Raw genomic sequence first — 224,237 nt, forward strand, 5'->3', positions numbered from 1 at the left:
GGCCGCCGAATAAAGTATTTTCAGCCACAGAGTGGTATACGACATAGCAGATCAAAAACAGCAGAGTCGTCGTAAACGCCGCCAAAATAAAGCGTTTATGCGCTTGAATATTTTTTTGCTTAATCATAAAGAGCGCTGCCAGCAAAAAGATAAAAGTAAAGCTGTTAAAAATGGCATTTAACATCGGCAGAATATGAATATTGGCAATGCTGACCTGTCCCGATTTCGGCATAAAAAACAGCACCGCAATTAACCCGTTGATCAGAACGGTCAATGTCAGCACGATACCGGTATAACTTTTAGGTTTGTTTTCTGTCTGATTCATCTTATGACCTCTCTCAATTTTACTGACTATCCAAATGGTATGAGAATTCAGCTTTGATGTCAACGGTTTCGCCCGCTTCGTCAGAAATTAGACAAACTTAAGCCCTAAAAAGACCGGGTGTTTGAGACCCGGCCTTTCGTCATATTATGCTTCCTTCAACAGTTCTTCTATCACCTTATGTTCGTTTTCATTCAACAGATTTTTTGGAATGATCCGATCAATCGGTTTATTCATGTGCTGATCGAGAATATCGGCTGTTTCTTTGTCCCCTGCGATTACGAGACGCTCCCATTGGTGTGAAGCGGCCTTCTGATCAAGGTTCGAAGCCAATCGTTTATACAGCCTGTTTTGGTTTTCTTCGACGTGGGCTTTGGCGGCGTCTTCGTCCATCGATGCGGAGTTTCCGCTTACATCCTGCGGTTTCCACGATTCATTGATGACGTCGTAATGATAATGCTCCACTCCTTCAATTTTTCCGAGTACGGTTTCTATGATCTTCACTTCATTCTGCTGGGTGAGAATAAAAGCCGTGCTCGGAAATTGTTCACGAAGAATTTCTAATTGATCAAGGACAGCCGTCTCTTCCCAATAAAATCGTGTTTCAACAGGCACCTGCAATTCAATCGTCTCCCAAATACCGCCTTCTCCCGACGCAAAAAATACGAGACTTCGCGGCATCTCTTTACCAAGCCCATCGATATATTGATAGACACGTTCCATGATGCGGACGAGAGATTTTTCTTCTTCCGGATCACTGGCAGACAGATACTCTTTTAATCTCCGAAAACCGGTTTTCAAGGCTATTTTCCACTCTCCCCCCTGCTGATCCGGATTTCTCATATCCGTATTTACATATAAGGAAAGCATTTTATCAGGAGATTCCGTCATTACGTACTTCAATTTGCCGATGAGTGAGTCAATTGCCATTATAGATTCCTCCTTTTTCCGCTGCTCACTGTTCCTTTCCCTATCCGCACCGCCTTAAAAACGTCAATCCACATATAAACGGCAGACTTTTCTAAAAAAGTTTTTGCAAAACCCATTTACAAACCAAGACATCATTTACTACAATGGATACTTGTGTTTAACTAAGACTTTTACGCTGTGAAAGGAGTATGATTTTGTTTACTGCAGAAGAAAGAGATCAGAAAGAGCTGGAAAAAGAGCTTCATAAACTTGAATTTCAGATTTTCAGAATGCGGGAAAATCTGATAGATGTATCAAAAGACGCGCGAGTGCTTGGTATTGATCAATCGAACAATGACGATTGGATCATTGTTTCCTCGATTGATGATGGCCAAACATGTAAGATTATGCTGACTGATTGTGAATCAGCCTACCGGGGAAGAGGCTGTTTTTCACTGATCGCCTCTTATTATGACAATGCCATTCATATCGGGGACATTAAAGGCCCGCCGAACCATGGCTACGGCTCGATCTGCATGAAATTTTTAAAACATATCGCCAGAGAGCAGAATATCCCGAAAGTGACGGGCGACATCGCTAAGCGTGATTGGGATCATGTCGACAGACTCGTTCATTTTTATGAAAAGCATCACTTTGATGTCTGGATTGACAATGATACGCAATCAGGCGGCATTAAATGGGTCGACCTGTAAAAAATAATAGAGAAACCCTCTTTTATATGGTGTAATAGATTAAACCATATAAGGAGGGTTTTTTTTGTATCCGGAAAAATTGAAAAAAGGTGACGGCATTCGTATTGTGTCTCCGGCCACAAGCATGTCCGTTATGTCAGATGAAAATATAAATGCCGCGAAGACAAAATTGGAGGAGCTGGGCTTTTGTGTCTCTTTTTCAGAGCATGCGAAAGAAATAAATGAATTTGATTCATCATCCATTGAATCGCGTGTACGGGATCTGCACGAGGCTTTCGCTGACCCTGACATCAAAGCGATTTTGACGACACTCGGCGGGTTCCAATCAAATCAGCTGCTCCGCTATCTTGATTATGAAAACATCAAGCGGCATCCGAAAATTCTTTGCGGCTATTCAGATATTACCGCTCTCGGCCATGCCATATATCAAAAAACCGGCCTTATTACATATTCCGGTCCCCATTTTTCTTCATTTGCCATGAAAAAAGGGCTGGACTATACGATTGACTCTTTCTTGGCCTGCTGTGCTTCTGACAACCCGTATGAGGTAAAGCCTTCATCCGAGTGGAGTGATGATAAATGGTATTTGAACCAGGAGGACAGACGTTTTTATCGGAATCCGGGACCGCTCGTTATTCAACCCGGATATGCGGAAGGAACACTGATCGGAGGAAATCTATGCACGCTGAATCTTCTGCAGGGCACCGAATACTTTCCGGAGATGGAGCAAGTGATTCTGTTTATAGAAGATGATCATATGTCGGACATTCATATGTTTGACCGGGATTTGCAGTCACTCATCCACCTTCCCGCTTTTTCAGCCGTGAAGGGAATTGTCATCGGACGTTTCCAGCATGCTTCAAATGTGTCTGAGGAGGCTCTGCGTGCCGTCATCCGTACAAAAGAAGAACTGTCATCCATGCCTGTTATCGCAAATGCTGATTTCGGCCATACCTCCCCTTTGATGACATTCCCGATCGGAGGAACATGCAGGATAGAAGCCGGCTCAGAAGGCGGACGGATATGGATCGATCGGCATTAATACATAAAGCCGGGAAAACCGCCCCGTCTTTTTATTTTGACGCCTTATGCCGCGGCGTGCGCGGAGCGATCATAATTCGTCCGCCAGCCGCTGCCGTCACCCATACGGAAGCTCCTTCATAAAAACGGCTGATCTCTTCATTATATACGGCATGTGTCAGTTCACGTTTATCATGCGTTCCGTCTTGGTTTTTTACGTTTAAAATAAGCACAAGCTCGTGCCTGCCATTCTTCATCACGCCAGTACGTCTCACCTTTTCAATAACGGCTGGCCTTCCTCTCCCTCTGTCAAGCGCCTGAAACAGCCTGACAGCAGGCATAGACAGTCCGATAACGAGCACAATGGCGAAAGCGGTGCATATACCTGCATGAAACACCGGTGATTCTGTGAAGGCATTCCATAAACATATAAATTCCGGCTCCATTAGATTCATACATCCCTTCAGATTCCGTTTTCACATCCATTCCTTATTATATTAGAGAAACGCTTTTTCTTTTTCCGCATATAACGATTATATACAGTCAAAAAAGGGAAGAAAAAAAGAACACAAAGCATTTCGCCTTGTGTTCTTCATCTCTATATGAAACTAGTCTAATACTTTAACATTTACTGTTCTGACGCCCCAGTTGTTAGCGTCAATTTTATTTGCAACAAATACGTCAATTTTATTTCCTTTAATTGCGCCGCCTGTATCTGCTGCTGTTGCCACTCCGTAACCTTCAACATAAACCTTAGAGCCAAGCGGAATGACACTAGGGTCTACCGCGATGACTTTTGCATCAGGGTTTTTGTTTAAGTCAACACCGGTTGCCGTTACACCGGAAATGCCGCCGTCGTTAGCAGAGTAAGCAGTTGCAGTCATTGTCAGCTGCTTTTTAGGCTCTTGTTGGTTTGTATTTGATTGAACAGGCTGCTGTTTTGCTTCGACAGCCTTCGCTTCTTGTTTAGGTTGTTGTTCTTGAACAGGTTCTTGTTTCGGCTGCTCGTTTTTGACAGCTTCTTGTTTCGGCTGTTCTGTCTCGGCAGCTGGTTTTTGTTCAGTTTGCGGCTGGCTGGCTTCTTGAGCCGGCTGTGCAGCCTGAGCCTGACCTTTCACATTTAACGTTGTGCCTGCGTAAATTATATCTGATTGCAAGTTATTCAAGCTTTTCAGATTGCCGACTGATGTTCCGAATTTCTGAGCAATTTTCCAGAGGCTGTCGCCCTGCTTCACTGTGTACTGCCCAGATGTGGTTGTTTCTACTGAAGAAATAGTCAGTTTCTCTCCTTCAATGATTAAATCAGAAGATAACTGATTCCATTCTTTTAAGTCCTTTAGGTTCACTCCGTTTTTTTGCGAGATCCCCCAGAGCGTGTCACCCTTTTGCACCGTGATTTCTTTAGCAGAAGCGTGAGCTCCAAATGCAGTTGTTGAAATTGCTGCAACTGCGACAAAGGACATAATCGTCTTCTTCATAAGTAAATCCTCCCTTGTTAGCTTTTTATTGGCGGCTAACAGGTGATATCGTAACATATGAAAATGTCAGTTCAATAACAAAACGATTTGAATTAGATTACAGTTCCTTTACATGAAACATTTCTCTCGCTTGGTAAGTCTTGCTGAAACCCTGATACAGCAAGGGTTTTCAAGCTTCTGATTTTTCCGGCGCGAATGAAAAACACAATGTGCAAATTTCTAAAAAAACTTTTTTTCACTCTGTTTCTCTTACATAATTTCGGATTTCTTCTAAAAAAACTGCTCCGTATTTCAATCTTTTTTGTTCCCCGACCCCTTTTACGGAAAGAAGATCCTGATCTGTTTTCGGAAGTTTCGCCGACATTTCTTTTAACGTCTGATCTGAGAACACGACAAATGGAGGCACACCCTGTTCAGCTGCAATCTCTTTGCGGAGACGCCGGAGAAGCTCAAATAATTCATCATTTTCGGTAACGGCGGCGGCCTGTAAAGCTTCTTTTCTCGCGACTGCGCTTTTTCCAAGCAGAACGTCCCTGCCTTTTTGGGTGACCATAAGCGTCGGAAATGTGCCGTCCGCCATTCTGATATATTCATCTGAAATAAGGAATTCGATAAAATCACTGATTTCCGATGCGGATTGATGCTTCATAATGCCGTAAGTGGACAGGCTGCTGAAGCCGTTTTCCAGCACTTTTTTATTTTTAGACCCGCTAAGCACCTGCGCCACCATCGTTTTTCCGAAGCGCTCATTCATTCTGATGATGCATGACAATACCATCTGCGCTTCTTTTGTGACGTCATGGGCGGTCCTTGTATCAGTGCAATTGCCGCATGCTCCGCAAGCTTCCGCCTCATTCTCGCCGAAATACTTCAGAATAAACCGCTGCAGGCAATCTTCCGTATGGCAGTAATCCACCATCTGTCTCAGTTTTTTGAGATCCTGCTTTTGTTTTTCTTCTCCGGCGGCCGATTGGTCTATTAAAAAACGCTGCACCATAATATCCTGCGGCGAAAATAAGAGCACACACTCGCTGTTAAGACCGTCGCGCCCGGCCCGTCCGGCTTCCTGGTAATAGCTCTCCATATCTTTCGGAATCTGCGCGTGTAAAACGAACCTGATGTTGCTCTTATCGATTCCCATTCCGAAAGCGGACGTAGCTACCATCACTTGTATCTGATCGTTAAGAAACCGCTCCTGCTGGTCTTTTCTGTCATCATCCGCCAATCCGCCGTGATAACGGCCGGCATTGATGCCGCTGCGTTTTAATTTCTCATATAAACGGTCGGTTTCTTTTCTTGTCGCTGTATATATAATGCCGGCTTCGTGTTTATTTTTTTCCAGATACCGCTCGATAAACCGGTCTTTGTTTTCGCCCTTTACTACTTTAAACGTTAAATTCTCTCTGGCAAAACCGGTATATACAGTTTGTTCTTTCTTAATATGAAGCTGCTTACAGATGTCATCATGAACCTCAGGCGTAGCCGTCGCCGTTAATGCGATGATGACGGGCGGTTCTTTTAATTCATTAAAAAGGATTTCGATATTCCGGTAACTCGGCCTGAAATCATGTCCCCATTGCGATATACAGTGAGCTTCGTCAATGGCGACAAGAGGAACCGTAATATTCTGCAGGATGTGAATGAATTCAGAAGAAGTCAAACGCTCCGGTGTGATGTAAAAGAGCCGGTAAGCCCCTTGTTTCAAACCGGTCAGGCGCTCATGAATGTCACGGCTTGTCTGAGTGCTGTTAATATAAGCTGCCGCGATACCCGCTTCTTCAAGCGCGTCGACTTGATCTTTCATTAAGGAAATAAGAGGGGAAATAACGATTGTGGTTCCTTCAAACAGCAGTGCGGGAATCTGATAGCAGATTGATTTTCCGCCCCCCGTCGGCATAATGCAGACCGTGTTTTTTCTCTCCTCTGCAACTGATTGTATCGCCTGCTTTTGGCCCGCGCGAAGACTGTCGTAGCCAAAATAATGCGCCAGAAGGGATTGGGCTTTCTCCAGCATATGTTGTAAAACCTCACTTTGTCTTTGATTCTTTTATTTTATCATACTGATAAAGTACGCTGCTCAAGGGCAATTCAAAATAAAAAGCCATCTCCGCAAGGGAAATGGCTTTCGCTACGTATGCCGTACGCAAGTAAGAAAGTTTTAAACCACCACTCCTCAAAGTGGGTGTTTGCAGAAGCGTTCCTGTCGTCCTCTGCAATGGAGGCATGACATTCCGGCTTCGATATAAAACTCCCTATTACAGCTTAAAGGTTAAAACTTAATTAACAATACGAACAATGTAGCTTCTCTTATATCCTACACCATCAGTCGTATTTTGGCAAGAGGGTTAATTCTTTTACAGAAAACCTTTTTTCTATGTGAAAAATGCTTTATTCTACATAAAAATTGTTTTTTCGACAAAATATCAATATATCAATATAAGATCAGATCGAAAGCTGCCGCCAGTTTCTTCTATAATAGAAAAAACTCTCACACCCTGTAGGGCGCAAGAGTTAATGAAAATTAGAATTTTGCAGCCAGATCTTTCGCTTCTTGCAGTCCTTTTTCAATGATCGCTTGAGCGTTATCCGGTGCAGCATTATGGCCTTCAACGACAACAGTGTGAAGATCTTGGACACCCCAGAAACCGAGAACGGTTTTCATGAAGTTTAATGACATTTCAAGAGATGCCATCGGTCCTTCAGAATATACGCCGCCGCGTGCGTTTAAGAGCGCTACTTTTTTATCTCCCATCAGACCTTTTGGTCCTTCAGGCGTGTATGTGAAAGTAACTCCTGCGCGAGACAGGTAATCAACATAAGTATGAAGCACGGCAGGCACTGTGAAGTTCCAAAGCGGGAATGCAAACACGACTTTGTCAGCTTTGACAAATTGATTTAAGTAAATGTCAGCAGTTGACGCTTGTTTTTTCTCTTCGTCTGTCATTTCAATTCCTTTTGAAGCTTTAAATGTTCCGTTAATCATATCTCTTCCGAGGTAAGGAAGGTTTTCTTTATGAAGATCAAGTTCGATCACTTCATCATTCGGATTGTTTTCTTTATAAGCAGCCAGAAACGCTTCGTATAATTTTACGGATACGCCTTCTTCAGCCGTACGGTCACTTGATTTTACAAATAATACTTGAGACATTCTAAATTCCTCCCGCTAATCTTTTAATATTTACTTACAAATAGTATGTTACTTTCTTTTTTATATAAAGTCAATGATTTTATTTCGATTTTGAGATTTTTTATGGAATAAAAAAACAGGTACATATGAATGTACCTGCTGCTATTATTGTGAATCCTGCTCACGATCCAGGATTTCGTATGTTTGTGAGCTTTTTTGATCAACGGTTTCTTTATTTGAGAGGTCTTTCACCTGCTCGTGAAATTCCCTTTCATATGACGGTGCGTCTGTTTTCACATCCCCTTCTGTTTCTCGCTGCGCTTCGACGGTCATTCTGGCGTACGGCACGGCTTCAAGTCTTTCATAAGGAATTTCTTTTCCCGTTTTCTCGCAAATCCCGTATGTTCCTTTATCCATTCGTTCAAGCGCGGCGTTCACCTCATCTAAAAGATTCTGATCGACACCGTCCAGCGTTTGATTCGTGACCCTGTCCAAATAAATGCTTCCGTGATCAGCTAAGTGATTATCTACTCCGTTCGACAGTTCTCCTGTGTCTTCGCTCATTGAATGATTTTCTTTTGATTCTCCCTGAAGACTTTCCTTTAAATCGATTAATTTATGATAAAGGCTGTCCTGCTGTACTTTTGATAATGACATATTCATCATCTCCTTTTTCGTCTGTGTTCTTCGCTGCATCTGTTAATACATACCCTTGAAAAAGGAGGCTGAAACAACGGGGTCAATGCTTTCTCCCCCTGATGGTGACATTGGGTGTCTGCTGCTTTGTCTGTCTTTTTTCTTTCGCAGCATCATTTTGCGGGTTGTCCCGAAATTCTTCAGCGCAGGCTTGTTTGAGCCTGTGCGCCGGTGTATGGTAAGTGGCGCCGATATTCAGCATACCGCTTAGCTCTTCTATACTCAGCTTTTCAAAATCAATATTGTATTCAACCTTGTCCACTTTGACGTGCTCAATATGGACATATGTTTTTTCCCCTTCAACCGTCTGCGGCTCAAAATGACACTTATCCTGAAGCTCATCAAGCTGTTGTTCCACTTTCTTAAGCCGGTCTAAATCTTCTTCACACACTTTTTTGAAAATCTCTTTCATTATTTTTTTCAAAGAAAATCACTTCTTTCCCCGTCACTCTTGGAAAGTTCTATGCGTCCCGCATTGCGAATATATAAACATGATATACAAAAAGGAGGCGAATCATGATGTTTTTTCCATCCGTTATCAATTTTGAGTATATAAAAATGAACGGAATCAGCGGCGGAGCAACTTTTAACACCGGCTCTTCCGTTATGGTGAGAAACACAGCAGCCAATAAAAGAAATGAAGGGTACGGTGAACAAAACGGTGATTGCACCGTTGTCGTCATCCCTATCATGAGTATCGATGATTCAGATCTGATAGATGGCACAGCAAACAAGATCAGCCTTCGATAATGATCTGGCTTGCATCCCCCAGATGTTTAGCAATCGATATATATAAAATCCCGTCTTTGAATACCGCCTGCATTCCCTTTGTTCCCTGAGCGGAATGCGGAAGGTCGAGTTTTTTTTCAAAATCGCCGTATTTTCCGGTCTTCTGTTTAAAATCCTGTTCATTAAAAAAGGATTTTCTCGTGCCTTTTACGACGATATATTCTCCGTAGGACAGCAGCTGAACATCTTGTTTCCGGTAGCCGGGCAGATACAGTAAAAATTGGAGCTCATCATGGGTTTCCACAATATCTATAAGAGGAAAAGCATCCTCATTTCTTCTCATTTGCCCATCTCCCTGTTGAAAGGGAAAATGAGAATGGCCGTTTTGAAATGATTTCAGTTGTTCATCATCAAAAACGTTTTTCCAAAAGTCGCCGCCGGACATGTTTTGCGCCATTTCCATCCATTGCTTCATCTTATCGAAATCCATTTTTATCGCCCCCTGTCTAAGCATACGGTCATAACAGCCGGCATACACCTGTATTAAAGGAGGTTTGCCTGTGGTTCAACCAACTCCATATATCAATATTAATATTTTCATGTTGAAAATTAATTCCTTTGAAAATGCTTCAGCGGTGAATGTCGGACAAAATTTACTGGCGGAATGGCAGAATTCTGATAAAAAGAATCAGGGATACGGACAGAACTTCGGAGATGCAAGCGGCTTCATCGGCACGAACGGCAAAGTGGATGACCGGGATCAAATTGATTCTCCATCTACCTTTGAGTCTGCATGCGATAAAATCCCTGCCGGAAAAGGAGGCCCATTATGATGTTTTCGCCGGTTTTGGTAAATGTAGGAGGCTTTAAAGTAAATGCAGTCGACCGCGGTTCTTCCATTACGATCGGCCCGTATCAGCAAATCGATTATTTTTTATCCAATAAGATCAACTACGGATTCGGTGAAGAAAATGGTGATTTGGCGCCGATTTATATCCCCATCAGTTCTATTGCTGATCCGGATCTCATTGATTCGAACTCCGGAAAAACAAGCATTATATAATAAAAAGGCCATCCGCATGCATTCGGATGGCTTTTATGTGATATTTAACTGCATAAGTATTTTGTTAAGATGGCTTGAACCTCAGTCAAGTCCGTTTCTTTTGCAAATTCCAATTCGAAAGTTTTTCCCCTTGTCATTAATACAAGCCCGGTATCGGGATCAAACATCCCCGCTTCTTGAATGGCGAAGCTTTCAATTGTTTTATATGGAAGAAATACGCGCACTTTCTTTTTGGAGAACATTTTATTATCAAAGAAAATCACTCGTTTATTCGTAAAGCATATTTGGTCAACCCGCAGTTTATAAATCGTTTCGATCCGTTCTCCCTCAACGAGCAAAGCCTCCAGCTTTTTTGTGTCGGTTGATCTGCTGACAGAAAAAATTCCCAATGAAGAACCCCACTTTCTGCTTCTATACTATTGTTTTATTACAATCATAAAAAAATAAGTTCTTTATCCCTATATAAGAATACGACATAGACGGCATTTAAACCATTACGAACAGATTACATTTTTAGAACGTTCATCAAAAAAGCCCTTCGCGAAAGGTGCCGCTGTTATGAAGTAGTACGGTTCAGCGAAAGAAAAGGTTTCAAGAAAACGGTATTTTTTTCGAAAAGTCAGTTTTTTATCTTCGCCATAAAAAACCGCGGCTTCTCCAATGCCGCGGTTTCAACAAAACATCAACGATCCGTATCTTCAATTGTTCCTTCTTTATAGGTATCTGAAATTTGTTCCATCGTCGTGTCGGTGCCTTCTTCTGGTTGCACTTGCTGAAGCTGATCTGATGTTTTATTTTGTTTGTCTTGCTCTGTTTTTTTCATTTTGCAGCCACCCTTTATATGTAGTCTTTTTTAGTATGGCTCAGGCAAAATGAATTCATTCAGCTTTAAACTTCTTCAAAATACTCTTTGTAGAAGCCTCCGACTTTGTTTGTATTGTCTACAACAAAAATGAATTCTTCTGTTTCATTTTTGACTTCATACTCTTTACCCGGCGTCAGCACATTTTTGACAATGTATTTTTTCGCATCTGTATGTACGCATTTGACCTTTTTGACGCTTTCTTTTGTCTGCCAATTATTATGAATCATTTATAAAACTCCTTTTCTTAATCGATAAGCTTATTGTAGCCGTTTTTTCTTGTGAATTGCAATAACGGTTATCAATTGATTTTACCGGGGCTGTTATTATAGAATGACTGTATGCGCTTACTTTGCGCGGACATCAAGATGCTCAAAACAGACCATAAAAAAATTTCGGGAGGTTTGTTACGAATGAGTTCTTTAACGATGCAGATCACAAAAAGGCTGGAAACATTTTTACAGGGCACGAAGAAACTTTATATTGACGGAAAATTTGTTCCGAGCGCTTCAGGATCAACATTTGTCACACCGAATCCGGCAACCGGAGAAACGCTGATGACGCTTTACGAGGCACAGTCAGAAGACATTGACAGTGCAGTGAAAGCGGCACGCAAAGCCTTTGATCACGGCGAATGGCGCACTATGCCGGCCGCTTCCAGAAGCAGGCTGATGTATAAGCTTGCCGATTTAATGGAAGAGCACAAAACGGAACTCGCGCAGCTTGAAACACTTGACAACGGAAAACCGATTAATGAAACGACGAATGGGGATATCCCGCTTGCAATTGAGCATATGCGTTATTATGCCGGGTGGTCTACAAAGATAACCGGACAAACAATTCCGGTCGCCGGCTCATATTTTAATTACACCCGCCATGAGCCTGTCGGCGTCGTGGGGCAGATCATCCCTTGGAACTTCCCGCTCCTTATGGCGATGTGGAAAATGGGCGCCGCCCTTGCCACAGGCTGCACAATCGTTTTGAAACCGGCCGAGCAGACACCGCTGACCGCCCTCTATTTAGCGGAATTAATAGATCAGGCGGGCTTCCCTGACGGCGTCATCAATATTGTTCCAGGGTTCGGCGAGACGGCCGGGGAAGCGCTGACCAACCATGACGATGTCGATAAACTCGCTTTTACCGGTTCTACAGAAATCGGCAAAAAAATCATGGAAAAAGCCGCAAAAAAAATTAAACGCGTGACACTGGAGCTTGGCGGAAAGTCACCTAACATCATTTTGCCTGACGCCAATTTGAAGAAAGCCATTCCCGGCGCTTTAAACGGGGTCATGTTTAATCAGGGGCAGGTATGCTGCGCAGGCTCCCGGGTCTTCATTCACAAAGACAAATATGATGAGGTCGTCAGCGAAATGGTTTCATATGCGAAAACGCTACAGCAAGGCGCCGGCCTTCACCAAGATACACAAATCGGCCCGCTCGTCAGTCAGGAACAGCATGAGCGCGTGCTTTCATATATTGAAAAAGGAAAAGCGGAAGGAGCCAAAGCTGTCGCGGGCGGCAGCTGTCCGTTTGAAGAAGGGTATTTTGTCTCCCCGACTGTATTTGCGGATGTGGATGACAGCATGACCATCGCAAAAGAAGAAATTTTCGGCCCTGTTTTAGCCGCCATTCCGTATGATACGGTAGATGAAGTCATTGAGCGGGCGAACCGCTCGGAATACGGCCTTGCAGCCGGACTTTGGACTGAGAATGTGAAAAACGCCCATTACATTGCTGACCGTCTCCAAGCCGGCACCATTTGGGTCAACTGCTACAATGTTTTCGATGCGGCATCTCCTTTCGGCGGCTATAAGCAATCCGGCCTCGGGCGGGAAATGGGCTCTTACGCGCTGAATAATTATACAGAAGTGAAAAGCGTCTGGATCAATCTGGAAGATTAATCAAACAAGAAACTGCTGCCTGTCAGCAGTTTCTTTCTTTTGTCATGCCGCCTTTTACATATGAATATATATGCTTCTGAAGGAGTTGAGCGAGTGTGAGCACAATTCATGAAAACGTCAGAAGCCGCCAAAAGAAAACCATCTCCCTATTAAGAGAAACGCAAAATGCGGACGGCTCATGGTCATTTTGTTTTGAAGGACCGATTTTGACAAACGCCTTTCTGATCCTCCTCCTCACTTCTCTTGGAGACAATGATAAAGAACTGATCGCTGAGCTTGCAGAAGGCATTCGCGCTAAACAGCGCCCGGACGGAACTTTTGCCAACTATCCTGATGACCGGAAAGGAAATGTGACCGCCACTGTACAGGGCTATGCCGGCTTGCTGGCTTCCGGTTTATATAGCCGTTCTGAGGCGCATATGATTCAGGCCGAACGCTTTATCATCTCAAATGGCGGCTTGCGCAACGTACACTTCATGACAAAGTGGATGCTTGCGGCAAACGGCCTTTATCCATGGCCCGCGCTGCATCTGCCATTATCTTTCTTAGTCATTCCCCCATCCTTCCCGCTGCATTTTTACCAGTTCAGTACATACGCCCGTATTCATTTTGTACCGATGGCCGTGACGCTTAACAAAAGATTTTCGCTGAAAAATCCCAACGTTCCGTCTCTCGCGCATTTAGATCGGCATATGACTAAAAATCCGTTTACATGGCTTCGTTCCGATCAGGATGAGAACAGAGACCTCTCTTCTCTTTTCGCGCACTGGAAGCGGCTTTTGCAGATTCCTGCCGCTTTTCACCAGCTCGGTCTGCGTACGGCCAAAACGTATATGCTTGACCGGATTGAAGAAGACGGCACATTATACAGCTATGCGAGCGCCACTATTTTTATGGTGTACGGCCTGCTCGCTCTCGGTGTATCGCGCCACTCCCCCGTTATCAGAAAAGCACTTGCCGGCACGAAAGCTTTGCTCACGTCTTGCGGCGATATACCGTACCTGGAAAATTCAACGTCGACCGTTTGGGATACGGCGCTTCTCAACTATGCGCTTATGAAAAGCGGCATCTCAGATAACGATCAGATGATAACCAGCGCCGCCCGGTTTCTGCGTGAACGGCAGCAGACGAAAGTCGCTGATTGGGCCGTTCACAACCCGCATGCTGAACCGGGAGGATGGGGTTTTTCAAACATCAATACAAATAATCCTGATTGTGATGACACAGCCGCAGTGCTCAAAGCCATTCCGCGAAAACTTTATCCCGCCTCATGGGAACGCGGACTGAGCTGGCTTTTGTCCATGCAAAACAGTGACGGCGGCTTCTCTGCTTTTGAGAAAAATGTCAATCATCCGCTGGTCCGCCTGCTGCCGCTGGAATCGGCTGAGGAAGCTGCCATCGATCCCTCAACAAGCGACTTAACCGGACGGGTGCTGCACTGTTTAGGAGAAGCGGGGCTTTCTTCTGATCACCCTCAGATTGAAAAGGCCGTCCAATGGCTGATCCGCCATCAAGAAGAGGACGGATCGTGGTACGGCAGATGGGGTGTCTGCTATATTTACGGCACATGGGCAGCGCTGACAGGGATGAAGGCTTGCGGCGTGAGCCAAAACCACCCGGCCGTGAAAAAAGCGATCCGCTGGCTGAAGTCCATTCAAAACGAGGACGGAAGCTGGGGGGAATCCTGTAAAAGCGCAGAAGAGAAAACCTATGTTCCGCTTTCTTACGGGACGCTTGTACAGACGGCTTGGGCGGCCGAAGCTTTGCTGCAATACGAAAAAACTCATCATCAAGCCGTCACAAAAGGCATATCTTTTCTTATTGAAAACCGGCATTACGAAGGAGCCGCTTTCAGCTATCCGACCGGAATCGGCCTGCCGAAGCAGTTTTACATCAGGTATCACAGCTACCCGTATGTGTTTTCTTTGCTTGCGCTCAGCACTTTTATGAAAATGAGTGAAAAGGAGGAAGAAAAATGAAACGGCACGCTTATCAAACCGAAATGCTGAATTGGTGTGAAACCTTGAAGGAACAAGTTATTCAGCAAGGTCGGTTCGATCGCTTCGCGGCACAAATCGACCGGATTTTTCACACCCTTCAGGATGATGGATTAACGGAGGCGGAATGGTACGAACAGGCATCAGCACTTTACCGGGACATTACTGAACCCGAAGAGCCGGATGAGCGCAGAGCTTATGTGCCGATCGGCAAGCATGTCCTCCCTAAACTGCCTTACAGTTATTCCGCACTGGAACCGTATATTTCAAGAGAGATTATGAAACTTCACCATACAAAACACCATCAGAGCTATGTTGACGGTCTGAATAAAGCAGAACTGGAGCTCAAAAAAGCGAGACAGACGAAACAGTACGACTTAGTGGCGCATTGGGGGCGGCAATTGGCGTTTCACGGCGCGGGTCATTATTTGCACAGTATTTTCTGGTTTTCGATGAATCCAAACGGAAAAAGACGGCCGACGGGGGCGCTCTTTCAAATGATTGATGTGTCATTCGGAAGCTACTCCGCTTTTAAAGAGCAATTTTCTCAAGCGGCGAAAAAAGTCGAAGGAGTCGGCTGGGCTATCCTAGTCTGGGCGCCGCGCGCCGGGCGGCTGGAGATTTTGGCCGCTGAGAAGCATCAGCTCTACAGCCAGTGGGACGTCATTCCTTTGCTTCCGCTGGATGTGTGGGAACACGCTTATTACTTACAATATAAAAACGACCGAGCGGCTTACGTGGATCAATGGTGGAATGTCGTTGATTGGCGGGAGGCGGAGAAACGGTTCGAGCAAGCGCACCGCGTGATATGGCCGCTTTATTAAAAAGGCCCCCGTCTTGAACGGGGGCCTGCTTCTTTTGGTTTAAAAAATACCAAGCACGTGCAGAAAAACGATAATAATGGCTACAGGAGCTACATAACGGATTAATAGGAGCCAGACTGCAAACCATTTTCGTTTTATACCGGAACCGCTTTTCAGTTCGTCAAACAGCATCTGTTTCGGGATTTTCAGCGGTACGAAAACGGCAATTAAAAGCGCGCCCAGCGGCATTAAGACATTGCTGACCAGAAAATCCGCAGCGTCAAAAATACTGCGGTGAAAAATAGAAACATCACTCAAAATTCCGTACGACAGCGCCGAAGGGACCCCGACAATAAATATAGCAAGTCCCCCGATCCATGCATACCGCTTCCGTTTTGCCGAATCGCCTTTTGACAAAACAGCAACTAAAATTTCAAGCATTGAAAAAGCCGATGTCAGCGTCGCAAATAAAAACAGCAGCAAAAAGGCGAGTAAAAACACGATGCCCAACGGCATTTGGTTAAAGACGGTCGGCAGCACGTTAAATAAAAGCTGCGGGCCTTGATCCGGCTTGAGGCCGAATGCAAACACCGCCGGAAAAATCGCCACTCCCGCCATCACAGCAACAAGGACATTTAATACCGTCACCGATACGGCGGATTGAACAATATTTTCTTCTTTTTCTAAATATGCGCTGTATGTAACCATTACGGACACTCCGACGCTTAACGAGAAAAATGATTGTCCCATCGCATATAAAATGGTATTGGCATCCATCGCGCCAAAATCAGGCATAAAAAAGAATTTTAATCCTTTTGCTGCATCATGCAGCGTAACGGAGCGGATCATTAAGAGAATAAACAGAATAAACAGAGCCGGCATCAGCACCTGGCTCACTTTTTCAATGCCGCTGCTCACCCCTTTTGACACAACTAAAATCGTCAGCACGATAAACAGCAGCTGGCCGAAAACGGCTGCATAAGGATTTGAAATGGTATCGATAAATAACGTATCAAATCCCGAAGAAAGCGATAAGCCGCCTGTAAAGCCTTTTATAATGTAGATTAATATCCATCCCCCCACTACGCTGTAGAAGGATAATAGAATAAAACACGTAATGATTCCGAGATATCCGATCCAGTGCCACTTTTTCCCCGGCGCGAGCGCCTTATAGGATTCAACGGCGTTTTTTTGTGTTTTTCTGCCGATAATAAATTCAGCAAGCAAAAGCGGCAGTCCGATTAAAACAGTAAATAAAATAAAAACAAGCAGAAAAGCGCCGCCTCCGCTGGTTCCCGCTACGTAAGGGAACTTCCATATTGCGCCGAGCCCGATTGCAGAGCCGGCCGTAGCTAAAATAAATCCCAGCTTAGATGACCATTGATTAGCTTCTTTCACTTCAGCACTCCCAATTCATTTCAGTATAAAAATCAATTGTAAGAATATATGTCTGAATAGTCAAGAAGATGTTAGTTTACATAATAATTTTATTGAAAACTTATATTTAATATTGAATTATTCAGAAAATTATTTATAATGGAATACAGAAAAGTCAGTCATATTTTCTGACTGATTGATTGAATGTAAAAGGAGCTGTGTTTATGGAATGGCTGAAAAAAATAAGCGGGTTTGCGGGCCAAACCTTTGGCTTGTGGGTTATCGTCTTTGCCGGTTTAGGATTCGCCTGCCCTGATTTGTTTTCTTGGATCAGTTCTTATATGACGATTTTCCTTGGTATTATTATGTTTGGGATGGGGCTTACTCTTCAAGCAGACGATTTTAAAGAATTAATCAGAAAGCCTTGGCATGTCGTGATCGGAGTCGCTGCCCAGTTTACGATTATGCCGCTTACGGCTTTCTGTTTATCAATCGGGCTCCGCCTCCCCGCAGAAATCGCCGCGGGCGTCATTCTGGTCGGATGCTGTCCGGGCGGTACGGCATCAAACGTCATGACGTTTTTGGCGAAAGGCAATACGGCGCTTTCTGTTGCGGTCACCACGATCTCAACATTGCTTGCTCCTATTGTAACGCCGGCACTTATTATGCTGTTTGCGAAAGAGTGGCTCCCCGTTTCTTTCGGCTCACTGTTTGTTTCCATTATGCAAGCCGTGCTTTTGCCGATCGTCCTCGGGGTGATTGTGAAGCTGTTCTTCAAAAAACAGGTCGGACAAGCCGTGCACGCGCTTCCTCTTGTGTCGGTAATCGGCATCGTAGCGATTGTATCCTCTGTCGTCAGCGTAAATCGTGAGCATCTGCTTCAATCAGGACTGCTGATTGTGTCTGTCGTCATCTTACATAACGGAATCGGATATTTGTTAGGATTCCTGACTGCAAAGCTGTTCAAAATGGATTATGCTTCACAAAAAGCGATTGCGATCGAAGTCGGAATGCAAAACTCCGGACTGGGCGCAGCGCTTGCGACAGCGCATTTCTCCCCTTTGTCAGCCGTGCCGAGCGCAATTTTCAGCATATGGCACAATCTGTCGGGGTCTGTTCTTGCCACCTACTGGTCTAAGAAAAAAGAGAAAAACAGCGCCGAAGAAGAAGAAACGGCAAAGATTCCGTTTTCATAACTGAACAAGGATAGGCTGCTGCCGCTCCTATCCTTGTTTATTCTGCAGATCACGAAACAGACGCAAAAGCGCTTTTTTTACATCCCCCTGAAATAAACCTCCATGATAACAAATCAATTGGCGGATATCATAATCGAGCAGCCGCTGCACAGAACGGACCGCATCATCCATATGTAACGTATAGCCGGGATTAGCAAGGTTCAGCTTTCCGTCTTCAATGACGACCGCATCACCTGTGACCATAGTTTTTTCGGCAGGCAGATAAAGACTGATATGGCCGGGTGTATGACCCGGCGTGGCTACAACGCGAATGCCTCCGCACCAAGGCAGCAGCTCGCCGTCAGTAACTGTCCGGTGAACTGGAGCCGATTCGACTGATTGAAGCGAGCGGATGAACTGTTTTGCATAAGGCTTTGCATCCTCTGGCAATGAACAAAACGTTGATTCAGCCTGCTCAAGCCGTAAAGATTTTTTAGAGCCGTCAATATACGGCGCTTCACGCTCATGTACTGTCACGCTGACATCCGGATGTAAACGGTATAATGCAGCGAGTGAGCCGATATGGTCTATGTCGTGATGCGTTACAATGATTTTTGTCAATGAATGAAGCGACATTCCATGCCGGGCAGCAGCATGTTGAAGATGGTTTGTAAAACCGGGATATCCGCAGTCTATTAATATCGTGTCATGTTCGTCTTGCAGAAGAACCGGAGTGATAGAATGCAATTCTTCATTATATTCAAATTCGATCTCAAGCGGATAACAGCTTTTCATATAAATTCTCCCCTTCTCTCAATAAAAAAAGTACACTGCTTGTAAGGGCAGTGTACTTTTTGTCTGTCTCAAATTATCCTTCCAGCAACAGCTGTTCCGGATCTTCAAGCAGGTTTTTAATGGTGACAAGGAATCCGACCGCTTCTTTACCATCTACAATTCTGTGATCGTATGATAAAGCGATGTACATCATCGGACGGTTTTCAGAGCGCTCCGCATCAATCGCTACTGGGCGCAGCTGAATTTTGTGCATACCTAAGATCCCAACCTGAGGGCTGTTTAGGATCGGTGTTGACATAAGCGATCCGAATGTACCTCCGTTTGTGATCGTGAAGGAGCCTCCTTGCAGCTCACCTAATGTTAATTTATTGTTTCGCGCTTTCTTCGCAAGTTCGCCGATCTCTCTTTCAATGCCGGCAAACGTCAGGCGGTCAGCGTCACGCACGACTGGGACGACAAGCCCTTCTTCAGCCGCGACAGCGATACCGATGTCATAGAATTTTTTCACGATCAGCTCATCGCCTTGAATTTCAGCGTTAAGGAGCGGGAATTTTTTCAATGCAGCCACGACGGCTTTTGTAAAGAACGACATGAAACCGAGTTTTACATCGTTTTGCTCAAGGAATTGGTCTTTACGGCGTTTTCTTAGATTCATAACGGCCGTCATGTCAACTTCGTTAAATGTAGTCAGCATCGCAGAAGTCTGCTGCACTTCAACCAATCGTTTCGCTATCGTCTGTCTGCGGCGGGACATTTTTTGCACTTCGACAGGTTTGTCAAAGCTTTGCTGTGTTTTTTGAGCCTGCTGTTTCGGCTGTGCCGCAGGTTTTGAAGCCGGTTTTTCATAAGCTTCCACATCTTGTTTGCGCACGCGGCCGAGCGGGTCTCCCGTCGGAATTTGTGATAGATCTATTCCTTTTTCCCTTGCCAGCTTGCGTGCAGCCGGAGACGCTACCGTTCTGGATTTCGCTTCTGATTGTGCTTCCTGGCTGACTTCTTGTGCAGCAGGTTCAGCTTTTGCTTCCTCTTTCGTTTGTTCATTGGCTGGAGCACTTTCTGAAGGGGCGGGTGCAGAACTTTCGCCAGCGCCTTCTGTAATAGTACCGATAATTTCTCCTACTTGGACGGTATCACCCGAATCTTTCAATACCTCTTTTAGAACACCCGATTCTTCTGCTGTCAATTCAACATTTACTTTGTCCGTCTCCAGTTCAAGCAAGTACTCACCCTGTTCTACATAATCACCGGGCTGCTTTAACCATTGGGCTATCGTTCCTTCTGAGATTGATTCTGCTAATTCAGGTACCTTAATTTCCGCCATTTTTTCATTTCCCCCTTAGTTTTTGCGAGTCAAGCTATCAGATACAATGCGTTCCTGTTCTTTTTTGTGGACTGTCGGATCTCCTTCTGCGGGACTGGATCGTCTTCTTCGGCCGATGTATTGGACATTTACTCCTTTTGGCGCGATTTCCGTCAGATACGGGCTGATATAACTCCATGCCCCCATGTTCTGCGGCTCTTCCTGAACCCAAACGATCTCTTGCAGGTTCGGCAGTTTGGCGAAAAGCTCCTTCGTATCTTTTGCCGGGAACGGATACAGCTGTTCGATTCTGGCAATATGAAGCCAATCCTTATCGCCTTCCATTTTGTTGAAGTGATCGCTGATATCAATTGACACTTTTCCGCTTGATAATACGACGCGAGTCACTTTTTCGTAAGCATGGGAAAGACCGGACTGCTCATAGACAGGCTTGAATCGGCTTTCGCTCAGTTCCTGCACTTCAGATACCGTATTCGGGTTGCGCAGCAGGCTCTTCGGCGTCATGATCACAAGCGGGCGGATTTCCTCACGAAGCAGCATTTTCGCTTGTCTTCTTAAAATATGGAAATACTGAGCCGCACTTGTCAGGTTGGCCACCGTCCAGTTGTTTTCCGCCGCCAGCTGCAGGAACCGCTCGACGCGGCCGCTGGAGTGTTCAGGGCCCTGCCCTTCGTAACCGTGAGGCAGCAGCATGACCAGTCCTGATTTTTGTCCCCATTTTGCCCGTCCTGCAGATATGAATTGATCAAAATAGACTTGAGCCGCATTGGCAAAGTCCCCGTACTGCGCCTCCCACATCACAAGCGTTTCAGGCGAATACACGTTGTATCCATATTCAAAGCCGAGAACCGATCCTTCAGAGAGCGGGCTGTTATGCACCGTAAATGAAGCAGCGCAGTCGTCTAAGTGATGGAGGGCAACAAATTCTTCTCCTGTTTCGCTGTCATGCAGCACAAGGTTTCTTTGAGCGAACGTTCCGCGCTCTGAATCCTGTCCGGTCAGCCGGATCGGCGTGCCGTCTTTCAAAATGGAAGCAAACGCAAGCGATTCAGCCAATGACCATTCAACTTTACGGTCATCATCAAACGCTTTTGCACGTCTTTCCAGGATTCTTTTCAGCTTGCCGAACACGTTAAAAGATTCCGGCCAGTTGATAAGTTCGCCGTTCAGCTTGCGGAGAACATCAAAATCAATGGCTGTGTCAACGTCTGGAAAACCGTTGGACACCGGTTCCGGCAATTCAATTTCCCGTACGGCGTCTTCTTTTTTGGCGGGCACCTTTTTATAGGCGTCTTCAATTCGTTTTGTCACTGTCGTTTCGATGTTTTGCGCTTTTTCCTCGCTGATCTGTCCTTCACTTACGAGTTTTTCCGCAAAGATCCGCTTGACAGTCGGGTGTTTTCTGACGGCGTCATACAGCATCGGCTGTGTCGTTGACGGCTCATCCATTTCATTGTGGCCGTACCGTCTGTACCCGATTAAATCGATTAAGAAATCTTTATTGAACCGCTTCCGGTATTCAACCGCAAATTTAACGGCTGACAGGCATGCTTCCGGATCATCCGCGTTGACGTGAACGATCGGAATTTCATAGCCCTTCGCCAAATCACTGGCATATTTCGTGGATCGTGATTCATCGCTTTCAGTTGTAAAGCCGATCATATTATTGGCGATGATATGAATGGCCCCGCCGACCTGATAGCCTTTCAGAGAGCTTAAGTTCAGCGTCTCGGCGACAATGCCTTCTCCCGGAAACGCTGCGTCACCGTGAATTAAAATGGCGAGCGATTTTGTTTCGTCTTGAACCGGGTACCCCTTTTGCGTTCTTGTTTCCTGTGCCGCCCGCGTGCTTCCTTCAACAATCGGATTGATGAATTCCAAATGGCTCGGGTTATTTGCAAGCGTAATCCGCGCGCTTTTGGTTTCAGCATCCTGAAGCTGTCTGTCTGCACCGAGGTGGTATTTTACATCGCCCGTCCAGCCGTAGCTGATGCCGGTCGATCCTTCAGACGGCACAAGGTCTTTATTCGGCGCGTGCTGGAATTCTGAGAAAATAATCTCATACGGTTTGCCGAGCACATGCGCAAGCACATTTAAACGGCCTCTGTGCGCCATCCCGATATTGACATTGGTTGTGCCCGCTTTCACAGACTGGGCGATAATGTCGTCAAGGACCGGCACAAGCGCGTCTAATCCCTCAATTGAGAAACGCTTCTGACCGACGAATGTCCGGTGTAAAAATTGTTCAAATCCTTCTACTTCCGTCAGTCTTTCTAAAACGGCTGACAGTTTTTCCGGTGAATTTTTCCGGAACAGTTCTCCGGATTCGACCATTTTTGTAATCCATGCACGCTCTTCGAAATCATGCACATGGTCAAACTCGAAGGAGATGGTTCTTTTATAGGTATTGCGTAAATGCTGGATGGCTTCTAAGCCGTTTGTTATATTGGCAGGTGCGTCCTTACAGATGACAGACGCGGGTATTGCTTTCATTTCTTCTTCTGTAAGCCCGTACTCGGATAACGGAAAGAGCTCGCTCTTTTTCGGATCCTTTCTGAGCGGATTGACGGAAGCGTTCAGATGGCCATAGGTTCGAATATCTTCTGCAAGTTTAACTGCTGCTGCGATCTTTTGAATCAGATCTGCGGTGACGCGTCCCTGTTCCTTTGTTCCCGATGCCTCTTTTATTTGGCTTGGCGGAGCGCCGAGTTCGTCAAACATGTCTTTCAGATCCGGATCAATGCTGTCTGGATCTTCAGCATATTGGTCGTACAGCTCCAGTGCGTAGCCGAGGTTCGGTCCGTAAAAATCTTCCCAATTCATTCTTTGTTTCATATTATTTTGAAACATTTGAATATTACCCCCAACCTAGATAATCAAGTGATCAATTCACTATCTTGAAATAACTTTTGAACGCTGTGCCCAAAATTATGTAATAAAAACGCTTCCAAGGATATTTTACCACTGATTGCGTTTGGATTCTACCTTGATTGTTCACAAAATAGTAAAAAAAACAGATCAATACCGAAAAAATTAAATCATTTTAAAATAAAAAGCGAAAAAGCATAGGAAAAAGCCTATCCTATGCTTTTATGAAGCAGTTTTTTCAAGAGCGGATACAGCACATCGGGCAGCTGATCGACATCCGGAACAAAAATACTGTACTTTCCGTACATATCCTGAATGGTTTTCATCTGTGATTCCTCTATCGCAGTATTGGACAGAAAAACATTTATGACTTCTATCCCTTTTTTTCTCGCTTCGATGACAGCCTCGCTCGTATCGACGATGCCGTTTTGTTCGTATCCGAATGCTGCCGGCTCTCCGTCTGAAAACACGATTAAAAATTTTTGCAACTCACTCCGCCGCATCAGCTGTTTCGTCATTTGTCTGATGGCGTATCCGTCTCTGTTATCTTCTTCAGGCGCAAGCTGCATGATCAGCGGACCCGCCGCCTGCAGCAGCGACTCTTCAAACGGAATGACGGTATTGAAGAAATTCGGCTGGCTCGTTTCGGTCGCTTCGTTTGTATCCTCCCAAAATCCGACGATCTGGTGCGGTACGGACACTGATTTCAAGGCTTCATGAAAAAGAACGATCCCTCTTTTTGTTTCATCCATTTTGTCGAACATGCTGGCCGAACAATCGACAAGCAATGTAAAAACGGCGTCAATGTCTGAAGACGGGTCCTGCTTTTTAAAGAAAAGGCGCGGGTTCCGCTCCGTAAAATAGCGGATCAGTTTGCGATTCAGCCGGCCTGCGTGAAGGTCGGTCCGCGGGAGCGTTTTTTTGTGCTCAAGTGTTTTTTGTATCATCTGCTTCAGGCGTTTTTGATATGATTCTATCGTTTTTGCCTGTTCTTTATAAGACTGCTCCTCTTCAGGAGACGCTTTATGAGGCGTTTGATAAACCGGGAAGGCAAATTTGTTTTCTTTTCCGTCAGCCAGCCCCGCGCCCTCATGTTCATCCTGAATGGATTCAAGCGCTTCCAGTTTGGAGTAATCCTCTCTTTTCGTCTGACGTGCGGAACCTTGAACGGAGCCGAGCGCCTGGTCACCGTCATCGCCTTCTCTGGCCGCGTCTTTCCCAAGATCCGATTTCGCGCCGTGCTCAATATCAAATTGAAGGAAACTTTTTGCCGGCGCTTCGGTTTCCCGGTGCCACGTATTCATTTTCTCTTCAAAGATTTCTTCATCTCCGTCGGAAGACTCAGGGAGCGTGAGATCGTCACTTAACGAAGGCGCTTTTTTTACACTTTCGAATAAAGGCTCTTCAGCCGCTTTTTCGTAATCAAGTTCCGGCAGAAAAAAGTACGTGTTCAGCATATCTTTCTCAAGCACTTCATCAAGGCCTTCCATGAGGTCTTCCGTTATTCTTGCGATTTGTTCCGTAGAATCCGCCTCATACACCCGGATGAGCTGACGTTCAATATACGGTATCATCATATCAATATGTTCATGCATGGAAGGAATGCCTTCAAGCGGAGACTCAGCCGTCAGCTTGACAAACATCGCGCAATACAAAGCGTCGGTGAAAATGCTCCGTTCTAAATTCAATGTCAGCTGCGTCGTGAAATATTTCCTGTACATCTCCCTCCGCTTCTGAAAAACACGTTTCGTTCCCGGCCGTTCTTTTTTGGTCAGCTCTTCAATTCTGATATCCTCAAGCAGCATAAACAGCTGCTTGGCAAAGCTTTGGCGGGTGAAATGCCGGTGAACGTCATTTAAAAACCCCGCAAATTCCCGAAATGAGCTGCTGCGTGTTCCGACAGCGCGCAAATAGACATCGCTTTTCAGGCCGGCTTCCATATCCCCGGCTGATCGGTCTTTCCAAAAGTGGCTCATGTAAATTTTCTTTTCAAAGGGATTGTAGTAAGACTGCACGCCGTATTCCACTTCAACTTCACTGCTTCTGGTCAGTGTTTTGGCCAGGTCAGTCAGCATCATGAACAAAAACGAATCAATCGTGCTGTCGTTAAATTTGATAAACTTCATTGTATATCCCTCATTCGAACAGCGTTTCTGCAATATTTCTGACAGCGGCTTTTTCCCTGTCATCGTCAAGTTTTTCTACGATGCCTCTTTCAATCGCCCGTTTCGGCGGGATGTACGCAGCCAAGTCGCACGTATCAATGAGAGCCCTGATGGACGCCGCTTCTTCTGACACTTGTCCGTTATGCGCTTGTGCGATTAAATCAGAAGACAGCGTCATAAAACGCTCAATTAATTTCTCATCTTTTAAGACAGACTGAGAGGTCAGCACCTGTTTCAGGAGGCTTCCTTTAATATACGGAACATCAATGATGACAAAACGGTTTTTAAGGGCTTCGTTCAGCGGAACGGTGCCGACGTAGCCTTCATTAATCGCGGCGATAACACCGAATCCTTCGCTTGCCTTAATCACTTCTCCTGTAAAGGGATTTGTCATCATTTTTCTGTAATCTAGCACGCCGTTTAGAATCGGAAGGGTTTCAGGCTTTGCCATATTGATTTCGTCAATGTATAAAAAATGTCCCTTGTTCATTGCGGTTGTTACAGGTCCGGGAACGAATTCAATTGTCGCCTGTCCCTGTTCATTTTCAATCGTTTTATAGCCGACAAGCGCTTCTGCATCGAGGTCTACGGAGCAGTTGACGCTGTGCATCGGTTTATGAAAATAGTTCGAAAGCGTTTCCGCCAATTTTGTTTTCCCTGAACCCGTCGGTCCTTTTAATAAGATATTTTTTCCCATTGTCAAAGCAATGACGGCATCGAATACAATCGCTTTATCTTCGGCCTCATAGCCTGATGATCCGATTAAATCCCGGAATTCTTGGGAAACGGGATGATTTTGATAAGCCTGCAGTTTGTTTTGTATATCTTCCGGAAGTGATAGGTGCTGTAATTCTGAAGTCATAGGTGATGTTTCCTTTCCATTTGTATTCCATAACCGAGTATACTAAAAAAGCCCTTGTATACTCAATACAAAAGGGCTCATTCCCTGCGGGCGCTTTTTGTCAGGGGAGCGCAGGCGATTCTGGCTCCGGAATTTCCGCTCGGGTTTGTCAAATAATCGTCCGTATGTTCATGAATGACGAACGCGCTTCCGTCCCGGTCGAGCAGGCTGAGTCTGCTCCCTTCTTTTAATGAAGTTTGCGGCGCGTTCATAATGACATCCACTTTACCGTCAGCCCCCACTTCAAGATTGGGGAGATCCCCGGCGTGATGACCCATCGGATTGTTGAAGCCGTGTTCTTTGTTCAAAGGGTTGAACGGACCGCCGGCTGATTCGAAATCAGGTGCCTGACATGTCCCTTTTTCATAAATATGAAACCCGAGAGAAGTGCCGGGCGGCAGATGCCCCGCTGATATATGAATGTCTGACCCTTCATCATCAGATTCCCTCACTTCGATATATCCGATCGTTTTTCCGTTTTGATTGATGAGTCCGGCATGCTCACGGTATGCAGATGCTTCCAATGCGCGGCTTTCCCCATGTTTTTTGGGCGGAACAGGAGCGGGTCTCCCCCCGCAGCCGCAAAGCGTAATTGATGCGAGCATGAGAAAAAGCAAGAGACGATTCATGCTTCCTCCCCCTTATTTTTTTACCCATCAGTCTTGTCAAAACGTGAAAATGGTAAACAAAAAAAGCCCCGAAAGGCTTTTTTTAAAAATAACTGCGCGCTCCTAAATAAGCTTTTTTCCAATACGGATTGCTTAAGTTTGAAACTTCAACCCCGGAGGAGCTTGCGTGAATAAAATCTCCTCCGCCTAAATACATTCCCATATGAGAAGGGCCCGCTTTATATGTCGTAAAGAAGACAAAGTCGCCTGCTGACGGCTGGCTGATATGTTTCATCGTATTCCAATATCCGGCCGTGCTCAGACGGGAAACAGAGCTTACCTTATTTAAAAGGTAATAGATGTAACCGCTGCAATCGAAGCCCGCAGGCGTATTGCCTCCCCAGCGGTAAGGCACGCCGACATGTTTTTTCGCCTCGCCTATCATTCTGTCAATCTTTGACCCTGTCACCGGAGGTTCGGGAGTATTCGGCTTGTTTGGTTTTGCCGGTTTGTTATCCGGCTGCCGCACAGGATCTTCTGTTTTTCCCGTTCCGTTAATCACCAGAACTTGTCCGATTTGAAGCACATCAGTTGTCAATTTATTTTTTTCTCTGATGAGCTGAGCGGTGATGCCGAACCGATTAGCAATTTTCCAGAGGGAATCGCCTGCTTTTACTTTGTAAGTGGATGGCTTCTCAGAAGGATTTGAATGAGATGGCGGTGTTGTGCCGCTGTTTCCGTTATGTGAAGAACCTTTGATCTTTAACACTTGATTCGGATACAGCATGTCTGATGTTAATTGATTCAGCTTTTTCAGTTCGGCGATGGTGATGCCGGTTTGATTGGCGATTTTCCACAGCGAGTCACCCGGCTTCACAGTGTAAGTCCCTGATGCGCCTTTATCAGGCTTTGTCTGTCTGCCGCCTCCGTCCGTGCCGCCGGCAGACCCTTTAATTTTCAGTTTCTGGCCGGGATAGATGACATCTGAACTCAAACGGTTCAGGCTTCTCAGCTCAGAAACGCTCATTTTGTATTTTTTTGCGATCACCCATAACGAGTCTCCGTATGTAACTGTGTAGGCACCCGTGCTTCGTTTTCCCTTTTGCCCCGTTTTATGTGTGCCGCTGCCGTCGGGAATGTGCAGCCGCTGTCCTGGGTGGAGTATCGTTGATTTCAGTTTATTTTCCGCCTGCAGGGCTGAAATACTTGTATGATATTGCCGGGAAAGCTTCCAAAGAGAGTCGCCGCTTTTTACTTGAATGGTTTTTGCTTCAGCGGGATGCACGGCGAAGGTTGAAGTCATTACTGCAGATACAGCCAGTCCGGCTGCGATTTTTTTCTTCATATAACGAAAAACCTCCTATTTATCATTGCTGAAAGGGACGTTCCTTTTCTTTGGACGCCGCCTGTTATGCAGGATTCATTCAGAAGTCGACATTAATTCCGATTCATTTGGCCTTAGATCATCACCAATGCCACACATTTTACATAAATTGAGAACATTTCACAAAAGACTTTGGAATCATTTTCATAACATGGCTTTTTTCCGCGACATTCCACCTTTCTTGTCTGTTTTTCATACAATTCTCTTTACGGCGTGAAAAATCCTCCCGAAAAACAATCAAAAAAAGCCCGCTTCCTTTAAAGGAAGCGGGTGACGGCTGATTACAGAACCCGGGTCTCGGCAGTTTTCACGTCTTCTGCTATCAATTCCGCTGCACGCTGTGCTCCGCCGGCCGCTTTCAGGGATTCTCCGATTTCAGAAGCTTTTGTCTGATATTCAGGATTTTCGCTCAATTCTTTTATTGCTTCAGTGAGCAGTTCCGCTGTTACATCTTCTTTTTTAAACATTTTGCCCGCGCCCGTGTTTTCCACTTGGCTTCCGACGGCGAACTGATCTGCGCCCATCGGAATGACGATCATCGGGGTTTTGTAGTAAAGCCCTTCGCTCGTACTGTTCATCCCGCCGTGAGTGATAAATAAGTCTGCTCTCTTCAGGATCTCAAGCTGCGGAACATAAGGCTTGACAATGACATTCTCAGGAATTTCATCAAGCTCCGCCGGATCAAGATGTTTGCCGATTGACATGACGGCTTTTCCGTTAAAGTTTCTGACCGCTTTTAAGCATTTATTAAACAATTCCTTCTGATTGTTAAAAATCGTACCCATGGAAATAAACAGGACTTTTTCTCCTTCAAGCTGTTCAAACGGGAAATCTTGAGCCGCCGCCCTTTCGGTTATGGACGGACCGACAAAGAGATAAGAATCGCCAAACTCTTCTTCTTTCGGCTGAAACGCTCTTGAAGTAAATACGATGGTTTTTCTGCCGTCATTTGAGAAAATATCATACGGCGTTTTAATGTCTGCGCTGAATTCTTCATTGAGCCGGCTGACCGCTTCGGTATAAGCCGGATAATGAGATGATTCCTCTGATACAAGGTTTGTATTTGAAAACACTTCTTTAATAAATGCTTCATTCATTGCAAATGTCGTACAAAGTGAATATGCCGGCAGTTTCAGCTGGTTTCTCACGAGCCTTCCTGCCAGAAAATGATGATCATACAGGATGTAGTCGTAGGATTCATCTTTTACTTCCTCAAGAATACGGAGTGCGGCTTTTTTGGAAGTCTCAATCATTAATAGCAAAAACTCGGTAGCGTCCCGCTGTTCATCACCCGTTGCATTTTTTCCGAATTCATCTTTTCGGAAATCTTCATATTCACGGAATTCCGCTCCGCTTGACGCGATTTTGTTCTCATATTCCTTCACGCCGTAATATACGACATGTTCCCCTTTTGCCTTCAGTTCTTTTACGACGCCTAAAGACGGATTGATATGGCCTTCTCCCGGAAAGCCGATCATCAATACATTTGCCATCTTTCCACTCCCTATTCTTTTAAATTTTATGTATATTTAAACGATAACATCAATACAGAAAAAGGTAAAGATGTTCACCTTATTAATATTAAATGGGTACAATATTCCCATTTTCTTATTATTTCGTATGAAGCGCCCGCGGCGAAACAAGCGGATACAGTCCGCCGTCTTTAGCAAAGGACATTTTTCCCGTTTCTTCTGAAACAACGAGCACGAGTGCATCAGTCACGGCCGAAAGTCCCATCGCGGCCCTGTGGCGCGTCCCGTATTTGAGATCGACATGTTTTGTTGTGAGCGGGAGCACATTGGCTGCTGATACAACCCGGTTTTCTCTGACCAATACGGCTCCGTCATGAAGCGGATTGCCGGGATAAAAAATACTCTCAATTAAAGCTGCACTGATCTCGGCATGCAGGCTGGTCCCTTTTTGTATCATTCCGTCCAGCGGATCTGCACGTTCAATCACAATCAGCGCTCCGTGTTTTTCTTCCGCCAGATGCTGCACGGCCCTCGCCAGCTCTGTATAGGAAGGCGTAAAGTGTTCGATATATGACTGCAGGTAAAACGACGAAGCGACAGCCTGCATTTCCTGAAACGTATGTCCCAGTTCATCTAATTCGCAAAGAAGGCATTGGTCTTTTTCATCCAATGTCCGCAGTATCATTCCGGCATCCTCCGTAATTTGTTTCAAATACGTTTGAACGGCAGCGGTAAACGCGCTTTCCGTCATTTGAGTGTGGCGCATGTCACATCAGCTCCTTTCCCTTATTTTCTGCATCGCGCGCATGGATATGCGCCGCTGTGTGCACCATAATCATGAAAGGAGGCGCACATCATATGGAATTCGCACGGCTGATGCAATATATCTGCACCTTTTTAGGGGTCATTTCACTTTCATTCATTTATGCCAAGATGTTTAAAAAGCCGAAACCGGACAAAAAAGAGTAGGCCGGCTTTCATTGCTTTTTATACATAAAATGTTATAATTTCTCTCGTTAAAATAAAGAAACGGGGAACCTAACTTGAGAGAAACGAACTCGATCGGCCAAAAGGTCAGACAGCTGTTACATATCTTCATTCCGATTTTAATCACACAGGCGGGCCTTTCCCTGATCACCTTTTTGGATACGGTGATGTCAGGGAAAGTGAGCGCTGCCGATTTAGCCGGGGTTGCAATCGGTTCAAGCCTGTGGACGCCGGTTTATACGGGCCTTGCAGGAATATTAATGGCCGTTACGCCCGTTGTTTCGCAGCTGTTTGGAGCCGGCAGACAAAAGGAAGTGCCGTTTTCCGTCATCCAGGCCGTTTATGTAGCGGCCGTTCTCAGTGCGGCGGTTATCCTGATCGGCTTTTTCACCGTTGATATGATCTTGGGACATTTGGGCCTGGAACCTCGTGTCCGGACGATCGCAAAACACTTTTTAGGCTTTTTATCCCTCGGTATTTTTCCTTTGTTTGTGTACACCGTTTTGCGCTCGTTTATTGATGCACTCGGCAAAACGCGAGTCACTATGCTTATTACGCTTTGCTCATTGCCTATTAATTTTGTTTTAAATTATGTATTTATTTTCGGGAAATTCAACATGCCGGCATTGGGAGGAGTCGGGGCGGGGCTCGCTTCCGCCCTGACTTACTGGTGTATTTGCGCCATCAGCTTTTTTATCGTCTGCAGATTTGAGCCGTTTGCCGGGTACTCTGTATTTCGGAAACTGTACCGTTTTTCTCCGTCTGAATGCAGGAAGCTTTTGAAAATCGGATTGCCTATCGGTTTTGCGGTATTTTTTGAAACGAGCATTTTTGCGGCTGTCACACTGCTTATGAGCCATTTTCAGACGGTGACGATTGCAGCCCACCAAGCGGCAATGAATTTTGCTTCCCTCTTGTATATGCTGCCGCTCAGCGTATCCATGGCCATGACCATTTTAGTCGGATTTGAAGCAGGCGCAAAGCGCTACAGGGATGCCCGGTCATACAGCTATATCGGCATTGTGATGGCCCTTTGTTTTTCTTTATGCACGGCGGCTTTCATTTTGCTGTTCAGACCGCAAATCGCCGGAATGTATACATCAGATCCGGCGGTGCTCATGTTGACGCAGCACTTTTTAATCTATGCGCTGTTTTTCCAGCTTTCTGATGCCGTAGCAGCTCCGATACAAGGCGCTCTGAGAGGATATAAGGATGTCAATTATACACTCGGCGCGGCTTTTGTGTCGTATTGGATTATCGGGCTTCCGGTCGGTTACGCAGTCGGCACTTATACGGGCCTCGGGGCATACGGCTACTGGATCGGGTTAATTGCGGGACTTGCCGCAGGAGCTGTCGGTTTATTCTTCAGACTGATGAAGCTGCAAAAGCGTTATGTGAAAAAAATGACGATTTTATAAAGGAGGAGCAGCAATGCCAAAACATAAACTGCTGTACGATTATTTAACTGAACGGGCGGAGGACATCAGTCAGACATGGTTTGATACGCTTCATGAAACGGATCCTGATTCTGTTTATGCTTCTACTGACCCGGCTGTACTCACAAATCTGAAAAAACAAAATCTGGCGTTTAATTATCAACTCAATCGGATTTTTTCTGAAGAGAAGGAAGTATATACAGCGGCATTGGAAAAGTGGGCGTTTGAAGCCGCACGGGATAAAGAACATTTAAAAACTCCCATCCATTATATTATTCGCGAGTTTATCAGAGTTCGTGATTTGTATGTCGGCCATGTCAAGCAGTTTACCAGACTTCATGCCGACACCGTGACAGAAGAAGATGCCGAAGATATATTCCATACGCTGATTAAATCTTTTGATGTGGTCATTCATATTTTCATAGAAGAAATGTATAAAAACACAAACATTCAGCTTGAAGCGCAAAAAGAATTGATCACCGAGCTGAGCTCGCCGGTAATTGTGCTTTTTGACAATGTCGGACTGCTGCCGCTGATCGGGGATATTGACACGGCAAGAGCCAAAATGATTTTGGAGAATACGCTGCACCAGTGTTCAGAGAAGCGCATCACGCAGCTGTACATTGATTTATCGGGCGTAGCCATGATTGATACGATGGTTGCCCAACAGCTTTTCACCTTAATTGAATCACTCGGAATGCTCGGCGTGAAAGCGACATTATCCGGAATCCGTCCTGAAATCGCCCAAACCGCAGTGCAGCTGGGACTGAGTTTTTCAAATTTATCAATAAGGTCTTCGCTTGCAGAAGCGATCGCTTCCGATCTGACACAAAAAAAGGGATAAGGCATTTCAGCCTTATCCCTTTTTTTATCAGTCTTTCCACGGATATGTCCAATACACTTCTTCTTCAAACCATGTCTGAAGAACCGGCTCGTTATTTTTTATTTTTTCTTCCAGCTCTCTCAGCATGCCTTCCGTTTGGGTGCGGTGCGCTTTTAAGGCATTCATTTTAATATCGGCAACCTCTTTAATATCAAGAATAACATCAGGCTTGCCGACGGCTTCCTCCCTGTTGCGGGTGATTGCCATGCAAAGCGTGCGCGGGCGGTCCTCTTTTTTCTTTCTGTAAAGCGCTCTGATAACCGCTTCGCCGCATGCATCATGATCCGGATGGACGCCGTGCTCCGGATAGAATGTGACAATCAGACTCGGTTTTACATCGTCGATAATCTCTTCCATCATATCAGCGAGCCACTCGTCATCTTCAAATTCAAGTGTTTTATCACGAAGCCCGAGCATTCTCAGGTCAGTAACGTCCATTGCTTTGCATGCGTCGATCAGCTCTTGTTTTCTTAACAGCGGCAGTGTTTCACGGTTCGCGAAAAAAGGATCTCCCATGTTCCGGCCCATTTCGCCAAGCGTTGCGCATGCATACGTAACGGGAATATCTTTTTGTCTGTGTAAAGCAATCAGCCCTGCCACTCCGTATGATTCATCATCAGGGTGAGGCAGGATGACGAGTACATGTTCTTTCATGATTTTCACCCTTTTCTTTAAACTGTAAACGGCTTTTCGCTGATTTGAAGCGAAATCGCCAATTTTCCGCCCGGCAGATGCCCTGCCATTAACAAGCGGTTTTCGTCATCTACTGTATATTCAGTCAGACCTTCTGCGTAAATCCAGCCTTCTTCCGTTTTCAAACCGACGCGGTACGGGCCGTTTCCTTTGATTTTCGCCTGATGGTACGTCACTTTTGCATTGCGTATATAGGCTACAACCGTCATGTTTTTCTCATTCAGATGCGCTGAATAAGAACCGGTCGTTGTTTCCAAATGGATATATACAGGACGATCGGCATATCGCTCTAAAGAAGTTTGCACATCTTCTTTTATGATCGCTTTCATAGCTGCTCCCCTCTTTCTTCTTTTAAAAATTGCAAACGCTTCGTATGTAGTTCAACCAATTCATATTTCTCAATCGGCCGCAGCCGGGAATCTACAATTCGCTGCACCGCCAGAGCAAACTTTTCCTCGGGTGACTTCCGGAGCCTCGGATGTGTTCTTTGATCAAGCAGTTCAAGATCAATTGCCTTCTCCGCTTCTTCAAGAGTTGAAGCCGGGAGAGTGCGGTTATTCCACAGTGCCTGATAGGCTTTTGCTATGTCTTTATCAGTGCCCATTGTACAGCTCCTTTACATACTCGTAATGATTATACATAATTTAAGCTATCGCTGGAAAGCGAAAGGCTTAGCGGCTTTTTATCGGCCGCTTCCATTTTATCTGTGAAAAGGTAAACAAAAGCAATGCTGCCCATATACAAATGAAGGTAAACGCTTTTTGCCCGGAAAACGGTTCATGATACACAAATACGCCGAGCATAAGGGTAATGGTCGGCGCTATATATTGCAAAATGCCGACTTGATACAGCGGCAGACGCTTTGCCCCCTCTGCAAACAGCAACAGCGGCAGGGCCGTAAATACGCCTGCGAAAAATAGGAGCGCCCATGTTCCTGCCCCCAAGGACCCGGAAGTGCTCCCGTCAGCTGTATATCCTAAATAAATAAGTGCAGCCGGGGTAATCAAAAGCGTCTCCAGCGTCAGTCCGATCGTGCTGGACATGCGGGTTCTTTTTTTACATAAGCCGTACAGGCCGAAGCTGAATGCAAGCAGCAATGCGATATAAGGAACCGCGCCATATTGAAACGCAGATATGATCACGGCCGCCCCGGCAATAGAAACGGCTGCTGTTTGCATCTTGTTAAGCTTTTCTTTTAAGAATAGGATGCCCAAAAGAACGGAAACGAGCGGATTAATGTAGTACCCGAGACTTGCTTCAAGCAAAAAGCCGTGATTGACGGCCCATATGTACACAAACCAATTAACGGAAATTAAAACGGAAGCGAAAAAAAGCGCCAGCAGGCCCCCTTCCGATTTCAAAAGACGCAGTTCACGCCATCCGGTTTTCCACTTCTTAAGCACAGTTAAAAGCACACACATGAAAACAAATGACCATAAAATCCGGTGAGCTAAAATATCCAATGCGGGTATTTGTTCAAGAAGTTTCCAATAGACCGGAAACAGCCCCCACATGACGAAAGAACAAGCGGTATAAATGATTCCTTTTCTTGCGTTATTCCCTTGCACGGCCTTCCCCTTCCTTTCTGTAAACAGATTATATTATATCACGGGAAGCTTCCGGCGGGCATATACTATGTTGTCCGTTAAGAAAGGGTGAGATGCCGTGTTTGATTGGAACAGATATTTTCCCTTCCAAAATCAGTTCTCTAAAGAAACGTTTAAAAATGCTGATCCGAAAGATGTCGAGACATATGTCAACAGAGTGATGGAAAGCGTATTCGGCGCCGGTTATGCCGGACAGTTCCCTTTTCGCGACCCAATGTCCAAAAAGGCCGATCCGGTCGAAGCGGAACCGCCCAAGCCGGAAATTGACCTTTTTGAAACATCCGATCATGTTTTTGCGAAAATTCCCGCCGAACAAGAGGAACTCGACCGTATCAGGATTAAGCATACGTCACACAGCCTCGTTGTAGAGAACAGCAGTCTGGGAGAAGGAAAAAAAGAAATCGTCCTTCCGAGCCTCGTCAAACGGAAAGGAACAAAAGCAGTCTATAAAGACGGGATGATTGAAGTTATGTTTTCAAAACAGGAAGACTACAATCTATCGGAAGTGGAGATTTTAAGATAAAAAAACGGCCCGCGCGATGCAGGCCGTTTTTTCTTTAATAAAATGGCGGATAACCGCCGGCTCCCGGCCCGAAACCGCCGTATGGGACGCCTCCGTATCCGTAACCGGCGAACCCGTACGGATAGCGGGGTCTTGTGAAACCTGTGGCAATCACGCCTCCGAGAAGACCGCCTAAAAATCCGCCGAATAAAGGAGCGCCGAACAAAAAAGGACTTCTCGCCGGAAATCCGGCAGGACCGAAATTCCCGCGATACAATGCATGACGAGGGTACATGTTTTTCCTCCTTTATGTCTGCCTATTCTTAAGCGTATTCATAAAATGAGGAAATTGATTGGGCGATTGTAACAACATGTGCCTCTCTCTGATATTGCATTAATGCATAAACATTTTGGTTATAATTTGATTACATTTTGATTAACTGTTATACTTTTTTACAAGTTGCGACATGATATAAAACCATCAGGGGGAATAAAATATGCCATTACTTCGTTTTGACGTTATTGAAGGCCGGGATGACGCAGCATTAAAAAAATTACTGGATACCGCCCATTACGCCATGGTTAAAGCTTTTGACGTCCCTGTAACGGACCGTTATCAGATCGTTCACCAGCATCGGCCTCATGAGCTTATCATTGAAGATACCGGGCTCGGTTTCAAAAGAAGCAAAGATCTTGTCATCATCAGCATTGTCAGCAAAGCGCGCACCGAACATCAAAAAGAAACGTTATATCAACTGATGGCTGATCAGCTTAAAACAGAATGCGGCATATCACCCGAGGACATCATGATTTCCATTACAGAAAACGGGAACGCCGATTGGAGCTTCGGGCTTGGTGAGGCTCAGTTTTTAACCGGGAAACTGTAAAAGGCCTCCCCGCTTATTCTGAATGATTGCAAACTGAATAAAAGAGGGATGTATGTTGGTTAGTGAGTTGTACCCTTGTTTGATATGCGGATTTAAAGGATTAGAGACAAGTCCCGTTTATAACGGCGAATATCAAAAAACATTTGATATTTGCCCCTGCTGCGGGTTTGAATTCGGCTACAGCGAGGACCATGACATAAGCTTAGGGTTTATTGTAACGCCTGATCATTTAATTGAAGCGGCATTTCAGTTATACCGGAAACAGTGGATTGAGGGAGGAATGAAACTATTTTCTCCAAATGATGTCCCGGCGGAATGTAAAAATGATCATTTCCTTACATTCGATGCTTTATTAAAGCAATTAAAAGGCTTGAACCTCAATCTGAACAATTTTGATATTAATGGTTTTTATGAAGAGTAAACATGATCATTAAGAAAAGGCTGCCTTGGGCAGCCTTTGTTATTCATCACATGTGTCGTTGGCAGATCCCCCGGGCTCGCAAAAACTGTCTGCCCATTTTTGCATTTCCTGAAAAACGGCTTGCAGGGCCAAGCCTTTATCAGTCAGTTTATAAATGACTTTGACAGGTGTTTCAGGCAGCACCTGACGCTCGACGATTTCATTTTGTTCCAGCTCTTTGAGCCGCTCCGCGAGCATTTTTTGGCTGATTGTCGGTATCGTTTCGGTCATATCTTTAAATCGTTTCGGCCCGTCCATCAGTACATGGATAATGAGGCCGTTCCAGCGCTTTCCCAAAAGAGAAAAAGCGGATTCCATTTTAGGACACATTGTATATCCCACGTGAGTTCATCCCTTCATCTATGAATTGACAAGTTTTTTGTGATCCATTAAAATTAGTTTTCGAGTTACATTTAGTAAGCTTCTAACTTTTCTATTATGATAACACGTTTATCCGAAGGAGGAAACATGATGACATCCGTATTAGACGTTTTAAAGGAACGCGCATCTGTTAAAGAATACGATAAAGACGCGGTCATTACAAAAGAGGAATTAACAGAACTCCTTGAAATCACAACGCAAGCGCCTTCCGCCTGGAACCTTCAGCATTGGCATTTTCAAGTCTTTCACAGTGATGAAGCAAAAGCTGCCCTGCTTCCGGTTGCTTTTAATCAAAAACAGATTATTGATTCATCAGCAGTTATTGCCGTATTAGGCGATTTAAAAGCAAATGAAAATGGTGAAGACGTTTATGCTGAACTGGCTGAGCAAGGCAATATCACAGAAGAGATTAAACAAACGCTTTTAGGCCAGATTAACGGTGCATACCAAAATGATCAGTTTGCCCGTGATTCAGCATTTTTAAACGCTTCTTTAGCAGCGATGCAACTGATGCTTGCCGCTAAAGCAAAAGGCTACGACACTTGCGCGATCGGCGGATTCAATAAAGAACAATTCGTTAAGGAATTCGACGTGAGCGAGCGTTTCGTGCCCGTCATGCTGATTTCAATCGGTAAAGCCGTTAAGCCGGCGCATAAAAGCAACCGGCTGCCTGTATCTAAAGTGTCAACTTGGCTGTAAGATGAAAGAAACCCTTAGTCCGCTTAAGCAGACTAAGGGTTTTTTATAGGAATCGCTCACTGTACCAGGTTCGTGCCTGCTCTGCTTCCTGCTGTGTGAGCTGATGACCGCCCTCCTGCCAAACAAGCGAAACGGATGCATGGGCATCTGTCAGATACTGATAAAGCTCCTCCGATTCTTCTTTTGTACATAGAGGATCGCGTTTTCCCGCACCGATAAACACAGGCATCCCTTCCATATCAGGCAGCTTCACTCCGCGTATCGGCACCATCGGATGATGCAGAACCGCTCCTTTCAGTACATCTTTATAATGAAACAAAAGACTTGCTGCAATATTGGCGCCGTTTGAATAGCCGGCAGCAATCACGTTTTCTCTGCTGAATCCGTACATTTGCGCCGCTTCATCAATAAAATTCTTTAATTCTTCCGTCCGTTCAATTAAATCTTTCTCGTCAAATACGCCTTCTTTCAGCCGCTTAAAAAAACGGGGCATGCCGTTTTCCGACACTGATCCTCTGACCCCGAGCAGACTTGCGTTCGGATCGATAAAACGTCCGAGCGACAGAAGATCATGTTCATTTCCTCCCGTTCCGTGCAAAAGCAGCAGAACATTTTCTGACGTTCCCTGTTCAAACACATGTTTCATCATCATTCTCCTTTCTCCATTTTGGGCAGAACAGCTGTAATCTGGCTGCGATGCTCTTCCAGCCATTCCGGAAGCTTCAGCTCTGTTCCGAGATTTTCAAAGGATTCATCCGTCATAAACCCCGGTTCATCGGTTGCCATTTCAAATAAAATGCCGCCGCTTTCCCTGAAATAGATTGATGTAAAGTAAGACCTGTCAAGAATGTCAGATGAAGCAAGATGAGAATCAGCAAGAATATCCTTCCATTCCGCCTGCTCTTTTTCGCTAGTGCGGAAAGCGACATGATGAACCGTCCCGTAACCGCCGATACCTGCTTCTTTCGGCGCGAGATCAACATCTATAATATGTCCGATCCGCGCCTCCGATTGCAGCCTGACAATCTGATGTTCTTCTCCTGTCTTTGAATAACCGAAGCGTTCTATGAGAAATTGAATGGTTGCTTCAGGACGGTACGAGTACAGAAGAACACCTCTCATGCCTGTGATCGCTTCTTTTTCAGTAATGCCCGCAGGAGTCCATTCACTCTGTCCGCTTCTTTCATCTTCCATTATGGCAAGCGGCAGGTCTTCTGTATCATTAAAGAGAAGCACTTGTTCAGACAGCATGATCTGTTCTTTTACAGACAAGCCGTTTTCTTCAAGCCGGCGCTTCCAAAACGCGAGTGCTCCTTTCGGCACGGAGAAATAAATTCTTCCGGCCTGCCCTTTTCCCACGGTTCCCGGGCGGCTTCCCTGAAAAGGAAAAAATGTAATGATCGTACCCGGCTCTCCGTTTTGGTTGCCGAAATAAAAGTGATAAGTGGCCGGGTCGTCAAAATTAACGGTTTTTTTAACGAGCCGCAAACCCAGCACTTCAGTATAAAACCGAAGATTTTCAGCAGGATCTTTTGCAAATGCGGTAACATGGTGCAATCCCTGTGTATTCAATGTATTCACTCCTAAATATCTTGATTTCGAGATATTAACTATTCTAATTTAATATGAATGAAGATGCAACTAAAGTGTTTCAGTTAAAAAAGTAATAGAATTCTTTTTTTTCTGAAAAATATCTTGTGATCTTATCTGACACCTGCTATGATAAGGAGCATTATCAAGTTTCAGGAGGAAAGTAAATGGTCAGAAAAGCACTAATTTTCGTTCTCATCTTAATCCCTTTCAGCCAGCTGGCCCTGCTGTCAGTCGCTAATCGGGTTCATCCGATCATTATCGGGCTGCCTTTTTTTCATTTCTGGCTGCTTTTATGGATCGCAGTCACTCCATTATGTTCGTTTCTTATTTATAGGCTGCAGAAGAAACAAGGAGGACTGGACTGATGCCCGCAAATATAACAGCATTGATCATTACAGCCGTCATCGTTTTAACCGTTGTCTGTATCGGCTTTATAGCCGGGAGAGACAAATCATCACGCACTTCTGTTGAGGAATGGTCTGTCGGCGGCAGACGGTTCGGGGGGCTCCTCGTCTGGTTTTTAGTCGGCGCGGATCTCTATACGGCTTATACGTTTTTAGGCTTAACAAGCACAGCCTACACAGGGGGAAGCGTTGCTTTTTTTGCAATCCCGTATTCTGTTTTGGCGTATTTTATCGCTTATTTCTTTCTGCCAAAGTTGTGGAAAGTGGCAAAAATACACAAATTAACGACGCTTGCCGATTATGCCCGTGAGCGTTTTGACAGTAAACTTTTGGCCAGTCTTGTCGCCATTGTCGGCGTTCTTATGCTCATTCCTTATATTTGTCTCCAGCTGAGCGGAATTCAAGATACGCTTCAGGTGGCCGGAACGGGTGTCATTAATGTCAATATGGTCGTCATCATCTCTTTTATTCTTGTAGCGCTTTATACTTTTTTCAGCGGAATTAAAGGGCCGACGTTTACGGCGATTATTAAAGACATTCTCGTGTGGGTGATTATGCTGTTTATGGTCGTGTCACTCCCGCTGATCCATTTTCACGGCTGGACGCCGATGATTCACACTTTGGCTGAAAAAGCGCCGCAAATGCTGACGATTCCGGACTCGGGGCCGAAAGGAATTCCTTGGTTTATCACAGCTTCCATCGTATCTGCGCTGGCGCTCTTTATGTGGGCGCATGCGGCAACCGGCGTATTTACGGCAAAAAGCGCAGATGCCGTCCGCAAAAACAGCATGTTTCTGCCGCTTTATAATATTGTTTTGATTCTTGTTATTTTTCTCGGCTTTATCGCGTTTCTTGTCCTGCCGGAAGATACCAATCCGCGGCTTGCTTTATTGAAGCTGATTCAAACGTCTTACGGCGGAGTCGCACAGGGCTTTGCTTACTCCACGATTGCCCTTGCGTCATTGATTCCCTGCTCTATCATGGCCATCGGAGCATCAAACTTATTTGCGAATAACTTATATCGGGATTTGATTCACCCGAATGTGTCACCAAGCAAACTGACGATGATCACCCGTTCAATGGTATTTGTCGTCATCGGGCTCGCGCTTTTATTCGGTATGCTGTTCCCGACTGCGCTCGTTACCCTTCAGCTTCTCGGTGTTTCCGGCATGGTTCAGATCTTTCCGGCTATCGCCGTCAGTCTGTTTTGGAAGAATCAAACGAAAGAAGCGACAATTATCGGTCTTCTCGTCGGTCTTATCGTGACATTCACGGTAAATATCACCCAATCCGCCCACGGTATATATGAAGGGTTTTGGGGTTTGACCGCTAACATGGCAGCCGTTATTATCCTTAACCCGTTTTTTGTAAAAAAAGCGGCTTCAAACGCCGTCAAAGACGGTTTATTCAATAAAGCGCCTTCTGATAAACTGAACCAAAAAGGCGCTTAACAGAAAGAAGCCGGCACGTAAATGTGCCGGTTTTTTACTTTTTTCGCTTCCATTTGTAGGTAGCCACGGTTTTAGCCGGGATGACGGCTTCAAACTGCCGATTTTCTGAAACGACATGGAATTTTTGTTCTGAAGATGTCTGGTTGATTACGACTGTCACAATGGATTGATCAGGATTAAGGAACGATACATTCGAGACTGTGTTTTTGGAGCCGTAATTACTTTCTATCCGCTTTGCTCCCCGGTCGATAAATTTTGAAAAGTTGCCTGTCATATGAAAGATCGGGATATTCCAATAGCGGTCAGGGTTTTTAGCATCCTGAATAAACAGCGTCGGGTCTGGGGTGCCTATCCAATGATGCGTCTTGATTTGACTGTCGAGCATCGTCACCCACGCATTGTAGCTCGACGCGCCATTGCGGAAATACTGCGCGATCCGGTCCGCCCCTGCCGTCCCCCAGACAGACCGCTCCGTTAAGTGAATAGATTTATCAGGATATCTCTTTCCGATTTCCGACATGACGGAAAGGTCACCGTCATAATCGTGAAAAGCGATGCCGTCTGCCGCCCGGTTTCCTTTTTTATCATCTAAAATCGGCGGAATATAGTTCCACGCCCCGCTCGCATTGTGATCATAAATCCAAATTTTCGTGTCAATTACGTGTTGTTTCATTTCTTTTTTTAAGGCCAGTGCCAGTTTACGCTGCTGAGACGGCGGCATATACATGCTCGGATAGTCGATTTCCAGCAAAGGTTCATTTTGAAGGGTCAGCGCATAAATCGGAATTCCTTGCTTTTCGTACGCCTCAATAAATTTGCGGAAGTAAACGGCCAGTGTGCCGATATATTTATCTTTCAGCTTTCCCCGCTTGAGGTTTTCATTCGTTTTCATCCAAGCCGGCGGGCTCCACGGTGAGGCAATGATTTTTAGTTCCGGATTTATCGCCAGCGCTTCCTTGATGGTTGCTGTAATGTGTAAATCAATATCCTTTTGGATCGAGAAATGACGGAGCTTAGGATCTGTTTGGCCTTCAGGCATATCGTCATACGTATAAAATTCCTGTGCTGTAAAATCAGATGTCCCGATCGTTATGCGCATAACGTCCATTCCGATACCATCTTTGGGATCAACGAGTTTTTTCAGCACTTCTTTTCTTTTTGCGGGTGTCATTTTTGATAAATTATGGATTGTGGATTCTTCCAGGGACGATCCTACGCCTAACACACTTTGATAGCGGCGCGACGGATCAATATACACAGCGGCGGAGTCAGAAGCCTTCTTTTTTGTCAATGTAAGCGGTGTTTGTTCGTCTAAGGCGTATTTCACTTCTAGCGGCCCGTCATACCACGTACGGGAAGCCGGATCTTTTTCAGAACTGAACCACACCCTTACTTTGTTTTTGTCTGAAGCCTTCCGATCAGCTGCATACACTTCGGTTTCCATGCTGCTTGATATGAAAAAGAAAAACATAAGAAAAACCAGCGTTATGTGCAGACCTTTTTTAAAAAACATGAACCACCATCCCTTTCCTTATTTTTATAAGCGATTCTAATTGAATAGCCGGACAGTCACCTCCTTCCCGCTTGAATGAATGCGCTTTCAAAATTACTGATAAAAAGCCGGCTTCACACAACGGTGAAGCCTTCCCTTTTTACACCTTTAAGATACATATGAGCCGTTTGTTTCAATCACTTTTTTATACCATTCAAATGAGTCTTTCTTAAGCCGCCTCATTGAACCGTTGCCTTCATTATCCCGATCAACATAAATCATGCCGTAGCGTTTTTTCATTTCTCCGGTTGTAAATGACACGATATCAATAATTCCCCATGGTGTATAGCCCATTACATCCACACCATCATATGTGATTGCTCTTTTCAAAGCTTTTATATGTGACGATAAATATTCAATTCTTGGAGTGTCATGAATTGAACCGTCCTCTTCTAATGTGTCGATGGCGCCGAATCCGTTTTCCACGATAAATAATGGAATCTGGTAGCGGTCGTATAAGCGGTTTAATGTGTACCGTAAACCGGTCGGGTCAATCGCCCAGCCCCAATCACTCGCTGTAATATAAGGATTTTCCACGCCGTTTGGCAATCCTCCGTTTACGACATCTCCGGTATTATCGTTTGATACATCACTTTTTACGGTTGTAGACATGTAATAGCTGAATCCGAGGTAGTCCACTCGGCCGTTTTTCAAAATCTCTTCATCACCGTCTTCAAAGTGTATCTGATAGCCTTCTCTTTCAAACTCTTTTAACGCATAGCTTGGATAATATCCGCGAACCTGCACGTCCGGGAAGAAAAAACGCTGTCTCATCGTTTCTTCAGCCAGCATCACATCGTCGGGGTGAGATGAGTACGGGTAAATCGGAACATGTGATACCATCGCGCCGATCCTGAACTCAGGATTGATTTCTCTTCCCTTCGAAACAGCCAATGCGCTTGCCAGCAGTTCGTGATGGCCGGCCTGATACATGACTTCTTTTGCGTTTTCGTTTTCTTTGACGGCGACGCCTGAGTTCGTCCATAAAAAGATCGGATTATTCACATCCATCTTATTATTGATTTCGTTAAACGTCATCCAATACTTCACCTTATGTTTATAGCGTTCAAAACACACTTCAGCGAATTTTACAAAAAATCCGACTGTTTTTCTGTTTCTGAAACCGCCGTATTCTCTCGCCAAATGCAGCGGCATCTCAAAATGTGACAACGTGATTACCGGTTCAATCCCATGTTTCAGCAATTCATCAAACACCCGGTCGTAAAAAGCCAATCCTTCCTCATTGGGCTCGGCTTCATCACCTTTAGGAAAAATTCTGCTCCAGCCGATGGACGTTCTTAAACATTTCAGACCCAGCTCGCTGAATAATGCGATGTCCTCTTTATAACGATGATAAAAATCGATCGCTTCATGATTCGGATAAAATTCCCGCTCTTCAATTGTATCTGTTATTTTCCGGGGCACACCATGCGCGCCTGCCGTCATGACGTCCACTACACTCGGCCCCTTGCCGCCTTTATTCCATCCCCCTTCAAATTGGTGGGCGGCCAGAGCGCCTCCCCATAAAAAATCTTTTGGCAATGTCCCCATCGTTTATATCCTCCTTTATTTGACTGCCGCTTGCATGCCGAATAAATGCACTGCAGCCGCTTCAAGCATCCGCTTCGCAAGTGCAGAAGAATGCCTGCCTTTATTTTCATATTATACGTTTACATTATAATTGTACCGGTATAATTTATCAATACATAAACAATTATAGTTAATTTACGAAATGGCTTTTAAAAACGATTATGCTATAATTCTGAAAGAAGCGGGACAATAAATGAATGAGGAATGTATATGTTAAAATACCAGCAAATCGCGATAGATATTGAAAAATACATAGAAGAACATCAGCTGCAGCAAGGGGATAAACTGCCTGTGCTGCAAACCTTAATGAGCCGGTTTAACGTGAGCAAAAGCACGATCACCAAGTCCTTAGATTTATTAGAAAAAAAGGGGATTGTGTTTCAAGTGAGGGGAAGCGGCATTTTTGTCAGACGGAATAAAAGAAAAGGGTATATCAGTCTGCTTTCTAATCAGGGATTTAAAGAATCACTTGAAGATTTTAATGTCACTTCCAAATTATTAGCGCTGGAAGTGAGAAAACCCACGCCTGAGGCTGCCCAAAATCTGAATATGCCGCCTGACGGCGACGTGTATTATGTCAAGCGAATCCGATATATTGACGGGCTGACATTGTGTATCGAAGAGTCATTTTACAACAAATCGATTATTACGTATTTGAATAAAGAGATCGTGGCAGAATCAATATTTGATTATATTCGAGAAGGTCTCGGGTTAAAGCGCGGTTTTTCAGATTTATATCTGTACGCGGGGATGTTAAATGAGGAAGAAGCGGAGTACTTAGGTCTATTTACAGGAGCGCCTAAGCTATGCGTTGAAACGATTTTTCATTTAACCAACGGCCAGCCGTTTGACTTCTCAAAAGTCACCTATCACTATGAGCAATCACAGTTTTTCATTCAGGCGAACAGCCACCTTTTTGAACAGGAAACGACATAAGACGGGCTTTTCGCAAACAGAAAACACCCAATGCGCGAGCGGCGCATCGGGTGTTTTTTACTATTTCATATTCTTATTTAATGTTTCAACGGCTTTTTTCATTTGTGTATCGTTGTCCGCAAGCTGTTTTTGCAGATCCGTCATCAATTTTGCCGTTGTGTCTCCCGTTATAATGCCTGTTTGTTTCAGTTTCTCTTTTGCTTGGAATTGTTTAACGGCTTGTTCAAATGCTTTATCATACGTGCCGTTTACTTTCACGCTGTACCCCAGCGCTTTCAGCATTTTTTGCGCATTGGTGACGGTGGTTCCGGAATCCCCGTATTTGTATGTTTTTTTCGCATCTAAATACGGCAGGTTCGCATATTCAGGAAGCTTAACCTGATATTGCGGTTTGATGCCTTTTTTATGAATCCACTCTCCGTCCGCTGTCAGCCATTTAGCGATTGTCAGTTTAACGGTAGAACCGTCGCTGTAATCTTTTGCCGTCTGCACGGTTCCTTTTCCGAACGTTTTCTCGCCGATCAGCGGAATGCCCGATGATTCATGCAGCGCAGCCGACATGATTTCCGCGGCGCTCGCGGTGCCGTCATTGACGAGGACGACTGTCGGTTTTGTCACTTTGCGCTCTTTCGTCGCTTTCATGACCTCTTTCGTGCCGTCTTTGTATTCGACCTGCATGATATTTTTCCCTTTATCGATAAACATGTTGCTCATTTTGATGGCTTCATCCATCAGTCCGCCCGGGTTGCCCCTTAAATCGAGAATGTATCCTTTCGCTCCTTGTTTTTCGAGGCTGTCAATGGCTGAATTCAGCTCTTTTGCCGTCGATTCGGAGAAGGATGTGATTTGGATTTCGCCGATGTCTCCTTTTTTCATTTCAGAGTACACCGTTTCAACCGGGATGGTGTCACGTTTGATCGACAGGTTCAGATCGCCGACACCCGCTCTGTGCAGCACAAGCTTGACGTTTGTTCCCTTTTTGCCGCGGATTAATGCGACGGCTTCGTTTACATTAAGGCCTTTAACGCTTTTGCCGTTGACCTTCAAGATCTGGTCATTCGGTTTAACCCCCGCTTTTTCCGCGGGTGACCCTTTAATCGGCGATACGATCAGGATGCTGCCGTCCTTTTCTTCCACTTGTGCGCCGATGCCTTCAAACGAAGCGGAAATGGTTTCTTCAAAAGACTTTCCTTCCTGCGGGTCCATATAAGAAGAATATGGATCATCCAGGGAACTGATCATGCCTTTTATCGCTCCGTCTACTAATTTGCTGTCATCTGTTTTTTGATAGTAATCACTTTTAATCTGCTCGTAGGCTTTATTGAATTTCTCAAATTTGCTGTTCGTCAAAGCAGCCGAGCCTTGTCCGAAAATGGTCGTATTGCCCGTGATAAACAGCGTAAGCGCCGAGGCTGCGACCGCAGTGATCAATATAATAAAAAACAGTTTAAATTGCCGCTTCAAGAAAACACCACCTTTTTATTCTTACATTATTATCATAGACGAACGCTCATTCGTCAACTTCAAACGTGAGGCGCCCTTCTTTCCCGTTTACCCAAACCTATGCTTTTCTCTCAACATATGCTGAGGAAAAAAGGAGGATTTGGCCTTTGAGCAAATATTTAGAAATGCTGTCCTTATTCGGAGTCGGAGGGGCTCACCCCGGCGGGCTCGCTTTTTCCAAAGCCGTTCTCACAAAAGCGGCTCCTCCTCCTGGCGAACCGATTCTTGACGCGGGCTGCGGAACGGGACAGACGGCCGCTTATCTCGGCCACCTGCTGTACCCCGTCACCTGTGTTGATAAGGATCCCCTTATGCTTGAAAAAGCAGCAAAACGATTTGCCGCTGAAGGCTTAACCATTCCGGGCTATTTGGCGGAGCTTGAGCGGCTTCCGTTTGCTGAAAATCAATTTTCCGCCGTTCTTTCCGAATCAGTTCTCACCTTTTCAAATCTTGATTCATCGCTGTCTGAAATCCTGCGGGTCCTTAAACCCGGGGGTATGCTGATCGGCATTGAAGCTGCTTTACAAAAGCCCATGCCGGAAAACGCCATCACGCAGATAAAAGACTTCTACGGTTTTACCGTATTGCAGGATGAAACGGCATGGAAACAGAGATTGCTTCAGCAAGGCTTTCAGAACGCGGATTTCATTCCCGCTGTCTATGAAAACAATGCGCAGGAGCCGACTACAGAAATGGATTTATCGCCCGTTATTCAGCCGGTTCACTACGATACGCTGACGGCTCATTACGAGCTTATGCAGACGTACCGTGAATATATGGGACACTGCGCTTTTGTCGCTTACAAGTAAAACGGCGATTGTCCTCCTGTTTTCGTCCAACCTTTTTACCGCACTCTATCATAAGCTGACATAGAAAGATAGGTTGGATAGGAGGAGAAAAGATGCAAAACTATTATCATCTTTGCCGGCAGCACCAGGGAAAAGTAGCAAGAATTACAGAACGAAACGGCAGAGTCCACGTCGGAAGAATCGTACGGGTGACTAACAGCAAAGTGTATATCGCCCCTGTCGGCGGCCGTCACAGAGGATACGGGTTCGGCTATTGGGGAGGCTGGGGAGGCTGGGGAGCAGCCTACGGTATCGGCCTTGGTTTCATTACCGGATTTGCGCTTGGAGGTTTACTCTTCTGGTAATAAAGAAAGCCCGCTTTCTATTTTTCAAGCGGGCTTCTTCTTATTACACTTTCTTTACTTCATTAAAATATTCTTCAAGTGTTAATTGATGGTCATGGATGGCTTTTGCCGCTTTTTTGCCTACATAGCGTAAATGCCATGGTTCATACTCATACTTTGTGACATTTTCTTTGCCTTTAGGATAGCGGATGATAAAGCCGTATTCATACGCATGGTCTTTCACCCATTTGCCGTCCGCCGTGTTTCCGAACGCTTCATTCAGCTCATATCCGTTGCTTTTGCTGGAAATGTCCATGGCAAGCCCCGTCTGGTGTTCGCTTTGCCCCGGATATGCGACGGCTTCTTTCGCCTTTTTTTCACCTTTCAGACTGACTTCATTATCGAAAATAACTTTCTGTCTGTCATAAGAGCGGTATCCTGAAACGGCAACCAGGTCATAACCTTCTTTTTTCCCGGCGCTGAATAGTTCTGCCAAAGCATCGGCGGCAGGTTTGCGGATATATCGTTTCTCGATTTTCTCAGTAAAAGAAAATTCGACTTTCGGGATCACGAGATCATTCGGTTTATAATCTCCCGGCAGCGTGTATGTCTTATTCACGAGCGCAAGTGTATTTGTCGGGTTTTGAATGGTCTCAAGCCCGTTCACTTCTTTAATATCATTAAAATATTTGCTCTCCAATACAAAATCGCTGTTTTCTGCCTTCGTTGTTTTTTTGCTTGATGTGTCATCTGATTGTTTTGTTTCAGCTGCTGTTTTTGTGTCCTTGTGGCTGTCGCCGCCTGAAATGCTGCAGCCGGTTCCCACGATTGCGGTTACGCTGAGAGCGGCAGCGAGCGAGAACCATTTAGTGGATTTCTTCATTTTACACTTACCTTTCTTTTTTTGAATCAGGGCGATGCATAAAGAAGAGGGCTGCTTTAATCAGCATAACCCTCATCTCAAGTTTACGATACAGTATGCAGCGCCAGTTTAATCATATCATGAAAAGTCGTTTGACGCTCTTCTGCCGTTGTTTCTTCTCCCGTTAATACGTGATCGCTTACAGTCAGGATAGACAGCGCTTTTTTGCCGTATTTAGCGGCAAGCGTATATAAAGCAGTCGTTTCCATCTCTACGCCGAGAACGCCGTATCTGGCAAGCTTTTCGATTTGGGAGTCTTCATTGTAAAACTGATCGGCGGTGAATACGCTTCCGACCGCTACGGGAAGATTGTTTTTTTGCGCTTCCTGGTACGCTTTATGAAGCAGTTCGAAGTCTGCGCAAGGAGCATAATCTACACTGCCGAAGGCGACACGGTTCATCTGTGAATCCGTTGAAGACGTCATAGCCAAAATCACGTCACGCACCTTCACGTCATTACGGATGGCTCCGCATGAGCCGACTCTGATTAAGTTTTGAACATCATAGCTCTGAATCAGTTCATTCACATAAATAGAGATAGACGGAACACCCATGCCGGTGCCTTGGACTGATACTTTTTTGCCGTTATATGTACCCGTAAATCCGTACATTCCTCTGACTTCATTATAACATTCCACATTTTCAAGATAAGTTTCCGCAATAAATTTCGCTCGGAGCGGATCTCCCGGCAAAAGCACTGTATCCGCAATTTGGCCTTTTTCAGCGTTTATATGTACACTCATTTCCTTTTCCTCCTGCCTATTCAAACTCCCACCCATTGTACACTGAATAACGGTAAGAGACAATCATCAGCATGATCAGGGCGATCTTGGGCAGAATATGCGGGATGACAAGCCTAAAGAAAAAGGAGTGAACATAATGGGCAAAAAACAGCGCAACCGGGTGACCGGCCAGAAAAAGAACAATCACGTGCCCGTTTCAGACGTCATTGCAGCTGATGAAGCGCATGAAAAAGAGCATTCCGCCGCTAAACGGAAGCCTTAACACTGTCTTTCCCAGACAATACGGAAGCCGGCTGAAGATTCAGCCGGCCCCGTCTTACCTCGGCTGGACGAGCAGCCGGTTAATTTTGCTCCATCCCGCAGGGTTAAGCCTGTAATACGTCTTTCCTTTTCTTCCTTCGTCTATGAGTATGACATCTCCGGTCGCTATGAATCTGGCTTGATAGTCGTTTGGGACCGTATCAGGCACATTAAAAACAGAAAATGCCCTTTCCAGTGCGTCTTGATGATTGTCAGCGGCCAGCTCTGTCCGATAGACGACCCTGTATCCCTTTTTCTCGCCGTAGCGGGGTGTTTGAAAAATCGTCACATCATAGGCGCAAGTCTTTTTTTTAAACACGGGCAGCGATAACAGCATCAAGATCCCTCCCTCTTATTTCTTAATAGTATTAGCGTTTTTTCTCATTTTTCCTGTCTCTATTTTTGTCGAAACGGATGATACTTTTCGTCAAGAAGCGCAAAAAGCGAAACGAGGCAAAGTCCGAGACTGAATCCGGCAAGCACATCCGTCGGAAAATGCGCGCCCAAATAAATTCTGCTGAATCCGATCAGAATGACGAGAACCCCGGTAAAGACGGTGACGGCCCGTTTTCTTTTCGTGAAAAACAGAACATGCTTGATCAAAAAGTAAGCGATGACGGGATACATCACTGCCGAATTCATGGAGTGGCCGCTCGGAAAACTGTATGAGGTTTCATGGACGAGCGGTTCAAAAGCGGGTCTGGCTCTTTCAATCAATTCTTTTATTTTTATGTTTACAATCCGTTCAATGAGAAAGAGAAGCGGCAAAAAAACAACATCCGGCGTTTTTTTGTACATATACAGAGCCGCGCCTGTCAAAAGAAGAAGCGGCAAAAGCACCGCGGTCGTGCCGAGCTCCGTTATCCATAACATCAATTCATTCAGCCAGGCAGCCCTGATCCTGACAGCCGCTTCTATGACACGCTCATCAAAAACCCGGACGGCTTCTATCCGGATCGCTGCTGCGAGCAGAATAAACAATGCGAAAAGACTTGCTGGCTTGTACAACGTTTTCCCCCCATGTTTCATTCTCCCGAGCTGATTGAAAAAACCGAAGCTTTTTCACTTCGGTTCCGCAGTTTCAGTCTTCATCAAGCTCTTCGTCTATCATACATTTTTCTAATAAATAATCAAAGGTGATGTCGGCTATTTCGAAGATTTCCTCTTCACTCGGTATGTACCCGCGCATAGCAAGCTGACTGTAAAAATAATCAGCTATTTCTTCTGTGTCAATCACAAGATCTATTTCTTTCATGCAAACACCGCCTCCTTTTTTATGTTTTATGAAAAAACCGTTCAAATTATACCCGAAAGTTCTAAACGTTTTGTCCGCTCATATACTTTTAAAAAAACAAGCCCCGGAGGGAGAAAAGATGATGACGAAAATGATGGCTTTATTGGACGGAGATGGATTTGATATCGTATTGAAAAAAGTGCTGAAAGGAATGTCGTTTGTAATCTTTGCCGGCTGTCTGCCCTGGTTTTTATATGTCACCGTCCGTTTTTTTGCCGGCTAGCTGAAATGCTCCCGCAGGCTTTCCAGCACAAAATTCATCATATCTTTATATTCTTCGTCACCGAACAAATGATAAAGAATCTTATAATCGTTATAAATATCAAGCAGCTCATCTACAATCGATACCGCCAGCACATGCAGGGCATCGGGATCATCAGCATCGCCTTCAAACTGAAGAAGAGCAGACGCGACGGTATCCTCGCCGATCTCATGAGATGCTTCCCCAACATAGTGGACAAACAGCAGCTGATGCACAAACTGATCCATTTCATATTTTCTCAGAACCAGCGTGAGATCCTCTTCCTCCGTTTCAAGCCACTCTCCGTCTTTCAGCCGAGTCAGCTCATAAATAATATCCTCCCAGCCATCCTCTAAATATCTCCATATTTCAGTTCTGTGGCCGATGACACGGAATAATTCCTTTCCGTAGTCCTTTACATATACGACGTCGCCGATCAGAAATTCATATTCAATATCCAATTTTTCCATATCGACGATCACGCCCTCATAATCTTTATAAAGCTGGATGGACGATTCAAAATAAAGCACTTCATTATGATTGACTTCGTAAAGATAATGTTTATCAATTTGATGAACCTTCGTAATGGTGCCGACGGTTCCGTACATCACGACGACCACGATGTCTCCCACTTGAAATTTCGGTTTATCTGGCTTCATGCTGTCTCCCCCTTGCCGCGGACTGTCATACGCTATCGTATGCCGGCCGCCATCATTTCGCATGGGCATGAAAACCACAGGAAATATCTATTTCTGTACCTGTTCAAAATGGCAAAAACCGCAACATGCTTGTGCGTTTTTTCACTTACCGTAACAGAAGCGTCCGATGACATTCCGCTCTCGATCGAATGAGCAGTAACAATGCTGAGACAAAAAGCTTCTATTTTTTATGAGTCTTTGTTTTTTTCTCTATGACGCAAAGGTAAATACCCGGCCCGAAGGCATGTTGACAATATCACCGCCGTGATGTTCAAGATTTGCCGTGAAACAAATCATCGAAGGTGTAGGGAGATCCAATTCCGGCTGCATATTTGCAATGGCTTGTTTATCATGAACAACCAAACTCGTTTCGGCTTTCAATGAAGGCACAACTTCAATCCGCTTCAACCTTGTCACATAAAATCCCCTTTTCCGTCCAAACGTCAGTGCCTCATCAGGCTTACCTGATGGATCATTTGATTCCCCTCACTTCATTTAAATGTTTGATTATTTCTCCGTGAAAAGCGGTTCCTTACACGGGACCCCGCCGGCAGCGGCCTGATCCGGTGAACTCTGCAGCTATACCTTCTCCTGCCTGATTATGATACGTGCGGTCAGGAAGATTTGTTTACGTGCTGATCAAAACGGACGGCGTTGCGGGATTTGATCATACGGCACCTCATAAGCGAGTCATTTCAACAGAAAAAAACCGCACAATGTGCGGTTTTTCGTCAGGCGTGCTGCACCTCGGTCTCATATTTTTCCCAAGCTTCATCAAATGTCGCCATCGTTTCTAAATAGTCGGCGCTCAGTTCTAAATAAGAACTGAGCTCGTGATAATCGCTTGACGTTTTCGGAAAGCCGTGATCTTCATATGCCTGATTCGCAAACTGGCTGATTGCGTCCTGCGGCTTGGGATGCCTGTATTTCATCAAATAGTGATAAAAGGATTTCATGGGTTTCCCCTCCTGATGACTGTCTTTTGTTGTACTATTATACAATTCAAGTGTGAAATTACAACAAAAGAAGACTAGGAGAAGTCAAAATAATTCCGTTTCAAGATCCGTTCTGTCTCCATCAGCTCTTGATATGTGAGTGTTTCCGGTAATTTTTTTGCATTGACTAAAAAAAGCTGATTTTCGATTTCCGCTATGACCGCTTCCTCCTGATAAGTCATGCCGCAGGAGGAACAGGCGAATGAGGGTGTTTCTGTAATTTCTATGGCCCTCGTACCGTCAGGAAGCTCCCAGTACACAGCCGCCTGACAAGCTGACGCCTTCTGATTGCCGCACCACTCGCATGGCTTCACGGCGACTCACCTCCGACTTCCGATCCTGCTTTTTGCTCTTTCTTTTGCTGTGCAATAAATTTCTTTTCTTTCAATTCATCTCTCTTTTCCCTGCGGTCTTTCAGCGTTTCATGATCAGGGTTTGATGTAAACGTTTTCCTCCTGTCGATCCTCGATACATTTTCCGGTGTGAACGAAACCTCTTTGTCCGCGAAAATGGCGCTCAGTCCGACCGGCTCGTGTTTGGCCATCGTTCCCGGAAAAACAGATTCAAAATAGTCGTCGGCTTGATTCGGGATATAGTTTTCCGGCTCGGGATAAGATGTAATCACCCCTTCGAAGTTTCTGATCACAACTTTCTCCGGACTTTGGGAGAGCAAGTAGTTCGGCTGCAGGGCGATTTTACCGCCTCCGCCCGGGGCGTCGACGACAAAGGTCGGCACGGCAAAGCCCGTTGTGTGGCCCCTCAGTCCTTCAATGATTTCCAGCCCTTTTGACACAGGCGCTCTGAAATGGCCGATTCCCTCTGACAAATCACATTGATAAATATAATACGGACGCACACGGATTTTCACTAAATCATGCATGAGTTTTTTCATAATCGGCACGCAATCGTTAATGCCTGCTAAAATAACGGCCTGGTTACCGACCGGAACACCTGCGTTAACGAGCTTTTCACACGCCGCAACCGATTCTTCCGTCAGTTCGATGCTCGTATTAAAATGAGTGTTCAGCCAGACCGGATGATATTTTTTCAAAATCTCACAAAGGTTATCCGTTATCCGCTGCGGAAATACAACGGGCGCTCTCGTTCCGATCCGGATAATTTCAAGATGGGGAATGTCACGCAGGTTTTTCAAAATATATTCCAGAATCTGATCGTTGATTAAAAGCCCGTCTCCGCCGGAAATCAGGCAGTCACGGATTTCCGGCGTTTCCCGGATGTAAGCGATTGCCGCATCGAGCTGTTTTTTCGGCACCCCCATTCCGATCTGTCCGGAAAAACGCCTTCTGGTGCAATATCGGCAATACATCGAGCATTGATTTGTCACCAGAAAAAGAACGCGGTCGGGATAGCGGTGCGTAAGACCGGGAACCGGTGAATCTTCATCTTCAAACAGCGGATCTTCAAGGTCATATTTCGTTTTGTGCATTTCTTCTGACAGCGGCACGGACTGCATGCGGATCGGACATCTCGGGTTATCGGGATCCATTAAAGAAGCATAATAAGGCGTAATGTTCAGGGGAATGGTTTTTACAGACATCCTGACGCCTTCTTCTTCCTCTTCGGTCAAATGAATGACTTTTTTCAGGTCATCGACGGTTCTTACAGTATGGGTGAGCTGCCACAGCCAATCATTCCACTTGTCTTCCGGCACATCTTTCCACAATTCAATCTCCTTCCAATGACGCTTCGGCTGAAACCATTTGTTTGTCAAACGAATTCCTCCTTATGAATGGCCAAACGTAAAGTCTTGCACCATATATTCATATTTTCGAGCCCTTCTGAAATGCGGCAGTTGTTCACAAGCCTGCCTCTGTAGCCGTATCCCGCATGGTACAAAACGGCATTCATCCCGTAAGACGCTGCACGGGCCAAGGAAAAAAGATGGATGATTCCCCGGCCCGCGAGTTCCTGCTCCAACGCTTTAAACAAGTGTGCCGTTACGGAGTTCCCCCTGTAATCTGACAGAACCGCGCAATCGGTCATTTCAGCGTGCCCCAATACCGGATTGATATCTGCGCTTGCCGCCCCAATGAGACGATCCTGATCGAATGCGGCATAATAGATGGTGTTTTCTCGCATTGTTTTTTTAATATAAAGGGGATTAAAGACAGGAGTCGGATAGGTAAGAAAAACATGTTTATATAAGTGCGATAAGCGGTCTGCATCATCTTCATCCGCTTTTCTGAACATCAGCGCGCTTTCTGCCTGAGTCAGTCCCCGCCGCGGTGTCTCATATAAACGGTCAACAGTCGAATCTTCTGATACATATGAATCTGACCGTCTCCGTTCCTCTGATAAATAGCGCACCATCACAACAGCCTCATGCCCGTTGTAATACCCGTCTATGACACCCTCAACAATAAAAAGATGCTTGACAAATTCCGGCTCATCGCCGCGCTTGGCAAAGAAAATTACCTTTTGGGCTCCTTCTTGCTTTGCTTCTGCCAAAACGGCCGGAATAAGCGCCGTGATCTGTCCGTCATAACGAATGACTCTGAGCCGCTCATTGAAACGGTCTGCATCAATCTCGGCCGCTCCCTTTTCAGCCCTCAGTTCCTTTATCAGCTCCGTCACCCCCATCTGCCACCCCGCACCATTCCATGATAAAAAGAGAAATGATTTTGACGGCATCGATTAACGCCCGGATTTCAATGTATTCATTCGCCTGATGCGCCGCCTTGACTTCTCCCGGCCCGAAGACGATGACCGGCGTCTGTCCCGCGTGCTGCAAAAGCCCTCCGTCCGTTCCCCACGGGGACGCTTCACGAACCGGTTTTGCCCCTTTCATTTTCTCAAAAGAAGATTCCAGAGCGGAAATCAGCGGATGCTCATCCGGGAGATCATTCGGGAGCCACTGAGCCCCAAACCATTCTATTTCCGCGGGGTGGTGTTTAAACCATTCATCCCGGTACTCCAAATCTTTCAGCCAGCTTGCCAGCTCTTCTTTTACTGCTTCGGGCGTTTCATCCGGCGCTATTCCGCACCTGCCTTCTATCACCACACGGTCAGCTACCGATGATGGCCACGTTCCCCCTTGGACGGTGCCGATATTAATGGGAACCGGAATCGGAACGTCCCGATAAAGCGGGTCTGTGATACGGGCGTTGCGGACGTGTTCAAGCTCTTTAAGGGCTGTGATGACATGCAGGCTTTTTTCAATGGCGCTCACCCCTTCATAGCGGGTGCCGCCGTGTGCGGACAATCCCCTTACCGTAATGCGGAACCACATAGACCCTTGCTGCTTAACAAACAGCTTTAAATTAGTCGGTTCGGGAATAAGTGCCCCGTCAGCCTTGTAGCCCCTCATAACAGCCGCCAGTGTTCCCGCGCCGCCGCACTCTTCATCTACGACACTTTGAAACAGAACATCTCCTTTTAACGTAATCCCGCAGGCTTCAAGCGCTTCTAACGCAAACAAGAGAGCTGTATTGCCGCCTTTCATATCCGTTGACCCGCGGCCGTAAACTTTGCCGTCCTTTTCAACAGCGGTAAACGGTTCATACGTCCATGCGGCGGGATTTCCTTCTGGGACAACATCAATATGTCCGTTCAGTATCAGTGATCTTCCGCCCCCGGCCCCTTTCTTTACAGCTGTGATATTCGGGCTTTCATGGAAGTCTTCGCGTTCCGATACGAAATAAGGATGCTCTTTCAAATGTTTGACACTCGGCTCCCATACATCAATATCCATGTCAAACTGTCTCAGTTTTTCTAAAGCGACTGCCTGCGCGTTAAATTCATGGCCGAACGTGCTTTTTTCCCCGATCAGCCGTTTCAGCAAGCTTACCGCTTTTGCTGTGTTTTCTTCCGCCCACTCAGTGACTTTCTTTTCTAATTGATCCATGGACAGGCCCCCTTTTAAGAAAACATTCTCCCAATCTGATCTCGGCATCCGTTGTTTGAATGACATCGTCTATGGTCGTGCCATTCAGCAGTTCCTCAAGAACAAAAGCCCCATCATCTATGCTGATGACGGCTTTCTCTGTAATGATGAGATCTGCACAGCCCGCTGCTGTAAGCGGCAATGAACAGCTTTCGACCAGCTTCGGCCGTCCTTTCTGATCGGTGTGGCTCATGACGACAACTACTTTTTTCGCGCCTTGGGCAAGCTCCATCGCCCCGCCCATTCCGGGCACTTTTTTTCCCGGCACGAGCCAATTGGCGAGATCACCTGTCCTGCTGACTTGGAGCGCGCCTAAAATGGTAATATCTATCAGCCCTTTTCTGATCATGGCAAAAGACAGAGCTGAATCAAAATAGGAAGCACCCTTAACTGTACTGACAGGAAACCCGGCCGCATTGCATAAAAGCTCATCCTCCTCTCCGCGCTCCGGACTGCCGCCGATCCCGAGGACGCCGTTTTCCGCCTGCAGCATTACCTCCATGCCGGCGGGCAGAAAGTTCGGCACTAAAGAAGGAATGCCGATCCCCAGGTTGACAATCATACCTGAGGTAACTTCACTGGCGGCCCGCCTCGCGATACTCTCTCTTTCCGCTATTCCCAAGCCCATTTCCACTTCACTCCTTCACTTTGCACGACACCCTCCACGAAAACGCCCGGCGTTACAATATGCTCGCTGTCAAGTTCGCCGGCAGGCACAATCTCTGCCGCCTCAGCAAATGTTCTTTCGGCCGCCGCAGCCATCAGAGGGTTCATGTTGCGCGCCGTTTTGTCAAACGTCAGATTCCCGAATTCATCAGCAGTATGTGCGGACACAAAAGCGAAATCAGCCGTCAGCGCTTTTTCAACTAAATAGGACTTTCCGTCAATCGTTACGGTTTCTTTGTTTTCACAAACGGTTGCGTTATCAATGCCGATATCAGTTAATATACCGCCTAGCCCCGCTCCGCCTGCGCGAATCCGTTCAGCAAGCGTCCCTTGCGGCGAAAATTCCACCTCAAGCGCTCCGTCAGTCATTTGTCTGCCCGCGACAGGATTTGAGCCGATATGGGAAGCGATCAGCCTTTTTACCCGCTTATGAACGATAAGCGGGCCGATGCCGATTTCCGGAAATCCGGCATCATTGCAGATGACGGTCAGCTCTTTAACACCGCTTTCCAAAATCGCTTCGATTAATGACGGAGGTGAACCCACTCCCCCAAAACCGCCGAACATGATGACAGATTCGTCCTTGACATCGGCAATTGCTTCATGAATATCGATTTTTTTATGAAAAATAGACATATCAGCTCAATCCTTCTTCATCATTTTTTCAACTTCTTCTGCGGCCTGTGAAAATAGATCTGACAGCTCATCCAGCTCGGCATATGAAATCGTGAACGGCGGGGCGATGATGACGGCGTCTCCTTCTCCGCTGTCAATACCGGGCTTTGCAGGGTAAATAAGCAGGCCCCGTTTTTTTGCCGCTTTAATGATTTTTTCGGTGAAGGCCTGTTTTTTCGAAAAAACGTCCTTCGTCGTTTTATCCTTAACGAATTCAACCCCGATCAGGAGGCCTTTACCGCGGACATCCCCAATCACCCCGCTGCGCTCTTTGATTTCTTCTAATTTCCGCTTCAGCATTACGCCTTTCTCCTCTGACTGCCGAAGCAGCTCGTGTTTCTTAACATAGCGAAGCACTTCAAGCGCCGCTCTTGCACAGTATGGGTTGGCACTGTACGTATGTCCGCTCATAATGACCCCGGAGCCCCGCTTGATCGTTTCAATGATGTCATCAGACGCAACGGCTGCCGCTATCGGAGCGTAACCGGCGCCTAACCCTTTTCCGAGCACCGCGATATCAGGTGCGATCCCCCAATGCTCAGAAGCAAGCATCCGCCCTGTTCTCCCGAGCCCCGTCATGACTTCATCCGCGATAAACAAAATACCGTGCCGGCGGCAGACATCCTCAAGCGCTTCATAATAACCTGCCGGCGGAGTGATGGCCGCCCCGGCTGCTCCGACAATCGGTTCTGCGACAAATCCCGCGATAAATGAGGAACCGATCCGCTGAACAGCCGTTTCCAGTTCAGCCGCCGCAGCTTTCACAAATTCCTCTCCCTGCAGCTCTGAACGATACATATTAGGCGCTGAAACGGCAGGAAACCGTTCGAGCAACTGGGTGAAGCGGTATCTCCGTTCGTAGAACCCCGATAATGAAAGCGCTCCCAAAGTAATGCCGTGGTAACTGCCCCATCTTGATAGAAAGACGGATTTTTGGTATTGCCCTTTTTCCTGCCAATATTGAACGGCCATTTTCATCGCTGTTTCGACTGCCTCTGAGCCGCTGTTTACAAAAAATGACCAATTCAGCCCGCCCGGCAGATGATCCGCCAGAAATAAAGCCAGTTCTTCTGCCGGAGTACTGGTGAATTGCGAGCGATACACAAACGAAACAGAGTCAAGCTGCTCTTTTAAAGCTTGTATAATATCCTCCGTGCCGTGGCCGATATTGCAAGTGACCGCCCCCGATGCTCCGTCAAGATACTTGTTCCCCTCCTGATCATACACATATGATCCCTTTCCATGACTGACTGACGGATAATTCCCGTCAAGCTCCGGTTTGATTAAATAGCTCCCCATATCTTTCCACCTCGAAAACCCATTTGCTTCATTGTATGAACAGATGAATAACCGCATTCTTATCCTTCAGAAAGTTTTTTGCAGAAAATACCTTTCTGTAAAACAGGCTGCCGGAGATGTCCCGACAGCCTGAAAAGCGTTCTGGAAATTCTATTCCTATTGTTGATTTTATTCTTTGCTCAGCTCATTATCACATCATTTTTGATCTGAATCAGTATAAGCAGAGGGCGGAAAATTCCCGTCTTCTTTACTGTATGGGAATCAATATTTCACACAAATGATGATTCACCTTTTGTAAAGTATACCTTTCGATAATGGGCTGCTCTCTCTGATTGATAAATTATTTTTTTCGATCTCAGAAAAAATAGTGTTCCAAAATCCACTGACTGCCTCTTTTGTATGATCAAGCAAGAAAACAGCGTACTTCCCTCCGGAAAATGTACCGATCTGGGCTGGTTCAGGCACATGGTCTTGATTGATAACAAGACAAACATCATAGCGGCATTTCTCTTTAGGAGTACGATTCGGATGATCTTGCGGAATTCCTAAAATGACAGAATGATCAAGCAGACCATTCAATTGCGCCCAGTTTTTAAATGACTCCATCAGTTCTTTGTTTTGCTTTCCGCCATACTCTCCGACGTTTCGGAAATAAGCAATTCTTGATTCAGGTAATTCTTCAATCGTTATGTTCACATTTTCGCCCCCTTCTCCAGAAAGGTAGTATGTATTAAAATGTTTTTCAAGCTGATTTTTCAGCATGGAAATAACAAAAAGCCTGCAGAAAGTGATGTTCTCTGCAGGCTGATTTTCATTATAGGATTTTTTTCAGTCTAACAAATAAAAGCCGCACCGACGATGATTAATAAAATAAACAATACCACGATCAGCACAAAAGTGCTGGTTCCGCCTCCGCAGCCGCCGTGCCCGTAACCATAGCCAAAACTGCCGCAACCGTAGCCATATCCGTATCCGTACATACGCAAATCATCCTTTCTTCTTACGATATACGGCATTGTATGCGGGCCAACTCCCAATTGGTTTATGCGAATGCCCAACTATGTAAGAAAATAATGAAAAATTGTATGCACGCGCCGAAATCTTTTGAAGCCGAGTTTTTCATAAAAGCGGTTTACACCGTCCATCCCGGACGTCACAAGGTATACGGTTTCCATGCCGTTCAGCTTTGCCGCCGCCATCAGCTCATTCATCAATATCGATCCGTAGCCTTTTCGTTGGAATTGATCCAGAATTGCGACTTCTTCTATTTTTGCGGTTTTATCTGCTTTGTTGATGAAAAGCTCTCCGCAGCCGATCGGAATCGTTTGCGAGGCGTCGCTGTAGCACACGACAAGCATAACCGTTCCGTCCTTATACAAAGGATATTTCCGCTCAAGCTTTTGTTCGGCCGCCGCCTCGCCAATGTAAAGGGCATCATAGATGTTCATAATAGACGACCCGTCGGCGAGGCTTTTTTCCGTCCCCCAAGCAGTGAGCGGGTGTCCGGCCTGCAGGTCCCTATTTTCCAGTTTCCTTGCAAAAAACAGCTCATCTTCCACTACGCAGCCCTGCTTTACGAGATTTTGTTTCAGAAGAAGCGGAAACGCGTGCTCCGGAGCCGCTTTCACATGAATATAATTGGCTTGAAGCAAGCCCGGAACGGACGAAAAAAACGGCAGCAGTTTGTCTAACGGAAATGTACGGTGCAGCTGAACAAAGTTATGCGAAAAAATCTGCGGCAAAAAAGGGTCCGTATATACACTGAAATGCTCGAACCTCTGAATGCCGGAAGTAAGCTCTATATACTGCTTCTCGGTTTTATCAAATTGATCGGTCATAAAAGCTCTCCTTTTCCTTACACATCCAACTGCATCTCTCAACCTTTTGTTATATTGAGATTTCTCATAATTTCATCGTACACCGGATAGAACGGCATTCCAATTGGTAATTGTTTAATTTGCTGAAAGAAAATGGGTATCGCCTTCTGATTCGCAAAAAAGCGTTTCGCTACGTCATGACTGATCGGATGGAGAACCCCTCTCAAATAAACATAAAATTCCCGTTCAATGCGAAACAGCATTCTCCCGGGCAGATGTTGAATACAGCCCGATGTCCCCCGGCTGATCGGCGGACCGTCCGGAAGCGATTGTATTTCGCCCCGCTCTAAAGCCGGGATGTCATGCCGTTTAAATCGGTAAAAGCGAAATGCGCTATGATCAACCATTCTTTTCTCCCCGTCTTCTATAAAATAAACATGAAACTGATCCCTGACGAGCTGAAAATTCGGAATACTGACGGAGTTCTCTTCCTCATATTGAAATAAAAACGGATCCGGAATGACGACGGTTCGGCCTTCATATAACGTATGCCAGCGCTCGTTTACAGGCTTCCTTTTATTTCGGTCAAGCTGATATACTTTCTGATCCGTCCCCTTTACAAAGGATCCGTCGATCAGGACAGACGGAAGCGATTGATACGTGTTCTGAAATGAGTGGGGTGTTTTATAGGTCGTATCCAACACTTCTTTTATCGGCAGAAATGATGTAAATGTGTTGAGCCTGCTCCAAAAAACAGAGTCTCCGTGATTCCAATGCATAACATCTTCGTCCCAAAAGCTGCCGAACTTCTCTTTCACACGCTCAAGCAATGATCTCCGGTGCATCACTGAACAGTGATCAACGAGAAAAGCGGCCTGATCTAGCACCTCTTCAGCAAAACGATAGAAGTGGAATTGTTCTGTTCCGCGCCCGTTTACATGTATCACCTTCTGGCTGGAATAGACGGCATCAAACTCGCTGTATTGATTAAGCGCTTCCGCCATGCGGCTGAGCCTATCCGGATGAAATACGGTGTCGTCTGTCAAATAAGTGATGTATTCGCCTTTAGCCCGTGAAAGCGCATCATTAATCAAAACGGCATACCGGGTGGACTTCAGCCGTTCGGCAGGATTGATAAAACTGTTGTCATAATATATGCGAGGATCTTTTATATACGTACTGATGGCAGCCGAGGTTTCTTCATTTGAATGATCATCCATTACAAACAGCTCCCAATTGCTGTAGGTCTGATGCAAAACACTTTCAATCGCCTGTTTCACAAAATCCGGTTTGTTGTAACTCGTTAAGATAATTGAGATCTTCTTTTCCATCCCATCACCCCTTCTGTAAAAACATAAAAAACGGCTCCGAAAGAGACAGAGCCTGATATCCGTTATTAAAAAGCACCCCAGCTGACGATGCTTGAAATCGCGACGTTTGATCTCGTATTATTGAGCGGATTTTGAAAAACGGCCAAATCTGACAGCACTTCTTTGACAATTACGTTTTGCAGTGTGCTGCCGTTAATCAGATTGACGCGTGATACAGGAACCCCAAGCTCTTTTGCCATTACAAGCTGACGCCGCAAATCTGAATGATCTCCGGACGGCTGACGGGATAACAAAAGAAGAAGAAGCAGTACGAGCTGAAATTCCTCCTCAAAACCCCCGTGTTTTACAGTTTCTTCCGAATCCAAAATATTCCTCTCCTTCATTTTTTAATCTATACAACGTATGTCATACTCTTACAAACCGCATAGGCAAACAAAGCCTGATTCGAAAATTCAGCTGTTTGATTAAATATTGAAAAAAACACAAGCAAAACGGCATTCGACTTATACCAATCTCTTCAATCAGGAATATGAATAAACGTGAGGTTGAAATTGTTAAAGGAGGTGTATGTCCGCATGAGCGAGGATCGTTTGGAGCTTAAAAAGGAGTTATTGAAAACTCTTTTAGCCCCTGTATTTGACAACAGCGCTTTATCTGGCGGTACAGATGGAGGAGATAATGTGGAAAACAAAGTAAAAGAATTATTGGAATCGGCAATTGATGCAAAAGTAGATGAAGCAGCGGCGAAAGACAGTCTCAGCGCACAATCTGTATTGGGAAGCGGTATTTCATTAGCTGCGAGATGGATTTTTGCAAGAATTCAGCCCGGCACTGTCATCAGCATTGTGATGGATTCAGGAGACATGATCGGCCCGGTTCAATTTGTTGCCTTTGACGAAATTCACGGAATCGTTTTTGTTACGCAGGAAAATTCCGTTACACCGGCAGGCTCTGCTACAACATTGCTTGACGTCGACAAAGTTGAAAGTGTCACGTTCACTTCGTAACAGCATATGAACGTTTTATATATCCGTTCAGGATATAAAGGCATATACACGTATTTTGACCGCTGGATTGAGGAAGGCTTTTTACAGTCTTCCGTCCGCTTTTTTTCTGTTTTTGAGTTTGAGGAAGATACCATCCGCAGTATACGGGCATTCAAACCAGACATCAGTCTGATGATGACGGGAGACCGTATTCCGTCTGAATGGCTTCAATGGCTGAAGACAGAACAGATTCCCGTTTATCTATGGATGACGGAGGATCCTTTTTATTTCGATGTGAGCATGACAATCGCCCCGCTTGCCGATGCCGTTTTAACGATAGAACAAAACGCGCTTGATGCTTACCGGCAAATGGGCTTACAGCACGTATATTATGTCCCGATCCCCGTTAATCAGCGGCTTTTTAAGAAACAACCTGCTGAAGCTTCTCTTCACACAAATCTGCTTCTGATCGGATACCCGTACCCGAACCGCGTTGAACTGGTGAAAGCAGCGGCGAAGCTTCCGTATACGCTTCGTATCATCGGGAAGGGATGGCGCAGACATCTGCCTAAAAAAATCGCCAGGCAGCAAAATGTGCTCGTAATGGATGAATGGATTGCACCCGAACGTGCCGCATTATATTACAACAGCGCAGACGTGGTCTTAAACCCTCACCGTTCTTATCGGTTTGCGCTCAATCAGAACGGACGCGGCATCGAAAATATCAGTTTAAATACGAGAAGCTTAGACATTGCGGCTTGTCAGGCCTTTCAGCTGACAGACCTTTCTCCCGCGCCCCCGTTTTCATCCTTTGTTTCTTACAGCGGGCTTGCGGATTTTGCGGATAAGATCCATTTTTATATGACAAACCCGGGTGAACGTAAACAAACCGCGGCGCTTAATTATCAAGAGACAGTCCCGGCGTACACGTATGACCAGATTCCGGCTGTGCTTGCGGCTATCCGTTCCAAGACTTTCTCATGAAACGCTCTTCACATCAAAAAGCAGCTTGGATAAGCTGCTTTTTTCATGTTTATTTTCCGCTTCTGTCAGTCAGTTTTCTCGGGTCAACCTGTTTATTGACCTGCGGGTGAAAGCCGATTTTATCAGCGATTCTTTCCCATGGCACCATTTTAAAATTTTGATTGGCCTTTTGGCCGTGATCTATATTTTCTCCGTCCTGTGCGACAAAAAGGCCGAACGGATATTCAGGTCCCAGCCCGAAACCCAGAACGTCAATTCCGTCTGTATCGCTTGTGCCGTCTGTTTCAGGCCCGTCTGTTATCTGAAATTCCGCAACATATTTGTTCTGTCCCTGTCTTTCATAAATCGCGTAGCTGCTGTTACCCTGGCTTGATGCAAGCAAATAACCTTTCCCGTCAGCAGCGTAGTAAATCGTCAGTCCTTCAATATCAGGGGTTAAATGCCTGCCGTCGGCACGATCGATAACCGTTCCGTTACTGCCGCCGTCCGGCTCAGCGCTGAACTTCCAGATGGCCTCATCTTCTTCTGCGATATAAAGACTGCCGTATTCATCGTCTGCTGCCATCCCTTCTGTCTGAGAATTCATTTTAAACGCCCTTACCTTTTTGCCGGATATGTATCCATTTTTATCAGCATTTAATTCGTATTGTTCAAATTCGCCTTCTTTCCCTGTCACCATCGCGTAATATTTTCCTGTTTTTTGACTGTGGTACAAGCTGAAACCGTATACTTCATCAATTGCTGACGCAATCGGGCGGTCTGGGTTCGTAATGCTTTGTAATGTGCCGTTTTTCCCGTCAATGGCGTAAATCTCAATGGTATTCTTTCCTTCAGACCGATTGGATGCCGCCGCAATATCGACTTTTTTTCCGTTCAACGGAAAATCATAGCGGATATCAACATTGTTCAGCTTCCCGGTAGGATAGGAATGAAGCATCTTTCCCTCTAGGCTGTACACGACTAAGCCTGATTTTTTATTGGTTGTGATCAATTTGCTGTTCTGAGGATTCTTGGGGTCCAGCCAAATCGCAGGATCATCAGCTGCATCACCTGCTGTATCAACCGGTTCCGTTTCCGCCGCCGCATTCACGGTAAAATGATAAGGATCAGACAGCTTATGCTTGGCCTGGGAAGAAACCGCACCGCATGTGAGCATCAATCCGGCTGCCGCGGTTAACAAAAGTGTTTTTGAATGATTCATTTTCCTTCCTCCTTTTATGAAAGTGTACTTTAATTGTAAAATACATACAGGAATGTCAGTGTTAAGTTTTTGTGAAGATTGTCCGCATGTGAGAATTTATGAAGAGAAAAAATTGACGTGAGCAAATATTTAAAATGAACATTAAGTACAATGTTTTATTTGTGATTTCTATTCTATTAATCGGGTAAAGCGATATAAAAGCGCATCAGATTAATGTTTTTCTCTAATTTTTGATTTATTGGTTTCTTTCATTAACTCGCTGAAATTGTTCAACATATGATGCATGGTAGAGAAACGAGAGTTGGAGGATAAGCCATGCCTAAACAGCAAGCAGTAGAGCTACAACCGTTTTTTCACGATAAAACTGTTCTCGTCACAGGCGGGACAGGATCAATCGGAAGCCAAATAGTAAAACGCCTTTTGCTCTTAACCCCTAAAGAAGTCATTGTGTTCAGCAAAGATGACAGCAAACAATATGTGATGAAACAAAAATACGCGGATGAACAAAGACTGTCGTTTGTGCTCGGCGATGTTCGTGACTACAGAAGAGTCAACCAAGTGATGAAAGGTGTTGATATTGTCTTTCACACAGCTGCGCTGAAGCAGGTTCCGACATGTGAGGATAATCCCTTTGAAGCCATTCAAACCAACCTTATCGGCGGACAAAATGTCGCAGAAGCCGCTTTGCTGCAAGAGGTGACGCATGTGATTAATATCAGTACCGATAAAGCCGTTTATTAAGATACTTACTACTAACCAATTAAAAAAAGAAGCTTACTCTGCAGTTCTTTCCAGAGCAGCTTCCAATAAATGCTGAGCAAATTGTTTATAAAATTCATCTAAGTCATCACTGGCTTCATCCTGTTCTATATAGCGGATACTGTAATTATCTTTATGGACAACCTTTATTGTTTTCTTCTTCAATTCCTCATAACGTTGGTAAGGTTCCAAAACTACACCCCCGCTTTCACAGGAGTATTATATGTATGTAATGGTTCGTCTCTTGACTGTTCTTTCTTTATCAAAACCTCGCAAGCTTGTTCAAATGTACGGTTAACTTTTTTCTTTATCCAGCGTTCAGTACCAATCTCTTCGCATATGAATACGGGAATGCTGGTTTTATTCAAGGTGCCCAGTAATTCAAAAATGTGTTCTTGGCATGTGCCTTCTCTGCACCTGAGTCAACAATCGTCAAATAAATCTAGGGGCAGGATTAAGCCACCGCGAATGAGGTAAGGTTAGAAGACATTATTTCTGTTCAATATGCCGCTTCAGTTTTTTCAGCGGTATTCCTAGGAATTACAGAATATGTACTAAATACTTTCAAACTTTGAGATGTTTGTTTTTGGCGGTGAAGATTCATTTAATTTTTTATACCAAATACGAATTTTTTGTCCTTTGCTCAAGTCATCTTTATTGTTAAGTTGACTAAGTCCCAGTAAAACTATATCCGATCTATACTTTTCAATAATCTCTTTTTCACTAAGATTTTCATAGTCTTTAACATCAGCTTTTTCATTAGGTATGCGAATTGCTTGATTCTCTTTTTTTAAAATGACATAGCCGACCATAGTTTGCTCATTTTCCATAAAATTTTTGCTATGTTGGTTTTGACACCCTAATGGTATACATAACAAAATTAACAGCATTATAAACACTCTATACAAGTTCAAACCGCCCTTCTTGCATATTTGTAACAAGAATAAAACACTGGCTTAGGAAATGACAGACTAAAACGCCTCATGTTTATGAATTTAAACAAATTCCCCCCTAGACAAATGGAACACGGCGAGGTCTTCACCATTATAGAACTGCACAATTGCATCATGAAATATTCAATTGACTGATCAACCACATCACCTTCTTTAAGCGATCTAATGTTTATATTATAAGGTCCTATAAGTCTATACAGCCTTTCCGCTTAATCATTTTGCTTATCTATAAGCAGTTTACATTAACTAAGGGTATGTACAGTTTTTCAGACATGTTCAGCTTGTCCTTGAAATGCCGGATTGCTTTATCTTGTTCTTGACGTAAAATGTTTATCATTTAATCATGCTGACTTAATATAATGTTTAAGTGTTTTTATATGGGGGGGATATGTGTAAGGAGGCGGTTTATTTGAAAAACAATCAGAAAATAACACTTGACTCTTCTTTTGCGTTATCCACTCTTATTGTCTTACTTATTGCATTGTACCCATCCTATTCTTCTTGGTTTGTCACAATATTCTTTTTAGGATTTGCACTGATATACACATTTGAAAAAAAGAGCAAATCTTCAAAACTAATTGCTGTTATCTCTTATCCATTATTTATTGTTGCGTTTGTTTACAGCATAATAAACAGCATGTCATGATCCACTCTAAATTTGTTCTTAAAATTACGATTTTAAGTTAAGTTTAAACTGCATTATGTTGAGAATATCACCTTTAATTGGTAAGCTGACATCTAAGGTCATACTTATACAAAGCAGGTGATATATTGAACAAAATAATCGGAATGACCGGATTAATTATCTCCTTACTTGTGCAAGGGTTCTCAGCAAGTGATTCATTGACTCATAAGATCGCCATGGCTTGTCTATTTTTGTTCTTATTGGTTTATAATTTTAACCATACTAAGGAGTTCTCTAAAAAGTCTCTGGCGATTATAGGCGCTTCCTTTATTGTGCTAATGCTTGGAATTTATCAATTGCTCTTTTTTACTGAGGATTACTTTGAAAGTCGCGGTTTGAATTTTGGGTTTATCCTCTTACTTGAAATTGTTTTAGTTATTGGATTAGTGACTGCTGCGCTGAGTTTAATTAAGTATATTGCAGACCGCTTAAGGAAAACACCTGATGGTAAAGAGCGTTGACTCTTTGCCTTTTTTTAGCTAACCATTTCTTTTTATGCCGTCTTTCTATGTACAAAATCAAACGCAATATCGACTTTTGCCGGCTCTCTTCTATCAAATGATGAATTGACTCCAGACATTGCATCTTAATGGACTCTTCTTCATTTTTCACCAGAATTTCTCGATCAATTACCTTTTTGACAATTTACAAAAGATCCAGTCGCATTGCTCTCTTTGATAAGAGCTCTACATTTCTAATAGCAAGATTGAACATTGTTTGTTAATACACCCGGTCCCAACTTTTGTGTCTTAGAATTTGAAAGGCGCACTTGCACTTTAACATTTATCATTTCAGCTGATATGGAATCAATCCTTCCAGCCCAATTAAGACTCTCTCCCTCGGGAGTCGGATATAGTTTAAATCGCCAACTGATTTCCCCTGTTTTGGAGGCAAATCCTTCATAACCGTCATAGCTTCCATAAGAAGATGGTGGAGGAAGGTGGACAGCAAGAATACTCATATTCGTTCTTGCAGCACTTGGCGGGTATAACTGCACTTTATAGATTAGTGCCGCACCCTTCGCATTTTTCAGTTTTTGATTCACCGGTTCGAGTACTGCACTACAAGGCATTGGACTTGCTTTCATTTGAGTTGGAGAGGCAATAACAGCAGCCAATAACGGTATAACCAAGATAAATCGTTGTTAATTTCCCTTACTCCCGCCTTGAATATTCATCACTTTTGAATGGTTAGCTTCATTAAAAGGTGAAAAAGGCAGTACTGGAGCTAAAGGAGCTACTGGTGCTGCTGGTAAAGATGGAAAATCAGCATATGAATTAGCCGTTCAACAAGGTTTCTCAGGAACATTAGATGAATGGCTTGCCTTACTAAAAGCAACAGCAAACTGATCACGTACCCTTCTCTAACAAGGAGGATTCTATCGCATTCCATACCGAATTGAGAAATTAAGAAAAAACACCCTTCCCAACATATTACATTATGATAAAATATTACATAATCAGACGAAATGCTAGGAGGGTGATTTTTTTGGAGCAATTGATCTCTTCTTCAAAAGTTGGCTTAAAAATCAATGAATGGTACAAATACATAAGATTGTTCAGTGTTGCAGATGCAGAAATTCTAAAGGATGAAGTTGAACAAGAAATAGAGCATATGGAAGAAGATCAAGACTTATTGTTGTACTATTCGCTCATGTGTTTTAGACATCAATTAATGCTTGATTATCTTGAACCAAAAACCATGAATGAAGAACGCCCAAAAGTTTCAGACTTATTAGAAAAGATCGAAAGTAAACAAAGTGATCTAAAAGGAATTCTTGAATATTATTTTAACTTTTTTCATGGGATGTATGAATTTGAACAATACGAATATCTTAAGGCAATAAGTTTTTACAACCGAGCTGAAAAGAAGTTAGCCGTTGTCCCCGATGAAATAGAGCGAGCTGAATTTCACTATAAGGTAGCTGAAGTGTACTATCACATGAAGCAAACCCACATGTCTATGCATCATATCGTTCAAGCAATAGAAACCTACAAAGCGCACGAAACGTACTCAATAAGAGTAATCCAATGTTCATTCGTCATCGGTCTGAATTATTTAGACATGGAGTATCCAGAAAAAGCAATACCGCATTTCATGAATGCATTAAAACAAGCACAAGAAATTGATATGCCACGGTTAATAGGTTCTTCTTTGTACAATCTCGGTTTATGCTCATTTACAACAGGAAATATGGAGAAAGCATTGGAGTATTTTAAAGAAGGCGTCTCAATTTATCAAAGTAATTCTCTTCACAATTCTAGCCGACTACTAGACATACTTCTAATGTTGGCAAAAACGCACTTTAAATTGTTCAACACGGTTGAGGGAAAACAGGTTTGTAAACAAGGTCTCACGCTATCAAAGGCGTTGAACGATGACGTATTAGGAAAAATGTTTGATTTTCTTATGGGTTTATTCGTTGAGAATGACAAAGACCGACTTTTTAAAATCTTAGATTACTTAGAATCAAAAGCTATGCTTTCAGATGTGGAAGACCTAGCGACTGATGCAGCAATGTATTATAATGTAAATGAAGACCATAAAGTAGCTATCGCCTTTTATGAGAAAGTGCTTTATGCCCGAAAACAAATTCAGAGAGGGGATTGTCTTTATGAAATTTAACCTTACATCTGCTTTTATTTTTTTAGTTATTTTACTTGGGTTTGCCGGACATTATCTTCTTGACGGCCACAAAGTTTTTAAAGAAGCCCGAAGAGGCCACACAGCCAGTATCCACATCGCGCTTGATCACCATAATGACTTCTCAGCGGAACGCCGAGGGCAAACCGCATAATGTTTTGGCACTCCCATATAAGGGGGTGTTTTTTTATGCTCTGTGTTCACCTGTAAAACTTTATGCAATGCTGTCCTTGGTAGTAAAGCTGCAACCAAAAAAGCACAAATAAATAGTATTGCTCTAAACTTGTGTGGCAATCATACAAAAACACAAAAGGAACCGACCTAGACAATAATGGAGGCGCACTTGTCACATCTGGATATTGACCGCTCATCAAAAACTGTCTGCTCCTAATCATTTACTTTGCAGATTTATTCTGCAAGTGTCTTTTTATTTTTATATAAAAGATAAGGAGCGTTATATGAAAAAGTCTTATGTTTTATATGGGATTTCAGGAGTTCTAATTGGTGCAATAGTTATATTGTTGATCAATGCATTCTTTATAAATAAAGGAGAACACTCTGTAAGTACTTCTAAAATTAATCCAACCGAGGATAAAATCTTTTTTATCTATTCAAATCCACTCATCAAGAAAAGCGTACTCATATCCACATCCCAAGGAGAAAAATTCAATAAACGATACTTTAAGGTACCGGATATACCATATATCCAAAAAAAACCTTATTCAGACGATATCGTCTTGTTAGCTGAACATGAACCATATTATTACACATTAAATAACAACACCATTAAGGAACATCAATTGTCCAATCCATTTGCTTTTTGGTATCAAGGAGAGGATGTTATCGTAAAAGCCTATAATGTCGACACCAATGGAAATGAACTGAAAGTAAATGATAAAAAGTTCAATAAGAAATAGACCTCCCTTGAGCTGGAAACCTGAAGGGTTAGGTCAATCATGAAACTACATCGAGCAAGCCCTTTGATAGGCAGCTTTTTGTACAGAGCCAGGGTGCTACCAACACCCTGGTCTTTTTATTTTATGCATTTCTTATTAAAGAAATACACTATAACCAGTTTGTATTTCACAGTTTGATTATAACAGATTAAATGAAATAATCTGAATATTCACAAAAATTTTTTATTGGATATCACCGTTATTTTATTTAGAGCCGATAAGAAGCTTTAATGTATCAATGTGCTTCAACACTTTCTAAATACTTTTCATGTTGTTCTTCTAAAAGATTGATATCCTTTTTAATGATTTTAACTTTATATTTTTCTTTAGCTTCCTCAGATAAATTGTCATTTAGATAGCGCCGTAATTCTTCTTCATTTTTTGTTTTATCCATACCAATTGATATGACTGGGTCTGTTTCTCCAATTCCAAAGCTAAATAAGCCAAATTCATCCCATGCACTTTCTAATACTTCCTCAGTGGATTTTTGATTTTTAAAAGAATGTGTAACTGCGCCATACACTAACACAGAAAAACAAACAATGATCAAGACCCCAATTAATTTCTTTTTCATTGTCTCCTCCTTTCATTCCAAGAATACCATAAAATACAATACATGGAAAAATAATTCCTCAGCCAACAGTATCCTCGTTCATTACGGGTTGGTTTTGAGAGGATAAATGCTAATCCGCACCTTAATAACGATCTAATTAGATTAAGTTACCGTCTATCATCGTTTGTGAAAGTAACCTCCCACACATTCACCATAATCTCGGGAATTTTATTTTAATACTTTTAGGAGTATTACATATTCACCATATTCATCTTCACAAAAAAATAATACGGTTGTAAAACCCTTCTTTTCATATAGATGCCTTGCGTTTAAGTTATCTGTATCTGCACCGAGTGTTATTTCCTTATATCCAAGTTGTTTAGCATAATCAATCAAATAATCAACAATAATACCACCTATCCCACAATTTCGATATCCTTCTTTAACAATCATACGAGATAGATAAATGCGATTATCCGGAATGGTATAATATGGGTCATTGTTTTAAAGAACTAACGATCCTTCTCCTAAAACTCGTCATTCACTGAAGTAAATAAAAGTAATTCTGTTTCCACTTACTAATTCGTCATAAAACACCTTAGCCATTTTCTTTTCCATGTCCCAAATATTATTACACTTATTGTATTCTTCGGGTTTTAATTTCTTTATTTGGTACGAATCCATAACCTCTCTCCCTTTTTATAATTAGTTTCTATCGAAAATAAAAAAGCTCTCTTTCTGAGAGCTTAACTTTGCAATACTTTTCCTAAAAATAAAAGCTAATTGTCCTTACCAAAGAGCAATTTTCCAAAGTCATTGTCTAAAATCTCAATTTCCACATCACTGTCACTATCATCCGTTTCAATTGGTTCGTCTACTAAACTTAGGATAAACTCCTCAAACGAATTGGCAATTAGGAAAAAGTCTTTATCAGGCTGACTTAATTCGTGATCCCAAAACAAAACTTTTTCATTGTCGATGTCCATACATATTACATTACCACCTGCCGAACTTGCTATAGGAATAATATTCCTAGGAAAGCGATCAGAATAAGTATTGATTGCTTCTTGGAGACTGTTATGATCGTTAGCTAAACCATAGAAGCTCTCTAGTAATTGTGTATCATCTTCCTTACCCATCCAAGGATCTTTCTCTATAGGTTTGTAGCAAACGTCGTACTCAACTTCATCTGTTGTTTTTTTACTTTCTAAATAACAGCCTCCATATCCCTTCAAAAAATCCTTATAGTCGGAAGGCAATTGATTACCTATATTTCTTTCAATTTCTTTGAGTTGTTCATTTGTATTAATGCTAGGATCTGTTTTTGCATAAATTGAAAAATCTTTCAACTTTTGTTTGATATTATAGAAGCTCAATAATCCCCTCCGCATTGCACATTTTTAGCACTGAACAATTGCAATACTTTTGTTTAATAGATTATTCAATTTCTACGCCATCATACGCATCGCCTAGTGATATATAATCATCTCTTAACCAATACCAATGTTTACCCTTATTCTCAAGCAGTCGCTGTACTAAATCTGTAAATGAAGTGGCTATTACCTGTGTTTCACCAACAATTCCATGTCGATCAAAAAAGCTATCGTAACACTTACCTTTACGATCTTCATTTAAATCAATTGTCAGATATTCTCCTTTTCCATCCGTACAAACAATATACCACTCAGATGAAATATCTTCTTCACAAAGTTCCCCAACAATAATGGGGTTAGCCAATTTAAACTCATGTGGACTTACTATATATATTGGATAATCCGCATTTTCGAATAAAACTGCTCCGCCGCATTGCTCATAAAATTCACTAACATCTCTTGGTAGTTGATGCTTCTCGTCTATTGTCGGGAGACCGTCAACTTCAAACAGCCGGCAGTCTGATGTAGAAGCAATCTTCTTGATTAACATATGAATACTCAAGTCCACACCTACTTTCTAAAATTGTATTGATTAAATGCATTATAATATTGCTGTCTCGCTTCTTTAGGAACATTAGCAGCATCAAACATCTTCTCAGTAAGTTCTTGTATTTCTCTAGGGGATACTTCTTTCCAGTTTACTTTGCCGCCAACTTTCTTCCCTGTTTTTTCGAACAACCATTCTCTATATACTTTCTTGGTAGCGTTGTGTTGTTCCTTAGTTAAAGCTACTGTTGGTGTGTTACTCCCTCTACTCACATAATTCGGAACATTGTGTTTAGCCCATACGTCCATTACACCATGATGATTCTCTAAGGGACTGTTACTTGGCCTATAATCTACGACATCGAAAGGTTTTACTTCTTTATCTGACTTTTTAGCAAAACTCATTAGTTGATTTTTTAAGTTTGCTCCATCCACTACATTGTATGGCACGTCACCTGTCAGAGCAAGATCATACTTTGGATTATATGGCAGCAAATCCGGAATTTTAACATCCTTCATTTTCTTCCCTGCCTGTCCTGCCTTGTTTATGACTTTCCCCGCCGCATCAGCTTTGTTAACGGCTCCTGCGCCTTTCGTTCCGACGACAGCCACAGCTGCTGAACCAATTGCATATGTCACCCATCTTGATCTGGAGTAAGCATCTCCATTTACCATATCCTTTTGATACGATTCCTCGATTGCTGCTGAAACAGCATCATATGTTTTAACAGGATGAAGTACTGCATTCCCCAGTGCTGACAAGGTTTCTCCCGGATCGGTTATGAAGTCCCATAAACCGGTTACCGTGTCTTTCCCGACATCATAAAGGCCGATGCCGGCTCCCTTTTAAAATATCCCAAGTCACTTCTCCGACTTCTTCAAGCTGTTTTGCTTGTTCAAGCTGAATGACATATTGCTGCTGGGAAGGTTCAAGGTTTTCATAGCCGATCTTATTTGCAATTTCCAAATATTCATCCGGATCGGTCACACCATCAGCGAGCTTTTTCTTCAGATCCTTGATTTCCCGTTCTTTTGCTTCTTCCTTCTTAAACGTTAAATATGTGTCTGAATGTCTTGCAATCTCGCCTTTTTTCTTATGTATGTCACTTTCCCTGTATGCCTTGGCGTTATAGTGAAGCGGAGTGGCGTTTTTCCCTTTACCCGTTGCATTTTGAAGCTGCTGAAAATCTGCCTGAATGAAATGTTTGTTTGCCTCGGTTTCTGCGTATTCCTTCGTTAGATCATGATCGAGCTTTCCAAGCTTGTGTATGGTATTGTCCCGTTTCTTGTCTGCCGAATCCAGCTTTTGATCGACATCTTCTGTCGAGAAAACTTCTAGATGAATGATATCACTGATTTCATCAAGGATACCTTTCATTTCATTGCGCTGCTCCTGCATGATGGCTTGTGATTTATTCTTCGCATGAAACAGCTCGTGTTCTAAAAATGACTCTTCCACAAACGAATCAGCCAATCCGGCATCAACTACTTTTCCTGAAATACTGTTAAAAAATGCGATTTTCATATCGATCAGATCAAGCCAGCTGTCCGTGACACCGGCGTGATCTTGAAAGAATGCTTTAATGTTGTCTGCGCCTTTGCCTGAAAACTCACTGTCGTCTAAGTCAGCCATTCCCTGATAGGCTTTCCTGAGAGTGATAAATTGTTCTCTAATCTGATCGTATTGTTTTGCCCGCTTTTCTGCGGCTGAAATGAACGAGGCTGCTTCAAATACTTTCATTTAAGTCTCCTTCCCACTTAATCTTATCTAAATTTTCTATTCTGAAATATATTTATAATACTCTTGGATTTTCGGCTTCACTTCCCAGTATTTAGCTCCATTTGATGACACCAACATGTCAAACCATATCTCAAAGTTAGAGTCTAAATATACCGCATCTTCAATATTATCAATTGAATCCAGATGCAACATATACCCCAATCCTTTATTTGATTTGTTTACATCAATAACATACCTGCCATCATAATGATACCCAATTAGGACATATCCCTTAGGGAAGTCTTGAACTTCATTAAATTCAATTATCCCTTCTGTACTAAGAAGCTCAATACCATTAAACATTTCCATTCCATTGTGATTGAATAGGAACTCTTTATAATCATTAGGCAAAGTTACCCCTAACATCTTTTCTAAACTATTAATTTCTTGAGGACTGGCTGGGTCTCTGAATTGAAAAGCAGCATCTTCCATGACATGCCCTCCATGTTGGAGCATAGGAAAAGTTCCGTATTTAGAAACAGCTTCCTTTATCCCATCAAGAGTCATGCGAATTAACTTTCCTTCTTCCAATTAAATTTCCCTCCTCTAAGGTGTTTGAGTCACTAAATTTTACCACACAACTGTATTTGAGTGTCTTAAAATGCCAAAATGAAATTTACAATCTTTGGTTTTATACTTATAATTAGGAAGGTTTGTCCGATATAGAGACAGAACAAACAAATTGGGGGAATTACATTGAAGAAATGGCTGTTAGGTATTGGCGCATTATCTCTAAGCTTTTCTTTGGCTGCGTGTGGATCTGATTCTGCTTCTACAGATAAAACAGATTCAGATCAAGCTAAAACAACAGAGCAAGAAGAAAAGGATGCAAAAGAGACAAAGGCAGACACTCAATCAAATGACAAAAGTGAAAAAGCCGAAAATGCTTCAAAGAAGGATTCGTCGGATAAAAAGGCGTCTGACAAAAAGAAAAAGCTGGTCGATGTAACACTTAACAGAACAGTTGATGGGGATACGATTAAAGTTAACTATAAAGGCGAAGTCAAAACTGTTCGTTATTTACTTGTTGACACGCCTAAAACTAAGAACCCAAACTCTTGCGTACAACCATATGGTGAGGATGCTTCAGCAAGAAACAAACAGCTGGTTAACAAGGGAAAACTTCAACTGGAGTTTGATAAAGGAGATCGTACAGACAAGTATGGCAGAATGCTGGCTTACGTTTATGCAGATGGCAAATCAGTACAAGAAACACTGCTTAAAGAAGGATTAGCACGAGTAGCTTATGTATATGAGCCAAACACGAAGTATTTAGACACGTATAAGAAAGATGAGCAAGCTGCGAAAGATAAAGACTTGAAGATTTGGAGTAAGAATGGATATGCGACTGATAAAGGATTTAATGGCTGCGTAACGAAACCGAAGAAATCAGTAAGTGTATCTAAGCCGGCTCAAAAGTCAGTTACAACACACCAATCCGAGACACATAAATCGAACTCAAGCGGTTCAGCATCAAGCAGCTCTTCTAACTCTGCACAAGCCTCCCCTTCTGCTGGAGGAACAGAACACTTTGCAAACTGCACAGAGCTGAGAAAGAAATATCCGCATGGAGTACCAAGCACTCACCCTGCTTATACATCTAAGATGGATCGGGATAATGACAACTTTGCATGTGAGAAGAATTAATTATTTTGAAGTCCTCTGAGGCTTCTTTTTTTATTTGGGTATTTTCTCAGGCTAACAAAAAACATAGAGCGTATGAGCGAGCTCTTTAGCCCAACACTTAAAGAATACAGCCCCTACAATATTTATTACGTTATTTTCGTATTCAATGTCAGACAGAATATTGTACGAATACTTCTCTTTTTACAGCAAATACAATAAAGAGGAGGTGCTGATTTTTTGGAGTTAAAAAACATCGTTCACTCTTACAACATTACAAATATTTTGGGTTATCTTAGACGCTCTCGTCAGGATATGGAGCGAGAAAAAAGAACAGGCGAAGATACGCTAACAGAACAAAAAGAACTCATGAATAAAATACTGAAGTCGATTGAAATCCCCTATGAATTAAAAATGGAAATCGGGTCAGGAGAAAGCATTGAGGGCCGCCCTGTTTTTAAAGAATGTCTTAAAGACCTCGAGGAAGGCAAGTACCAGGCAATTGCTGTTAAAGAAATAACAAGACTCAGCCGCGGGAGCTACAGTGATGCGGGACAAATTGTTAACCTTCTTCAAAGCAAGCGATTGATTATCATTACACCATATAAAGTTTATGACCCTCGAAACCCTGCAGACATGCGTCAGATTCGTTTTGAATTGTTTATGGCCAGAGAAGAATTTGAAATGACCAGAGAGCGTATGACAGGCGCTAAATACACATATGCGGCACAAGGGAAATGGATTTCCGGACTAGCGCCTTATGGATACCGGTTAAACAAAAAAACATCCAAACTAGTCCCAGTCGAAGAAAAAGCAAAAGTCGTTCAATTCATCTTTAACATCTTTTTAAATGGGTTGAATGGAAAAGATTATAGTTATACAGCGATTGCTTCTCACTTAACAAAATTACAAATACCGACTCCATCAGGAAAAAAGCGCTGGAATCAATACACAATTAAAGCAATTCTGCAAAACGAAGCGTATATCGGAACTGTTAAATATAAGGTTAGAGAAAAAACAAAAGACGGTAAACGAACAATTAGACCTGAAAAGGAACAAATTGTAGTATCGGATGCACATGCTCCTATAATAGATCAAGAACAATTTCAACAATCACAAGAGAAAATTGCAAACAAAGTCCCCCTGCTGCCTAATAAAAATGCATTGGAATTAAGTGAATTGGCAGGCGTATGCACTTGTTCTAAGTGCGGTGAACCATTATCTAAATACGAAACTAGGAGAACGCGAGAAAACAAAAACGGCACGGAAAGTGTGTATCACGTTAAATCACTCACTTGCAAAAAGAATAAATGCACTTATGTAAGATATAACGATGTTGAAAATGCCATTCTGGATTACCTCTCTTCTTTAAGCAACTTAGATAATAAGACTTTAACAAAACATATCACTTCAATGATTTCTAAATACGAAGACGTAAATAGTAATGTGAAAACAAAAAAGCAAATGTCTGAACATCTTTCACAAAAAGAACAAGAGTTAAAAAACAAAGAGAATTTTATCTTCGAGAAATATGAGAGCGGCATTTACACTGATGAACTTTTTTTGAAAAGAAAAGCTGTTTTAGATGAAGAATTTAAAGAACTCCAGATTGCCAAGCATGAGCTCAATGGAACTCAAGAAGCGCAATCAGAAATAGACAGTAATACAGTCAGAAACAACATAAATAGGATAATTGATCAATATCACATTGAATCAAGCACAGAGAAAAAGAACGCGCTATTAAGAATGGTCTTCAAAGAAGTTATCGTTACGATGACACAAAAAAGAAAAGGGCCAATTCCGGCTCAGTTTGAAATTACCCCTATCCTAAGGTTTAATTTTTCGTTATCGACCTCACCGTCACTGATAGTCCCTCAAAATACAGTAAATATCTTAAAAAACCGATAAAGCCGTTTCCCCGGTAAACACAATGGGAGCTACGAAGCTGTTGTCCGAAAAGCTGTTTCATCAGGCAAATCATCATGTTCAAAACCGCGGTACGGTGTTTTGTTCGGTCCGCTTCGGCAATGTGCTCGGTTCACGCGGTTCTGTTATTCCTATTTTATTTGAGCAGTTGATGGCAGGCGGCCCGCTCACCATTACGGATAAAAACATGACGAGGTTTTTTATGTCGATTGATGACGCCGCAACGCTCACCCTGCAATCTGCGGCGATCACAAAGGGCGGAGAAACGTTTATTTTTAAAATGGAGTCCCTGAGGCTTGAAGAACTGCTTCACGGGTTTGAAGAATATGCGTTCCGGCACGGACTGCCGCGCCCCGCCGCTGTTGAAGTGGGAAAACGCCCCGGTGAGAAGCTTCATGAAGAACTGACCTCTCCTCATGAGACGGAATCTTTATATGAATGGGGCAATCTTTACGCGATATTGCCGGATCCCGCCAAACATCCGGAATTTCAGAAGGTCAATCTCCCCAGATATCAATCCGATCAGGCGCCGCTCATCACAAAAGACACAATCGTAAAGATTATTGAACAATTACATGAAGAAAAAAAAACATAGAAAAAAGGCCTGTCTGATAGGCAGGCCTCATTGCTGAGCTTTATTTTTCAAATAAATGCAGACAGGCTTCATAGCCCTCTTCCTTCAGCTTGTCTTTCGGAATAAACCGGAGTGCCGCAGAGTTAATGCAATAACGGAGACCGCTTGGCCCCGGACCGTCATTAAATACGTGGCCTAAGTGGGAATCAGCTGTTTTGCTTCTCACTTCCGTCCGGATCATCCCGTGGCTTGTGTCCAGTTTTTCGTCAACCTCTTCTTCCTCAATCGGTTTTGTAAAACTGGGCCAGCCGCAATGAGAATCGAATTTATCCAGAGAAGTAAACAAGGGCTTTCCCGATACGATATCAACATACAGCCCCTCTTCTTTGTGATCCCAGAATTCATTTTGAAACGGCGGCTCCGTTCCGTTATTTTGTGTGACTTCATATTGCATGCGGTTTAATGATTTGATTTTTTCTTCTTTATTAAAAGCCATCTTATCTGTCCCTCCAATGCTCATCCAGAAAGCCTTGACGTCCGGAACCTACACGGTAGCGCCCGTAGTGATCAGGATTTTTCTTATAAAAGTGCTGATGATAGCCTTCCGCTTCATAAAAAGGCTCAGCCTTCAAGATGTCTGTCACGATCGGCTTTTTAAATATGCCGCTTTCTTCAAGCTGTTTTTTTGAGGCTTCAGCGATTTGTTTTTGTTCATCATTATGGTAATATATCGCCGCCCGATATGAACTTCCGCGGTCTGCAAACTGGCCGCCTGCATCAGTCGGGTCGATCTGCTGCCAAAACAGCTCGACAAGCTTTTCATACGGATAAATGTCAGGTTGAAATGTGATTTGAACGGCTTCTCTGTGTCCGGTCGTTTCACTGCACACTTCTTCGTAAGTCGGATTCTCAGTATGACCTCCTGTATAGCCGGACACCACCTTTTCAATCCCGGGCTGTTCGTCAAACGGCTTCACCATGCACCAAAAACAACCGCCTGCAAATGTGGCGATTTCTTTTTTTTCTGACATACGGGTGCCCTCCTTTGTTCATACGTGGTATTATTATATTATAGCATGTATAAACAGAATAAAAATAATTCTGCTTTCAGGGGAAGCTAAACGAATGCCACGCTGACTACATATTGGAGGTTCATGATTTGAAAGTAAGGACACAAATGATGTATGATATGGAAGCTTTGCTTCGAAAAGTGTTTAAACAAATCAGAAATGAAGTTAATGAAATTCTAGATAAAGAGCTGTCCAGGAACGAATTCACCATTTTGCGGATTCTCAGTGAACAAGGGCCTAAAAAAGTAACGGAATTCGCCCCCATTCTTGAGGTCTCCGCAAGCCATATTACCGCAGTGACCGACGCTTTAGTAGAAAAGGAATGGATCACCCGCATCCGTTCTAAAGAGGACAGGCGAATTATCAGAATCCATATTACGGAAGCCGGGGAGAAAATTGTCGATCATTTCAACCAGAAAAAAACAGAATACTTTTTTAAACGGTTTGACTGCTACTCTGATGAAGAGCTCGCAACGTTAATCAAACTGTTCAGCAAGCTGGACAAAAAACGCTGACACGAAAAAACACAAATCCCTGAAAGGATCTGTGTTTTTTTTATGAAAACTTATTGTTTCGGATGATAATAGGAAAATTCAATTTCATCCGTGTCGAGATTGATTTTATCCGCTTTTACATACATGCCGTTGTCTAAAGGCATTTCCGACAGACGGATCTCGATGCTTTTATCCCCGGAATGAACGTGCACAAATGACGGAAGTTCATAAAAGCTGTCCATATAATTCAGCACAAAGCTGATCGGCAGGCTTAATTCGCCTAAGGAAAACTTCGTCACTTTCAACATCACATCTCCGTTCTCCTGTACGGACGGTTCAAATGTGACGACCGCGTTAATGGAGGTTGAGAATGCTTTGATTTTACCTGCCACGTGCACATCGTTATTGATGTCCACTTTGTAGTCAAGCTGATTCGATGCCTTCTCTTTTAAGTACGCATTCACAAACCTGGCAAGAGATTCTTTCGAGCTCGTGATATGAAAGCCGTACTCACTTTTTGTCTGATCTTGTATTTTCGCCTGCTCTCCCGGCATAACCAATAATGTCACAATTACCGCGGCGGCAATCACATTGAGTGCGAGAAGAACAAAAAACAGCGATTTCCACTTTTTCATCATTTCACCCTATTCTGCTGGTAACCCTTGTTTTTCAATGATGCCGTACAATCGATCGGCGATAAGTGCATACCCTTTTGCGTTCGGATGAAAATCATCATCCTTTGAAATCCGTCTGCTGCCGCTTTTTTGACTGAACAAGTCTTCAACATTCACCGCGGCGGCGTGAGGATCTTTTTCCAGCTCTTTTGCGGCGATCTTGTTCCAATCCGTTACAACCCCATTAATTTCTTTTAATTCAGGCAGCGTAAACGTGAATGGATTATACATGCTGACATACACCAGCTCTGCGTTTTCATTATATTTGCGGATTTTTGAAACGATCGCCTTGAATCGTTTTTCAAAAGGTTTCTCTTCCTTTTGGAACGGCTGAACCGTCAGCTGCATCATATTCTGGCGGAGCACCTTCATTAAGTCATTACCGCCGATGGTAAAAAAGATATAGTCGGCGCTCTTTAATGATTTCTGAACTTTTTTATTATCAAGCTTTTCCAGCAGGTCAGACGTTTTGTCACCCTGCACCGCATAATTTTTAATATCAACCGTTTTCACATGTCCCTTTTTCTTAAGAGACTCCGCTGCCCTGCCGACGTATCCTGAACCGTCAGGATCTCCTACTCCTTCAGTCAATGAATCACCGACCGCAGCTATGACAATATGATCTTTCGTTTTCGGTTCTTCAGTGTCAGAACCGGTGCGCTGGACAGAACATGCTGATAAAAGCAAAGCCAGTCCGGCGATCAATGAGAACATTCGCAGCTTCAATCTGGTTGCTCCTTCCCCGTCTACTAGTGGAAAGTGTAACATGTTTTTTCAGATTTGAAAATGTCTAATCTGCCAGTTTACTTGAGCTCCTCAGCCGCTCTGACATCTGAGAGGATGTCATCATACGGAACCTTCTGCACGCCGTCATAATCTTTAAGCACCTTGCCATCAGGTCCGACTAAATAAAAAGAGGTTTGATGTATGACCTGGTCCTCTCCCTCAGGCTTTTTGACGATTGCTTTAAAGCTGTTCAGCGCAAAATCTTCAATGTCCTTTTGGCTGTAACCGGTTAGAAAATCCCAGTTGCGAAGTGAGAGCGGGTATTTGGCAGCAAATGCTTTCAGCTGTTTCGGCGTATCCTTTTCAGGATCTACACTGAACGACACAATCCGCACGTCCAGATTCTCAGCCTTCAGTTTTTTTTGCAGTTCGGTCATGTGGGCCGTCATCGGCGGACAGACCGTATTACAATTTGTAAACATAAAGTCGGCAATCCAGACATGCCCCTTCAGGCTTTTCAGTGACACTGTTTTTCCATCTTGGTTTTGATATGAAAACGGTTCAATCTGATAGTTCAGCGGGTCTTTTATCGTTTTCCCCCCGCAGGCGCACAAGAGCAGCAAACAAAAGACGGCAGCGAAGATTTTCATTTTTTTCATTTCCATTCCCCCCCATGGATAAAACGCTTACAGCATTCATCATAAAAAAATTCCCGCACCCTCCCTTATCAAAAGGAAGGCGCTAAGGAATATGCACCGTTATGCGTTATGTTTTAAAATCTCTTGGTTGAAAACGGCCTCGTAATCTTTCCACTTCATACGGCGCTTGACATATTGTCGGAATGAATACACTGTTCTCACACTTTGTGAAGCAAAAACCTCTCTCAAATAAAGCTCAAGGTGCTGATGAATTTGAAAAAAATAATGTTCACCTTCCGTGACAACCGGTATTTCTGTCACTTTTACCTGAATCCCGTCCTGTCGTTTGAACTCTAGGCTTTTGAGTAACAAGATATCAATCCTTCTTTTTCGATTGTTTTCTTTTTATTATATACAATCTGAGAAAGCGTGTCTGTCATTTTGCGCGGCCGTTCTAAAAAAAGTCAGATTAACAGGTGGAACAGATCCTGATCTTTATTCACCTCTACGTAATGAAATCCTTTTTGATTCATCCGGGCAATGAGCGCGCCGTAATCTTCCCGATGCTTGAGCTCAATGCCGACCAATGCGGGGCCGCTGCTTTTGTTATTTTTTTTCGTGTATTCAAACCGGGTGATGTCATCATCAGGCCCAAGCACTTCATCTAGGTATTCGCGAAGCGCTCCCGCCCTTTGCGGGAAATTAACGATAAAATAATGCTGCAGCCCCTCATAAATCATGGAGCGTTCCTTCATCTCCTGCATTCTGCCGATGTCGTTATTCCCTCCGCTGACCACGCAGATGACGTTTTTCCCTTTAATCTCTTCCTTGTACAGATCAAGGGCTGACACGGACAATGCCCCCGCCGGCTCCGCTACGATGGCGCATTGATTATATAATTCGAGAATCGTGCTGCACACTTTTCCTTCCGGGACAAGCACAACGTCATCGACGACGGTTTCGAGCGTTTGAAAGGTTTCGGCGCCGATTTTTTTTACGGCCGCCCCATCGACAAATTTATCAATTTTCTCAAGTTCAACCACTTGTCCGGCTTTTTTCGATTCAAAATAGGAGGCTGCGCCCTTCGGCTCTACCGCTATGATTTTTGTATCCGGCGATATGTTTTTCATGTACGTGCCGAGCCCGGACAGGAGTCCTCCTCCCCCTACGCTTGCAAAAAGAAAATGCGGTTCAACGTCAATGTCATTTAAAATTTCGATGGCAGCCGTTCCCTGTCCGGCCATGACATCGGGATCGTCAAACGGATGAATAAACGTGCGGTTTTCTTTTTCACAGCATTCCGCAGAACTCTTATACGCATCATCGAAAGTGTCACCCGTCAATATGATTTCTACAAATTCTTTTCCGAACAGTTCCACTTGGGATACTTTCTGTCTCGGTGTGGTTGACGGCATAAAAATCTTGCCGTGAATGCCGAGGTGTTTGCATGAAAACGCAACCCCCTGCGCATGGTTTCCCGCACTTGCGCATACAATTCCGTTTTCAGTCTGCTCTTTTGAGAGCTGCCTCATTTTATTATAAGCCCCTCTGAGCTTAAATGATCTGACCACCTGCAGGTCTTCCCTTTTCAAATAGATGTTGCAGCCATACCTCTCAGAAAGTCTGTCATTCCTCTGCAAAGGCGTATGTATCACAACGTCCTTTACATTTTGGTGCGCTTTTAAAATGTCTTTTACCTGGATGAGAGAGTCTTCTTTAAGCAACGGTTTCATTTACAGAGTCCTTTCTTATTTAAATCCCTATTTAATATGCCATTATAACATGAATATTCAAATAATAAGACAATTATTTTAATTTTGTAAATAAAATTAAATGAACCGATACAAGAGAAAAAGATATTTTCGATCGCACAAACGTGTTATACTTAAACCAATTAGAACCAAAAGGAGCCAATTCATGAGTGTAATTGAACAAACTGATCCTTTTTATCAGCTAGCCGGCGAACATCACACCTTTTCAGAAGCGAAACGATTGGCCTCGCAATTTGCTTTATCTGATTTGCCAGTCTTCATAACGGGTGAAGTCGGAACCGGAAAAAAACAAATGGCCAGAGCGATCCACCATAAATCCCGCAGAAACAGCGAACTATTTATTACCGTTCACTGCAGCCAAAGCGAAGAGCGGCTCGAATATGAACTGTTCGGCGCTGAAGGCGCATTAAACAGGGCCCGCCGCGGAACATTATTCTTATATGAAATCGGAGACATGCCGCTCTCGGTACAGGCCCGCCTTCTTTCCGAGCTGGATGCCGGGCTTTCCGCCCGCATCATTGCAAGCAGCACGGCGGATCTTGGTGATACCGGCGCAGAAAATACGTTCAGCCAAGATTTATTTTACAGGCTTCACGTGTTATGCCTTCCGCTCCCTGCTTTATCTGAACGAAAAAGCGATATACCGCTTCTTCTGCAGCATATGCTGACAGCCTCGGGGCAGCATGTTCATATCGATCCGTCCGTTTATCCGCTGTTTGAGCGGCACACCTTTAACGGCAACATCAGAGAACTTCAAAATGCGGCGTACTATATGGCCGCGGCAGCATCCGGCAACACGATTTATCCCGATGATGTCCCGCTGTATATCAAAAACAGCCAGAAAGCGAAAACAGCTAAGAAAAAAGAAAAACGGCTGACATTGATGGAGAAAGAAGAGTTTTTGTTTATTTTGGAATCAATTAAAGACTTAAATACAAAAGGCGAACCCGCCAGCAGACGGAGCATATCCGAATTAAGCGAAAACAGCACAATGACATTATCGCCCCAGCAGGTCAGAAACAGGCTTGATTACTTAGAAAAGATGAACTATGTGACAAAAGGCCGTGGACGCGCTGGAACAAAAATTACATTAGAAGGGTTGAGCTTTTTGCAGTCACTGCAAAAGCAAATCCTTTAAAAAGGAGGACATTTGATTGTTCACAATAAAAGAAGAAATCGCAAATGCCGTCACACACGGAATCGGTGTATTGCTGTCGATTCCGGCGCTTATTTTTCTCATTATCTTCGCGGTGAAATACGGCTCGCCGACAGACATCGTCAGCTTTTCAATCTTCGGCGCTTCAATGCTGCTGCTGTATCTCAGCTCGACTCTTTTGCACAGCATTCAGCATAAAAAAACGAAAGACATTCTTGAGATTGTGGATCATTCCGCGATATACGTATTAATAGCCGGAACATATACGCCATTTTTATTAGGACCCCTTAAAGGGGCGCTCGGTCTGACCCTTTTAATTATTGTTTGGTCGCTTGCCATCGGAGGCATCGTGTTTAAAATCTTTTTCGTGAAGCGGTTTATCATTTTTTCAACGCTTGTCTATTTAATGATGGGCTGGCTGATCATCGTCGCCATTAAACCGCTGTACGCTTCGCTGTCAGGTCCCGGTTTCGGCCTTCTTCTTTTCGGCGGCTTATTGTATTCCGCCGGCACAATATTTTATATTTGGAGAAAGGTTCCGTATCATCACGCCATTTGGCACAGTTTTGTTTTAGGCGGCAGCGCCTCGATGTTTTTCTGTATTTTATTTTATTGCGTCAAAGTCCCCTTTATCTGAAATAAAAAAGCACAGCCTCTCTATAGAGACTGTGCTTTTTTTATGCACGGAGCCGTTTCTGTCCGGCCGGATAATAAGCGGGCTTTATATGTAATTCAATGTCAGCCGGTTTCAGCCGTTTCAGTAATCTGCCCCGCAGCAGCCGGTCTGTTCCCGAAGTGCTGACAGGCACAATCGGGAGATCGAAACGAAGGGCCAGTTCCTCCGGATTGATTTTGCCGTCTTCGGACAGAATCAGACTTTGCCCTTTTTGCAGACGGACTTCCGCCTCCTGAAACACGGCATCCCGGCTGTCTCCGTCACAAATGACACCCATCAGCCGCAGCCAACTTCCGAGAAACGGCATCCGGAAAGCTTTCTCGCCAGCGATAAAACCAGCCGGCTCTTCAAGATGTCCCGCAAGCAGCAGAAGATCAGCCGGGCGCAATCTGGGATGCACATACAATACGGGGCCGTCCGGTATCGGCTGATCATGATGAATGCCGATTGTTGATCCCGACACGTCAATGCAGCCTCTCATAAAGGCTTTCGGCCGCTCATACACCAGCCTCATCTGTTTTTGAAAAGAAAGCCGCGGGTCAAGCTCTTTTTGATTGATATATTCCTGAATATTTTTCATGAACATAAATACAACGTACATCACAAGGCAGCCGTAACGAATCAATTCTTGTCCCCCTGCTTAAACTCAATTCTTTTTCTCGTATACAAAGTACTCATAATCGTAAGGGTTTTTTTCATCTTTTACTCCCTGTTTGCGGGATGTCAATTCCCATTCAGCTTCATTAAATTCCGGAAAAAAACGGTCTCCTTCAAAGACATGGTGAATTTTTGTCATGTAGAGTCTGTCCGCATAAGGAAAGAGCGCACTGTACAGCTGGGCGCCGCCGATCACAAAGCATTCTTCATCGGCCGGGATCAGCTTGAGCACTTCCTCAGCCGAGTCGGCGGTAATACAGCCCGGGAATAAAGATTCGTCCCGTGAGGTTACAACGATGTTACGCCGATTCGGAAGCGGGCGTCCGATTGATTCAAACGTTTTCCGCCCCATTACAATGGTGTGGCCCGTCGTCACTTTTTTGAAATATGCGAGATCATCGGGAAGGTGCCAAGGCAGATCGTTATCTTTTCCGATCAGCCGGTTTTCATCCATCGCAAAAATAAACGAAATCATACGCTGACAGCTCCTTTTATGTGCGGATGCGGGTCATAATCCTCAATGATAAAGTCTTCAAACGTAAAATCAAAAATAGAATCAACATTTCGCGCAAACTGCAGTTTCGGCAGCGGACGGACATCCCTTGTCAGCTGCAAATTCACCTGCTCCACATGGTTTTGGTAAATGTGGACGTCTCCGAATGTATGAACAAACTCACCCGGTTCAAGCCCCGTCACATGCGCGATCATCATTGTTAAAAGCGCATAAGACGCAATATTAAACGGCACGCCGAGAAAGACATCCGCTGAGCGCTGATAAAGCTGACACGACAGTTTTCCGTCCGCGACATAAAACTGAAACAGGCAGTGGCAAGGCGGAAGCGCCATATGATCAATTTCGCCGACATTCCAGGCGCTGACGATTAAACGTCTGGAATTCGGGTTTGTCTTGATGTCATGAATCAGCCGGGAGATTTGATCAATGGTCTCGCCGTCCGCTCCGCGCCATGAACGCCATTGAGAACCGTAAACCGGTCCGAGTTCTCCGTTTTCATCCGCCCATTCGTTCCAGATGCGGACTCCGTTTTCCTGAAGGTAGCGGACATTCGTATCTCCTTTTAAAAACCAAAGCAGCTCATGCGCGATGGATTTAAAATGGAGCTTTTTCGTCGTAAGCATCGGGAAACCTTCCTGAAGGTTAAACCGCATTTGGTAGCCGAACGTGCTGATCGTACCCGTTCCCGTACGGTCTCCTTTTTTTTCTCCGTTTTCTAACACATGACGGCACAAATCTTTATATTGTTTCATTTTTTTCATCCTTTTAAAGTAGTCTTTTAGTAGTGTAACACAATAAAAAATCATTTCTGCAAAATTTCTCAGAAATGATTTTTTTATTTCTTCTCGCTATTACACGCTCATCCAGTCAGGCGGCGTATTGCGGTCCCAGTAAATGCTGCCGAGCTCATGATGTGACTGAAATCCGTCTTCAGCGGTATGGTAATGAAAATTAAACCAGTAGCCGTCTTGCGGAGGATGATCCCGGCGGACGTGGAACCTTAAAAGATCTTCACCCGTCAGCCTGTTATACACATGAAAAATTTTTTCAGTTTTTCCGGCCGACGGTTTGCTGGAAATAACCACATCCTGATACGCTTCATCATCTTGAAACTTGGCTAAATGTCCTGTGATCACATCTTCGATTTTCGGCAGAATTTCACTTCTGTAATCATCTTCAATGACCGGAGAGATTTTGCTGCCGAATTTTAAAAATGATTGATTTTCAGCATCACCGAGAAGCTGCTGCTGATACGATTGAAACAGTAATTCAGGCTCCCGCCCTGCCTTCTCTTCTCCCGGCAGGGCGTGTTCATCATAAAAAGCGGTGTAATCATTCTGCTCAAGACTGCTCGACTGTCCTGAAGGCTTGTCTGTCATCAAAGCAGCCGGAGGAGACACGAGTCCGAACGTTACAATGGTAAACAGAACCACAAGGGTCTTTTTCATCCACAATTTCATGACAGATTGTTCCCCTCTGTTTTATTGTCCTCTTTTCCTTTATTTTAGCATAGATGAAAGCGCGGCGTCATGTCCGGCAGCGTATTATCATGCAATATGGGAAATTGGTAACTGTGACTGAGCGGATAAACCGCTTACAATAAGAAGGAGAAAAAGGAGGGGATGAGATGATTAACGCTTTATTTGCGACTGTATCACTTCTCACGCTGCTTTATTTTGTCGTTATGGAAATCACTGATTAACGAAAAAGAAGCCCATGATATCATGAGCTCACATGGATGACACCGAAGTGGAAAAGCGCCGTCTTTCTTTTCAGCACCTTGAAGCCGTATCGTTCAAACCGCGGGCTTTTCCAATGGTCTTTAAGCACTACGCATTTTTTCGCCGCCCGGACGGCTTGCGTGATGCACTCTTCGTTAAAACCCTCTTCTGCCAGCGCGCGGAGCGGTGCAATGCCGTCTGACGTTTCAACAGGTTCGTGAAACATCGGGTCAAAATAAATGACATCTACCGATGAATCAGGAAGCTCCCGCAAATAATCGGCGCAGTCGGCATGTTTGACCTGAATGCGTTTCATGGCGGTTTGGAGCTGCTCCATTCCGGTTTCCCACGTTTGAAGTCCTGTTTCAACAAGCAATGAGACAAGCTTGTTTTTCTCCAGGCCGATGACTTGTCCGCTTTTTCCGACTGCCAGGCTTGCCAAAATCGCATCGGATGCCAGGCCGAGCGTACAATCTAAAAAGGAATCCCCTTCGCGTAATCCGGCTGCTTTTAACAACGGCTCGGCTTCCCCTCTCAAAAACCGCTTTGCGCGGAACATCGCTGTATTCGGGTGAAAAAAGAACTTCTCCCCTTGCTTCGTGTAAAGTTCGAACCGTTCCTTTCCGATGACTAAAAGATCGCTAGCCGCTCGTTCCAGCATTTTTTCAATGGGCTGTTTATTGCGGCTGCAGTAAGTGTCACCCAGCTTGACACTGAGCGACTGCGCTGTGTGTATCGTATATTCGCTTGGTCGGTAACTCGTTGTGATCATTTTTTTCTCCAAAAAGAAAATGCCCGGAATTCGGGCATTTCAGCAGTGCGCATCGAAGGCATCCGTCAGATTTTTCATAATTTCCTCCATGTCATGCCCTTCGATTTCGTGGCGGGGAATAAAATGAACGACCTCTTTCCCTTTTAACAGCGCCATTGAAGGCGAGGAAGGTTCCTGCCCTGTAAAGTATTCACGCATTTTTGCAGTTGCGTCTTTATCTTGACCGGCAAATACGGTAACCGTATGATCAGGCGCTTTTTCATGCTGTAAAACAGCCTGAGTCGCAGCCGGACGGGCAAGACCGGCTGCACAGCCGCACACGGAGTTGACAACGACCAATGTCGTGCCCTCTGCCTGTTCCATAAAGCTTTCTACTTCTTCAGCAGTCGTTAATTCCTGAAAACCCGCACCTGTCAGCTCACGGCGCATCGGCACGACCAGCTGGCGCATATATTCTTCATAAGCCATTGACATAAAAAAGCCCCCTCTAAAATCCTTATATGAAGTCAAGGATACTATAGAGGGGGCCGGAATTCAATTGTTCAGGCCTCTGTTTTATATTTTCATGATTCCGCCCGTATTGGCGCTTGTTACGAGTTTGGAATACCGGGCTAGATATCCTGTTTTTACTTTCGGCTCGAAGCCTTTCCATTCGGCCTTGCGTTTTTCCCATTCTTCTTCAGGCACTTGTACGTCCAAAATCCGTTTTTCTATGTCAACGATGACATGGTCGCCGTTTTCTACGAATGCGAGCGGGCCGCCTTCAGCCGCTTCAGGCGATACGTGCCCGATTGAAAGGCCCCGGGACGCTCCTGAAAAACGGCCGTCTGTAATAAGCGCCACTTTCGGGCCAAGCCCCATTCCGACAATCTGAGACGTCGGAGCGAGCATCTCCGGCATGCCCGGGCCGCCCTTTGGCCCTTCATAACGGATAATGACAACATCTCCTTCTTTTACTTTGCGGTTTATAATGCCTTCAAGCGCGGCATCCTGGGAATCAAAGACGACAGCGGGGCCTTCATGTCTTGTAATCCCGTCCTGCACCCCGCCTGTTTTGATAATGGCGCCGTCCGGAGCCAGATTCCCAAACAGGACGGCCAAACCGCCTTTTTCGGTAAACGGATTGTCAAGCGGATGAATCACGTCATAATCCTTTACTTCATGACCCGCAATTGTTTCTCCGAGTGTGCGGCCTGTTACAGTCAGCGCGTCAAGATGAAGCGCCCCTTCTTTTTTCGCCAATTCATTAAGGGCAGCCGACACACCGCCCGCTTCGTGCAGATCTTCAATGAAGACGTCCGAGGCCGGCGCCAATTTCGATAAGTGAGGCACTCGTTCAGCCACTTCGTTAATGCGTTCTAAAGAGTACTCAACCCCAGCTTCATTGGCAAGCGCAAGCGTATGAAGCACTGTGTTGGTTGAGCCGCCGAGAGCCATGTCTAACGCAAACGCGTTGTCAATCGCTTTTTCGGTGACGATATCGCGCGGCTTAATGTCTTTTTTGATGGTCTCCATCAATTGGGCCGCTGATTTTCTCACAAACTCTCTTCTCTCCGGTGAAGTTGCTAGAATTGTTCCGTTGCCCGGAAGCGCCAGACCGAGCGCTTCAGACAGACAGTTCATGGAGTTTGCCGTAAACATGCCCGAACAAGATCCGCACGTCGGGCAGCCGAACTGTTCCAGCTCCTGCAGGTCGCTTTCACCGATTTTCCCGGCTTGATATGCGCCGACGCCTTCAAATACTGAAGAAAGCGAAATTTTGCGGCCGTCGCTTGTGCGGCCGGCTGCCATCGGCCCCCCGCTGACAAAAATGGTCGGAATATTAATCCGCATAGCCGCCATCAGCATTCCCGGCGTAATTTTGTCGCAGTTCGGAATGCAGACCATTCCGTCAAACCAGTGCGCCGAGACGACCGTTTCAACTGAATCGGCAATGATTTCGCGGCTCGGCAGCGAATATCTCATGCCGATATGCCCCATTGCGATTCCGTCATCTACTCCGATCGTGTTAAATTCAAAAGGCACACCGCCCGCTTCCCTGATTGCTTCTTTTACGATTTTTCCAAATTCCTGCAGGTGAACATGCCCGGGAACGATATCGATGTATGAATTACAGACCGCGATAAACGGCTTACCGAAGTCCTCTTCTTTTACGCCGGCAGCGCGAAGAAGGCTGCGGTGCGGCGCTCTGTCAATTCCCTGTGTGATCATGTTGCTGCGTAATTCTGCCATGGTGATCCCCCTACTGTTTTTAGACTGTGCACTATTTTTAAAATTTTCAGTTTATTCTAGGGCGCGTTCTGCAAATTTTACAGTGTCTTTGCCCTGTCTCGCTTTTCTATTCTTTCTGTATTTCGATAAAAACCCTCCAACAATTAATATTGTACTTACTATATAGAGTTTTGAATCATTTTTCAACAATATTCTAAATAATTTTTATAAAAAGTGAATTCAAATAAAAAAGGTGCATGGGCGCACCTTTTTGTTATAACTGTTCTTTTTTTCTGCTTTCAGTCATCTGTTTCCAGACTGAACCTTTCGCCTCTTCTCCGTGCTCAATCCGTTCAATCGCCATTTTGACTTGCAGGCTGACTTCGAATTCCGGATCGTCTTCCGCCGCTTTTAATGCTTCCAGCGCGCTTTCATCGCCGACTTCATATAAAAACATGGCCGCGCGCCAGCGCACGAGCTTACTTGAGTCACTGAGCGATTTTATCATGGCCGGGATGGCGCTCGCATCGCCGAGATCCGACAGACAGTCACCCGCCGTCCTTCTGACCGTCACCGTTTTGTCTTCAAGCGCTTTGTATAACAGCGGAAGCACAGACGGCTTTTCGATCATTCCCAAATAAACGACGGCTTGTCTTCTGATCGAAGTCTTCGGATCATGCAGCGCCTTTTCCAATACTGGTAAATCGTCTTCATCCGGATCCATTTGCTCAAGATGGGCATAGCGCTGTTTCCAGTCTTCATCATCAAGCATGTCCAGTGTCACTTTATAAGCTTTCCGCTGCACTGCAGGTCTGGCCTCACCCTTTTGCTGTGCGGCTGCTTCTGTCAGGCGTTTGAGCCGCTCATCACTGTAGGCGGCCTGAAGCTCTTCTGTGACATCGTGTCCGATTTCGGTAAAATCTCCGAAGCGCACGCCTTGTTCTTTCCAAGTCCGCTCAAATACAACATTTGAAGCTTCGGAACGCAGCTTTAAAATGGCTTCTTGGAAACGTTCCGGAAGGCCGAAGCGCTCTTCACGTTCGCCGTCCGTCAATTTGACCTGCATCGGGATTCCGCTGAACATTTGTACGAAAACTTTCACTTCACCGAACGATTCCTGTTCAGAACGGCTCTCAGACTGCTCCGTATGTTCCATTCCGAAGGCGGAACGGACCTGAGGCAGAATTTCCTTCCAGTCAAAACGTGCGTTTCTCTCCACAGCCAGGAAATCGGCAACGTGATAAACGCCCTTTACTCCTTCAATGTTTAAAATATCACGTACGACAACCGGAGCATCATCTGCCTGATCGGGCTTGTAATTGTTGCTTTTCCCTGCCGGAAGCTCTTCAGTCAAAATCACTTTCATCGTGTTCGGACTCGGCGTCGGTTCTATTGATTTAATCTTCATATTGGTCCTCCTATGCGCAATCTGACACTTATTCTAACATAGTCGGCACAAGCGTTCTATTGCGCCGCTTAGCTTTTGCAAATGCCGGCCTCTTTTTGGATACGGGCGGCGAACTGCAAAAGAAATTGATGCCGCTCCTCTGCTAAACCGGCCCCCGCTTTTGTATTCATTAAGCCTTTAAGCTTGATTAATTTATCCTCTATATGGGCCAGCACACTTGTTTGAGTTCCGTACATCGGGTGACCCTTCGCCCCGGCAAACATAAAAGCCCTGCCGATGCCCGCTGCGCCGATCGCATCAAGCATGTCTGCATCCTGAACAACTTTCCCCTCCAATGAAAGCGGCCGCTTTATCAGCAGTTCCCTGTGTCTGAATGACATTCTCGTGATAATATCCGCGATCTCCTGAATGGAGCCATCCGCAATGTTGAAAGCAGCCAGCCGTTCTGTCACTTCGCCTGCCGTCAGCCTTTCGCTTTTTTCGAGCTTGGCGTCAATCAGATCATGAACCAGCGCGGCCGTCTCAGTGATAAATAAGTCGGCGCCTTCTTCTTTTGCAATGTACACAGAAAGTTTTGCGACCCGGGAAATATGAAGCCAGTCATGGCCCGTTCGTTCATTGATAAGCTTTTCTCTGACCCAATTCCTGACGCTTTCCAGCTGCTCTTTTTCGTTCATCGTATCACCTCTTATCGGGCCAAAAGCCTCTGCACCGTATCTTCAAGCTCTTTTGGGCTGACGTTCGGTGAAAAACGCCCGGTGACTTCACCGTTTCGGTCCACGATAAACTTAGTGAAATTCCATTTGACCGCTTTTGTGCCGAGCATCCCCTTCGCCTGTTCCGTCAGATATGTGAAAAGAGGATGAGCGTCTGCTCCATTGACATCAACTTTCGCAAACATCGGGAATGTGACTCCGTAGTTTTTCACACAGAACTCTTGAATTTCCGCTTCGTTTCCAGGTTCTTGGTTCATGAATTGATTGCAGGGAAATCCCAATATTTCAAGACCTTCCTCCCGATATGTATCATAGAGCTCCTGAAGCTGCTTGAGCTGGGATGTGAACCCGCATTTGCTTGCTGTATTCACAATGATCATCACCTTGCCTCTGTAAGCCGATAGCGTCATGTCTTCGCCTGTTATGGTCCGTACGTTTATATCGTAAATTGTCATCTGCGGCCCTCCTTTTTACATTCTTCATTTATTTTACCTGTTTTACACTGCAAAACAAACGGCAACCGCTTTTTCCTTCCACTTAACGGAAAACGTTTTTTTTGAGGAACCAAACGGCTCTTTACCCGTCATAATAAAGAGCCGCTCCGAATTTATGCCTATTTGCCGCTTTTATCCCCGTCATTATGCGTTAAATGCGGTTTATTACGCCGGGATGGATTGAAAAATGGCTTAAAAATTTCTATAATGAAGAAAATTAACGGGGAATAACGGAGGTGGCATGTTGCCTATTAATATACCAAATCACCTGCCCGCTAAGCAGGTGCTTGAAAGTGAACACATCTTTGTAATGGATGAAAGCCGGGCTTTTCATCAGGATATCCGGCCGCAGAAGATCGTGATTTTAAATCTGATGCCGAAAAAAATCCAAACGGAAACCCAGCTCCTCAGGATGCTTGGGAATTCACCTTTACAAGTTCACTTTACGTTCTTAATTCCGAGCACACATACTCCAAAAAATACGGCAAGGCAGCATCTGGATGAGTTTTATACGGATTTTTCCAGCATTCGCCACAAACGGTTTGACGGAATGATTATTACCGGGGCTCCGATTGAGCACCTGCCGTTTGAAGATGTTTCTTACTGGGAAGAATTGAAGGAAATCATGGAATGGAGCAAAACGAATGTCACTTCAACCCTCCATATCTGCTGGGGCGCTCAAGCCGGTTTATACTATCATTACGGCATTGAGAAAGTGGAGCTGCCGAAAAAAATCTTCGGTGTGTTTGAGCATACCGTTCTTAAAAAACATGAGAGATTGGTAAGAGGATTTGACGAGCTATACTATGTGCCCCACTCACGGCATACAGATATTAATACGGAGCAGCTGCAATCGGCTTCGGATCTGGATGTGCTCAGCGTTTCAGAGGAAGCGGGGGTCTGTTTAATCGTTTCAAAAGACGAAAAACAGATTTTCTTAACGGGTCATCCGGAATATGATACCGATACGCTACTTCAGGAGTATGAGAGAGACATAGAGAGAAATCTTTCAAACGTAGAAGCTCCTAAGCACTATTTTGCGCCCGGCGGGAAAGAACCTGTTAACCGTTGGAAAGCTCATGCAACGTTATTGTTTATGAATTGGCTGAATTATTACGTATATCAGGAAACCCCGTATGAATGGGATTAATTTTTGTTTTGAGTGATACGGTGACAAAAATATGATAAAATACTCTTGATTCAGTATACGTATAACAAAACTTTAAAATAATGGAACATATCAATTAAATTTAGTTTAAATATGTTGCCGCGCTTATTATAAAATGATGCACATGTGTTATGTTTATCTATAGACAATAACTCCTTACGATGCATGAAGCTTGCTTGTTGTTGATTACATTGAGGTGAATTTACTTGAATACCAATAAAAAAGTATTAATTTTGACTGCAAATTACGGAAACGGGCATGTTCAAGTGGCCAAAACGCTCTACGAACAGTGTCTGCGTCTCGGCTTAGATGTGACGGTTTCCAATTTGTATCAAGAGTCAAATCCGATTGTTTCAGAGGTTACTCAATACCTTTATTTAAAAAGCTTCTCAATCGGGAAACAGTTTTATCGTTTGTTTTATTACGGAGTTGACAAAATCTATAATAAACGCAAATTCAATATTTATTTTAAAATGGGAAATAAACGTTTAGGCCAGCTCGTCGAAGAGCATAAGCCGGACATTATTATCAATACATTTCCGATGATTGTCGTACCGGAATACAGACGGAGAACCGGAAAAGTGATCCCGACGTTCAACGTTATGACCGATTTCTGCCTTCACAAAATCTGGGTTCATGAAAATGTTGATAAATATTATGTCGCCACAGATTACGTGAAGGAAAAACTGATTGAAATCGGCACTCACCCGAACAACGTAAAGATCACGGGCATTCCCATCAGACCTCAATTCGAGGAATCGATGCCAAAAGAGCCGATTTATAAAAAATACAATCTCTCTCCCGACAAAAAAGTTCTTCTTATTATGGCGGGAGCGCATGGTGTGCTGAAAAACGTAAAAGAACTGTGCGAAAATCTCGTTCATGACGATCAGGTGCAGGTTGTGGTGGTATGCGGCAAAAACAGCTCGCTGAAAGAATCCCTCAGCAGCTTGGAAGGTGACAATGCCGACCGGCTGAAAGTTCTGGGCTATGTAGAAAGAATTGACGAGTTGTTCCGTATTACGGACTGCATGATCACGAAACCGGGCGGCATCACACTGACGGAAGCGACGGCGATCGGAGTACCCGTTATTTTGTACAAACCGGTTCCCGGACAGGAAAAAGAAAATGCCATTTTCTTTGAAGATCGCGGTGCGGCTGTCGTGGTCAACCGCCACGAAGAAATTTTAGAGTCTGTCACCTCCCTTCTTGCGGATGAGGAGAAGCTGAACCGGATGAAGGACAATATTAAAAGCCTTCACCTCCCCAACTCTTCTGAAGTCATTTTGCAGGACATTATAAAAGAATCTGAAATGATGGCCGGGAAGGCGGAAATGGCTTTATCGTAAAAGAAAAGCACACGAACGATTCGTGTGCTTTTTGTTTTTTTCCGGTTAAGCTTTGTGACTGGAAAAATAAAGATAAAAAATAGGGGGCGGCCGCTTGACGTCTGCTCCCATATGGTGTATAGTTGAACCATCATTTAACAACGTTTACATACGTACGGTTGGATGATGACAAAATTTTTTTTAGCACGAAGGTGCTACAGTACTAGGAGGAATTAAGCAATATGCAAAACGGTAAAGTAAAATGGTTCAATAACGAAAAAGGATTCGGCTTCATCGAAGTTGAAGGCGGAGACGACGTATTTGTTCACTTCACTGCTATCGAAGGAGAAGGATACAAATCATTAGAAGAAGGACAAGAAGTTTCTTTTGAAATTGTCGAAGGTAATCGTGGACCTCAAGCTTCTAATGTTGTAAAACTCTAAACTCAATACATGTTGATCAGATGACAAATAGAGGAGAGGCGTATGCCTCTCCTATTTGATTGCCGTCTGAATCTCAATTGCGACAAGATTCTGCTTGCAGCGCTGCTCGATTTCTTCAATTTGTTTCTCCATTGACGGCATTCCTTTTTTCGCCATTTCTGCTAAACTTCCCAAATCACCGTATATTTCTTTAAATGTCTGCTGAAGGATTGTTTTTAAATCATTATCATTCACGGCTGGTTTTTCCCTTCTCTCCCAAGATACCCTGAATAATAGTAAATAAGCCCTAATTAATCAGGTTCAATAGTTATATCGGCTTATTTTCTATATTTTTTTCTATTTTCCGTACATATTTCTAAAAAAAAATCTCCAAACTATTTGCGGAGGTGTTTTTTAATGGACTCTGAATTTTTTCCAAACGGACTGACGGATAAACGCCAGCTTGAATTAGCGGTGGAAACGGCCCAGAAAACAACGGGAGCGGCTACCCGGGGCCAAAATTCAACTTTGGTGGAATCTGCATACCAGGCGATTCAGGATGCCAGAACGATGTCACAATCCAGTGAACTGCAGGCTCTCGATCAGGATTTTCTGCAAAAGCAGCGAATGCTTCTCGACGATTGCCAGCATCAGCTTGATGAATTCGAAAAATAAAACCGCAGAAGCTGCGGTTTTATTTTTTATTGATTTGTCAGCACCTTGCCGTAGGCTTTCAGCTTCTCCCCCACCGTGCATTGGTTGATGCAGAAAGAATGAGCGTGCGTTTTTCCAAACTCTTTGCGGAAATGCTTTTTTACGAAACAGTCTTTGCAATATTCATCCTGAAGCTCTGTCAATTCTTTATAAATGCTTTTTTTATCCAATATCAGTCATCTCCGTTACCTTCTAATGTTATGCGGCTTTCAATCTGCCGGTCCGAGAGAATTTTTCTGGCAAGGTCATCCGCTTCTTGATTTTCCTTTCGGTTTACGGCTTCATATGTCGGTGTCAGCTTTAGGGATTCGAGCAGCGCTTCAATTTTATCCAGCCATTCGTTTTGCGTTTCATCATAACACGGCCAGCTGCCGTCAAGCTGATGCAAAACGACGAGGGAATCCCCTCTTATCGTGATTGAATTTCTGCTTGCGCCAAGTTCCTGCACTTCCTTAAGCGCTTCGTATAAAGCGGCATATTCCGCCTCATTGTTCGTCTGAAGCGTTAAGCTTTTGTTTTTCCGTATGCGGTGCCGCTTGCCGCCGAGAGAATAATACACGACAATTCCGAGTCCGGCGCGTCCGCTTGTTTTGTCAAAGCCGCCGTCGAAATACACTGTAATGTCGTCAGGTTCGTGCGCAAGCTCTTCAGTAAGCTTTTCTAATTCTTTAAGCGTCCAGCTCGCGCCTTTTTCATCCTCAAAATAAATGTCTTTTATATAAGGAAAGCGGCTGACTTCTCTTGCAAGCATGCGCGCTTTCGGAACGGTCAGCCAATCTTCGGAAAAAAACGCGACAGGGCCTGTTCCTTTTGCTTCTATTTCGATATACGGCTTAAGATTCATTGAAATCACCTTACCATTCATTAGTTGACGGGCGTGTGCTATAATCAAACCATTCTCAAATTGAAAGGAAGTCAGCAGGTTTTGTTTAACGATGTGTTATGGATCTTATTTGCGGTCATTCATTTTATCATTGTTCTTCTGTTTTATAAAGGATTTGGCAAAACGGGCCTATTCGTATGGATCGGTTTCGCCACGGTGTGCGCCAACTTGCAGGTTGTCAAAACAGTCGAGCTGTTCGGGCTTACGGCGACACTGGGAAATATCATGTACGGCACCGTTTTCTTCGCAACGGATGTGCTGAATGAAATATACGGTCCCAGGGAAGCGCGCAAAGCCGTCTGGCTCGGGTTTTCCACTCTGCTCGCTTTGACATGCGCCATGCAGGGGGCTCTTTTATATAAACCGGCTGCGTCAGATATCGCACAGCCTGCCCTTGAGACGATTTTCGGTTTTCTGCCGCGTGTTGCGCTCGGAAGCCTCTTGGCTTTTATTTTCAGCCAAACGATAGATGTTTATGTATATTCAGCCATTCGGAGAATCTTTCCTTCAGACAGGCTTCTCTGGCTCAGAAACAGCGGAAGCACGGCGCTCAGCCAGCTGCTGGATACATTTATCTTCACTGCCGTGGCCTTTATCGGCGTTTATTCCGCGGGCGTATGGTTCAGCATCTTCATTTCAACTTACCTGATTAAATTTGCGGTGTCACTCATTTCTGTCCCTTATGCGTATGCGGCAAAACGAATGACACCGAATGGAGAGTGACGGATGATGCCCGCTGAAATTTATGTAGACGGTGCAAGCGCCGGAAACCCGGGCCCGTCCGGTATCGGTATTTTTATTAAACATGACGGGAAAACAGAATCTTTCTCAATTCCGATCGGCGACCATTCAAATCAGGAAGCTGAATTTCTCGCTTTAATTGAAGGAATGAAGCTGTGTGCCGCCCGCGGATTTGAGTCCGTGTCATTCCGGACGGATTCGGATATCGTGGAGCGGGCCGCAGATCTTGAAGCGGTTAAAAACAAGGCTTTCCAGCCGTTTGTTGACGAAATCATCCGCTTAAAGGCCGAATTTCCATTGTTTTTCATTAAGTGGATTCCCGGCAGACAAAACCAAACAGCCGATCAGCTCGCAAAAAAAGCGATTCGGCTGAATAAATAACCGGAATGAAATTGCGTCTCACTGTTCATCCTACAAATGAGGTGAACAGCTATGAGAAAAGAAAATAAAGGCCGGCTGACCGGGGGCGTGAATCCTCAGGGAAATATGGAAGGAAATGCGCATAAAGACCCGAAATCAGCCCTTGAAAACAACGCAAAAAAAAGCAATACAAAACGCTAGAGGGATCAGCTGATCTCTCTGGCGTTCAGCTTTTCGAGCATCCTTTCAATTCCTTTTATCTGATGACGTCTGAGCATTAATGCCGCCTCTTCCATCTTTAATGAAAAAAGCGCTTCTTCAAGCGTACAGACTAACGGCACCTCGCAATGTATTTCAGCAAGCTGCCTTGACAGCTCCAATTCTTTCAAGCTTTGCTGAATTTTCGTTTGCTGGCCCTTCGGCAAGAGAGCGAGGCTTTCTAATAAGCTGTCTATGTTTTGATATTCACGGATCAGCTTGTACGCCGTTTTTTCCCCGATCCCTTTAACGCCGGGATAGTTATCGCTCGTGTCTCCCATCAGCGCCTTAATGTCAATCAGCGCTTTTGGCGGAACTCCCGTTTCTTCTCTGAATATCTCATCTGTATATACCTTATAATTGCCGATACCCTTTTGCAGCAGCGCTACTTGAACTTGATGATTCAGCAATTGAAGCAGATCTTTATCACCCGTTACAATCGTAATTTCCGCTTCCCCGGAAAATAGGGCAGAAAGCGTACCGATACAGTCATCCGCCTCATAGCCTTTTATGCCGATGTTTAAAAAACCGAGCTCTCGCGCTGCTTCTTTCGCTAGATCAAATTGCGGAATCAGCTCTAGCGGCGGTTCGCTTCTGTTGGCCTTATAATCTTGAAACAAATCATTGCGGTACGTTTTGCTTCCCATATCCCAGCAGCAGACGACATGTGTGGGCTGAAACGTATCAACAGCCGTAATAAGATGCTTTAAAAAACCGTTGACGCCGTTTGTGGGAATTCCGTTTTCATTTATCATAAAATTGCGATGAACGGCCGTCGCGAAAAACGAGCGGAACAAAAGCGCCATGCCGTCAACGAGCAGTAATTTATTATTCATATATCGAAACTCCTTTTTATTCAATGTTCCTATTTTACCAAAGAAGGCGGTAAAAAAACAGCATCCCCCCATTTGGAAGATGCTGCCGTCACGTTTACTCACCGTGTCTTTTATTGCTTGCCATCAGCTTTTCAGCTTCACGGCCGGCATAAGAATCAAATTTCTGTCCGAAGCCGTTTTTCTTTTTGGCATTGTTATTCTGCTGAGCATTTCTGTTTCCCAGTTTTGTTCTGCCCATGGTCATATCCCCCTTTAGAGAAGATACGGATAGTATGTACAGCAAGCGCTGATGACACACGCGGCAGGTTCATCCATTACTGTCTGCTGACGAATTCTTTCACCATCTCTTCACTTACGAATTGTCTTTGCGGCACGATGCCCTTTTTCGCCAGCTGGTTCATTTTTGCGGTGATGCCATTGATGGCATCTGTCGTGAACGGTTTATTCTGTCTGCATTTTACAATGGCTTCTTCAATGGCCTGTTCACGCTCATAATCAAGCTGTACAAATGTTTTGACGTGCTGATGCTGTTTTGCGGAATGTGCTGAAATTGCTTTATGGACTTCTGACATAAAAGGTTTCATCTCGCTTTTTTTCATTTTAGTCTACCACGACTGTTATCTGCCCGCCAACCGGATTTTTAAATTTTCAGCATTTCATCTTTCTTTTTCCATGCTTTTTCGGCTTCGTAAAGGTGTTCAATTTCCCTTGCACTCGTATTTTCCGCAAGACCTTGTAAATAAGTGTCCCGCTGCTCGCGGATCTGGGACAGGCTTTTATCCGCCATGTCTCCTTGCAGACGGCGCACCTGCTCAGTATATCGCTCTGAAAGGCTTTCTTTCTCCTGCTCAAGCCACTTTTCTGTCACTTTTTGCAGGCTGAGCCTGAGCCCTTCTACAAACGCTGCTTTTCCGTTCTGTTCAAAAAACTGCTTCGGTGATTTAACTTCCTTTACGTGATGTGAGAATGCCGAGACGTCAATGACCGGAGCGACCTCTTTCAGCTGAACGGCAAATTCGTTTTCACCGCTGACATAAATGGAGAAATCTCCGTCTTCCATAAGCTTCTTCTGACAGTTTTCCATCCATTCCTCAGTCATATGGCGCTCAATAAAACCGGTCATCCGGATATCGAGCGTTTTCAGCTCTTGAATATATTCAAAACGGAATTCCTTGAGCGCTTCATTCAGCGCCGCTGATATATTTTGTTTCCAATCACCGTTTTGAAGACCCGGATGGAAGGCGGTTTTCAGCATATCATTCGCATAAAACGTCAGGCGATGTTTAATGTGATAGAGCTGTTCTTCCGTATCTTTCATCACTTTTCGAATGATGACCTCAGACGTACGGCGCTTTGAAATGTCAGCGAGAGCTTTTTCATAGGAAGACTCCAGACGCTGTTTCTTTTTCTCTTTTTCTTCTGCCGACTGGTGAAGAGATTCGTGAAGTTGTTCCACCATATCGCACAATTTGTCCGCCTCTGTTTTCAGCTGGGCGCAGCTGGCCCTCATTACATCTTCCTCAATAAAGTGCTCAAGCCCGGTTCTTACATCAGAGAACCTGTTATAAAAAGTTGCTTTTTTACCCGCAAGCTCTTCTTTACTTGAGACATGATATAATTTCGGCCGGTTAATTCCCTCTTTTGAGAGTTCTGAGCGGACATAGTCTTTAACGGTTTCCAGCTCGCTTTCCGTTTTGGCCAGATCGGCGGCGTTAATGACAAAAAACATTTTATCCATGCCGAATGATTCTTTGACGAGGCCGAGTTTCTTCAGAAAAGACCTGTCTCCTTTTGAAAAAGAATGCTGATAGTACGTCATATAAAAGAACGCGTCAGCATCTTTTATATATTGAAAGGCAAGTTCCGTATGGCGCTTGTTTATACTGCTTGCTCCCGGCGTATCAACAATGGTGATGCCTTTTTGCGTGAGAGGCGAATCATAATACACGGTGACTTCTTTTACGCAGCAGGCCGTTTTTTCTTCGGCTGCGTACGGTTTTAAATCTTCAACCGGCACCGTCAGTGTCAGCCTTTGACGGATCTGTTCTTCGTACGTATCAAACGCCTGCAGCATCGTCTGAATCACCGGGATAAGTTCATCCGGAGCTTTTCCCTTTTTAATGGCATAATTCCATCTCTCTTTCAGTGAACGCCCCTTTACATCAGCATCTTTCAGCTCAGTCAGCTGAAGCATTTCAGCGTCCAGCTCCTCCTCCGTTTTAAAAACGATCTCCGCAGATTTATGCGGTTTGCCGTCTTGCGGTTTCGTTATTTTGTTGATCGTAGCCGTTGTGGGCGTCGGTGATGATGGCAGCACGTATTCACCGACAAGCGCATTTGCAAATGATGATTTACCGGAACTGAATCCGCCGAATAACGCCAAGGTAAACTGGCGGTTTTCAAGCCGCTCAATCCTGCTTCGAAAGGCTTCTGCCTGTTTTCCTAATATGCTCGAGGATTCAAGAATCCCGGCAAGCTCATAGAACCGATCAGTCTGCTCTTTTATAGGAAGTTCCTTCATCGCATTTTTTTCGGGCTTGCTTACTTCATGCTGTACAGCCTCTTTTGGTTTCTTTTGGACGGGCGCTTTTGCAAGGCGTTTTTTTCGCGTATACCAGTCGCCGCTTCCCGTATCACAGGTCAATTCTTCTTCCCACAAAGCGCGGACGCGGGCTGCTTTTTCCAAGGCATTGCGTTCTTCTTTTGCCGATTGCGCGAGCTCATCCCTTATTTTCTTTTCTTTTTCGAGCCAGTTTTTCAAGTTCTCAATGAGCGGTCCGTTTTTTGTCTGAACATAAGCGGTCAGCTCCTCAATGAGTTCCGCTGTCTGTCTTTTGGCTTCCCTTCTGATCATTTCAGCGAGGTCTTTCGTATAAGTTAATACGTATTCAGATGAAAAGGCCGCTCCCTGCTTAAGGGCCTGAGCGGTGATATCATCAGAAAGCGGTGTGCGGTACGCCTGGATTTTCTTGATCAGTTCGTCCGAATCCGCTTCATACCGCTTGGCAGCTTTCGTAAATGTGTCGATAATATGCCAATCCGCTTCCCCTTCCGTTCTTTTTTTAATATCGGCAAAAAATTCAGCATGCCTTCTCTCTTTCTCCTGAGCCGTTTTCGCTTTTGAAAAGAATAATCCGGTTTTAAATGAGAGCTGCTGTGATTCAATATAAGCAGATGCAAGCTCCCTCATCTCAAAGGGTGTCAGATTAGCGTTTTGCAATATGTTCTGCACGTCTTTTCTGATGTCTTTCTCTGCTGTTTCAGCCTGTTGAACGGCTTTTTTAAGCTCATCTTCAACAGAACGGACAAGTGCTTCTTGTTTGTCAAACTGCTCTCCGCTGCTGTTTTTATCTTCTTTTACGAGCATCTCTGTATGCTCTGTGACTAAGTGTGCGACTTTTCTCTCCGTTAAGGACCATAAATTTGTTTTTGCCTGCTGTTTCAGCTTCTGCAGATGTTTTTTCAGCTGTTCCATGCCGTTTAAAGGATGGTCAGGCTCAGTGACAGACGTAAAGAAAAGCGATTCTTTCGGTATTCCCGCGCCTTCAAGCATATCTTCCACCTGCCTGCGGTACTCTTCAAACTTCGTTTCAGTTTCATCATGTCTGTCAATTTGGTTGACGATCAGAAACAAATTCGGAATACGGTCTTTGATGGAGCTGAGAAACAGCATATTTTCTTCTGAATGGACGTGATTATAATGAACGACGTAAAATAAAGCGTCAGCCTGATGGAGAACCGAAGCGGCAGATAAAAAGTGCGCTTCGTCCGTCGAATCAATTCCCGGTGTGTCAATGTAGGCCGCATAAGGCTCTGACTCCTTAAAGCCGGCATAGACTTCCACCGTCTCAATTTGCTCACCGTCTTTACAGAATTGCTGCACTTGTTCTTTATCGTAACTTCCTTTGATCTCTGCATAAGCCCCGTCCGTCGTATGAAGCACGACTTTATCTTCACCGTGCCGAATGACAACGAGGTTGGCGCTTGTGGGAATCGGGCTTGTCGGCAGTATGTCTTCACCGAGCAATGTGTTTAATAAAGAGGACTTTCCGGCCGAATAATGCCCGGTAAACGCGATATAAACCTCTTCATCAGCCGCTTTTTTCATAATGGCCGCGAGCTGATCGGCCCGTTTTTCATCCTGATGATCCAAAAATTGTGCGTATAAGGCACCCGTTCTGCTGAAAATCTCCCTGTTATGGCGTTCTTCTTCTGTCATGTGTCTTTACCCCTTTGTGTCTGTCGCATCAAATGACGTTTTCATTTTTAGAAAGCTCTGAAAAAAACCTCTCCCCCATTTTACACAAGAATGGCTCACTTTTCTTCAGGAAACGCAAAAAAGCCGCCGAGATCGGCAGCTGATAAAAAAAAACACCCGCGGCAGGAAAAACCGCAGATGTTTAAGAAGACATCGATTTATTCGAAACTTTTTTCAATACGAAACCAATTAAAACACTGTATGTACAAACGGCTGCAAATAAAAATAACATTGTCATTTTCGGCACCACCTTGAATGAGAATCATTTTCATATTTACATCTTATCATGAGTGAGAATGATTTTCAATCTCTATTTTGCGGTGTTTTCTTCTAGCGCTTTCTCTTCGGCGCGAATCCTCACAGTGAGCATGCAGGCATTGAGAATCGAAAAGAGAAACAGTGTCCAATACGCTCCGTATAACAGCGGCAGAAAAATAAATTCTAAGATGACGACCGCGTAGTTCGGGTGCTTCATCCACCTGTACGGCCCCTTTCTGACAAGCTCCGCATCCGGCACGACAAGGATTTTCGTATTCCAATACCGCCCTAATGATAATAGAGCCCAATACCTGATCCCCTGTACAAATAAAATAATACATATAATGGCGGCCCACCTTGGAGAAAGCGTTTTTTGAAACGCCGCCACCTCAGCTGTAAGAGAGACGAAAAAGAGCACGTGCATCAGGACGAGAAAGGGATAATGTCCTTCTCCGTATTCGACTGCGCCTTGCTTTTTCACCTTTTGCTCATTGCGCCGGGCCACGATCATCTCCGCAATCCGCTGGGCCGCAACCAGCATGATAAACAGCCAAAACATTAAGAAGCCCCCTTTTCCCAGCTGAACAGCAAAAGCTCAGACGAAAATCCCGGCCCGAGAGCGCCGATCAGCCCTTTTTCGTTTTCTTTCTGCCGTCCGTTGAGCAACTGTTCTTTTATCACATGAAAAATAGTTGCGGAAGACATGTTCCCGTGTTTTTGCAGCACCTTCCGAGATGCCGCAAGCTGCCCGGTGCCCATTGAAAGACTCGTTAAATAGGCGTCAATGACCTTTTTCCCGCCTGGATGGGCAAGAAAGGTTTTAATGTCGTGAGTACTGACACCATATTCAAATAAAAATTCATCAACATTGTCCTTCAGCCACTGTGAAACCAGGGTGGGAATGTCTCTTGAAAAAATGACTTGAAAACCGCTGTCGGTGAATTCCCAGCCCATCACATCTTCCGCATCCGGCATCATCACCGATTGAGTGGCGAATATCCGCGGAAGAAGCGGCTGTTTGACGTCGTTTCGGTTCGCCTTTTCTCCTCCCATTAGTACTGCGGCAATCCCGTCCGCAAACAGGGAAGTTCCGATTAAGTTGCTTTTTGACTTGTCGTTCGGCTGAAACGTTAAGCTGCAGAGTTCAGCCGCGATGACAAGCACGTATGCTTCAGGATACGCGCGGCAGTATTCGTACGCCCTGGACAGGCCGGCCGCTCCGCCCGCGCATCCTAAGCCCCAGATCGGTATCCGTTTTGTTTTCGCAGAAAACGGAAGCTGATTCATCACTTTCGCTTCAATGCTGGGTGTCGAAAGCCCGGTGCTGGAAATAAAAAAGATCGCATCCACTTTTTCATATGGAAAGGGATTTGTTAAACAATCCGGGTTTGTTAAACAATCAAGTGCCGCATCCGCACTGTGCTTGACGGTTTCTTCCGTATACAGCCGGTTTTTTTCTGAAAAACCCCGTGCCGTTTTATACCATTCAATCGGCCGGACAAACTGCCTTGATTCAATTTCGCCGTTTTGAAAGGCTTTTAACAGCCGATCAATATCCTTAAATGAATCGGCAAACATCCCTCTCGCAAAATCCGCCGCCGTTTCTTGCGAGACATGATACTTCGGAATGCTCGTTCCGACAGATAACACATATGCCATGCCCATCACCTCTTTACATAAAGGTTTCCGCTTTTTTCCTGAATGTATGCATAAGTTTGAATCGAGGATTTCACTGACATGCCATTTTAATAGGAAATTGGCCCTTTTGAATAAGAAACCGTTCGGCTATACTTGATCCATTCATAAAAAAGGTTGTGATTGGGATGCTGACACCTGTCATTCTTAAAGGGTCACTCGTTCAGTTAGAGCTGCTGACGATTGATCACTCTCAGGCACTTTGCGAAGCAGCTTCAGAAAATAGGACGACTTATGCTTACACCCATGTCCCTGACGGAATCGAAGAAACAAAGCGTTATATTGAGCGTGCGCTTTCCGATTATGAAAAAGGACTTGCATTGCCTTTTGCAGTACGGAGTCTTGAAACAGACCGAATCGTCGGAAGCACGCGGTTTATGGTTGCGGAAGTGTTTACGCGGCCGGCGGACGCAGCTCCGGAAGTGTGTGAGATTGGCAGCACATGGTATGCCTCTGCCGTGCAGCGGACTGGTGTCAATACGGAATGTAAACTTCTGATGCTGACTCATGCGTTTGACGTGTGGCAAGCTGTCAGGGTGACGCTGAAAACCGACGTTCGCAACCAGCGCTCACGGACTGCGATTTTGCGGATCGGAGCCCAATTTGAAGGGATCCGCCGCGCACACATTCCGGCTGTCGACGGCGGTCTCAGAGATACCGCCTACTACTCCATCCTTCGGGAGGAATGGCCTTATATCCGGCAAAACCTTTCTGGCCGGCTCAAAGCATATAACTGAAAAACCTGCCGATATACGGCAGGTTTTTTTACATATTCGGATCATATAGGTATAAATTGAGATCGATCCGTCCGTCTGACGTGACCGCTACCCCCTCAGCTTCAAGAGACAGCTTCTGTACAGAAAACATCTCTTCGTCTCTCAATCCGATTTCGCCCTTTGCATTGATGACCCTGTGCCAAGGAAGACGATGCTTTTTACTCATGGAGTGAAGAATCCTCACAACCTGCCTCGCTCCCCGCGGACTTCCCGCAAGACCGGCAATTTGACCATACGTCATCACTTTTCCTTCAGGTATCTGTTTGATAATGGCTACCGCCCGTTCCGTAAATGTCATGCAACTCCCCATTTCGCAAGAGCAGATGATTTTTGAGAAAATCAGCCACTTCCTGATCTTATATTTATAGATGATAATTGCTTCATCATCATACTTATTTCATCTCTGCGTTTAAATAGATTATCTGTTTGTTCACAAAAAATTAACAAAGATAAGCATGTACTTATTTAACATAATATGTAATAATACAATTGTATTAAAAAAGAAAAGGAGTGTTTACAATGAAAATGAAGAAAGCTTTAGCCGGCTCAGCCCTATCACTCGCTTTACTCTGTTCTGCCGCCCCTGCTTTTGCCGCAGGTCCTGCTGATACACCTTCTGCAGAAAGTAAAACGAAGGAAGTATCTGCTTTGGCGACGTTCATACTTAATGGTTCCGGACCTGATTATCCTACTTCAATTTACCGGAATGGAATCACCTATTATTTAGACAACATCACCTTCCATGGTGCTGATGGCACTTGGACAGCCGTTTACAAAAGCTGATTTTTCATGACGCGGAATGTTTGTTCTAAGCAACAACTAAAAATAATCCGTATGTTACCGTGCCGATAAGAGAATAAATGATTGCTAACATGTACCTAAGAAGTGTCAAAATTGAAAATTGTGACAGATTCTGAATTATCTCTTGCTCTACTTGTATCGGAATCTCCTGCTTTTGCAACTTCTGGAGGATATGAACAATTGGTATCTAAAAGAAGTTTCTTTCTGGAACGGAATCTGGTATGGGAATGATGAGCACTGTTACTAATATGTTGGGGGCTTTGCCCCTTTTTCTAGTTTCACTGCCTTTTATAATTGATCCTACATATAGCACCTAGTTGCGTAATTTCATTTCACCCGATGATCATTATCAGTTGTACTGTTTTCTGCTTTTAGACGCAAAAACACATAATCTAAAATTCTCTCCTGCCATAGGTTTTTTGATCGGATCCTGCAGCACTTTAGTGAATCACATGTCTATCCAAAAGCCGAGCCTCAACTCTTTACGAAGAATCAATCCAGATCCTTCAGAACATTTCTATGGACGCTTGAGTTCCCCAGCTCATGTTAAGGTAACTCTATTCTTGATATATGCTGACGTAAACAAAAGGCCATGGAATGTTTTTCCTCCCCTCTTTAGTTATCAAACCTTCTTTTGGACGAGGGGCGCAGGACATCCCCGATCAGAAAAACACCTAAAATGAATAAAATTAAATGTAAGGGCAATAATTTTTCGTGAGCAAGTACACATAAAACCTCTTACTTGCTCTTTTATTTTTGATAAAACACAATCCAGGGTGATAACATGAGATTTGCTTGGGAAGAATTAATTATAATTGCATTCGGAATGATTTTACTGAGAATTTCAGGGAGAAAATCCATTGCACAAATGACCATTGCACAGACAATGGTCATGATTTCAATCGGTACGATTATCGTTCACCCCATTTTAGAAACCAGTTTATTGAAAACATTAATCGCTGCGTCTATCCTTTTTAGCGCTTTGATTTTAATGGAGTGGTTTCAAGTAAAAGTAAACTGGATTGAATCTTTTTTAACCGGAAAATCTAAATTCGTTATAGAAGACGGCCAACTCAATATAGAAAACTTAAAGAAGCTGAGGCTGACAGCAGATCAACTCGAAATGCGTTTAAGGCTTCTTGGCATTTCAAATATAAACACAATTAAATATGCCACTTTTAGAAGCTAATGGACAATTAGGCTACGAATTAAAAGATGATTGTAAGCCTTTAACCATCAAGATCTTAAAAAAGTGATCGATCCAAAATGTCTTAACAAAGAGCCTCAGCCTCAAAAAGATGATCAAGCCAATCTATTCGAGGAAATCAAAAAACACCAGACTCAGCACAAGCCAAAAAATCTTGAATAATTCGCTGATTAGTAAAGCCTTTTGTTATTCGCCGAATCAGACCGTTAACCGCCGATCAAAACCGGTTTACAAGAAACAAAAAAAGCATCTGAAGCAGATGCCTTTTTCAATCGATATTGCGACGATGAAAAGAGTCGGTAATCCCCGTATTTTCCGACGAGGTCCTTGTATGCGCCTGAATATGCTTTTCAGCCGCCTATCCCCACCGCCGGCCTTAGCCATAATGTCAATCAGTGAGTTTTTATAAAATCATTGATTATTTGATCGGTCGTTAATATTGTGGCGAATTCGTCATGCAATGTAGCCAGAGATATATTGTGAATAGTCTCTGCATCATAATATGTATCATTTTGGTCTCTCATTCCAAAGGCTGCTGTTGCATCTGAAATCAGGTATGTATCAAATCCTAAATTACCGCTCATCCTTGTGGTTGTTGAAACACAGTGCGGCGTAGTCAAGCCAGTGATTACGACAGTTGTTATATCATTTGCTTTTAAAAGCTCTTCTAGATTAGTCCCAATAAAGCTGCTGTTTACTTTCTTGGTTATAATGACTTCTTTATCCATAGGTTTAACGATTTCCTTTATAGCAACCCCCTCATTTTTTGGATAAAATAAAGAACCAGGTTTATCAGAAGTATGTTGTATGTATATGACTGTCCATCCTTTTTCTCTCCATAATTTCAGTATTTTGCTGATATTTTCTTCCGCCTTTACGTTATTTCGTTCTCCCCACTTTTTATTATCAAAGGCTTTTTGTACATCCACAATGATTAAAGCTTTTTTCTTTTCTGCCATCAGATAACTTCCTATATTGAAAATTCGTATTTATAACATTTTAAATAAAGATTTTACTTTTGTACAATTGTTTCAGTGTTAAATTTCATATCGCACCTTCCCCGTTGGAAAAGCATTGAAATATCTAAAGCTAGCACTCACTCAAAAGCTGCAGATCACCAGAGGCCAGCAATATTCAACTCTTTTTCTCTATATACTTATCAATATCCTGAAATAAGCCGCAACAGTGAATGAAAAGATTGCCCCTAACTACATTCACGCTCGCAAAATATTAACAAAAAAACCCTTGGTTATTTTTGTATTGTATGTAATAATACAAATGTATTAAAAAACAAAGGAGTGTTCAAAATGAAATTAAAAAAAGTTTTAACTGGTTCTGCCTTGTCTCTCGCTTTACTCGTTTCCGCTGCCCCTGCTTTTGCATCTAGCCCTGGTAATACAAATAGCGACTCAACTCAAACAAAAATTTCGACACAAGCGACCAAAGATTCTTTTACAATGGATTACCTTCATAGATGGGATATCCCAAATACAACTGTTAAGAATGGTGTTACATATTACCTTAAGAAAGTAGAGATAATCGAAGGGTTCTATCGCGCAACTTTTGAAGGATGGATTAATTAAAAGAAGGGGCTTTCCCTTCTTTTCACTCTCATTTGTAAGGATCCGTGCACAAGATACTCGTTCACGTACATATAGTTCGGGACGGTTTTTCGGCAAAAAAGGCGGATGCCTCATCACTCAATTTATTTCTTTTCAAACAATGAAACTAATAAAAAAAGAGAATGCCTCGCAAAAAGTTCAGCAACTTTCGGAAGCATCCTCGATCTGGATAAAATAAGATGTTATTTTAAAGAAAACGGATCACTAACCCTCTTGAACCCTTGTTACATCAAGGGTTTTTTTCGTTTTAGGAATCATATTATAAATAATATTCAAAAGGACGGCGGTAAAGCTTCCGGCGACGATTCCGTTTGTGGTCAGCAGATTTAAGTAAGACGGCAGGTGCTTAAACATATCGGGAACGACGGTTACACCGAGTCCCAATCCGACCGAACACGCGACGATCAGAAGGTTTTCCTGCTTTTTAAAGTCAATTTGACTGAGCATTTTAATGCCGTAGGAAATGACCATGCCGAACATGGCCACCATCGCGCCTCCCAGTACCGAAGACGGGATGATGGTCGTGAAGGCTGCGATTTTCGGAAAAAGGCCGAAGAGCATTAAAAGTGCGCCCGTGACACCGATAACCGCGTTTTTCTTAATTCCTGTCAGCTGCACGAGGCCAACGTTTTGGGAATAGGCCGTATACGGAAAAGCATTGAAAATGCCGCTGATGAATACCGCCAGGCCTTCCGCGCGGTAGCCTTTTGCTAAATCACGTTCAGACAGGCGCCGGTTTGTCAGGTCACCGAGAGCGAAATAGACGCCTGTTGACTCAACAAGGCTGACAATGGCAACGATGGACATCGTGATAATCGGTGCCGCATGAAATGTCGGCGTCCCGAAGTAAAACGGTTTAATCATTTGAATGGCATCAGCATTCGCCACATTGTCAAATTGCACTTTTCCCATAAAATATGCGATGGCCGTCCCGATGACAATGCCGATTAAAATCGAAATGGATTTCAAAAATCCTTTTGTAAACCGATAAAGCAGCACGATGATGACGAGCACCGTAAATCCGAGGGCAAGGTTAGCCGGATCACCGAAATCCTCGCTGCCTTCCCCGCCGGCAATATGATTCATCGCGACCGGCATTAAGGTCATCCCGATAATCGTTACGACAGATCCGGTTACGACAGGCGGGAAAAACGATACGAGCTTGCCAAAGAAAAACGACAGCAGAATGACAAGCAGACCCGATGCCAAAATGCTTCCGTAAATGGATGAAATTCCGTATTCCTTACCGATCGAAATAATCGGGGCTACCGCGGTGAACGTACAGCCGAGCACAACAGGCAAGCCGATGCCGAAAAATTTATTCCTCCATACTTGAAGCAGCGTAGCCGCCCCGCACATAAAAATGTCAATTGATACGAGATATGTCAGCTGTTCTGCGTTCAGTCCCAATGCCGCTCCTACAATTAAAGGAACAACGACGGCGCCGGCATACATGGCAAGCACGTGCTGGATACCGAGGGAAAGTGTTTTGGCATAGCCGTTTTTCATGAACGGACCTCCTGTACAAATGTCACTTTTCCATCTTCAAGCGATTGAATTCTCGCCAGTGATTCGACCCGGCATCCTTTTTTCACCAGCTCATCTCTTCCCGGCTGAAATGACTTTTCAATGACGATTCCGATCCCGCAAACCGCTGCGCCTGCTTGTTTTACGATGGATAAAAGTCCTTCTGCCGCCTGTCCGTTCGCTAAAAAGTCGTCAATGATTAACACGCGGTCATCCTTCGACAGATGATTTCCGGAGATTGCAATCTGACTTTCTGTTTTTTTCGTGAAAGAATAGACGGATGCCGTCAGCAGATCATCCGTTAATGTGAGAGACTTCCTTTTTCTCGCAAAGATGACGGGAACGCCGAGTTCAAGGCCGGCCATCACCGCAGGGGCAATGCCCGAAGATTCAATTGTGACGATTTTGGTTATCTCGTCTTTTTCAAAACGGCGCGCAAATTCCCGGCCGATCTGCTGCATGAGAACCGGATCAATTTGATGGTTTAAAAAAGAATCCACTTTCAGCACTTGATCAGAAAGAACAATTCCGTCTTCTGCTATTTTTCGTTTTAATGCTTCCACAATGATTACCCCCGCTTATAAAAAATAAAAAAAGCATTGCCCGCTCTCCAAAAAAAGAGCAAGCAATGCCGAATGATCTACACGCAACGGCCGAATAAAGCCGTTCCATTGCTCACTCATAGTCGGACATTTACGGTGACCGGTAGAAACTTGCGTGCCATATCCACGCGATTATATGAGTGTTCGTATGATATTAATCAAATTATAACAAGATACACTTCTTTTGCATAGTGAAATTTGAATATTTCCGAACTTTTACAAAGAATTGGTTTTCGATTATTCGTGTTTTTAGAATTTTTAGAAAAACACCCGGTGTATACCGGGCGTTTCGTTTATAAATATAAATTTGAATATTTGCCGACGAGATACTCAATGAGATATTGAACGTTCAGCTCTTCTCCCGTTGCATCTTTTATGATGTCAAGCGGCATTTTGCGTCTTCCGTGCTGATGAACCTTTTCTGTCAGCCATTGTTTGATCGGCTCAAAATCGCCCCGTTCTATTAATTGGTCAAATTCAGGCAGATCGTCAAGCATGGTATGCTTCAGCTGTGCCGCATACATATATCCGAGCGCATAGGAAGGGAAATAGCCGAAATCGCCGCCCGCCCAATGTACGTCCTGCAAAATGCCTTTTGCGTCAGATGGCGGCGTAATGCCTAAATAATCATGATATTTTTGATTCCACAATGCAGGCAGTTCTTCCACTGTCACTTCATTGCTGAAAATCGCTTTTTCAATTTCATAACGGATAATAATATGAAGCGGATATGTCAGCTCATCGGCTTCAATTCGGATAAATGTCGGTTTCGCCTCATTTACGGCGCGTACAAAGTCCTCTCTTTTCACATCTTGAAATTGATCAGGCGAAGCCTCAACCATTTTTTCATAATAGGCGGTCCAGAAATGTTGATTTCTGGCGATAAAGTTTTCATAAAATAACGATTGGGATTCATGAATTCCCATGGATGCACCGTCAGATAAGTTCGTTCCGCTCAACGCTTCGTCAATATTCTGCTCGTAGATCGCATGCCCGCATTCATGAATCGTTCCGAAAATCGCCGTGCGGAAATCGTTTTCGTCATATCTGGTCGTTACCCGCACATCGCCCCGGTTGATTGTCGTCGCAAACGGATGCACCGTCTCGTCCAGGCGGCCGCCGTCAAAATCATACCCGAACTCTTTTAAGAAATACAAGGAGAGGGCTCTTTGTTGTTCTTTCGAAAACGTTTTCGTTATAAAGGAAGTGTCCGGTTTATTGCCGGATTCCGTCACTTTTTTGATAAGCGGAATAATCGCTTCCTTCAATTCAGAAAACAGCTGATCCAGCACCTTTACCGTAACACCCGGTTCGAAAATATCGAGCAATGCGTTGTATGGATGATCTTCATAGCCCCAATACGAAATAAACCGCTTATTAAAATCAATCAGCTTCTCAAGGTACGGAGCAAACATAGAAAAATCAGAGGCAGCCTTTGCATCCTCCCAAGCCGTTTCAGCTTTCGATGTTAAAATGACATATTCTTTATACTCATCTTCAGGAATTTTTTTATTATGATCATAATCTTTTTTCGCAAGTTCCGCCGCTTTCACTGTATCTTCAGAGAGCTCTTCTGCATGCGCGAGAAGGATGTCGATCAGCTCTTTCATCCGGTCGGATGTCTGGATTTGAAAAACGTCAGCCGACAGCTGTCCGATGCTTTCCGCCCGGTCATCAGAGCCTTTTTTTGGGGCTCCCGTTCTTAAGTCCCAATGCATAAGTGCAATGGCTTCGACATAGTGGGATACTCTTTTTAACAGATCAAAAAACTCTTTTTCATATGTATGTAAATCCATATCCGTTCCCCTCCCTTTTCACTATCAATTACAGGCTAATGGAACGCCGTGATAAAGTCAACTTCCCGGATTTAAAAAAGCCGCAGGATAAGAATCCTGCAGCTTTTGTTTTTATACGATTTTCGGTGTAACAGGCAAGATCTTTTTGACTTCGGCCAAGACCCGTTCACTTTCTCCGCCCGCATAAATGGATATGGTTCCGCTGTCCTGATTAGAACGGATGAGGCGGCCGATTCCCTGCCGGACTCTCAAGAGCATGTACGGCAGATCAACTTCCTCAAACGGATCTTTTTTCGCTCCGTTCCGCTTTGCGGTAAACACGGGATCATGAGGCGGATACGGCAACGCCCAAATGGTCACATTCCGGAGCGAGTCACCGGGAATGTCAAGACCTTCCCATAAGTGGACGGAACAAAGCACGGATTCTTCATCCCGCTGGAATTTTTCGACCAGACTGGAGATCTCTTCGTCACCTTCGTAGTATATCGGATACGGCAGCTCCCACGCGGCAGCCTGTTCTTTAAATTCCTTCATGTCTTCAAAGGAAGGGAAAAGAACGAGGGTGCGTCCTTCATTCTTCTTAATGGTTTCAATCGTTTCGGCTGTTTTCTGCTCAGACGTCATGTCACCGTGAAGCGCAACAGACATTTGCTCCTCATAATCGTACGGAGATTCAACGGTGAATGATAAAGGATCATGGATTCCGAGGCTGTCAGCGATATAATCAAATGAACCGCCCTCAGAAAGAGTGGCCGATGAGAAGATATAAGGAATCTTTTTAGAAAAGACCTTTTCTCCCAAAACTTCGGCTACAGTTCTCGGCATAACGACAAACGTTGAGTCTGTATCCCGCGTTTCAAGCCAGCTGATGGCATCCTTTTGATACAGCGACAGCGAATATGCCATTTGTTCGACGTATTCTTCTACGACTGACAGCTCGTACTTATCGATCGTATACATTTCCGATTCAAATACGAGCGCCTCGCCGATTTTATCGAGCAGACGGCACAGTTCGTCAGCCGCACGCTTAACACGCTGATCGTTTTGGATGTCCAATCGGTGAGAGCCGGCGATTTCCTTCGATTCCTCTGACAGCACATAGAAAAACTCATCGTTTGCGGCAAGGGCATCTTCAATCAGTTCGGCGAATTCCTCTCTGATATCATTTTGAAGCAGACGCTCTAAAAACAGCTCAAGCGTCGACTGCTTCACACGATACGTTAACGCTTTTTGCGCGGCGAATTCCAGCAGATGTCCTTCATCAAACACGACGGCGCTGTGGTCCGGCAAAAGCGGCAGCTGTCCTTCCCTTTTGCGTGATTCTTCCGTCCATACATGCTCCATGTAGAAATCATGGGAGCAAACAATCAGATCTGTTGATTTTCTGTAATGATCTCTCGAAAGTGTTAAACCGCATCTATGTCTCATATCACAAGTTAAACAATCTTGGAAGGAATCATAGCTGACGCCTGCCCACTCTTCATTTGTCAAATCAGCGTACTGTTTGCGGTCGCCGTACGGATAAAAGCGCTGCATCGCTTGTGATTCGTGTACGAATGAAGGCAGCGACTCATAAAGATCCAGCCACTTTTCATCATCAGAACGCTGCATCGTTTTCTCAAGCTTTTTCAGACACAGATACTGCTCATGGGATTTGGACAGCCGTGTATCAATCTGCAGATCCAAATGTTCTGTCAGCTTGGAAATGTCGCCTTCTTTTTTGACAAGCTGTTCAATTAACGTTTCATCGGCGCATGCGATAATGGCCGGTTTACCCGTATATCTGGCATAGCTGATGGCAAACAGCAGATACACCAGCGTTTTCCCCGTACCGACTCCTGCCTCAGCGAACATGACCTTTTTCTCTTTAAATGCCCGTTCAAGCTGAAACGCCATAAATACCTGCTCATCCCGAAGGTCAAAGCCTTTCTCGGGAAGGATATCGTAAAACACGTCACCAATCCAATTGTTCAATTCTTCGTAAAAATTCTTTTCTTTTGTTAAAGCAAAAGGCAAACGTGATGTTGTCACCCAACTCCAACCCCTAACTATTCGGCATTCAGACCATCTATAATATCATTTAACCCTTTTCAATACAACAAAAAAACTTGGCCTCGCCAAGTTTTTGCCATTATCATTTCCGGTTAATGATATGTGTACATAGGAACGGATGGTCTGTTGAATGTGTATGTTTTACCGCATTTTCAAGTTCTTCCTGTGCGTGTGTCATTTCGGAAGGACCGAACTCCACTCCGGCTTCCTCCAGCCGGAAAGCAGTTGCGTCTAACGCCTTTTGTATTTTACTGAAGTGCTCGCTGTTCAGCATAAAATAGATCACCTCTCAAATAGAAATAATCATCATTCTATGCCGATGCTTCACTTTCTATACATGCCATTCTGAATGATCCGCACCTGACCTGCACAAACTACAACAGATATTCGATCGAATATCCATCTGCACAAAATTATTCTATCCGGGAGTGATGGTTACATGAGTTATAAAGATCGATTAGATCAGCATTCTGAATTGTTTCATCACAATTGGACGCGGCCGAAACGCTCTAAATCGCAAGTGAACGGCCACACCGAAATGTCCCAGACCAACATTATTTTACGGAGCAACGCAAAAGCGCACCGCTGGTAATGGCAGAATAAAACGTAAAGATGCCGGAGAAGACGCTGTTTCAGGCGTCTTCTCTTTGTTGCGGCTTTTTCCGCTGCGGCCGCACTTTAGCCCAGTACTGATAATAATCCGTTTTGATAAAACCGTTAAAGAGCTTCCGTTTTTTGGTTGCTTTTCTTCCGTAGACCTCTTCAAATTGTTCATTTGACGTTAACATGTAGACAGACCATGTATCAAGAGATTCAAATGCCCGGCCCATTTCTTTATACATCTGCTCGACTTCCCTTTTTTCGCCGAGCCGTTCGCCGTACGGAGGGTTTCCGACGATTACGCCGTATTCGAGCTTCGTCGTAAAATCCTGCACCCGCATTTGCTTGCATTCGATCAAGTCACCAAGTCCCGCTTCTTCTGCGTTTTCTTTGGCGATGTTTACCATCCGGTGATCTACGTCACTGGCAAAGATCTGCAGCGGCTGATCATAGTTCGCCTTTTCTTCCACTTCAAGACGCGCCTTGTCCCACAGTTCTTTTCCGATCCATTCCCAGTCTTCTGAAACAAAATCACGGTTAAAACCGGGAGCAATGTTTTGCCCGATTAAAGCGGCTTCGATGGCGATCGTGCCGGAACCGCAGAACGGATCAACGAACGGACGGTCAGGCGTCCAGTTGGTTAACTGAATTAACGCGGCAGCGAGCGTCTCTTTAATCGGAGCTCCTCCCTGATCAACCCTGTATCCTCTTTTGTGAAGGCCTGTTCCTGATGAATCCAGTGTAAGTACGGCTTTATCTTTTAAAAGGGAAATCTCCACCTTATACTCGGGGCCCGTTTCTTCAATCCATTCATTTTGTTTTCCTGATTGCAGTTTCAGCTTTTCCGCTATCGCCTTTTTGACGATCCGCTGGCAGTCAGGCACACTGGCAAGCACTGATTTCACGGACTTTCCGATAACGGGGAACTTTGCGTTTTCCGGAATGTACGCGCGCCAGTCAATCGCTTTTGTTTTTTCAAACAGCTCATCAAACGTTTTCGCCTGAAACTCGGCGACCTGTACTTTGATGCGGTCAGCCGTCCGCAGCCATAAGTTAGCGCGGCAGATCGCAAGCGCATCTCCTTCAAAAATGACTTTTCCGTTGTCTACTTTGCATTCATAACCTAAATCACGCACTTCTTTGGCGACGATCGCTTCAATTCCCATCGGCGCTGTCGCTATTAGTGTGTACTTCTTCATCGTATCACCCTGTCTCTTTTAAGCTTTCGTTTCATTCAAGATAAAAGCTCCCCTTTTAAGGAGAGCTCTAATTTGTCATATCAATAATGTTTAACGCTCTGTAAGCCATGTTTTGTTCCGTCGTACTGCAATCGGCTCATCACCTCGTACTCAGGCGGCAATCATCTATCTACAGAAAGCATTCTGTCCTTCTATCTGTTCAATTCCTTCAAGAAGGTTCCCCTACCAAAATTTGGGTTTCTCGCTCGAGGGGTTTACCGCGTTCCACTCTCACCATTTCTGATGAGACTTCGTCACTGTGGCACTTTCAAGGATACTCAGCCATATCCGGAGACGTAGGCTTTTTTCCTGCCGTCAGCCTATCAAGGCTGCCCTAGCTTATTTCTTCGCTAGGCACGAACACTACGGGCATCTCAGCACCGTGCGAGCATGGACTTTCCTCTACAGATTCAAAGATCTGCAGCGATTACCCGAACGTTAAGAACACTTGTTCATTATAAAGCAACTTGTCTCATTTGACAAGTGCATCTGCCCTATTCGTCATAAAGTTTGCTTCCGAATACATGTTTCTCAAGGTTGGACAGCCTTTTCAGAATGTCAAAGTTGGTCGTATTGGACTGCACCGGCTGTTTTTTGCTTGCTTCTTCAAGCTGTTTTTTCAGCTGCAGATTTTCTTGCTGCAGTTCTTCAATTTCTTGATGAAAGGTTTCATAATCCTTAATAATCATATCTAAAAATTTGTCAACGTCTTCTTGTCTGTAACCTCTAACGCCTGTTTTAAATTCTTTTTCCAAAATGTCTTTCGCAGAAAGCTTTACTTTATCAGCAAGCATCTTTTTCACCTCATATCGTGAATCATCATGTTATATTTTATTCAGAAACACGTCCCGTTGTCAAATATTCTCTGACGTGTTATGTAAAGAAATCTTCTTCTTCAACGGCGGCACGGAGATCATCCATCGTGATCGAATAAATCGGATATCCGTCTGTTTCACGGCGTTTTTCTGCCTGCTGCAGCATATATTTCGGCGATCCTTCCATTTCAGGATCATATAAAAGCAAAAGCGCATCTGACTTTTCAATAAAGAACGCGTTTTTCTGCCGGAATTGGAGCGGACTTTCGTACGGCCGATGCGTCAGGCTCTCCTCATAATCTGCCTGAGCAAGCACCGCTTCATACATTTCTTTATTCGGTTCCTTCCACTTTTCTTCTTGGCCGTAGAAAGGCGTGATAACGGCAACCTTTAATTCCGGATACTCTTCTCTGAGATCGTATGCCGTTTCAGCCGCCCAAAGCTCAGTCCCCAGCTGTCCGGATATGAGAATCCATTCCAAGCCTTCGTCAATAAAGCTTCTGAGTCTGGTTTCTATCGCCTTTTTTATATAAACAAGCGCCCGGTCATCCTGTTTAAAAATTCCGAGTTCAAACGGCTTGTATCCTGTTACGGCTAATACTTTCAATTGATCACCTGCTTAAAAAATGGGGCTCCCCATCGGGCCCCATTTTGATTTGCTGATATCCTAACCGATCTTGCTTAAGCGTTCAATACTAATGATCGCAGCAAGGGCTTCCGCACTGAAAATGCTGGTGAGTTGTCGGGTCAACATTTGAAAAAGTGTGCGGATAGTAATGAACGTGCTCAAAGTTGTGGTGATTTACGTTAGTTGTATGTTGCGGATGAATATGCGGCACAACCGTGTTAGAAAAACAATGGTGTTCACAGCAATGAGTCGGATGGACAATCGGCGGCATCACGTTTGGTCTGCAACAATGATGATGAAACATGCTAAATCCCCTCTCCATTAACTTTTATTACACTGTTAGGTTATGAAGAAAAGAGGGTGCATGTTCTAATTCAATCACCCAATTTAAAAGTGCGTCAGCAAGCTGTCTTTAAAATTCGAAAATACAAACGCAATCAAAAAAACCACGACAAAGAACAAGTAAAAAACACCTTTATACATACCAACTCTCCCCTATAAATAACTAACGCTATTTTACAAGATGCGGCACCATTCTACAACAAAATCGATGCGGATTCAGAAAAAAATATTTTTGGCGAAACAGCTCGGCTTTTGCGCTTTCCCGGGCAATATTTCAAGAAGAATATTTCCTCTTAAGCCGGGCAATTCTCACATGGAGCTTCTCGGCTTCTTTTTCCGATATTTCCCCGTCTTCTGCCGCCTGCTGCGCGGCCTGCAGAGCTTTTTTGTAATCTTTTGCGTGATGCTCAAAATAGATCGCCAGCTCTACCGCTGATTGGTGTCTGCATATGTGAAGAGCAGAACCCGTCAGTTTCTCCCAAAGGGGCACGGCGTCTTGCCTGCGGTTTTGTTTTTTATAAAGCATTGCTAAGTCAAAAAGGGCCCGATCTGAATCTTCAAAGGCTTTGCCTTGCAGCGCTTCCAGCTGTGATACGGCCCGATCGGTTTCTTTATGAGCGATAAACCATTTCGCCATGGCGTATGCTTCCTGACGTTCTGACGTCTGATCAGAAGATGCAAAGATCTTTTTTGACATATGGATGTAAAGAGCGATGAGGGAAAGCACATCTTGTTCATTATGCGAGAGCACTCCCTTTAAAAGAGCCGGATCCTCCGCCTTTAAAAATTGAAAATACAGCATCGGCGCCAAATAACCAGGGGTGTCTTCGTCCCTTTTAAAAGCAAGCTCTTCATTTTCAACCGCCGAAAGCGATACACGCTCTAATTTATGTTTCCAAAGCCGTCTCGCCCCGTGCAGAAGATCAAAGTGACCGAAGTCAGGAAGTTTCGGAAGCCTGTCCCGGAGCAATGTATGCCTAGTTTTTACCTGCGGCCAGTCAAAGGCTTTTCCGTTATACGTAACAAGAGACGTAATGTCAACCTCACTTAAAAAGCTTTTGTAAAGAGCCGTCTCGTTTCCCGGTTTAGGAAGCAGATGCTGTTTAACCGCGACACGGTCTTCATACACTCTTGCATGACCGAGCAAAAAGATCATATTGCCGGCCCCGCCGCCGAGGCCGGTCGTTTCAGTATCAAAGAAGAACAGCTGGCTTTTTTCGTATCCTTCTGCTGATAAAGTATGTGTCAATCCGCCTTTATTCCATAATGCCATGACGTCATCAAGTTCACTGAAGCTGTACCGTCCGTGGCGGTGCGAAAGCGGATAGACGGTTTCGCGGATAAGACAGTATTCATCCTCAAAAAAGAAAGGCTTCACTCCGAATGCCTCCCATTCTTCTCTAAATGGGACTTGAATATCCGGGACCGAAAGTTGTGAAGATGCCGGCTTTTTTTCAGCTTCCGGCACATTCAGGTGGTTTTTCATCCGCTTTAATTTATTTTTCAAGGACATCTTTCGTCCCCCTTTTCTTTTACACGTAATTCAAGAGCCGGAGTATCGCTTTCTTTGCATCTATTCCTTCTATTTCGGAGCCGATGCAGGAAGGACATCCGTCTTGACATGGACATTGTCTGATCAGGCGCTCAGCCCCTTCATTGATTTCATCAAATCGCTTATATACTTCATCGGCAAGTCCGATTCCGCCCGGATAATGATCATACAGAAAGATTGTCGGAAGTCCGGTATGTGCGGCTTTGATTTGCGGCACGACATGCACGTCATTTCGGTCGCACATGACGTATACAGGCACGATATGCTGCAGGACGTGGGCAATGCCTAAAAGCAGCTGTTCAAGCGTTTTTTCGCCGATCTCCGAATCCGTCTCTTTCAATTCAAGCCAGGCAGCACTGGTATGCAGTTCTTCTTCTGGAAGATGAATCGGCCCTGATCCTATATTTTCAAATGTCGTCATTTTAATTTTTTTAAATATTGTCGGAAGTGCGTTCACGGTTACATCGCCGAAATGTAAGGCCGTTTTCTTTCTGCTGTCCGTTCTGTCAATGTCCAGCACTTTCAGCTGCACCGCTAAATTGGCATCTGTATAATATTCGACATCGACCTTTCGCACGTACGCTTTTTTATGATCCCAATCAAGCTTTTCAACCTGATACTGCACCCCTTCATGAAGATAAATCGCTTCATCATGAAGAAGCGTCATCGCGCTGAAGCGGTCCATTTCTCCGATGATTTTTACATCAGCCGTCTCTGACCGGTCAACGATGACCACGTTTTCCTGTGACGCCGAACGGAGACTGATGTTGGAGGCGGGAAAAGATTCGCTCGCCCAGTGATAGCGTTCGCGGTTTTCGTGAAGCACCCCTTCTTCTTCTAAATACTCGAGAATATCTCTTGCATCATTTTCTCCGAATGTTTCATCGGCTCTGAAAGGCAGCTCATACGCGGCGCATTTCAGGTGATCGACCAGTATAATGAGATTATCGGGATTAATCCTTGCAGATTCAGGCGAGCGTTTAAAGAAATAATCAGGATGGCGCACAATATATTGGTCAATCGGATCAGGGTTCGCCACCATCACGATAAGCGCCTCTCCCTGCCGCCGCCCGGCCCGGCCCGCCTGCTGCCATGCGCTCGCGACACTGCCCGGGTACCCCGTCATCACGCAGACCTGAAGCTGGCCGATATCAACGCCGAGCTCCAGCGCGTTTGTGCTGACAACGCCGAGAATGCTGCCGTCTCTTAACCCCCGCTCTATTTCTCTTCTTTCTTTCGGAAGATATCCGCCGCGATAGCCTCTGACAGACTTCGCGCCGATTTCTTTTTTTACGATCTCCTGAATGTGGCTTAAAATAATTTCAACCCGGACACGGCTTCTGGCAAAAACAATCGTCTGGATCTTATTTTTTAAAAAAGTTTTGGCAAGTTCGTTCACTTCCACGGTGGCGCTTTTTCGAATATGCAGCGGTTTATTTACAATCGGAGGATTGTAAAAAGCAAAGTGCTTTCTTCCGGCCGGGGCGCCGTTATCGTCAATCAGGCGCACTGATTTTCCCGTCAGCTGCTCCGCCAATTCCCTCGGATTGGCGATTGTGGCGGATGTACAGATAAATGACGGCGTGCTTCCGTAAAAAGCGCAGATTCTCATTAAACGGCGGATGACGTTCGCCACATGGCTGCCGAATACGCCGCGGTACGTATGTAATTCATCAATGACAATATATTTCAGGTTTTCAAACAGACTCACCCATTTTGTATGGTGGGGAAGAATGGCTGAATGAAGCATATCGGGATTTGTGATCACAATATGCCCGGCTTTTCTGACTTTCTGCCTGATGGCCGGAGACGTATCTCCGTCATAGGTGAAGCTTTTAATGTCCATGCCCGTCTCGTCTATGATTTCGTTCAGCTCGCTTTTTTGATCCTGTGCGAGCGCCTTTGTCGGAAATAAATAAAGCGCGCGGCTTGAGGCATCTTCCGCGATAGACTGAAGAACCGGAAGATTATAGCACAGTGTTTTTCCGGAGGCCGTCGGTGTGACAGCCACAATGCTTTCTCCGTTTTGAACCGTCTGAAAAGCGGAGTATTGATGTGTAAAGAGCCGCTCGATCCCCCTCTTTTCGAGAGCCGCCCGAATTTTCCGATCTACTTGCTCCGGCATCGGCATGGTTTTCGCCTCCCGCGGTTCCTCTTCATGCCAATGCACAATATTTTCATGATTTTTTAATTCCTGAATCAGTTCGCTCAGTGATTTTTTCTTCATCGTTCACACCTCTTTATGAGGTATAGTTTACCGAATATTTGTTTGCCTGGCTAGATGAAAATCCTGCACAAGAAAAAAAGCAGGGAATCAGCCCCTGCCTACTTCATTTTTATCGTAAAAAGCTCTGTTTGTCCTTTTTTCGCTTCATTTGCGCCTGCAAATTGCAAAGGTTCTGCGGCATCGCCATTCATAATCACCATAGGGATGACGGTGCTGCTTGCTTTTTCTTTTATTAAATCCAGCCGGCACGTTAAAAGCAGATCGCCTGTTTTCACTTTGTCTCCTTCTTTTACATGCGCTTCAAAGCCTTCACCGTTCATATTGACGGTATCCAAACCGACATGTATCAAAAGTTCCGCTCCGGAAAGGGTGCGGATGCCGACAGCATGTTTTGTATGGAACAGCTGAATCACTTCTCCCTCAACCGGTGAAACAATGTCTCCGTTTGCAGGCTCGACGGCGATCCCGTCCCCCATCATTTTTTGTGAAAATACGGGATCCGGCACTGAAGCCAAATCCATCACCGCTCCGTCAGCCGGAGAAAAGATCACTTCCTCGGCCGGCTTTTTCCGGCTGTCTCCCAATCCGAATAATTTTTTCAGCAATGTGTTGTGCTCCCCTTCCTAAATGTGAATCCGTTACCAGTTTATTCTCCACTATTTAACCATACTTTCTTTTTTCCTTCAATTCTTAACCATACGGCATAACATCGCATATTCTGTTTGTAAAAAGGCGGTGGTCATATGGATCAATCACAAAACGATAAACTTGATCCGCAAAGAAATGAGGACATCATCAGCCATGCGATGGACCAATTTTTTCACTCAGGTCCCTTCGCAGAATTGATGCAGGGTTTTCAGCACCTTGTCAATTCGGCTTTTACTGAAGCGCAAGTGACGATTGATGTCAGAGAAGAGCCGACGGGCCTCGCGGTTGATATCAGCGTTCCCGAGACATTCCGTGACGGTGATATGCTGGTGGAAACGAAGGGGTGCTACCTTCACGTTACAATCCGCTACGATCATAAACAGGCTCATTCATCCCATGTGTCTTCAAGCATGACAAGAACCGTTGTCCTCCCGTATAAGGTGAGTGAAGAAGATATGGAAACATCCTGGAATGAACAGACGCTTACCCTCTTTTTCCCTAAAAAATAAGCATGAATGATGGATATCATTCATGCTTTTTATTTGAAGATACTGGTGAAGCCTTTCACCAGCGATCCGACCTGATTTACGGCGCTTACCATCTGCCCCGTTGTATCTATCATTTTATTAAAGTCAAACTGTCCGTTCGTTTTTTTAAACTGGGAGAGTATGCCTGAGAATTGGGAAGACTGCTGCTGATTCGGTCTGGGAACGGGGTAAGGATTCACAAACCCCGGCTGCCCCCCGGGCATGCCTGCCTGAGGGGGAGCGGGAGCAAACGGCTGCTGCACATGACCGTATTCCTGATTCGGATAAAATTGCTGCGGGTACTGCCCTTGCTGATGATATGGCGGCGGCGGCTGCTGCAATGGCTGTATCTGCTGCGGATACGGCGGCTGTAATGGCTGTATCTGCTGCGGACTCGGCTGCTGTAATGGCTGTATCTGCTGCGGGTAGAAATATCCCGCCGGCTGCTGGTACATATTTTGATATGGCTGCGCTCTCCATTGCATATGACATTCCCCCTTGTCTCTCACTAAGTTTCTGCTATATATGTATGAATTCCGCCGTGGTTATGTGCTTTCGGTGATTCTGATTTTTGTCAAATGCTGTCGAAAGTCTTAATTTTTTAAAAACAGAAAAAAGTCGAATCGTTATGTTACCATAATCTCAACATACATGAGAGGGGATGCACCATTATGAACGTATCATACTTAAGAAAGCGTTTTGCTGAAGTGAAAAAATATGAAACAGATTGTGCAGATAAACTGATGGACTTTGCAAAATTCCTCTATATTCAAGGCCATCTCACCGCAACCGAATTTCGAAACAGTATGAAGGTTCTCGAAGCAAGTGGAGCAGAAAACCCGGCGTATGAATAACATACCCGACCCCTTTATATAAAAGAAGGCAGCCGTTTTCAGCTGCCTTCTTTTTCAATTTCATCCCTTAATATACGAAGCGTATATAAAACAGATTCAGTTAAATCCCTGTATCTTTTTTTATGAATATGATGAACATATGATTGGAGCATCAGCTCTCCGAAATTTTCTGTAACGGCCTGAATTTGTGCGTGATGAACGTATTTCGGACGGTTTTCCTGAATAAACGCAAGCGCTGCTTCTGTCCAAAGCGCGCAAAGCCGGTCTCTTTTTTCAACATCGGGTTTAATAATCTCAAAAAAATCATATGAACGGCCTGACTCTTTTCCATCCTGATACCTTTTTTCGGCTTCCAGAACCGCCTCTATCATTTGTTCTGTCAGCTCCAATAACGACTGTGTCTGCAAACGGACTCACCTCAGTACATATGGTACCAAAGTTTTTGCATAAAATCAGCTGATCCGGCAGGCTCTCGGCAAATCCTTTTTACGCCGGTCAGCCAAAAACAGGTCATCAATACAAACATGAAGCTCCCGCGCCTCTTCCTCAAGGCGGGAAAGTTTCTCCTGTCTGATTTCTTCAGCTTCCGCCTGACAGGATCTGACTGCTTGGGTAAGCGTCTTTTCAGCAGCAGAAATCCGGAATTCGATATCAGAAAGCAGACGGAGAATATCAGCCTTGCTCGTGTAAACAGACATTCATGTTCCTCCCTTTTATCACTTGCGTTTCTTTAGAATATAATTCTCGTTTTCATACCGCTCTCCTTTGCACATGACAAAACTAGAAGCAGTTCGGCAAACAAACAGAGATTATCCTAAAAGGCGTGCCTTTCGACAAAAAAGTGCCGCAAACTTTGTATGAACCGGCACGTTAATGCAAACGATACAGTTGAGGAGGTGCCGTATGAAAACGAGACCGAAAAATGCAGGTAAACAGCAAAAAACCGAAGCAAAAACGACTGATACGCTTGATAAAAAATTAGGCGGCCCAAACCGCCCTTCCACGTAACACATCAGCAGCCCGAAACCCCAGCGAACGGTTTCGGGCTTTTTCATTTCTTCAGCCACTCTTTAACCGCGAAGAGCGCATGGAGCTCCCGTCTTTTCTGGAAGTACCAGTCCGTCAGTTCAAGCTGTTTCGGCATTTTCTCCTGTAAGAAAGCCCCTTTTCTTAACCTTTTTTGAAACCAATCCGCCCTTTCGCCGTCTAATGGGTGGGCAACAATGGGATAGGTTGTCCTCAGCATCGGTGATGTTCTTTTTTTGATGCCGATCATTTTCTCCATATCAAAGCGTGATCCGGTATGAGGAACGGTATCAAGAAAACGGTAAAAAGAAGCGTGAAGATCAGGGCTGAACAGAAGGCGGGCCAGCTGTTTTCCGAGCGTAATTCTCTCTTCGGTTTTTGAAAACCGTTTGACGGAAATTCCGTATAATTGTCCGTCAAATGAAGGGAATATCACCGTATTAAAGTGAAACCAATCACTTAAATAAAAAGGAATCGTGCCAAAAACATTCTTTTTAAACGAAGGATTTTGTATAATAGGTGCTTGGATAGTGTTTTGTTCATTTATAATAAGAGCATACATGAGCCGTTCCGTATCTCCGTCACGCCAAAAGCGAAGCCACTCTTCCTGCATAAAAGCCGAGACGCGGAAATGAGGAAGATGACGGAAAAGAGGTTCGCCGATTTGTTTTGACCACTGGTAGACCAGAAGCTGAGGATAGGCATCAGAAAAAATCAGCCAATTCGCCCTTTCATACGAAAGGAAAAACCAGTTTTTCTGACTGCTGTCAAGGCCCTCCTGATAAAGGACGCCTCTTAAATCAGTCATCGACCAGCCCGCATTGCGGGACACAAAGGATGCCAAAAGCGGCCACTTGATCTCAGGATGGCGGTCATAATATGCTTTATAGGCATTCGTCCGGGAAATATTATCGGCATTTTTTATTTTCGTCTCTTTTTCGATCAGGCGAAGAATGGCGGTTACGGTCTGTCGTTTATGCACGTTCATTCACTTCCGTCACTATTAGTTTGATAAGGAGGATGGAAAAAGTGATTCGGTACCCGAATGGAAAAACTTTTCAGCCGAACAAAACGGTTTCATCCCAAAACAGCCAGAAACGGTCTCATTCATACAGTAATCGCGGCATGACCCTCGAAGACGACCTGAATGAAACGAATAAGTATTATCTGGCTAACCAAATTGCTGTCATTCACAAAAAGCCGACACCCGTCCAGATTGTAAACGTCCACTATCCGAAAAGAAGCGCCGCAGTCATTAAGGAAGCTTATTTTAAACAGTCTTCCACAACTGACTACAACGGCATTTATAAAGGGCGCTACATTGATTTTGAGGCAAAAGAAACAAAAAACAAAACGGCATTTCCCCTGCAGAATTTTCATGATCATCAGATTGAGCATATGAAGCAGGTGGTCAGACAAGACGGCATTTGTTTTGTTATTATATCCGCTTTCGGAAAGGTTTATTTCCTCGAAGCCGACAAGCTGTTTGTCTTTTGGGAGAGAAAGGAGAACAATGGCAGAAAATCAATTCGCAAAGACGAATTAGAAGATGCTTCCTTTCCGATTTCCCTTGGATACTCACCGAGAATTGATTATATTAGTATTATTGAACAGCTTTATTTTTCGCAGGAACAGTAGACTGAGCGAAAGGTTGATAAACGAAAGGTTGAGATGTTATGTCAGATCAATTTACGAGCCGTGAAGAACGCCGTAAGGCAAGGCAGACGAAAAGCACTAAGCCCTCTTCACCGAAAAAAGGCAAGAAACAGCGTAAAGGCGGTTTATTCAAAAAGATTGTACTGTCCTTGGTTATTCTGTTTGTCCTTGGCATAGTCGGCGGAGCGGCGGCATTTGCCGTTTTGGTTTCCGGCGCGCCGTCTTTGGACGAAGCCAAGCTGAAAACGCCTTACTCTTCAACGATTTACGATAAAAACGGCAAAGAAATCGCGGAAGTGGGCGGTGAAAAACGAACCTACGTCCCGATTAAGGATATACCCGATGTTGTGAAAGAAGCATTTATCGCAACTGAAGACGCCCGTTTTTATAAGCACCACGGTATAGACCCGATCCGGATCGGAGGCGCCTTGGTCGCCAACTTTACGGATGGATTCGGTTCAGAGGGAGGAAGCACAATCACCCAGCAGGTTGTGAAAAACTCGCTTTTGACCCATCAGAAAACGATTAAACGGAAAGCACAGGAAGTGTGGCTTTCACTGCAGCTGGAGCGCCATTATTCTAAAGATGAAATCTTAGAAATGTATTTAAACAGAATTTATTTCTCACCGCGTGCCTACGGCGTCGGTAAAGCGGCTGAAGAATTCTTCGGCGTAAAAGACTTGAGCAAGCTTACGGTTGAACAGGCGGCGACGCTTGCCGGAATGCCGCAAAGCCCGACCGGATATAACCCGGTTAAAAATCCGAAGGCTTCCGAAAAACGCCGAAACATTGTTCTCAGCTTAATGGAAAAACAAGGATTCATTTCAAATTCTGACTACCAAAAAGCAAAGAAAGTGTCCATGAAAGATGAAGGCGTCGTCAGCCAAAAGGAATACGATAAAAAGGACACAAATAAATACAGCGCTTTTGTCGAAGAAGTTATGAAAGAAATTGAGACAAAAGAAAAGAAAGACGTCGATATTTCAACTGACGGATTGAAAATTTACACGACTCTTGATACGAAAGCACAAGATTATCTTGATCAATTGATGAACGGAGATACAGCCGGCTTTTCGGAAGGCATGCAGGGCGGCGTCACTCTCCTTGATACGACAAACGGAGAAATCCGCGCTATCGGAGCAGGACGGAACAGAACTACCGGGGGATTCAATTATGCAACACAAGGTAAAACCCAGCCCGGTTCAACGATAAAACCAATTCTTGATTACGGGCCGGTCATTGAAAATAAAAAATGGTCGACGTATGAGCAGATTGATGATTCGGCTTATACGTACTCTGACGGCACACCGATTCATGATTGGGACAATAAATACAGAGGTCAGATATCTATGCGAGAGGCCCTCGCAGACTCACGTAATATTCCTGCTTTAAAAGCATACCAAGCAGCAGGAAAAGATAATGCCGTCGACTTCGCAAACGACTTAGGATTGGGATTAAACAAAGATCAAGTATATGAACCCTACTCTATCGGGGGATTTGGTGAGGGTAACCGCGGTGTATCTACTATGACCATGGCAGGCGCCTACAGTGCGTTCGGAAATAACGGAACGTACAACGAACCGCACGCGGTCACATCGATTGAATTTAATGACGGCACTAAGCTTGATTTAACACCGAAACCGAAAAGTGCTATGAGCGACTACACAGCGTTTATGATTACCGATATGCTCAAATCAGCTGTCGAATCAGGAACAGGTAAACTGGCTCAGGTGCCGAACGTGGAAGTCGCCGGTAAAACGGGTACGACCAACTTTACTAAAGAGGACATTCAAAAATATAACATTGCTCCGGGCGGAGTCCCAGACTCCTGGTTTGTCGGATACACCCCTCAATATACAGCGGCGGTTTGGACCGGAGTTGAGTCTGGCAACAAAGCAGGCAAGAAATCACTGTCTTCTGCAGACCAGCAAGTCGCAAAACGGATTTTCCAAAAGCTGATCTCTTACGTTGATGACGGTAAAGGAAGCTTCAAGCAGCCTGACAGCGTCGTAAAAGAAACAGTTGAGAAAGGCTCGAATCCTGCCGCTTTAGCCGGACCGAATACGCCGGATGATAAAAAAGTGACGGAGTACTTCGTGAAAGGAACGCAGCCAACTGCCGTTTCTAAAACGTACACGAAAGAAAAAGCCGATAAACCGACAGGATTGCAAGTGAAATACGACAAAGATAAAAAATCATTAACTTTAAGCTGGAATTATGACGGTGATGCAACATTCAATGTCAAACAATCCGTTGACGGCGGAAGCTACAGTGACATTCAAAACAGTTCAGCAAAAGAAGCCGTCGTCTCAGATGTCACACCAGGCTCCACATACAGCTTCCAGGTGACAGCGGAAAACGATGACGGAAAAAGCGATACGGCATCAGCTTCTTTCAAAGTCCCGAAAGATGAAGAAGACGATGCGGATAAAGATAAAGCGACTGACGATGAACAGAAGTCTGATGAAGATAAAGACAAAGACAAAACGCAAACCGATGATTCAAACACAGATGACAATCAGACAGATACGTCTGACGGATCGGATCAAACACCAACTGATGACCCGGATAAAAATCAGGATCAATCCGATAAGGATCAAACAGATAACAACAATCAGAATCAGCCCGGTAACGGGACCGATAACAACGGACAGCAAGATAACGGCTCTGATAATGATTCCGATTCCGGTTCAGACGGCTCAAATAAACCTGACAACGGTCAAACGGACAAAAACCAAGACTCATCTTCAAATATCAACGGGCAGTCAAATTCGTCAACCATCCAGTCAAATTCCGCTCATTAGCGGACGAAATCCTTCACCTCAACCAGGTGAAGGATTTTTTTCATACAAAAAAACCTCCTTATGAGAAAAGGAGGTTTTTAACCTTTGTTCATGGCTTCATATTTATGATATTGTTTCTTCATCTCCGTCATCAATTCATCAAGCTGAATAAACGAGTGATATTGAGTCGGTTTCGTTAAAATAAACGCCATTCGCTCCGCCCAATTGATCGGTTCGGCGGGAAAATGCTTTGTTTCAAGCACAGTCCAGTCGAGTGATGTGACCCGCTCCCCTGCCGTCCAGTGAAAAGCGGCAATCAGACAGGCAATTCCCTTCAGCATGTCATTTTGATCACATCTCGATTTTCTTGTTTGAAAAACGGGAAGCAGCGTTTCTTTCGTTTCATTCCAAATCTGAAACAGAAACGGGACATATTCGCCCCTTTCCCTCCATGGCTGCACTGTTGGCTGACCGCTGAAATCCATATACAGAGGATGGCGGCGCAGCGCCGTTTTGATCTCAAGGCTTTCCAAGTCCGTAAGGCTGCGCAGGTATGTTTCATAGCCTGCCAGAATGTCAATCGCCGTCACCGTTTCACCAGCCCTTTTTTGTCACGCTTCTGCCCTTCTCTGCATAGCGGAAGCAAAGGACATTCCGCACAGCGGGGAGATTGCGCTTTACAATGATACCTGCCGAAAAATATTAATCTGTGATGCGTAACAGACCAATCCTCTTTTGGCACTTTTTTCATTAATGTTTTCTCTACTTCCAAAACAGAGTCCTTCCAGCGGCAGATACCGAGCCGTTTAGAGACCCGCTCCACATGAGTGTCTACTGCGATCGCGGGTACGCCGAAAGCAACAGACACGACCACATTTGCCGTTTTCCGTCCGACACCCGGCAGATTCACAAGCTCATCCCGGTCTTTCGGCACTTCTCCGCCGTACTCTTCGATGATCATTTTGCTCAGCTTTTGAATATTTTTGGCTTTATTACGGTACAGGCCGATTGATTTAATATCCTGCTGGAGTTCTTCCAGCGATACGGCAAGATAATCTTCGGGCCGTTTATATTTTTGAAATAGCGTTTTTGTTACTCTGTTGACGAGAGCATCCGTACATTGCGCGGATAGTGCGACTGCCACAACCAGTTCGAAAGGATTTGAATGGACAAGTTCACATTCTGCGTGCGGAAACATATCGCCGATTTTTTCAAGACAATATTCAATCTGCTTTAAATTTAACACGTTTCTCCCCTTCTCATGTTATTGTTCCAGCCAATTGTAAAAAGGCACCTGCCTCGTATACTCTTTTTGCGGATCATTTTGTTTTGTTTGAACACGCCGGAATTTTTGGCTGTGCGCCTTCGCCTGCTCAACCGTTTTGAAGCCGTTCTTTTTCCATTCAAATAAAATCCGGTCAATATAGCGAAAACTGAGTTTCCCCGATAAAACGGCTTCTTTTAAGGCGTGTTTAATCAGAATCGCATCATGCTGATCCTGGTCCTGCCATATGGCCAGCGTCTCGCATTCAAGGGGCGACAGCGGTCTTCCGAACTCTTCTTCAAAGATGGTATACAGGCTTTTTTGTTCTCTTTCTGACGTTCTTTCCTGCGTTTCGTTTTGTGAATGCTGCATGTAATCATACAGCTTCGCCCATAACGGCTGCAGAGAATATTTTTCAAACTTTATGCCGTTATGGTCTTCACATTCTTCAATAAACAGAAAACCTTTTTGAATAAACATCCTCAGGCAGCTTGTACATTCTTCAGCAGAGATGGACATGCCTGACTGAAGTTCAAACGGCGTCGGAAAATAAGAGCCCTTTTCCAAATGCATTTTAATCTTCAAAAGCAGGATCAATTCGGTTTCATTCAGCCCGAGCTGCCGGTAATGTGTCAGCAGCAGGTTGGGAATGCTTGAAATGCCGAGTTCCTGCATATCTATAAATTGCTGTTTTTTCATCCTTACACCTCTTACTGTAAAAGGTTATCTCCCGGGAGCTTTCCCCTTTACTTAGAAAAAGTCTCCCTTGCAGGAGACTTCGTTTTTTAAAACTATTACGGATAAAGACGGTTCAGAAGTCTCGGGAACGGAATCGTTTCACGCACGTGAGGCGCTCCGCTGATCCAAGCCACTGTCCGCTCAAGTCCGAGGCCGAAGCCGGAGTGCGGAACAGAACCGTATTGTCTGAGTTCAGCATACCATTTGTAAGCATCTGAATCCAGACCGTGTTCTTTTAATCTTTCTTCCAATAAATCCATATCATGAACGCGTTCTGAACCGCCGATGATTTCCCCGTAGCCTTCCGGAGCGATTAAGTCGGCACATAACACGACATCGTCACGATCTTTGGCAGGCTGCATATAAAACGGTTTTAATGACGTCGGGTAATGAGTGATAAACACCGGTTTGTCATAGCTTTCTGCGATCGCTGTTTCATGCGGCGCACCGAAGTCATCTCCCCACTCAATATCGTCAAAGCCTTTTTCTTTCAGGAATTCGATCGCTTTATCGTACGTAATGCGCGGGAATGGCGCTTTGATTTGTTCAAGCTTCGATGTGTCTCTACCTAATGTGTTCAGCTCGATCTTACAATGTTCCAGCACACTTTGTACGATGTATGCAACATAATTCTCCTGAACTTCAAGGTTTTCTTCAAATTCAACAAATGCCATTTCAGGCTCAATCATCCAGAATTCGATGAGATGGCGTTTCGTTTTCGATTTTTCCGCTCTGAACGTCGGTCCGAAAGAGAATACTTTTCCGAGCGCCATTGCAGCTGCTTCCATATACAGCTGGCCGCTTTGAGACAAGAAGGCGTCTTCATCAAAATATTTCGTCGCGAACAGCTCAGTCGTGCCTTCCGGAGCGCTTCCCGTCAAAATCGGCGGATCTACTTTCACGAAGCCTTCTTTGTTGAAAAATTCATAAGTCGCACGGATGATTTCGTTGCGGATTTTCATAATTGCGTGCTGGCGTTTCGAACGGAGCCATAAATGTCTGTGATCCATTAAGAATTCCGTACCGTGCTCTTTAGGCGTAATCGGATAATCAGTCGCTTCGTGAATGACTTCAATGGATGTAACAGCAAGCTCATAGCCGAGCGGTGAACGCTCGTCCTCTTTCACAATTCCTTTTACATAAAGTGACGTTTCCTGTGTCACTGATTTCGCGATTTGGAAGATGTCTTCTTCTACTTCAGCTTTAACGACAACTCCCTGAATGAAGCCTGTACCGTCTCTCAGCTGTAAAAATGCGATTTTACCGCTTGAGCGTTTATTAGCGACCCAAGCTCCAATCATTACTTCCTCGCCTGTGTGTTTATACACTTGGTTGATTGTTGTTTTCAAACTCTTTCCCTCCAGAACAAGAAAGACATTCAGGAATCTGCCTGAATCTCTTTTTTCATCACTTTATTATACCCGTTCTACTCTAACGGGGTCAATGCAAGTGAAAAGCGGCTTTAAAAGCCGCTTTTTCAGAATCAGCTGTGTTTTTCCGTGAAGCGGCGGATTCTTTCGACCGCTTCTTCTAAAAGATCGAGTGACGTTGCGTAAGATAAGCGGACGTTGTCCGGTGAACCGAAACCCGAGCCCGGCACGATGGCGACTTTTTCTTCTTCCAGAAGCGCCTTGACGTATTCATCGACATCTTTGAATCCGCAGTTTTCTGCGGCCGCTTTGGCGTTAGGGAACAAGTAAAACGCCCCTTCAGGTTTGACACAGGTGAATCCGGGAATCTCACTGAGCTGAGCGTAAATGGTGTTCAGTCTGTGCTCAAATGCCTGTCTCATCTCTTCCAGCGGCTCAGCCGGACCGTTATAGGCCGCAATAGCGCCGTATTGAGCGATAGACGTCGGATTTGATGTGCTGTGGCTCGCAAGGCTCGTCATCGCTTTAATAATCGTCTCCGAACCCGCCGCATAGCCGATCCTCCAGCCCGTCATGCTGTGAGATTTCGACACGCCGTTAATGATGATCGTCTGCTCTTTCAATTCATCTGAAAGCTGTGCGATTGAGACGTGTTTTTTTCCTCCGTATGTAAGCTTCTCATAAATCTCGTCGGAAACGATCAGAATGCCATGCTCCAGACACACTTTTCCGAGTTCCGCAAGCTCTTCTTTCGTATACATAACACCTGTCGGGTTGCTCGGTGAATTGATAATGAGCGCTTTTGTTTTCTCGGTGATAGCCTGCTTCAGCTGCTCCGGTGAAATTTTAAACTGATTGGATTCCAGCCCTTTTGCATAGACGGGACGCCCCCCTGCCAGTTTCACCTGCTCAGGGTAGCTGACCCAGTAAGGAGTCGGTATAATCACTTCGTCCCCTTCATCGAGAATAACCTGAAATAATGTATACAGAGCGTGTTTCGCTCCGGTGCAGACAATGATTTCTGACGGCTTATATTCAATCCCCTGGTCGTTTTTGAATTTTTTTGCGATACTGTCTTTCAGCGCCGGCAGACCGCCTGATGGCGTATATTTCGTATGGCCTTCATTCATGGAACGCACCGCGGCATCTATAATGTGCTGAGGCGTATTAAAATCCGGTTCTCCTGCTCCGAGGCCGATGACATCATGGCCTTCTGCTTTCAGCTCTTTCGCTTTTGCAGTAATTGCAAGTGTTGCAGACGGTGTTAATGCGGATACTCTTTTTGCCAATTTCAACTTGAACTCCCCCTAATACGTCTCACGGTGTGATGTTTTTGAGAATCTTGCCGCTTGTAAAGTCCACATAGCTAAAGCTATACTGCCCGCTTTTGTTGATATAGGTCACTTCCCATAACGGAACATTGTTTTCTCTCGCCGGGTGAACACCATTCAGCTTGGAAACAAGCCCTTCGTCCCGAACGATCTTGGCAGCCTTGCCGCTTGAAATGCCGTCACTGGCTTTTTTTGAGAGAATTTTTGCTTTTTTGTCGGCCGGAACCCATACATACATATCTTTTCCATGTTTATCCGTTCCGGTAACAACATAATATTTCTGTTTGCCGACAAAGGTCTCCACTTTCTCAGCATCTGTCAGATCCGTTTTTTCTTTAGCGGCTGCGGCAGCTGTTTCGTGGCCTTCTTCTTTTTGGGCCATTGCAGATTTAAAAATGCTGGCCGAAAATAAAAGAACTGCTAAAAAAATAATACCAAATACGGCTGTAAATATTAATGCTTTTTTTCTCATCTTTTTCACCTATGTGCGATAAATGGTGAAGACCGCTTCATTTTGATTTTCTTCGTCGAGCGCAAGCCCGAACATCAGATTGTCCCGTTTCAAAGTCCGGTTTAATGTATCGACGATTTTATATAAATCATCTGAATGCTCCACATTAATCGTTGACAGAATTTCAATTTTGCTTTCCATTTTTATACCCTCCATCGGTCGAACAAATTTTGTTAGTCATAACGGGATGCGCCCGCGGCATAATAAAATCACAAGGCGGCATGAACCCGCTTTTACTATAAAAACAATTCCTCATCCCACACCACGAAAGCCGCGATTATGCGGCTTTTATTCCGTTTGGCTGACATAAGCCCCGAGTTCGGCATCCGTCAGCTCCAAAAGGGATGAAGTCGGGAGCGCTTCAAGAAACAGCCGTCCGTATCCCGCCGTCTTTACACGCTGATCTAAAAGAACGATTGTTCCCTTGTCTCCCGCCGTACGGAGAAGGCGCCCGATCCCCTGTCTGAACGTTAACACAGCCTCAGGCAGGGAAATCGTTTGAAACGGATTTTTCCCCTGCTTCTTGGCAAATTCGCATTTTGCGGCATGAAGCGGATTGTCAGGCGCCCTGAAAGGAAGTCTTGCGATCATGACGGTTGACAATTCATCCCCCGGAAAATCAACGCCTTCCCAGAAATGATTTGTCCCGAGTAAAATCGCCCGGCTTGCCGTTTTAAAGGTTTTCATTAATTTACCGGGACTCCCGCCCGAAATACCTTGGGCGAGAAGCTGAATGCCTGATATCTCCATACTGAGTTTCAGTTCCTGATACACTTTTTTCAGCATATCATGAGACGTAAACAGGACAAGGATCTTCGGCTGTTTTCCCTTTGACATGATTTCTGCATACTTGGCAATATGCTCAATGACTTCCCGCTCTCCGTCATATTTAACGGATTTCATCTCTTTCGGAATGATGACGTTCATCTGATCATCGTAAGAAAAAGGAGACGGGATGCTTTTGGTGCGCGGATAAAAATCCGCAAGTCCAAGCCTTTCAATCATAAATTGAAAAGAATGCTCCACCATTAAGGTCGCTGATGTGAGCACAACGCTTTTTTTGCGGGCGAAAAACTGGTCTGCCAGCATTTCACCGGGCTCCAAAGGCTGCGCATAGATACTGACGGCATTTTTTGCGCCCTTCGCGTCAATTTCAACCCAAACGGCTTCTTTCTCATCATTTTCAAACAGCAGCCTGCTGAACGTATCGCGATATTCTTTCAGCCCCCTGATACACTTTACATATTCGGCCGCTAAAAAAGCCGCTCCGCTTTTCATCTGATCAAGCTTTTGATGTAACAGTTTCTCCTGTACTGAAAACATGTCAAGCAGCTGATCCAGCATCGCGCAAAGCCGCTCCGCTCCGTCCGTTATCATGTGAAACCCTTTATCCTGGCTTTTATGATTGAGACTATAGACGAGACGGTTCGAATCGTCTTTAGGTTTTCTTCGTTTGACAAAAGAATGCACTGAACTGAAAAATGCGTCGCTTTCCGATTGAATATGCTTCATCCACTCATCGGCGTCAAAAAAACTTTCCGCCGGCAGTTCATACGTATAAAACAGTTTTCTCATCCGCTTTAACAGTCCGTGTTCCTTTAAGGTGCCGATTCGGCTGAGCTTTGTGTGCAGTCCGATGTATGAAGCTCTCTTCCCCAGGTGCTCGCTGGCGGCGCGTTCGAAATGATGCGCTTCATCAATGATGACCGTTCCGCTTGCAGGCAGTTTTTTCGTTTCACTGCTTTGATCTGAAAACAGCAAAGCATGGTTTGTGATAATCAGATCTGCGGCCTGCGCCTTTTCTTTAGCCCGTTCATAAAACCCGGCAGCCGAGTCCTTCCCTTTTTTAAAAAAAGAATTCTCATCGTAAGCCATGCGCTCCCACAGCAATCTGCCGCCTGATGGAAGATTCAGCTCAGCGGCGTCGCCAGTTTCAGTCTCCGTCAGCCAGACGAGAAGCTGCGCTTTCGTCAAAACCGCATCATAGTTGTCATCTTCCTCATGCAGAATATGTTCAAACTTAGGCAGGCACAGATAATGTGATTTCCCTTTTAAAATAGCGGCTTTGACCGGCCAAGGAAATATACGCTCCAAAAGCGGAAGATCTTTAGACATGATCTGCTGCTGCAGAAGAGTAGAGTACGTGCTGATAATCACGGGAGTTTGTTCCGCTTTGGCAAATAAAACAGCCGGAACGAGATAACCGATCGTTTTTCCGATGCCGGGTGCCGCTTCAATCAGCGCATGCTCCCGATTGCGGAAGGCGCCAAGCACTTCATCCATCATCGAAAGCTGCCCTTTCCGCTTTTCATAGCGGGGGATGATGCCGGATAAGATCTGTTCTTTTTCTTCGTTCCACTTTTCAAGGTCAATGGCCGCATTCACCGGACGGGAAACCGGAATGTGATCAGGCTCTTTAATTGAAAAAGAGGCGTATGGAATGCAGCTCTTTTCTTCCGCCGGCCTGCTTTCATGTATAAAAGAATCCAAAAGCAGCGTCAAATCGCTGATAAAATGCTGTGAAAGCCTTCTAAGCTGCTTTAATGTCGGTAAAGGCAAATGTTTCAGTTTATGTAAAATGTCTAAAAAGACCAGTCCCGTAACCTCCGCATCGCTGTCTGCGCGGTGAGGGCGGTCATGAACAATATTCAGCTCCGCGCACAACTCACCGAGCTTATATCCTTCAAACCCCGGGAAAACAATACGCGAAAGCTCAACCGTATCAAGCACTTCACAATCCGGCAGCTCATAGCCCGCTTCGCTCAGTTCATGCCGGACAAATCCGAGGTCGAAATGAATATTGTGGGCAACAAAATACGCGCCGTCAAGCAGATGAAAAATCTCCTCCGCGACTTCTTCAAACGGCAGTTCATTTTCAACCATTCCGGACGAAATTCCGGTCAGCTGTTCAATAAACGGCGGGATGGCCTGATTCGGATTGATATATTTTGAAAACCGCTCAGTTATTTGTCCATTTTCAATGACAACCGCTGCGATTTGAATGATTTTATCGCCCTTTTTCGGCGAATTTCCTGTTGTTTCGACATCTATGACAACGAACCGTTGTTTGTTCATTAAAATGGACACCTCAATTCTTGCATACGAGAAAAGTGTAACACGTTTTGTTGAGAAATGGAGCGGAAAAACAGCTTTTGCCCCTAAATCTTAAAAGAAAACCCCCATGAAGGGGGCTCTTTTACAAAATCGTGTGTGCCGGCTCCTGACCCAGCATCTGCTCGATTTTATTCTGATCATCCAGAACGGCCACCTTCGGCTGATGGCTTTTTGCTTCCTGATCAGACATCATTTGATAAGAAATAATAATGACTTTATCTCCTTCTTGGACGAGACGGGCGGCTGCTCCGTTTAAACAGATGACGCCGCTCCCCCGCTTACCGGGAATAATATACGTTTCAAGTCTCGCTCCGTTATTATTATTCACAATCTGAACTTTTTCATTAGCGAGCATTCCGACGGCATCTAAAAGATCTTCATCAATTGTAATGCTGCCGACATAGTTTAAATTGGCTTCCGTCACGGTAGCGCGGTGCAGTTTTCCGGCCATCATAGTGCGGTACATATTATGATCTCTCCCATTCATCAATATCAATAATGATATTATCAATCAGTCTGGCTTTAGAAAATTGGACGGCACAGGCCAGAATGACCTTGCCGTTTAATGTTTTAAGCGGAGTCAGCTCCGGATAAGCGTACAGTTCGGCATAATCAATGACGCCGCTTATGTTTTCGATGGTATCGGTGACGGTTTTTATAACGGTTTCCGGATTTCTTTCACCGCCTCTGATCAGTTCGGCGCCTTGCTGCAATGCTTTATAGATCATCGGCGCTTCTTTGCGTTCCTGCTCAGTCAGATAGACGTTGCGAGAGCTTTTGGCAAGTCCGTCTTCTTCTCTGACCGTGTCCACTGCAACCAATTCGATATCCATAAAGAAGTCCTCAATTAATCCGTCCACAACCGCTGCCTGCTGGGCATCTTTCAGGCCGAAGTAGGCGCGGGTCGGTTTAACGAGATTGAAAAACTTCGTCAGCACAGTGGCCACTCCGTCAAAATGGCCGACGCGGGAGGCGCCGCACAACACGTCAGTTCTCCTTTTCACTTGCACGGCAACATTTTGCTCGCCTTTATACATGTCACTTGGAGACGGCGTAAACAAAACATCTGCCCCCGCCTGTTCTGCAAGCCGGGCATCGCGCTTTAAATCTCGCGGATATGCTTCGTAATCCTCGCCCGGTCCGAATTGAGTCGGATTGACAAAGATGCTCATCACGACAATATCGTTTTCTTTGCTTGCTTTTTCAACCAGCGTCAGATGTCCTTCATGAAGAAAACCCATTGTCGGGACGAATCCGATCGTCCGGCCTTCTGAGCGGTATTGTGCAATCAATTCTTTCAGCTGTTGAGTTTCTGTCAGTTGTTTCATCGCTTACTTTCCTCCGTACAAGCCTTGCAGCACAGTTTGGTTTATCTGAAAGGAATGCTTTTCTTCCGGGAAAACCCGTTCTTTCACATCACGGACGTAATCGCTGAGGGCCGACTCAATCGTGCCGTCGATTTTGGCGTATTGCTTCACGAACTTCGGTGTTCTGTCCACGCCGTGGCCGACGACGTCATGATAGACAAGGACTTGGCCGTCCGCTTTTGAACCGGCTCCGATTCCGATGACGGGAATGGATACTTCTTCTTTTATTTTAGCAGTCAGTTCAGCAGGCACACATTCAAGCACGAGCATCATCGCTCCCGCCTGCTCGCATTTGATGCTGTCTTCAATGAGCTTTTTCGCGCTTTGCTCATCTTTTCCCTGCACTTTATATCCGCCTAATACGCCGACAGACTGCGGTGTGAGGCCTAAATGGCTGACGACGGGAATTCCGCCGAGAGTCAGCGCGCGGATGGATTCGAAAACGCCGTCTCCGCCTTCAAGCTTTAACGCGTCCGCGCCGCTTTCCTGAATAATGGCCGCGGCGTTTTTCAATGTATCCTCTTTTGAAAGGTGGTAAGACATAAACGGCATGTCAGTTACGATAAACGTATTTTTCGCACCGCGTTTTACCGCTTTTGTATGGTGAATCATGTCACTGACCGTTACGCCGACTGTTGAATCGAGTCCGAGCACGACCATTCCGAGCGAATCCCCGACTAAAATCATGTCGACTCCCGCCTGTTCCGCAAGCTTTGCCTGCGGATAATCGTAAGCGGTCAGCATCACGATCGGCTCTCCGTTTTCCTTCATTTTCACGAAATCCAGTTTTGTTTTCATTCTGTTTCTCCTCCTCTAAACGGTGAGGAGATGAGCCGCCAATTCTTCGCAAGCAAAAAAGCCTTCTGTAAAATAAGAAGGACCCCCACTTGTTTAACGTTCGGCGAATGTCATCCCTCTGTCCCAGTCCTTTTTTGGATCAAGGCAGACTTTTCGTAATCTCTGTTCTGCTGATCAGGTGCAGTTCATTATGATACTGCCCATAGGAAGTATACCAAATTCACGAGGCTTGTACCAACTAAGATTAATTGAGCTCAATATCGGCAGAATAGATCTTCTTTATACCGTCTCTCGTTTCCAAGAGAAGAACTCCCTCATCATCAATGCCGAGCGATTTCCCGTAAAACGTCCCTTGCAGCGTTCTCGCTCTGAGCTCGTTCCCCAGTCCGACCGCATAGCTTTCCCATAGCAGCTTGATCGGTGTAAAGCCGTGGTTCAAGTAATCCTGATAGCGTTTTTCAAAAGTCAGCAGAATCTCTTGTATCAGACCCGCTCTGTCAATTTTCTCGCCGGCTTCCATGCTCAGGCTCGTCGCAATGTCCTGAAGCTCGCCGGGAAAATCGGTTTCCTGCTGGTTCACGTTGATCCCGATCCCGAGAATAACCGAACGGACACGGTCTTCTTCTGCCTGCAGCTCAGTTAAAATCCCGACGGCTTTTTTGCCGTGAATCATTAAATCATTCGGCCATTTAATGGCGGGCTGTACACCTGTAAAAGCCTCGATGGCCTGTACGACCGCAACGGCAGATAACAGGGTGAGCTGCGGCGTTTTTTGCAAAGGAACGTCGGGTCTCAGAATGAGGCTCATCCAAATCCCGTTTCCCTCCTGTGAATGCCATACTCTGGCCATTCTTCCTCTGCCTGCCGTTTGTTTATCGGCGACTACGAGCGTTCCTTCCGGCGCGCCGTCATTGGCAAGTTCATGAGCGGTTTTTTGGGTGGACGGCAGGACGTCCCGGTAATGAAGCTGTTTGCCCAAAACCTCTGTTTTCAGCCCGAAACGGATTTCGGATTCACTGAGTTTCCCCGGTTTTTTAATGAGCCTGTACCCTTTTCGTCTGACCGCCTCAACCTCATAGCCCTCTTTGCGGAGCTCCTCTATATGTTTCCAAACGGCGGTTCTCGAGCAGCCGAGCGCGTCACTTATTTTCTGCCCGGAGATAAAGCCGTCACCCGCCTCAGAAAATAAATCAATTAATCGGGTTCTTAATGTTGATCCCATGATGCGAGCCACTCCTTTATGTCATGTTTTAGGTTAGGGAGCTTCCCTGCCAATACCGCTTCTTCAATCCGGCGAAGTTCTTCGGCCACCCATTTACCCGCGCGGCGGTTTCTGAGCTCCATCAGATCAGCGCCTGAAATGTCGAGGTCTCGAAGGCTTTTGATCGGCAGCTTCTCATACAGGCTCTGAACCTCTTTCAGCTTTTGTTCATCAATCGTCTTATGCTTTTTCAGCATCCCGATTTTAACGGCTGATAACAGCGCCTCTCCCGCCCGGTACATCGCTTCTGCTTCCAGCTGCGCCGGATAAACGCTTATGATCTGCACCGCTTTTTTTATGACTTTTCCCGGCAGTTTCCATTGTTTTAAAAACGCCTCGGCGCTTTTCGGGCAAAGACCGAGAAACAATAACAGCGCTGCCCAGCGTTCTTCGCGTGCATCTAAAGAAGAAAACGGAAATCCGCTTGCTTCAAGCATTTGCTGCTCATAACCGGAAAGGCCGGGCAGCTCTTGTATCAGACCTGTCTGCACCATCGTTTGAATTGCTTCCTGTGAGAAAGCGCCCTGCAGCAGCTTTTCAAACTCGACGGTCTTTCGTTCTACTGATACATGTGCCAAAAGCTCCCTGTCTTTTATGACGGCCTCTCTTGTTTCTTTTTCTAACAGAAAGCCGAGCTGACTCATAAAGCGGACGGCTCTCATCATCCGCAGAGCGTCTTCCCGAAAACGGTCTTCAGGATTACCCACCGTACGGATCAGCTTTTGTCCGATATCATGTGCGCCTCCGAAATAATCAAGCAGCTCTCCTTCGGCAGACATCGCCATCGCATTAATCGTTAAGTCTCTCCGCTTTAAGTCTTCTGATAAAGAAGTAATGAACCGCACAGCTTCAGGGCGCCGGTAGTCCTTATATTCTGATTCGGCACGAAAAGTGGTGACTTCATAGGTTTCATCTTCCCACAGGACGATGACGGTGCCGTGCTCTTTTCCTACATCGACAGTCCGCTTAAAGAGACGCTCCACCTCATTCGGCGAAGCGCTGGTTGCGATGTCCACATCACCTATTTTTCGTTTCATATAGCTGTCTCTGACGGCTCCCCCGACAAAGTACGCCTGATGGCCCGCCTTCATCAGGTGATGAAGGATGGGGAGGGCTTTGACAAATTCCTGTTCCATAAGATCACTCCGGTCCTGCCAATTCGTCATAAATCCGTTCATACTGACTGACGATTCTTTGCGAAGAAAAGGCGGTCTCCACCATTTTCAGCGCATGATCAGTCAATCGTTTGCTGAGCTGTGTATCTTCTAAAACGGCAAGCGCTTTTTCAGATGCCGCTTGAATATCGCCGACTTCCACCAGAAAACCGCTTACTTGATCTTTAATCACTTCCGGGATTCCGCCGATATTTGTTCCGATGCACGGCACGCCGCAGGCCATCGCTTCAAGGAGGACGAGTCCGAAACTTTCTTTTTCAGACAGAAGAAGCTTAAGGTCGCTGATGGAATACAGCTCTTCCACCCTGTCCTGATTTCCGAGGAGCAGCACTTGATCCTGCAGTCCGTATTTTTCGACAAGCTGCCAAGCGACGCACTTTTCCGGTCCGTCGCCGACAAGCAGGAGCTTCGCCTTTGTGTTGGCTGCGATATTACGGAAAACGCGGATGACATCTTTAACACGTTTTACTTTTCTGAAGTTCGAAACATGGATGACGACCTTTTCATCCGGCAAAATGCCATGTTTCTCTTTTATACTCTCTGTATTTTTCTTAAGATAAACACGTTCATCAATAAAGTTGTAGATGGTTTCAATTTTTTTATCCGGCTTGATTAAGTCATATGTTTCTCCGGCAAGCGCGGTTGATACCGCCGTCACTCTGTCGGACGCTTCGATGGCAAAACGGATTAAATCTTTTAATGACGGATCATATCCTAAAACGGTGATGTCCGTACCGTGAAGCGTCGTCACGATGCCGATGTCGCGCTTGAGCATCTGTTTGGCGAGATAAGCACATACCGCATGCGGCAGCGCATAATGCGCGTGAATGATGTCAAGATTTTCCCTTGCGGCAACCTCGGCGATTTTGCTCGCCAGCGTAAGGTCATAAGGCGGATATTTAAATACCGCGTATTGGTTGACTTCCACCTCATGAAAATGAATATTCGGATGATATGTATTTAATCTGAACGGGATGCTTGATGTGATGAAATGAACCTGGTGCCCTTTTTCCGCAAGCAGCTTGCCGAGTTCCGTCGCAATAATACCCGAGCCTCCGACACTCGGGTAGCATGTAATCCCTATTTTTAATGGTCTCATTGTCCGCCCCCAAAAACATCATCATTCAAAACGGGAAGCTGTTTTGAAAAGAAGCCTTCGGCATACCCCGTCCCGGCTTCTTTGCCATACAGTTTTTCCCGCGCTTCCACCATTTCGATATAACCGTTGGTCAGCGGTGTGTTCACTGACTGCGCCGTAGGAATAAACTGGCTTTGATAGGCGTGCAGGCTTTCTTTTTTCAGATCGATGGTTTCCGTTATGTCGATTACAAAGTCCGGACGGTGAAACCCATTGATCATATAATAGTATACGCGCTGAGCCTTATGAGCCGGCAGTTCCTGGTGATCTCTGTATTTATGAATTCCCGCCGAGAACACCGCTTCTTCGACCAAAGCCGCCGCATTGCCGTGGTCAGGATGGCGGTCTTTCGGATAAGGCATGAAAACGGTTTTCGGCCGGCAGGCTCTGATGACACTGACAATCCGGCGGATGCCGTCCTCACTTTTCAAAAGCCCGCGGTCGGGAAACGTAAGCTGGATTCTCTCTTTTACGCCGAGAATTCGTGCCGCCTCTGCCGCTTCTTCTTTTCTTATCCCTACCGTTCCGTTGGATGATAGTTCGGCCTCGGTCAAATCGCATATCACCGCGGTTTTTCCTTGAGCCGTAAATTTTGCGATCGTGCCGCCCATACCGATCTCGACATCATCACTATGGGCGCCGAACGCCAGAATATCAACGTGTTCAGACATTCGGCTCTCCTCCGCGCACAAGATTGCGGAAATCAAATGCCCCGCCGTCCAGCGTCCGGACGAGGATTTCCGCTGTCCCCATATTTGTGGCGAGCGGGATCGCGTATACGTCACACAGCCGGATCAGCGCCGAGACATCCGGTTCATGAGGCTGCGCAGTTAACGGATCGCGCAGAAAAATGACGAGATCCAGGGCATTTGCCGCAATCAATGCGCCGATTTGCTGATCTCCGCCGAGCGGGCCGGATTGAAAACGTTCAACAGACAATCCGGTCGCTTCCTGGATTTTCAGGCCTGTCGTACCTGTCGCGTATAACTCATGATGGCTCAGTATATCTTTATATGCGGTCGTAAACTGAACCATATCCTGCTTTTTCTTATCGTGAGCAATCAAAGCGATTTTCATTTGATGTTCTCCCCCTTGCCGATTCAGTCGATAATATTTTCGAGTCCGTATACAAGCTGGTCGATTTTCATCACTTGCTCCACTGACAGCTTTACTCCTGACATAAAGGAAGCCCGGTTATAGGAGTCATGGCGCAGTTTCAGCGTCTGGCCGTCCATGCCGAACATGACTTCCTGGTGGGCGATAAGGCCCGGCAGACGCACGCTGTGAAGGCGGATGCCGTTTAATTCAGCACCGCGGGCGCCTGGCAGAATTTCTTTTTCATCAGGATGGCCCTGCTGCTTTTCTGTACGGACGCTTGAGATCATTTCCGCTGTTTTCAGCGCCGTTCCGCTCGGGGCATCCAGCTTTTGATCATGATGAAGTTCAATGATTTCTACATCTTCAAAATAGTTGGCGGCCATTTGTGAGAACTTCATCATCAGCACCGCGCCCAATGCAAAGTTCGGAGCGATGATGGCGCCGATTCCTTTTTCTTCAGTCAAGGCTTGAAGCTCCTCTAAATCCGCTTCAGAAAATCCGGTCGTTCCCACAACGGGGCGGACGCCGTGTTCAAGAGCGGCTTTCGTATGTTTTTTGCCGATTTCAGGCGTTGTCAAATCGATCAGCACATCCGGTTTTGTTTCTTGGAAACATGCGCGGATATCCGTATAAATAAGAGCGTCTGAATCAGCTGACATCACTTCCCGCAATGTTTGCTGATCGTATGTATGGTCAATGGCGCCGACAAGCTCAAAATGAGGCGTGCGGACGGCAAGTTTTACGGCCTCCTGGCCCATTCTGCCTCTCGGTCCGGCAATGACGACTTTAATGGTTTCATTTGACATGGTTTCTCCTACTTTCCTTCTTCTTTTCTAGTCCAGCGGTCTTTATCACGTGTATTAAATTTATGCATGACGCGGTTATGAGCTTCCTCCAATGAAATATCAAGGGAGTTGGCGAGGCAGATCAGGACGAACAGCACATCGCCCATTTCCTCTTCCATGCTTTTCTCATTTTCCGTCGTTTTCTTCGGCTTTTCCCCATAATAATGGTTGACTTCTCTTGCAAGTTCGCCCAGTTCTTCCGTGAGACGGGCCATCATGGCAAGCGGGCTGAAATAGCCTTCTTTGAATTGGCCGATATATTCATCGACCTCAGCTTGTAAGTCTTTCATCGTTTTGTCACTCACTGTGCGAATACCTCCTGTCATCTCTTCCATGTTAGCTAATTCAAGTACATTTGACAAATGTTAAAAACGGCAGTTTGCTGTTTTCTTTTGTATCCACTATAATATTTACGCAATCTTATGGAAGGAAAAGGGGTTTGATGCAATGCTTGGAGAAATCAGAATCAAAAACATTTGCTTTATTTTAATCGGCGCCGCTGTTTTTTCATTCGGACTGGTTCACTTTAATATGCAGAACAATTTGGCGGAAGGCGGATTTACCGGCATTACGCTGCTTTTATATGCGTTATTCCACATCAGCCCTTCTATTTCCAACCTGATATTGAACATTCCTATCTTTTTCATCGGCTGGCGTATGCTCGGCCGGACGATGTTTGTCTATACCCTGATCGGCACCGTCTCTCTTTCTGTTTTTCTGAGTGTTTTTCAGCGTTACGAAATTCATATGCCGCTGTCGCATGATTTAGCGCTGGCCGCCTTATTCGCCGGTGTATTTATCGGCGCGGGTCTCGGCATTATTTTTAAATACGGCGGCACGACGGGCGGGGTTGATATCATCGCCAGACTGATCAACAAATTTTTCGGAATCCCGATGGGCCGGACGATGTTTGCCTTTGACGCCTGTGTCATTCTGCTTTCTTTGTTTACGTATCTTTCTTACAAGGAAGCGATGTACACGCTTGTAGCCGTTTTTGTCGCTGCGAGATTGATTGATTTTATCCAGGAAGGCGGCTATGCCGCAAAAGGGGCAACGATTATTTCTTCGAAAAACGATTTGATCCAGCAAAAAATCATTGAAGAGATGGAGCGCGGCGTCACTGTTTTAAAAGGACAGGGATCATATACAAAAGAAGACAGGGACGTTCTTTACTGCGTCGTTCCGAAAAACGAAATTGTGCTTTTGAAAAGCGTCATCACTTCCGTTGACCCGCACGCCTTTGTTGCAGTAAGCGACGTCCATGATGTGCTCGGCGAAGGATTTACGCTTGATGAAAATAAAAATCCGATCAGACGATAATAAAAAGGCGGCTTTTGCCGCCTTTACTGTTTGTGTTTCCATTTAACAACCGGTGATTTTTTCTTTTTCAATCGGCGGACGAATGCCGGACTGACATTGAGCGTCTGCTCGACGAAGCGCTGCGGCGTCAGTGCCAGCCATTCGTTTAAAGAGACATCTTCAAAACGGTCGCTTTTGAAAATTTCCAGAAAGCGAAGTACGGTGTCACCGGTATTCTGAACATAATGTCCCATTGCAAAAGGAACATATCCTACGTCACCTGCTTGATAGTTAAATGTCCGCGCTCTTCCCTCCGCCGCAAACACCGTCATTTTCGCTTCTCCTGAAAGATAATACTGCCACTCGTCCGTATTCGGATGCCAATGCAATTCTCTCATGCCTCCGGGTTCGACTTCCACGAGAGCTGCGGCAATCGTTTTTGACACCTTAAACGTTTTTGAATCGACAATCTTTACTCTTCCCCCGCTGGTAACAAGAGGCTCCTGCCGGGAAAGCTTGTAGCTGAACGGCTCCAAAACGGTGCCTTCCGGGGAAGAAACTGCTGCCTTTTCAATAGGGGGAGGCGGTTCCAGCTGGAACATGTAACGCTCTTTTTTATGGATGTAAGCCAAATCATATCCGGGAACACCGAAGTTCGCCTCCAGCACGCTGCGCGGGGTATGGGCAAACCAGTCCGTTACTGAAAAGGTGCTGTTTTCTGAAAAAGAGCCGTCATCAAAGACGAGCAAAAACTCACTGCCCTGCTCTAATCCTTGAATGGAATGAGGAATGCCGGAAGGAAAATACCACAGATCCCCTTCACTTACGTTGTCAATAAAATTCCTCCCATTTTGATCGACCGCAGTTAAACGGACTCCTCCGTTAATCACATATCCCCATTCGGCTTCTTTATGCCAATGAAGCTCCCGCACAGCTCCCGGCTTCAGTCTCATGTTCACCGCCGCGATGTTTTTGGATACCGGCAGTTCCCTGACCGTCACCTCTCTGGACCATCCGCCGTCTTCAAGCCTCATATGCGTATCAGAAAATGAGAATTTCAAGTTTTGAACCGTTCCTGCATCCGTTGAAGGCGGAACGAGCATGTCAGGATTCTGGAAGTCACGCGCGAGGTTTCGCGGTCCTTCGTCAGTCGCCCCTTTTCTGCCTCTGATCGGCTGCGGGAGGTGTTTTGAAGCCAATTGCTGGATGAGTTTTTTCACTGGCTTAGCTCCTTTACAGCAATTTGTGTTTATTTAGACTTAGGATACTCACGCTTTTTCTCTTTCTTTTTTTCCGCTCTGTATTTTCGGTAGCCGACATATGTCAGCGCAGTAATAATGATACCGCCTGTTGTCAGAATGACCCAGAGCAGCGAAGGGTCAGCGTCATCCCGCTCCACCTTGTCAAAAACCCGCTTTAAATCCTGTTGCAGGAGCGTCAGACGCTCAAGCTTTGTTCCTTTTGTCATCTGCTGAAACCCGTCCTGCTCAATCACCTCGATATGTTTCGCCACCGTATCAAGCTGGCCGGCCGACACATCCATTGTCAGGCTGGGATAAATTAAATCATATAATGATATAAATTCATTCCACTTTTCATTGAAATTTTCACTTCCGTTTCCGCTGACATCTTCTTTTAAGGCGCTGAATGTCGCCATAATCGGTCTTTCAAGCGAACCCCACAGCGGATCGGAGTGGTCTTCCATCGCATCCATTACCAACCTGAACTGGGCGGCTGCCCGGATTTTTTCGGTATCTGAGGCGTCTGCCTGTTTCAGAACGCGCACTAAATCATTGAAACCCAGAGTCACCTGCCTGACTTCGGCGCCGCTCAGTGAGTTTACGTGTGTCATTTTTTTCTTAAAGTAGCCAAGCACTTGCAGAGCCTCATCATACTGCGAATGCCGCGTCATTTGGAAAACGGTATCCGAAAGGTCGTTCAGTTCCTTGAGATCGCCCTCATCTTCAGCTTTGGCAGTTGTGATGAAACACATAAGAGCAAGTAAAAGACAGATCGTCAGCTTTCGTTTCATAGAGGTCCCTCCCACTCCTTCTCTTTACAGAATATGAGGAGCGGGACAAGGTTAGACCAAGATTCTATCAGTGTAAGTCAAGCTTTATCCGTCTTTTAGAAATCACCAAATAGTATGCAAGGCCGAGTGAAAATATGCTCAGCCAGAATGTAGCATAGCCGATCTCTTGCATATAGTCATTGAGCATTGAGTAGCGGGGCATCATGCCGAAAAGATAATCAATGACATCATTATGAAGCGTCCAAACAGCGGCAACGGCAAGATGCCATAACCGGAACCGAAAATACGGGCTGTATAAAACGCCTTGAACGGCCATGGCAAAATGTGAAGCAATCAGCATGTACCCTTCCAAAGGCATCTGCCCCATTTTGACCAGCACAAAGACATTCATTCCGACCGCCCACAGCCCGTATTTTACAAGGGTTACAAGAGCCAGCGCTTCAAACAGCGGCGCGTTTCTTCCCATGAGAAATGCCAGAAGCACGAACAGGAAGAAAAACGTCGCCGTCGGGCTGTCAGGCACAAATATCAGAAATCGGAACGGCGTGTCCGCAAGCTGAGGCACATACCAATAATAGCCGTACACCGTACCGATAAAATTAACGGCAAGAACAAGCAGAAGCATGCCGCGCAACCCTAAAAGATAAGAAATCCACCTCATACCATCAACTCTCAGTCCGTAAAAAGTATGTATCATGCAAAAAAAGCTGACATCCGGTCAGCTCTTTTCATAAAAGTATATCCTGCTATTGTCTACTTCACAATCGTTATTTCGCTGTCGTTTCAGAAATGAACTTCGCCAGCTGATCAAGCTGTTTGTCATTCCCTTTAAAAATACCGGCTGGCATCTGCCCTTTCCCTTTGACGGCGATTTTTTTAATTTCTTCCGGGCTCAGCCCGTTATCGACCAGGGACGGACCGGCGCTTCCGCCTTGAAGATTATCCCCGTGACAGGAAATACAGCCTTGTTCTTTAAATACCTTATAACCGTCTGATTCAGTATCAATGGCGGCTTCTTTTTTGATTTTCCCTTGCTCCTCCGCCTTCGCCCAGTCATGCGTCGCGACTGACTGCCACGTTAAAAAGACCGTAGCGCAAAGCGCCAAAAGCATCATGCCGACCGCAACCGGACGCTTCCACGGCCTTCTTTCAGACCCCCTGTCGAGAAACGGAGCCAAAAGCAGCGACCCGAAGGCAAGACCTGGTATAATCATCGCGCCAATAACGGTGTAGCTCCCTGCGGCATATTCATATTTTAATAGCTGGTATAAAAATAGAAAATACCAATCCGGCAGCGGAATATACCCTGTATCCGTCGGGTCCGCCACCCGTTCCAAAGGCGGCTCGTGCACAATCGTTAAAACGAGAAATCCGACGAGGAAAACGGCCCCGACCATCCATTCTTTCAGCAGGAAGTTCGGCCAAAACGCCTCTGTCTTTCCAGGATACTCTGAATAGTCTTTCGGTATATTCGGTTTTTTTTCAGCCGGTATCCTTGAATCTCCTACAAACTTCATTCCTTTCCCCCGGTGCATGTCATCCCCTCCCTTTTATATCAGATTAGTATTAAAGCGGTCCTGAAATTCCCTGCTTGCGGATCATGACAAAGTGGGCGCCCATGAGCGCAAACAAAGCGGCAGGGAGAAAAAATACGTGAATCGCAAAAAATCTCGTCAGCGTTTGGGCGCCGACAATATCGTGGTGGCCGGCAAGAAGAGTTTTCACCTGCGCTCCGATCAATGGCGTCGCCTCCGCAATCTGAAGACCTACCTTTGTCGCAAACAGCGCCTTCATATCCCATGGAAGCAGATACCCTGTAAAACCGAGACCGAGCATCACAAAAAAGATCAGAACACCGACGATCCAGTTCAATTCCCGAGGCTTTTTATAAGCTCCCTGAAAGAAAACCCGCAGCGTATGTAAAAACATCATCACAATGACTAAACTTGCACCCCAATGGTGCATACCCCTTACAATCTGCCCGAAAGCGACTTCATTCTGCAAATAATACACAGATTCCCACGCGTTTTTTATATCCGGCACATAATACATCGTTAAAAACATCCCGGACAACACTTGGATAACGGTTACAAAAAACGTCAAACCGCCGAAACAATAGACAAAAGCCGAGAAATGGTGAGCGGGATTTACATGTTCCGGCACTTCATGGTCGGCGATATCCCGCCACATCGGCGTAATATCGAGACGTTCATCCACCCAGTCATAAATTTTGTTCAGCATGTCACCCTTCCCCCCTAGGCTTTGCTTTTCCAAGATACAAAAAGCCGTCCTTTACTTTTTGCTCATAACGGTCAAGAGGCGCGAGCGGCGGCGTGCCCGGAACGTTCGTGCCGTCTTTTTCATACAGCCCGTAATGGCAGGGACAAAAGAACTTGTTCGGATTTTTAGGATCATTGTTCCAGTTTACGGTGCAGCCCAAATGCTTACAGATCGGAGAAAGCGCTATAATTTCATCCCCATGCTTGTAAACCCAGGCTGACCTGGATTCTTCCGATTCGTACCAGGCGTCGACTTGATGAATTTTAAAGTCAAACCGCTTCGGCTCCTTCGTCAGCTCATCCACACTGACAACCTGCACCATTTTTTGATCTCCCGTCGGTTTTAATACCGGGTCCAGCGCAAAACGGACCATGGGCATAAGCGCACTGGCGGCCATAAATCCCCCCACGCCGGTGAGCGCATAGTTTAAAAATTGTCTTCTTGATATATCTTGTTTTCCGCCCATCTCTTCCCCCCCTAAAGATTGACCAAAAATTAACTAAAATAGAAAATAATTCTGAGATTTGACACCCTCATAATATATGAATCTTTCAGCAAGGTCAACAGAGGCAAAACGAGTGTTTTGCGGGATGCCTGAAGTTTTTATGAATTGTTCCACTTCTGTAACAAAACGTTCAAAATTTCTCCGCACTTGTCATCCGCTATTTTTCTCTTTAAAGAGTCTTTCATATGTTCAAACGGAACGGCAGGTATGTATATGACATCAGACCCTATTTCAGAATCCTTCCATTTTTCGTCTGCCGTCAGGAACAAGACGTGCCGAAAGTTGGTCATCACCTCGTCTTTGAGTTTTTGAAGCAGGGCGATTTGTGATTGGTCTATATCAACATATGTATAAGAGGGGAATAAATATACCCGTCCCTTCAATTGGCGCTCAAGCTCTTCAGAAAGCAATTGGGTGCTTTCCCCCTGTTCAACGGCCTCTTTTAAGCCTCCTGAAGATGTTATGGAAATTAACGGAATGACAGCGGTATCAATGTAATCCGCAGATTGTAAATAGGCATCGGCATCAGCGGCCCTCCATCTCATGTCTCGTTCCTCCTCTTTACGCAACAAGCCTTGCATATTCTGCAAGGCTGTCATTTATGTGAGCTGATTCAATTGGCGGGAAAGCTTTTCAAATGTTTCTTTGTCGTGGCGGTCCAGCGCCTCGTCGATATCTTTAAGCAGCTTTTCCCGCTGGAAAGTGGAAATGGCATGTTCTAATATTTTTTCGGCCATCCCCTGATCCTGTTTATTTTCAAACAGGTCTTTCGGCAGATGCGGATTTGATTCAAGAACAGCGGCATATTCCGGTGAGCTGTAGGCCGAACGGAAATTCAGCTGGATAAATAAATCCTGCTGTTTATTTAACCGGATGTCGTGAAAAGATTTTTCCGCGTCCGTAGTCATGACATTTTCTTTGTAAAACCTAAACGGCACCTCATCAACGCAATGAGTAGACATGATAATGCCTCTCGGGCAAAATTCGGCTTGTTCTACAAAATGGACTTTTTCCATTAATGAATCATGACTCATTAAATAATTTAAAATCCAGACGCACTCCCGGCGTTTAAGCTGATAATGATTTAAAAACCAACGGATAAAATCCTTTTTTTCATTGACAGAAACAGGGGTCTGCATGTAATTCCCTCCTCTATCGATCGTATAATCTGACATCACTTATACATTCAGCAAGCATGGTCCAAAATCCTGCTTATCTTAAAAATTCATCCTCTATCCGTAAGATTGTTTCTTCAAGCTCTTCGTTTGTTCCATCCATTGAAAGCACTTGTTTTAAAAGCGGCAGCGCTTCTTTCTGGAGACCCTCTTCCAATAAGAAGTGAGCGTATTCATATAAGAAATCCCGATCATCCTGATAATGGAGATACGCAGCTTCGAAGCTTTTTTTCGCTTCAGCGTATTGCTCAAGGCCTGTATAAGCACCCGCCAAATACCAATTGTATTTCGGATCTTCTTCTCCGTAGCCGCGGACTTCCTGAATCAGATCAATAATCTCTTCAAAGCTTTCTTCTTTATGATAGACGGCTAAAAGCGTATGGAGCGCTTCCACGTAACCCGGATCGAGCGCCAGCGCTTCCTGAAGAAGCTTTTTGCCTTCCTCTTCGTTTCCGAGCTTTAACGCCATTTTCGCCGCATAGAGAAAAAGCTCTTTATTGTATTCATCGTAAGTAATACCTTCTTTAGCGGTTTTTAATGCATCTTCATACATGCCTTCTGCCTCGTAGCTTTTTGCAAGCGGCATATAAAGCGATGAATAGGAAGGATCAAGCCCTTTTAAATCAGACAGCTGCTTGATGGCTGTTTTGACCATTCCCGCCTGATAGGCTGTAAACCCGTACCCGAAAATCGTATTCGGTTCTGTATGTTCTGCCGCCGCTTTTTCATACCATGAAATCGCTTCCTCAAATTCACCCGCCGCGCTCAATGACTCAGCCAGCCTCTGATGAACATTTACGCCGCCGATTTCGTGCCGTTCTTTTGCCGTCTCTTCATAGTAAGGAACGGCTTTTGCGTATGATCCCTGAGTGAAGTATAATTCCCCCAGAGCGAAATCAATAACAGGTTCATCTTGTAACATCGATTTCGCCTGTAACAGCTTTTGCTCACTTACTTCAAATAAGCCCTGCATCTGATACAGATCAGCCATTAAAAGAAGGCTTTCCGCGTAAGACGGGTCTTCCGGAGAAATTGTCTCCAGCACCTCTAGAGCTTTTTCTTCTTCATCAATATCTATTAACAATTCGGCGTAAAAATTCGTCAGCTCAGACTCATCCGGATAAAGGTCATGCAGATCACTGATCAGCGCTAACGCTTTTTCGGCGTTTCCCCATTCATAGTAGAGCTGGGCTGCAATGGCTTTGTCTTCGTCATGAAGCTGCGTTTCAGCTTTTGAAAGCGCTTTGAGTCCCTTTTCGGTTTCACCTGCTTCAACTAATTTTATGGCTTCTTGGATCAATGTATTCAAATCAGACCGGTCCTTTCTTTTCCTATACCTCATCAACCAATGAAAAGGGTTTTTATTCGGGTTATTCTTATCATAATTCAGACAGGGCCTGCCCGCAAATAAGATGCTTCACCCGGCATTATAGTTTATCAGAAAATGGTTAAGAGGAAAACGGCAAAAAAGGGGACGGCATCTTTATACGCAAACAGCGCAATTTGTTCCGGCTGTTTCTGTAACGAAAACGCATTCCCCCTTTCTGTTATTTTCTGTTTAAGACAAGCTATGTCAAAGCCCAAAGTTTTATGACACATGAAGAAAAAAGCCCGAAGAATCTCTTCAGGCTTTTTTGGCTAATTGATCTAAATGCTCAAAAAATGTCGGATATGAGACATGGATTGCCTCAGTATCACAGATGTCAATCGGCTCTTCTGTCAGGCATGAAGCGACACCGAGCATCATGCCGATGCGGTGGTCGCCGTGGCTTGACACATCGGCTCCGCCCGCAAGCGTTTTTTTGCCGTGTATTTTCATGCCGTCTTCAGTCGGTTCAATGTCTGCGCCGATTTTCCGGAGCTCTGATACGACGGTGTCGATCCGGTTCGTTTCCTTCACCTTCAGCTCCGCAGCGTCTTTAATGACAGTTGTGCCTTCAGCCTGCGTTGCCAAAAGGGCGATAATCGGGATCTCGTCAATTAAACGGGGAATGATTTCTCCGCCGATTTCTGCCGCTTTCAGAGCTGAGGTTTCAATAACCAGGTCTCCGTAAGGCTCTGCGCTGTCCGCTTCTGAAGGAATCACTTCAAGTGAAGCTCCCATTTGCTTTAAGACATCAATCATTCCCGTGCGTGTCGGGTTCAGGCCGACGTTTTTCAGCACAATCCGGCTTCCGGGAACGACAGCGCCTGCCGCGAGGAAAAAGGCCGCTGAAGAAATATCGCCGGGCACGAAAATATCAGCCCCCTGAAGCTTCTGACCGCCCGTTACGGAAGCGCTCGTCTCCGTTTCCGCAAGCTCGGCGCCAAAAGCGTTCAGCATCCGTTCCGTATGGTCTCTTGATTTATGAGGCTCAGTGACGGTCGTCGTCCCTTCAGCCTGCAATCCGGCAAGCAGCACGGCGGATTTGATCTGCGCGCTTGCAACAGGGGAGACGTAATCAATGCCTTTCAATTGTCCGCCTCTTACGGATAAAGGCGTAAATCCTCCGTCCGCTCTTCCGTCAATCGCGGCTCCCATCTGTTTTAAAGGCTCCGTCACCCTCTTCATCGGGCGCTTTGCAATACTTTCGTCGCCCGCTACCGTACTGTGAAATGGGCGTCCGGCTAAAATGCCGAGCATCAGGCGGATAGTCGTGCCGGAATTTCCGACATCAAGAAGGCTGTCAGGCTCACAAAGTGCGTCAATGCCCTTCCCGTATATCGTTACATCACTTCCGTTTTGTTCAATGGAGACACCCATTTTTCTGAAGCAGGCAATGGTGCTCAGACAATCGGCTCCGGGCAAAAAGTTTTTTACCGTTGTGGTTCCTTCCGCAAGCGCTCCGAACATAACAGAACGGTGGGAGATGGATTTATCCCCCGGAATATGAATTTCACCGTTTAAAGACGTCACTTTTTCTCTTTTCAATGTTTTCCACCTCAGTCAGCGTAAAATGTGTCATATTTGGCGCGGGATTGAATGCAGATTTCCGCACGCTTCCGGTCATCATCAGTCTGGAAACTGATTCTGAGAATTCCGTTAATATCTTCTCTTGTTTCGATAATGCGGATGTTGGTGATACTGATTTTTTCTTCTGCCAATATCGCCGTAATTTCCGAAATGACCCCCGGATGATCGGGAACATCGACATAAAGGTCATAAAAGGACGGGATCGCTCCTTTTTGACGGAGCGGCAGACCGTCGCGATAATCTTTCGCTTTTTTAAAATATCCGAACAGGCTGTCCGCATCTTCATTTTCTACATAAGATTCGATCGTGTCAATCTCCCGTTTCCATTCTTTGAAGCGGTCAAGCAGTTTATCTTTGTTATGAAGAAGTATGTCCCTCCACATCGCCGGACTGCTTGAGGCGATCCTGGTGATGTCCCGAAAACCGCCGGCTGCGAAACGTTTCAAAAACGGATAATCTTCTTCAGCATGATGAGCCTGATGTACGAGGCTTGCAGCAACGATATGAGGGAAATGGCTGATGACGCTCGTTACGCCGTCATGCTCCTCGGGGGTCATCTCCACAAAGTGGGCGTTTGCCGCTTTCAAGAGTTCCTTCAGATGCGTTACTGACTCTTTAGAAGTTGATTTTCCGGGTGTTAAAATATAAAACGCATTTTCGAATAAAAATTCTTTCGCGGCAGCGGCCCCGGATTTATGAGATCCCGCCATCGGATGGCCGCCGACAAATTGATAGTGAGCCGGAAGCACTTTGTCGGCGTAGCTGACGACTTTCTGTTTCGTGCTGCCCACATCCGTAATCAGGAGTTCATGGGTGATGTCTGATGCGGCCAGCACATCGAGCATTTTCAGCGTTTGGGCGACAGGCGTGGCGATAATGACAACAGACGCTTGCTGCGCCCCTTCCGTAAATGAGCCGGCCCGCTCGTCAATAATTCCGAGCTTCAGCGCGGCAGTGAGCTGTTCTTCCGAAATATCCACACCGATAATCCGTTTATGCGGATGCTCCTTTTTGATGGCCAATGCGATCGATCCGCCGATCAGCCCGATCCCCGCAAGCAATATAGTATCCTTCATTTCACTCATTTCCTTTTTCAACTATTTTAATAGAGCAAAGAGGTGATGCCTGATCACCTCTTATAATATTTCAGCTAAAATTGTGAGAATTTCCTCATTCTGCTCTTTTGTACCGACCGTAATCCTTAACGCTGTCGGAAATCCGAGCGCCTGTCCTGAGCGGACGATATATCCTTTTTCCAACAGGGCTTGGAACAGTTCATCCGCCGGGCGGTTAAAATCAATGAGCACAAAGTTGGTTTGTGAAGGATAACAAGTTAATCCGTGAGTTTCTGCAAAATCATAATACTGCTTAAGGCCTGCTTTATTTTTCTCGACGCATTCCTGAATAAATGTCTGGTCATCAAGCGCTGCCAGTGCCGAAGCCTGACCGATTCTGCTCGTATTGAACGGCTCTCTCGCTGGTTCAATCTGACGGATCAGTGCTTCGTCCGCAATGCCGTATCCGACGCGCAGCGCGGCAAGTCCGTACGCTTTAGAGAAGGTGCGGAGGATCATAACATTCGGATATTGCTTTAAAAGCGGAATGCTTTCTGGGTAATCTTCCGCCGTAACATACTCGTAGTACGCTTCATCAAGTACAACGAGTATATGCTCGGGAACTCTGTTTAAAAAGGCAATTAGCTCTTGCTCAGAAGTATATGTCCCCGTCGGATTATTGGGGTTGCATACCCATATGATTTTCGTCCCGCCGTCAATTGCTTCCAGCATCCGGTCCAAATCATGAGCGCCGTCACTGCGGAGCGGAACCTCGCGCACCTCAGCGCCTTCAATCACCGCATTGTGTCTGTATTGCGGGAAAGTCGGGGCGGCGGTAATCGTGTTTGCCTGATCATTTAATAAAGAACGGCAGATAATCTGCACAAGCTCATCAGAGCCGTTGCCAAAAATGATCGAAGATTCACTGACCTGCAGATGCTCACTGAGCCGTGTTCTCAAAGCGGCACTGTAACCGTCGGGATACAGCGCAAGCTGCTCAATCTCCTGATGCAGCGCATCTTTAGCGGCCTGTGAACAGCCGAACGGATTTTCGTTAGAAGCGAGTTTTACTACTTTCTCAAGCCCGTATTCCATTTTCACTTCTTCTATTGGTTTGCCCGGCTGATACGGTTTCAGCTGCCGCAGCTGTTCTTTAATCTGCAAATCCAGTCACCTCATTTTACACTGTACAGTCGTCCGAACGTCTTTGCGTATTCTTCAAATTCAAGAAGCGCATCAGCTCTTGTTCCGGGATTCACAAGCTTTGTTTTAAGCTCTTCAACTTTTTTGACAAGCGCGCTGCCGACAACGACACCGTCAGATATTTCATTCATCCCGTCAACCTGTTTGCGGTTTGAAATGCCAAAACCGACCGCCACCGGAACAGAGCTGAATTCTTTCACCTTACGTATGAAAGAGTATACAGACGGATCGAATTCGCTGCGTACGCCCGTCACTCCTAAAGAGGATACACAATACACAAAGCCGCAGGCCTGTTCAGTAATTATTTTCAAACGGTCTTCACTTGTCGGCGCAACCAGTGAGATATAAGCGATGTTCTCCTTTTTGCATGTCATTTGCAAAAGGGCGCTTTCCTCTAATGGAAGGTCGGGTACAAGCAGACCGTCTATGTCGTTTTCCCGCAGTAAAGCGAAAAAGTATTCTTTTTCTAATTGTAACACAGGATTATAATACGTAAAGAGGATAATTGGAATATGAACGCCGTTTTTTTTCATTTTGCCGCCAAGTTCAATTGCTTTTACGATATTCATTCCGTTTTCCAGAGCCCGTTTTGAAGCCCGTTGTATGACGGGTCCGTCCGCAAGCGGATCTGTGTAAGGAACGCCGATTTCAAGGGCAGAAGCGCCTGCATTCTGCAATGATATTGCCAGCTCAACAGAAATGTCAGGAAGCGGATCGCCAGCTGTAATAAAAGGGATAAATAATTTTTCAGAATCTCGCAGATTAAACATGTGTCTCCACCCCATTTTCCAAAACATTCATCAGCGTATGAACGTCTTTATCTCCTCTTCCCGACAAACTGACGAGAATGATTTTGTCTTTATCCATGTCTTTTGCCATTTCAAACGCTTTGGCCAGAGCGTGGGCAGATTCAATAGCCGGAAGAATACCTTCTGTTTCAGAAAGCAGACGTAACGCGGCAATCGCTTCATCGTCTGTCACGCTTTCGTATGTTACACGGCCGCTTTTATGCAGATAGGCGTGCTCAGGGCCGATCCCCGGGTAATCAAGGCCGGCTGAAATGGAATACGGTTCGATAATCTGCCCGTATTCATCTTGTATTAAATAGGTCATTGAACCGTGAATCACCCCGAGTGTCCCTTTTGCGATCGTTGCCGCATGCAGCGGCGTATCAATTCCTTTTCCGGCCGCCTCGGCGCCGATCAGCTCAATATCTTCGTCTAAAAAGGCCTGAAATATGCCCATCGCATTGCTTCCGCCGCCCACACATGCAACAACCTTGTCCGGGAGCGTTCCTTCAACCCGGCGGAGCTGTTCTTTCGCTTCCTCGCCGATGATTTTCTGAAATTCGCGAACGATATACGGATACGGATGCGGCCCCACTACAGAACCGATAAGGTAGAAATGATCTTCACAATGCTGGACCCAATACCTGATCGCTTCATTCGTCGCATCTTTCAGCGTGCCGTTGCCGCTTGTGACCGGCACCACTTCCGCGCCGAGCAGTTTCATCCGGAATACGTTCAGCGACTGGCGCGCAACGTCTTCTTCACCCATAAAAACCGTACATTTAAAACCGAATTTTGCGGCGGCTGTCGCGGCAGCCACACCGTGCTGTCCCGCGCCGGTTTCGGCGATGATTTTCGTTTTGCCCATCTTTTTGGCAAGCAGAATCTGGCCTAACGCGTTGTTAATTTTATGAGAGCCGGTATGGTTTAAATCTTCTCTTTTCAGATAGATTTTCGCCCCTCCCAAATACTCTGACACCCTGTCTGCGAACGTTAATGCGGTCGGTCTTCCGGAGTAATCAAACAGTAGTTTTTTATATTCGGCATGAAAAACGGGATCATTCTTTAATTCTTTGAAAGCCGTTTCGATTTCCTCAAGTGGCCGCATCAATGTTTCAGGGACAAATTTGCCGCCGAATTCGCCGTATCTTCCGATTTCATTTGGATATGGATACATAGTGGTTCATCCTTTCTTCTAAAAGCCGGATCAGTGTTTGATCCTTTTGTCCGTTTTTTTCAATTCCGCTGGCAAGATCTATACCGCACGGACGCGATCTCAGTAAGCCGGTAATCGTTTCAGGATTAACGCCGCCCGCAATAAAACAGCGCTTGTTTGCATTTTGAGCCTGCTTTCGGTACAAGGGGACACGAGCCCACGAAAACGCGATTCCCGTGCCGCCTCTCATTCCTTTTACTGAAGAATCAATGACATAGCCGTCGACAGCAGGTGCAAATTGAGCCATCTGACGAAGCGTCCCTTCCCCGTGATGGAGCGCTTTCCATATCTCCGAGCGCACAAGCGGACGGAGGCGGCGGGCATCCTCAGGCGATTCATCACCGTGAAGCTGGATGGCGTCAAGTGCCAGATCAGAGGCGATTTGCGCGATGTTTTCTATCGTTTCATTTACAAATACTCCGACATGTTTCTTGTCTGTCCGGACCTTCTCTTTCCATTTCCGGACCTCATCCGGCGTTACTCTCCGTTTGCTTGCGGCAAAAATAAATCCCAGATAATCCGCTCCTGAAGCTGCCGCAAGTTCGTAATCACGCTTCGATCGTATTCCGCAGTACTTTACCTCAGGCTTTTTCATATCGTCACTCCCCGAACAGTCCGCGGATCGCCTTTTGCTGCGAATCCTCTCTCATTAAGGATTCTCCGACCAATACAGCCTGCGCCCCGTGCTTGTTGACGAATTGCAGGTCAGCCAAAGAACCGATGCCGCTTTCGCTGACCAGCAGACAGCCGTCCGGTACAAGCTGCGCTATTTTTTCCGTTTGCAAAACAGAAGTACGGAACGTTTTTAAGTCCCGGTTGTTTATGCCGAGAATGTCCGGCTGAAACACTTGTAAAATCCGTTCAAGCACAGTTTCATCATGGACTTCAACGAGAACGTCCATGCCCTTCTCGCAGGCTTCCAGATAAAGCTCATGAAGCTCTGAAGGTTCCAGCGCTTCCCCGATCAGCAAAATGGCATCGGCGCCGATCCTGAACGATTCCTCCACCTGAAGGGAATCAATAATAAAATCTTTTCTCAGCACGGGAAGAGACACGGTTTGTTTAACATCTGTCAGAAATTGATTTCTCCCCTGAAAAAAACGGGTATCCGTGAGAACCGAAAGGGCGTCAGCTTTAGCCGCTTCATAATCCGCCGCAATCGTTTCCGGAACAAAATGCTCTTTAATCAATCCTTTAGACGGCGAAGCTTTTTTCACTTCGGCAATCAGCCCGATAAAACGGTTCGGGTTCAGGAGCGCTTCTTTAAAGGATCTCCGTTCAATTTGACAGGTTTCCGGCAGCACGATGGATTTGATTTCTTCTTTTTTCTGCTGAATGATTTGATCAAGCATACATTTCTTCCTCTTTCTGTTTCAGACGTTCGAGCTGCCTTTTGGCATCTCCGTTTTGAATCGCTTCTAAGGCGGTTTTCGTTCCTTCTTTCAGATCGTTTGCAAGACCTGCCGTATAAATGGCCGCGCCCGCATTTAAGGCGGTAATATGCAGAGCGGATGACGGAGCTTTATTTGCAAAAATATTCTGAATGAGGAGCGCGCTTTCTTCCGATGAACTCACTTGAATATCCTTTAGTGAACCTTCTGTAAAACCGAATTGTTCAGGTGAAACGGAATATTCCAGACGTTCACCGTTTTTCAGTTCAATGATATCGGTCGGTGCTGAGATGGACAGTTCATCTAATCCGTCACGGGCCGACACAAGCATGACGTGTCTGACATCAAATTGTTCCAAAGCGCTTGCCATCAGGCGCGCTTTATCAAATGAATAGACGCCGATCACCTGCCGCTTCACCTGCAGCGGGTTGCTGAGCGGGCCCAGCAGATTAAATACGGTTCGGAAGCCAAGCTCTTTTCTTGCGGCGGCGACGTGCTTCATTGACGAATGAAACAGCGGCGCAAACAAAAACCCCATTTGTTTCATTTCAATGCTGCGTTTGACGCTGTCTGGTGTGGCTTGAATGGAAACCCCCAGTTTTTCCAGCACATCCGCGCTGCCGCTTTTTGACGAAACGGAGCGATTTCCGTGCTTGGCAACTTTAGCTCCGGCAGCAGAAGCTGTAATCGCCGCTGCCGTGGATATGTTAAACGTAGAAATCCCGTCTCCGCCTGTTCCGCACGTATCAACGACATCCGCCAAGCCACCTGATGTCTGTGCCCGCGCCCGCATCACTTTTACAAATCCGGCAAGCTCCTCCGCCGTTTCACCTCGGTGGGCTAATACCGATAAAATCCCTCCGATCTCAGACTGCGACATGTCCCCGTTCATCATCATCTCCATCAGCTTTTCGGCTTCTCCGGTTTTCAGCGTACGGCCATTAACGCACGATTGCAGAAATTTGTTCATCCGTCTTCTCCTCCCCGCCAGAAAAGATGTCTTCTGCGATTTGAATCGTTTTTAAAAGCGCCCCCGCTTTATTACAGCTTTCTTCATATTCGGCTTCCGGGACGGAATCGGCGACTATTCCCGCGCCCGCCTGCACCGACGCCGTACCGTTTTTGACACTCATGGTGCGGATGGTAATACACGAATCAATCGACCCGTCAAATCCGATATAAGCGATACATCCGCCGTAGGTTTCTCTGGAAGTCGGTTCTAATTCATTTAAAAGCTGCATCGCGCGGATTTTCGGAGCGCCCGTGAGTGTTCCTGCCGGGAATGCTGACATCAGCGCGTCAACGGGATGGACGCCCTGTTTTAAACGGCCGGTTACAACAGAGATGATGTGCATCACATGTGAAAAAGAAACGACCTTTGTGAATTCCGGAACGGCTACGGAACCGTACTCCGCAACTCTGCCGATGTCATTGCGCGCAAGATCGACGAGCATGTAATGTTCAGCTTTTTCTTTTTCGTCATTCATCAGCTCTTTTTTCAGGCGTTCATCTTCTTTTTTTCCGGCGCCCCTTCTTCTCGTTCCGGCAATCGGATGAATTTCCAGGTGCCTGTCATGCACGCGGATCAGACGTTCAGGCGAACTCCCGACAATGTCTCTGTCAGGCAGTTTGATATAGTACATATAAGGTGAAGGATTGACGATGCGGAGCACCCTGTACAGCTCAAATGAATGTCTGGATACCGGAATGTCAAACTTTTGCGAAAGCACCCCTTGAAAAATGTCTCCCGCTTTTATATATTCTTTCAGTTTATTAACGCCGGCCATAAACTCTTCTTTCGTATAATTGGATGTCACAGCGGCAAAACTTGGCGTGTCAAACGTTTCTTTAGAAAAAAACGGCTCTTTCATATCTTTCGATTCTGTCAAAATACCGATAAGCTTACGAAGCTCCGCGCAATTTTCTTTAAAAACGGCCCGCTTTTCTTCCTCCGTCTCCCGGCCGTTAAGCTCCGCATATTGAATGAAATGCACTTGTTTCGTTTCGTGGTCGTACGCGATGATTTTCCGGCAGACAAACAGCATACATTTTTCGAAATCTGTTACTTTCGCGTGGCTTGGCACGGAAGGCTCAATCAAAGGAATCATGTCATAGCTCAGATAACCGACCGCCCCTCCCGAAAATGGGATATCAAGCTCGGGTGTTTTAATGCGGAAGCTCTCATTCATCCAGTCAAGCACGGCTTTTAATTCTCCGGCTTCAAACAGCGTATGCCCGTTTGGATCAGCGGCAGTGAATGTGTTATGACTCTCTTTAATGGTGATAAAAGGATCAAGGCCGATAAAAGAGTATCTCGACCAGCTTGACGACTCATCCTTGCTTTCTAAAAGATACGTAATGTTTCTGTCCAGTTTTTCAACCATCTGAATGGGTGTGATCGTGTCGACCGTAAAAGTCTCTGCGATTGGAATGGTGCGGTGTGTCAGACTGTCCTTTAAAAATAAAGAAACATCCGATTGTAAATTCATGATTCTCCTCCTTACGGTAAGGAGAATGAGATGAAGAGTGAGAGGAGTCTTGCGTATAAGAAATAAACCCAAAAGAAAGGCTTCTTTTGGGCAGAATAAAAACGTGTTTATCTCAGCTCAGCTAAACTCATTCTCTGCTACCCTATTCTAAACTCAACTGTTCAATGTCTTACTTACCAGCTCTATACACACTCTTGTGTATTTCTAAGCTTTGTTTATCGTATTACATGTCAGTATTTTTTGTCAATGATAAATCCGGCCTTAACACAACGGCTTTTTCTAAATAGACATGCTTGATTTCATCCTGAGGCGTATCCGTCTGAATCGTCATCAGGACACGGATACACTTTTGCAGAGCGCCGGTGACATCCATTTCCTGCATGCACGTCACCGGGACGTACTGCCACCCGGAAAGGCGGCGCACCGCTTTTGCCGGAAATACGGAATGGATATCAGGCGTGGCGGATAACAGGATCTGTACAACGTCTTCCGGCTTGCATCCATTTTGTTCAATGATTTTTTCAAGCAGCTGCTGTGTTTTTTCTAAAATTTCTTGTTCGGTGTCTTGTTCCACCGTTGTTGCTCCGCGAATGCCGCGTATCATCATGCTGTTTCCTCCATTCGCCATTTGTTCAGCAAATTTTCGAGCTCATCTTTTGAAAGCATGCAGTCCCGCGCTTCGCCTAATTCTTTTAACACGATGAACTGTGTCATGCCTCCGCGCGTTTTTTTATCATTCATCATCCGGGCGGAGAGAACCGGCGTTTCAATATCTTGTCTGATGCTTCCCGGGTAGCCGAGCCCAATCAGCCATTGTGTGAGTTCTTTCCTGTTCATCTTGCAACCCGCAACCTGTTCACTCACGTAAAGGGCAAACTGCATGCCGAGGGCGACCGCATCTCCATGTGTAATCCGTCCGTAGCCGTATTCCGCCTCAACGGCATGGCCGAGCGTATGGCCGAAATTCAGAAAAGCTCTTATCCCCTCTTCCTTTTCGTCCTCACGCACGACAGCCGATTTGATTGAAATTCCTTTATAAATCATTTCATTCAGCTCAGCGCTTGTCAGTCCTTGCAACGTGTCAAACGTGAGAAGTTTTTCTAAAAAAGCATGATCGGCGATAAACGCGTGTTTGATCACTTCAGCCATGCCCGATCTCAGCTCTTGTTCCGGCAGGGTTTTCAGAAGCTCCGTATCGTAAATCACCGCTTTCGGCTGATAAAACGCGCCGATTAAGTTCTTTCCGAGTTTATGGTTGACGGCCACCTTGCCGCCGACCGCGCTGTCATGGGCAAGCAGTGTTGTCGGCATTTGAATGAAATCAATTCCGCGCATAAAAGTTGCTGCGCAAAAGCCGGCCAAATCACCCGTCACGCCGCCTCCGAAGGCAATCATACATGAGGAGCGGTCCATATGGAAAGCGATCGCTTCCGTTTGAATCCGTTCATACTCTTTTAGAGATTTCGCTTCTTCTCCGCTTGGAACGATCACTTTTTTCACGGGCCATGTTTCGTTTAAAAGCCGGAACATCTCATCACCGTAAAGCCGGTCAACTTCAGCATCAATGATGAGAAGGATCTTTGTCAGCGGCCTGTTCAGTGAAGACAAAAGGGGAGCGGCCTGTTTCCTTATACCTTCACCGATATACACGGGATATGCGGAGGAAGCTGTCCGAACCTCAAGCTCTTTCATCAGAATTCCCTCGATAATTTTTTCATGTTTTCAACATTTTCTTTAATTCGGTCGATCTGGTCAAGCCCGAATTGTTCTACGACGGCATTTGCGATTTCCCAGGCCACTGCTGCTTCAGCCACTACACTTGCTGCCGGAACCGCGCAGCTGTCTGAACGTTCAATGCTCGCTGTAAACGGTTCTTTCGTTTCAATGTCGACGCTTTTCAGCGGCTTGTACAAAGTAGGGATCGGTTTCATAACGCCGCGGACGACAATCGGCATTCCCGTCGTCATACCGCCTTCTAATCCTCCGAGCCTGTTTGTGGCGCGTGTATAGCCTTTCTCTTCATCCCATACGATCTCATCATGAACTTCACTGCCGTTTTTGCCGGCCGCTTCAAAACCGATGCCGAACTCTACGCCTTTAAACGCGTTAATCGACAGAACGGCAGCAGCGAGCTTGCTGTCCAGCTTACGGTCATAGTGGACATAGCTTCCGACACCGACCGGCATGCCTTCGACGATCACTTCAACGATTCCTCCGATCGAGTCGCCGTTTGCCTTCGCTTCATCAATGGCTGCCATCATTTGACGGCCTGCTTCTTCATCGTAGCATCTGACCGGTGATTCTTCCGTTACCCGTTTGAGATCCTCGATGGATGTGTAATCGGTTTTCTCTGCTTTTACGCTGCCGATTTGCAGGACATGTCCGGCGACTTTAATGCCAAGCTCCGCTAAAATCTTTTTAGCGACGGCTCCGGCAGCCACGCGAACCGTTGTCTCACGCGCGGAAGATCGTTCTAACACATTTCTCATATCACGGTGATTATACTTAATAGCACCGTTCAAATCTGCGTGTCCCGGTCTCGGTCTTGAAATCTGGCGTTTCATTTCACTTTCTTCTTCTTCTGTAATCGGTGCGGCGCCCATAATTTTTGTCCAGTGGGTCCAGTCTTTATTTTCTACAACGAGCGCGATCGGTGAACCGAGTGTCCGGGCATGCCGCACGCCGCTTGTGATCTTCGCTCTGTCCGTTTCAATCTGCATGCGGCGTCCGCGGCCGTGCCCTTTTTGACGTCTGGCAAGCTCAAAATTAATGTCTTCTTCAGTTATATAAAGCCCCGCAGGCACACCTTCTATAATTGTCGTCAGCTGCGGACCGTGTGATTCTCCGGCTGTTAAGTATCTCATTTCTTTCTTCTCCCTTCATCGCATTAACGCTTTTAAGTAAAACTATACCACAAGTTTTCATTAAATGTCTTCTATCTTTTTTGATAAAAAAATGTATCAGTGCTCTCAAGGCCGAATTTTTCCGGGCTGAAAATTTGTTCTGTACTGCCTACAAACAGAATTCCGTTCTTTTTCAAACTGCCCGCCATTTTCACATACAGCTCTTCTTTTGCTTTTTCAGTAAAATAAATAAAGACGTTGCGGCAGACGATCAGATCAAAATCCTGTTCATAGCTGTCGGCAAGCAGGTTGTGCCGCTTAAACCGGATGTTTTTCTGAATCTCTTGTTTTACTTGATAACTGTTGTCAGCCTGCTTGGTGAAATAACGGCTTTTCACGGAAGCCGGCACCTCTTGCAGCGAGCGTTCCTGATAGATGCCCCGCTTGGCTTTGCTTAGCGCCTTTTCATCAATATCTGTCGCCAATATATCAAATCCGGCCAGTCCCGTCTGCTGATTGAGAATCATAGCCAAAGTATAGGGCTCCTCTCCCGTTGAACAGGCCGCACTCCATATTTTTAACGGTTTGTTATGCTTTATTAATGGGAGAATTGAGGTTTCAAGAACTTCCCACCGTTTATAATTTCGGTAAAATTCAGAAACATTGATCGTCATTCTGTCCAATGTTTCGCTTAATAAAAACTTGTCCTTTTCCAAAGCGGCGGCAAATTCCTGAAAATCTCTGAACCCCTTCTTTTCATAAAGGGACGTCAGCCGCCTTTTCATCTGTGCTTCTTTGTATAAAGATAAATCAACGCCGGTTATTTGTTTCCACTTGGTGATAAAAATGTCGTAAGGCTCCATTGCTTCTCTCCCAATCTCGCTGTCTTTTGTCCTAGTATAGCCTGTTTTCTGTCGAAATTGTACGATTTCAATAAAAAAATCAGCCCGCGGGCTGATTTGTGAGAAACGAAAAGACAGGGCAGCGCAGCCTCTGTCTTTCATAAATGATGTAAACCTTTTCATAATACGAGAAAAAGAAAGGCTGACGGCTTAGTACACCCAGTCGGCCATTAATTTTTGATACGGTACAAGCTCTTCCTGTTTAAAGAAAATGTGAATTTCCCGCTCAGCGCTTTCTAAGGAGTCTGAACCGTGAATGATATTTTTGCCGACAAACATGCCGTAGTCACCGCGGATTGTGCCCGGCAGTGCATCTTTCGGGTTCGTTTTTCCGATCAGCTGTCTTGTGATCTCTACTACATTTTCCCCTTCCCATACCATTGCAAATACGGGTCCTGATGTAATAAATTCCACAAGCTCGCCGAAAAACGGCTTCCCTTTATGTTCAGCATAATGGTTTTCAGCCATCTGTTCTGAAACTTGCATTAGCTTGGCTCCTGCCAATTGTAAGCCCTTACGCTCAAATCTGGATAAAATCTCTCCGATCAGCTGGCGCTGTACGCCGTCCGGTTTTACCATGATAAAAGTTTTTTCCATAAGATTCTCCACCCCATCATTATGTATAGGCTTTCAAGTTGCACACCGAAATCGTAACATCTTTCTGACAATTAATCAATCCAGGGCGGAGAATGTTCACATCTTGTTCGTAAAAAGGAATTTAAAATTTCCGTTTGCCGATATATTTGGCGATGGCGGCCAATGATGAGCGCGCACGTCCTCTCGGCAGTGTATTCAGTTTTTCAAACGCTTTTTTTAAGTACCTGTCACTGACGGCCATTGATTTTTCAATCGCGTCTGTGCGTTTAATATTTTCAATAATGGGGGCGAGCTGCTCCTGTGTTGTTTCACTGTTAATTAATTTCAGCTGATTTTTCAATTCAGGCTGACGGAGCGCGTACAAAACGGGCAGAGTGACATTTCCTTGCAGCAGATCCCCTCCGACCGGTTTTCCCAGTTCCTCTTCCGTTGAAGTGAAATCAAGAATGTCGTCAATAATCTGATAGGACATGCCCACGTAATAACCGAACCAATATAATGCTTTGTGAATCTTCTCATCAGCTCCCGAAGCGATGGCGCCGAGCTGGCAGCTGACGGCAATGAGAAGAGCCGTTTTCCGTTTGATGCGGCGCAAATAGGTTCTGAGGTTTTGCTCCATATTGTATTTATCTCTGATCTGTTCAATTTCTCCGAGGCATACTTCTACGATGGTTTTGGACAGGATCCGGTGGGCTTTCGGCTCATCCAATCTCGTCATCATCTCAAGTGAGCCCGCAAGCATATAATCACCGGTATACATGGCGATGCGGTTGTCCCACTTGGCTTTGATGGTCGGTTTTCCCCTCCGCAGCTCGGCGTCATCAATGACGTCGTCATGCACGAGGGACGCCATATGAATCATTTCCAGCGTCACCGCAACATATTTTATTTTATTAATGTCATAGTCGCCGAACATGCCGGAAAGCAATACGAAAACAGGGCGGATCCGCTTGCCGCCCGCCTGGAGCAGGTGGAGCCCGGCTTCACTCAGCAAAGGATAGTCTGACCGCACCGTTTGCTCAAGCTCCCTTTCGATCACATCAATATCGTCATTTAAAAAAGAATAGGCCATTTTAAATTTCATATCATTCACCCAAACATCTGTATATTCATCATTTCCAACCGATATGCGTAGCAGCCACTCCGCCGGTAAACGAATGGTATTTGACATTCGTCAGGCCCGCTTCTTCAAACAGACGGGCAAGTTCTTTCATACCGGGAAATTCTCTTGCCGATTCTTGAAGCCAAGAATATTCTTTATAGCTCTTCGCAAACATTTTTCCGAAGAAAGGCATGATGTATTTAAAATAAAGAAAATATGCCTGTCTGAATCCGAACATTTCCGGCTGGGATGTTTCCAGACATACGACCTGCCCGCCCGGTTTGACGACCCGCCGCATTTCTTTCAGCACTGTCAGATAATCGGGAACGTTTCGCAGCCCGAAGCCGATGGTGACAAAATCAAAAGAATCATCAGCGAAAGGAAGCTCCATCGCATTTCCGTGCAAAAGCTCAATTTGGCTGAAACCGCCCTCTTTCACTTTTTTCTCACCGATGCTCAGCATATTTTTGCTGAAATCCAGTCCTTTGATTTCGCCGCTTTTTCCGGCCGCTTCTGCGAGGGCAATCGTCCAGTCAGCCGTTCCGCAGCAGACATCAAGCGCTTTTGCGCCTTCTTTTACATTCATGATCTGCATCGTTTTATCGCGCCACTTTTTATGCTGCTGAAAACTGATAACAGAGTTCATTTGGTCATAATTTTTATAGATTTTTTCAAACACGCCGTGTACGCGCTGTTCTTTTGACTCCTGCATGTTGATTACCCTTCTTCCACTTTCTGATGATATGTTTTGTCCTGGCTGATCGCTTTAAGCCGGTTCAGCATGAGGTTTTGGATTGGTGAATTGAGCGGCAGCAGCGTTTCAATGCTTTGCTTTGCCTTTCGGAAGCTATCTTCCATTATGTCAGCCTTTGATTTCCCTGACTTTACAATATTGCCGATGACATCGAGAAATATAGCATTGCCGTTCATCAGCCGCTTATATACAAAAAAATCACTCGCCAGCTCTTTCCAGCGCGGAAGATTAAAGTGGTCTGACACTCTGTGAAACAGGGCCGCTTCCACAATCGCCATGCTTTCGATCAATTGATTCAAGTCATTGACAGACCGATCGTACAGACGGATTTTATGCTCATTGATTTCTTTAATTGCCGTAGCGAGCGTCCGAATCATATAGATATCCTTCATTTCAGATAAAAGCGAATAATACAGTCCGCTGAAATAGTCGCCGGCAAGCACGGTGAGCTGCCGGTTTTTATTTTCGTCTCGCTTTAACGCTCTGGCTGTTGTCACTTCATCGTGGGTATCAAGGGCGCTTTGGACAAGCATCGCAGTTACTATGTAATTTTCTCTGTCGTTGTTCTTAATGTCCGCCTCTTCAAACAAAGCGTGAAAAAGAAGAAGCTTATCCTCATCGATTTTAGGCGCAGAAATATGTTTCGCTAAATAAGGATGAGACAGCTTTTGTTTTAATTTCGTATTTAGATTCGCTAAAGTTCCGTAGATGTCTTGCAAAAATATCACCCTTGTCCCCAAATTCACATTTATTCTAATATGTATGAGATTTACTCGTCATTATTATACGCAGGTATCATTATAGCATAAAAAAAAGAAATTGGCTGTATTCTCCCGCCGTTTGCGGGCATTTGGCAAAAGCGGGAAACAGCCGGCTTATTTTTTTTCGCTGTTCATTTCTCCGTAAGCGGTCTGGATGAGGGCGTTGCCTCTCACTTTGATGGCAGAGGTATGCTCAGTAAACTGAGCGATAATCACTTCGCCTTTGTCCAGTTTTTCGGAATGGTGAAATTTCGTATCCGTTCCTCTCGTTAAACCGATGACGTTCACGCCGTCCTCGACCGCTTTAATGACGACAAAATCACTTGAATGCTTTGAATTCATATCTGCACCCTCTATCATTATTAATCCGCACGTTTAATATGTTCTAACACTTCGGAACGCGCCGCTGCGTCATCTTTAAAAATACCTCTTACAGCGGAAGTCACTGTTTTTGCACCCGGCTTTCTTACGCCCCTCATCGTCATGCACATATGCTCAGCTTCGACGACAACCATGACGCCGTGGGGATCTAAGGTCTCTACGATGCTTTCTGCAATCGTTGAAGTGATGCGCTCCTGCAGCTGCGGGCGTTTTGAGACGGCTTCCACCGCCCGCGCCAATTTACTCAGGCCCGTCACTTTGCCGCCGCGCGGAATGTAGGCAATATGCGCTTTTCCGTAAAAAGGAACAAGGTGATGTTCACACATGGAATGAAACGCGATATCTTTTACAAGAACAAGCTCCTCATGGTCTTCTCCGAAAACGGTTTTAAAGTGTTCTTTCGGGTCTTCATTTAATCCCGAGAATACTTCCGCGTACATTTTTGCCACGCGTTTCGGCGTATCTAAAAGCCCTTCCCGGTCCGGGTCTTCTCCAATCGCCTCTAAAATCTGGCGAACCGCCTGTTCAATCTGTTCTTTATTAACTTCTTTCATTGTCTGTGTCCTCCACCATTGAATACATTTAATTTCGATTCTAGCACATTTGCCGCGCCAAAAGCAAAACGAAAGTCCTGCCCGGTGACCGAGGCTGCTTAAATATGAAAAGCCCCTTTATCAAGGGGCTTTTCTGTGAAGAAACAAAGTGTATGTATCAGATGCATACACGATCTATATTCACAATTATTTTCCTGCAACAGCGTCTTTAAGAGCTTTACCTGGTTTGAAAGCAGGTACCTTGCTTGCAGGGATTTCGATTTCTTCACCTGTTTGCGGGTTACGTCCTTTACGTGCAGAGCGCTCGCGCACCTCAAAGTTACCGAAACCGATCAGTTGGATTTTATCACCGTTTTTAAGTGCATCTAAAATCGTATCAAAAACAGAATCAACTGCTTTTGTAGCGTCTTTTTTAGACAATTCGCTTGCTTCAGCAACCGCATTGATTAGTTCTGTCTTGTTCATGCCTTTCACCTCCTCCCAAAAGGGTATAAAATCAGCAGTTTATTATCATTTCTTCACAGTTCAGCCTGATTCTAAACCTGTCTGATAAAAAATCAAAGCAGGGAAGAACAGACAAGTAAACGGCTTTTCAAAAGAAAACAGACACTTTGAGGAATGTTTGTCCAACAAAGTGAAGATTTTCTGTATGTAGAGTAACACATATAAAAAGCCATATCAAGCATTTTAAAGCCTCAATCCCTTGCTCGTCAAGGTTTTCACGTGTTTTACCGAACAAATATTCCTTTTTTTGCTTTTTTCCTCCTAATCCTTGATTGATTTCCAGTATCTAAAAAGAATAAAAAAAGACCCCCCGTTTCAGGAAGAGGTCCTTCAGCTTACAAAATAATGGCGATCAGGCCGCCTGAGCCTTCGTTAATAATTCTCTCCAGCGTTTCTTTCAGTTTATATCTCGCATTTTCCGGCATGAGTGACAGTTTTGCGGAGATTCCTTCTCTTACGATAGAGCTCAATGATCTGCCGAAAATATCGGAGTTCCAGATAGAAAGCGGATCATCTTCAAAGTCCTGCATTAAGTAACGGACAAGTTCTTCACTTTGTTTTTCCGTCCCGATGATCGGCGCGAATTCACTTTCCACATCCACTTTGATCATATGAATGGACGGAGCGACCGCTTTGAGCCTTACTCCGAACCTTGATCCCTGTCTGATGATTTCCGGTTCATCAAGGCTCATATCGGCTAAGGCCGGGGCGGCAATGCCGTAGCCGGTCTGTTTCACCATTTTCAGCGCATCTGATACCTGATCATATTCTTTTTTCGCGTGGGCGAAGTCCTGCATTAATTCAAGCAGGTGGTCTTTCCCGCGGATTTCAACACCGACAACTTCTTTTAAAATCTGGTCATATAAATGATCCGGCGCATACAAATCAATTTCTGCGACACCCTGGCCAAGTTCGATTCCGGCCAGACCGGCGCTTTCAATAAACTCAAATTCACTGAAGTGGCCGACAACCCGGTCGACATCGCGCAGGCGTTTAATATCTTTTACGGTTTCTTTCACTGATTCCTGGTAGCTCTCTCTGAGCCAGTGATTTTCTTTCAGCACCATGACCCAGCTCGGAAGGTTGACATTGACTTCCAGCACAGGGAACTCGTAAAGCGCTTCTCTGAGGACGCTTAACACATCTGTTTCCCGCATGCTTTCAACACTCATGGCGAGGACGGGAATATCATATTTCGCGCTTAATTCAGCTCTGAGCGCTTCTGTTTCCGGGTGGTACGGTTTTACCGAGTTGATGACCATAATAAACGGTTTGCCGACTTCCTTCAGCTCGTCGATGACTCTTTCTTCCGCTTCCACGTAATCGCCCCGCGCAATATCGCCGATTGAGCCGTCTGTCGTAATGACGACCCCGATTGTGGAGTGTTCCTGGATGACTTTTCTCGTACCGATTTCCGCTGCCTCATGAAAGGGAATCGGTTCTTCGTACCAAGGTGTATTGATCATTCTCGGGCCGTTTTCATCCTCATATCCCTTCGCCCCGGGAACCGTATATCCCACACAATCCACAAGACGGATGTTGACATCAAGTCCTTCCGCGACATGAACGGACATGGCTTGATTCGGGACAAATTTTGGTTCTGTGGTCATTATCGTTTTTCCTGCTGCGCTTTGCGGAAGCTCATCCTGCGCCCGCGCTCGATCGGCCTCATTGCTGATATTCGGGAGCACCACGAGCTCCATAAATTTTTTAATGAATGTAGATTTCCCTGTACGGACAGCGCCAACGACTCCTAAGTATATATCGCCCCCTGTTCGTTCAGCGATATCCTTGAAAATATCGACCTTTTCCAAGTGATCCCCTCCCGGACTTCCTATCCTTATCATTTTTCATTCACCATTCTCCAATCAAATACAGGACACTATATGTGTATGACGTTGTCCTATTTCAATATGACATCTTTAGAAAATTTTCAGGCAGTCTTTTCTATCAAAATCAAAAAAACCTTTCTCCCTATTTGTATGCGCGGGAAAAAGGTTCATTCCTGTTTCGTTTGACTTTCTAAAAAAACGGGTTCCTGTTTTTCATTTACGGTGTATGTGACTGAAAAGGCCGGGACGAAAGGAGTCTCTTTCCATAAAATATCTTGAATTTCCGCGCCCGGTTTGATTTTCTTTTTGTTTTCCTTCAGGCAGCGGGCGAGATCGACGCGATAGTCGGCATAGATTTCTCCGTCAGCGCCGATTAAAAGCGGCAGAGACGTGCCTGAAACCGGACTTTTGACTGAAGGAGAGTCTTTCATGCCGAGCTTTTTTTTATTTAAAGTGAACAGCCCTTTTGAAACGGCGTCCTCATAGGGAGGATATGTATGCTTTTCCTGATACATTTTGACACGCAGCTTCATGCCGCGGATTGCTTCCGCCATTTGGAGATCGACCAGCTTGACGGTCGGCTTATTTTCCACATCGACAAGCACGTATTGGTACATTCCACCGCTTTCATAAGCTGAGGCCGGCGGCTCCTCTATGTATCTGGGCGCGAGCCGCTTAAAATCTATCGGATATTTTTGATAGAGCGGTGTTTTCATATCTTTTGTCTGAATCGGCAGAAGTCCGCCGTTCGCCTTTTTAAATTCATCCACTGCCGCTTGCACCTGCTGAAGCTGATGTTTGTAAGATACTTTATTTTCAGTTTTTTCCGCTTCAGGGTACAGACAGCCGGACAGCAGGAGCACCGCCATTGCCGTTATGACGGCCATTTTTAACTTATGCATTCCGCGCCCCCTTTTTGCTTTATTCATTGACAGGCCCGCTGAAAACGACCATTAACACGATCAATCCCGAGATGATCATGCAGGCATAAGCGAGTGAAGAAACCGCTGCTTTTATCAGTTTGTTTTTCACTTTGTACCTGCTGACATAAATAGAGGCCACCGCAACAAACATTAATCCCATCGCACCAAGCGCAAACCACATTTTCATCAATGCCACACTCACGTTCGTGCCCCCCGTCCCATCATTGTAAGCGTTATATTTCATTTTAATATACAAATGTTGAAAAGATCAACAGGTTTTCCATCTATTGAAAAACAAAAAAAACTGAAGCAAAGAGGGGGACTTTGCTTCAGTCAAGTTGACTATATTCACCTGTACGTCTGAGATACACTCTCTTGGACTTCGATGCTATAGTATGCGCAGATGCATACGTCTGCATCCTCTTCTGCCTAAATCAGCAAATGTTTTAAGCGATTTCAGCCGGAGAGTTCTGCGTTTTGGACTTTCGTCACTTCAGAATATGCTGACGGCATGTTATTGTCACTTCACCCGGTTTTCGAATGTGTTGACCAAGTCTTCCATCTCATGGGTTTTCACTCTGGCCATTAAGGATTCTACGGCCGTTTCTACCTTCTGCCCGTTAAATAATACTTGGTGAAGCGCCTCTGTGATCGGCATTTTCACTTGGTATTTTTGAGACAGCTGATACGCAGCTTTCGTCGTCCGCACGCCTTCAACAACCATCCCCATCTTATCCAGGACAGCTTCCAGCTTATATCCTTTGCCGAGCAGGTTGCCGGCGCGCCAGTTTCGGGAATGAACGCTTGTACACGTCACGATTAAATCGCCTACGCCGGTCAGGCCGGAAAAGGTGAGCGGATTTCCGCCCATCTTTGTGCCGAGTCTGGCGATTTCAGCAAGACCTCGGGTGATTAAGGCCGCTTTTGCATTATCTCCGTATCCCAATCCGTCTGTAATCCCCGCTGCAAGAGCGATGATATTCTTTAACGCTCCCCCTATTTCCACACCGATCATATCCGGATTGGTATAGACGCGGAAATGCTGGTTCATGAATAAATCCTGAACCGCTTCTGCAGCCTTGATATTTTTTGAAGATGATGTAACAGTCGTCGGGTGTCTTAATCCGACTTCCTCAGCGTGGCTCGGCCCTGAAAGCACGACGATGTCTTTTCTGTACTCCTCAGGCAGCTCCTCTTCCATTAATTCTGAAATGCGGAGAAGCGAATCCGGCTCAATTCCCTTGCTGACATGAACAAAAATCGATTGTTTCGGGATGTACGGCAGAGCCTTTTTCAGCACTTCCCGAATGGCTTTTGTCGGAACTGCCACAATGATGAAGTCAGCTCCTTTTAAAGCCTCGCTTAAATCAGCTGTACCGATGATAGAACTTGATAGCTCCACCCCCGGCAGGTAATCTTTGTTTTCATGCAGTTCGTTGATTTGATCGATCAATTCGGCACGGTGTCCCCACATCATGACTTGATGTCCGTTATCAGCCAGCACTAAAGAAAGTGCAGTGCCCCAGCTTCCCGCTCCAAGCATTGCCACTTTTTTCATCTCTGTATCACACCTTTTTATTTTCTTGCTCTTGCAAATATTTTAATTGGCGTACCTTCAAATCCGAAAGCGTCCCGGATTCGGTTTTCTAAAAAGCGTTCATAAGAAAAATGCATCAGTTCCGGATCGTTGACAAAAACAACGAAGCTCGGCGGCTTAACAGCGACTTGAGTCGCATAGTAAATTTTCAGACGGGAGCCGTTGTGCGTCGGAGTCGGATTCATGGCGACCGCATCCATAATGACATCATTTAAGACATTTGTCTGCACGCGGAGAGAGTGGTTTTCACTCGCTTTAATAATCGCAGGCATGAGTGTATGAATCCGCTTTGTCGTCAGTGCCGACATAAACAGCACCGGCGCGTAATCGAGAAATTGGAAATGTTCCCGAATATTCTGTTCAAATTCTTTCATCGTGCGCTCGTCTTTATCAACGGCATCCCATTTGTTTACGATAATGACGACGGCTTTCCCGGCTTCATGGGCGTATCCGGCGATCCGCTTGTCCTGCTCAAGGATGCCTTCTTCTGCATTCAGCACAACGCCGACGACGTCTGAGCGGTCAATGGCTTTTAACGCCCGAAGCACACTGTATTTTTCTGTTGTTTCATATACTTTACCCTTTTTTCTCATTCCCGCCGTGTCAACGATTACAAATTCCTGCTGATTGTAGGTGAACGCCGTATCCACAGCGTCTCTAGTCGTTCCGGCTACGTTGCTCACGATAACCCGCTCTTCGCCGAGCATCGCATTGACAAGGGATGATTTTCCGACATTCGGGCGGCCGATCAGGCAGAATTGAACGACATCATCACTGTACTTCGTCTCCGGAATGTTTTTAAAATGCTCGGCACAAGCATCGAGCAAATCTCCCAATCCTAAACCGTGTGTGCCCGAAATCGGATACGGTTCTCCAAAGCCGAGCGCATAAAAGTCATAGATGTTCGCTCTCATTTCGGTATTATCTAATTTATTTACGGCTAATACGACCGGTTTTTTCGTCCGGTACAGTATTTTCGCCACTTCTTCATCCGCAGACGTCACACCTTCGCGGCCGTTCACCATAAAGATGATCACATCAGCCTCGTCCATGGCGATTTCAGCCTGCTGGCGGATCTGTGTCAGAAACGGTTCGTCTCCGATATCAATTCCGCCCGTATCAATCAGGTTAAAATCATAATTCAGCCATTCCGCCGAACTGTATATCCGGTCCCGCGTCACTCCGGGGGTATCTTCTACTATTGAAATTCTTTCACCCGCAATCCGGTTAAAGATTGTGGATTTTCCCACATTCGGTCTTCCGACAATGGCTACGACAGGTTTACCCATAGTACCCTTCCTTTCAATCCAGCCGCTTACATTTTCACAAAAAATTGTTCAACCGGTTATTAAAAATCATCTTCGCTATGAAAAGAACCCTTCAAACAGAAGGGCTTAACTCATTTATTATATCAGTTTTCACTGAGATCACAATGTATTCTTCAAAATGTTTCGCATTCATGTAACAGTCTCCGTCTGTTTTCAAGACATTTTTGTCGCTCCTTTGCCCTGCTTTTTGCTTTTTTGGCTGATGCGCGCCGCAAGCTGTTCATATGTAGTCAGCCCGACGAGCAGAATCACTCCCGCCGAACAGCCTGAAAGCCATTGATAATCCCCGACGGCTGCAGCACCCGCAATATTGCGGATGACCGCAGCATACAATAGCTCCCCCTGGCACATGCCGAGAACAAAAAGACAAAGCCTCTCAGGGAACCGCCCCTCAACGGAAAGCGTAATAACGGTAAGCAGTATAACCGCCGCCCATTCAGGTTTTATGATAAACCAAACAGGATCATATAATGCAAAAAGAAAAATAAAGCCGTACGCCGCAGCCGCCGTCAGATGAATCACAATATTACGGAGCCGTTTATGCATGCCGAGGCTTCCCGCATAAACAAATGCCGCAGCAAAAAACATGACATATGCCGCATTCAGCGTAAAATAAGCCGTAATCTGATGTATGCTTGCCATCATATTAGTCAAAATAAAGACTGATACGTAAAAACGGCTTTTTGTTTTGGCAAAAATAAAAGTCGCAAGTATCCATAAAAACCACATTGACCAGTAATAATAAAACGGTTCCATAATCGCTCCTCCTCTGATCAGTATGGAGCGGGAACGCATTTTTTAAACCAATTATGCCTGAAAGGAGCGGATAAGGATGGGAAAAGACAGACAGGAGAAAAAACTGAAAGCCTCCCGACGAGTGGAATCTGATCGCGATGATTCGATTCACCATAAAGGAGCGACAAGCCTTGAGCAAAACGGGGAATTCCGAAAAAGAAAATCGTAAAAAACAGAAAAAGGCATGCGGGTTCGCATGCCTTTTAACGTCTGCTGAAACAGGACGTGTCAATCCCCCGTTCAGAAAGCCAGTGATGTGTGTCACCTTTTATGACCAAAGGCGCCTTTTGCAATTGGGCAACCGATTGACATCCGAGGGCGGTCATAATCATTTTCAGCTCTTGCAAAAGCGCCGTCATCTCGTCAAACAGGCCCTCTTCTCCTTTAGAGGTGAGAGCTTTCAGGAAAGTGCCCGCCATTCCCGCGCCGGAAGCGCCGAGGGCAATCGATTTGGCGACATCCAGGGCGCTTTGCAGCCCGCCGGATGCGATAATTGATTGATCAGCGGAGAGCGAGTGGATTTCCGCTAAGCTTGCGGCAGTGGAAATTCCCCACGTATTAAAAAAATGAAGCGCCTTCTCTCTGCGCATATTTTCGATCTTAGAGAAATTTGTACCGCCGTATCCGCCGGCATCAACTGCTGCTGCGCCAGCATCAAATAACTGCCGTGCCGATTCCCTGCTCATTCCGAAGCCGACTTCTTTGACAAAAACGGGAACTCCCGCTTCCGCCGCAATCCGCTCAATACGGCCGAGAGCGCCAGTAAAGCTTCTGTCACCCTCTGGCATGACGATCTCCTGAATCACATTTAAATGAATCTGGAGGGCATCTGCTTGAATCATATCAACTGCTCTTTTCGCCTGCTCGGCATCCGCCTCGCTGCCTAAATTGGCAAATATCAGCCCGTCCGGATTCTCTTTTCTGACGATCTCATAAGAACACCGTTCGGAGGGATCTTTTAAAGCTGACATTTGCGAACCGACAGCCAGCGGCATGCCGGCTTTGCGCGCCGCTCTTGCCAGCGATCTGTTAATTTCGTATGTAAGCTGTCCGCCGCCGCCTGTCATCGCATTGATAAAAATCGGCGAACTGCTTGTGAGTCCGCCGATTTTCGTTGATATATCCACTTTTTCCAATGCTAGGTTCGGTAGGCTGACATGAACAAACGTAATATCATCAAGCCCCGTTTCCCGGTTTTGGCCGGTAGACAGCGCATGATTTATATGTTCTCTTTTTCGTTCTGCTCGTGTCACGTTTTATCACCAATTTATTTTAATTTATTAAGCTTGTCTCCGATTAAATCGCCAAGCTGGAAGCCGGTGCTCGGCTCTTCTTTCGCCTGGTATTGGCGGAAGTCCTCCTGATCGGCTTTCGGCGCTTCTTCAAGCTCACGCATGCTTAAGGAAATGCGCTCTTCGCTTTCGTTCACGTCAAGCACTTTCACTTTAACAGTCTGTCCTTCTTCAAGCACTTCATGCGGCGTTCCGATATGTTTATTGGAAATTTGCGAAATGTGCACAAGTCCTTCCACGCCCGGAAGAATTTCAACGAAGGCGCCGAAGCTTACAAGGCGCTGCACTTTTCCTTCAAGCACATCTCCCTGTTTTACCTTTTCGCCGATCTGGCTCCAAGGTCCCGGCAGCGTTTCTTTAATAGATAAAGAAATACGTTCGTTATCGCGGTCTACGGACAGTACTTTCACTTTTACGTCCTGACCTTCTTCCACCACGTCAGACGGTTTTTCGACGTGTGAATGAGACAGCTGCGAAATATGAACAAGCCCGTCAATTCCGCCGATGTCGACAAATGCGCCGAAATCAGTCAGACGCTGCACTTTTCCTTCAAGCACGCTTCCAACCTCAAGCGTTTGGAGAAAATCATGCTTTTTGGCTGTCTGTTCTTTTTCCACTACAGCCCGGTGTGACAGAATCACCCGGTTTTTATCACGGTCGAGTTCAACGACGATAAGAGAGAGGGTTTTCCCTTTATAGTCAGTGAAATCCTCGACGAAATGAGCTTCGACAAGTGATGCGGGAATGAAGCCGCGAACGCCGATATCAACGACGAGACCGCCTTTCACCACATCTTTCACTTCAGCTTCAAACACTTCTTTTGTGTCGAATTTTTTTTCAAGGTCTTCCCAAGCGCGGTCAGCATCAACGGCACGTTTAGATAAAATCAAAGCATCGTCTTCCACTTTTGTTACTTTCAGGTCAAGCTCGTCGTCAACTTTTACGACATCCGATGCTTTCTCTACATGAAGACTTGATAATTCACTGATTGGAATGATTCCGGACTGTTTGACATTGACAATTTCGACATCTACATGCTTGTCCTCTACCTTTGTCACAATCCCTTTTACTACATCTCCAACCTCTGGCACTTGAACATCAATTTGATTCATTTCCTCTGTCATTTGAATAACCTCCTTGGTCCAAACCTACACAGCTTAATTAATACGGTTTGAAAGCTGAACATGTGAATGTCCGCTTTTCAGCCGAATATGTATTAAAGAATCATCCAAAAAAGATTTTGAATGATCAATAAAAAGTTTTATTAGTATTAACTTCTAATAAATGGACTGGTTTGTCAAGCAATAACATCTTGTCTTTCGAAAAAAATTATAAAGCGCTCCGCCCGAAGTTAACGTGATTTCTGTTCGACGATCTCCAGAATTTTTCCTGCGACTTCAGCAATGCTGAGTGACGTCGTATCGATTTCAATCGCGTCTTCCGCTTTGCGCAGCGGGGAAACTTCCCTCTCTGAATCGAGTTTGTCGCGTCTGGAAATTTCTTCAATGAGCGTCTCGTAATTCACGTCATAGCCTTTTTTCTTATTCTCTTCATATCGGCGCTTCGCTCTTTCCTCTACGGACGCGAGCAGAAAAATTTTCACTTCGGCATCAGGCAGCACATGAGTACCGATATCACGGCCGTCCATGACGACACCGCCTTTTTCTCCGAGCTGCTGCTGTCTTTTGACCATTTCTTCTCTGACGCCTTTATGCTTGGCGGCGATTGATACTTGGTTGCTGACTTCGTCTTTACGGATTTCTTCTGTCACATCTTCTCCGTTTACCAGAACGATTTGTCCTTCCGGAGCGGATACAAGCTCAATTTCCGTACGCTTCAGCAGCTCTGTAAGCGCTGCTTCATCAGTTAAATCGGCATTCTGCTTGAGCGCCGTATATGTAATGGCACGATACATCGCTCCTGTATCAATGTACACATATGATTTTTTCTCAGCCACTATTTTAGCAACGGTGCTTTTTCCGGCAGCGGCCGGCCCGTCGATCGCAATTGATAATTTCTTGTCCATAATCTCTCTCCTTGCTCTTTACTCCTCTATGGATTGTATCATGAACTGCCGGAAAAGGGGCGAAAAAATTGAGCTGATTTACCGCTTTACCGTTTCAATCCATTCTTTTTTCTCCATTTTATCAACTCCCTCATATTTCACAGCTTTCGAAATATAAGGTTCAATAGGCTGATAATGAAGCAAAAATTGCACCGCGCCCAAAATTATAAGCTGAATGCAGACCAATTTGACCAGCAGACGTTCAAACGTTTTCATACACGCGCACCTCCATTAGGATTAGTATGGAAAAGTGCGCTGCTGTTTATTCCGACAGACTGTTTCTTCTCTGCTGCAGCTGCGCGCGCATACAATATTGGAGTAAAAGCTGCTGCGATGCGGGATCGATTTCTGCAAATTCAAGCGTCATTTTTTGTTTATCCGCCTTTTCATCATAAAAAATCCGCTGGGTAACAGCCTCGGCCGTAATATCGGCTGTATTTTCCTTGCCGGGAAGAGAAAATGAGACATACAGCTTTTCACCTGGTTCCGCGGAAATATGCTCAGGCATCACAACAGCGATTCCGCCGGCGCTGATATTAGAGGAAACCGTCTGGAAAGCGGTTTTTTCCGCTTCCATTTTGACGGATACATCCAATACTGCGTCTGCACGGACGTATCGGCGTCTTTGAATCCGCTTCATTTCCTCCTGAGGGGGGATGTCCAATCCGATCATCGGGATGGGGTCTTTTTTCTTTCCTTTGATTATGCTTTTAAATTGATACGGCACGTGGCCATTCCCCATAAATTCCGCTGTTATTTCCAATCCTTTATGCAAAAAGACCGTCCGTCCCGAATCCAGATCGACGGGATATGAGATGTGCAGTTCGCCGTTTTCAACGCTTACTGCTTTGCTCCTCGCTTTTTTGGGCTCATTGTTCTCTATGTATTCAATCCAAATATAATCTCCGACAGCTATCATGGGCCTTCACTCTTTCATTATTTATGCTTTTATTAAAGCATGTAACGAAAAAAAGGAAAAGACTTTCAGTCCTTTCCTCCTTTATTTTTATAGGTCTTTATATATAGGTTCTGCACTTTTTAACTTTTCTATTTTTTCCTCTTTTCCGTCGTCCGCATTAATGAACATTTGATACGTGTCTTTCCCGATCGTCCCAAGCATTTCGTAGCAAAGCACTTCCTGACCGAGCTCATTCGTGATCAGCGCCTGCCGGGTCTCCCGCACTTCAACATTTTTATTCAGCTTCGCTTTCGCTTCATCAGCTGACAAAGCGGGAGCCGGAATCGTTCTCGTGCGGTGCGCCGCCAGGTAATCACGCGCGGAAAAACCGACGACTTCACCATCATCCAGCGCCACTTTCATTCGGATGGCTTCCGGATAAATGCGGACATTTTTCTCCACGGGGATAAAAGAAAAGACGCCGATGTTATTATATTGCGCGCTTTCATCAATTTCGAGGCCTTTTGTTTCATATCCATTTTTCTTTAAAAACGCGACGGCCCGGTTAGATGCTTCATTGAGGCTGATCTTTTGTTTCTTCACGGCCCGTTTTTGAATCAAATAGACCGGATGTCCGCCTTTTTGGGTAATATCCATATAGATAAAAGACTTGTTGTCGGCGTCTTTCATGCGGATGCTGTATACGTCCCGATTCGTCTTCCTGCCGCTTTTGACCACTTTAATTGAATAATTATGATCAGGCGCAAACCGTTGCGCGATTTTGACCGCTTCTTTTTCCGTAATTTGTTTTCCTTTCAGATGCGTAAAACCTTTTCGTTCTGTATTTGCTCCCGTAAATGTGGGGCTGATGCTGTCTTCAGAAAAAGCGCCTACATTTTTTTCGACTGTTTTAAAGCTGTCGACGATCGTATTATCGCTTTGTTTTTTGTCAGAGGCGAGCGCCATCTCAACATCCATCCACCGTAAATTTTTGCTCATGACGAGATGCTGAACGCTGCGGAGCTGGTTTTGAATGTTCTCCGCCTGTTTGTACAGGCTGTTCAGTGTTGTATATTCTTTCTTATCAAGCGGTTTTTGGTCTAAATCCCGGACGGATGTTTTATAGCTGAAATCTCCTATGTTGGATAAAAACTCCTCCGTCTTATTAAAAGGCATGAGAGTCAGGGGCAGCTGGCTCACATTGTTATGAGCTTCAGATGTTATTCTCCATACATCAATGAGCGCCGGAGACAGAGATTTTTTACTGTTCATCGCAAGCGTCGTCCCGATTTTGTCGTGAAGCTGATCTACATGGTACGTCAATTCATGAAAAGCCCTCTGATAATTATTTTCCGCGTGCAGAAGGACCGCATCTTTTTCCTGATGCTCTTTATATCCCCAGTATCCGGTTGCGGCGATCGCGACACCGAGAACAGCGATAATGATTCCTCTAATCATGTTAACACCTCATTTTGCGTACTTTTACTCACAGAAAATGTGCTTTCCGATTCTTTTAATCTGCGGACGTCCCCAAATCCATTTACTTGTCGCCGTATCAGGATTGAAATAATAAATCGCGTTTTCAGAAGGATCCCAGCCGTTGATCGCATCAAGAACCGCTTCTTTTGCTCTTTCATTCGGCTGCATATATATTTGGCCGTCGGCAACGGCGGTAAACGCGAGCGGTTCGAAAATGACGCCGGCCACCGTATTCGGAAATAACGGGCTTTTAATACGGTTTAAAATAACCGCGGCGATGGCAACCTGTCCTTCAAACGGCTCACCGCGCGCTTCCCCGTACACAGCCTGTGCCAGAAGATTGATGTCGTTGTTTGAGAAACCGCCAGGCATATTGGCCGCTGTCGTATTTTGCTTTTGATTTGACTGACCGCCTGTATTGTTTTGCGGCTTTTGAACAGGCTTATTCGTTCCCGCCGGCTTCTGCGTTCCGGCTCTCGGTTTTGTTTGGTTTTTCAATGGGACGTTGCCATAATGAGTGAACGTATTCCCTTTTTGGATCTGCTCCATTACATATTCACGGTAATATTTTGATTTAGAAATCAGCACCTGTTTGGTTTTCGCGCCGACGAGGCCGTCAACCGGCTTCATGCCGAATTTCTCCTGAAAATTTCTCACGGCCCAGTATGTGGTCCAGCCGTAAACACCATCGATTTTCCCGTTATAAAATCCGTTATATTGAAGACGGGCCTGCAATTCTATAACATCATCACCCGTCGCGCCTCTTTGAATCACTTGATTTGAAAACGCATGAACCGTTTCATGATGATCGAAGAAAGCGGCGGCGAAAGAAAATAGAATGAGACATGCCATAAAGGCTCCTTTGCACTTCATCTCTTCAAGCCTCCTACTGCAAAATTTAAAGTGTACCCGTATTGTCTGTCACGAGGTTATTTTTATGCACGTTTCCTTCTTATCCCTCGTCAATGCATAAAAAAAGAAACCGCACGCGACGCGCGGTTTCTTCACACTTGGATCATATTGACGGAGCGTGCTTTTTTTGCCTTTCGCAGCCCGAACCACCATAAAAACAGCATAAACGGCAGCATATAATATACCCAATGATTGAGGGCGGTAAGAATAAAATCGTAAGAACCGTGCAGACATGAAGGCACGGCCAGCGAAATCACAAGCCATTTGACACGGGCTTTTTTCTGCGAAAAGCGGGCTTTTCCGAGATAAAATCCCATAATCACTCCGATCAGCGCATGGCAGGAGACCGGCAGAAGCGCCCTGATGAAAGCATGCTCAACGCCGTGGCCGAATAGATACAGAATATTTTCAAGCGTGGCAAATCCTAAAGACACACTGGCCCCGTAAACGATTCCGTCATAATGCTCATCAAAATGAGCATGCGGATACACACTGATCATCAGAACGAACCATTTCACCGATTCTTCCAGAAATCCCGAAGACAAAAACGAAACGAAAAAGCTTCCTCCCCCTACATGCTCTTTTTCAAGAACATATTGGATAAACATGGTCGGAAACACAAGAACAACCCCGAGAAAAAAAGACCTCAGCACCATATGTACGGGTTCATTGTCATACTGATCTTTTAAATAAAAATAGCTTAACAGCGCAATGCCGGGAGCAATTCCTGCAGAGATGATTGCAAACATCAGGCAACCTCTTTCCTTTATATTCCTATATCTATCGTACCATGTTGTTCATATTTTTACATCTTTCAATTTTTTTAAAAAAGAGCATATGAATGATCATATGCTCTCTGCACCCAGCCGTTTTGATATTTCATTTGCGATCAAGCCGCCGTGAAAACGGCCGTTCTCGATAAAAATTTCGTTGGCGTTATTTCCAGCCGCAATGACTCCGGCGATAAAAACACCGTCAACATTTGTTTCCATCGTTTCTTCCCGGAAAAACGGCCGGCCTGATTCCGCATCAATCCGCACACCGATTTTTTCGAGGAAACCGTGATCGGGATGGTATCCCGTCATGGCAAATACGAAATCGTTTTTCAGCCGGACCGTCTCATTTCGGCCGGAGCGGAAAATGATTTCATCTTCCGTCACTTCTTCAAGACAAGCGCCGAATTCCATCCGGATTGTGCCGTTTCTGACGAGGGCCTCAAACTCAGGCAGAATCCACGGCTTGATGCTCGGGGAGTACTCATGTCCTCTGTAGAGCACCGTGACGCGCGCACCGGACTTCACCAGTTCCAAAGCCGCATCCACACTTGAGTTTTTCCCGCCGATCACAGCAACATCTTTATCAAAATAAGGATGGCCTTCTTTAAAGTAATGAAATACCTTAGGAAGCCCTTCACCCGGTATGTTCATATAATTCGGATGATCATAATATCCTGTCGCAATGATACAAAACGGAGTGAGGTAGCGGTCTTTTGATGTTTCTACAAGAAAACGGCCGTCTTCCTGTTTCGTTACGCGCTCCACCGTTTCAAAGGCGTTTACGCGCAGCTCTTTTCTTCTGACAACCTCTCTGTAGTAAGAGAGAGCCTGTATTCGGACCGGTTTTCTGTTTTCCGTAATAAAGGCGACATCGCCGATCTCCAATTTTTCACTTGAACTGAAAAAAGTTTGGTGGGTCGGATAGTTATAAATGCTGTTTACGACATTCCCTTTTTCGATCACAAGCGCGTTCACGCCAATTTGCTTCAGATGTATAGCCGCCGATAATCCGCAAGGACCTCCGCCTATTATAATTGCTTTTTCTTCTGTCATGTCCTTCAACTCCTGCGATTGGCATTTCCATCATAAGTTTCCACTCATATAAAAAATCTCCTATATTATCATAGGAGATTTTTTTTGTTTATGCAAACGATTGGTTTATATCCAGCCTCTGAAACGCGAAGCCTCCGCCATTTTCCGCACGCCGACCATGTAAGCCGCAAGCCTCATGTCAATCCGGCGGTTTTGGGACATTTCATAAATATTATTAAACGATTTTATCATCATATTTTCCAGTTTTTCCTCGACTTCTTCTTCACTCCAGTAGAAGCCTTGGTTGTTTTGAACCCATTCAAAATAAGAAACCGTTACACCGCCGGCGCTCGCCAGAACATCGGGAACCAGCAGCGTTCCTTTGTCTGTCAGGATTTTCGTTCCTTCCAGTGTCGTCGGTCCGTTTGCCGCTTCTACAACGATTTTCGCTTTGATGCGGTCAGCGTTCTCTTCTGTAATTTGGTTTTCGATCGCCGCCGGGACAAGTATATCACAGTCCAGCTCAAGCAGCTCCTGATTCGTAATGGTGTCATTGAAAAGCTTCGTCACCGTTCCGAAGCTGTCTCTGCGGTCAAGCAGATAATCAATATCAAGACCGTCCGGATCGTAAAGGCCTCCGTACGCGTCAGAAATTCCGACAACTTTCGCGCCGGCGTCATGCATAAACTTGGCCAGATAGCTGCCCGCGTTTCCGAAACCTTGTACGACGACGCGCGCGTTCTGAATATCGAGACCTTTTTTCTTGGCCGCTTCTTTTATGCAGATGGTGACGCCTTTTGCCGTCGCTGATTCCCTGCCGTGGGATCCGCCGAGTACAAGCGGTTTTCCCGTAATAAAGCCGGGTGAGTTAAATTCATCAATTCTTGAATATTCATCCATCATCCAAGCCATAATCTGTGAGTTTGTAAATACGTCAGGTGCCGGGACGTCTTTAGTCGGTCCGACAATCTGACTGATTGCTCTGACATATCCCCTGCTCAGCCTTTCAAGCTCTCTGAATGACATATTTCTCGGATCACAAACAATTCCGCCTTTACCACCGCCATAAGGAAGATCAATAATTCCGCATTTTAAACTCATCCAGATGGAAAGTGCTTTCACCTCTTTTTCAGTTACATTCGGGTGAAAACGAATGCCGCCTTTTGTCGGACCTACGGAATCATTGTGCTGCGCACGATAGCCTGTAAATATTTTCACAGACCCGTCATCCATCCGAACAGGAATTTTAACCGTTAATAATCTGAGCGGCTCTTTCAGCAGTTCATACACTTCTTCTGGATACCCCAATTTTTCCAGAGCTTTATGTATTACGGTTTGGGTTGATTTTAATACATCATGTTTGTCTTCTTCATTATGACCGGTGAATCGATCGGCTGCCATTTGAGTTAACCTCCTAAAATCTTCTGTTTCTCTCATGCTCCCTTTCAGTGACTAGTATACACCTTCAATATCTCCGTGCATAGAAGAAAGACAATGATTTTTCCATTATTTCGCTTAAAAAAAGACGGCCGCTGAAAACAGCTGCCGTTTCAAATCTTTTTTATGAAAAATGTTTCTGGATGGTCTCCACAGCATTGCCGTCCATGATGAGTTTTCCGTACTCATGGAGCCTGTAAATCGTAATCGTCGCCGGGTGTCCGTATTCAGCCAGCACCGCGATGACGCCTTCGGCGGAACGGGAGCCGAGGTCTTCAAGGCTTACATAGTATTGGTTCTCATAGTGGTAGACGGTGCCGCCGGTAATCCCGATTCGGTGAAGGCTTCCGGCAAGCTGAATGATATCTTCAAACGAATGGAACTGATAAATAATATCCGGGCTTTCGTCAAGTTTGACCTGCATCTCGATATAATCATCGTCATATTCGTCATCTTCTGCGTCCGCGTCATGATTTTTCGTTACAATCACAACCATGCCTTGTGCCTGAAGAGAATATACTTCCACCGCGATCGGACCATTCGCTTCAAAGCCGAGCTCTGTATTTGCTTCATTCATCATATCTTTAAATAACTGGTGGACTTTAAACGAGTCCTTCCAGAGGTCTTCTTTTGTCAGTCCCCGATCAGTCAGATCGTCGAGGGTTAAAAAGATTTTAATCTTATTATAGTTCAGACGCTCAAGCCGCATAATGTTCCCTCCTGCCTCTTCTTGCACACAAATCATATAACACAGTATATGAATAAATGAGTCATAGGTTCTTAATTTGTTATCAGTTTACACCGTGTACAGCGGGAAGACAAGCAGAATGCCGTTTTTTATCACCGCGGCCGGGTTTGTTTCAGGAAGACGGCTCATCCGGTCCGCACAGCGTAATCATATGCGTCTCCGGTTTCGCCCCGAGCCTCAGCGGAACTTTTGTCGTCCCGTAGCCGTTGCTGATCAGGTAATGCGCTTTTTTTACCGTTCCCGTCCCGCCCAATTCGTACGGCCCGAACCGGCCGAAACGGATTTGGCCGCCATGCGTATGGCCGCTGAACACAGCGTCAATCCCGTCTGACTCCCTCATCTGCTCATGGATGTCCGGGTTATGGCAAAGCAGGAGGTTTACTTTGTCAGCATCCGTATATCTGATTGCAGATTCGTAATCATCCATCATCATCCTGATATCATCCACCCCGCAGATCGTAACGGTTTCCCCTTTATAAGCAAATTGAACCGATTCATTTCTCAGTGGGATCACTTTGTATGCCCGTAAAAGAGAGAGCAGTTTTTGCTGGCTGACCTCGTAATCGTTATTTCCCCACACATACATGACAGGCGCGAGAGCCGTCAGACGTTTGATGTTTTCTTCAATTCTGGCGTAAGGAACTCCGCCCTCCGCCAAATCACCGCCGAGCAAAACGGCATCCGGCTTATAACCTGCCGCTTCGCGGAGAAGCTTTTCATCAATTAAACGGCGGTGCACATCAGATATAAAAAAGATGGTGAGCGGCTTCATCCCCTTCATTTTATCAAGCGTAAATGTATGTGTTTTCAGATGGCTGCCGTTTGCCGTTTTGTACATAACGGCCGCCATAACCGCAGCCGCTCCCGCCAATGAGCCGAGAATTCCCGCTGTAAGCTTCATAAACGCACTCTCCATTCTGTCATTGTCTTATATTAGACGGACAAACAAAAAAAGACGTTTCTATCCTTTCCGGAAAACGCCTCATTTTATTTGCTTTCAAAATAAAGATTGATATCATACCGATGTTTCATCAAGTGAAAAACAGATTCTCTCGCCCTCCATTTTTCAGGCTGGGGCCATAAATCCGTGCTTTTTTGGATAATTTCACACCTCAGTTTATGAAATTCACCCTCAGCTTTTTCTTCCTTTTTTTTGAAATAATAAGAAGTGCAATACGCAAAAGCGGAAGCCATAATCCAGCACAAGTAAACCGTATGGCCTAATATTTCCTGCAGAATCAGCTGCGGAGAGGCTTGGGGGGCATTAAAGCTTTTAAACATCAGCAGTATGCACATCAGGGAAAAACAAACGAGGGACGCCCACTGCCATCTTCGGCATTGTGCGGCATAATTTTCGTATTTTAATTTCCGTTTCACCAGCGCCTGAAGCATTTGTTTCGTCGGTCCGTCAGCAAATCGGTCTAATTGCTTCCATAAAGAATCCATGCGCTTCACACCTTGTCCGTTTTCATTGGTACACTATATGAAAAACGCGGTGAAAACATGCATTTATTTTAATCAGACAGCGGAATGTTCAGAACCTGGCCGGTGTACACGTCGTTTCCGTTTAATCCGTTGTAGCTGCGGATTTTTTCTTCGCCCGCCCGGCTTTTATAGTATTTCATTGAAATGCGGTAAAGCGTTTCTTTCGGCTGTACAGTATGCTGTACGGTCCGCACTTTTTTTGGGACAGTCCCGGCTTGATCACTCGCCTCAGCCGGAGCCGCTTTTTCACGGACAGCCGGCGGAGACTGCTGTTTTGTCTCCGCGTATTCGGTGTCTGTCGGCTTTACTTGTTTTTCTGAGGGCGTTTCCGTTTTTTTAGGTGTTTTTTCACTTGGTTTTTCTTTCGTTTTTTCAGGTGCAGCCGCTTCTTTCTTATCTTTGTCGTCAGACTTTTTTTTCGATTGTTCTAAAAGAGCGGTTTCTGACGTTTCTTTCTGAGCGCCTTTCGGAATAACGGCAGGCGCGCTTTCACTGTGGTCTATAAAGACATCTTCATAGTCCTTCGGGTCAAATCTGCTGCTGTTCGTCATATAAAGAAGACCGAAAAAGACACCGATTGTTACGATAATGAACAGGACGGTCAGAAAAGTGAACAGCGGCGTTTTTGTTTTGGTTTTTTCCTTCACCTGCTCTTCCTTTTTTTTACGCTCCTCTTTTACAGATTGTCTTGTCGGGAGGCTGTCTTCTAGATATTCAATTTGTTCATCCGCGGCCGCGGCAACCTGCTGCTCGGCACGCAGCTGAGCTTTTCTTCTTTCAACTCTTGACATTTCCGTCATGCAAACCCCTCCTAACATATTGAAAACGGATCTGACAGGCAAATACCGCATCAATAATAAAATGCGCTGTAACCGGAACGAATAAATTGCCGGTCCATTCATAGATAAGCCCCAGCAAAAGACTGATGCCCGCAACCATCATAAACAGAAGCCACTTCGCCAAGTATCTGAAATGAAGCACGGTAAAAATGAAGCTGGCGGCCCATAAGCCGATATGTGTCTGCAGAACGCCTCTGAACAAAATCTCTTCGCTGAACGAAATGAGAAGCGTCAAAAACAAAATGTGCAGAACCGGCCTGTTCTTAAAAAGCAATACATTAATGCCGCCGTCATCATATAAATGCGAAGGACACCATTTCATCACCGCCAGATCGGCAAAAATGACAAGGACGGCAAGAGTTACACCGTACCATATGATATTATCGTCACGTATATGCCACAGCTTTAAAAAATCGTGAATGTCGGTAAAAAAGAAAAAGCCGATAATAGCTGAAACCGCCAATATGAGCAATTGGGTGGCGTACAGCTGCATCACAATCTCCCGGTCTGAGAGCTGCCGGATCAATTCGCTTTGCCGTCTCAGCTGAACTCACCCGCAGACTCTGATCCGAAAATCCGGCCTAATTCCAGCTTCCAATCTTCAAACCGTTCCATATTTTTACGTTCTCCTTTTTGCTCGTACGGAGCCAGATCAAGTCCGCAGCTGCTGCAGCATTGTCCGGTTTGACCATCAGTCTCATACGGTTCATCAAAATAAGACAGCAGCGCTTCTCTTATACATTCTTTCCGCTCTAATAACGCCGAAAAACGATTCATTTTACGCAGCTTCTTTTCCACGCGGTATGTCAGTTCTTCCTGCAGCTGCTCTTTTGTGGTTTTTCCTTGCAGATACAGATGGACGGCCGTTCGCGCCTGTGTTTCCTGGACGCCCTTATTGATCAGAACGTCCCGAAGCTTTCGTTCATCACCCGTACCGGCATCCCGTATGACGGCCAGAATGCCTTCCAGGTCATAATCAGACAGGCTTTCTGTCTGAATAATCTGCTGCTGAAGCTCGGTATCGCCGGGCGCCCTCAGCAAAATACTGACACTCGGGCTGCCGTCGCGTCCCGCTCTGCCGATTTCCTGCATAAAGGCCTCGGCCGTTTGGGGAGGATAAAAGTGAATGACAAAGCGGATATCTGACTTATCCACACCCATGCCGAACGCATTGGTGCAGCAGATGCAATCAAGCTGGTTATGGATAAATTGCTGCTGGATTAAAATCCTGTCGCCTGTATCCATTCCGCCGTGATAATAATCCGTCCGCTTTCCCGTTTTTTCGTTCAGCTCAGCCGCAAGCTCTTCCGCCCATTTCCTGGTCGGACAATATATGATACCCGGGCCTTCAAGCTTTTCGGCAAGCTCCGTGAGCCTGCTTATTTTTTCGGCATTATCAGCCAAATGTTCTGCCGCCAGGAGAATATTCGGCCGGTTGACTGAATAAAGATGACGCACCGCATGCTCAAGTCCGAGCACATCCGTCACGTCTCTGAGCGTTTCTTTTGTCGCTGTTGCAGTCAGCGCCAATACAGGCGGCTTTCCGAGTGCCTGCCTGAAAGGTCCGAGCTTCGAATAATCAGGCCTGAAATCATGTCCCCATTCTGATATGCAATGAGCCTCATCAATAACAAATAAACTGACAGAGACATTTTTCAAACGGTTCAGCACATAAGGTGAAGAAAGGGCTTCAGGAGACATATAGAGAAATTTATAACGGCTGATGTTGCTGAGGATAAAATGCCGCTCTGCGGAATTCAGCATGCTGTTTAATGCAGCAACCCGCTTTTCTCCTTTCGCTTTCAGCTGCTGCACCTGATCTTCCATTAATGAAAGGAGCGGCGAAATAATCAGCACCAGCCCGTCCATCATGTAACCCGGGAGCTGATAGCATAATGATTTTCCCCCGCCGGTCGGAAGCATGGCGATCGTATCTTTTTTTTGGAGCACGCTAGTCATAATCTCTTCCTGCCCTTTTTTAAAGGAATGCAAACCAAAATACCTGGATAAAGCTTTATGCAGCTCAGTCATGCTGATTCACCGTCTTTGCCAGCGCCAGCCTGATCTGAAAATAGCTGAAGCGCATCTGCATTCCTTCGCGAATCCGTTTAATTTTATTCGTTTGATGCTGTTTTGCAAATGCCGTTATCATACGCTGTTCCTCTTCAGAAAGATACTGTTCTATAAAAAATGCAGGCTGATGCAATGATATTTCTACGATATGATCTTCGATTGTGGCTGTTTTTAAATTTCTGACCGCGGCGATCCGTTCAATCGGAAACCCTTTTTCCAACAGCTCAAAGGTTTTTCTGGCAGACTGTGTCAGCGCGCTTTCCGCCTGCAAATCGGACAACAGCTCGCGCAGAGCGGGATATGCACATTGCGGAAGCGATTGAATAACATAATGTACCGCTCCCCAAAACTGGACGGACACATACCATTCATCTTCGTTCAGCTGGAGAGCAAGCTGCTTATTCGTTTTGCCGATTCTGTTGAATGAAGTTAAAGAATAGACAAAAATAAGCGCCTGCCGTTCACTTACGCCTTGCAGAAGGTGAAACAGCGTCTCATGCATTTGGACGGAAAGCTCTTTAGCATCTCTGTTTTTCCGCATGAACCGTTTGACCCATCTCAGCGTCTGCACATCGTTTGTAACCGGGATATATTGACTGCATTGATGCTCTTTGTTTGATAGGACTTGAATGAGCAGGGAAAGCCGCCTCCACAGGGTAACGGCAGGCGTTTGATAATTCGCGCCGTGGCAGTGCTTCGGCCAAGGCCGCTCGGCAAACGCCCGTTCAAGCCTTTGAACGCCGCGCGCAGTCACTTTCCACGTTCCCTCTTCTTTTCCGGCTGTAATGTATGAGTTCTCGGTGAGTTTATGCAAAGAAGCCGCAATATCGCCGCGTTCACAATGTGAAGCCATGCCGAAATATTTAGCGATCTGAAATAAGCCGGCATCCTGAATGGTTTGAGACGACTTTTTTCCTTTTAATAAATGAAACACAGCACTCGGAGTCCGTTCGCCGTCTATTTTGTCCAGACAGTCGAGAACCACGGTATCAAAGTAGTTTATCGCCAATCTAAACACACCTACATTTCTTCTGTGACAAGTTTCGTTTTTTGGTTCTTTTTATTTTAACAGATTTTCATATAAATTTGACGTTTAAAGTCATCTTTTAGGGGGAAGTGCTAAAGAGAATCCCTTATGTGATAAGCATTCTCAATCATTTTTCTGTTGAAATTTGACACTAACATCATTACAATAAGTAAGAGGAATAGGTGTTATATTTAAAAATATATAAGGTAAACCATTTGTTCCAACACGAACAATCTGGGAGGTTTTATTCATGGCAAAGTACACAATTGTAGATAAAGATACGTGTATTGCATGCGGCGCCTGCGGAGCTGCGGCACCAGACATTTATGATTATGATGATGAAGGCATTGCGTTCGTTACGCTTGACGAAAATAAAGGCGTCGTCGAAGTTCCGGAAGTTCTGGAAGAAGATATGATTGACGCATTTGAAGGATGCCCTACTGATTCAATCAAAGTTGCGGATGAACCGTTCGAAGGCGACCCGCTGAAATACGAATAAAAAAGCCCTCCCCGTGAGAGGAGCTTTTTCGTCCTGAATAAGACTCCGGCTGTTATCGGCCGGAGTCTTATTTTTTTGCGTGATCAAACAATCAAAAAAGCGCCCGGTCTGTGTTTTACAGAGCGGGCGCTTTGAAGTGGTTATTGTGTCTGGATGCTGCGTTTTTGTTCAATCCAAGGTTTCAGCTTCGTAAAGATGAACGTAAAGACGATGGTGATGATAACGCCTTTTACAATGTTAAACGGCAGGATTCCTGCGACAACCGCCGTTTTTAACTGGCTGTTTGACAGTGCCGGTGAATGTAAAAACCAAGTATACGCGGGCAGGATAAGAATATAGTTCAAAATACTCATCAATACAGTCATCGCTGCGGTTCCGGCCAGCAGGCTCACTGCAAGTCCTTTAGCAGATTTGAGCTTTTTAAACATAAACGCCGTCGGCAGAATAAACAGCGTTCCTGCGATAAAATTGGCTGCCTGCCCGACAGGCACGCCGGCCATGCTTCCTTGAATGATATACTGCAGAATATTTTTAATCGCTTCAACCGCAATCCCCGCCGCAGGCCCGTAAACCAAAATGGCGATAATTGCAGGAACGTCACTGAAATCAATTTTCAAGTAATCCGGCAGCCCCGGAAACGGGAAATTTAACAGCATAAGCACAAAAGCAATACTGCTAAGCATACTGATGACAACTAATTTTTTTACTTTCACAATGCTCTCTCCTTTTCGATCAAATCTCTCGAAAAGAGGAAAGGTTCTTTTGCGCCCCAATAAAAAAACCGCTTTTGTTAAAAAGCGGGAGCTTACTAAGGCTTGGCAAAGAAACGTTTGATATAAGCATCAAAACGTCTGCTGAACCTCCATCTTCTCCCATCCAGACTATACTGTCGGCTCCGGAATCTCACCGGATCCTGCCGCCGAAGCAGCTCGCGGGCTTAGAGCATGATGCTCATCACCGCCGGTAGGGAATTTCACCCTGCCCCGAAGATTGATCTTATGAATTTATTCACATTATATATGATCAAATTGCAATTGTATAGAGAACTGCTCAAATTTAAATAAAATATTGGGGAAGCCCAATTTAAGCTGATTCAGCGGTTTCCTTTTCTCCTTTACTGCGTCAATACACATTGACACTCTATTGAGAATATGATAAATTATCAGATATTTAGTCAGCTAAACTAGGAGGAAATCTAACAATGTTTCGAGTTTTGGTCTCAGATAAGATGAGCAATGACGGCTTAAAGCCGCTGATGGAATCAGACTTTATAGAAATTGTTCAAAAAAACGTCGCGGATGCAGAAGATGAATTACATACCTTTGATGCCCTGTTAGTCCGCAGTGCCACGAAAGTAACCGAAGAATTGTTTAAAAAAATGACCTCTTTAAAAATCGTCGGCAGAGCCGGTGTCGGCGTAGACAACATCGACATTGATGAGGCCACAAAACATGGGGTTATCGTGATAAACGCGCCGAATGGAAACACCATTTCAACGGCAGAGCATACATTCGCGATGATTTCTTCATTAATGAGACACATTCCGCAAGCCAATATCTCAGTAAAATCAAGAGAATGGAACCGGACGGCTTTTGTCGGGGCGGAGCTCTACGGAAAGACTTTAGGCATTGTCGGTCTGGGCCGGATCGGAAGCGAGATTGCCCAGCGCGCCAGAGCGTTCGGTATGACGGTTCATGTATTCGATCCTTTCTTAACCGAAGAGAGAGCCGGTAAAATCGGCGTAAACAGCCGGACATTCGAAGAAGTGCTTGAAAGCGCGGATATCATTACCGTCCACACGCCTTTAACAAAGGAAACAAAAGGACTGCTTAACAGAGAAACCATTGCTAAAACGAAAAAAGGCGTCCGTCTTATCAACTGCGCAAGAGGCGGCATTATTGATGAAGCGGCGCTTTTGGAAGCGCTGGAAAGCGGCCATGTCGCAGGCGCTGCCCTTGACGTGTTTGAAGTGGAACCGCCAGTTGAATCAAAGCTTCCCGACCATCCGCTGGTGATCGCCACACCTCACTTAGGCGCTTCAACGAAAGAAGCACAGCTGAATGTCGCTGCACAGGTTTCTGAAGAAGTGCTGCAGTTTGCAAAAGGTCTGCCTGTCATGTCAGCGATCAACCTGCCTGCGATGACGAAAGATGAATTCAAAAAAATCCAGCCTTATCACCAAATTGCCGATAAAATCGGAAGTCTCGTGTCACAATGTATGAAGGAACCCGTCAAAGATGTTGCGATTCAATATGAAGGCACCATCGCCAAACTTGAAACATCATTTATTACAAAAAGCCTGCTGTCCGGTTTCTTAAAACCGCGTGTAGACTCAACGGTCAATGAAGTGAACGCCGGCGGTGTAGCAAAAGAACGCGGAATCAGCTTCAGCGAGAAGATTTCCTCCAATGAATCAGGATATGATAACTGCATCAGCGTAAAAGTAACCGGAGACCGGAGCACATTTACGTTAACGGCTACGTATATCCCTCACTTCGGTGAACGAATCGTTGAGCTGAACGGCTTTAATATTGACTTAAATCCTGCCGGCCACCTCGTTTATATCCAGCACCAGGATACGACTGGTGTAATCGGACGCGTCGGACGCATCCTCGGCGATAACGATATCAATATCGCTACCATGCAGGTAGGCCGTAAAGAAAAAGGCGGAGAAGCCATTATGATGCTTTCTTTTGATAAACATTTAGATGATAAAGTCGTCAATGAGCTGACTTCAATTCAGGATATTGTTTCCGTTAAACTGATTGACCTTCCGTAACCAACAAAAAACCCAAAACATTCATATGTTTTGGGTTTTATTAGGTTTAATGGCTTGGAAGCGGATTAGGCGCGGCAGGCACAGCGATAGGTTTTGTCACATCATAATTACCGATTTTCTTTGTATGCGCATGTGTGAACAGCACCTCAGAATAACCGAATTCCTTCGCAGTTAACAGAAGTCCTTCGATCATTAAAATCCCTTCCAGCGAATCTTCAACCTTATGTTTTTCGGACAATTGAATCCGCAGCTGCTCGCCGTCTTCCCTTTCCGATACCGATGCAATCGCATCTGCTTCTATAATGCTCGCAGTCTGTGAGCCTCCGTCTGTTGTCTTCATCCCGTCAATAGCCTGATATACTGAATAATAGGTTTGTTCAGACGGGACGAGATACTCTTGTCCCAGACTGTCGCTGTAAGAAAAATACGCCCGGTTTGTCTGTTTATGTACGGACATCTCAGCGGAAATGCCGTAAGATTTATAAAAATCCTGTCCGGCTCCGTTTTGAACCTTTTTCAATTTAATCCGCTCGTAAGGACTCCATGTCAAAGTCTCTTTCAGCATCTTTTTCAATAAGTCAGCATCGGCAACTGATTCGATAGAAAGCCGTCCGTTTACCTGCACAAGCAAATCCTTCTTATCCGCCGTTACCTGCACACCTTCCAAAAGGTTCGGCACAGACAGGAAGGATTCGGGCACTTCTAGGTCTTCCGCTTCGGATAAAGCCTCTGATACAGATTCATCCGGCTTCTTTTTTTCAAAACTGACCGGTATGACGGCGGATGTTTCTGAATCGGCAAATGCCAAAGTAATGTAATTGTTTTTGTTTTGGTTTGAGACGACGAACGTCTTCTGATCCGGCGGCTTGACAGAAGCTGACTGACTGGCTTTTTCAGTCTGGCGGCTGTCAGCGGTAAGATCACCGGAAGATTTGTTTGTCATCAGGTGAGGAGATATAATCAGAGCGATGCACAATGCGCAGACGCCGGCTGCGGCGGGGCCGATCCAGCTTCGGGCCGGTTTTTTCCTGTACGGTTTACCCGTTTCAATATTCCGGTAAATGGCCTCGGGTGAACGATGATCTCTAACCGCCGGAAGTTGTCTTAACAACTCCTCTACTCTTTCTTCGTTCCAATATGACTTCATCATCCATTAGCTCCTCCCTCAAAAGCTCCATCTGTTTCCGAAGTATTTTGAGCCCTCTGTGTTGGGTCGTTTTGACTTTGCTTTCCGAGAAGCGGAGAGCGGCGGCTGTTTCCTGAATGGAATATCCCTGAATAAATCTCAAGATAATAACAGCTCTTTGATCAATGGTGCAATGATCAAGCGCGGTATAAATTTCCCGGACGTTTTCATGCTGTACGGCGAGTTCGTCCGGAAGCAAATGCTGATCTCTGACATCTTGTGTATCCCAATCAAACGTACCCATAATACGCTGTCTGATCGTCTGCTGCTTGCGGAACCAGTCAATCGCCACATGGCGTGCGATGGACAACAGCCATGTTTTTTCACTGCTTCTTCCTTCAAATGTATGATAGGAATTCAAGACGCGGATATACACTTCCTGCGTCAAATCTTCAGCCTGCGACTTATCTTTTACCATATAAAATAAAAATTGATATAAATCTTGATGGTATGCATCATATAATATCTGAAAGGTTTCTTCCATGGGAAACCCCTCCGTTCACTTTTTTGTCGTAAAAATGCGTTGAAAAGTTACATTACAACTATATTACGAGAAACTGGAATTTGGAAGGGAATTTATATTAACATATTCTTAAATTTTTAAAGGAGAAACAAATAAAAAACACCCGCAGAACATGCGGGTGTTTCGTATGGAACAAGATTGTTCGTCAATTTCAGACGTCATCCTGCGCTTTTGTCGGAATATAAAATGTAAACGTCGTCCCTTTGTCGATGCTGCTGTGAACCGCAATTGAGCCGCCGTGGGCTTCCACGATATTTTTTACGATGGCGAGTCCGAGTCCGGTTCCCGCCCTGCCTCTTGTTCTTGCTTTGTCCGCTTTATAAAAACGTTCAAAAATAAAAGGCAGATCCTCTTCCGGTATTCCCGAGCCGGAATCTTTAATATCGATTTTCAGTCCGTCTTTTACGGTCTGAGCCGCGATATGAACGCTTCCGCCTGACTCCGTATGGCGCAGCGCATTATCTATAAGGTTGGTAAACACTTGTTCCATTTTGTCTTCGTCAAAGACACACTCCGGCTGAGACACCGAGATGTCCTCTGTGAGCGAAACGCCTTTTTCCTTCGCTACCCCGGAAAATTTGCGGGAGATCTTCTCCAGAAATTCATGCAGGTTTACCGTTTCATAGTGCAGGCCCGTATGTCCGGATTCCATTCTGGCCAAATCCAGCAAATCATTGACGAGCCGGCCCATGCGAAGAGATTCATCATAAATGATCTGCGCGATTTCTTTTTTCTCCTCTTCGGTGCTTGCAATGTCGTCCACTATTGCTTCGCTGTATCCCTGCAGCATAGAAATCGGGGTTCTGAGCTCATGACTGACATTGGCAATGAAGTCTTCACGCAATTTATCCAGCCTGCGCTCTTCGGTCATATCACGGAGCACGGCCACGGCGCCGCGGACGTGTGATTCCGCATAAAGAGGCGACATCAATAAAACCCATGACCTTCCTTGAAGCGTCATTTCAATCATTTGCTCTTTTTCCGTGTTCACTGCATTTTGAAATAGCTCTTTTGCTTCAGGGGGAAGGTTGTCTCCTTCTTTAATGTTCATGTTCTGCTCATAATACCATGCCTGCAGAAAACGTTCGGCCGGCGGGTTGGTCACCAAAATGGTGCCGTCGATATTAATGGTGATGACCCCGTCTGCCATACTGCTTAAAATATTGGACAGCTGTTCTTTTTCCTGATTCAGCGCGTTAATATGAAAATTGAGCTGCCGTCCCATCTGATTAAAGGCAATGGCCAGTTCCCCGATTTCATCTTGGGTCAGAATCGGAATTTTTGTATCAAACTTTCCTTTCGCCAAGTCTTGGGCGCCTTCCCGCATTTTTCGAAGGGGATATGTCACCCTGCTGGATAAAAAGAACGCGAAAAACGTTGTCAAGACGATGGCAATGCCCGCCGCAAGAAAAATATACCGTGTCGTATGTTTCGTCGTATCTTTGACGGCAAGCAGCGATTGGGATAAAAAAACCATGCCTTTTTTGCCGTCTTTTTCATACGGCACTCCGACGATCAGCCGTTCGTTATCCGAACCGGCATGGTTGGGGACCGCGCGTTTGCTTACTTTTTTGCGGTCTGTCAGCGCCTTGTGCAGATCCCGGTCATGTTTGATCTGCTCTAATGTAATAGAGGATAAATGATTATCGTCATTGGGCGAATACCAGACATGCTTATCATCCTGAATGATCGCGATGCTCGTTAAATTGTCCGCCAGTTCCCACGTGATGGATCTGGCAAGCGGCTGGTCTTCATGATTTTCTATTATGACCGCAATTTTATCGGCAAGCTGCGTTAAATCTTTTTCCGCTTCTTCAACGTGGTAATTTTCGATAAATTCCAGAAGCAGCACCGTTAAAATAAATAAAACAATTAACACGAGTGAAAGAATGGTAAACCAAAGCTTTCCTACTACGCTTTTCCAAAACTTCATTCAGCGCCTACCTCAAATTTGTATCCGACTCCCCATACGGTGACGATTTTTTTCGCCGCTCCCGGGGACACTTTATTTAATTTTTCACGGAGCCGTTTGACATGGGTGTCCACCGTTCTGAGGTCTCCGAAAAATTCATACTGCCACACTTCTTTTAAAAGCTTTTCCCTGTCGTACACTTTGTCCGGTGTTTTCGCCAGGAAGTACAGCAGTTCATATTCCTTCGGCGTCAGGCTCACCTCTGTGCCGTCCGCAGTCACCCTGTGAGCATCGTGATCAATGGATAGATGCGAAAAGACGAGCACATTTTTTGTCGGGGTATTGGCTGTCAGATAAGATGTTTGGGAAGCCCTTCTTAAAAGCGCCTTTACCCGAAGCACCACTTCTCTCGGGCTGAAAGGCTTGACGATATAATCGTCCGTACCCGCTTCAAACCCCTGGACGCGGTTGGCTTCTTCCCCTTTTGCCGTCAGCATGATAATCGGCGTCGCTTTTTTTTCTCTGAGCTGCCGGCATACTTCGATTCCGTCCGTTCCCGGCATCATTAAATCCAAGAGCACCAGATCATAATCTGATGCCAGCCCCATTTTAATGGCCTCGTCGCCGTTTTCCGCTTCTTCAATCACATAGTTTTCCCGTTCAAGGTACATTCTTAAAAGGCGTCGAATTCTGGCTTCATCATCTACTACTAATATTTTAGTTTCATTTGTTTGATCCATCGTTTTCCCCCTGCTTTCCTTCTGTTACTTTCATTTTAACAAACTGTGCGGCAGCTTGAGAACTGTATCGGCTTTTTGCATCTATGCGTACGAATGAAGTCCGGCAAGCACGAGATTCACAAAAATCAAGTTAAACATAATAATGGCGAAGCCGATGACGGCAAGCCACGCGGACTTTTCGCCATGCCAGCCTCTTGACAGCCGCAAGTGCAAATACGCTGCGTAAAATAAAAAGGTGATCAGCGCCCATACTTCCTTCGGGTCCCAGCCCCAAAAACGCGTCCATGCAAGCTGCGCCCAAATCATCGCAAACACAAGCGCGCCGAGTGTAAATACCGGAAAACCGATGGAAACAGCGCGGTAGCCGACTTCATCGACCAAGTCCAGATTCACATTTTTGACGAGCGGGCTGATAAGAGCGCTGATTCTCTTTCTGAATATCAGCCTGAGCGCACCGTATAAAACGAGACCTGCGCCAAACGACCAGATCACCGTATTGACCTTTCTGCCTGAAAAAATGGCCGGAAGCTCAATAAGCGGCTTCATTGCGCCTTCCGTAAGCAATTCTCCCTCATGCGGGCCGACAAGCGCAGGCATATCATATATCATGACGCTTTTGGCTTCTTTTTTATCCACCCAATTAAATTCAGCTTTGTAGTCCGCCAGCCGGAATGCCGACGTGACGGCGATAAATGCCACGGTCGTCACGAGTATAAACATGATGACTTCAAGCCAGAACGTTTTTTTGCCCGGTCTTGATTGGTCGACATGCTTTAACAGGAAAATGACGCCGGCTACAAAACTGATCGCAAGAATCGCCTGCCCGAGCGCCGCCGTCGTGACGTGAATGTACAGCCAATTGCTCTGCAGTGACGGAATAAGCGGCGTGATGTCTGTCGGAAACATGCTTGCATATGCGATAAGCAAAAGCGCGATAGACAATGTGAACATGCCTAATGAAGGCAGTCTGTAAATAAAGTAAATAATAATAAAAGCGAGAACAAGCATCATGCCGAATGACGTCGTAAATTCAAACATATTGCTGACAGGCGCATGTCCGCTTGCCGACCATCTCGCAATGAAGTAGGCGAGATGACAAAGAAATCCGAATATGGTTAACGTGATTCCGATAGCCGACCAGCGGCCGTTACCGTCCTTAGCACCTTTTGTTCCCCGGATGGCGCCGCCGAAAACCGGGACGGCAATTAAATAAATCAAAAAGGCAGCATAAAGAAAATTTGCGCTCAGCTCCGCCATGACACCACTCCTTTTTCACTAGGCCTGATTTTTGGCCAATTCTTTTTGATCGGCCGGCTCTTGAATCCCGGTCCCGCTAAGAACAAATTCGATATCCTTTTTCAGACCGAACCAGTTTTTGTTCGTATGTCCCGCCACAAGCACTTCATGATCACCTGTTTTGATCCAGATCCTTCTGTGCTGCCAGTACATTCCTTGAATGACGCCGATCATAAAGATCGCGCCGCCGACGGCAAGCACCCATAAGGTTAAGTCTTTTCTGACGGTGAGTCCTGTAATGTTTTTCGTTTCCACATGGTCGAATTTTAATTTGTACTTGTTACTTTCGGAACCTTCAACAGTCTGCTGAATCGCAACAAAACTTTTCTCCCCTTTCGGCTTGTCAGGAGCCGTGATTTTAAAGACAAAAGCCGGATTGTTAGGAACCTTCGTTTTTGTGCTCGGTTCTCCGTCCTTGTTAAAATAAAAATCAGGAAGATAACTGGCGATCTGCACTTTGTAACCGTTACCAAGATCATAGTCCGTGTCGGGATCAAGAAGATTGATCTTCAGTTTGCCGAATGACTGTTTTGTTTTTTGGTCGATCAGCTGAAATACCATCTGATCGAGCTGGTTTTCTTTATAGTCCACCTGATACACAGAATAGGAGTCAAAGCGCAGCGGTTCATTGACGCGGATATTGTTTTCTTTGACTCTTTTAAGCTTCGGCTTTTCACCGAATACAATGTCGCCTTCCCTCTTGTACAAAACCGCGTCCGTTGTGAAGGATTTGGCGACTTTGCCGTTTCCAGCTCTGTCAATGGCGTCGGCGAATACTTTTTTCTCAGTGTCTTTGTTATATGTCTGCATCGTGAACCGGTTGTTTTTTAAGTAATATTTGCCGTCAGTACCGGGGATCTGGGCGGTTTCGCCTTCACGGACCCAGAGCGTTTCATCGACATACATACCGGGTACAAATCTCAGCATGGCTCCGATCAGAAAAATGATCAGGCCGATATGATTGACGTAGGGCCCCCACCTTGAAAAACGGCCTTTTTCCGCCAGAATGCTTCCCTCTTGTTCTCGCACTCTATAATGCTTTTTTTTCAATCGTGTTCTGAGGCTATCAGCCGCATCCCCGCTCAGCTCGGTTTCTGTCCGGCTGTATAGACGCTGCCTCTTCAAAAAGACCGGATTCCGCCGAACTCCTTGATTTTTCAGCGCCCTGTACAAAGGAATCACCCGATCCAGGCTGCAGATGACCAGTGATATGCCAATGGATGCGATCAGGAGCATATACCACCATGAGCCGTACAGGTGATGAAATCCCAGCAGATAATACATTTGGCCGATTATGCCGTACTGCTGTTCATAATATGTATCCGGCTGGGCGCCCGGCGGCAGATAAGCTTCCTGCGGAAAAACCGTGCCGAAAGCAGACGCCGCCAGAGTAATGACGATCAGCCATATTCCGACTTTTACGGAAGAAAAGAAGTTCCATACCTTATCTACGATTGTTTTGTTATATGTTTGCGAACGCCTTGCGCTGCCGTCGTACCGCATATCGGCAAGCGGCGATTTTTGATCATCAAGCGGCTTCCCGCACGACTCGCACAAAACCGTCCCGGCTGGATTCACGTGCCCGCATTCACATTTGACCTTTTTCATGAAGACGCCTCCGGCTTAATTAAATTCATATAGTCATGAACCATGCGTTCTGTCATCGTGCCGGTCACCACTTTCACGACTTTTCCGTCGGGATTGATCAAAAATGTCGTCGGAATAGGTGATACGCCGTACGCGTCCAGCACTTGCCGGTCAGTATCGAGCGCAACCGGGAAATTGACGCCGTATGTTTTCATAAAATTATGTACTGCAATTTTTGATTCGCCGACATTTACCGCAACCACCTCGACACCGAGGTCTTTAAAATGCTTGTATTGATTCTCCATATAGGGAAATTCCTGCTTACACGGCTCACACCACGTTCCCCAGAAATTCAGAAAAACACCTTTTCCTTTTAACTGACTCAGTTCTATGAGTCTGCCCTCTGTATCTTTCAGCGCGAAATTCGGGGCTTTGGACCCCTCAGATATACGCTCACCGTTTGTGTATACGGCATTATAGATGGTATATCCGAGCGCGCAGAGTAAGATGAGAAGGATGCCGGTCCGAATGAATAAACGCCGCCGTTTTTTGTTCATTGTACACTGCTCCCCTCCCCTGCCTGCAAATCCATTCAATTATATCATCAACACGTTTTGTAATTTTTGAAGGTTATGTGAAAATTAGAAAGCGTTTTTACCGTGTTCAGCTAAAGCCCGCAGCCTTTTCACCTCATGCGGCGACAATTCTCTTGCGTCTCCTGTGCGCAGGCCTCTTAAATCTAAAAATGCGTATTCTTCACGTTTTAGTTTCAGCACGTCATGACCGATCGCCTCGAACATGCGGCGGACCTGTCTGTTCCGGCCTTCATGAATCGTCAGCTGAATGATGCTCGTCTGCTTTCTTTTGTCCAGGGAAAGCATTTTCGCTCTGGCCGGCGCCGTCTTGCCTTCTTCAAGCTGAATGCCGCGCTCAAGCTTTCTCAGAAGTTCCTTGGAAGGAATCCCCTTCACTTTGGCGACGTACGTCTTATCAATTTCGTATTTCGGATGCATGAGTTTGTTGGCAAACTCGCCGTCATTTGTCAGCAATAAAAGTCCGCTCGTATCATAATCAAGCCTGCCGATCGGATAAATGCGCTGCGGCACTTCTTTGAAAAAGTCGGTCACCACTTTCCGCCCTTTGTCGTCATCAGCTGCTGAGATCACTCCTCTCGGTTTATAAAGCAGAAAGTACACGGGTTCTTCCCGCTCCACCTTTAATCCGTTTACTTCAATCTGATCAGAACCGGTCACTTTTACGCCGAGCTCTGTTATTACTTTTCCATTCACCTTTACTTTTCCTTCTTTTATCAGCTCTTCTGCCTTTCTGCGTGATGCCACGCCGGCATGAGCAATAACTTTTTGCAGTCTTTCCATGTCGTTCACCTCAAGTATAATCTTACTTTTTTCCCCTTGAACAAACAAGCTTTTTCAAGGAGAGTTATTCTGATATATAAAAAGCGCCTGATTTCAGGCGCTTCCAAATAATAACGTAACTATGATGATTGATGCAACCACCCCGATCAAATCAGCAAGAAGACCAACCTTTAAAGCATCCCCCATTTTTTTGATGCCGACCGCCCCGAAATACACCGTCAGGACATACAGCGTCGTGTCAGTCGATCCCTGCATGACCGAGGCCAGCCTGCCGATAAATGAATCAGGCCCGTACACGGCGATCAGATCTGTCGTCATGCCGAGCGCCGCCGTCCCCGAAATCGGGCGGATCAGAGCAAGCGGCACGACTTCTGCGGGAATGCCGAGCGCTGTAAAGAAAGGCTTGCACAGCCCCATGACAAAATCCAGCGCGCCCGAGGCCCGGAATACGGTAATCGCCACCAGCATCCCGACCAAATACGGAATGATGGAAAACGCAATCTCAATTCCTTCTTTTCCGCCTTCAACGAATGATTCATACGTCGGCACTTTTTTGATCGTGCCGTATATCAATATACCGGCGATAATAATCGGAATCATGGCTAAAGACAGCCAATTCACCATTTCCATTCGCTTACCTCCCTTTTCTTTTGCGGCGGTACCAGAAGTAGCGGTCAATGAAAATCGCGCCGATTCCCGAAATTAAAGTCGCTAAGATGGTCGGCCCGACGATATCGGTCGGTGATTTCGCCGAGTAAGCCATGCGCACGGCAATGACGGTTGTCGGTATCAATGTAATACTCGAAGTATTTACCGCCAAAAAGGTAATCATGGAACGGCTGGCCTCAGACTTACCTCCATTCAGCTTTTTCATCTGCTCCATGGCTTTAATGCCGAGCGGTGTCGCCGCATTTCCCAGTCCGAAAAAGTTTGCCATGAGATTTGATAAAATGTATCCCATCGCCGGATGATCAGGGGGAATATCGGGAAACAGCTTAGAAATAAACGGGCGGCACATTCTGCTGAATATATCCAAAAGGCCGGACTGCTCGGCTATTTTCATCAGGCCGAGCCAGAACACGAGAACGCTCATTAATCCGAACGAGATCGTAACCGCTTCTTTCGCTCCTTTAAAAACGGCTTCATTCACATCCTGCAAGGTACCGTTAAACATCGCAAAGACAAGTCCGATTACCGTCAGACATACCCAGATTAAATTGACCATGACGAACCGCCCGCCGCGCTCATAAACAGGCTCGTAAACGTCTCAATGAAATGCTTTTTCGGTTTTTTATGGCGCTCATTTTCATAATAGACGGGGATCTTGGCGATCACTTTCCCATCATGCATAACAGTCATCCGGCCGACGACATCAGGAATGAGAGAGGCGTCCTTTTTCCAGGCTTTTTTCGGTTTTATTAAGGTTGTGCGGATTTTTACATCGTCGATTTCATCCTCTTTTAACAAATATTTGACATCCCGGGCAATAAAAGCGCGCTTTCCGTAAAACGTCTTTTTCAGCTTCGGGATGCCGCCTTTTTTAGCGACGACATAGGTTTTATAGTGCTCAAAGACATAATTAAACATATTCATATGATCATCCCAATCATCCGGATCATTTATGGTGACCGCGATGAGATCCGTTCCGTCTTTTGAGGCCGTCGAGACGAGCGTCCGTTTCGCGATTTTTGTGTAACCTGTTTTTCCGCCTGTGCTGTAACGGTAGAGCCCGGTCAGAAGCTTGTTTTTATTTTTCCATACCCGGTCCATCGTTTCCGCCTTATACACTTTTGTGCCTGAAACGGTCCGGTATTCTTTGATTTTCATCGCGTATTTAGTCAAAAGCGCCATGTCATACGCCGTTGAATATAAATTTTCATGGTCGTCCAGCCCGTGCGGATTTTGAAATTTTGTATTTTCCATCCCGATTTGCTCGGCTTTTTTGTTCATCATAAATACAAAACCGTCAAGGCTTCCGCCGACATATTCCGCTATTGCCGCAGCGGCGTCATTTCCTGACCTTAACATAAGCCCGTATACGAGATCTTTCAGCTTTACTTTTTGTCCCGGCTGAAGATAAATGGCTGAGCCTTCCGTTTTTACGGCATTCGGGGAAACCGTCACGGTCTCTTCCATCTTCCCTGATTCAATCGCCAGCACCGCCGTCATGATTTTCGTAATGCTTGCAATCCGCCGCTTATGATGTTCATCCTTGGCGAATAACACCCTGCCAGATGCTCCGTCGATTATAATCGCGCTTTTTGCGCTGACATGTATTTGGGCATGTGCCGTATTGCCGTCTGTAATGGAAAAAAGAATAACAAAAGTCAAAAGAAATACGGCAGCTTTTTTGAGAAAGCGCATGAATGCTCACGTCCTTGTTGTGGGTTTGTACAAGTTTATGCGCATGTCCATGACTTATGAATACCAATTGCATCACTTTCACATAAAAAAACTCTCCCAAAAGGAAGAGTTTTTATCTGACTGATGCCATATTTGAGCCTGATGCTTCATATTGCGCCAATTCTTCCCGCATGCGCAGAAATTCACTGCTGAGCGAAAGCAGAAGGCTCCGCAGCGAGTCCGGCACTTGCTGGTAGAATTCAATCGCGCTTTGGCCTGTATAAGCGGCGCGGCTGTTTTCGTACCATGTATCCTTTTTCGGCATGAAAAACTCTTCCACGCACTGATGATATACTTTATACAGCGTTTTTTCCGCTCTCGCCTCATGAAACGGCTCCTGCATTAAAAGCCGCCTGCAGGCTTCCTGGGCGCCTTCGCAAAAGACGGTCATCCTCCTCAGCACACTGAGCACGTCGCGGCAGTATGCCTCATCCGCCTCTCCTTGAGCCCGCATCTCCGGCAAAGTTGTATGATTTAAATAGCTGCTGACCATCGTGACAACCTCGGCTAAAAATTCACCAGTTTCTTCAGTATGGGCCCTCACAATCGAATTTCCCATTTCCGTCCGTTTCCTTCCTCTCTTGTACGTCGTCATTTGCGTCATTCATCAATGGCCTTTCCCTACTATCGTATGATGAAAAACGATTATTATTTAATATCCTCAAAAGTTTGGTTGAAGTTTTCAAAGAATAAATCGGCTTCCTCCTGGAGAACGTCTTCCTCCGCATTTTCAGGAAGCGGCGGGAGCTCCTCCAATGTTTTTAAGCCGAATTGTTCAAGAAATACCGGTGTCGTGCCGTATAAAATCGCCCGGCCGGGACCGTCGGCGCGGCCCACCTCACACAGCAGCGCTTTTGACACGAGGCTGTGCAGAATCCGCTCAGACTTCACGCCCCGGATATCTTCAATTTCCGCCCGTGTGATCGGCTGCTTGTACGAAACGATCGCCAGCACTTCCAAAGAAGCCTGTGACAGCCCTTTTGACGGCACTTCGATTAGTTTTTTCAAATAAGGCACGAATTCTTTTTTCGTTCCAAGCATATACGTATCCGCATATTCGGTAAGCTCGATGCCTCTGTCGTCTTCCTTGTACTGAGCGGCCACTTCTTCCATGATTCCGGCCAGTTCCGCTTCTTCTATTTCAAGCACCGTCACCAATTGCTTTTTGGTCAGCCCTTCATCACCCGCCGCATACAGCAGGGCTTCCACAATCGCTTTCCAATTCACGATATCAAGCGCCATGAATGGATTCACTCCCCGTAATGTATATATCTGAAAAGTTTTCTTCCTGTTCAATGATAATCTGCTGATTTTTCATCAGTTCCAGGACTGCTAAAAACGTCACGACGAGATGGTCCTTTTGCCGAGAAGGAAAAAGCTCCGTGAAGTTTATTCTTCTCCCCGCCGTTTTTAAGCTTTTTACGATTTCGTTCATTCTGTCTTCAATCGGTATTTCCTGTCTTGTAATGGTCGTTTCTTTCGGCCGCGTGATTTTTTTACGCTGAAGCACCTTTTGAAACGCGCCGATCATGTCATAAACGGTCACCGACAGCTTCTGCTCCGTCTGTTTGATTTCTTTTGCATACTCACTTAAATCACTCGGCGGCTTTGTAAATGACTTTTGTCTTTCTTCTTCCCGCTCTTTTAAATCCTTCGCAGCGGTTTTATACTTTCTATACTCAATCAGCTTTTCAATCAGTTCGTCCCGAGGGTCTTCTTCTTCAAGCATTTCGTCTTCAAACAGCTCTTCCTCTTGTTTCGGAAGCAGCATTCTGCTTTTAATGCTGAGAAGCGTCGCCGCCATGACCAGATATTCACTGGCGACATCAAGTTCAAGCTCTTGCATTGTATGTACATATAATAAATATTGTTCAGTAATGGTTGCCACGGGTATGTCGTATATGTCGATTTCAAGACGGTTAATCAGATGAAGCAGCAGGTCCAATGGGCCTTCAAACGTATCAATTTTCACTTGATATTCTACCATTATCTCACCATTTTCAATATCACTCTCATTGCCGGAAAAACTGGCTACCCTTTAGTATAATCCACCGAAATGCTCTCGTCCAATACTTTTATACACGTCCTCCGTTATTTAGAAAATACTGAAAAAGAAGATATACGCCTATACCTTTAAAGGCGGATGCACATATGATAGCCGTGTAAACTTGAAACAAAGGGAGGCTGATTTCACATGAGCGGAGCTTGTTTCGGCGGAGGTTTTGCATTAATTGTCGTTCTGTTTATTTTGCTCGTTGTCGTAGGAGCATCTTACATCTGCTAGTTCCTCAGGCTTCAGGCACCAAGCCGCTCTTTTTTCCTTTTCATAGCGCTGTGGTACACTGGTTTTAGCATAAAAGGAGGAAGCGGCTTGTATCCTAAAGCTTATATCGGCTTTTTGGCCGAATTTCACGCATCAAGAGATTATTTTGAGTGTCATGAACTGTTAGAGGAATATTGGAAAGAAAGCCCGGCTGAAAAGCGGAGCATTCATTGGGTCGGCCTGATTCAGCTTGCCGTCGCTCTGTATCACCAGCGCAGGGGAAATGAAGCTGGGGCGAAACGGCTGATTGCCAACAGCTTACGTATTCTCCGGTCTGAAAAGCAGGCGGTCTGTTCTCTCGGTCTCAGCCATCCGAAGCTGATTGAGCTGATAGAAACGCTGGCAGACGATATAGAAGCGGGCCTGCCTTATAAAAGTGTTATGCTGCCGATTACAGATGAAGCCCTGAAAGAAGCATGTCTTGCCGAATGCCGCCGAAAGGGCTATACATGGGGGCAAGACGGCGTATCAGATACCTTTCTTATTCATAAACACCGCCTGCGGGACAGGACGGATGTCATTAAGGAACGCGAACGGGAAATTGAGAGAAGAAAAAAAAGCAGAGGCTGACGGTCAGCCCTGCTTTTTCTATATCAAAACAGCTCCCGAAACCGTGAAGATTCCGGGAGCATTTGTCAGTTATTATATGAGATATCCTGATCTTTTTGATGTTGACAGCGTTCAAAAAAGCTTTGCGTTAATTCATTCGGAACGAGTGCCTCCGTTTTGAACAGACGTTTTAAGGCGTCCATCATTTGCTTTCCGATTCCTTGATGGCGGTAAGAAGGATTCACGCTGATATGCCGGATTTCAACTTCTGAGTCCTTTTTTTCGACTCCGATCGCTCCGACGATATCTTCATCCTCTTTCCAAAGAAAGAGCTGGCGGCCAGTATCCGTTTCATAGTCCTTTATTGTCTGCTGAAGCTGCTTGAGATCTTTTTCATTCGGCATAAATGACAGAAGACCCATCGCAATCTTTTCAAACGATTTTTTATAACGAATTAACATAAAAACCCCTCTATATCCAAAATGTCCATTCATGTCCTATCAAACGGATACATAAAGGCGATCCGTTTCCTCACATTATATCATTTTCGCCGCTGTTTTAAACGCTTTTCAACAAATTATTCAAATGAACGGTTTAAGTTTGCCATTTCAATGGCAGATACCGCGCAATCCGCTCCCTTATTTCCGGCTTTTGTTCCGGCTCGTTCGATGGCCTGCTCAATGGTTTCAGTCGTCACGATGCCGAAGATAACCGGGACGCCCGTCGCCGTTCCCGCCTGGGCAATGCCTTTTGCCGCTTCATTGCAGACATAGTCATAATGCGTTGTCGCTCCTCTGATAACCGTGCCGAGCGTAATGACGGCATCGTATTTTTTCGTTTCCGCCATTTTCTTTGCCGCAAACGGGATTTCAAACGCTCCCGGCACCCAAGCGATGTCAATGTCGTTTGATTCTACACCGTGGCGAAGCAACGTGTCTTCCGCTCCGCTTAACAGCTTGCTCGTTATAAATTCATTAAATCTGCCGACGACGATTCCGATTTTAAGTCCTGTTCCTACTAGGTTTCCTTGTATGATATTCATATGTTATCCATCCTTTTTTGTGAGATTTGTTTTTAGAAATGAAGCAGATGTCCAAGTTTTTTCATTTTGGTCTGTAAATATTGCTTGTTATGCTCACTCGCTTCCATTTGAAGCGGCACCCGTTCTGAAATGCTGAGACCGTATCCTTCGAGGCCGGCGATCTTCCGGGGGTTATTGGTTAAAAGCTTCATATGCTGAACCCCTAAGTCGCGGAGAATCTGGGCGCCGATGCCGTAGTTGCGCAGATCAGGCAGAAAGCCGAGCGCTTCGTTCGCTTCAACCGTGTCGTACCCTTGTTCCTGCAATCGGTACGCCTTCAGCTTATTGATTAAACCGATTCCTCTGCCTTCCTGGCGCAAATACAATAGAACGCCGCGGCCTTCTTCAGCAATTTGCGCAAGCGCGGCATGAAGCTGAGGTCCGCAATCACAGCGATGGGATGCAAACACATCGCCCGTCAGGCATTCTGAGTGCACTCTGACAAGAACGGGTTCGCTGTTAAACGGGACATCCCCCATGACAAAGGCGAGATGTTCTTTTCCGTCAACCTCGTTTGTATATCCGTAAACTCTAAACGTGCCGAAGTCAGTCGGCAGCGTAATATCAACTTCTCTGTTCACAAGTGTCGTAATGTTGTAACGGTACTCTATTAAGTCTTTTATCGTAATCATTTTCAGCTGGTGGCTTTCGGCGATTTCGGCTAACTCCGGCACTCTGGCCATTGTGCCGTCTTCATTCATAATTTCACAAATGACGCCCGCTCCCTGAGATCCGCAGGCTTTTGCAAGGTCAACGGCTGCTTCCGTATGGCCGGCCCGCTTCAGGACGCCTCCTTTTTTTGCGATTAAGGGGAAAATGTGGCCCGGACGCTGAAAATCGTCAGACACAGATTCTTCGTTCAACAGCGCCTGAATGGTAAAGGATCGTTCCTGCGCGCTGATGCCCGTTTTTGTCAGCCTGTGGTCAATACTGACCGTAAACGCGGTCTCATGTGAGTCCGTATTATGATCGACCATCGGGTGAAGATCCAGCCGGCCGGCGATGTCTTCAGACAGCGGCGTGCAGATCAGGCCTCTCCCATGGGTCGCCATAAAATTCACCACTTCCGGCGTGGCATGCTCAGCCAGCGCTACGAAGTCTCCTTCGTTTTCTCTGTCTTCATCATCGACAACAATGATGACTTCACCTTTTTTCAGCGCCTCTAACGCCTCTTCTATCGGATGAAACATATTGATCTTCCTTTCTAAAAGCCGTTCTCGCTTAAAAAGGCTTCCGTGATAGTTTGATTGCTTTTCGTTTGTTCTGTTTTGTGCAAAAAGCGGTATAAGTATTTGCCGATCATGTCACACTCAATATTTACGGTCGATCCGACTGTTTTCGTCTGAAAAATCGTTTCTGAGATGGTATGCGGAATGATGGATACCGTCACGCTTTCGTCTGATAAACCGAAAATCGTCAGGCTCACGCCGTCTACCGTAATTGAACCTTTCAATACGAGCGTTTTTGTCAATTCCGGCGAAAGTTTTAAGTCGTAATAGACCGCGTTGCTTTTTTTCTCGATCCGCGTAATTTCCGCCGTTCCGTCCACATGCCCTGATACAAAGTGGCCGCCGAACCGTCCGTTGGCGGACATCGCTCTTTCCAGGTTTACTTTACTGCCTTTTGACAAGCCGTTCAGCGAAGTGGCTTTCACTGTTTCCGGCATGACATCAACCGTAAATTGATTGTCAGAAAATCCGGTTACGGTCAGGCAGATGCCGTTTACCGCAATGCTGTCGCCAAGCTTCACATCACTTGTCACTTTTGAAGCGGCGATGGTTAATGCCATGGAAAGGCCTGTCTTTTTGATTGCTTGGATCGTGCCTGTTTCTTCAACGATTCCTGTAAACATCGTCACCATCCTTTCCATCTTTAGGTATGGCCGTCAGTTTTATATCCGGCCCGATTTGGGTGATTTGTGTGAATTGTAAATGGGGGACATCTTTCATTGATTGAAAACCTTCACCGGAGATCAAGCTGGGAGCAAGCGTTCCTCCGATTAATTTAGGGGCGAAATAGAAATGAAGCTCTTGGAAACAGCCTTCCTTGACAAAACTTCCGTGTACGGATGCTCCGCCTTCCACATAAACGGACATTATGCCGTTTTCAGCGAGAATACTGAGCACCTCAGGGACGTGAATGCGGTCTGTTTCCAACGGAATAACTTTTATTCCGAGTGCGGTCAGCCGGTCTTTCTTTTGCACGTCTGCACCTTTGGCCGTAAATATCCATGTCGGCGCAGCGCCGTCAGTGAGCACATTTGCCGTTTCAGGAATGGTCAGCTTTGTATCGAGAATCACTCTGACCGGCTGCTTCACCGCATCAGGAAGCCTGCAGGTCAGGCTCGGATTATCGGCTTTGACTGTGCCTGCTCCGACAAGAATGCTTTGATGCGATTTCCTGTATTGCTGGGCATCAAGCCTTGCTGCCTCTGATGTAATCCATTTGCTGTCACCGGTTTCAGTCGCTGTTTTCCCGTCAAGGCTCGCGGCCGCTTTCAAGGTGACATACGGAAGTCCGGTCCGCATGAAGTGAAGAAACATTTTATTCAGCTCTTCTGCCTGCTGCCTGAGAAGTCCGGTTTTCACTTCGATGCCCGCTGCTTCCAGCATTCCGATGCCTTTTCCGGCTACAAGCGGATTCGGATCTTTCACAGCGATGAACACCCTTTTTATCCCCGACTTTATTATCAGTTCGGCGCATGGCGGTGTTTTTCCGTAATGGCTGCAAGGCTCCAGCGTCACATACAAATCGGCGCCTTTTGCGTGTCTGCCGGCCATATGAATCGCGTGAACCTCGGCATGCGCTTCTCCGTATTGCAAATGGGCGCCCATTCCGACGATCTGTCCGTTTTTGACGACGACAGCGCCGACAAGAGGATTGGACTGTGTCTGTCCTTCACCGCGTCTGGCAAGTTCTATTGCCGTATTCATATAATATTCCTCCATCGTTATCCCTCCCTTCTTCCACGCAATTTGGCGTCAAAAAAGCCCCGAATGTTTACACAGTTCGGGGCTTTGCCAGTTTTAATCCATAGGAAATAAGACTATACAGTAAGTTTATTTTTTGCATAGCTTCTCTCATCCTTCTCCCATCCAGACTTTCACTGTCGGCTTCAGCTTTTCACTGAATCCACCGTATACAGATGCATACGGGTCACGGGCTGTAAAGCGCAAAACGCCTTATTACCGCCGGTCGGGATTTTCACCCAGCCCCGAAGGATACAATCAATATTTTTTTGTCCTTATCCGCTATTATAACATCCTTTGCGGCAGGCGCAATGAATTTGCACCTAATTATTCAGAAAAATAAAAAGCGCCCTTTTCCCATAAAAGGCGCCTTTATTTATTCGTTCACTTTGACGACCTTCAATAAGCCGTCAATCCGGTTTGATTTGCTGAAATACGCTTTAATCTTATCTCCCTTTTTCACATCGGAGAGATCCTGCTTCAGCTTGTCGCCGTTAAAAATAATTTTTGTGCCGTTTTCTGCCGTACCGTGGTACTCAGTTCCTTCGATTTTCGTAATTTTATATGTTTTGACTGTATATTCTTCTTTTTCCTGGGACAGGGTTTGTCCGATTGCAGTCGGCACGTCTTTCAGTTCAATATCGTTTATGACCATATAACCGCCCGCTAATAACAGCAGCAGTACAAGTAAAATGGCTGCTTTTGTTTTAATTCTTCCCATTTTTCTACCTCCAGCCCGTATCAATCTATTCATTACTATGTCATATTCCTTTTTTTCATGAATAGAAAACCGTTCTTCCCTGCGTGAGTTATTCATATAACGTTTCATAAAGGGAAGATGTTTCATGTATCTGTAAAACTTTCTATCTATTAAATAGATATACGAATTTATGTTCTGTTTTTGAGGGTGGAAAGATAAATTTATATAAAAAAGCAGTTTTCCTCATGAAGAAAACTGCCTGTACGGTTTATTTCGTCTTGCGAATTTCATTAAACGGGAAGAAGACGAATTTTGATGTGCCCGCTATTTGTTTTTTCGTAAAAAGACCGAGGCCGTTGCGGCTGTCCATAGATTCTCTGCGGTTATCACCCATGACGAAATATTTGTCGTCCGGCACCTTCACCGGGCCGAAGTCTTCTGTCAGCCGGTCATAGCCGTCTTGCTTCGCCTTGTGCTTATTTGCCGCTAAATACGGTTCGGACACTTTTTTGCCGTTGATGTACAGCTGGTCGTTTTTCATTTGCACCGTGTCGCCGGGAAGTCCGATAATCCGTTTGACATAGTGCTCGTTTTCTCCGTTCAGAACGACGATCTGGCCGCGTTTGAAGTCGCTTATGTATTTGACCGTCATATTGACAAAGATTCTCTCGCGGTCATGCAGCGTCGGATCCATTGATCTTCCATCAACGAGATAAGGGGCAAATAAAAAGTTTCGGATGAGCAGTGCCAGAACGACAGCGATGATAATGGCTTTCGCCCAATCAAGTACGGCGCTTTTTTTAGAAGTTTTTTCTTTTTCTGATTTCAAGTGATTTCCTCCCATTAGCCATGGTCGTTTTTATTTTACCATGAATCCCTGCACAGAGGGCAAATAAGCCCCGCACCTCATCCATTTTTTTCATTTTATAAGCCGGATCTGCTGATTTTACGGTATTTCACGAAGCTTCCGATCCGCCAAATGCACAAATACACAAAAGCAAGTTCCATCGTTAAAACGGCGAATTCCGCCGCGTCAATGTTTTTGAAATATTGGCTGAGCACGATACGGATCGCAATAATCGCGATAATGACATATTTAAAGTTTTTATTCCGCTTGGAGTAGACAAAGCCGTCTTCCCGGATTTCATAGGCGGTTTGCGACAGCATGATGACGCCGAATACCGCGCCTAACAGTCCGGCGATGGCGAGCTCCCAAAGAGCGGGAAAATGAAACGGCTTTCCCGGGATATTCATGAGCTGGCTGATGCTGAATGTAAAAATGACGGCGATAATCAAAAGCGGGAGAATGATGCCGAAGCCGCCGCCTTTAATCGGCCTGTTCCCCTTTTTCACCCTGAACCAAATTATAAGTGCGAGAATGATAATGACAAATAAAACGGTTGCCAATTGAACCAACGTTACTACCTCTTTTCATTGTTGTAATCGGTCTTTATCACTATACCAGAGGAACTACTATCATTCATATATGTATTTTTTCATGATTTACACATGAGAATTTTCATATACATAAAAAACCCGCCTGAAAAAGGCGGGTTTTCCGTCATTATCCTTCTACACGGATTTCTTTCATTTTGTCTCCGTTAGACATGTTTTTCGCATGCTCTAAACCGCTTGTCACTTTTCCGAATACAGTATGAACGCCGTTTAAATGCGGCTGCGGCTCATGTACGATGAAGAATTGGCTTGAACCCGTGTCTTTACCGGCATGCGCCATCGATAAAGAACCGGCTTCGTGCTTATGCGGATTGCCTTCTGTTTCACATTTGATCGTTTTTCCGCTTCCGCCCATGCCTGTCCCAGTCGGATCTCCGCCTTGGCTGACAAAGCCCGGAATCACGCGGTGGAAAATAACGCCGTCATAAAAGCCCGTATTCGCCAGGTTTTCAAAGTTAGCGACTGTATTAGGCGCTTCATTCGGATAAAGTTCAAATTCGATTCTGCTGCCGTTTTCCATTTCGATGTAACCAGTTTTCATTCTCATTCCTACTTCCGTATTGTTTTTTGTCAAAGCCTTCTTCAATATGAATTTCAATTGTAAGCCGGCTTTCTTTTTGATATTCTTTTGAAGGAAGAGGCCTCTGCTCTTCTTTTCGCGGCTATTATACCATACCTTCAGCCGGAAAACGAATCTCCCCGCTTCCGCAGAAAGAAAATGAAACCAGAACAGCTTCACAGCCGTCTATGTATCGGAACTGCTTCACGCAGGCCCTCACAAACCGCTTCAAAACGGCATTTGTGAAAAGAAGGAGGTTA

General features: G+C 45.2%; 255 protein-coding genes, 2 other RNA genes, 9 pseudogenes and 3 riboswitches (1 of these 269 only partly in view). Of the genes and pseudogenes, 60 read left to right on the plus strand and 206 right to left on the minus strand.

Annotated features, from left to right (window positions below; genetic code table 11):
• Positions 1 to 325, minus strand: the 5' portion of a protein-coding gene (locus tag BR62_RS0104980; protein ID WP_007407990.1) for a DUF420 domain-containing protein. The gene continues 212 nt to the left of window position 1, outside the view; 325 of the gene's 537 nt are visible here — the first part of the coding sequence; the start codon lies at positions 323 to 325; its stop codon lies off the left edge, out of view.
• Positions 326 to 469: 144 nt separating this feature from the next.
• A complete protein-coding gene (locus tag BR62_RS0104985) occupies positions 470 to 1,252 on the minus strand; it encodes a VLRF1 family aeRF1-type release factor (RefSeq protein WP_015239998.1) in 783 nt (260 codons plus the stop codon).
• Positions 1,253 to 1,440: 188 nt separating this feature from the next.
• Between BR62_RS0104985 and BR62_RS0104990 the strand changes: the two genes are divergently transcribed.
• Both BR62_RS0104990 and BR62_RS0104995 read left to right on the plus strand, forming a co-directional pair.
• Positions 1,441 to 1,944 (plus strand): N-acetyltransferase, encoded by a 504-nt coding sequence (locus BR62_RS0104990; RefSeq protein ID WP_014418107.1) that lies wholly within the window; start codon positions 1,441 to 1,443, stop codon positions 1,942 to 1,944.
• A gap of 64 nt (positions 1,945 to 2,008) precedes the next feature.
• Positions 2,009 to 2,986 (plus strand): S66 family peptidase, encoded by a 978-nt coding sequence (locus BR62_RS0104995; RefSeq protein WP_032869958.1) that lies wholly within the window; start codon positions 2,009 to 2,011, stop codon positions 2,984 to 2,986.
• A 31-nt stretch (positions 2,987 to 3,017) separates the two neighbouring features.
• Here the strand turns inward: BR62_RS0104995 and BR62_RS0105000 are convergent, their stop codons facing one another.
• The 7 genes from BR62_RS0105000 to gerPC form a co-directional block, all read right to left on the minus strand.
• A complete protein-coding gene (locus BR62_RS0105000; protein WP_007407986.1) occupies positions 3,018 to 3,410 on the minus strand; it encodes a hypothetical protein in 393 nt (130 codons plus the stop codon).
• Between the two features lie 162 nt (positions 3,411 to 3,572).
• Positions 3,573 to 4,442, minus strand: a complete 870-nt coding sequence (locus tag BR62_RS0105005; RefSeq protein WP_032869960.1) for a LysM peptidoglycan-binding domain-containing protein — start codon at positions 4,440 to 4,442, stop codon at positions 3,573 to 3,575.
• Positions 4,443 to 4,677: 235 nt separating this feature from the next.
• Positions 4,678 to 6,456 carry a DNA helicase RecQ gene (gene recQ / locus BR62_RS0105010; RefSeq protein ID WP_032869962.1) on the minus strand — a complete coding sequence of 593 codons (1,779 nt, stop codon included), beginning with the start codon at positions 6,454 to 6,456 and terminating at the stop codon, positions 4,678 to 4,680.
• A 107-nt stretch (positions 6,457 to 6,563) separates the two neighbouring features.
• Positions 6,564 to 6,749: non-coding RNA, 6S RNA (gene ssrS / locus BR62_RS19040), on the minus strand.
• Between the two features lie 214 nt (positions 6,750 to 6,963).
• Positions 6,964 to 7,590 (minus strand): FMN-dependent NADH-azoreductase, encoded by a 627-nt coding sequence (locus BR62_RS0105015; protein WP_003153791.1) that lies wholly within the window; start codon positions 7,588 to 7,590, stop codon positions 6,964 to 6,966.
• 144 nt (positions 7,591 to 7,734) lie between these two features.
• Positions 7,735 to 8,226: a TraR/DksA family transcriptional regulator gene (locus BR62_RS0105020; RefSeq protein WP_025284851.1), complete on the minus strand. Its 492-nt coding sequence runs from the start codon at positions 8,224 to 8,226 to the stop codon at positions 7,735 to 7,737.
• An 82-nt stretch (positions 8,227 to 8,308) separates the two neighbouring features.
• Positions 8,309 to 8,689 (minus strand): spore germination protein GerPC, encoded by a 381-nt coding sequence (gene gerPC, locus BR62_RS0105025; protein ID WP_007407981.1) that lies wholly within the window; start codon positions 8,687 to 8,689, stop codon positions 8,309 to 8,311.
• 92 nt (positions 8,690 to 8,781) lie between these two features.
• On the opposite strand from gerPC, the gene BR62_RS0105030 reads away from it, so the two are divergent.
• Entirely contained in the window at positions 8,782 to 9,015 is a 234-nt protein-coding gene (locus BR62_RS0105030; RefSeq protein ID WP_012117743.1) for a hypothetical protein, read from the plus strand.
• Here the strand turns inward: BR62_RS0105030 and BR62_RS0105035 are convergent.
• Positions 9,002 to 9,484, minus strand: a complete 483-nt coding sequence (locus BR62_RS0105035) for an Hsp20/alpha crystallin family protein (protein ID WP_003153787.1) — start codon at positions 9,482 to 9,484, stop codon at positions 9,002 to 9,004. The genes BR62_RS0105030 and BR62_RS0105035 overlap by 14 nt on opposite strands.
• Positions 9,485 to 9,554: 70 nt before the next feature.
• Between BR62_RS0105035 and BR62_RS0105040 the strand changes: the two genes are divergently transcribed.
• Entirely contained in the window at positions 9,555 to 9,827 is a 273-nt protein-coding gene (locus BR62_RS0105040) for a hypothetical protein (protein WP_003153786.1), read from the plus strand.
• Positions 9,824 to 10,057, plus strand: coding sequence for a hypothetical protein (locus BR62_RS0105045; protein ID WP_003153785.1), 234 nt, complete (start codon positions 9,824 to 9,826; stop codon positions 10,055 to 10,057). Before BR62_RS0105040 ends, BR62_RS0105045 begins: the two co-directional genes overlap by 4 nt.
• 44 nt (positions 10,058 to 10,101) lie before the next feature.
• Here the strand turns inward: BR62_RS0105045 and BR62_RS0105050 are convergent, their stop codons facing one another.
• The 3 genes from BR62_RS0105050 to BR62_RS0105055 all read right to left on the minus strand — a co-directional run bounded on the left by BR62_RS0105050 (position 10,102) and on the right by BR62_RS0105055 (position 11,149).
• Complete coding sequence (locus BR62_RS0105050; RefSeq protein WP_003153783.1) at positions 10,102 to 10,446, minus strand: PH domain-containing protein; 345 nt, start codon at positions 10,444 to 10,446, stop codon at positions 10,102 to 10,104.
• A gap of 293 nt (positions 10,447 to 10,739) precedes the next feature.
• Positions 10,740 to 10,880 (minus strand): DUF4025 domain-containing protein, encoded by a 141-nt coding sequence (locus BR62_RS19480; RefSeq protein WP_003153781.1) that lies wholly within the window; start codon positions 10,878 to 10,880, stop codon positions 10,740 to 10,742.
• A 65-nt stretch (positions 10,881 to 10,945) separates the two neighbouring features.
• A complete protein-coding gene (locus tag BR62_RS0105055; RefSeq protein ID WP_007407979.1) occupies positions 10,946 to 11,149 on the minus strand; it encodes a DUF6501 family protein in 204 nt (67 codons plus the stop codon).
• A gap of 183 nt (positions 11,150 to 11,332) precedes the next feature.
• Here BR62_RS0105055 and BR62_RS0105060 point away from each other — a divergent pair, with 183 nt between their 5' ends.
• The 3 genes from BR62_RS0105060 to BR62_RS0105070 all read left to right on the plus strand — a co-directional run bounded on the left by BR62_RS0105060 (position 11,333) and on the right by BR62_RS0105070 (position 15,641).
• Complete coding sequence (locus tag BR62_RS0105060; protein WP_032869964.1) at positions 11,333 to 12,820, plus strand: aldehyde dehydrogenase family protein; 1,488 nt, start codon at positions 11,333 to 11,335, stop codon at positions 12,818 to 12,820.
• A gap of 95 nt (positions 12,821 to 12,915) precedes the next feature.
• Entirely contained in the window at positions 12,916 to 14,799 is a 1,884-nt protein-coding gene (locus BR62_RS0105065) for a terpene cyclase/mutase family protein (protein WP_007407977.1), read from the plus strand.
• On the plus strand, positions 14,796 to 15,641 hold the full coding sequence (locus tag BR62_RS0105070; protein ID WP_007407976.1) for a superoxide dismutase: 846 nt from the start codon (positions 14,796 to 14,798) through the stop codon (positions 15,639 to 15,641). The genes BR62_RS0105065 and BR62_RS0105070 overlap by 4 nt, the downstream gene beginning before the upstream one ends.
• Before the next feature lie 39 nt (positions 15,642 to 15,680).
• On the opposite strand, the gene BR62_RS0105075 is transcribed toward BR62_RS0105070, so the two are convergent.
• Positions 15,681 to 17,018, minus strand: a complete 1,338-nt coding sequence (locus BR62_RS0105075; RefSeq protein ID WP_032866237.1) for a sodium-dependent transporter — start codon at positions 17,016 to 17,018, stop codon at positions 15,681 to 15,683.
• Positions 17,019 to 17,221: 203 nt separating this feature from the next.
• Between BR62_RS0105075 and BR62_RS0105080 the strand changes: the two genes are divergently transcribed.
• Positions 17,222 to 18,193, plus strand: coding sequence for a bile acid:sodium symporter family transporter (locus BR62_RS0105080; RefSeq protein WP_032866238.1), 972 nt, complete (start codon positions 17,222 to 17,224; stop codon positions 18,191 to 18,193).
• A gap of 27 nt (positions 18,194 to 18,220) precedes the next feature.
• Here BR62_RS0105080 and BR62_RS0105085 read toward each other — a convergent pair whose 3' ends face one another.
• The 9 genes from BR62_RS0105085 to cdaS form a co-directional block, all read right to left on the minus strand.
• Positions 18,221 to 18,967 carry an MBL fold metallo-hydrolase gene (locus tag BR62_RS0105085; protein WP_007407973.1) on the minus strand — a complete coding sequence of 249 codons (747 nt, stop codon included), beginning with the start codon at positions 18,965 to 18,967 and terminating at the stop codon, positions 18,221 to 18,223.
• Positions 18,968 to 19,040: 73 nt separating this feature from the next.
• Positions 19,041 to 20,288, minus strand: a complete 1,248-nt coding sequence (gene odhB / locus BR62_RS0105090) for a 2-oxoglutarate dehydrogenase complex dihydrolipoyllysine-residue succinyltransferase (protein WP_003153764.1) — start codon at positions 20,286 to 20,288, stop codon at positions 19,041 to 19,043.
• Positions 20,289 to 20,303: 15 nt separating this feature from the next.
• Positions 20,304 to 23,138: a 2-oxoglutarate dehydrogenase E1 component gene (gene sucA / locus BR62_RS0105095; protein WP_032866239.1), complete on the minus strand. Its 2,835-nt coding sequence runs from the start codon at positions 23,136 to 23,138 to the stop codon at positions 20,304 to 20,306.
• Between the two features lie 227 nt (positions 23,139 to 23,365).
• Positions 23,366 to 25,282, minus strand: a complete 1,917-nt coding sequence (locus BR62_RS0105100) for a vWA domain-containing protein (protein ID WP_032869966.1) — start codon at positions 25,280 to 25,282, stop codon at positions 23,366 to 23,368.
• A gap of 10 nt (positions 25,283 to 25,292) precedes the next feature.
• The gene (locus tag BR62_RS0105105) at positions 25,293 to 26,183 is read right to left on the minus strand and encodes an AAA family ATPase (RefSeq protein WP_032869968.1); all 891 of its coding nucleotides are present in this window, start codon (positions 26,181 to 26,183) and stop codon (positions 25,293 to 25,295) included.
• Positions 26,184 to 26,260: 77 nt separating this feature from the next.
• Complete coding sequence (locus BR62_RS0105110) at positions 26,261 to 26,851, minus strand: superoxide dismutase family protein (RefSeq protein WP_007407968.1); 591 nt, start codon at positions 26,849 to 26,851, stop codon at positions 26,261 to 26,263.
• An 82-nt stretch (positions 26,852 to 26,933) separates the two neighbouring features.
• Positions 26,934 to 28,175 (minus strand): C40 family peptidase, encoded by a 1,242-nt coding sequence (locus tag BR62_RS0105115; RefSeq protein ID WP_032869970.1) that lies wholly within the window; start codon positions 28,173 to 28,175, stop codon positions 26,934 to 26,936.
• A gap of 320 nt (positions 28,176 to 28,495) precedes the next feature.
• Positions 28,496 to 29,707: a macrolide family glycosyltransferase gene (locus BR62_RS0105120; protein WP_007407965.1), complete on the minus strand. Its 1,212-nt coding sequence runs from the start codon at positions 29,705 to 29,707 to the stop codon at positions 28,496 to 28,498.
• Between the two features lie 118 nt (positions 29,708 to 29,825).
• Positions 29,826 to 30,452 carry a sporulation-specific diadenylate cyclase CdaS gene (gene cdaS, locus BR62_RS0105125; protein WP_007407964.1) on the minus strand — a complete coding sequence of 209 codons (627 nt, stop codon included), beginning with the start codon at positions 30,450 to 30,452 and terminating at the stop codon, positions 29,826 to 29,828.
• Positions 30,453 to 30,729: 277 nt separating this feature from the next.
• Here cdaS and BR62_RS0105130 point away from each other — a divergent pair, with 277 nt between their 5' ends.
• Positions 30,730 to 32,091 carry an MATE family efflux transporter gene (locus BR62_RS0105130; RefSeq protein WP_032869972.1) on the plus strand — a complete coding sequence of 454 codons (1,362 nt, stop codon included), beginning with the start codon at positions 30,730 to 30,732 and terminating at the stop codon, positions 32,089 to 32,091.
• Positions 32,092 to 32,104: 13 nt separating this feature from the next.
• Positions 32,105 to 32,953, plus strand: coding sequence for an STAS domain-containing protein (locus BR62_RS0105135; protein WP_020955939.1), 849 nt, complete (start codon positions 32,105 to 32,107; stop codon positions 32,951 to 32,953).
• A 27-nt stretch (positions 32,954 to 32,980) separates the two neighbouring features.
• Here BR62_RS0105135 and bshB2 read toward each other — a convergent pair whose 3' ends face one another.
• From bshB2 to rarD, 4 genes are all read right to left on the minus strand, one after another.
• The gene (gene bshB2 / locus BR62_RS0105140) at positions 32,981 to 33,646 is read right to left on the minus strand and encodes a bacillithiol biosynthesis deacetylase BshB2 (protein ID WP_007407961.1); all 666 of its coding nucleotides are present in this window, start codon (positions 33,644 to 33,646) and stop codon (positions 32,981 to 32,983) included.
• 17 nt (positions 33,647 to 33,663) lie between these two features.
• Complete coding sequence (locus BR62_RS0105145; protein ID WP_007407960.1) at positions 33,664 to 34,014, minus strand: YojF family protein; 351 nt, start codon at positions 34,012 to 34,014, stop codon at positions 33,664 to 33,666.
• Positions 34,011 to 34,289 carry a hypothetical protein gene (locus BR62_RS0105150; protein ID WP_003153742.1) on the minus strand — a complete coding sequence of 93 codons (279 nt, stop codon included), beginning with the start codon at positions 34,287 to 34,289 and terminating at the stop codon, positions 34,011 to 34,013. Before BR62_RS0105150 ends, BR62_RS0105145 begins: the two co-directional genes overlap by 4 nt.
• Positions 34,290 to 34,356: 67 nt before the next feature.
• Positions 34,357 to 35,253: an EamA family transporter RarD gene (gene rarD, locus BR62_RS0105155; protein ID WP_007407959.1), complete on the minus strand. Its 897-nt coding sequence runs from the start codon at positions 35,251 to 35,253 to the stop codon at positions 34,357 to 34,359.
• 97 nt (positions 35,254 to 35,350) lie between these two features.
• On the opposite strand from rarD, the gene BR62_RS0105160 reads away from it, so the two are divergent.
• Positions 35,351 to 35,815, plus strand: coding sequence for a hypothetical protein (locus BR62_RS0105160; protein WP_003153738.1), 465 nt, complete (start codon positions 35,351 to 35,353; stop codon positions 35,813 to 35,815).
• A gap of 34 nt (positions 35,816 to 35,849) precedes the next feature.
• Here the strand turns inward: BR62_RS0105160 and BR62_RS0105165 are convergent, their stop codons facing one another.
• Entirely contained in the window at positions 35,850 to 36,089 is a 240-nt protein-coding gene (locus tag BR62_RS0105165; protein WP_003153736.1) for a hypothetical protein, read from the minus strand.
• Between the two features lie 202 nt (positions 36,090 to 36,291).
• Here BR62_RS0105165 and BR62_RS0105170 point away from each other — a divergent pair, with 202 nt between their 5' ends.
• Both BR62_RS0105170 and BR62_RS0105175 read left to right on the plus strand, forming a co-directional pair.
• A complete protein-coding gene (locus BR62_RS0105170; protein WP_015240015.1) occupies positions 36,292 to 36,681 on the plus strand; it encodes a tautomerase family protein in 390 nt (129 codons plus the stop codon).
• Between the two features lie 52 nt (positions 36,682 to 36,733).
• Entirely contained in the window at positions 36,734 to 37,102 is a 369-nt protein-coding gene (locus BR62_RS0105175) for a hypothetical protein (RefSeq protein WP_032869973.1), read from the plus strand.
• Positions 37,103 to 37,141: 39 nt separating this feature from the next.
• Here BR62_RS0105175 and BR62_RS0105180 read toward each other — a convergent pair whose 3' ends face one another.
• Positions 37,142 to 37,483 (minus strand): transcriptional regulator YodB, encoded by a 342-nt coding sequence (locus BR62_RS0105180; RefSeq protein WP_012117759.1) that lies wholly within the window; start codon positions 37,481 to 37,483, stop codon positions 37,142 to 37,144.
• Positions 37,484 to 37,612: 129 nt separating this feature from the next.
• Here BR62_RS0105180 and BR62_RS0105185 point away from each other — a divergent pair, with 129 nt between their 5' ends.
• On the plus strand, positions 37,613 to 38,221 hold the full coding sequence (locus BR62_RS0105185; RefSeq protein WP_003153727.1) for a nitroreductase family protein: 609 nt from the start codon (positions 37,613 to 37,615) through the stop codon (positions 38,219 to 38,221).
• Positions 38,222 to 38,264: 43 nt separating this feature from the next.
• Here BR62_RS0105185 and BR62_RS0105190 read toward each other — a convergent pair whose 3' ends face one another.
• Both BR62_RS0105190 and BR62_RS0105195 read right to left on the minus strand, forming a co-directional pair.
• The gene (locus BR62_RS0105190) at positions 38,265 to 38,867 is read right to left on the minus strand and encodes an alpha/beta hydrolase (RefSeq protein ID WP_023356960.1); all 603 of its coding nucleotides are present in this window, start codon (positions 38,865 to 38,867) and stop codon (positions 38,265 to 38,267) included.
• A gap of 2 nt (positions 38,868 to 38,869) precedes the next feature.
• Entirely contained in the window at positions 38,870 to 39,793 is a 924-nt protein-coding gene (locus BR62_RS0105195) for a ring-cleaving dioxygenase (protein ID WP_025284865.1), read from the minus strand.
• A gap of 185 nt (positions 39,794 to 39,978) precedes the next feature.
• On the opposite strand from BR62_RS0105195, the gene BR62_RS0105200 reads away from it, so the two are divergent.
• Together BR62_RS0105200 and BR62_RS0105205 are read left to right on the plus strand one after the other, a co-directional pair.
• On the plus strand, positions 39,979 to 40,179 hold the full coding sequence (locus tag BR62_RS0105200; protein ID WP_003153716.1) for a DUF3311 domain-containing protein: 201 nt from the start codon (positions 39,979 to 39,981) through the stop codon (positions 40,177 to 40,179).
• Positions 40,179 to 41,669: a sodium:solute symporter family protein gene (locus BR62_RS0105205; protein ID WP_007407953.1), complete on the plus strand. Its 1,491-nt coding sequence runs from the start codon at positions 40,179 to 40,181 to the stop codon at positions 41,667 to 41,669. Before BR62_RS0105200 ends, BR62_RS0105205 begins: the two co-directional genes overlap by 1 nt.
• A 34-nt stretch (positions 41,670 to 41,703) precedes the next feature.
• On the opposite strand, the gene BR62_RS0105210 is transcribed toward BR62_RS0105205, so the two are convergent.
• Positions 41,704 to 43,182: a glycoside hydrolase family 30 protein gene (locus tag BR62_RS0105210; RefSeq protein WP_032869976.1), complete on the minus strand. Its 1,479-nt coding sequence runs from the start codon at positions 43,180 to 43,182 to the stop codon at positions 41,704 to 41,706.
• A 147-nt stretch (positions 43,183 to 43,329) separates the two neighbouring features.
• On the minus strand, positions 43,330 to 44,772 hold the full coding sequence (gene bglA / locus BR62_RS0105215; protein WP_020955945.1) for a 6-phospho-beta-glucosidase BglA: 1,443 nt from the start codon (positions 44,770 to 44,772) through the stop codon (positions 43,330 to 43,332).
• Between the two features lie 249 nt (positions 44,773 to 45,021).
• Between bglA and BR62_RS0105220 the strand changes: the two genes are divergently transcribed.
• Positions 45,022 to 45,747: a GntR family transcriptional regulator gene (locus BR62_RS0105220; protein ID WP_007407949.1), complete on the plus strand. Its 726-nt coding sequence runs from the start codon at positions 45,022 to 45,024 to the stop codon at positions 45,745 to 45,747.
• Between the two features lie 60 nt (positions 45,748 to 45,807).
• On the opposite strand, the gene ctpA is transcribed toward BR62_RS0105220, so the two are convergent.
• The gene (ctpA, locus tag BR62_RS0105225) at positions 45,808 to 47,211 is read right to left on the minus strand and encodes a carboxy-terminal processing protease CtpA (RefSeq protein ID WP_025284869.1); all 1,404 of its coding nucleotides are present in this window, start codon (positions 47,209 to 47,211) and stop codon (positions 45,808 to 45,810) included.
• Between the two features lie 146 nt (positions 47,212 to 47,357).
• Here ctpA and BR62_RS0105230 point away from each other — a divergent pair, with 146 nt between their 5' ends.
• Together BR62_RS0105230 and BR62_RS0105235 are read left to right on the plus strand one after the other, a co-directional pair.
• Entirely contained in the window at positions 47,358 to 48,059 is a 702-nt protein-coding gene (locus BR62_RS0105230) for a class I SAM-dependent methyltransferase (protein WP_032866256.1), read from the plus strand.
• A 92-nt stretch (positions 48,060 to 48,151) separates the two neighbouring features.
• Positions 48,152 to 48,403, plus strand: a complete 252-nt coding sequence (locus BR62_RS0105235) for a hypothetical protein (RefSeq protein WP_007407946.1) — start codon at positions 48,152 to 48,154, stop codon at positions 48,401 to 48,403.
• A gap of 43 nt (positions 48,404 to 48,446) precedes the next feature.
• On the opposite strand, the gene BR62_RS0105240 is transcribed toward BR62_RS0105235, so the two are convergent.
• Together BR62_RS0105240 and deoD are read right to left on the minus strand one after the other, a co-directional pair.
• Positions 48,447 to 49,265, minus strand: coding sequence for a M15 family metallopeptidase (locus BR62_RS0105240; protein ID WP_007407945.1), 819 nt, complete (start codon positions 49,263 to 49,265; stop codon positions 48,447 to 48,449).
• Between the two features lie 83 nt (positions 49,266 to 49,348).
• A complete protein-coding gene (gene deoD / locus BR62_RS0105245) occupies positions 49,349 to 50,047 on the minus strand; it encodes a purine-nucleoside phosphorylase (RefSeq protein WP_003153702.1) in 699 nt (232 codons plus the stop codon).
• A 136-nt stretch (positions 50,048 to 50,183) separates the two neighbouring features.
• On the opposite strand from deoD, the gene BR62_RS19485 reads away from it, so the two are divergent.
• Positions 50,184 to 50,309, plus strand: coding sequence for a hypothetical protein (locus BR62_RS19485; protein ID WP_156097768.1), 126 nt, complete (start codon positions 50,184 to 50,186; stop codon positions 50,307 to 50,309).
• A gap of 54 nt (positions 50,310 to 50,363) precedes the next feature.
• Here the strand turns inward: BR62_RS19485 and BR62_RS0105250 are convergent, their stop codons facing one another.
• From BR62_RS0105250 to BR62_RS19045, 3 genes are all read right to left on the minus strand, one after another.
• Positions 50,364 to 50,684 carry a YodL domain-containing protein gene (locus BR62_RS0105250; protein ID WP_003153700.1) on the minus strand — a complete coding sequence of 107 codons (321 nt, stop codon included), beginning with the start codon at positions 50,682 to 50,684 and terminating at the stop codon, positions 50,364 to 50,366.
• 59 nt (positions 50,685 to 50,743) lie between these two features.
• On the minus strand, positions 50,744 to 51,355 hold the full coding sequence (locus BR62_RS0105255) for a phosphatase PAP2 family protein (RefSeq protein WP_032869978.1): 612 nt from the start codon (positions 51,353 to 51,355) through the stop codon (positions 50,744 to 50,746).
• 73 nt (positions 51,356 to 51,428) lie between these two features.
• Positions 51,429 to 51,602 (minus strand): YozD family protein, encoded by a 174-nt coding sequence (locus BR62_RS19045; RefSeq protein WP_003153696.1) that lies wholly within the window; start codon positions 51,600 to 51,602, stop codon positions 51,429 to 51,431.
• Positions 51,603 to 51,720: 118 nt separating this feature from the next.
• Between BR62_RS19045 and BR62_RS19675 the strand changes: the two genes are divergently transcribed.
• A complete protein-coding gene (locus BR62_RS19675; protein ID WP_007407942.1) occupies positions 51,721 to 51,864 on the plus strand; it encodes a hypothetical protein in 144 nt (47 codons plus the stop codon).
• Here the strand turns inward: BR62_RS19675 and BR62_RS0105265 are convergent.
• From BR62_RS0105265 to cgeC, 15 genes and pseudogenes are all read right to left on the minus strand, one after another.
• Positions 51,861 to 52,541: a hypothetical protein gene (locus BR62_RS0105265; RefSeq protein ID WP_003153690.1), complete on the minus strand. Its 681-nt coding sequence runs from the start codon at positions 52,539 to 52,541 to the stop codon at positions 51,861 to 51,863. The two genes, BR62_RS19675 and BR62_RS0105265, sit on opposite strands and share 4 nt — an antisense overlap.
• 249 nt (positions 52,542 to 52,790) lie before the next feature.
• A complete protein-coding gene (locus tag BR62_RS0105270) occupies positions 52,791 to 52,997 on the minus strand; it encodes a VOC family protein (protein WP_012117772.1) in 207 nt (68 codons plus the stop codon).
• A 314-nt stretch (positions 52,998 to 53,311) separates the two neighbouring features.
• On the minus strand, positions 53,312 to 53,536 hold the full coding sequence (locus BR62_RS0105275; protein ID WP_015240030.1) for a YozE family protein: 225 nt from the start codon (positions 53,534 to 53,536) through the stop codon (positions 53,312 to 53,314).
• Between the two features lie 74 nt (positions 53,537 to 53,610).
• Positions 53,611 to 53,889 (minus strand): YokU family protein, encoded by a 279-nt coding sequence (locus BR62_RS0105280; RefSeq protein WP_007407940.1) that lies wholly within the window; start codon positions 53,887 to 53,889, stop codon positions 53,611 to 53,613.
• A complete protein-coding gene (ablA, locus tag BR62_RS0105285; protein WP_015240031.1) occupies positions 53,886 to 55,307 on the minus strand; it encodes a lysine 2,3-aminomutase in 1,422 nt (473 codons plus the stop codon). Before ablA ends, BR62_RS0105280 begins: the two co-directional genes overlap by 4 nt.
• The gene (ablB, locus tag BR62_RS0105290; protein WP_032869980.1) at positions 55,304 to 56,176 is read right to left on the minus strand and encodes a putative beta-lysine N-acetyltransferase; all 873 of its coding nucleotides are present in this window, start codon (positions 56,174 to 56,176) and stop codon (positions 55,304 to 55,306) included. The genes ablA and ablB overlap by 4 nt, the downstream gene beginning before the upstream one ends.
• Positions 56,139 to 57,440 (minus strand): peptidase, encoded by a 1,302-nt coding sequence (locus BR62_RS0105295; RefSeq protein WP_032869982.1) that lies wholly within the window; start codon positions 57,438 to 57,440, stop codon positions 56,139 to 56,141. The genes ablB and BR62_RS0105295 overlap by 38 nt, the downstream gene beginning before the upstream one ends.
• Positions 57,412 to 58,107 (minus strand): 3-oxoacid CoA-transferase subunit B, encoded by a 696-nt coding sequence (locus BR62_RS0105300; RefSeq protein ID WP_015240034.1) that lies wholly within the window; start codon positions 58,105 to 58,107, stop codon positions 57,412 to 57,414. The genes BR62_RS0105295 and BR62_RS0105300 overlap by 29 nt, the downstream gene beginning before the upstream one ends.
• Positions 58,092 to 58,781 carry a CoA transferase subunit A gene (locus tag BR62_RS0105305; protein WP_015240035.1) on the minus strand — a complete coding sequence of 230 codons (690 nt, stop codon included), beginning with the start codon at positions 58,779 to 58,781 and terminating at the stop codon, positions 58,092 to 58,094. The genes BR62_RS0105300 and BR62_RS0105305 overlap by 16 nt, the downstream gene beginning before the upstream one ends.
• Before the next feature lie 6 nt (positions 58,782 to 58,787).
• Positions 58,788 to 60,119 (minus strand): aspartate aminotransferase family protein, encoded by a 1,332-nt coding sequence (locus tag BR62_RS0105310; protein ID WP_007407934.1) that lies wholly within the window; start codon positions 60,117 to 60,119, stop codon positions 58,788 to 58,790.
• 247 nt (positions 60,120 to 60,366) lie between these two features.
• A pseudogene (locus tag BR62_RS0105315) lies at positions 60,367 to 60,815 on the minus strand (AraC family transcriptional regulator).
• Between the two features lie 137 nt (positions 60,816 to 60,952).
• On the minus strand, positions 60,953 to 61,099 hold the full coding sequence (locus BR62_RS0105320; protein WP_014418145.1) for a YjcZ family sporulation protein: 147 nt from the start codon (positions 61,097 to 61,099) through the stop codon (positions 60,953 to 60,955).
• Positions 61,100 to 61,177: 78 nt separating this feature from the next.
• Positions 61,178 to 61,957, minus strand: coding sequence for a GNAT family N-acetyltransferase (locus BR62_RS0105325; protein ID WP_007407931.1), 780 nt, complete (start codon positions 61,955 to 61,957; stop codon positions 61,178 to 61,180).
• A 38-nt stretch (positions 61,958 to 61,995) separates the two neighbouring features.
• On the minus strand, positions 61,996 to 63,267 hold the full coding sequence (locus tag BR62_RS0105330; protein WP_032869985.1) for a glycosyltransferase family 2 protein: 1,272 nt from the start codon (positions 63,265 to 63,267) through the stop codon (positions 61,996 to 61,998).
• A gap of 65 nt (positions 63,268 to 63,332) precedes the next feature.
• A complete protein-coding gene (gene cgeC, locus BR62_RS0105335; protein ID WP_007407929.1) occupies positions 63,333 to 63,632 on the minus strand; it encodes a spore maturation protein CgeC in 300 nt (99 codons plus the stop codon).
• 210 nt (positions 63,633 to 63,842) lie between these two features.
• Here cgeC and BR62_RS0105340 point away from each other — a divergent pair, with 210 nt between their 5' ends.
• Both BR62_RS0105340 and BR62_RS0105345 read left to right on the plus strand, forming a co-directional pair.
• Positions 63,843 to 64,274, plus strand: a complete 432-nt coding sequence (locus BR62_RS0105340) for a hypothetical protein (RefSeq protein ID WP_007407928.1) — start codon at positions 63,843 to 63,845, stop codon at positions 64,272 to 64,274.
• Between the two features lie 6 nt (positions 64,275 to 64,280).
• A complete protein-coding gene (locus tag BR62_RS0105345) occupies positions 64,281 to 65,237 on the plus strand; it encodes a CgeB family protein (RefSeq protein ID WP_032869987.1) in 957 nt (318 codons plus the stop codon).
• A gap of 49 nt (positions 65,238 to 65,286) precedes the next feature.
• Here the strand turns inward: BR62_RS0105345 and phyC are convergent, their stop codons facing one another.
• Entirely contained in the window at positions 65,287 to 66,438 is a 1,152-nt protein-coding gene (gene phyC, locus BR62_RS0105350) for a 3-phytase (RefSeq protein WP_032869989.1), read from the minus strand.
• 315 nt (positions 66,439 to 66,753) lie between these two features.
• Here phyC and BR62_RS0105355 point away from each other — a divergent pair, with 315 nt between their 5' ends.
• Positions 66,754 to 67,179: an SDR family NAD(P)-dependent oxidoreductase gene (locus BR62_RS0105355; protein WP_003153663.1), complete on the plus strand. Its 426-nt coding sequence runs from the start codon at positions 66,754 to 66,756 to the stop codon at positions 67,177 to 67,179.
• A gap of 33 nt (positions 67,180 to 67,212) precedes the next feature.
• On the opposite strand, the gene sprB is transcribed toward BR62_RS0105355, so the two are convergent.
• Both sprB and BR62_RS0105360 read right to left on the minus strand, forming a co-directional pair.
• Positions 67,213 to 67,389, minus strand: coding sequence for a recombination directionality factor SprB (gene sprB, locus BR62_RS19490; protein ID WP_015417661.1), 177 nt, complete (start codon positions 67,387 to 67,389; stop codon positions 67,213 to 67,215).
• A gap of 362 nt (positions 67,390 to 67,751) precedes the next feature.
• Positions 67,752 to 68,087: a DUF3221 domain-containing protein gene (locus BR62_RS0105360; RefSeq protein ID WP_231559576.1), complete on the minus strand. Its 336-nt coding sequence runs from the start codon at positions 68,085 to 68,087 to the stop codon at positions 67,752 to 67,754.
• 472 nt (positions 68,088 to 68,559) lie between these two features.
• Between BR62_RS0105360 and BR62_RS0105365 the strand changes: the two genes are divergently transcribed.
• Entirely contained in the window at positions 68,560 to 68,796 is a 237-nt protein-coding gene (locus BR62_RS0105365; protein ID WP_032869991.1) for a hypothetical protein, read from the plus strand.
• Positions 68,797 to 68,921: 125 nt separating this feature from the next.
• Entirely contained in the window at positions 68,922 to 69,296 is a 375-nt protein-coding gene (locus BR62_RS0105370) for a YoqO family protein (protein ID WP_032869993.1), read from the plus strand.
• A 16-nt stretch (positions 69,297 to 69,312) separates the two neighbouring features.
• Here BR62_RS0105370 and BR62_RS20030 read toward each other — a convergent pair.
• Positions 69,313 to 69,391 (minus strand): annotated as a pseudogene (locus tag BR62_RS20030) (hypothetical protein); the annotation flags it as partial.
• A gap of 138 nt (positions 69,392 to 69,529) precedes the next feature.
• The gene (locus BR62_RS0105375; RefSeq protein WP_050498174.1) at positions 69,530 to 69,922 is read right to left on the minus strand and encodes a YoqH family protein; all 393 of its coding nucleotides are present in this window, start codon (positions 69,920 to 69,922) and stop codon (positions 69,530 to 69,532) included.
• Between the two features lie 401 nt (positions 69,923 to 70,323).
• Here BR62_RS0105375 and BR62_RS0105380 point away from each other — a divergent pair, with 401 nt between their 5' ends.
• The 3 genes and pseudogenes from BR62_RS0105380 to BR62_RS0105390 form a co-directional block, all read left to right on the plus strand.
• Positions 70,324 to 71,460, plus strand: coding sequence for a Rap family tetratricopeptide repeat protein (locus tag BR62_RS0105380; protein ID WP_032869998.1), 1,137 nt, complete (start codon positions 70,324 to 70,326; stop codon positions 71,458 to 71,460).
• A complete protein-coding gene (locus BR62_RS0105385) occupies positions 71,450 to 71,632 on the plus strand; it encodes a hypothetical protein (protein ID WP_032870000.1) in 183 nt (60 codons plus the stop codon). Before BR62_RS0105380 ends, BR62_RS0105385 begins: the two co-directional genes overlap by 11 nt.
• Positions 71,633 to 71,936: 304 nt before the next feature.
• A pseudogene (locus BR62_RS0105390) lies at positions 71,937 to 72,392 on the plus strand (hypothetical protein); the annotation flags it as partial.
• A gap of 277 nt (positions 72,393 to 72,669) precedes the next feature.
• On the opposite strand, the gene BR62_RS0105395 reads toward BR62_RS0105390, so the two are convergent.
• From BR62_RS0105395 to BR62_RS0105420, 6 genes and pseudogenes are all read right to left on the minus strand, one after another.
• Positions 72,670 to 73,008: a YolC/YozM family protein gene (locus tag BR62_RS0105395; protein ID WP_032870002.1), complete on the minus strand. Its 339-nt coding sequence runs from the start codon at positions 73,006 to 73,008 to the stop codon at positions 72,670 to 72,672.
• 207 nt (positions 73,009 to 73,215) lie between these two features.
• Positions 73,216 to 73,470 carry a GNAT family N-acetyltransferase gene (locus BR62_RS19825; protein WP_269319970.1) on the minus strand — a complete coding sequence of 85 codons (255 nt, stop codon included), beginning with the start codon at positions 73,468 to 73,470 and terminating at the stop codon, positions 73,216 to 73,218.
• Positions 73,471 to 73,766: 296 nt separating this feature from the next.
• Positions 73,767 to 74,363, minus strand: a complete 597-nt coding sequence (locus tag BR62_RS0105405; protein WP_032870004.1) for an SMI1/KNR4 family protein — start codon at positions 74,361 to 74,363, stop codon at positions 73,767 to 73,769.
• Between the two features lie 61 nt (positions 74,364 to 74,424).
• Positions 74,425 to 74,922 carry an SMI1/KNR4 family protein gene (locus BR62_RS0105410; protein ID WP_032870144.1) on the minus strand — a complete coding sequence of 166 codons (498 nt, stop codon included), beginning with the start codon at positions 74,920 to 74,922 and terminating at the stop codon, positions 74,425 to 74,427.
• An 8-nt stretch (positions 74,923 to 74,930) separates the two neighbouring features.
• A pseudogene (locus tag BR62_RS0105415) lies at positions 74,931 to 76,647 on the minus strand (T7SS effector LXG polymorphic toxin).
• A 36-nt stretch (positions 76,648 to 76,683) separates the two neighbouring features.
• Positions 76,684 to 77,118 (minus strand): SMI1/KNR4 family protein, encoded by a 435-nt coding sequence (locus BR62_RS0105420; RefSeq protein ID WP_076982865.1) that lies wholly within the window; start codon positions 77,116 to 77,118, stop codon positions 76,684 to 76,686.
• Positions 77,119 to 77,382: 264 nt separating this feature from the next.
• Here BR62_RS0105420 and BR62_RS0105425 point away from each other — a divergent pair, with 264 nt between their 5' ends.
• From BR62_RS0105425 to BR62_RS0105435, 3 genes and pseudogenes are all read left to right on the plus strand, one after another.
• Positions 77,383 to 78,333, plus strand: coding sequence for a thermonuclease family protein (locus tag BR62_RS0105425; RefSeq protein WP_032870007.1), 951 nt, complete (start codon positions 77,383 to 77,385; stop codon positions 78,331 to 78,333).
• Positions 78,334 to 78,549: 216 nt separating this feature from the next.
• Positions 78,550 to 80,234, plus strand: a pseudogene (locus BR62_RS0105430) (recombinase family protein).
• Positions 80,210 to 80,830 (plus strand): annotated as a pseudogene (locus BR62_RS0105435) (polysaccharide biosynthesis protein); the annotation flags it as partial. The pseudogenes BR62_RS0105430 and BR62_RS0105435, both read left to right, overlap by 25 nt.
• 40 nt (positions 80,831 to 80,870) lie before the next feature.
• Here BR62_RS0105435 and msrB read toward each other — a convergent pair.
• The gene (gene msrB / locus BR62_RS0105440) at positions 80,871 to 81,305 is read right to left on the minus strand and encodes a peptide-methionine (R)-S-oxide reductase MsrB (protein WP_007409536.1); all 435 of its coding nucleotides are present in this window, start codon (positions 81,303 to 81,305) and stop codon (positions 80,871 to 80,873) included.
• Position 81,306: 1 nt separating this feature from the next.
• Positions 81,307 to 81,840, minus strand: a complete 534-nt coding sequence (gene msrA / locus BR62_RS0105445) for a peptide-methionine (S)-S-oxide reductase MsrA (RefSeq protein WP_003153641.1) — start codon at positions 81,838 to 81,840, stop codon at positions 81,307 to 81,309.
• 128 nt (positions 81,841 to 81,968) lie between these two features.
• On the opposite strand from msrA, the gene BR62_RS0105450 reads away from it, so the two are divergent.
• Entirely contained in the window at positions 81,969 to 82,394 is a 426-nt protein-coding gene (locus BR62_RS0105450; protein WP_003153639.1) for a MarR family transcriptional regulator, read from the plus strand.
• Between the two features lie 50 nt (positions 82,395 to 82,444).
• On the opposite strand, the gene BR62_RS0105455 is transcribed toward BR62_RS0105450, so the two are convergent.
• The 5 genes from BR62_RS0105455 to ilvA all read right to left on the minus strand — a co-directional run bounded on the left by BR62_RS0105455 (position 82,445) and on the right by ilvA (position 86,144).
• Entirely contained in the window at positions 82,445 to 83,008 is a 564-nt protein-coding gene (locus BR62_RS0105455) for a YpmS family protein (protein ID WP_007409535.1), read from the minus strand.
• 9 nt (positions 83,009 to 83,017) lie between these two features.
• Positions 83,018 to 83,773, minus strand: coding sequence for an SGNH/GDSL hydrolase family protein (locus tag BR62_RS0105460; protein ID WP_007409534.1), 756 nt, complete (start codon positions 83,771 to 83,773; stop codon positions 83,018 to 83,020).
• A gap of 77 nt (positions 83,774 to 83,850) precedes the next feature.
• A complete protein-coding gene (locus BR62_RS0105465; protein ID WP_032870010.1) occupies positions 83,851 to 84,432 on the minus strand; it encodes an SCO family protein in 582 nt (193 codons plus the stop codon).
• A 99-nt stretch (positions 84,433 to 84,531) separates the two neighbouring features.
• Complete coding sequence (locus tag BR62_RS0105470) at positions 84,532 to 84,783, minus strand: DUF2535 family protein (protein WP_007409532.1); 252 nt, start codon at positions 84,781 to 84,783, stop codon at positions 84,532 to 84,534.
• 92 nt (positions 84,784 to 84,875) lie between these two features.
• Entirely contained in the window at positions 84,876 to 86,144 is a 1,269-nt protein-coding gene (gene ilvA, locus BR62_RS0105475; protein ID WP_014418155.1) for a threonine ammonia-lyase IlvA, read from the minus strand.
• Positions 86,145 to 86,328: 184 nt separating this feature from the next.
• Between ilvA and BR62_RS0105480 the strand changes: the two genes are divergently transcribed.
• Both BR62_RS0105480 and trhA read left to right on the plus strand, forming a co-directional pair.
• Positions 86,329 to 87,321 (plus strand): sigma-54-dependent transcriptional regulator, encoded by a 993-nt coding sequence (locus tag BR62_RS0105480; RefSeq protein WP_020955961.1) that lies wholly within the window; start codon positions 86,329 to 86,331, stop codon positions 87,319 to 87,321.
• Positions 87,322 to 87,337: 16 nt separating this feature from the next.
• Positions 87,338 to 87,976 carry a PAQR family membrane homeostasis protein TrhA gene (gene trhA, locus BR62_RS0105485; protein ID WP_007409529.1) on the plus strand — a complete coding sequence of 213 codons (639 nt, stop codon included), beginning with the start codon at positions 87,338 to 87,340 and terminating at the stop codon, positions 87,974 to 87,976.
• A 40-nt stretch (positions 87,977 to 88,016) separates the two neighbouring features.
• Here the strand turns inward: trhA and BR62_RS0105490 are convergent, their stop codons facing one another.
• The 10 genes from BR62_RS0105490 to BR62_RS0105535 form a co-directional block, all read right to left on the minus strand.
• Positions 88,017 to 88,640: a lysophospholipid acyltransferase family protein gene (locus tag BR62_RS0105490; protein WP_032870012.1), complete on the minus strand. Its 624-nt coding sequence runs from the start codon at positions 88,638 to 88,640 to the stop codon at positions 88,017 to 88,019.
• Positions 88,641 to 88,661: 21 nt separating this feature from the next.
• The gene (locus BR62_RS0105495) at positions 88,662 to 89,147 is read right to left on the minus strand and encodes a dihydrofolate reductase (protein ID WP_032870014.1); all 486 of its coding nucleotides are present in this window, start codon (positions 89,145 to 89,147) and stop codon (positions 88,662 to 88,664) included.
• A complete protein-coding gene (locus tag BR62_RS0105500) occupies positions 89,144 to 89,938 on the minus strand; it encodes a thymidylate synthase (protein WP_032870016.1) in 795 nt (264 codons plus the stop codon). The genes BR62_RS0105495 and BR62_RS0105500 overlap by 4 nt, the downstream gene beginning before the upstream one ends.
• A gap of 99 nt (positions 89,939 to 90,037) precedes the next feature.
• Positions 90,038 to 90,646, minus strand: coding sequence for a YpjP family protein (locus tag BR62_RS0105505; RefSeq protein ID WP_007409526.1), 609 nt, complete (start codon positions 90,644 to 90,646; stop codon positions 90,038 to 90,040).
• Between the two features lie 262 nt (positions 90,647 to 90,908).
• Positions 90,909 to 91,679, minus strand: a complete 771-nt coding sequence (locus BR62_RS0105510; protein WP_032870018.1) for a class I SAM-dependent methyltransferase — start codon at positions 91,677 to 91,679, stop codon at positions 90,909 to 90,911.
• A 39-nt stretch (positions 91,680 to 91,718) separates the two neighbouring features.
• Positions 91,719 to 92,153 carry a BrxA/BrxB family bacilliredoxin gene (locus BR62_RS0105515; protein WP_003153619.1) on the minus strand — a complete coding sequence of 145 codons (435 nt, stop codon included), beginning with the start codon at positions 92,151 to 92,153 and terminating at the stop codon, positions 91,719 to 91,721.
• Positions 92,154 to 92,234: 81 nt separating this feature from the next.
• Positions 92,235 to 93,911, minus strand: coding sequence for a dihydroxy-acid dehydratase (ilvD, locus tag BR62_RS0105520; protein ID WP_007409524.1), 1,677 nt, complete (start codon positions 93,909 to 93,911; stop codon positions 92,235 to 92,237).
• Between the two features lie 253 nt (positions 93,912 to 94,164).
• The gene (locus BR62_RS0105525) at positions 94,165 to 95,298 is read right to left on the minus strand and encodes a conserved virulence factor C family protein (RefSeq protein WP_025284899.1); all 1,134 of its coding nucleotides are present in this window, start codon (positions 95,296 to 95,298) and stop codon (positions 94,165 to 94,167) included.
• Between the two features lie 68 nt (positions 95,299 to 95,366).
• A complete protein-coding gene (locus BR62_RS0105530; RefSeq protein ID WP_007409522.1) occupies positions 95,367 to 95,975 on the minus strand; it encodes an HD domain-containing protein in 609 nt (202 codons plus the stop codon).
• Positions 95,976 to 95,986: 11 nt separating this feature from the next.
• Positions 95,987 to 96,469 (minus strand): glutathione peroxidase, encoded by a 483-nt coding sequence (locus BR62_RS0105535; protein WP_032870021.1) that lies wholly within the window; start codon positions 96,467 to 96,469, stop codon positions 95,987 to 95,989.
• Between the two features lie 283 nt (positions 96,470 to 96,752).
• On the opposite strand from BR62_RS0105535, the gene metA reads away from it, so the two are divergent.
• From metA to cspD, 4 genes and pseudogenes are all read left to right on the plus strand, one after another.
• Positions 96,753 to 97,658: a homoserine O-acetyltransferase MetA gene (gene metA / locus BR62_RS0105540; RefSeq protein WP_003153608.1), complete on the plus strand. Its 906-nt coding sequence runs from the start codon at positions 96,753 to 96,755 to the stop codon at positions 97,656 to 97,658.
• A gap of 224 nt (positions 97,659 to 97,882) precedes the next feature.
• Positions 97,883 to 99,025: a diglucosyl diacylglycerol synthase gene (locus BR62_RS0105545; protein ID WP_032870024.1), complete on the plus strand. Its 1,143-nt coding sequence runs from the start codon at positions 97,883 to 97,885 to the stop codon at positions 99,023 to 99,025.
• A gap of 94 nt (positions 99,026 to 99,119) precedes the next feature.
• Positions 99,120 to 99,231 (plus strand): annotated as a pseudogene (locus tag BR62_RS19495) (hypothetical protein); the annotation flags it as partial.
• Positions 99,232 to 99,246: 15 nt separating this feature from the next.
• Entirely contained in the window at positions 99,247 to 99,447 is a 201-nt protein-coding gene (gene cspD, locus BR62_RS0105550; protein ID WP_003153604.1) for a cold-shock protein CspD, read from the plus strand.
• A gap of 51 nt (positions 99,448 to 99,498) precedes the next feature.
• On the opposite strand, the gene BR62_RS0105555 is transcribed toward cspD, so the two are convergent.
• Positions 99,499 to 99,681, minus strand: a complete 183-nt coding sequence (locus BR62_RS0105555; RefSeq protein ID WP_003153585.1) for a hypothetical protein — start codon at positions 99,679 to 99,681, stop codon at positions 99,499 to 99,501.
• A gap of 162 nt (positions 99,682 to 99,843) precedes the next feature.
• Between BR62_RS0105555 and BR62_RS0105560 the strand changes: the two genes are divergently transcribed.
• On the plus strand, positions 99,844 to 100,101 hold the full coding sequence (locus tag BR62_RS0105560; protein WP_007409519.1) for a DUF2564 family protein: 258 nt from the start codon (positions 99,844 to 99,846) through the stop codon (positions 100,099 to 100,101).
• A gap of 26 nt (positions 100,102 to 100,127) precedes the next feature.
• Here BR62_RS0105560 and BR62_RS0105565 read toward each other — a convergent pair whose 3' ends face one another.
• Together BR62_RS0105565 and BR62_RS0105570 are read right to left on the minus strand one after the other, a co-directional pair.
• Positions 100,128 to 100,310, minus strand: a complete 183-nt coding sequence (locus tag BR62_RS0105565) for a zinc-finger domain-containing protein (RefSeq protein ID WP_003153581.1) — start codon at positions 100,308 to 100,310, stop codon at positions 100,128 to 100,130.
• 2 nt (positions 100,311 to 100,312) lie between these two features.
• Positions 100,313 to 100,984, minus strand: a complete 672-nt coding sequence (locus BR62_RS0105570) for a ribonuclease H family protein (protein ID WP_014418166.1) — start codon at positions 100,982 to 100,984, stop codon at positions 100,313 to 100,315.
• 81 nt (positions 100,985 to 101,065) lie between these two features.
• On the opposite strand from BR62_RS0105570, the gene BR62_RS0105575 reads away from it, so the two are divergent.
• From BR62_RS0105575 to sspL, 3 genes are read left to right on the plus strand one after another with little or no spacing between them, the layout of a single operon-like run.
• Positions 101,066 to 101,746, plus strand: a complete 681-nt coding sequence (locus tag BR62_RS0105575) for a queuosine precursor transporter (protein ID WP_032870027.1) — start codon at positions 101,066 to 101,068, stop codon at positions 101,744 to 101,746.
• 6 nt (positions 101,747 to 101,752) lie between these two features.
• A complete protein-coding gene (locus BR62_RS0105580) occupies positions 101,753 to 102,145 on the plus strand; it encodes a reverse transcriptase-like protein (RefSeq protein ID WP_007409516.1) in 393 nt (130 codons plus the stop codon).
• Positions 102,146 to 102,196: 51 nt separating this feature from the next.
• Complete coding sequence (gene sspL / locus BR62_RS0105585) at positions 102,197 to 102,325, plus strand: small, acid-soluble spore protein L (protein ID WP_003153575.1); 129 nt, start codon at positions 102,197 to 102,199, stop codon at positions 102,323 to 102,325.
• Between the two features lie 5 nt (positions 102,326 to 102,330).
• Here the strand turns inward: sspL and BR62_RS0105590 are convergent, their stop codons facing one another.
• From BR62_RS0105590 to BR62_RS0105610, 7 genes are all read right to left on the minus strand, one after another.
• The gene (locus tag BR62_RS0105590; protein WP_020955969.1) at positions 102,331 to 103,218 is read right to left on the minus strand and encodes a 5'-3' exonuclease; all 888 of its coding nucleotides are present in this window, start codon (positions 103,216 to 103,218) and stop codon (positions 102,331 to 102,333) included.
• Positions 103,219 to 103,312: 94 nt separating this feature from the next.
• The gene (locus tag BR62_RS19500) at positions 103,313 to 103,456 is read right to left on the minus strand and encodes a hypothetical protein (RefSeq protein ID WP_003153570.1); all 144 of its coding nucleotides are present in this window, start codon (positions 103,454 to 103,456) and stop codon (positions 103,313 to 103,315) included.
• Positions 103,457 to 103,532: 76 nt separating this feature from the next.
• Positions 103,533 to 103,790, minus strand: coding sequence for a YpbS family protein (locus tag BR62_RS0105595; protein ID WP_007409514.1), 258 nt, complete (start codon positions 103,788 to 103,790; stop codon positions 103,533 to 103,535).
• 68 nt (positions 103,791 to 103,858) lie between these two features.
• Positions 103,859 to 107,437 carry a dynamin GTPase gene (locus BR62_RS0105600; protein WP_032870029.1) on the minus strand — a complete coding sequence of 1,193 codons (3,579 nt, stop codon included), beginning with the start codon at positions 107,435 to 107,437 and terminating at the stop codon, positions 103,859 to 103,861.
• 181 nt (positions 107,438 to 107,618) lie between these two features.
• Positions 107,619 to 107,714 (minus strand): Fur-regulated basic protein FbpC, encoded by a 96-nt coding sequence (gene fbpC, locus BR62_RS19505; protein WP_025284905.1) that lies wholly within the window; start codon positions 107,712 to 107,714, stop codon positions 107,619 to 107,621.
• A gap of 72 nt (positions 107,715 to 107,786) precedes the next feature.
• On the minus strand, positions 107,787 to 108,293 hold the full coding sequence (locus BR62_RS0105605; RefSeq protein WP_032866277.1) for an isoprenylcysteine carboxyl methyltransferase family protein: 507 nt from the start codon (positions 108,291 to 108,293) through the stop codon (positions 107,787 to 107,789).
• Positions 108,293 to 109,393 carry a type III polyketide synthase gene (locus tag BR62_RS0105610; RefSeq protein ID WP_032866278.1) on the minus strand — a complete coding sequence of 367 codons (1,101 nt, stop codon included), beginning with the start codon at positions 109,391 to 109,393 and terminating at the stop codon, positions 108,293 to 108,295. Before BR62_RS0105610 ends, BR62_RS0105605 begins: the two co-directional genes overlap by 1 nt.
• 164 nt (positions 109,394 to 109,557) lie before the next feature.
• On the opposite strand from BR62_RS0105610, the gene BR62_RS0105615 reads away from it, so the two are divergent.
• Complete coding sequence (locus BR62_RS0105615; RefSeq protein WP_032866279.1) at positions 109,558 to 110,166, plus strand: GNAT family N-acetyltransferase; 609 nt, start codon at positions 109,558 to 109,560, stop codon at positions 110,164 to 110,166.
• Between the two features lie 28 nt (positions 110,167 to 110,194).
• On the opposite strand, the gene BR62_RS0105620 is transcribed toward BR62_RS0105615, so the two are convergent.
• Positions 110,195 to 110,503 carry an MGMT family protein gene (locus BR62_RS0105620; protein WP_032866281.1) on the minus strand — a complete coding sequence of 103 codons (309 nt, stop codon included), beginning with the start codon at positions 110,501 to 110,503 and terminating at the stop codon, positions 110,195 to 110,197.
• A 221-nt stretch (positions 110,504 to 110,724) separates the two neighbouring features.
• Here BR62_RS0105620 and BR62_RS0105625 point away from each other — a divergent pair, with 221 nt between their 5' ends.
• On the plus strand, positions 110,725 to 110,988 hold the full coding sequence (locus tag BR62_RS0105625; RefSeq protein WP_032866282.1) for a hypothetical protein: 264 nt from the start codon (positions 110,725 to 110,727) through the stop codon (positions 110,986 to 110,988).
• An 802-nt stretch (positions 110,989 to 111,790) separates the two neighbouring features.
• Positions 111,791 to 112,375, plus strand: a pseudogene (locus tag BR62_RS0105630) (DUF421 domain-containing protein).
• Between the two features lie 230 nt (positions 112,376 to 112,605).
• Here BR62_RS0105630 and BR62_RS0105635 read toward each other — a convergent pair.
• A complete protein-coding gene (locus tag BR62_RS0105635) occupies positions 112,606 to 113,172 on the minus strand; it encodes a cysteine hydrolase family protein (protein ID WP_032866283.1) in 567 nt (188 codons plus the stop codon).
• 348 nt (positions 113,173 to 113,520) lie between these two features.
• On the opposite strand from BR62_RS0105635, the gene BR62_RS0105640 reads away from it, so the two are divergent.
• Positions 113,521 to 113,796: a hypothetical protein gene (locus BR62_RS0105640; RefSeq protein ID WP_007409505.1), complete on the plus strand. Its 276-nt coding sequence runs from the start codon at positions 113,521 to 113,523 to the stop codon at positions 113,794 to 113,796.
• Positions 113,797 to 114,039: 243 nt separating this feature from the next.
• Here BR62_RS0105640 and pbuX read toward each other — a convergent pair whose 3' ends face one another.
• The 5 genes from pbuX to BR62_RS0105665 form a co-directional block, all read right to left on the minus strand.
• Positions 114,040 to 115,344, minus strand: coding sequence for a xanthine permease PbuX (gene pbuX, locus BR62_RS0105645; RefSeq protein ID WP_032870031.1), 1,305 nt, complete (start codon positions 115,342 to 115,344; stop codon positions 114,040 to 114,042).
• Positions 115,341 to 115,925: a xanthine phosphoribosyltransferase gene (gene xpt / locus BR62_RS0105650; protein ID WP_012117825.1), complete on the minus strand. Its 585-nt coding sequence runs from the start codon at positions 115,923 to 115,925 to the stop codon at positions 115,341 to 115,343. The genes pbuX and xpt overlap by 4 nt, the downstream gene beginning before the upstream one ends.
• Positions 115,926 to 116,024: 99 nt before the next feature.
• Positions 116,025 to 116,124: riboswitch (purine riboswitch) on the minus strand.
• 133 nt (positions 116,125 to 116,257) lie between these two features.
• The gene (locus BR62_RS0105655) at positions 116,258 to 117,760 is read right to left on the minus strand and encodes a carboxypeptidase M32 (protein ID WP_007409502.1); all 1,503 of its coding nucleotides are present in this window, start codon (positions 117,758 to 117,760) and stop codon (positions 116,258 to 116,260) included.
• Between the two features lie 111 nt (positions 117,761 to 117,871).
• Entirely contained in the window at positions 117,872 to 119,791 is a 1,920-nt protein-coding gene (locus BR62_RS0105660) for an ATP-dependent DNA helicase (protein ID WP_025284911.1), read from the minus strand.
• A gap of 103 nt (positions 119,792 to 119,894) precedes the next feature.
• Positions 119,895 to 120,086, minus strand: coding sequence for a hypothetical protein (locus BR62_RS0105665; RefSeq protein ID WP_032870034.1), 192 nt, complete (start codon positions 120,084 to 120,086; stop codon positions 119,895 to 119,897).
• Between the two features lie 165 nt (positions 120,087 to 120,251).
• Between BR62_RS0105665 and BR62_RS19055 the strand changes: the two genes are divergently transcribed.
• Positions 120,252 to 120,404, plus strand: a complete 153-nt coding sequence (locus BR62_RS19055) for a YpzG family protein (protein WP_003153548.1) — start codon at positions 120,252 to 120,254, stop codon at positions 120,402 to 120,404.
• Between the two features lie 40 nt (positions 120,405 to 120,444).
• Here BR62_RS19055 and BR62_RS0105670 read toward each other — a convergent pair whose 3' ends face one another.
• The 9 genes and pseudogenes from BR62_RS0105670 to BR62_RS0105695 form a co-directional block, all read right to left on the minus strand.
• Positions 120,445 to 121,611 carry a THUMP domain-containing class I SAM-dependent RNA methyltransferase gene (locus tag BR62_RS0105670; protein WP_015417697.1) on the minus strand — a complete coding sequence of 389 codons (1,167 nt, stop codon included), beginning with the start codon at positions 121,609 to 121,611 and terminating at the stop codon, positions 120,445 to 120,447.
• Between the two features lie 96 nt (positions 121,612 to 121,707).
• Positions 121,708 to 122,089, minus strand: an RNA gene (gene rnpB, locus BR62_RS19060) — RNase P RNA component class B.
• A 55-nt stretch (positions 122,090 to 122,144) separates the two neighbouring features.
• Positions 122,145 to 122,444, minus strand: a complete 300-nt coding sequence (gene gpsB / locus BR62_RS0105675) for a cell division regulator GpsB (RefSeq protein ID WP_003153541.1) — start codon at positions 122,442 to 122,444, stop codon at positions 122,145 to 122,147.
• Between the two features lie 79 nt (positions 122,445 to 122,523).
• A complete protein-coding gene (locus BR62_RS0105680) occupies positions 122,524 to 123,072 on the minus strand; it encodes an SLOG family protein (protein WP_007409499.1) in 549 nt (182 codons plus the stop codon).
• A gap of 88 nt (positions 123,073 to 123,160) precedes the next feature.
• The gene (gene cotD, locus BR62_RS19065; protein WP_003153539.1) at positions 123,161 to 123,397 is read right to left on the minus strand and encodes a spore coat protein CotD; all 237 of its coding nucleotides are present in this window, start codon (positions 123,395 to 123,397) and stop codon (positions 123,161 to 123,163) included.
• 83 nt (positions 123,398 to 123,480) lie between these two features.
• Positions 123,481 to 123,588 (minus strand): annotated as a pseudogene (locus tag BR62_RS19510) (hypothetical protein); the annotation flags it as partial.
• Positions 123,589 to 123,709: 121 nt separating this feature from the next.
• On the minus strand, positions 123,710 to 124,948 hold the full coding sequence (locus BR62_RS0105685) for a ribonuclease H-like domain-containing protein (RefSeq protein ID WP_032870036.1): 1,239 nt from the start codon (positions 124,946 to 124,948) through the stop codon (positions 123,710 to 123,712).
• A gap of 19 nt (positions 124,949 to 124,967) precedes the next feature.
• On the minus strand, positions 124,968 to 127,214 hold the full coding sequence (locus tag BR62_RS0105690) for a DEAD/DEAH box helicase (protein ID WP_032870038.1): 2,247 nt from the start codon (positions 127,212 to 127,214) through the stop codon (positions 124,968 to 124,970).
• A 98-nt stretch (positions 127,215 to 127,312) separates the two neighbouring features.
• Positions 127,313 to 127,819 (minus strand): PTS sugar transporter subunit IIA, encoded by a 507-nt coding sequence (locus tag BR62_RS0105695; protein WP_012117833.1) that lies wholly within the window; start codon positions 127,817 to 127,819, stop codon positions 127,313 to 127,315.
• Between the two features lie 138 nt (positions 127,820 to 127,957).
• Here BR62_RS0105695 and BR62_RS0105700 point away from each other — a divergent pair, with 138 nt between their 5' ends.
• Positions 127,958 to 128,371: an Hsp20/alpha crystallin family protein gene (locus BR62_RS0105700; protein ID WP_017418017.1), complete on the plus strand. Its 414-nt coding sequence runs from the start codon at positions 127,958 to 127,960 to the stop codon at positions 128,369 to 128,371.
• Positions 128,372 to 128,400: 29 nt separating this feature from the next.
• On the opposite strand, the gene BR62_RS0105705 is transcribed toward BR62_RS0105700, so the two are convergent.
• Entirely contained in the window at positions 128,401 to 128,874 is a 474-nt protein-coding gene (locus BR62_RS0105705) for a YppG family protein (RefSeq protein ID WP_032870039.1), read from the minus strand.
• Between the two features lie 186 nt (positions 128,875 to 129,060).
• Between BR62_RS0105705 and BR62_RS0105710 the strand changes: the two genes are divergently transcribed.
• Positions 129,061 to 129,243 (plus strand): YppF family protein, encoded by a 183-nt coding sequence (locus BR62_RS0105710; RefSeq protein WP_003153532.1) that lies wholly within the window; start codon positions 129,061 to 129,063, stop codon positions 129,241 to 129,243.
• Between the two features lie 38 nt (positions 129,244 to 129,281).
• On the opposite strand, the gene BR62_RS0105715 is transcribed toward BR62_RS0105710, so the two are convergent.
• Together BR62_RS0105715 and BR62_RS0105720 are read right to left on the minus strand one after the other, a co-directional pair.
• Positions 129,282 to 129,650, minus strand: a complete 369-nt coding sequence (locus tag BR62_RS0105715; protein ID WP_007409492.1) for a YppE family protein — start codon at positions 129,648 to 129,650, stop codon at positions 129,282 to 129,284.
• A gap of 45 nt (positions 129,651 to 129,695) precedes the next feature.
• On the minus strand, positions 129,696 to 129,941 hold the full coding sequence (locus BR62_RS0105720) for a DUF5446 family protein (RefSeq protein WP_007409491.1): 246 nt from the start codon (positions 129,939 to 129,941) through the stop codon (positions 129,696 to 129,698).
• Between the two features lie 205 nt (positions 129,942 to 130,146).
• Between BR62_RS0105720 and sspM the strand changes: the two genes are divergently transcribed.
• On the plus strand, positions 130,147 to 130,251 hold the full coding sequence (gene sspM, locus BR62_RS0105725; protein ID WP_003153525.1) for an acid-soluble spore protein SspM: 105 nt from the start codon (positions 130,147 to 130,149) through the stop codon (positions 130,249 to 130,251).
• Between the two features lie 43 nt (positions 130,252 to 130,294).
• Here sspM and BR62_RS0105730 read toward each other — a convergent pair whose 3' ends face one another.
• Entirely contained in the window at positions 130,295 to 131,257 is a 963-nt protein-coding gene (locus BR62_RS0105730) for a DUF2515 domain-containing protein (protein ID WP_032870042.1), read from the minus strand.
• Positions 131,258 to 131,298: 41 nt separating this feature from the next.
• Between BR62_RS0105730 and recU the strand changes: the two genes are divergently transcribed.
• Together recU and BR62_RS0105740 are read left to right on the plus strand one after the other, a co-directional pair.
• Complete coding sequence (gene recU / locus BR62_RS0105735; RefSeq protein WP_012117837.1) at positions 131,299 to 131,907, plus strand: Holliday junction resolvase RecU; 609 nt, start codon at positions 131,299 to 131,301, stop codon at positions 131,905 to 131,907.
• A 38-nt stretch (positions 131,908 to 131,945) separates the two neighbouring features.
• Complete coding sequence (locus BR62_RS0105740; protein WP_032870044.1) at positions 131,946 to 134,729, plus strand: PBP1A family penicillin-binding protein; 2,784 nt, start codon at positions 131,946 to 131,948, stop codon at positions 134,727 to 134,729.
• A 77-nt stretch (positions 134,730 to 134,806) separates the two neighbouring features.
• Here the strand turns inward: BR62_RS0105740 and BR62_RS0105745 are convergent, their stop codons facing one another.
• From BR62_RS0105745 to BR62_RS0105825, 18 genes are all read right to left on the minus strand, one after another.
• Positions 134,807 to 135,298, minus strand: a complete 492-nt coding sequence (locus BR62_RS0105745) for a YpoC family protein (protein WP_032870046.1) — start codon at positions 135,296 to 135,298, stop codon at positions 134,807 to 134,809.
• Positions 135,295 to 135,954: an endonuclease III gene (gene nth, locus BR62_RS0105750; protein WP_007612187.1), complete on the minus strand. Its 660-nt coding sequence runs from the start codon at positions 135,952 to 135,954 to the stop codon at positions 135,295 to 135,297. Before nth ends, BR62_RS0105745 begins: the two co-directional genes overlap by 4 nt.
• A gap of 18 nt (positions 135,955 to 135,972) precedes the next feature.
• Positions 135,973 to 136,671 (minus strand): DNA replication protein DnaD, encoded by a 699-nt coding sequence (gene dnaD, locus BR62_RS0105755; protein WP_003153516.1) that lies wholly within the window; start codon positions 136,669 to 136,671, stop codon positions 135,973 to 135,975.
• Positions 136,672 to 136,766: 95 nt separating this feature from the next.
• A complete protein-coding gene (gene asnS / locus BR62_RS0105760; RefSeq protein WP_012117840.1) occupies positions 136,767 to 138,059 on the minus strand; it encodes an asparagine--tRNA ligase in 1,293 nt (430 codons plus the stop codon).
• A 134-nt stretch (positions 138,060 to 138,193) separates the two neighbouring features.
• Positions 138,194 to 139,375, minus strand: coding sequence for a pyridoxal phosphate-dependent aminotransferase (locus BR62_RS0105765; protein WP_032870049.1), 1,182 nt, complete (start codon positions 139,373 to 139,375; stop codon positions 138,194 to 138,196).
• Between the two features lie 22 nt (positions 139,376 to 139,397).
• Entirely contained in the window at positions 139,398 to 139,883 is a 486-nt protein-coding gene (gene tseB, locus BR62_RS0105770) for a cell wall elongation/penicillin-binding protein regulator TseB (RefSeq protein WP_007409483.1), read from the minus strand.
• Between the two features lie 9 nt (positions 139,884 to 139,892).
• A complete protein-coding gene (locus BR62_RS19070; RefSeq protein ID WP_003153512.1) occupies positions 139,893 to 140,063 on the minus strand; it encodes a YpmA family protein in 171 nt (56 codons plus the stop codon).
• Positions 140,064 to 140,210: 147 nt separating this feature from the next.
• Entirely contained in the window at positions 140,211 to 142,997 is a 2,787-nt protein-coding gene (gene dinG / locus BR62_RS0105775; RefSeq protein ID WP_032870051.1) for an ATP-dependent DNA helicase DinG, read from the minus strand.
• Between the two features lie 121 nt (positions 142,998 to 143,118).
• Positions 143,119 to 143,502 carry an aspartate 1-decarboxylase gene (gene panD / locus BR62_RS0105780; RefSeq protein WP_003153510.1) on the minus strand — a complete coding sequence of 128 codons (384 nt, stop codon included), beginning with the start codon at positions 143,500 to 143,502 and terminating at the stop codon, positions 143,119 to 143,121.
• A 1-nt stretch (position 143,503) separates the two neighbouring features.
• Entirely contained in the window at positions 143,504 to 144,364 is an 861-nt protein-coding gene (panC, locus tag BR62_RS0105785; protein ID WP_032870054.1) for a pantoate--beta-alanine ligase, read from the minus strand.
• A 3-nt stretch (positions 144,365 to 144,367) separates the two neighbouring features.
• Positions 144,368 to 145,201, minus strand: coding sequence for a 3-methyl-2-oxobutanoate hydroxymethyltransferase (gene panB, locus BR62_RS0105790; protein ID WP_032870056.1), 834 nt, complete (start codon positions 145,199 to 145,201; stop codon positions 144,368 to 144,370).
• 244 nt (positions 145,202 to 145,445) lie between these two features.
• On the minus strand, positions 145,446 to 146,423 hold the full coding sequence (locus BR62_RS0105795; RefSeq protein WP_012117846.1) for a bifunctional biotin--[acetyl-CoA-carboxylase] synthetase/biotin operon repressor: 978 nt from the start codon (positions 146,421 to 146,423) through the stop codon (positions 145,446 to 145,448).
• Positions 146,408 to 147,598 carry a CCA tRNA nucleotidyltransferase gene (locus BR62_RS0105800; protein WP_032870058.1) on the minus strand — a complete coding sequence of 397 codons (1,191 nt, stop codon included), beginning with the start codon at positions 147,596 to 147,598 and terminating at the stop codon, positions 146,408 to 146,410. The genes BR62_RS0105795 and BR62_RS0105800 overlap by 16 nt, the downstream gene beginning before the upstream one ends.
• A gap of 4 nt (positions 147,599 to 147,602) precedes the next feature.
• The gene (bshA, locus tag BR62_RS0105805; protein WP_012117848.1) at positions 147,603 to 148,736 is read right to left on the minus strand and encodes an N-acetyl-alpha-D-glucosaminyl L-malate synthase BshA; all 1,134 of its coding nucleotides are present in this window, start codon (positions 148,734 to 148,736) and stop codon (positions 147,603 to 147,605) included.
• Positions 148,733 to 149,446, minus strand: coding sequence for a bacillithiol biosynthesis deacetylase BshB1 (gene bshB1, locus BR62_RS0105810; protein WP_032870061.1), 714 nt, complete (start codon positions 149,444 to 149,446; stop codon positions 148,733 to 148,735). The genes bshA and bshB1 overlap by 4 nt, the downstream gene beginning before the upstream one ends.
• A complete protein-coding gene (gene mgsA, locus BR62_RS0105815; RefSeq protein ID WP_003153499.1) occupies positions 149,439 to 149,852 on the minus strand; it encodes a methylglyoxal synthase in 414 nt (137 codons plus the stop codon). Before mgsA ends, bshB1 begins: the two co-directional genes overlap by 8 nt.
• Positions 149,853 to 149,875: 23 nt before the next feature.
• Positions 149,876 to 150,679: a 4-hydroxy-tetrahydrodipicolinate reductase gene (gene dapB / locus BR62_RS0105820; RefSeq protein ID WP_003153497.1), complete on the minus strand. Its 804-nt coding sequence runs from the start codon at positions 150,677 to 150,679 to the stop codon at positions 149,876 to 149,878.
• 8 nt (positions 150,680 to 150,687) lie between these two features.
• Complete coding sequence (locus BR62_RS0105825) at positions 150,688 to 151,023, minus strand: nucleotide pyrophosphohydrolase (protein WP_003153495.1); 336 nt, start codon at positions 151,021 to 151,023, stop codon at positions 150,688 to 150,690.
• Positions 151,024 to 151,165: 142 nt separating this feature from the next.
• Here BR62_RS0105825 and BR62_RS0105830 point away from each other — a divergent pair, with 142 nt between their 5' ends.
• A complete protein-coding gene (locus tag BR62_RS0105830) occupies positions 151,166 to 152,038 on the plus strand; it encodes a YitT family protein (protein ID WP_007409475.1) in 873 nt (290 codons plus the stop codon).
• 23 nt (positions 152,039 to 152,061) lie between these two features.
• On the opposite strand, the gene BR62_RS0105835 is transcribed toward BR62_RS0105830, so the two are convergent.
• The 35 genes from BR62_RS0105835 to BR62_RS0106005 form a co-directional block, all read right to left on the minus strand.
• Positions 152,062 to 153,237 (minus strand): oxalate decarboxylase family bicupin, encoded by a 1,176-nt coding sequence (locus BR62_RS0105835; protein WP_032870064.1) that lies wholly within the window; start codon positions 153,235 to 153,237, stop codon positions 152,062 to 152,064.
• A 29-nt stretch (positions 153,238 to 153,266) separates the two neighbouring features.
• Entirely contained in the window at positions 153,267 to 154,049 is a 783-nt protein-coding gene (gene ypjB, locus BR62_RS0105840; protein ID WP_032870066.1) for a sporulation protein YpjB, read from the minus strand.
• Between the two features lie 67 nt (positions 154,050 to 154,116).
• A complete protein-coding gene (locus BR62_RS0105845; RefSeq protein WP_020954210.1) occupies positions 154,117 to 154,710 on the minus strand; it encodes a lipoprotein heptaprenylglyceryl N-acetyltransferase LhaT in 594 nt (197 codons plus the stop codon).
• Between the two features lie 106 nt (positions 154,711 to 154,816).
• Positions 154,817 to 155,584, minus strand: coding sequence for a menaquinol-cytochrome c reductase cytochrome b/c subunit (locus BR62_RS0105850; RefSeq protein WP_007409471.1), 768 nt, complete (start codon positions 155,582 to 155,584; stop codon positions 154,817 to 154,819).
• Between the two features lie 31 nt (positions 155,585 to 155,615).
• Positions 155,616 to 156,290, minus strand: coding sequence for a menaquinol-cytochrome c reductase cytochrome b subunit (gene qcrB, locus BR62_RS0105855; RefSeq protein ID WP_003153485.1), 675 nt, complete (start codon positions 156,288 to 156,290; stop codon positions 155,616 to 155,618).
• A gap of 1 nt (position 156,291) precedes the next feature.
• The gene (locus tag BR62_RS0105860; RefSeq protein WP_003153484.1) at positions 156,292 to 156,795 is read right to left on the minus strand and encodes a Rieske (2Fe-2S) protein; all 504 of its coding nucleotides are present in this window, start codon (positions 156,793 to 156,795) and stop codon (positions 156,292 to 156,294) included.
• Between the two features lie 137 nt (positions 156,796 to 156,932).
• A complete protein-coding gene (locus BR62_RS0105865; protein ID WP_012117852.1) occupies positions 156,933 to 157,379 on the minus strand; it encodes a YpiF family protein in 447 nt (148 codons plus the stop codon).
• A gap of 54 nt (positions 157,380 to 157,433) precedes the next feature.
• Entirely contained in the window at positions 157,434 to 157,973 is a 540-nt protein-coding gene (locus tag BR62_RS0105870; protein ID WP_003153482.1) for a ReoY family proteolytic degradation factor, read from the minus strand.
• Between the two features lie 73 nt (positions 157,974 to 158,046).
• Positions 158,047 to 159,318, minus strand: a complete 1,272-nt coding sequence (locus BR62_RS0105875) for a tetratricopeptide repeat protein (protein WP_032870068.1) — start codon at positions 159,316 to 159,318, stop codon at positions 158,047 to 158,049.
• Between the two features lie 315 nt (positions 159,319 to 159,633).
• Positions 159,634 to 160,920, minus strand: a complete 1,287-nt coding sequence (gene aroA / locus BR62_RS0105880; protein ID WP_007409467.1) for a 3-phosphoshikimate 1-carboxyvinyltransferase — start codon at positions 160,918 to 160,920, stop codon at positions 159,634 to 159,636.
• 11 nt (positions 160,921 to 160,931) lie between these two features.
• Entirely contained in the window at positions 160,932 to 162,047 is a 1,116-nt protein-coding gene (locus BR62_RS0105885; protein ID WP_032870146.1) for a prephenate dehydrogenase, read from the minus strand.
• A gap of 51 nt (positions 162,048 to 162,098) precedes the next feature.
• Positions 162,099 to 163,181 (minus strand): histidinol-phosphate transaminase, encoded by a 1,083-nt coding sequence (gene hisC / locus BR62_RS0105890; RefSeq protein ID WP_032870070.1) that lies wholly within the window; start codon positions 163,179 to 163,181, stop codon positions 162,099 to 162,101.
• A gap of 11 nt (positions 163,182 to 163,192) precedes the next feature.
• Positions 163,193 to 163,990 carry a tryptophan synthase subunit alpha gene (gene trpA, locus BR62_RS0105895; protein ID WP_007612229.1) on the minus strand — a complete coding sequence of 266 codons (798 nt, stop codon included), beginning with the start codon at positions 163,988 to 163,990 and terminating at the stop codon, positions 163,193 to 163,195.
• Complete coding sequence (trpB, locus tag BR62_RS0105900) at positions 163,983 to 165,185, minus strand: tryptophan synthase subunit beta (RefSeq protein ID WP_020954213.1); 1,203 nt, start codon at positions 165,183 to 165,185, stop codon at positions 163,983 to 163,985. The genes trpA and trpB overlap by 8 nt, the downstream gene beginning before the upstream one ends.
• Positions 165,166 to 165,819, minus strand: a complete 654-nt coding sequence (locus BR62_RS0105905) for a phosphoribosylanthranilate isomerase (RefSeq protein ID WP_032870072.1) — start codon at positions 165,817 to 165,819, stop codon at positions 165,166 to 165,168. Before BR62_RS0105905 ends, trpB begins: the two co-directional genes overlap by 20 nt.
• 4 nt (positions 165,820 to 165,823) lie before the next feature.
• Complete coding sequence (gene trpC / locus BR62_RS0105910) at positions 165,824 to 166,576, minus strand: indole-3-glycerol phosphate synthase TrpC (protein ID WP_032870074.1); 753 nt, start codon at positions 166,574 to 166,576, stop codon at positions 165,824 to 165,826.
• Positions 166,569 to 167,585 (minus strand): anthranilate phosphoribosyltransferase, encoded by a 1,017-nt coding sequence (gene trpD, locus BR62_RS0105915; RefSeq protein ID WP_015240102.1) that lies wholly within the window; start codon positions 167,583 to 167,585, stop codon positions 166,569 to 166,571. The genes trpC and trpD overlap by 8 nt, the downstream gene beginning before the upstream one ends.
• Entirely contained in the window at positions 167,557 to 169,104 is a 1,548-nt protein-coding gene (gene trpE, locus BR62_RS0105920) for an anthranilate synthase component I (RefSeq protein ID WP_032870076.1), read from the minus strand. Before trpE ends, trpD begins: the two co-directional genes overlap by 29 nt.
• A 223-nt stretch (positions 169,105 to 169,327) precedes the next feature.
• Positions 169,328 to 169,711 (minus strand): chorismate mutase, encoded by a 384-nt coding sequence (gene aroH, locus BR62_RS0105925; protein ID WP_032870078.1) that lies wholly within the window; start codon positions 169,709 to 169,711, stop codon positions 169,328 to 169,330.
• Complete coding sequence (aroB, locus tag BR62_RS0105930; protein ID WP_020956001.1) at positions 169,708 to 170,796, minus strand: 3-dehydroquinate synthase; 1,089 nt, start codon at positions 170,794 to 170,796, stop codon at positions 169,708 to 169,710. Before aroB ends, aroH begins: the two co-directional genes overlap by 4 nt.
• Positions 170,796 to 171,968, minus strand: a complete 1,173-nt coding sequence (gene aroC / locus BR62_RS0105935) for a chorismate synthase (RefSeq protein ID WP_003153459.1) — start codon at positions 171,966 to 171,968, stop codon at positions 170,796 to 170,798. Before aroC ends, aroB begins: the two co-directional genes overlap by 1 nt.
• 71 nt (positions 171,969 to 172,039) lie before the next feature.
• Positions 172,040 to 172,810 carry a protein-glutamate O-methyltransferase gene (locus BR62_RS0105940; RefSeq protein ID WP_032870080.1) on the minus strand — a complete coding sequence of 257 codons (771 nt, stop codon included), beginning with the start codon at positions 172,808 to 172,810 and terminating at the stop codon, positions 172,040 to 172,042.
• A 189-nt stretch (positions 172,811 to 172,999) separates the two neighbouring features.
• Positions 173,000 to 173,446 (minus strand): nucleoside-diphosphate kinase, encoded by a 447-nt coding sequence (gene ndk, locus BR62_RS0105945; RefSeq protein WP_007409456.1) that lies wholly within the window; start codon positions 173,444 to 173,446, stop codon positions 173,000 to 173,002.
• A 121-nt stretch (positions 173,447 to 173,567) separates the two neighbouring features.
• Entirely contained in the window at positions 173,568 to 174,530 is a 963-nt protein-coding gene (gene hepT / locus BR62_RS0105950) for a heptaprenyl diphosphate synthase component II (protein WP_003153454.1), read from the minus strand.
• A gap of 28 nt (positions 174,531 to 174,558) precedes the next feature.
• The gene (gene menG, locus BR62_RS0105955) at positions 174,559 to 175,260 is read right to left on the minus strand and encodes a demethylmenaquinone methyltransferase (protein WP_032870082.1); all 702 of its coding nucleotides are present in this window, start codon (positions 175,258 to 175,260) and stop codon (positions 174,559 to 174,561) included.
• 5 nt (positions 175,261 to 175,265) lie between these two features.
• The gene (gene hepS / locus BR62_RS0105960; RefSeq protein ID WP_007409455.1) at positions 175,266 to 176,021 is read right to left on the minus strand and encodes a heptaprenyl diphosphate synthase component 1; all 756 of its coding nucleotides are present in this window, start codon (positions 176,019 to 176,021) and stop codon (positions 175,266 to 175,268) included.
• A gap of 156 nt (positions 176,022 to 176,177) precedes the next feature.
• Positions 176,178 to 176,405, minus strand: coding sequence for a trp RNA-binding attenuation protein MtrB (gene mtrB, locus BR62_RS0105965; RefSeq protein ID WP_003153449.1), 228 nt, complete (start codon positions 176,403 to 176,405; stop codon positions 176,178 to 176,180).
• Between the two features lie 20 nt (positions 176,406 to 176,425).
• Complete coding sequence (gene folE, locus BR62_RS0105970; RefSeq protein WP_003153448.1) at positions 176,426 to 176,998, minus strand: GTP cyclohydrolase I FolE; 573 nt, start codon at positions 176,996 to 176,998, stop codon at positions 176,426 to 176,428.
• Between the two features lie 186 nt (positions 176,999 to 177,184).
• On the minus strand, positions 177,185 to 177,463 hold the full coding sequence (gene hbs, locus BR62_RS0105975) for a non-specific DNA-binding protein Hbs (protein ID WP_003153447.1): 279 nt from the start codon (positions 177,461 to 177,463) through the stop codon (positions 177,185 to 177,187).
• A 374-nt stretch (positions 177,464 to 177,837) separates the two neighbouring features.
• Positions 177,838 to 179,316, minus strand: a complete 1,479-nt coding sequence (gene spoIVA / locus BR62_RS0105980; RefSeq protein WP_007409454.1) for a stage IV sporulation protein A — start codon at positions 179,314 to 179,316, stop codon at positions 177,838 to 177,840.
• 185 nt (positions 179,317 to 179,501) lie between these two features.
• Complete coding sequence (locus BR62_RS0105985) at positions 179,502 to 180,236, minus strand: hypothetical protein (protein WP_032870084.1); 735 nt, start codon at positions 180,234 to 180,236, stop codon at positions 179,502 to 179,504.
• 19 nt (positions 180,237 to 180,255) lie between these two features.
• Positions 180,256 to 180,459 carry a DUF2768 domain-containing protein gene (locus tag BR62_RS0105990; protein WP_015240106.1) on the minus strand — a complete coding sequence of 68 codons (204 nt, stop codon included), beginning with the start codon at positions 180,457 to 180,459 and terminating at the stop codon, positions 180,256 to 180,258.
• Between the two features lie 318 nt (positions 180,460 to 180,777).
• On the minus strand, positions 180,778 to 181,815 hold the full coding sequence (locus BR62_RS0105995; RefSeq protein WP_003153434.1) for an NAD(P)H-dependent glycerol-3-phosphate dehydrogenase: 1,038 nt from the start codon (positions 181,813 to 181,815) through the stop codon (positions 180,778 to 180,780).
• Between the two features lie 17 nt (positions 181,816 to 181,832).
• Positions 181,833 to 183,143 carry a ribosome biogenesis GTPase Der gene (gene der / locus BR62_RS0106000; RefSeq protein WP_003153433.1) on the minus strand — a complete coding sequence of 437 codons (1,311 nt, stop codon included), beginning with the start codon at positions 183,141 to 183,143 and terminating at the stop codon, positions 181,833 to 181,835.
• 192 nt (positions 183,144 to 183,335) lie between these two features.
• Positions 183,336 to 183,938, minus strand: a complete 603-nt coding sequence (locus tag BR62_RS0106005) for a YphA family membrane protein (protein WP_032870086.1) — start codon at positions 183,936 to 183,938, stop codon at positions 183,336 to 183,338.
• A 76-nt stretch (positions 183,939 to 184,014) separates the two neighbouring features.
• Between BR62_RS0106005 and BR62_RS19075 the strand changes: the two genes are divergently transcribed.
• Entirely contained in the window at positions 184,015 to 184,146 is a 132-nt protein-coding gene (locus tag BR62_RS19075; protein WP_003153429.1) for a YpzI family protein, read from the plus strand.
• A gap of 34 nt (positions 184,147 to 184,180) precedes the next feature.
• Here BR62_RS19075 and fni read toward each other — a convergent pair whose 3' ends face one another.
• From fni to BR62_RS0106085, 17 genes are all read right to left on the minus strand, one after another.
• Complete coding sequence (gene fni, locus BR62_RS0106010) at positions 184,181 to 185,230, minus strand: type 2 isopentenyl-diphosphate Delta-isomerase (protein ID WP_032870088.1); 1,050 nt, start codon at positions 185,228 to 185,230, stop codon at positions 184,181 to 184,183.
• A 14-nt stretch (positions 185,231 to 185,244) separates the two neighbouring features.
• The gene (gene rpsA / locus BR62_RS0106015; RefSeq protein ID WP_003153426.1) at positions 185,245 to 186,393 is read right to left on the minus strand and encodes a 30S ribosomal protein S1; all 1,149 of its coding nucleotides are present in this window, start codon (positions 186,391 to 186,393) and stop codon (positions 185,245 to 185,247) included.
• Positions 186,394 to 186,620: 227 nt separating this feature from the next.
• Positions 186,621 to 187,295 carry a (d)CMP kinase gene (gene cmk, locus BR62_RS0106020; protein ID WP_032870090.1) on the minus strand — a complete coding sequence of 225 codons (675 nt, stop codon included), beginning with the start codon at positions 187,293 to 187,295 and terminating at the stop codon, positions 186,621 to 186,623.
• A 78-nt stretch (positions 187,296 to 187,373) separates the two neighbouring features.
• Positions 187,374 to 187,550, minus strand: coding sequence for a YpfB family protein (locus BR62_RS19680; RefSeq protein ID WP_003153420.1), 177 nt, complete (start codon positions 187,548 to 187,550; stop codon positions 187,374 to 187,376).
• Positions 187,551 to 187,596: 46 nt separating this feature from the next.
• On the minus strand, positions 187,597 to 188,253 hold the full coding sequence (locus BR62_RS0106025) for a flagellar brake protein (RefSeq protein ID WP_032870093.1): 657 nt from the start codon (positions 188,251 to 188,253) through the stop codon (positions 187,597 to 187,599).
• A gap of 87 nt (positions 188,254 to 188,340) precedes the next feature.
• Positions 188,341 to 189,690, minus strand: coding sequence for a germination protein YpeB (gene ypeB / locus BR62_RS0106030; RefSeq protein WP_007409448.1), 1,350 nt, complete (start codon positions 189,688 to 189,690; stop codon positions 188,341 to 188,343).
• 24 nt (positions 189,691 to 189,714) lie between these two features.
• Positions 189,715 to 190,584, minus strand: coding sequence for a spore cortex-lytic enzyme (gene sleB, locus BR62_RS0106035; protein WP_020956006.1), 870 nt, complete (start codon positions 190,582 to 190,584; stop codon positions 189,715 to 189,717).
• Between the two features lie 131 nt (positions 190,585 to 190,715).
• A complete protein-coding gene (gene prsW / locus BR62_RS0106040) occupies positions 190,716 to 191,372 on the minus strand; it encodes a glutamic-type intramembrane protease PrsW (RefSeq protein WP_003153415.1) in 657 nt (218 codons plus the stop codon).
• 96 nt (positions 191,373 to 191,468) lie between these two features.
• Positions 191,469 to 192,452 carry a YpdA family putative bacillithiol disulfide reductase gene (locus tag BR62_RS0106045; protein ID WP_012117874.1) on the minus strand — a complete coding sequence of 328 codons (984 nt, stop codon included), beginning with the start codon at positions 192,450 to 192,452 and terminating at the stop codon, positions 191,469 to 191,471.
• Positions 192,453 to 192,557: 105 nt separating this feature from the next.
• Positions 192,558 to 193,832 (minus strand): NAD-specific glutamate dehydrogenase, encoded by a 1,275-nt coding sequence (gudB, locus tag BR62_RS0106050; protein ID WP_003153413.1) that lies wholly within the window; start codon positions 193,830 to 193,832, stop codon positions 192,558 to 192,560.
• 160 nt (positions 193,833 to 193,992) lie between these two features.
• Positions 193,993 to 194,577 carry a genetic competence negative regulator gene (locus BR62_RS0106055; protein ID WP_003153412.1) on the minus strand — a complete coding sequence of 195 codons (585 nt, stop codon included), beginning with the start codon at positions 194,575 to 194,577 and terminating at the stop codon, positions 193,993 to 193,995.
• Between the two features lie 151 nt (positions 194,578 to 194,728).
• Positions 194,729 to 195,517, minus strand: a complete 789-nt coding sequence (locus tag BR62_RS0106060) for a metallophosphoesterase (protein WP_012117876.1) — start codon at positions 195,515 to 195,517, stop codon at positions 194,729 to 194,731.
• A gap of 86 nt (positions 195,518 to 195,603) precedes the next feature.
• The gene (locus tag BR62_RS0106065; protein WP_007409443.1) at positions 195,604 to 196,062 is read right to left on the minus strand and encodes a YpbF family protein; all 459 of its coding nucleotides are present in this window, start codon (positions 196,060 to 196,062) and stop codon (positions 195,604 to 195,606) included.
• A 68-nt stretch (positions 196,063 to 196,130) separates the two neighbouring features.
• The gene (locus tag BR62_RS0106070; protein ID WP_032870095.1) at positions 196,131 to 196,901 is read right to left on the minus strand and encodes a LysM peptidoglycan-binding domain-containing protein; all 771 of its coding nucleotides are present in this window, start codon (positions 196,899 to 196,901) and stop codon (positions 196,131 to 196,133) included.
• A complete protein-coding gene (locus BR62_RS0106075; protein WP_015240111.1) occupies positions 196,879 to 197,466 on the minus strand; it encodes a CPBP family intramembrane glutamic endopeptidase in 588 nt (195 codons plus the stop codon). Before BR62_RS0106075 ends, BR62_RS0106070 begins: the two co-directional genes overlap by 23 nt.
• A 14-nt stretch (positions 197,467 to 197,480) precedes the next feature.
• A complete protein-coding gene (locus tag BR62_RS0106080; RefSeq protein WP_032870100.1) occupies positions 197,481 to 198,971 on the minus strand; it encodes a RecQ family ATP-dependent DNA helicase in 1,491 nt (496 codons plus the stop codon).
• Complete coding sequence (locus BR62_RS0106085; protein ID WP_032870103.1) at positions 198,964 to 200,022, minus strand: YpbB family protein; 1,059 nt, start codon at positions 200,020 to 200,022, stop codon at positions 198,964 to 198,966. Before BR62_RS0106085 ends, BR62_RS0106080 begins: the two co-directional genes overlap by 8 nt.
• Before the next feature lie 268 nt (positions 200,023 to 200,290).
• Here BR62_RS0106085 and BR62_RS0106090 point away from each other — a divergent pair, with 268 nt between their 5' ends.
• Positions 200,291 to 200,539: a ferredoxin gene (locus tag BR62_RS0106090; RefSeq protein WP_003153403.1), complete on the plus strand. Its 249-nt coding sequence runs from the start codon at positions 200,291 to 200,293 to the stop codon at positions 200,537 to 200,539.
• A gap of 140 nt (positions 200,540 to 200,679) precedes the next feature.
• On the opposite strand, the gene BR62_RS0106095 is transcribed toward BR62_RS0106090, so the two are convergent.
• Entirely contained in the window at positions 200,680 to 201,252 is a 573-nt protein-coding gene (locus BR62_RS0106095) for an ECF transporter S component (RefSeq protein WP_015240114.1), read from the minus strand.
• Positions 201,253 to 201,399: 147 nt separating this feature from the next.
• Positions 201,400 to 201,534, minus strand: a riboswitch (FMN riboswitch).
• A 206-nt stretch (positions 201,535 to 201,740) separates the two neighbouring features.
• Here BR62_RS0106095 and serA point away from each other — a divergent pair.
• Positions 201,741 to 203,318 (plus strand): phosphoglycerate dehydrogenase, encoded by a 1,578-nt coding sequence (gene serA / locus BR62_RS0106100; RefSeq protein WP_007409437.1) that lies wholly within the window; start codon positions 201,741 to 201,743, stop codon positions 203,316 to 203,318.
• A gap of 46 nt (positions 203,319 to 203,364) precedes the next feature.
• Here the strand turns inward: serA and BR62_RS0106105 are convergent, their stop codons facing one another.
• The 14 genes from BR62_RS0106105 to BR62_RS0106170 all read right to left on the minus strand — a co-directional run bounded on the left by BR62_RS0106105 (position 203,365) and on the right by BR62_RS0106170 (position 216,328).
• On the minus strand, positions 203,365 to 204,429 hold the full coding sequence (locus BR62_RS0106105) for a hypothetical protein (protein WP_015240115.1): 1,065 nt from the start codon (positions 204,427 to 204,429) through the stop codon (positions 203,365 to 203,367).
• Entirely contained in the window at positions 204,404 to 204,988 is a 585-nt protein-coding gene (gene sigX / locus BR62_RS0106110; RefSeq protein ID WP_003153399.1) for an RNA polymerase sigma factor SigX, read from the minus strand. The genes BR62_RS0106105 and sigX overlap by 26 nt, the downstream gene beginning before the upstream one ends.
• 190 nt (positions 204,989 to 205,178) lie before the next feature.
• Positions 205,179 to 206,960 (minus strand): ATP-binding protein, encoded by a 1,782-nt coding sequence (locus BR62_RS0106115; RefSeq protein ID WP_032870105.1) that lies wholly within the window; start codon positions 206,958 to 206,960, stop codon positions 205,179 to 205,181.
• The gene (gene resD, locus BR62_RS0106120) at positions 206,957 to 207,679 is read right to left on the minus strand and encodes a DNA-binding response regulator ResD (RefSeq protein ID WP_003153397.1); all 723 of its coding nucleotides are present in this window, start codon (positions 207,677 to 207,679) and stop codon (positions 206,957 to 206,959) included. Before resD ends, BR62_RS0106115 begins: the two co-directional genes overlap by 4 nt.
• Before the next feature lie 81 nt (positions 207,680 to 207,760).
• Complete coding sequence (gene ccsB, locus BR62_RS0106125) at positions 207,761 to 208,936, minus strand: c-type cytochrome biogenesis protein CcsB (RefSeq protein WP_015240117.1); 1,176 nt, start codon at positions 208,934 to 208,936, stop codon at positions 207,761 to 207,763.
• Between the two features lie 18 nt (positions 208,937 to 208,954).
• Positions 208,955 to 210,583 (minus strand): cytochrome c biogenesis protein ResB, encoded by a 1,629-nt coding sequence (gene resB, locus BR62_RS0106130; protein WP_032870107.1) that lies wholly within the window; start codon positions 210,581 to 210,583, stop codon positions 208,955 to 208,957.
• Positions 210,580 to 211,119: a thiol-disulfide oxidoreductase ResA gene (gene resA, locus BR62_RS0106135; protein ID WP_003153391.1), complete on the minus strand. Its 540-nt coding sequence runs from the start codon at positions 211,117 to 211,119 to the stop codon at positions 210,580 to 210,582. Before resA ends, resB begins: the two co-directional genes overlap by 4 nt.
• Positions 211,120 to 211,203: 84 nt before the next feature.
• Complete coding sequence (gene rluB / locus BR62_RS0106140; RefSeq protein ID WP_007612296.1) at positions 211,204 to 211,938, minus strand: 23S rRNA pseudouridine(2605) synthase RluB; 735 nt, start codon at positions 211,936 to 211,938, stop codon at positions 211,204 to 211,206.
• 93 nt (positions 211,939 to 212,031) lie between these two features.
• A complete protein-coding gene (spmB, locus tag BR62_RS0106145) occupies positions 212,032 to 212,568 on the minus strand; it encodes a spore maturation protein SpmB (RefSeq protein WP_003153387.1) in 537 nt (178 codons plus the stop codon).
• Positions 212,569 to 212,572: 4 nt separating this feature from the next.
• Positions 212,573 to 213,163 (minus strand): nucleoside recognition domain-containing protein, encoded by a 591-nt coding sequence (locus BR62_RS0106150; RefSeq protein WP_003153385.1) that lies wholly within the window; start codon positions 213,161 to 213,163, stop codon positions 212,573 to 212,575.
• Positions 213,151 to 214,302 (minus strand): D-alanyl-D-alanine carboxypeptidase family protein, encoded by a 1,152-nt coding sequence (locus BR62_RS0106155; protein ID WP_012117887.1) that lies wholly within the window; start codon positions 214,300 to 214,302, stop codon positions 213,151 to 213,153. Before BR62_RS0106155 ends, BR62_RS0106150 begins: the two co-directional genes overlap by 13 nt.
• A gap of 112 nt (positions 214,303 to 214,414) precedes the next feature.
• Complete coding sequence (locus BR62_RS0106160; RefSeq protein ID WP_015240120.1) at positions 214,415 to 214,900, minus strand: DUF3907 family protein; 486 nt, start codon at positions 214,898 to 214,900, stop codon at positions 214,415 to 214,417.
• 89 nt (positions 214,901 to 214,989) lie between these two features.
• On the minus strand, positions 214,990 to 215,583 hold the full coding sequence (gene scpB, locus BR62_RS0106165; protein ID WP_007409428.1) for an SMC-Scp complex subunit ScpB: 594 nt from the start codon (positions 215,581 to 215,583) through the stop codon (positions 214,990 to 214,992).
• Positions 215,573 to 216,328, minus strand: coding sequence for a segregation/condensation protein A (locus BR62_RS0106170; protein WP_007409427.1), 756 nt, complete (start codon positions 216,326 to 216,328; stop codon positions 215,573 to 215,575). Before BR62_RS0106170 ends, scpB begins: the two co-directional genes overlap by 11 nt.
• Positions 216,329 to 216,535: 207 nt before the next feature.
• Here BR62_RS0106170 and BR62_RS19080 point away from each other — a divergent pair, with 207 nt between their 5' ends.
• On the plus strand, positions 216,536 to 216,625 hold the full coding sequence (locus BR62_RS19080) for a YjcZ family sporulation protein (RefSeq protein WP_003153376.1): 90 nt from the start codon (positions 216,536 to 216,538) through the stop codon (positions 216,623 to 216,625).
• An 87-nt stretch (positions 216,626 to 216,712) separates the two neighbouring features.
• A complete protein-coding gene (locus BR62_RS0106175; RefSeq protein ID WP_007612304.1) occupies positions 216,713 to 217,234 on the plus strand; it encodes a DUF309 domain-containing protein in 522 nt (173 codons plus the stop codon).
• A gap of 65 nt (positions 217,235 to 217,299) precedes the next feature.
• Here BR62_RS0106175 and ribT read toward each other — a convergent pair whose 3' ends face one another.
• From ribT to BR62_RS0106220, 9 genes are all read right to left on the minus strand, one after another.
• Entirely contained in the window at positions 217,300 to 217,674 is a 375-nt protein-coding gene (ribT, locus tag BR62_RS0106180) for a GNAT family N-acetyltransferase RibT (protein WP_015240122.1), read from the minus strand.
• A gap of 116 nt (positions 217,675 to 217,790) precedes the next feature.
• Positions 217,791 to 218,255: a 6,7-dimethyl-8-ribityllumazine synthase gene (ribH, locus tag BR62_RS0106185; protein ID WP_015240123.1), complete on the minus strand. Its 465-nt coding sequence runs from the start codon at positions 218,253 to 218,255 to the stop codon at positions 217,791 to 217,793.
• A 32-nt stretch (positions 218,256 to 218,287) separates the two neighbouring features.
• Positions 218,288 to 219,484 (minus strand): bifunctional 3,4-dihydroxy-2-butanone-4-phosphate synthase/GTP cyclohydrolase II, encoded by a 1,197-nt coding sequence (locus tag BR62_RS0106190; protein ID WP_015240124.1) that lies wholly within the window; start codon positions 219,482 to 219,484, stop codon positions 218,288 to 218,290.
• Positions 219,485 to 219,498: 14 nt separating this feature from the next.
• Positions 219,499 to 220,146: a riboflavin synthase gene (gene ribE, locus BR62_RS0106195; RefSeq protein WP_007409425.1), complete on the minus strand. Its 648-nt coding sequence runs from the start codon at positions 220,144 to 220,146 to the stop codon at positions 219,499 to 219,501.
• A complete protein-coding gene (gene ribD, locus BR62_RS0106200) occupies positions 220,127 to 221,242 on the minus strand; it encodes a bifunctional diaminohydroxyphosphoribosylaminopyrimidine deaminase/5-amino-6-(5-phosphoribosylamino)uracil reductase RibD (RefSeq protein ID WP_015240125.1) in 1,116 nt (371 codons plus the stop codon). The genes ribE and ribD overlap by 20 nt, the downstream gene beginning before the upstream one ends.
• A 131-nt stretch (positions 221,243 to 221,373) precedes the next feature.
• Positions 221,374 to 221,520: riboswitch (FMN riboswitch) on the minus strand.
• A gap of 119 nt (positions 221,521 to 221,639) precedes the next feature.
• Entirely contained in the window at positions 221,640 to 221,984 is a 345-nt protein-coding gene (locus BR62_RS0106205; protein WP_007409423.1) for a hypothetical protein, read from the minus strand.
• 247 nt (positions 221,985 to 222,231) lie between these two features.
• Complete coding sequence (gene lepB, locus BR62_RS0106210) at positions 222,232 to 222,807, minus strand: signal peptidase I (RefSeq protein ID WP_032861567.1); 576 nt, start codon at positions 222,805 to 222,807, stop codon at positions 222,232 to 222,234.
• A gap of 80 nt (positions 222,808 to 222,887) precedes the next feature.
• Positions 222,888 to 223,379 (minus strand): CcdC protein domain-containing protein, encoded by a 492-nt coding sequence (locus BR62_RS0106215; RefSeq protein WP_015240128.1) that lies wholly within the window; start codon positions 223,377 to 223,379, stop codon positions 222,888 to 222,890.
• A 148-nt stretch (positions 223,380 to 223,527) separates the two neighbouring features.
• Positions 223,528 to 223,959, minus strand: coding sequence for a peptidylprolyl isomerase (locus tag BR62_RS0106220; protein WP_003153363.1), 432 nt, complete (start codon positions 223,957 to 223,959; stop codon positions 223,528 to 223,530).
• Positions 223,960 to 224,237 lie beyond the last annotated feature (278 nt).

This window comes from Bacillus sp. UNC69MF (assembly GCF_000746035.1).
In the GTDB taxonomy this organism is placed as follows: domain Bacteria; phylum Bacillota; class Bacilli; order Bacillales; family Bacillaceae; genus Bacillus; species Bacillus velezensis.

Bases quoted from the DNA above. Each gene is read 5' to 3' on its own strand.
- BR62_RS0104985 (WP_015239998.1), bottom strand. From the start codon at position 1,252: ATGGCAATTGACTCACTCATCGGCAAATTGAAGTACGTAATGACGGAA.
- BR62_RS0104990 (WP_014418107.1), top strand. From the start codon at position 1,441: ATGATTTTGTTTACTGCAGAAGAAAGAGATCAGAAAGAGCTGGAAAAA.
- BR62_RS0105000 (WP_007407986.1), bottom strand. From the start codon at position 3,410: ATGGAGCCGGAATTTATATGTTTATGGAATGCCTTCACAGAATCACCG.
- BR62_RS0105005 (WP_032869960.1), bottom strand. From the start codon at position 4,442: ATGAAGAAGACGATTATGTCCTTTGTCGCAGTTGCAGCAATTTCAACA.
- recQ (WP_032869962.1), bottom strand. From the start codon at position 6,456: ATGCTGGAGAAAGCCCAATCCCTTCTGGCGCATTATTTTGGCTACGAC.
- BR62_RS0105015 (WP_003153791.1), bottom strand. From the start codon at position 7,590: ATGTCTCAAGTATTATTTGTAAAATCAAGTGACCGTACGGCTGAAGAA.
- BR62_RS0105020 (WP_025284851.1), bottom strand. From the start codon at position 8,226: ATGTCATTATCAAAAGTACAGCAGGACAGCCTTTATCATAAATTAATC.
- BR62_RS0105030 (WP_012117743.1), top strand. From the start codon at position 8,782: ATGATGTTTTTTCCATCCGTTATCAATTTTGAGTATATAAAAATGAAC.
- BR62_RS0105035 (WP_003153787.1), bottom strand. From the start codon at position 9,484: ATGGATTTCGATAAGATGAAGCAATGGATGGAAATGGCGCAAAACATG.
- BR62_RS0105045 (WP_003153785.1), top strand. From the start codon at position 9,824: ATGATGTTTTCGCCGGTTTTGGTAAATGTAGGAGGCTTTAAAGTAAAT.
- BR62_RS19480 (WP_003153781.1), bottom strand. From the start codon at position 10,880: ATGAAAAAAACAGAGCAAGACAAACAAAATAAAACATCAGATCAGCTT.
- BR62_RS0105055 (WP_007407979.1), bottom strand. From the start codon at position 11,149: ATGATTCATAATAATTGGCAGACAAAAGAAAGCGTCAAAAAGGTCAAA.
- BR62_RS0105060 (WP_032869964.1), top strand. From the start codon at position 11,333: ATGAGTTCTTTAACGATGCAGATCACAAAAAGGCTGGAAACATTTTTA.
- BR62_RS0105070 (WP_007407976.1), top strand. From the start codon at position 14,796: ATGAAACGGCACGCTTATCAAACCGAAATGCTGAATTGGTGTGAAACC.
- BR62_RS0105080 (WP_032866238.1), top strand. From the start codon at position 17,222: ATGGAATGGCTGAAAAAAATAAGCGGGTTTGCGGGCCAAACCTTTGGC.
- BR62_RS0105085 (WP_007407973.1), bottom strand. From the start codon at position 18,967: ATGAAAAGCTGTTATCCGCTTGAGATCGAATTTGAATATAATGAAGAA.
- odhB (WP_003153764.1), bottom strand. From the start codon at position 20,288: ATGGCGGAAATTAAGGTACCTGAATTAGCAGAATCAATCTCAGAAGGA.
- sucA (WP_032866239.1), bottom strand. From the start codon at position 23,138: ATGTTTCAAAATAATATGAAACAAAGAATGAATTGGGAAGATTTTTAC.
- BR62_RS0105100 (WP_032869966.1), bottom strand. From the start codon at position 25,282: ATGAAGTTTATCAAATTTAACGACAGCACGATTGATTCGTTTTTGTTC.
- BR62_RS0105105 (WP_032869968.1), bottom strand. From the start codon at position 26,183: ATGACTTCAGAATTACAGCACCTATCACTTCCGGAAGATATACAAAAC.
- BR62_RS0105110 (WP_007407968.1), bottom strand. From the start codon at position 26,851: ATGAATCGTCTCTTGCTTTTTCTCATGCTCGCATCAATTACGCTTTGC.
- BR62_RS0105115 (WP_032869970.1), bottom strand. From the start codon at position 28,175: ATGAAGAAAAAAATCGCAGCCGGACTGGCTGTATCTGCAGTAATGACT.
- BR62_RS0105120 (WP_007407965.1), bottom strand. From the start codon at position 29,707: ATGGCAAATGTATTGATGATCGGCTTTCCGGGAGAAGGCCATATCAAT.
- cdaS (WP_007407964.1), bottom strand. From the start codon at position 30,452: ATGCGCCACACTCAAATGACGGAAAGCGCGTTTACCGCTGCCGTTCAA.
- BR62_RS0105135 (WP_020955939.1), top strand. From the start codon at position 32,105: ATGCCAAAACATAAACTGCTGTACGATTATTTAACTGAACGGGCGGAG.
- bshB2 (WP_007407961.1), bottom strand. From the start codon at position 33,646: ATGAAAGAACATGTACTCGTCATCCTGCCTCACCCTGATGATGAATCA.
- BR62_RS0105145 (WP_007407960.1), bottom strand. From the start codon at position 34,014: ATGAAAGCGATCATAAAAGAAGATGTGCAAACTTCTTTAGAGCGATAT.
- BR62_RS0105150 (WP_003153742.1), bottom strand. From the start codon at position 34,289: ATGGGCACTGATAAAGACATAGCAAAAGCCTATCAGGCACTGTGGAAT.
- BR62_RS0105165 (WP_003153736.1), bottom strand. From the start codon at position 36,089: ATGTACCCTCGTCATGCATTGTATCGCGGGAATTTCGGTCCTGCCGGA.
- BR62_RS0105170 (WP_015240015.1), top strand. From the start codon at position 36,292: ATGCCATTACTTCGTTTTGACGTTATTGAAGGCCGGGATGACGCAGCA.
- BR62_RS0105175 (WP_032869973.1), top strand. From the start codon at position 36,734: ATGTTGGTTAGTGAGTTGTACCCTTGTTTGATATGCGGATTTAAAGGA.
- BR62_RS0105185 (WP_003153727.1), top strand. From the start codon at position 37,613: ATGACATCCGTATTAGACGTTTTAAAGGAACGCGCATCTGTTAAAGAA.
- BR62_RS0105190 (WP_023356960.1), bottom strand. From the start codon at position 38,867: ATGAAACATGTGTTTGAACAGGGAACGTCAGAAAATGTTCTGCTGCTT.
- BR62_RS0105200 (WP_003153716.1), top strand. From the start codon at position 39,979: ATGGTCAGAAAAGCACTAATTTTCGTTCTCATCTTAATCCCTTTCAGC.
- BR62_RS0105205 (WP_007407953.1), top strand. From the start codon at position 40,179: ATGCCCGCAAATATAACAGCATTGATCATTACAGCCGTCATCGTTTTA.
- BR62_RS0105210 (WP_032869976.1), bottom strand. From the start codon at position 43,182: ATGTTTTTTAAAAAAGGTCTGCACATAACGCTGGTTTTTCTTATGTTT.
- bglA (WP_020955945.1), bottom strand. From the start codon at position 44,772: ATGGGGACATTGCCAAAAGATTTTTTATGGGGAGGCGCTCTGGCCGCC.
- BR62_RS0105220 (WP_007407949.1), top strand. From the start codon at position 45,022: ATGTTAAAATACCAGCAAATCGCGATAGATATTGAAAAATACATAGAA.
- BR62_RS0105235 (WP_007407946.1), top strand. From the start codon at position 48,152: ATGCAAAACTATTATCATCTTTGCCGGCAGCACCAGGGAAAAGTAGCA.
- BR62_RS0105240 (WP_007407945.1), bottom strand. From the start codon at position 49,265: ATGAAGAAATCCACTAAATGGTTCTCGCTCGCTGCCGCTCTCAGCGTA.
- deoD (WP_003153702.1), bottom strand. From the start codon at position 50,047: ATGAGTGTACATATAAACGCTGAAAAAGGCCAAATTGCGGATACAGTG.
- BR62_RS19485 (WP_156097768.1), top strand. From the start codon at position 50,184: ATGGGCAAAAAACAGCGCAACCGGGTGACCGGCCAGAAAAAGAACAAT.
- BR62_RS0105250 (WP_003153700.1), bottom strand. From the start codon at position 50,684: ATGCTGTTATCGCTGCCCGTGTTTAAAAAAAAGACTTGCGCCTATGAT.
- BR62_RS19045 (WP_003153696.1), bottom strand. From the start codon at position 51,602: ATGAAAGAAATAGATCTTGTGATTGACACAGAAGAAATAGCTGATTAT.
- BR62_RS19675 (WP_007407942.1), top strand. From the start codon at position 51,721: ATGATGACGAAAATGATGGCTTTATTGGACGGAGATGGATTTGATATC.
- BR62_RS0105265 (WP_003153690.1), bottom strand. From the start codon at position 52,541: ATGAAGCCAGATAAACCGAAATTTCAAGTGGGAGACATCGTGGTCGTC.
- BR62_RS0105275 (WP_015240030.1), bottom strand. From the start codon at position 53,536: ATGAAATCCTTTTATCACTATTTGATGAAATACAGGCATCCCAAGCCG.
- ablB (WP_032869980.1), bottom strand. From the start codon at position 56,176: ATGGGGGTGACGGAGCTGATAAAGGAACTGAGGGCTGAAAAGGGAGCG.
- BR62_RS0105295 (WP_032869982.1), bottom strand. From the start codon at position 57,440: ATGGATCAATTAGAAAAGAAAGTCACTGAGTGGGCGGAAGAAAACACA.
- BR62_RS0105300 (WP_015240034.1), bottom strand. From the start codon at position 58,107: ATGGGCTTGGGAATAGCGGAAAGAGAGAGTATCGCGAGGCGGGCCGCC.
- BR62_RS0105305 (WP_015240035.1), bottom strand. From the start codon at position 58,781: ATGTCTATTTTTCATAAAAAAATCGATATTCATGAAGCAATTGCCGAT.
- BR62_RS0105310 (WP_007407934.1), bottom strand. From the start codon at position 60,119: ATGGGGAGCTATTTAATCAAACCGGAGCTTGACGGGAATTATCCGTCA.
- BR62_RS0105320 (WP_014418145.1), bottom strand. From the start codon at position 61,099: ATGTACGGATACGGATATGGCTACGGTTGCGGCAGTTTTGGCTATGGT.
- BR62_RS0105325 (WP_007407931.1), bottom strand. From the start codon at position 61,957: ATGACCGATCAATTTGATAAAACCGAGAAGCAGTATATAGAGCTTACT.
- BR62_RS0105330 (WP_032869985.1), bottom strand. From the start codon at position 63,267: ATGGAAAAGAAGATCTCAATTATCTTAACGAGTTACAACAAACCGGAT.
- BR62_RS0105340 (WP_007407928.1), top strand. From the start codon at position 63,843: ATGAGCGAGGATCGTTTGGAGCTTAAAAAGGAGTTATTGAAAACTCTT.
- BR62_RS0105345 (WP_032869987.1), top strand. From the start codon at position 64,281: ATGAACGTTTTATATATCCGTTCAGGATATAAAGGCATATACACGTAT.
- phyC (WP_032869989.1), bottom strand. From the start codon at position 66,438: ATGAATCATTCAAAAACACTTTTGTTAACCGCGGCAGCCGGATTGATG.
- BR62_RS0105355 (WP_003153663.1), top strand. From the start codon at position 66,754: ATGCCTAAACAGCAAGCAGTAGAGCTACAACCGTTTTTTCACGATAAA.
- BR62_RS0105360 (WP_231559576.1), bottom strand. From the start codon at position 68,087: ATGCTGTTAATTTTGTTATGTATACCATTAGGGTGTCAAAACCAACAT.
- BR62_RS0105375 (WP_050498174.1), bottom strand. From the start codon at position 69,922: ATGAAAGCAAGTCCAATGCCTTGTAGTGCAGTACTCGAACCGGTGAAT.
- BR62_RS0105385 (WP_032870000.1), top strand. From the start codon at position 71,450: ATGAAATTTAACCTTACATCTGCTTTTATTTTTTTAGTTATTTTACTT.
- BR62_RS0105395 (WP_032870002.1), bottom strand. From the start codon at position 73,008: ATGAAAAAGAAATTAATTGGGGTCTTGATCATTGTTTGTTTTTCTGTG.
- BR62_RS0105420 (WP_076982865.1), bottom strand. From the start codon at position 77,118: ATGGAAGATGCTGCTTTTCAATTCAGAGACCCAGCCAGTCCTCAAGAA.
- msrB (WP_007409536.1), bottom strand. From the start codon at position 81,305: ATGGCTTTTAATAAAGAAGAAAAAATCAAATCATTAAACCGCATGCAA.
- msrA (WP_003153641.1), bottom strand. From the start codon at position 81,840: ATGTCAGAAAAAAAAGAAATCGCCACATTTGCAGGCGGTTGTTTTTGG.
- BR62_RS0105455 (WP_007409535.1), bottom strand. From the start codon at position 83,008: ATGAAAAAGTGGAAATCGCTGTTTTTTGTTCTTCTCGCACTCAATGTG.
- BR62_RS0105465 (WP_032870010.1), bottom strand. From the start codon at position 84,432: ATGAAAAAAATGAAAATCTTCGCTGCCGTCTTTTGTTTGCTGCTCTTG.
- ilvA (WP_014418155.1), bottom strand. From the start codon at position 86,144: ATGAAACCGTTGCTTAAAGAAGACTCTCTCATCCAGGTAAAAGACATT.
- BR62_RS0105480 (WP_020955961.1), top strand. From the start codon at position 86,329: ATGAGTGTAATTGAACAAACTGATCCTTTTTATCAGCTAGCCGGCGAA.
- BR62_RS0105495 (WP_032870014.1), bottom strand. From the start codon at position 89,147: ATGATTTCGTTTATTTTTGCGATGGATGAAAACCGGCTGATCGGAAAA.
- BR62_RS0105500 (WP_032870016.1), bottom strand. From the start codon at position 89,938: ATGAAACAATATAAAGATTTGTGCCGTCATGTGTTAGAAAACGGAGAA.
- BR62_RS0105505 (WP_007409526.1), bottom strand. From the start codon at position 90,646: ATGAAATTGTGGATGAAAAAGACCCTTGTGGTTCTGTTTACCATTGTA.
- BR62_RS0105510 (WP_032870018.1), bottom strand. From the start codon at position 91,679: ATGATCACAACGAGTTACCGACCAAGCGAATATACGATACACACAGCG.
- BR62_RS0105515 (WP_003153619.1), bottom strand. From the start codon at position 92,153: ATGTCAATGGCTTATGAAGAATATATGCGCCAGCTGGTCGTGCCGATG.
- ilvD (WP_007409524.1), bottom strand. From the start codon at position 93,911: ATGGCAGAATTACGCAGCAACATGATCACACAGGGAATTGACAGAGCG.
- BR62_RS0105525 (WP_025284899.1), bottom strand. From the start codon at position 95,298: ATGAAGATTAAATCAATAGAACCGACGCCGAGTCCGAACACGATGAAA.
- BR62_RS0105530 (WP_007409522.1), bottom strand. From the start codon at position 95,975: ATGAACGAAAAAGAGCAGCTGGAAAGCGTCAGGAATTGGGTCAGAGAA.
- BR62_RS0105535 (WP_032870021.1), bottom strand. From the start codon at position 96,469: ATGACAATTTACGATATAAACGTACGGACCATAACAGGCGAAGACATG.
- cspD (WP_003153604.1), top strand. From the start codon at position 99,247: ATGCAAAACGGTAAAGTAAAATGGTTCAATAACGAAAAAGGATTCGGC.
- BR62_RS0105560 (WP_007409519.1), top strand. From the start codon at position 99,844: ATGGACTCTGAATTTTTTCCAAACGGACTGACGGATAAACGCCAGCTT.
- BR62_RS0105570 (WP_014418166.1), bottom strand. From the start codon at position 100,984: ATGAATCTTAAGCCGTATATCGAAATAGAAGCAAAAGGAACAGGCCCT.
- BR62_RS0105580 (WP_007409516.1), top strand. From the start codon at position 101,753: ATGCCCGCTGAAATTTATGTAGACGGTGCAAGCGCCGGAAACCCGGGC.
- sspL (WP_003153575.1), top strand. From the start codon at position 102,197: ATGAGAAAAGAAAATAAAGGCCGGCTGACCGGGGGCGTGAATCCTCAG.
- BR62_RS0105590 (WP_020955969.1), bottom strand. From the start codon at position 103,218: ATGAATAATAAATTACTGCTCGTTGACGGCATGGCGCTTTTGTTCCGC.
- BR62_RS19500 (WP_003153570.1), bottom strand. From the start codon at position 103,456: ATGGGCAGAACAAAACTGGGAAACAGAAATGCTCAGCAGAATAACAAT.
- BR62_RS0105595 (WP_007409514.1), bottom strand. From the start codon at position 103,790: ATGTCAGAAGTCCATAAAGCAATTTCAGCACATTCCGCAAAACAGCAT.
- BR62_RS0105600 (WP_032870029.1), bottom strand. From the start codon at position 107,437: ATGACAGAAGAAGAACGCCATAACAGGGAGATTTTCAGCAGAACGGGT.
- fbpC (WP_025284905.1), bottom strand. From the start codon at position 107,714: ATGACAATGTTATTTTTATTTGCAGCCGTTTGTACATACAGTGTTTTA.
- BR62_RS0105605 (WP_032866277.1), bottom strand. From the start codon at position 108,293: ATGTTTTGGCTGTTTATCATGCTGGTTGCGGCCCAGCGGATTGCGGAG.
- BR62_RS0105610 (WP_032866278.1), bottom strand. From the start codon at position 109,393: ATGGCATATGTGTTATCTGTCGGAACGAGCATTCCGAAGTATCATGTC.
- BR62_RS0105615 (WP_032866279.1), top strand. From the start codon at position 109,558: ATGCTGACACCTGTCATTCTTAAAGGGTCACTCGTTCAGTTAGAGCTG.
- BR62_RS0105620 (WP_032866281.1), bottom strand. From the start codon at position 110,503: ATGACATTTACGGAACGGGCGGTAGCCATTATCAAACAGATACCTGAA.
- BR62_RS0105625 (WP_032866282.1), top strand. From the start codon at position 110,725: ATGAAAATGAAGAAAGCTTTAGCCGGCTCAGCCCTATCACTCGCTTTA.
- BR62_RS0105635 (WP_032866283.1), bottom strand. From the start codon at position 113,172: ATGGCAGAAAAGAAAAAAGCTTTAATCATTGTGGATGTACAAAAAGCC.
- BR62_RS0105640 (WP_007409505.1), top strand. From the start codon at position 113,521: ATGAAATTAAAAAAAGTTTTAACTGGTTCTGCCTTGTCTCTCGCTTTA.
- pbuX (WP_032870031.1), bottom strand. From the start codon at position 115,344: ATGAAAAACGGCTATGCCAAAACACTTTCCCTCGGTATCCAGCACGTG.
- BR62_RS0105655 (WP_007409502.1), bottom strand. From the start codon at position 117,760: ATGGATTTACATACATATGAAAAAGAGTTTTTTGATCTGTTAAAAAGA.
- BR62_RS0105665 (WP_032870034.1), bottom strand. From the start codon at position 120,086: ATGCTGAACAGCGAGCACTTCAGTAAAATACAAAAGGCGTTAGACGCA.
- BR62_RS19055 (WP_003153548.1), top strand. From the start codon at position 120,252: ATGAGTTATAAAGATCGATTAGATCAGCATTCTGAATTGTTTCATCAC.
- BR62_RS0105670 (WP_015417697.1), bottom strand. From the start codon at position 121,611: ATGAAGAAGTACACACTAATAGCGACAGCGCCGATGGGAATTGAAGCG.
- gpsB (WP_003153541.1), bottom strand. From the start codon at position 122,444: ATGCTTGCTGATAAAGTAAAGCTTTCTGCGAAAGACATTTTGGAAAAA.
- cotD (WP_003153539.1), bottom strand. From the start codon at position 123,397: ATGTTTCATCATCATTGTTGCAGACCAAACGTGATGCCGCCGATTGTC.
- BR62_RS0105685 (WP_032870036.1), bottom strand. From the start codon at position 124,948: ATGTCCTTGAAAAATAAATTAAAGCGGATGAAAAACCACCTGAATGTG.
- BR62_RS0105690 (WP_032870038.1), bottom strand. From the start codon at position 127,214: ATGAAGAAAAAATCACTGAGCGAACTGATTCAGGAATTAAAAAATCAT.
- BR62_RS0105700 (WP_017418017.1), top strand. From the start codon at position 127,958: ATGGATCAATCACAAAACGATAAACTTGATCCGCAAAGAAATGAGGAC.
- BR62_RS0105705 (WP_032870039.1), bottom strand. From the start codon at position 128,874: ATGCAATGGAGAGCGCAGCCATATCAAAATATGTACCAGCAGCCGGCG.
- BR62_RS0105710 (WP_003153532.1), top strand. From the start codon at position 129,061: ATGAACGTATCATACTTAAGAAAGCGTTTTGCTGAAGTGAAAAAATAT.
- BR62_RS0105720 (WP_007409491.1), bottom strand. From the start codon at position 129,941: ATGTCTGTTTACACGAGCAAGGCTGATATTCTCCGTCTGCTTTCTGAT.
- sspM (WP_003153525.1), top strand. From the start codon at position 130,147: ATGAAAACGAGACCGAAAAATGCAGGTAAACAGCAAAAAACCGAAGCA.
- BR62_RS0105730 (WP_032870042.1), bottom strand. From the start codon at position 131,257: ATGAACGTGCATAAACGACAGACCGTAACCGCCATTCTTCGCCTGATC.
- BR62_RS0105740 (WP_032870044.1), top strand. From the start codon at position 131,946: ATGTCAGATCAATTTACGAGCCGTGAAGAACGCCGTAAGGCAAGGCAG.
- dnaD (WP_003153516.1), bottom strand. From the start codon at position 136,671: ATGAAAAAACAGCAATTTATAGATATGCAGGAACTCGGCATTTCAAGC.
- tseB (WP_007409483.1), bottom strand. From the start codon at position 139,883: ATGAGAAAAAAAGCATTAATATTTACAGCCGTATTTGGTATTATTTTT.
- BR62_RS19070 (WP_003153512.1), bottom strand. From the start codon at position 140,063: ATGGAAAGCAAAATTGAAATTCTGTCAACGATTAATGTGGAGCATTCA.
- dinG (WP_032870051.1), bottom strand. From the start codon at position 142,997: ATGAACAAACAACGGTTCGTTGTCATAGATGTCGAAACAACAGGAAAT.
- panD (WP_003153510.1), bottom strand. From the start codon at position 143,502: ATGTACCGCACTATGATGGCCGGAAAACTGCACCGCGCTACCGTGACG.
- panC (WP_032870054.1), bottom strand. From the start codon at position 144,364: ATGAAACAACTGACAGAAACTCAACAGCTGAAAGAATTGATTGCACAA.
- panB (WP_032870056.1), bottom strand. From the start codon at position 145,201: ATGAAAACAAAACTGGATTTCGTGAAAATGAAGGAAAACGGAGAGCCG.
- BR62_RS0105795 (WP_012117846.1), bottom strand. From the start codon at position 146,423: ATGGGATCAACATTAAGAACCCGATTAATTGATTTATTTTCTGAGGCG.
- BR62_RS0105800 (WP_032870058.1), bottom strand. From the start codon at position 147,598: ATGGAACAGGAATTTGTCAAAGCCCTCCCCATCCTTCATCACCTGATG.
- bshA (WP_012117848.1), bottom strand. From the start codon at position 148,736: ATGAGACCATTAAAAATAGGGATTACATGCTACCCGAGTGTCGGAGGC.
- bshB1 (WP_032870061.1), bottom strand. From the start codon at position 149,446: ATGTCTGAACACGTTGATATTCTGGCGTTCGGCGCCCATAGTGATGAT.
- mgsA (WP_003153499.1), bottom strand. From the start codon at position 149,852: ATGAAAATCGCTTTGATTGCTCACGATAAGAAAAAGCAGGATATGGTT.
- dapB (WP_003153497.1), bottom strand. From the start codon at position 150,679: ATGTCAAATGAAACCATTAAAGTCGTCATTGCCGGACCGAGAGGCAGA.
- BR62_RS0105830 (WP_007409475.1), top strand. From the start codon at position 151,166: ATGCTTGGAGAAATCAGAATCAAAAACATTTGCTTTATTTTAATCGGC.
- ypjB (WP_032870066.1), bottom strand. From the start codon at position 154,049: ATGAAACGAAAGCTGACGATCTGTCTTTTACTTGCTCTTATGTGTTTC.
- BR62_RS0105845 (WP_020954210.1), bottom strand. From the start codon at position 154,710: ATGAGGTGGATTTCTTATCTTTTAGGGTTGCGCGGCATGCTTCTGCTT.
- BR62_RS0105850 (WP_007409471.1), bottom strand. From the start codon at position 155,584: ATGCACCGGGGGAAAGGAATGAAGTTTGTAGGAGATTCAAGGATACCG.
- qcrB (WP_003153485.1), bottom strand. From the start codon at position 156,290: ATGCTGAACAAAATTTATGACTGGGTGGATGAACGTCTCGATATTACG.
- BR62_RS0105860 (WP_003153484.1), bottom strand. From the start codon at position 156,795: ATGGGCGGAAAACAAGATATATCAAGAAGACAATTTTTAAACTATGCG.
- BR62_RS0105865 (WP_012117852.1), bottom strand. From the start codon at position 157,379: ATGAGATGGAGGGCCGCTGATGCCGATGCCTATTTACAATCTGCGGAT.
- BR62_RS0105870 (WP_003153482.1), bottom strand. From the start codon at position 157,973: ATGCAGACCCCTGTTTCTGTCAATGAAAAAAAGGATTTTATCCGTTGG.
- BR62_RS0105885 (WP_032870146.1), bottom strand. From the start codon at position 162,047: ATGAGTGAAATGAAGGATACTATATTGCTTGCGGGGATCGGGCTGATC.
- trpA (WP_007612229.1), bottom strand. From the start codon at position 163,990: ATGTTTAATCTGCGAGATTCTGAAAAATTATTTATCCCTTTTATTACA.
- trpB (WP_020954213.1), bottom strand. From the start codon at position 165,185: ATGTATCCATATCCAAATGAAATCGGAAGATACGGCGAATTCGGCGGC.
- BR62_RS0105905 (WP_032870072.1), bottom strand. From the start codon at position 165,819: ATGAAAAAGCCTGAGGTAAAGTACTGCGGAATACGATCGAAGCGTGAT.
- trpC (WP_032870074.1), bottom strand. From the start codon at position 166,576: ATGCTTGATCAAATCATTCAGCAGAAAAAAGAAGAAATCAAATCCATC.
- trpD (WP_015240102.1), bottom strand. From the start codon at position 167,585: ATGAACAAATTTCTGCAATCGTGCGTTAATGGCCGTACGCTGAAAACC.
- trpE (WP_032870076.1), bottom strand. From the start codon at position 169,104: ATGAATTTACAATCGGATGTTTCTTTATTTTTAAAGGACAGTCTGACA.
- aroH (WP_032870078.1), bottom strand. From the start codon at position 169,711: ATGATGATACGCGGCATTCGCGGAGCAACAACGGTGGAACAAGACACC.
- aroB (WP_020956001.1), bottom strand. From the start codon at position 170,796: ATGAAAGAGCTTGAGGTTCGGACAGCTTCCTCCGCATATCCCGTGTAT.
- aroC (WP_003153459.1), bottom strand. From the start codon at position 171,968: ATGAGATACTTAACAGCCGGAGAATCACACGGTCCGCAGCTGACGACA.
- BR62_RS0105940 (WP_032870080.1), bottom strand. From the start codon at position 172,810: ATGGAGCCTTACGACATTTTTATCACCAAGTGGAAACAAATAACCGGC.
- ndk (WP_007409456.1), bottom strand. From the start codon at position 173,446: ATGGAAAAAACTTTTATCATGGTAAAACCGGACGGCGTACAGCGCCAG.
- hepT (WP_003153454.1), bottom strand. From the start codon at position 174,530: ATGAAATTTAAAATGGCCTATTCTTTTTTAAATGACGATATTGATGTG.
- menG (WP_032870082.1), bottom strand. From the start codon at position 175,260: ATGCAGGAGTCAAAAGAACAGCGCGTACACGGCGTGTTTGAAAAAATC.
- mtrB (WP_003153449.1), bottom strand. From the start codon at position 176,405: ATGAATTCAAAGCATTCAAGTGATTTTGTCGTCATTAAAGCGGTCGAG.
- folE (WP_003153448.1), bottom strand. From the start codon at position 176,998: ATGAAAGAAGTTAATAAAGAACAGATTGAACAGGCGGTTCGCCAGATT.
- hbs (WP_003153447.1), bottom strand. From the start codon at position 177,463: ATGAACAAGACAGAACTAATCAATGCGGTTGCTGAAGCAAGCGAATTG.
- BR62_RS0105985 (WP_032870084.1), bottom strand. From the start codon at position 180,236: ATGCATAAGTTAAAAATGGCCGTCATAACGGCAATGGCGGTGCTCCTG.
- BR62_RS0105995 (WP_003153434.1), bottom strand. From the start codon at position 181,815: ATGAAAAAAGTGGCAATGCTTGGAGCGGGAAGCTGGGGCACTGCACTT.
- der (WP_003153433.1), bottom strand. From the start codon at position 183,143: ATGGGTAAACCTGTCGTAGCCATTGTCGGAAGACCGAATGTGGGAAAA.
- BR62_RS0106005 (WP_032870086.1), bottom strand. From the start codon at position 183,938: ATGGAACCGTTTTATTATTACTGGTCAATGTGGTTTTTATGGATACTT.
- BR62_RS19075 (WP_003153429.1), top strand. From the start codon at position 184,015: ATGGGAAAAGACAGACAGGAGAAAAAACTGAAAGCCTCCCGACGAGTG.
- rpsA (WP_003153426.1), bottom strand. From the start codon at position 186,393: ATGACAGAGGAAATGAATCAAATTGATGTTCAAGTGCCAGAGGTTGGA.
- cmk (WP_032870090.1), bottom strand. From the start codon at position 187,295: ATGGACAAGAAATTATCAATTGCGATCGACGGGCCGGCCGCTGCCGGA.
- BR62_RS19680 (WP_003153420.1), bottom strand. From the start codon at position 187,550: ATGAAAACGTTTGAACGTCTGCTGGTCAAATTGGTCTGCATTCAGCTT.
- BR62_RS0106025 (WP_032870093.1), bottom strand. From the start codon at position 188,253: ATGATAGCTGTCGGAGATTATATTTGGATTGAATACATAGAGAACAAT.
- ypeB (WP_007409448.1), bottom strand. From the start codon at position 189,690: ATGATTAGAGGAATCATTATCGCTGTTCTCGGTGTCGCGATCGCCGCA.
- sleB (WP_020956006.1), bottom strand. From the start codon at position 190,584: ATGAAGTGCAAAGGAGCCTTTATGGCATGTCTCATTCTATTTTCTTTC.
- prsW (WP_003153415.1), bottom strand. From the start codon at position 191,372: ATGTTTGCAATCATCTCTGCAGGAATTGCTCCCGGCATTGCGCTGTTA.
- BR62_RS0106045 (WP_012117874.1), bottom strand. From the start codon at position 192,452: ATGACAGAAGAAAAAGCAATTATAATAGGCGGAGGTCCTTGCGGATTA.
- gudB (WP_003153413.1), bottom strand. From the start codon at position 193,832: ATGGCAGCCGATCGATTCACCGGTCATAATGAAGAAGACAAACATGAT.
- BR62_RS0106055 (WP_003153412.1), bottom strand. From the start codon at position 194,577: ATGCGGCTTGAGCGTCTGAACTATAATAAGATTAAAATCTTTTTAACC.
- BR62_RS0106060 (WP_012117876.1), bottom strand. From the start codon at position 195,517: ATGAAGCTTACAGCGGGAATTCTCGGCTCATTGGCGGGAGCGGCTGCG.
- BR62_RS0106065 (WP_007409443.1), bottom strand. From the start codon at position 196,062: ATGGATTCTTTATGGAAGCAATTAGACCGATTTGCTGACGGACCGACG.
- BR62_RS0106070 (WP_032870095.1), bottom strand. From the start codon at position 196,901: ATGACGGAAATGTCAAGAGTTGAAAGAAGAAAAGCTCAGCTGCGTGCC.
- BR62_RS0106080 (WP_032870100.1), bottom strand. From the start codon at position 198,971: ATGACTGAGCTGCATAAAGCTTTATCCAGGTATTTTGGTTTGCATTCC.
- BR62_RS0106090 (WP_003153403.1), top strand. From the start codon at position 200,291: ATGGCAAAGTACACAATTGTAGATAAAGATACGTGTATTGCATGCGGC.
- serA (WP_007409437.1), top strand. From the start codon at position 201,741: ATGTTTCGAGTTTTGGTCTCAGATAAGATGAGCAATGACGGCTTAAAG.
- sigX (WP_003153399.1), bottom strand. From the start codon at position 204,988: ATGGAAGAAACCTTTCAGATATTATATGATGCATACCATCAAGATTTA.
- BR62_RS0106115 (WP_032870105.1), bottom strand. From the start codon at position 206,960: ATGAAGTTTTGGAAAAGCGTAGTAGGAAAGCTTTGGTTTACCATTCTT.
- resD (WP_003153397.1), bottom strand. From the start codon at position 207,679: ATGGATCAAACAAATGAAACTAAAATATTAGTAGTAGATGATGAAGCC.
- ccsB (WP_015240117.1), bottom strand. From the start codon at position 208,936: ATGGCGGAGCTGAGCGCAAATTTTCTTTATGCTGCCTTTTTGATTTAT.
- resB (WP_032870107.1), bottom strand. From the start codon at position 210,583: ATGAAAAAGGTCAAATGTGAATGCGGGCACGTGAATCCAGCCGGGACG.
- resA (WP_003153391.1), bottom strand. From the start codon at position 211,119: ATGAACAAAAAACGGCGGCGTTTATTCATTCGGACCGGCATCCTTCTC.
- rluB (WP_007612296.1), bottom strand. From the start codon at position 211,938: ATGGAAAGACTGCAAAAAGTTATTGCTCATGCCGGCGTGGCATCACGC.
- spmB (WP_003153387.1), bottom strand. From the start codon at position 212,568: ATGGAAATGGTGAATTGGCTGTCTTTAGCCATGATTCCGATTATTATC.
- BR62_RS0106150 (WP_003153385.1), bottom strand. From the start codon at position 213,163: ATGGTCAATTTAATCTGGGTATGTCTGACGGTAATCGGACTTGTCTTT.
- BR62_RS0106155 (WP_012117887.1), bottom strand. From the start codon at position 214,302: ATGCGCTTTCTCAAAAAAGCTGCCGTATTTCTTTTGACTTTTGTTATT.
- BR62_RS0106160 (WP_015240120.1), bottom strand. From the start codon at position 214,900: ATGGGAAATTCGATTGTGAGGGCCCATACTGAAGAAACTGGTGAATTT.
- scpB (WP_007409428.1), bottom strand. From the start codon at position 215,583: ATGGCGCTTGATATCGTGAATTGGAAAGCGATTGTGGAAGCCCTGCTG.
- BR62_RS0106170 (WP_007409427.1), bottom strand. From the start codon at position 216,328: ATGGTAGAATATCAAGTGAAAATTGATACGTTTGAAGGCCCATTGGAC.
- BR62_RS19080 (WP_003153376.1), top strand. From the start codon at position 216,536: ATGAGCGGAGCTTGTTTCGGCGGAGGTTTTGCATTAATTGTCGTTCTG.
- ribT (WP_015240122.1), bottom strand. From the start codon at position 217,674: ATGTTAATTCGTTATAAAAAATCGTTTGAAAAGATTGCGATGGGTCTT.
- ribH (WP_015240123.1), bottom strand. From the start codon at position 218,255: ATGAATATCATACAAGGAAACCTAGTAGGAACAGGACTTAAAATCGGA.
- BR62_RS0106190 (WP_015240124.1), bottom strand. From the start codon at position 219,484: ATGTTTCATCCGATAGAAGAGGCGTTAGAGGCGCTGAAAAAAGGTGAA.
- ribE (WP_007409425.1), bottom strand. From the start codon at position 220,146: ATGTTTACAGGAATCGTTGAAGAAACAGGCACGATCCAAGCAATCAAA.
- ribD (WP_015240125.1), bottom strand. From the start codon at position 221,242: ATGGAGGAATATTATATGAATACGGCAATAGAACTTGCCAGACGCGGT.
- BR62_RS0106205 (WP_007409423.1), bottom strand. From the start codon at position 221,984: ATGGGAAGAATTAAAACAAAAGCAGCCATTTTACTTGTACTGCTGCTG.
- lepB (WP_032861567.1), bottom strand. From the start codon at position 222,807: ATGGGAGGAAATCACTTGAAATCAGAAAAAGAAAAAACTTCTAAAAAA.
- BR62_RS0106220 (WP_003153363.1), bottom strand. From the start codon at position 223,959: ATGAAAACTGGTTACATCGAAATGGAAAACGGCAGCAGAATCGAATTT.